Annotated in this window: 222 protein-coding genes, 3 tRNA genes, 3 pseudogenes and 1 riboswitch (2 of these 229 cut by a window edge); of the genes and pseudogenes, 140 read left to right on the top strand and 88 right to left on the bottom strand. The window is 71.9% G+C overall.

The annotated features are described in order from the left end of the window. Positions 1-277, bottom strand: partial view of a TetR/AcrR family transcriptional regulator gene (locus QI633_RS03725; RefSeq protein ID WP_282428135.1) — the start only. The gene continues 362 nt to the left of window position 1, outside the view; 277 of the gene's 639 nt are visible here — the first part of the coding sequence; it begins with the start codon at positions 275-277; its stop codon lies beyond the left edge, outside the window. 111 nt (positions 278-388) lie between these two features. Between QI633_RS03725 and QI633_RS03730 the strand changes: the two genes are divergently transcribed. Then, entirely contained in the window at positions 389-1,090 is a 702-nt protein-coding gene (locus tag QI633_RS03730) for a response regulator transcription factor (RefSeq protein ID WP_282428136.1), read from the top strand. Between the two features lie 89 nt (positions 1,091-1,179). Further along, on the top strand, positions 1,180-2,049 hold the full coding sequence (locus QI633_RS03735; protein WP_282429279.1) for a DMT family transporter: 870 nt from the start codon (positions 1,180-1,182) through the stop codon (positions 2,047-2,049). 40 nt (positions 2,050-2,089) lie between these two features. On the opposite strand, the gene QI633_RS03740 is transcribed toward QI633_RS03735, so the two are convergent. The 3 genes from QI633_RS03740 to QI633_RS03750 are packed head-to-tail and all read right to left on the bottom strand — an operon-like array spanning position 2,090 to position 4,489. Continuing rightward, positions 2,090-2,494 (bottom strand): RidA family protein, encoded by a 405-nt coding sequence (locus QI633_RS03740; RefSeq protein WP_282428137.1) that lies wholly within the window; start codon positions 2,492-2,494, stop codon positions 2,090-2,092. Beyond that, complete coding sequence (locus QI633_RS03745; RefSeq protein ID WP_282428138.1) at positions 2,485-3,645, bottom strand: saccharopine dehydrogenase NADP-binding domain-containing protein; 1,161 nt, start codon at positions 3,643-3,645, stop codon at positions 2,485-2,487. Before QI633_RS03745 ends, QI633_RS03740 begins: the two co-directional genes overlap by 10 nt. Before the next feature lie 58 nt (positions 3,646-3,703). Further along, positions 3,704-4,489, bottom strand: coding sequence for an SDR family oxidoreductase (locus QI633_RS03750; RefSeq protein ID WP_282428139.1), 786 nt, complete (start codon positions 4,487-4,489; stop codon positions 3,704-3,706). A gap of 166 nt (positions 4,490-4,655) precedes the next feature. Between QI633_RS03750 and QI633_RS03755 the strand changes: the two genes are divergently transcribed. The 4 genes from QI633_RS03755 (at position 4,656) to QI633_RS03770 (ending at position 9,956) form a co-directional block, all read left to right on the top strand. After that, positions 4,656-6,245 carry an AMP-binding protein gene (locus tag QI633_RS03755; RefSeq protein ID WP_282428140.1) on the top strand — a complete coding sequence of 530 codons (1,590 nt, stop codon included), beginning with the start codon at positions 4,656-4,658 and terminating at the stop codon, positions 6,243-6,245. A 128-nt stretch (positions 6,246-6,373) separates the two neighbouring features. Continuing rightward, on the top strand, positions 6,374-7,696 hold the full coding sequence (locus QI633_RS03760; RefSeq protein WP_282428141.1) for an NAD(P)/FAD-dependent oxidoreductase: 1,323 nt from the start codon (positions 6,374-6,376) through the stop codon (positions 7,694-7,696). Then, on the top strand, positions 7,693-8,961 hold the full coding sequence (locus QI633_RS03765; protein ID WP_282428142.1) for an NAD(P)/FAD-dependent oxidoreductase: 1,269 nt from the start codon (positions 7,693-7,695) through the stop codon (positions 8,959-8,961). The genes QI633_RS03760 and QI633_RS03765 overlap by 4 nt, the downstream gene beginning before the upstream one ends. Beyond that, positions 8,958-9,956 (top strand): hypothetical protein, encoded by a 999-nt coding sequence (locus QI633_RS03770; protein WP_282428143.1) that lies wholly within the window; start codon positions 8,958-8,960, stop codon positions 9,954-9,956. The genes QI633_RS03765 and QI633_RS03770 overlap by 4 nt, the downstream gene beginning before the upstream one ends. Here the strand turns inward: QI633_RS03770 and QI633_RS03775 are convergent. The 5 genes from QI633_RS03775 to QI633_RS03795 all read right to left on the bottom strand — a co-directional run bounded on the left by QI633_RS03775 (position 9,932) and on the right by QI633_RS03795 (position 13,533). Beyond that, positions 9,932-10,288: a nuclear transport factor 2 family protein gene (locus QI633_RS03775; RefSeq protein ID WP_282428144.1), complete on the bottom strand. Its 357-nt coding sequence runs from the start codon at positions 10,286-10,288 to the stop codon at positions 9,932-9,934. The genes QI633_RS03770 and QI633_RS03775 overlap by 25 nt on opposite strands. Then, positions 10,285-11,169 carry an NAD(P)-binding domain-containing protein gene (locus QI633_RS03780; protein ID WP_282428145.1) on the bottom strand — a complete coding sequence of 295 codons (885 nt, stop codon included), beginning with the start codon at positions 11,167-11,169 and terminating at the stop codon, positions 10,285-10,287. Before QI633_RS03780 ends, QI633_RS03775 begins: the two co-directional genes overlap by 4 nt. Then, the gene (locus QI633_RS03785) at positions 11,166-11,603 is read right to left on the bottom strand and encodes an acyl-CoA thioesterase (protein ID WP_282428146.1); all 438 of its coding nucleotides are present in this window, start codon (positions 11,601-11,603) and stop codon (positions 11,166-11,168) included. Before QI633_RS03785 ends, QI633_RS03780 begins: the two co-directional genes overlap by 4 nt. Then, positions 11,600-12,775, bottom strand: coding sequence for a saccharopine dehydrogenase NADP-binding domain-containing protein (locus QI633_RS03790; protein WP_282428147.1), 1,176 nt, complete (start codon positions 12,773-12,775; stop codon positions 11,600-11,602). The genes QI633_RS03785 and QI633_RS03790 overlap by 4 nt, the downstream gene beginning before the upstream one ends. A 131-nt stretch (positions 12,776-12,906) precedes the next feature. Continuing rightward, positions 12,907-13,533 carry a TetR/AcrR family transcriptional regulator gene (locus QI633_RS03795; RefSeq protein WP_282428148.1) on the bottom strand — a complete coding sequence of 209 codons (627 nt, stop codon included), beginning with the start codon at positions 13,531-13,533 and terminating at the stop codon, positions 12,907-12,909. A gap of 260 nt (positions 13,534-13,793) precedes the next feature. Here QI633_RS03795 and QI633_RS03800 point away from each other — a divergent pair, with 260 nt between their 5' ends. The 12 genes from QI633_RS03800 (at position 13,794) to QI633_RS03855 (ending at position 26,463) form a co-directional block, all read left to right on the top strand. Then, a complete protein-coding gene (locus QI633_RS03800) occupies positions 13,794-14,855 on the top strand; it encodes an extracellular solute-binding protein (RefSeq protein WP_282428149.1) in 1,062 nt (353 codons plus the stop codon). Between the two features lie 176 nt (positions 14,856-15,031). Beyond that, entirely contained in the window at positions 15,032-15,784 is a 753-nt protein-coding gene (locus QI633_RS03805; RefSeq protein ID WP_282428150.1) for an SDR family oxidoreductase, read from the top strand. Between the two features lie 28 nt (positions 15,785-15,812). After that, complete coding sequence (locus QI633_RS03810; protein WP_282428151.1) at positions 15,813-16,985, top strand: acyl-CoA dehydrogenase family protein; 1,173 nt, start codon at positions 15,813-15,815, stop codon at positions 16,983-16,985. Then, complete coding sequence (locus QI633_RS03815) at positions 16,982-18,067, top strand: acyl-CoA dehydrogenase family protein (protein WP_282428152.1); 1,086 nt, start codon at positions 16,982-16,984, stop codon at positions 18,065-18,067. Before QI633_RS03810 ends, QI633_RS03815 begins: the two co-directional genes overlap by 4 nt. Then, the gene (locus tag QI633_RS03820; protein ID WP_282428153.1) at positions 18,067-18,519 is read left to right on the top strand and encodes a VOC family protein; all 453 of its coding nucleotides are present in this window, start codon (positions 18,067-18,069) and stop codon (positions 18,517-18,519) included. Before QI633_RS03815 ends, QI633_RS03820 begins: the two co-directional genes overlap by 1 nt. A gap of 126 nt (positions 18,520-18,645) precedes the next feature. Further along, the gene (locus tag QI633_RS03825; protein ID WP_282428154.1) at positions 18,646-19,692 is read left to right on the top strand and encodes an extracellular solute-binding protein; all 1,047 of its coding nucleotides are present in this window, start codon (positions 18,646-18,648) and stop codon (positions 19,690-19,692) included. After that, a complete protein-coding gene (locus tag QI633_RS03830; protein WP_282428155.1) occupies positions 19,689-20,498 on the top strand; it encodes an SDR family oxidoreductase in 810 nt (269 codons plus the stop codon). Before QI633_RS03825 ends, QI633_RS03830 begins: the two co-directional genes overlap by 4 nt. A gap of 35 nt (positions 20,499-20,533) precedes the next feature. Next, positions 20,534-22,861: a molybdopterin-dependent oxidoreductase gene (locus QI633_RS03835; protein WP_282428156.1), complete on the top strand. Its 2,328-nt coding sequence runs from the start codon at positions 20,534-20,536 to the stop codon at positions 22,859-22,861. 262 nt (positions 22,862-23,123) lie between these two features. Then, positions 23,124-23,939 carry an ABC transporter permease gene (locus QI633_RS03840; protein ID WP_282428157.1) on the top strand — a complete coding sequence of 272 codons (816 nt, stop codon included), beginning with the start codon at positions 23,124-23,126 and terminating at the stop codon, positions 23,937-23,939. After that, the gene (locus QI633_RS03845; RefSeq protein ID WP_282428158.1) at positions 23,939-24,742 is read left to right on the top strand and encodes an ABC transporter permease; all 804 of its coding nucleotides are present in this window, start codon (positions 23,939-23,941) and stop codon (positions 24,740-24,742) included. Before QI633_RS03840 ends, QI633_RS03845 begins: the two co-directional genes overlap by 1 nt. After that, complete coding sequence (locus QI633_RS03850; protein WP_282428159.1) at positions 24,739-25,821, top strand: ABC transporter ATP-binding protein; 1,083 nt, start codon at positions 24,739-24,741, stop codon at positions 25,819-25,821. Before QI633_RS03845 ends, QI633_RS03850 begins: the two co-directional genes overlap by 4 nt. Before the next feature lie 30 nt (positions 25,822-25,851). Then, entirely contained in the window at positions 25,852-26,463 is a 612-nt protein-coding gene (locus tag QI633_RS03855; protein ID WP_282428160.1) for a DUF1345 domain-containing protein, read from the top strand. Positions 26,464-26,504: 41 nt separating this feature from the next. Here QI633_RS03855 and QI633_RS03860 read toward each other — a convergent pair. Then, positions 26,505-26,580, bottom strand: a tRNA-Arg gene (locus QI633_RS03860). Between the two features lie 203 nt (positions 26,581-26,783). Between QI633_RS03860 and QI633_RS03865 the strand changes: the two genes are divergently transcribed. Together QI633_RS03865 and QI633_RS03870 are read left to right on the top strand one after the other, a co-directional pair. After that, a complete protein-coding gene (locus QI633_RS03865) occupies positions 26,784-28,205 on the top strand; it encodes an LCP family protein (protein WP_282428161.1) in 1,422 nt (473 codons plus the stop codon). Positions 28,206-28,216: 11 nt separating this feature from the next. Then, positions 28,217-28,390: a hypothetical protein gene (locus QI633_RS03870; protein ID WP_174245239.1), complete on the top strand. Its 174-nt coding sequence runs from the start codon at positions 28,217-28,219 to the stop codon at positions 28,388-28,390. A 245-nt stretch (positions 28,391-28,635) separates the two neighbouring features. Here QI633_RS03870 and QI633_RS03875 read toward each other — a convergent pair whose 3' ends face one another. From QI633_RS03875 to QI633_RS03885, 3 genes are read right to left on the bottom strand one after another with little or no spacing between them, the layout of a single operon-like run. Continuing rightward, positions 28,636-28,977, bottom strand: coding sequence for an MscL family protein (locus QI633_RS03875; RefSeq protein WP_141800343.1), 342 nt, complete (start codon positions 28,975-28,977; stop codon positions 28,636-28,638). A 60-nt stretch (positions 28,978-29,037) separates the two neighbouring features. Beyond that, on the bottom strand, positions 29,038-29,679 hold the full coding sequence (locus QI633_RS03880; RefSeq protein WP_282428162.1) for an SAF domain-containing protein: 642 nt from the start codon (positions 29,677-29,679) through the stop codon (positions 29,038-29,040). Between the two features lie 60 nt (positions 29,680-29,739). After that, positions 29,740-30,033, bottom strand: a complete 294-nt coding sequence (locus QI633_RS03885; RefSeq protein WP_282428163.1) for an FmdB family zinc ribbon protein — start codon at positions 30,031-30,033, stop codon at positions 29,740-29,742. Positions 30,034-30,128: 95 nt separating this feature from the next. Here QI633_RS03885 and QI633_RS03890 point away from each other — a divergent pair, with 95 nt between their 5' ends. Continuing rightward, positions 30,129-32,756 (top strand): penicillin acylase family protein, encoded by a 2,628-nt coding sequence (locus tag QI633_RS03890; protein ID WP_282428164.1) that lies wholly within the window; start codon positions 30,129-30,131, stop codon positions 32,754-32,756. Positions 32,757-32,841: 85 nt separating this feature from the next. On the opposite strand, the gene QI633_RS03895 is transcribed toward QI633_RS03890, so the two are convergent. Next, positions 32,842-33,441: a 5-formyltetrahydrofolate cyclo-ligase gene (locus QI633_RS03895; protein ID WP_282428165.1), complete on the bottom strand. Its 600-nt coding sequence runs from the start codon at positions 33,439-33,441 to the stop codon at positions 32,842-32,844. 29 nt (positions 33,442-33,470) lie between these two features. On the opposite strand from QI633_RS03895, the gene QI633_RS03900 reads away from it, so the two are divergent. The 10 genes from QI633_RS03900 to QI633_RS03945 all read left to right on the top strand — a co-directional run bounded on the left by QI633_RS03900 (position 33,471) and on the right by QI633_RS03945 (position 40,773). Beyond that, on the top strand, positions 33,471-34,862 hold the full coding sequence (locus tag QI633_RS03900) for a UTP--glucose-1-phosphate uridylyltransferase (protein WP_282429280.1): 1,392 nt from the start codon (positions 33,471-33,473) through the stop codon (positions 34,860-34,862). Beyond that, positions 34,855-36,057 carry a gephyrin-like molybdotransferase Glp gene (glp, locus tag QI633_RS03905; RefSeq protein WP_282428166.1) on the top strand — a complete coding sequence of 401 codons (1,203 nt, stop codon included), beginning with the start codon at positions 34,855-34,857 and terminating at the stop codon, positions 36,055-36,057. The genes QI633_RS03900 and glp overlap by 8 nt, the downstream gene beginning before the upstream one ends. After that, complete coding sequence (moaC, locus tag QI633_RS03910; RefSeq protein ID WP_282428167.1) at positions 36,050-36,526, top strand: cyclic pyranopterin monophosphate synthase MoaC; 477 nt, start codon at positions 36,050-36,052, stop codon at positions 36,524-36,526. The genes glp and moaC overlap by 8 nt, the downstream gene beginning before the upstream one ends. Beyond that, positions 36,523-37,005: a MogA/MoaB family molybdenum cofactor biosynthesis protein gene (locus QI633_RS03915; protein WP_282428168.1), complete on the top strand. Its 483-nt coding sequence runs from the start codon at positions 36,523-36,525 to the stop codon at positions 37,003-37,005. Before moaC ends, QI633_RS03915 begins: the two co-directional genes overlap by 4 nt. After that, on the top strand, positions 37,002-37,646 hold the full coding sequence (locus QI633_RS03920; RefSeq protein ID WP_260806520.1) for a GNAT family protein: 645 nt from the start codon (positions 37,002-37,004) through the stop codon (positions 37,644-37,646). Before QI633_RS03915 ends, QI633_RS03920 begins: the two co-directional genes overlap by 4 nt. Before the next feature lie 73 nt (positions 37,647-37,719). Further along, positions 37,720-38,595, top strand: coding sequence for a hypothetical protein (locus QI633_RS03925; protein ID WP_282428169.1), 876 nt, complete (start codon positions 37,720-37,722; stop codon positions 38,593-38,595). A gap of 44 nt (positions 38,596-38,639) precedes the next feature. Continuing rightward, positions 38,640-38,930 carry a hypothetical protein gene (locus QI633_RS03930; protein ID WP_282428170.1) on the top strand — a complete coding sequence of 97 codons (291 nt, stop codon included), beginning with the start codon at positions 38,640-38,642 and terminating at the stop codon, positions 38,928-38,930. Between the two features lie 52 nt (positions 38,931-38,982). Beyond that, positions 38,983-39,058, top strand: a tRNA-Ala gene (locus QI633_RS03935). A 237-nt stretch (positions 39,059-39,295) separates the two neighbouring features. Beyond that, on the top strand, positions 39,296-39,487 hold the full coding sequence (locus QI633_RS03940) for a helix-turn-helix domain-containing protein (RefSeq protein ID WP_282428171.1): 192 nt from the start codon (positions 39,296-39,298) through the stop codon (positions 39,485-39,487). Then, positions 39,487-40,773, top strand: a complete 1,287-nt coding sequence (locus QI633_RS03945) for a tyrosine-type recombinase/integrase (protein ID WP_282428172.1) — start codon at positions 39,487-39,489, stop codon at positions 40,771-40,773. The genes QI633_RS03940 and QI633_RS03945 overlap by 1 nt, the downstream gene beginning before the upstream one ends. A gap of 259 nt (positions 40,774-41,032) precedes the next feature. Here QI633_RS03945 and mobF read toward each other — a convergent pair whose 3' ends face one another. The 17 genes from mobF to QI633_RS04030 form a co-directional block, all read right to left on the bottom strand. Next, on the bottom strand, positions 41,033-43,753 hold the full coding sequence (mobF, locus tag QI633_RS03950; protein WP_282428173.1) for a MobF family relaxase: 2,721 nt from the start codon (positions 43,751-43,753) through the stop codon (positions 41,033-41,035). Between the two features lie 597 nt (positions 43,754-44,350). Further along, entirely contained in the window at positions 44,351-44,779 is a 429-nt protein-coding gene (locus tag QI633_RS03955) for an Ohr family peroxiredoxin (RefSeq protein WP_282428174.1), read from the bottom strand. Further along, a complete protein-coding gene (locus QI633_RS03960; RefSeq protein ID WP_282428175.1) occupies positions 44,776-45,570 on the bottom strand; it encodes an aspartate/glutamate racemase family protein in 795 nt (264 codons plus the stop codon). Before QI633_RS03960 ends, QI633_RS03955 begins: the two co-directional genes overlap by 4 nt. Beyond that, positions 45,567-46,592 (bottom strand): NAD(P)H-quinone oxidoreductase, encoded by a 1,026-nt coding sequence (locus QI633_RS03965; protein ID WP_282428176.1) that lies wholly within the window; start codon positions 46,590-46,592, stop codon positions 45,567-45,569. Before QI633_RS03965 ends, QI633_RS03960 begins: the two co-directional genes overlap by 4 nt. Further along, positions 46,589-47,593: an amidohydrolase family protein gene (locus tag QI633_RS03970; protein WP_282428177.1), complete on the bottom strand. Its 1,005-nt coding sequence runs from the start codon at positions 47,591-47,593 to the stop codon at positions 46,589-46,591. Before QI633_RS03970 ends, QI633_RS03965 begins: the two co-directional genes overlap by 4 nt. A gap of 4 nt (positions 47,594-47,597) precedes the next feature. Continuing rightward, positions 47,598-48,131, bottom strand: a complete 534-nt coding sequence (locus QI633_RS03975) for a 3-hydroxyanthranilate 3,4-dioxygenase (RefSeq protein ID WP_282428178.1) — start codon at positions 48,129-48,131, stop codon at positions 47,598-47,600. Further along, positions 48,128-48,565, bottom strand: a complete 438-nt coding sequence (locus tag QI633_RS03980; protein ID WP_282428179.1) for a RidA family protein — start codon at positions 48,563-48,565, stop codon at positions 48,128-48,130. The genes QI633_RS03975 and QI633_RS03980 overlap by 4 nt, the downstream gene beginning before the upstream one ends. Then, positions 48,562-49,371, bottom strand: a complete 810-nt coding sequence (locus tag QI633_RS03985) for a fumarylacetoacetate hydrolase family protein (protein WP_282428180.1) — start codon at positions 49,369-49,371, stop codon at positions 48,562-48,564. Before QI633_RS03985 ends, QI633_RS03980 begins: the two co-directional genes overlap by 4 nt. Next, positions 49,368-50,822 carry a 2-hydroxymuconic semialdehyde dehydrogenase gene (locus QI633_RS03990; RefSeq protein WP_282428181.1) on the bottom strand — a complete coding sequence of 485 codons (1,455 nt, stop codon included), beginning with the start codon at positions 50,820-50,822 and terminating at the stop codon, positions 49,368-49,370. Before QI633_RS03990 ends, QI633_RS03985 begins: the two co-directional genes overlap by 4 nt. Beyond that, positions 50,815-52,719: an ATP-dependent acyl-CoA ligase gene (locus QI633_RS03995; RefSeq protein ID WP_282428182.1), complete on the bottom strand. Its 1,905-nt coding sequence runs from the start codon at positions 52,717-52,719 to the stop codon at positions 50,815-50,817. The genes QI633_RS03990 and QI633_RS03995 overlap by 8 nt, the downstream gene beginning before the upstream one ends. Continuing rightward, a complete protein-coding gene (locus tag QI633_RS04000; RefSeq protein WP_282428183.1) occupies positions 52,716-53,870 on the bottom strand; it encodes a thiolase family protein in 1,155 nt (384 codons plus the stop codon). The genes QI633_RS03995 and QI633_RS04000 overlap by 4 nt, the downstream gene beginning before the upstream one ends. Positions 53,871-53,959: 89 nt before the next feature. Then, on the bottom strand, positions 53,960-54,913 hold the full coding sequence (locus tag QI633_RS04005; RefSeq protein ID WP_282428184.1) for an ABC transporter substrate-binding protein: 954 nt from the start codon (positions 54,911-54,913) through the stop codon (positions 53,960-53,962). A gap of 93 nt (positions 54,914-55,006) precedes the next feature. Next, positions 55,007-55,810 carry an ABC transporter ATP-binding protein gene (locus QI633_RS04010; RefSeq protein ID WP_282428185.1) on the bottom strand — a complete coding sequence of 268 codons (804 nt, stop codon included), beginning with the start codon at positions 55,808-55,810 and terminating at the stop codon, positions 55,007-55,009. A gap of 21 nt (positions 55,811-55,831) precedes the next feature. After that, positions 55,832-56,647, bottom strand: a complete 816-nt coding sequence (locus tag QI633_RS04015) for an ABC transporter permease subunit (protein ID WP_282428186.1) — start codon at positions 56,645-56,647, stop codon at positions 55,832-55,834. Then, positions 56,644-57,528 (bottom strand): ABC transporter permease subunit, encoded by an 885-nt coding sequence (locus QI633_RS04020; protein ID WP_282428187.1) that lies wholly within the window; start codon positions 57,526-57,528, stop codon positions 56,644-56,646. Before QI633_RS04020 ends, QI633_RS04015 begins: the two co-directional genes overlap by 4 nt. Positions 57,529-57,552: 24 nt before the next feature. Beyond that, the gene (locus tag QI633_RS04025; RefSeq protein ID WP_282428188.1) at positions 57,553-59,193 is read right to left on the bottom strand and encodes a thiamine pyrophosphate-binding protein; all 1,641 of its coding nucleotides are present in this window, start codon (positions 59,191-59,193) and stop codon (positions 57,553-57,555) included. Beyond that, positions 59,193-60,002, bottom strand: coding sequence for a cyclase family protein (locus tag QI633_RS04030; RefSeq protein ID WP_282428189.1), 810 nt, complete (start codon positions 60,000-60,002; stop codon positions 59,193-59,195). The genes QI633_RS04025 and QI633_RS04030 overlap by 1 nt, the downstream gene beginning before the upstream one ends. A 133-nt stretch (positions 60,003-60,135) precedes the next feature. Between QI633_RS04030 and QI633_RS04035 the strand changes: the two genes are divergently transcribed. Together QI633_RS04035 and trpC are read left to right on the top strand one after the other, a co-directional pair. After that, positions 60,136-61,107, top strand: a complete 972-nt coding sequence (locus tag QI633_RS04035) for a LysR substrate-binding domain-containing protein (RefSeq protein WP_282428190.1) — start codon at positions 60,136-60,138, stop codon at positions 61,105-61,107. Between the two features lie 111 nt (positions 61,108-61,218). After that, positions 61,219-62,013, top strand: coding sequence for an indole-3-glycerol phosphate synthase TrpC (gene trpC / locus QI633_RS04040; RefSeq protein ID WP_282428191.1), 795 nt, complete (start codon positions 61,219-61,221; stop codon positions 62,011-62,013). 24 nt (positions 62,014-62,037) lie between these two features. Here trpC and QI633_RS04045 read toward each other — a convergent pair whose 3' ends face one another. Together QI633_RS04045 and QI633_RS04050 are read right to left on the bottom strand one after the other, a co-directional pair. Further along, positions 62,038-62,181 (bottom strand): hypothetical protein, encoded by a 144-nt coding sequence (locus QI633_RS04045; protein WP_282428192.1) that lies wholly within the window; start codon positions 62,179-62,181, stop codon positions 62,038-62,040. A gap of 55 nt (positions 62,182-62,236) precedes the next feature. Then, positions 62,237-62,398, bottom strand: a pseudogene (locus tag QI633_RS04050) (IclR family transcriptional regulator C-terminal domain-containing protein); the annotation flags it as partial. On the opposite strand from QI633_RS04050, the gene QI633_RS04055 reads away from it, so the two are divergent. The 4 genes and pseudogenes from QI633_RS04055 to QI633_RS04075 all read left to right on the top strand — a co-directional run bounded on the left by QI633_RS04055 (position 62,354) and on the right by QI633_RS04075 (position 66,428). After that, entirely contained in the window at positions 62,354-62,929 is a 576-nt protein-coding gene (locus tag QI633_RS04055) for a fumarylacetoacetate hydrolase family protein (protein ID WP_282428193.1), read from the top strand. The pseudogene QI633_RS04050 and the gene QI633_RS04055 overlap by 45 nt on opposite strands. Positions 62,930-62,991: 62 nt before the next feature. Beyond that, positions 62,992-63,559 (top strand): annotated as a pseudogene (locus QI633_RS27590) (acetaldehyde dehydrogenase (acetylating)); the annotation flags it as partial. Between the two features lie 670 nt (positions 63,560-64,229). Beyond that, positions 64,230-64,964: a hypothetical protein gene (locus tag QI633_RS04070; RefSeq protein ID WP_282428194.1), complete on the top strand. Its 735-nt coding sequence runs from the start codon at positions 64,230-64,232 to the stop codon at positions 64,962-64,964. 84 nt (positions 64,965-65,048) lie between these two features. After that, positions 65,049-66,428 carry a hypothetical protein gene (locus tag QI633_RS04075; RefSeq protein ID WP_282428195.1) on the top strand — a complete coding sequence of 460 codons (1,380 nt, stop codon included), beginning with the start codon at positions 65,049-65,051 and terminating at the stop codon, positions 66,426-66,428. 292 nt (positions 66,429-66,720) lie between these two features. Here the strand turns inward: QI633_RS04075 and QI633_RS04080 are convergent, their stop codons facing one another. Then, positions 66,721-67,737, bottom strand: coding sequence for a LacI family DNA-binding transcriptional regulator (locus QI633_RS04080; RefSeq protein WP_282428196.1), 1,017 nt, complete (start codon positions 67,735-67,737; stop codon positions 66,721-66,723). 178 nt (positions 67,738-67,915) lie between these two features. On the opposite strand from QI633_RS04080, the gene QI633_RS04085 reads away from it, so the two are divergent. The 16 genes from QI633_RS04085 to QI633_RS04160 all read left to right on the top strand — a co-directional run bounded on the left by QI633_RS04085 (position 67,916) and on the right by QI633_RS04160 (position 89,391). After that, on the top strand, positions 67,916-69,448 hold the full coding sequence (locus QI633_RS04085) for a sugar ABC transporter ATP-binding protein (protein ID WP_282428197.1): 1,533 nt from the start codon (positions 67,916-67,918) through the stop codon (positions 69,446-69,448). Next, positions 69,445-70,476: an ABC transporter permease gene (locus QI633_RS04090; RefSeq protein ID WP_141800319.1), complete on the top strand. Its 1,032-nt coding sequence runs from the start codon at positions 69,445-69,447 to the stop codon at positions 70,474-70,476. Before QI633_RS04085 ends, QI633_RS04090 begins: the two co-directional genes overlap by 4 nt. Beyond that, positions 70,473-71,573, top strand: a complete 1,101-nt coding sequence (locus QI633_RS04095) for an ABC transporter permease (RefSeq protein WP_282428198.1) — start codon at positions 70,473-70,475, stop codon at positions 71,571-71,573. Before QI633_RS04090 ends, QI633_RS04095 begins: the two co-directional genes overlap by 4 nt. Next, positions 71,570-72,595, top strand: a complete 1,026-nt coding sequence (gene rhaS, locus QI633_RS04100) for a rhamnose ABC transporter substrate-binding protein (RefSeq protein WP_282428199.1) — start codon at positions 71,570-71,572, stop codon at positions 72,593-72,595. Before QI633_RS04095 ends, rhaS begins: the two co-directional genes overlap by 4 nt. A gap of 34 nt (positions 72,596-72,629) precedes the next feature. Beyond that, positions 72,630-72,986 carry an L-rhamnose mutarotase gene (locus tag QI633_RS04105; protein ID WP_282428200.1) on the top strand — a complete coding sequence of 119 codons (357 nt, stop codon included), beginning with the start codon at positions 72,630-72,632 and terminating at the stop codon, positions 72,984-72,986. Continuing rightward, complete coding sequence (gene rhaI / locus QI633_RS04110) at positions 72,983-74,161, top strand: L-rhamnose isomerase (RefSeq protein WP_141800315.1); 1,179 nt, start codon at positions 72,983-72,985, stop codon at positions 74,159-74,161. The genes QI633_RS04105 and rhaI overlap by 4 nt, the downstream gene beginning before the upstream one ends. A gap of 61 nt (positions 74,162-74,222) precedes the next feature. Continuing rightward, positions 74,223-76,256, top strand: coding sequence for a bifunctional aldolase/short-chain dehydrogenase (locus QI633_RS04115; protein ID WP_282428201.1), 2,034 nt, complete (start codon positions 74,223-74,225; stop codon positions 76,254-76,256). A 17-nt stretch (positions 76,257-76,273) separates the two neighbouring features. Continuing rightward, a complete protein-coding gene (locus tag QI633_RS04120) occupies positions 76,274-77,764 on the top strand; it encodes a rhamnulokinase family protein (RefSeq protein WP_282428202.1) in 1,491 nt (496 codons plus the stop codon). A gap of 10 nt (positions 77,765-77,774) precedes the next feature. After that, positions 77,775-77,996 (top strand): LuxR C-terminal-related transcriptional regulator, encoded by a 222-nt coding sequence (locus tag QI633_RS04125; protein WP_282428203.1) that lies wholly within the window; start codon positions 77,775-77,777, stop codon positions 77,994-77,996. A gap of 112 nt (positions 77,997-78,108) precedes the next feature. After that, positions 78,109-83,859, top strand: a complete 5,751-nt coding sequence (locus tag QI633_RS04130; RefSeq protein ID WP_282428204.1) for a family 78 glycoside hydrolase catalytic domain — start codon at positions 78,109-78,111, stop codon at positions 83,857-83,859. A 111-nt stretch (positions 83,860-83,970) separates the two neighbouring features. Then, positions 83,971-84,711, top strand: a complete 741-nt coding sequence (locus tag QI633_RS04135) for a (Fe-S)-binding protein (RefSeq protein WP_282428205.1) — start codon at positions 83,971-83,973, stop codon at positions 84,709-84,711. Beyond that, positions 84,708-86,180, top strand: a complete 1,473-nt coding sequence (locus QI633_RS04140) for a lactate utilization protein B (protein ID WP_282428206.1) — start codon at positions 84,708-84,710, stop codon at positions 86,178-86,180. The genes QI633_RS04135 and QI633_RS04140 overlap by 4 nt, the downstream gene beginning before the upstream one ends. Further along, positions 86,177-86,806 carry an LUD domain-containing protein gene (locus tag QI633_RS04145; protein ID WP_141800309.1) on the top strand — a complete coding sequence of 210 codons (630 nt, stop codon included), beginning with the start codon at positions 86,177-86,179 and terminating at the stop codon, positions 86,804-86,806. Before QI633_RS04140 ends, QI633_RS04145 begins: the two co-directional genes overlap by 4 nt. Next, positions 86,803-87,801 (top strand): type I glyceraldehyde-3-phosphate dehydrogenase, encoded by a 999-nt coding sequence (gene gap / locus QI633_RS04150; protein ID WP_282428207.1) that lies wholly within the window; start codon positions 86,803-86,805, stop codon positions 87,799-87,801. Before QI633_RS04145 ends, gap begins: the two co-directional genes overlap by 4 nt. 65 nt (positions 87,802-87,866) lie before the next feature. Next, positions 87,867-88,322 (top strand): MerR family transcriptional regulator, encoded by a 456-nt coding sequence (locus QI633_RS04155; RefSeq protein ID WP_282428208.1) that lies wholly within the window; start codon positions 87,867-87,869, stop codon positions 88,320-88,322. A 13-nt stretch (positions 88,323-88,335) separates the two neighbouring features. Beyond that, a complete protein-coding gene (locus tag QI633_RS04160; RefSeq protein ID WP_282428209.1) occupies positions 88,336-89,391 on the top strand; it encodes an NAD(P)-dependent alcohol dehydrogenase in 1,056 nt (351 codons plus the stop codon). A 15-nt stretch (positions 89,392-89,406) separates the two neighbouring features. Here the strand turns inward: QI633_RS04160 and QI633_RS04165 are convergent, their stop codons facing one another. Beyond that, complete coding sequence (locus tag QI633_RS04165) at positions 89,407-90,309, bottom strand: LysR family transcriptional regulator (protein ID WP_222117926.1); 903 nt, start codon at positions 90,307-90,309, stop codon at positions 89,407-89,409. Positions 90,310-90,366: 57 nt separating this feature from the next. On the opposite strand from QI633_RS04165, the gene QI633_RS04170 reads away from it, so the two are divergent. Both QI633_RS04170 and QI633_RS04175 read left to right on the top strand, forming a co-directional pair. Then, positions 90,367-91,626: an MFS transporter gene (locus QI633_RS04170; protein WP_222117925.1), complete on the top strand. Its 1,260-nt coding sequence runs from the start codon at positions 90,367-90,369 to the stop codon at positions 91,624-91,626. 42 nt (positions 91,627-91,668) lie between these two features. Continuing rightward, on the top strand, positions 91,669-93,072 hold the full coding sequence (locus QI633_RS04175) for a phospholipase D-like domain-containing protein (protein WP_282428210.1): 1,404 nt from the start codon (positions 91,669-91,671) through the stop codon (positions 93,070-93,072). Between the two features lie 57 nt (positions 93,073-93,129). Here QI633_RS04175 and QI633_RS04180 read toward each other — a convergent pair whose 3' ends face one another. Beyond that, positions 93,130-94,734, bottom strand: coding sequence for an ABC-F family ATP-binding cassette domain-containing protein (locus tag QI633_RS04180; protein ID WP_141800304.1), 1,605 nt, complete (start codon positions 94,732-94,734; stop codon positions 93,130-93,132). Between the two features lie 249 nt (positions 94,735-94,983). Between QI633_RS04180 and QI633_RS04185 the strand changes: the two genes are divergently transcribed. The 4 genes from QI633_RS04185 to QI633_RS04200 are packed head-to-tail and all read left to right on the top strand — an operon-like array spanning position 94,984 to position 99,158. Beyond that, positions 94,984-95,619: an ABC transporter ATP-binding protein gene (locus QI633_RS04185; RefSeq protein WP_282428211.1), complete on the top strand. Its 636-nt coding sequence runs from the start codon at positions 94,984-94,986 to the stop codon at positions 95,617-95,619. Between the two features lie 7 nt (positions 95,620-95,626). After that, the gene (locus tag QI633_RS04190) at positions 95,627-97,114 is read left to right on the top strand and encodes a DUF6297 family protein (RefSeq protein WP_282428212.1); all 1,488 of its coding nucleotides are present in this window, start codon (positions 95,627-95,629) and stop codon (positions 97,112-97,114) included. A gap of 56 nt (positions 97,115-97,170) precedes the next feature. Next, positions 97,171-97,926 carry an SDR family oxidoreductase gene (locus QI633_RS04195; RefSeq protein WP_282428213.1) on the top strand — a complete coding sequence of 252 codons (756 nt, stop codon included), beginning with the start codon at positions 97,171-97,173 and terminating at the stop codon, positions 97,924-97,926. Between the two features lie 14 nt (positions 97,927-97,940). Beyond that, a complete protein-coding gene (locus QI633_RS04200) occupies positions 97,941-99,158 on the top strand; it encodes an acetyl-CoA C-acetyltransferase (protein ID WP_141800300.1) in 1,218 nt (405 codons plus the stop codon). A gap of 162 nt (positions 99,159-99,320) precedes the next feature. Here QI633_RS04200 and typA read toward each other — a convergent pair whose 3' ends face one another. Beyond that, positions 99,321-101,225 (bottom strand): translational GTPase TypA, encoded by a 1,905-nt coding sequence (gene typA, locus QI633_RS04205; RefSeq protein ID WP_282428214.1) that lies wholly within the window; start codon positions 101,223-101,225, stop codon positions 99,321-99,323. Positions 101,226-101,291: 66 nt separating this feature from the next. Here typA and QI633_RS04210 point away from each other — a divergent pair, with 66 nt between their 5' ends. Further along, the gene (locus QI633_RS04210; RefSeq protein WP_141800298.1) at positions 101,292-101,981 is read left to right on the top strand and encodes an amino acid racemase; all 690 of its coding nucleotides are present in this window, start codon (positions 101,292-101,294) and stop codon (positions 101,979-101,981) included. Between the two features lie 15 nt (positions 101,982-101,996). On the opposite strand, the gene QI633_RS04215 is transcribed toward QI633_RS04210, so the two are convergent. Genes QI633_RS04215 through QI633_RS04225 form a run of 3 tightly spaced genes read right to left on the bottom strand, consistent with a single transcriptional unit; the run spans position 101,997 to position 103,651 of the window. After that, a complete protein-coding gene (locus tag QI633_RS04215) occupies positions 101,997-102,251 on the bottom strand; it encodes a PqqD family protein (RefSeq protein WP_282428215.1) in 255 nt (84 codons plus the stop codon). Continuing rightward, a complete protein-coding gene (locus QI633_RS04220) occupies positions 102,244-103,206 on the bottom strand; it encodes a hypothetical protein (protein ID WP_282428216.1) in 963 nt (320 codons plus the stop codon). The genes QI633_RS04215 and QI633_RS04220 overlap by 8 nt, the downstream gene beginning before the upstream one ends. 10 nt (positions 103,207-103,216) lie before the next feature. Next, positions 103,217-103,651, bottom strand: a complete 435-nt coding sequence (locus QI633_RS04225) for a lasso peptide biosynthesis B2 protein (RefSeq protein WP_282429282.1) — start codon at positions 103,649-103,651, stop codon at positions 103,217-103,219. Positions 103,652-103,917: 266 nt separating this feature from the next. Here QI633_RS04225 and QI633_RS04230 point away from each other — a divergent pair, with 266 nt between their 5' ends. Then, on the top strand, positions 103,918-105,021 hold the full coding sequence (locus QI633_RS04230) for a nucleotidyltransferase family protein (protein ID WP_282428217.1): 1,104 nt from the start codon (positions 103,918-103,920) through the stop codon (positions 105,019-105,021). Here the strand turns inward: QI633_RS04230 and QI633_RS04235 are convergent. Continuing rightward, positions 105,008-105,757: an SDR family NAD(P)-dependent oxidoreductase gene (locus QI633_RS04235; RefSeq protein ID WP_282428218.1), complete on the bottom strand. Its 750-nt coding sequence runs from the start codon at positions 105,755-105,757 to the stop codon at positions 105,008-105,010. The genes QI633_RS04230 and QI633_RS04235 overlap by 14 nt on opposite strands. A gap of 103 nt (positions 105,758-105,860) precedes the next feature. On the opposite strand from QI633_RS04235, the gene mshA reads away from it, so the two are divergent. Genes mshA through QI633_RS04250 form a run of 3 tightly spaced genes read left to right on the top strand, consistent with a single transcriptional unit; the run spans position 105,861 to position 108,456 of the window. Then, positions 105,861-107,141, top strand: coding sequence for a D-inositol-3-phosphate glycosyltransferase (gene mshA / locus QI633_RS04240; protein ID WP_282428219.1), 1,281 nt, complete (start codon positions 105,861-105,863; stop codon positions 107,139-107,141). Next, positions 107,138-107,617 (top strand): YbjN domain-containing protein, encoded by a 480-nt coding sequence (locus QI633_RS04245; protein WP_282428220.1) that lies wholly within the window; start codon positions 107,138-107,140, stop codon positions 107,615-107,617. The genes mshA and QI633_RS04245 overlap by 4 nt, the downstream gene beginning before the upstream one ends. Beyond that, the gene (locus tag QI633_RS04250) at positions 107,614-108,456 is read left to right on the top strand and encodes an isocitrate lyase/phosphoenolpyruvate mutase family protein (protein WP_282428221.1); all 843 of its coding nucleotides are present in this window, start codon (positions 107,614-107,616) and stop codon (positions 108,454-108,456) included. Before QI633_RS04245 ends, QI633_RS04250 begins: the two co-directional genes overlap by 4 nt. A gap of 39 nt (positions 108,457-108,495) precedes the next feature. Here the strand turns inward: QI633_RS04250 and QI633_RS04255 are convergent, their stop codons facing one another. From QI633_RS04255 to QI633_RS04265, 3 genes are all read right to left on the bottom strand, one after another. After that, positions 108,496-109,329, bottom strand: coding sequence for a hypothetical protein (locus QI633_RS04255; protein ID WP_282428222.1), 834 nt, complete (start codon positions 109,327-109,329; stop codon positions 108,496-108,498). 78 nt (positions 109,330-109,407) lie between these two features. Beyond that, complete coding sequence (locus QI633_RS04260; protein WP_282428223.1) at positions 109,408-110,583, bottom strand: DUF6596 domain-containing protein; 1,176 nt, start codon at positions 110,581-110,583, stop codon at positions 109,408-109,410. Further along, positions 110,580-110,993 carry a YciI family protein gene (locus QI633_RS04265; RefSeq protein ID WP_141800288.1) on the bottom strand — a complete coding sequence of 138 codons (414 nt, stop codon included), beginning with the start codon at positions 110,991-110,993 and terminating at the stop codon, positions 110,580-110,582. The genes QI633_RS04260 and QI633_RS04265 overlap by 4 nt, the downstream gene beginning before the upstream one ends. Before the next feature lie 128 nt (positions 110,994-111,121). Here QI633_RS04265 and QI633_RS04270 point away from each other — a divergent pair, with 128 nt between their 5' ends. After that, positions 111,122-112,036 carry a DMT family transporter gene (locus tag QI633_RS04270; RefSeq protein WP_282428224.1) on the top strand — a complete coding sequence of 305 codons (915 nt, stop codon included), beginning with the start codon at positions 111,122-111,124 and terminating at the stop codon, positions 112,034-112,036. Between the two features lie 14 nt (positions 112,037-112,050). Here the strand turns inward: QI633_RS04270 and QI633_RS04275 are convergent, their stop codons facing one another. The 3 genes from QI633_RS04275 to QI633_RS04285 are packed head-to-tail and all read right to left on the bottom strand — an operon-like array spanning position 112,051 to position 114,896. Then, positions 112,051-112,971: a DMT family transporter gene (locus QI633_RS04275; RefSeq protein WP_282428225.1), complete on the bottom strand. Its 921-nt coding sequence runs from the start codon at positions 112,969-112,971 to the stop codon at positions 112,051-112,053. 42 nt (positions 112,972-113,013) lie between these two features. Further along, complete coding sequence (locus QI633_RS04280) at positions 113,014-113,691, bottom strand: response regulator transcription factor (protein ID WP_141004123.1); 678 nt, start codon at positions 113,689-113,691, stop codon at positions 113,014-113,016. Beyond that, positions 113,688-114,896 carry an ATP-binding protein gene (locus QI633_RS04285; protein ID WP_282428226.1) on the bottom strand — a complete coding sequence of 403 codons (1,209 nt, stop codon included), beginning with the start codon at positions 114,894-114,896 and terminating at the stop codon, positions 113,688-113,690. Before QI633_RS04285 ends, QI633_RS04280 begins: the two co-directional genes overlap by 4 nt. A gap of 122 nt (positions 114,897-115,018) precedes the next feature. On the opposite strand from QI633_RS04285, the gene phoU reads away from it, so the two are divergent. Continuing rightward, on the top strand, positions 115,019-115,672 hold the full coding sequence (gene phoU / locus QI633_RS04290; protein WP_141800267.1) for a phosphate signaling complex protein PhoU: 654 nt from the start codon (positions 115,019-115,021) through the stop codon (positions 115,670-115,672). A 192-nt stretch (positions 115,673-115,864) separates the two neighbouring features. Here the strand turns inward: phoU and QI633_RS04295 are convergent, their stop codons facing one another. Next, entirely contained in the window at positions 115,865-117,271 is a 1,407-nt protein-coding gene (locus QI633_RS04295) for an MFS transporter (protein ID WP_282428227.1), read from the bottom strand. Positions 117,272-117,411: 140 nt separating this feature from the next. On the opposite strand from QI633_RS04295, the gene QI633_RS04300 reads away from it, so the two are divergent. After that, positions 117,412-117,966: a TetR/AcrR family transcriptional regulator gene (locus QI633_RS04300; protein ID WP_141801228.1), complete on the top strand. Its 555-nt coding sequence runs from the start codon at positions 117,412-117,414 to the stop codon at positions 117,964-117,966. Between the two features lie 117 nt (positions 117,967-118,083). Here the strand turns inward: QI633_RS04300 and QI633_RS04305 are convergent, their stop codons facing one another. The 3 genes from QI633_RS04305 to QI633_RS04315 all read right to left on the bottom strand — a co-directional run bounded on the left by QI633_RS04305 (position 118,084) and on the right by QI633_RS04315 (position 120,463). Continuing rightward, on the bottom strand, positions 118,084-118,830 hold the full coding sequence (locus QI633_RS04305) for a phosphoglyceromutase (RefSeq protein WP_282428228.1): 747 nt from the start codon (positions 118,828-118,830) through the stop codon (positions 118,084-118,086). Further along, positions 118,830-119,447 carry a hypothetical protein gene (locus QI633_RS04310; protein WP_282428229.1) on the bottom strand — a complete coding sequence of 206 codons (618 nt, stop codon included), beginning with the start codon at positions 119,445-119,447 and terminating at the stop codon, positions 118,830-118,832. Before QI633_RS04310 ends, QI633_RS04305 begins: the two co-directional genes overlap by 1 nt. A gap of 68 nt (positions 119,448-119,515) precedes the next feature. Then, on the bottom strand, positions 119,516-120,463 hold the full coding sequence (locus QI633_RS04315; RefSeq protein ID WP_282428230.1) for a hypothetical protein: 948 nt from the start codon (positions 120,461-120,463) through the stop codon (positions 119,516-119,518). 229 nt (positions 120,464-120,692) lie between these two features. Between QI633_RS04315 and QI633_RS04320 the strand changes: the two genes are divergently transcribed. Both QI633_RS04320 and QI633_RS04325 read left to right on the top strand, forming a co-directional pair. Beyond that, entirely contained in the window at positions 120,693-121,178 is a 486-nt protein-coding gene (locus QI633_RS04320) for a CarD family transcriptional regulator (RefSeq protein WP_028654642.1), read from the top strand. Between the two features lie 43 nt (positions 121,179-121,221). Further along, a complete protein-coding gene (locus QI633_RS04325; protein ID WP_141800263.1) occupies positions 121,222-121,818 on the top strand; it encodes a 2-C-methyl-D-erythritol 4-phosphate cytidylyltransferase in 597 nt (198 codons plus the stop codon). A 156-nt stretch (positions 121,819-121,974) separates the two neighbouring features. On the opposite strand, the gene QI633_RS04330 is transcribed toward QI633_RS04325, so the two are convergent. Beyond that, the gene (locus tag QI633_RS04330) at positions 121,975-122,535 is read right to left on the bottom strand and encodes a M15 family metallopeptidase (protein ID WP_141800262.1); all 561 of its coding nucleotides are present in this window, start codon (positions 122,533-122,535) and stop codon (positions 121,975-121,977) included. Positions 122,536-122,622: 87 nt separating this feature from the next. On the opposite strand from QI633_RS04330, the gene QI633_RS04335 reads away from it, so the two are divergent. The 3 genes from QI633_RS04335 (at position 122,623) to QI633_RS04345 (ending at position 125,563) form a co-directional block, all read left to right on the top strand. Continuing rightward, complete coding sequence (locus QI633_RS04335; RefSeq protein ID WP_141800261.1) at positions 122,623-123,294, top strand: response regulator transcription factor; 672 nt, start codon at positions 122,623-122,625, stop codon at positions 123,292-123,294. Next, positions 123,287-124,429 (top strand): HAMP domain-containing sensor histidine kinase, encoded by a 1,143-nt coding sequence (locus QI633_RS04340; protein WP_141800260.1) that lies wholly within the window; start codon positions 123,287-123,289, stop codon positions 124,427-124,429. The genes QI633_RS04335 and QI633_RS04340 overlap by 8 nt, the downstream gene beginning before the upstream one ends. A gap of 123 nt (positions 124,430-124,552) precedes the next feature. Continuing rightward, entirely contained in the window at positions 124,553-125,563 is a 1,011-nt protein-coding gene (locus QI633_RS04345) for an IS481 family transposase (protein ID WP_282427691.1), read from the top strand. Here QI633_RS04345 and QI633_RS04350 read toward each other — a convergent pair. From QI633_RS04350 to ispF, 3 genes are all read right to left on the bottom strand, one after another. Continuing rightward, the gene (locus tag QI633_RS04350) at positions 125,560-126,270 is read right to left on the bottom strand and encodes a 2-C-methyl-D-erythritol 4-phosphate cytidylyltransferase (protein WP_282428231.1); all 711 of its coding nucleotides are present in this window, start codon (positions 126,268-126,270) and stop codon (positions 125,560-125,562) included. The two genes, QI633_RS04345 and QI633_RS04350, sit on opposite strands and share 4 nt — an antisense overlap. A gap of 10 nt (positions 126,271-126,280) precedes the next feature. Continuing rightward, complete coding sequence (locus tag QI633_RS04355) at positions 126,281-127,249, bottom strand: alpha/beta hydrolase (protein ID WP_282428232.1); 969 nt, start codon at positions 127,247-127,249, stop codon at positions 126,281-126,283. An 80-nt stretch (positions 127,250-127,329) separates the two neighbouring features. After that, positions 127,330-127,821, bottom strand: a complete 492-nt coding sequence (gene ispF / locus QI633_RS04360) for a 2-C-methyl-D-erythritol 2,4-cyclodiphosphate synthase (RefSeq protein WP_141800257.1) — start codon at positions 127,819-127,821, stop codon at positions 127,330-127,332. Between the two features lie 32 nt (positions 127,822-127,853). Here ispF and QI633_RS04365 point away from each other — a divergent pair, with 32 nt between their 5' ends. Continuing rightward, positions 127,854-129,392, top strand: coding sequence for a molybdopterin-dependent oxidoreductase (locus tag QI633_RS04365; RefSeq protein ID WP_282428233.1), 1,539 nt, complete (start codon positions 127,854-127,856; stop codon positions 129,390-129,392). Positions 129,393-129,405: 13 nt separating this feature from the next. Here the strand turns inward: QI633_RS04365 and QI633_RS04370 are convergent, their stop codons facing one another. Then, positions 129,406-130,644 carry a peptidase C39 family protein gene (locus QI633_RS04370; RefSeq protein ID WP_282428234.1) on the bottom strand — a complete coding sequence of 413 codons (1,239 nt, stop codon included), beginning with the start codon at positions 130,642-130,644 and terminating at the stop codon, positions 129,406-129,408. 119 nt (positions 130,645-130,763) lie between these two features. Between QI633_RS04370 and QI633_RS04375 the strand changes: the two genes are divergently transcribed. From QI633_RS04375 to QI633_RS04400, 6 genes are all read left to right on the top strand, one after another. Further along, positions 130,764-132,440 (top strand): hypothetical protein, encoded by a 1,677-nt coding sequence (locus tag QI633_RS04375; protein ID WP_282428235.1) that lies wholly within the window; start codon positions 130,764-130,766, stop codon positions 132,438-132,440. A 71-nt stretch (positions 132,441-132,511) separates the two neighbouring features. Further along, on the top strand, positions 132,512-133,930 hold the full coding sequence (cysS, locus tag QI633_RS04380) for a cysteine--tRNA ligase (RefSeq protein WP_282428236.1): 1,419 nt from the start codon (positions 132,512-132,514) through the stop codon (positions 133,928-133,930). A 2-nt stretch (positions 133,931-133,932) separates the two neighbouring features. Beyond that, positions 133,933-134,907, top strand: a complete 975-nt coding sequence (gene rlmB / locus QI633_RS04385) for a 23S rRNA (guanosine(2251)-2'-O)-methyltransferase RlmB (RefSeq protein ID WP_141800252.1) — start codon at positions 133,933-133,935, stop codon at positions 134,905-134,907. Then, positions 134,904-136,424 (top strand): metallophosphoesterase, encoded by a 1,521-nt coding sequence (locus QI633_RS04390; RefSeq protein WP_282428237.1) that lies wholly within the window; start codon positions 134,904-134,906, stop codon positions 136,422-136,424. Before rlmB ends, QI633_RS04390 begins: the two co-directional genes overlap by 4 nt. 104 nt (positions 136,425-136,528) lie before the next feature. Beyond that, positions 136,529-137,038, top strand: coding sequence for a hypothetical protein (locus QI633_RS04395; protein WP_282428238.1), 510 nt, complete (start codon positions 136,529-136,531; stop codon positions 137,036-137,038). 135 nt (positions 137,039-137,173) lie between these two features. Then, positions 137,174-137,252, top strand: a tRNA-Gln gene (locus tag QI633_RS04400). Position 137,253: 1 nt separating this feature from the next. Here QI633_RS04400 and QI633_RS04405 read toward each other — a convergent pair. The 3 genes from QI633_RS04405 to QI633_RS04415 all read right to left on the bottom strand — a co-directional run bounded on the left by QI633_RS04405 (position 137,254) and on the right by QI633_RS04415 (position 138,468). Continuing rightward, on the bottom strand, positions 137,254-137,652 hold the full coding sequence (locus tag QI633_RS04405; RefSeq protein WP_282428239.1) for a DoxX family membrane protein: 399 nt from the start codon (positions 137,650-137,652) through the stop codon (positions 137,254-137,256). A gap of 37 nt (positions 137,653-137,689) precedes the next feature. Further along, positions 137,690-137,869, bottom strand: coding sequence for a DUF5999 family protein (locus tag QI633_RS04410; protein WP_141800249.1), 180 nt, complete (start codon positions 137,867-137,869; stop codon positions 137,690-137,692). A gap of 110 nt (positions 137,870-137,979) precedes the next feature. Next, on the bottom strand, positions 137,980-138,468 hold the full coding sequence (locus QI633_RS04415) for a pyridoxamine 5'-phosphate oxidase family protein (RefSeq protein ID WP_282428240.1): 489 nt from the start codon (positions 138,466-138,468) through the stop codon (positions 137,980-137,982). Between the two features lie 148 nt (positions 138,469-138,616). Here QI633_RS04415 and QI633_RS04420 point away from each other — a divergent pair, with 148 nt between their 5' ends. Genes QI633_RS04420 through QI633_RS04445 form a run of 6 tightly spaced genes read left to right on the top strand, consistent with a single transcriptional unit; the run spans position 138,617 to position 145,115 of the window. Continuing rightward, positions 138,617-139,357, top strand: coding sequence for an ABC transporter ATP-binding protein (locus QI633_RS04420; protein ID WP_282428241.1), 741 nt, complete (start codon positions 138,617-138,619; stop codon positions 139,355-139,357). Next, on the top strand, positions 139,354-140,691 hold the full coding sequence (locus tag QI633_RS04425) for an FtsX-like permease family protein (RefSeq protein ID WP_282428242.1): 1,338 nt from the start codon (positions 139,354-139,356) through the stop codon (positions 140,689-140,691). Before QI633_RS04420 ends, QI633_RS04425 begins: the two co-directional genes overlap by 4 nt. Before the next feature lie 14 nt (positions 140,692-140,705). Further along, complete coding sequence (locus QI633_RS04430) at positions 140,706-141,929, top strand: histidine kinase (RefSeq protein ID WP_282428243.1); 1,224 nt, start codon at positions 140,706-140,708, stop codon at positions 141,927-141,929. Continuing rightward, positions 141,926-142,567 carry a response regulator transcription factor gene (locus QI633_RS04435; protein WP_141801226.1) on the top strand — a complete coding sequence of 214 codons (642 nt, stop codon included), beginning with the start codon at positions 141,926-141,928 and terminating at the stop codon, positions 142,565-142,567. The genes QI633_RS04430 and QI633_RS04435 overlap by 4 nt, the downstream gene beginning before the upstream one ends. 33 nt (positions 142,568-142,600) lie before the next feature. Further along, positions 142,601-144,100 carry a bifunctional UDP-N-acetylglucosamine diphosphorylase/glucosamine-1-phosphate N-acetyltransferase GlmU gene (glmU, locus tag QI633_RS04440; RefSeq protein ID WP_282428244.1) on the top strand — a complete coding sequence of 500 codons (1,500 nt, stop codon included), beginning with the start codon at positions 142,601-142,603 and terminating at the stop codon, positions 144,098-144,100. 34 nt (positions 144,101-144,134) lie between these two features. Beyond that, entirely contained in the window at positions 144,135-145,115 is a 981-nt protein-coding gene (locus QI633_RS04445; protein ID WP_186348242.1) for a ribose-phosphate diphosphokinase, read from the top strand. A gap of 356 nt (positions 145,116-145,471) precedes the next feature. Here QI633_RS04445 and QI633_RS04450 read toward each other — a convergent pair whose 3' ends face one another. After that, positions 145,472-146,638 (bottom strand): ATP-binding protein, encoded by a 1,167-nt coding sequence (locus QI633_RS04450; RefSeq protein ID WP_282428245.1) that lies wholly within the window; start codon positions 146,636-146,638, stop codon positions 145,472-145,474. Between the two features lie 71 nt (positions 146,639-146,709). Further along, entirely contained in the window at positions 146,710-147,144 is a 435-nt protein-coding gene (locus tag QI633_RS04455; protein ID WP_282428246.1) for a MarR family transcriptional regulator, read from the bottom strand. 68 nt (positions 147,145-147,212) lie between these two features. On the opposite strand from QI633_RS04455, the gene QI633_RS04460 reads away from it, so the two are divergent. Continuing rightward, positions 147,213-147,836 (top strand): maleylpyruvate isomerase family mycothiol-dependent enzyme, encoded by a 624-nt coding sequence (locus tag QI633_RS04460; protein ID WP_141800240.1) that lies wholly within the window; start codon positions 147,213-147,215, stop codon positions 147,834-147,836. Between the two features lie 17 nt (positions 147,837-147,853). On the opposite strand, the gene QI633_RS04465 is transcribed toward QI633_RS04460, so the two are convergent. Further along, positions 147,854-148,501, bottom strand: a complete 648-nt coding sequence (locus QI633_RS04465; protein WP_141800239.1) for a maleylpyruvate isomerase family mycothiol-dependent enzyme — start codon at positions 148,499-148,501, stop codon at positions 147,854-147,856. 68 nt (positions 148,502-148,569) lie between these two features. On the opposite strand from QI633_RS04465, the gene QI633_RS04470 reads away from it, so the two are divergent. The 6 genes from QI633_RS04470 to QI633_RS04495 all read left to right on the top strand — a co-directional run bounded on the left by QI633_RS04470 (position 148,570) and on the right by QI633_RS04495 (position 152,702). After that, a complete protein-coding gene (locus tag QI633_RS04470) occupies positions 148,570-148,995 on the top strand; it encodes a MarR family transcriptional regulator (protein WP_141800238.1) in 426 nt (141 codons plus the stop codon). Positions 148,996-149,195: 200 nt separating this feature from the next. Continuing rightward, on the top strand, positions 149,196-149,840 hold the full coding sequence (locus QI633_RS04475) for a 50S ribosomal protein L25/general stress protein Ctc (protein ID WP_141800237.1): 645 nt from the start codon (positions 149,196-149,198) through the stop codon (positions 149,838-149,840). 92 nt (positions 149,841-149,932) lie between these two features. Next, positions 149,933-150,535, top strand: coding sequence for an aminoacyl-tRNA hydrolase (pth, locus tag QI633_RS04480; RefSeq protein WP_282428247.1), 603 nt, complete (start codon positions 149,933-149,935; stop codon positions 150,533-150,535). A gap of 163 nt (positions 150,536-150,698) precedes the next feature. Next, positions 150,699-151,490 (top strand): 3'(2'),5'-bisphosphate nucleotidase CysQ, encoded by a 792-nt coding sequence (locus tag QI633_RS04485; protein WP_282428248.1) that lies wholly within the window; start codon positions 150,699-150,701, stop codon positions 151,488-151,490. A gap of 2 nt (positions 151,491-151,492) precedes the next feature. Further along, positions 151,493-152,260, top strand: a complete 768-nt coding sequence (locus QI633_RS04490) for a hypothetical protein (RefSeq protein WP_282428249.1) — start codon at positions 151,493-151,495, stop codon at positions 152,258-152,260. 46 nt (positions 152,261-152,306) lie between these two features. After that, a complete protein-coding gene (locus tag QI633_RS04495) occupies positions 152,307-152,702 on the top strand; it encodes a VOC family protein (RefSeq protein ID WP_141800233.1) in 396 nt (131 codons plus the stop codon). Here QI633_RS04495 and QI633_RS04500 read toward each other — a convergent pair. Continuing rightward, complete coding sequence (locus tag QI633_RS04500; RefSeq protein ID WP_282428250.1) at positions 152,699-153,316, bottom strand: alpha-ketoglutarate-dependent dioxygenase AlkB; 618 nt, start codon at positions 153,314-153,316, stop codon at positions 152,699-152,701. The two genes, QI633_RS04495 and QI633_RS04500, sit on opposite strands and share 4 nt — an antisense overlap. Before the next feature lie 61 nt (positions 153,317-153,377). Then, positions 153,378-154,430 (bottom strand): IS30 family transposase, encoded by a 1,053-nt coding sequence (locus QI633_RS04505; RefSeq protein ID WP_282426139.1) that lies wholly within the window; start codon positions 154,428-154,430, stop codon positions 153,378-153,380. Positions 154,431-154,562: 132 nt separating this feature from the next. Here QI633_RS04505 and QI633_RS04510 point away from each other — a divergent pair, with 132 nt between their 5' ends. After that, positions 154,563-155,252 (top strand): GntR family transcriptional regulator, encoded by a 690-nt coding sequence (locus QI633_RS04510; RefSeq protein WP_282428251.1) that lies wholly within the window; start codon positions 154,563-154,565, stop codon positions 155,250-155,252. Here the strand turns inward: QI633_RS04510 and QI633_RS04515 are convergent, their stop codons facing one another. Continuing rightward, a complete protein-coding gene (locus tag QI633_RS04515) occupies positions 155,253-155,615 on the bottom strand; it encodes a hypothetical protein (RefSeq protein ID WP_141800230.1) in 363 nt (120 codons plus the stop codon). It lies immediately after the preceding gene. A 94-nt stretch (positions 155,616-155,709) separates the two neighbouring features. Between QI633_RS04515 and QI633_RS04520 the strand changes: the two genes are divergently transcribed. Further along, positions 155,710-156,021, top strand: coding sequence for a hypothetical protein (locus QI633_RS04520; RefSeq protein ID WP_282428252.1), 312 nt, complete (start codon positions 155,710-155,712; stop codon positions 156,019-156,021). Beyond that, entirely contained in the window at positions 156,021-156,767 is a 747-nt protein-coding gene (locus tag QI633_RS04525) for a hypothetical protein (protein WP_282428253.1), read from the top strand. Before QI633_RS04520 ends, QI633_RS04525 begins: the two co-directional genes overlap by 1 nt. Before the next feature lie 171 nt (positions 156,768-156,938). Here QI633_RS04525 and QI633_RS04530 read toward each other — a convergent pair whose 3' ends face one another. From QI633_RS04530 to QI633_RS04545, 4 genes are all read right to left on the bottom strand, one after another. Continuing rightward, complete coding sequence (locus QI633_RS04530) at positions 156,939-157,556, bottom strand: hypothetical protein (protein WP_141800227.1); 618 nt, start codon at positions 157,554-157,556, stop codon at positions 156,939-156,941. A gap of 57 nt (positions 157,557-157,613) precedes the next feature. Continuing rightward, entirely contained in the window at positions 157,614-158,795 is a 1,182-nt protein-coding gene (locus QI633_RS04535) for an RtcB family protein (RefSeq protein ID WP_282428254.1), read from the bottom strand. A gap of 94 nt (positions 158,796-158,889) precedes the next feature. Next, positions 158,890-159,252 (bottom strand): GNAT family N-acetyltransferase, encoded by a 363-nt coding sequence (locus QI633_RS04540; protein ID WP_282428255.1) that lies wholly within the window; start codon positions 159,250-159,252, stop codon positions 158,890-158,892. A 124-nt stretch (positions 159,253-159,376) separates the two neighbouring features. Beyond that, positions 159,377-160,732, bottom strand: coding sequence for a TrpB-like pyridoxal phosphate-dependent enzyme (locus tag QI633_RS04545; RefSeq protein WP_282428256.1), 1,356 nt, complete (start codon positions 160,730-160,732; stop codon positions 159,377-159,379). 166 nt (positions 160,733-160,898) lie between these two features. Between QI633_RS04545 and QI633_RS04550 the strand changes: the two genes are divergently transcribed. Beyond that, a complete protein-coding gene (locus QI633_RS04550; protein WP_141800223.1) occupies positions 160,899-161,201 on the top strand; it encodes a chorismate mutase in 303 nt (100 codons plus the stop codon). Between the two features lie 197 nt (positions 161,202-161,398). Here the strand turns inward: QI633_RS04550 and QI633_RS04555 are convergent, their stop codons facing one another. Genes QI633_RS04555 through QI633_RS04575 form a run of 5 tightly spaced genes read right to left on the bottom strand, consistent with a single transcriptional unit; the run spans position 161,399 to position 165,383 of the window. After that, on the bottom strand, positions 161,399-162,190 hold the full coding sequence (locus QI633_RS04555; RefSeq protein ID WP_282428257.1) for an alpha/beta fold hydrolase: 792 nt from the start codon (positions 162,188-162,190) through the stop codon (positions 161,399-161,401). Next, positions 162,190-162,465, bottom strand: a complete 276-nt coding sequence (gene catC, locus QI633_RS04560; protein WP_141800222.1) for a muconolactone Delta-isomerase — start codon at positions 162,463-162,465, stop codon at positions 162,190-162,192. Before catC ends, QI633_RS04555 begins: the two co-directional genes overlap by 1 nt. Further along, entirely contained in the window at positions 162,465-163,316 is an 852-nt protein-coding gene (catA, locus tag QI633_RS04565) for a catechol 1,2-dioxygenase (protein WP_282428258.1), read from the bottom strand. The genes catC and catA overlap by 1 nt, the downstream gene beginning before the upstream one ends. A 32-nt stretch (positions 163,317-163,348) precedes the next feature. Continuing rightward, positions 163,349-164,452: an enolase C-terminal domain-like protein gene (locus tag QI633_RS04570; RefSeq protein WP_282428259.1), complete on the bottom strand. Its 1,104-nt coding sequence runs from the start codon at positions 164,450-164,452 to the stop codon at positions 163,349-163,351. Between the two features lie 7 nt (positions 164,453-164,459). Next, a complete protein-coding gene (locus tag QI633_RS04575) occupies positions 164,460-165,383 on the bottom strand; it encodes a LysR substrate-binding domain-containing protein (RefSeq protein ID WP_282428260.1) in 924 nt (307 codons plus the stop codon). A gap of 211 nt (positions 165,384-165,594) precedes the next feature. Between QI633_RS04575 and benA the strand changes: the two genes are divergently transcribed. The 6 genes and pseudogenes from benA to QI633_RS04605 form a co-directional block, all read left to right on the top strand. Then, the gene (gene benA, locus QI633_RS04580; RefSeq protein WP_282428261.1) at positions 165,595-166,950 is read left to right on the top strand and encodes a benzoate 1,2-dioxygenase large subunit; all 1,356 of its coding nucleotides are present in this window, start codon (positions 165,595-165,597) and stop codon (positions 166,948-166,950) included. Positions 166,951-166,985: 35 nt separating this feature from the next. Beyond that, entirely contained in the window at positions 166,986-167,474 is a 489-nt protein-coding gene (benB, locus tag QI633_RS04585; protein WP_349016729.1) for a benzoate 1,2-dioxygenase small subunit, read from the top strand. A gap of 10 nt (positions 167,475-167,484) precedes the next feature. Beyond that, on the top strand, positions 167,485-169,968 hold the full coding sequence (gene benC, locus QI633_RS04590; RefSeq protein WP_282428263.1) for a benzoate 1,2-dioxygenase electron transfer component BenC: 2,484 nt from the start codon (positions 167,485-167,487) through the stop codon (positions 169,966-169,968). Between the two features lie 28 nt (positions 169,969-169,996). Continuing rightward, the gene (locus tag QI633_RS04595) at positions 169,997-172,600 is read left to right on the top strand and encodes a LuxR family transcriptional regulator (protein WP_282428264.1); all 2,604 of its coding nucleotides are present in this window, start codon (positions 169,997-169,999) and stop codon (positions 172,598-172,600) included. Between the two features lie 189 nt (positions 172,601-172,789). Then, positions 172,790-174,073: an MFS transporter gene (locus QI633_RS04600; RefSeq protein ID WP_282428265.1), complete on the top strand. Its 1,284-nt coding sequence runs from the start codon at positions 172,790-172,792 to the stop codon at positions 174,071-174,073. Beyond that, positions 174,070-175,218, top strand: a pseudogene (locus tag QI633_RS04605) (benzoate/H(+) symporter BenE family transporter); the annotation flags it as partial. The gene QI633_RS04600 and the pseudogene QI633_RS04605, both read left to right, overlap by 4 nt. 30 nt (positions 175,219-175,248) lie before the next feature. Here the strand turns inward: QI633_RS04605 and QI633_RS04610 are convergent. Continuing rightward, complete coding sequence (locus QI633_RS04610) at positions 175,249-175,590, bottom strand: hypothetical protein (RefSeq protein WP_282428266.1); 342 nt, start codon at positions 175,588-175,590, stop codon at positions 175,249-175,251. Between the two features lie 62 nt (positions 175,591-175,652). On the opposite strand from QI633_RS04610, the gene QI633_RS04615 reads away from it, so the two are divergent. After that, positions 175,653-176,108, top strand: a complete 456-nt coding sequence (locus tag QI633_RS04615) for a MarR family transcriptional regulator (protein WP_282428267.1) — start codon at positions 175,653-175,655, stop codon at positions 176,106-176,108. On the opposite strand, the gene QI633_RS04620 is transcribed toward QI633_RS04615, so the two are convergent. Beyond that, a complete protein-coding gene (locus QI633_RS04620; protein ID WP_282428268.1) occupies positions 176,098-176,994 on the bottom strand; it encodes a LysR substrate-binding domain-containing protein in 897 nt (298 codons plus the stop codon). The genes QI633_RS04615 and QI633_RS04620 overlap by 11 nt on opposite strands. Before the next feature lie 72 nt (positions 176,995-177,066). On the opposite strand from QI633_RS04620, the gene QI633_RS04625 reads away from it, so the two are divergent. The 7 genes from QI633_RS04625 (at position 177,067) to lon (ending at position 183,309) form a co-directional block, all read left to right on the top strand. Beyond that, a complete protein-coding gene (locus QI633_RS04625) occupies positions 177,067-178,251 on the top strand; it encodes a thiolase family protein (RefSeq protein WP_282428269.1) in 1,185 nt (394 codons plus the stop codon). 1 nt (position 178,252) lies between these two features. Further along, positions 178,253-178,948 (top strand): 3-oxoacid CoA-transferase subunit A, encoded by a 696-nt coding sequence (locus tag QI633_RS04630; RefSeq protein ID WP_141800210.1) that lies wholly within the window; start codon positions 178,253-178,255, stop codon positions 178,946-178,948. Next, on the top strand, positions 178,948-179,610 hold the full coding sequence (locus QI633_RS04635; protein ID WP_141800209.1) for a 3-oxoacid CoA-transferase subunit B: 663 nt from the start codon (positions 178,948-178,950) through the stop codon (positions 179,608-179,610). The genes QI633_RS04630 and QI633_RS04635 overlap by 1 nt, the downstream gene beginning before the upstream one ends. Continuing rightward, positions 179,607-179,792, top strand: a complete 186-nt coding sequence (locus QI633_RS04640; protein ID WP_282428270.1) for a hypothetical protein — start codon at positions 179,607-179,609, stop codon at positions 179,790-179,792. The genes QI633_RS04635 and QI633_RS04640 overlap by 4 nt, the downstream gene beginning before the upstream one ends. Continuing rightward, positions 179,789-180,067 (top strand): DUF2087 domain-containing protein, encoded by a 279-nt coding sequence (locus QI633_RS04645; RefSeq protein WP_222117915.1) that lies wholly within the window; start codon positions 179,789-179,791, stop codon positions 180,065-180,067. Before QI633_RS04640 ends, QI633_RS04645 begins: the two co-directional genes overlap by 4 nt. A gap of 289 nt (positions 180,068-180,356) precedes the next feature. Continuing rightward, on the top strand, positions 180,357-180,896 hold the full coding sequence (locus QI633_RS04650) for a Uma2 family endonuclease (RefSeq protein WP_282428271.1): 540 nt from the start codon (positions 180,357-180,359) through the stop codon (positions 180,894-180,896). 76 nt (positions 180,897-180,972) lie between these two features. After that, positions 180,973-183,309 carry an endopeptidase La gene (gene lon, locus QI633_RS04655; RefSeq protein WP_282428272.1) on the top strand — a complete coding sequence of 779 codons (2,337 nt, stop codon included), beginning with the start codon at positions 180,973-180,975 and terminating at the stop codon, positions 183,307-183,309. 72 nt (positions 183,310-183,381) lie between these two features. Here lon and QI633_RS04660 read toward each other — a convergent pair whose 3' ends face one another. Together QI633_RS04660 and QI633_RS04665 are read right to left on the bottom strand one after the other, a co-directional pair. After that, the gene (locus QI633_RS04660; protein WP_282428273.1) at positions 183,382-185,040 is read right to left on the bottom strand and encodes a DNA repair helicase XPB; all 1,659 of its coding nucleotides are present in this window, start codon (positions 185,038-185,040) and stop codon (positions 183,382-183,384) included. A 9-nt stretch (positions 185,041-185,049) separates the two neighbouring features. Then, positions 185,050-187,338 carry a helicase-associated domain-containing protein gene (locus QI633_RS04665; RefSeq protein WP_282428274.1) on the bottom strand — a complete coding sequence of 763 codons (2,289 nt, stop codon included), beginning with the start codon at positions 187,336-187,338 and terminating at the stop codon, positions 185,050-185,052. A 21-nt stretch (positions 187,339-187,359) separates the two neighbouring features. Between QI633_RS04665 and QI633_RS04670 the strand changes: the two genes are divergently transcribed. From QI633_RS04670 to QI633_RS04680, 3 genes are read left to right on the top strand one after another with little or no spacing between them, the layout of a single operon-like run. Further along, positions 187,360-188,199, top strand: a complete 840-nt coding sequence (locus QI633_RS04670; protein WP_141800202.1) for a protein phosphatase 2C domain-containing protein — start codon at positions 187,360-187,362, stop codon at positions 188,197-188,199. Then, the gene (locus tag QI633_RS04675) at positions 188,196-189,710 is read left to right on the top strand and encodes a hypothetical protein (protein WP_282428275.1); all 1,515 of its coding nucleotides are present in this window, start codon (positions 188,196-188,198) and stop codon (positions 189,708-189,710) included. The genes QI633_RS04670 and QI633_RS04675 overlap by 4 nt, the downstream gene beginning before the upstream one ends. Before the next feature lie 28 nt (positions 189,711-189,738). After that, a complete protein-coding gene (locus QI633_RS04680; protein WP_282428276.1) occupies positions 189,739-190,950 on the top strand; it encodes an RDD family protein in 1,212 nt (403 codons plus the stop codon). A 9-nt stretch (positions 190,951-190,959) separates the two neighbouring features. Here the strand turns inward: QI633_RS04680 and QI633_RS04685 are convergent, their stop codons facing one another. Further along, positions 190,960-191,556 (bottom strand): GNAT family protein, encoded by a 597-nt coding sequence (locus QI633_RS04685; protein ID WP_282428277.1) that lies wholly within the window; start codon positions 191,554-191,556, stop codon positions 190,960-190,962. Positions 191,557-191,676: 120 nt separating this feature from the next. Here QI633_RS04685 and QI633_RS04690 point away from each other — a divergent pair, with 120 nt between their 5' ends. Next, the gene (locus QI633_RS04690) at positions 191,677-192,072 is read left to right on the top strand and encodes a cold-shock protein (RefSeq protein ID WP_139624783.1); all 396 of its coding nucleotides are present in this window, start codon (positions 191,677-191,679) and stop codon (positions 192,070-192,072) included. A 171-nt stretch (positions 192,073-192,243) separates the two neighbouring features. On the opposite strand, the gene QI633_RS04695 is transcribed toward QI633_RS04690, so the two are convergent. After that, positions 192,244-193,692: an MFS transporter gene (locus QI633_RS04695; protein WP_282428278.1), complete on the bottom strand. Its 1,449-nt coding sequence runs from the start codon at positions 193,690-193,692 to the stop codon at positions 192,244-192,246. A 59-nt stretch (positions 193,693-193,751) separates the two neighbouring features. Here QI633_RS04695 and QI633_RS04700 point away from each other — a divergent pair, with 59 nt between their 5' ends. After that, entirely contained in the window at positions 193,752-194,528 is a 777-nt protein-coding gene (locus QI633_RS04700) for a DUF3027 domain-containing protein (RefSeq protein ID WP_282428279.1), read from the top strand. Positions 194,529-194,747: 219 nt separating this feature from the next. Here QI633_RS04700 and QI633_RS04705 read toward each other — a convergent pair whose 3' ends face one another. Further along, on the bottom strand, positions 194,748-195,374 hold the full coding sequence (locus QI633_RS04705; protein ID WP_282428280.1) for a class I SAM-dependent methyltransferase: 627 nt from the start codon (positions 195,372-195,374) through the stop codon (positions 194,748-194,750). Beyond that, positions 195,367-195,660 (bottom strand): DUF2530 domain-containing protein, encoded by a 294-nt coding sequence (locus QI633_RS04710; protein ID WP_282428281.1) that lies wholly within the window; start codon positions 195,658-195,660, stop codon positions 195,367-195,369. Before QI633_RS04710 ends, QI633_RS04705 begins: the two co-directional genes overlap by 8 nt. A 58-nt stretch (positions 195,661-195,718) precedes the next feature. Between QI633_RS04710 and QI633_RS04715 the strand changes: the two genes are divergently transcribed. The 12 genes from QI633_RS04715 (at position 195,719) to QI633_RS04770 (ending at position 208,541) form a co-directional block, all read left to right on the top strand. Beyond that, a complete protein-coding gene (locus QI633_RS04715) occupies positions 195,719-196,174 on the top strand; it encodes a MarR family transcriptional regulator (RefSeq protein WP_260806509.1) in 456 nt (151 codons plus the stop codon). A gap of 36 nt (positions 196,175-196,210) precedes the next feature. Continuing rightward, on the top strand, positions 196,211-197,461 hold the full coding sequence (locus QI633_RS04720; protein WP_282429283.1) for an MFS transporter: 1,251 nt from the start codon (positions 196,211-196,213) through the stop codon (positions 197,459-197,461). After that, entirely contained in the window at positions 197,458-198,915 is a 1,458-nt protein-coding gene (locus QI633_RS04725) for an NCS2 family permease (RefSeq protein WP_282428282.1), read from the top strand. Before QI633_RS04720 ends, QI633_RS04725 begins: the two co-directional genes overlap by 4 nt. Before the next feature lie 227 nt (positions 198,916-199,142). Beyond that, a complete protein-coding gene (rpsL, locus tag QI633_RS04730; RefSeq protein ID WP_038677267.1) occupies positions 199,143-199,517 on the top strand; it encodes a 30S ribosomal protein S12 in 375 nt (124 codons plus the stop codon). 1 nt (position 199,518) lies between these two features. Continuing rightward, positions 199,519-199,989 (top strand): 30S ribosomal protein S7, encoded by a 471-nt coding sequence (gene rpsG, locus QI633_RS04735; RefSeq protein WP_141800194.1) that lies wholly within the window; start codon positions 199,519-199,521, stop codon positions 199,987-199,989. Positions 199,990-200,062: 73 nt separating this feature from the next. Next, positions 200,063-202,186 (top strand): elongation factor G, encoded by a 2,124-nt coding sequence (gene fusA, locus QI633_RS04740; protein ID WP_141800193.1) that lies wholly within the window; start codon positions 200,063-200,065, stop codon positions 202,184-202,186. An 86-nt stretch (positions 202,187-202,272) separates the two neighbouring features. Continuing rightward, on the top strand, positions 202,273-203,466 hold the full coding sequence (gene tuf / locus QI633_RS04745) for an elongation factor Tu (RefSeq protein ID WP_141800192.1): 1,194 nt from the start codon (positions 202,273-202,275) through the stop codon (positions 203,464-203,466). 92 nt (positions 203,467-203,558) lie between these two features. After that, positions 203,559-204,296 carry a tRNA (guanosine(46)-N7)-methyltransferase TrmB gene (trmB, locus tag QI633_RS04750; RefSeq protein WP_260806508.1) on the top strand — a complete coding sequence of 246 codons (738 nt, stop codon included), beginning with the start codon at positions 203,559-203,561 and terminating at the stop codon, positions 204,294-204,296. A 194-nt stretch (positions 204,297-204,490) separates the two neighbouring features. Continuing rightward, on the top strand, positions 204,491-205,822 hold the full coding sequence (locus QI633_RS04755; RefSeq protein WP_141800191.1) for a PhoH family protein: 1,332 nt from the start codon (positions 204,491-204,493) through the stop codon (positions 205,820-205,822). 30 nt (positions 205,823-205,852) lie between these two features. Continuing rightward, a complete protein-coding gene (locus QI633_RS04760; RefSeq protein ID WP_282428283.1) occupies positions 205,853-207,214 on the top strand; it encodes a hypothetical protein in 1,362 nt (453 codons plus the stop codon). Positions 207,215-207,371: 157 nt separating this feature from the next. Continuing rightward, positions 207,372-208,088, top strand: coding sequence for a lytic transglycosylase domain-containing protein (locus tag QI633_RS04765; RefSeq protein WP_282428284.1), 717 nt, complete (start codon positions 207,372-207,374; stop codon positions 208,086-208,088). A 141-nt stretch (positions 208,089-208,229) separates the two neighbouring features. Further along, entirely contained in the window at positions 208,230-208,541 is a 312-nt protein-coding gene (locus tag QI633_RS04770; RefSeq protein ID WP_141800188.1) for a hypothetical protein, read from the top strand. 10 nt (positions 208,542-208,551) lie between these two features. Here QI633_RS04770 and QI633_RS04775 read toward each other — a convergent pair whose 3' ends face one another. Then, positions 208,552-209,934 carry a class II fumarate hydratase gene (locus QI633_RS04775; protein ID WP_282428285.1) on the bottom strand — a complete coding sequence of 461 codons (1,383 nt, stop codon included), beginning with the start codon at positions 209,932-209,934 and terminating at the stop codon, positions 208,552-208,554. 51 nt (positions 209,935-209,985) lie between these two features. On the opposite strand from QI633_RS04775, the gene QI633_RS04780 reads away from it, so the two are divergent. Together QI633_RS04780 and QI633_RS04785 are read left to right on the top strand one after the other, a co-directional pair. Next, positions 209,986-210,348: a GntR family transcriptional regulator gene (locus QI633_RS04780; protein WP_141800186.1), complete on the top strand. Its 363-nt coding sequence runs from the start codon at positions 209,986-209,988 to the stop codon at positions 210,346-210,348. Then, positions 210,345-211,292, top strand: coding sequence for a DUF1648 domain-containing protein (locus QI633_RS04785; protein WP_282428286.1), 948 nt, complete (start codon positions 210,345-210,347; stop codon positions 211,290-211,292). The genes QI633_RS04780 and QI633_RS04785 overlap by 4 nt, the downstream gene beginning before the upstream one ends. Here the strand turns inward: QI633_RS04785 and QI633_RS04790 are convergent. The 4 genes from QI633_RS04790 to QI633_RS04805 form a co-directional block, all read right to left on the bottom strand. Beyond that, the gene (locus QI633_RS04790; protein ID WP_282428287.1) at positions 211,273-211,542 is read right to left on the bottom strand and encodes a zf-TFIIB domain-containing protein; all 270 of its coding nucleotides are present in this window, start codon (positions 211,540-211,542) and stop codon (positions 211,273-211,275) included. The genes QI633_RS04785 and QI633_RS04790 overlap by 20 nt on opposite strands. 52 nt (positions 211,543-211,594) lie before the next feature. Next, positions 211,595-211,960, bottom strand: coding sequence for a hypothetical protein (locus tag QI633_RS04795; RefSeq protein ID WP_141800183.1), 366 nt, complete (start codon positions 211,958-211,960; stop codon positions 211,595-211,597). Positions 211,961-211,998: 38 nt separating this feature from the next. Then, the gene (locus QI633_RS04800; RefSeq protein WP_282428288.1) at positions 211,999-213,687 is read right to left on the bottom strand and encodes a fumarate hydratase; all 1,689 of its coding nucleotides are present in this window, start codon (positions 213,685-213,687) and stop codon (positions 211,999-212,001) included. Between the two features lie 88 nt (positions 213,688-213,775). Then, positions 213,776-215,086 carry a choice-of-anchor P family protein gene (locus tag QI633_RS04805; RefSeq protein ID WP_141800181.1) on the bottom strand — a complete coding sequence of 437 codons (1,311 nt, stop codon included), beginning with the start codon at positions 215,084-215,086 and terminating at the stop codon, positions 213,776-213,778. Between the two features lie 177 nt (positions 215,087-215,263). Here QI633_RS04805 and QI633_RS04810 point away from each other — a divergent pair, with 177 nt between their 5' ends. The 9 genes from QI633_RS04810 (at position 215,264) to QI633_RS04850 (ending at position 224,087) form a co-directional block, all read left to right on the top strand. Further along, positions 215,264-216,373: an NAD(P)-binding domain-containing protein gene (locus QI633_RS04810; protein ID WP_282428289.1), complete on the top strand. Its 1,110-nt coding sequence runs from the start codon at positions 215,264-215,266 to the stop codon at positions 216,371-216,373. Beyond that, a riboswitch (TPP riboswitch) is annotated at positions 216,339-216,449 on the top strand. (Overlaps the previous gene by 35 nt.) Then, a complete protein-coding gene (gene thiE, locus QI633_RS04815) occupies positions 216,440-217,030 on the top strand; it encodes a thiamine phosphate synthase (protein ID WP_282428290.1) in 591 nt (196 codons plus the stop codon). Its footprint overlaps the riboswitch before it by 10 nt. A 10-nt stretch (positions 217,031-217,040) precedes the next feature. Next, complete coding sequence (locus QI633_RS04820; protein WP_282428291.1) at positions 217,041-218,039, top strand: FAD-dependent oxidoreductase; 999 nt, start codon at positions 217,041-217,043, stop codon at positions 218,037-218,039. After that, positions 218,036-218,233 carry a sulfur carrier protein ThiS gene (thiS, locus tag QI633_RS04825; RefSeq protein ID WP_282428292.1) on the top strand — a complete coding sequence of 66 codons (198 nt, stop codon included), beginning with the start codon at positions 218,036-218,038 and terminating at the stop codon, positions 218,231-218,233. The genes QI633_RS04820 and thiS overlap by 4 nt, the downstream gene beginning before the upstream one ends. Further along, a complete protein-coding gene (locus QI633_RS04830; RefSeq protein WP_141800177.1) occupies positions 218,230-218,994 on the top strand; it encodes a thiazole synthase in 765 nt (254 codons plus the stop codon). Before thiS ends, QI633_RS04830 begins: the two co-directional genes overlap by 4 nt. Continuing rightward, positions 218,991-219,551: a thiamine phosphate synthase gene (locus QI633_RS04835; protein WP_141800176.1), complete on the top strand. Its 561-nt coding sequence runs from the start codon at positions 218,991-218,993 to the stop codon at positions 219,549-219,551. Before QI633_RS04830 ends, QI633_RS04835 begins: the two co-directional genes overlap by 4 nt. Further along, the gene (locus QI633_RS04840) at positions 219,548-220,219 is read left to right on the top strand and encodes a hydroxymethylpyrimidine/phosphomethylpyrimidine kinase (protein WP_141800175.1); all 672 of its coding nucleotides are present in this window, start codon (positions 219,548-219,550) and stop codon (positions 220,217-220,219) included. The genes QI633_RS04835 and QI633_RS04840 overlap by 4 nt, the downstream gene beginning before the upstream one ends. Continuing rightward, positions 220,216-221,901, top strand: a complete 1,686-nt coding sequence (thiC, locus tag QI633_RS04845) for a phosphomethylpyrimidine synthase ThiC (protein ID WP_282428293.1) — start codon at positions 220,216-220,218, stop codon at positions 221,899-221,901. Before QI633_RS04840 ends, thiC begins: the two co-directional genes overlap by 4 nt. Before the next feature lie 872 nt (positions 221,902-222,773). Next, positions 222,774-224,087, top strand: coding sequence for an HNH endonuclease signature motif containing protein (locus QI633_RS04850; protein ID WP_282428294.1), 1,314 nt, complete (start codon positions 222,774-222,776; stop codon positions 224,085-224,087). 63 nt (positions 224,088-224,150) lie between these two features. Here QI633_RS04850 and QI633_RS04855 read toward each other — a convergent pair whose 3' ends face one another. Beyond that, positions 224,151-224,819: a YdeI/OmpD-associated family protein gene (locus tag QI633_RS04855; protein WP_282428295.1), complete on the bottom strand. Its 669-nt coding sequence runs from the start codon at positions 224,817-224,819 to the stop codon at positions 224,151-224,153. Between the two features lie 49 nt (positions 224,820-224,868). Between QI633_RS04855 and QI633_RS04860 the strand changes: the two genes are divergently transcribed. After that, positions 224,869-225,870: an asparaginase gene (locus QI633_RS04860; protein WP_282428296.1), complete on the top strand. Its 1,002-nt coding sequence runs from the start codon at positions 224,869-224,871 to the stop codon at positions 225,868-225,870. Between the two features lie 104 nt (positions 225,871-225,974). After that, a protein-coding gene (locus tag QI633_RS04865; protein ID WP_282428297.1) for a hypothetical protein crosses the window boundary here: on the top strand, positions 225,975-227,081 show its 5' portion. It continues 84 nt past the right edge of the window; the window shows 1,107 of its 1,191 coding nt (coding positions 1-1,107); the start codon lies at positions 225,975-225,977; the stop codon falls past the right edge of the window.

Below are 227,081 nucleotides of genomic sequence, written 5' to 3' on the forward strand. Positions count from 1 at the left end.
TGGCGCTCCCTTCGGTCCGCACGGACCCGCGGAGATCGCTGTACGACGTCTCGTACATGCGCTTGAGCATCGCGGCGAGGACGTCCTGCTTCGAGGGGAAGTGCCAGTAGATCGCCGCCGGTGTCATGCCGGCGGCCCGGGCGATCCGCGTGACCGACGTTCCTGCGTAGCCGGACTCGTGGAACAGCTCGAAGGCCGCGGACAGGATGCGCTCGCGTGCGCCGAGAGTGTCGGCCGCGGAGTCCGGCGGCGTGGAGTCGTCGATGCGCGCGGTCATGGTGCCGATGGTAGGGCCGCACTACCTACTTGCCAGTAGGACCTTGCGCCTAAATGAGCGCTCAGTTACGGTGGCAATCACTGGCTAAACGTTCATTTAATGGAGGCGTCGATGTCTGTTGCGATGAAGGAACAAGCCTCGGGAGTCGCGCTCGTTCGCGGCGTCGACACCACGATCGGTCACGATCACGGCCGCCTCGCACCCGCGGAACGCTGCCGACCTCAACGCGTCCTGATCATCGACGACCACGAGCTCACCCAAGCGGGCCTGCGTGCCGTGCTCGGCCGCGAGAGCTGGGTGGACTCGTGCTTCGGTGCCGCGTCGATCGAGTCGGCGTGGAACGTCGCCCTGCGGCACCACCCCCAGATCGTCCTGCTCAGTACGGCCGTCCAGGGGAGGCCGGGACTCGAGCTGTGTCGTCTCCTCCTGGAGCGCATGCCCTACGTCAAGATCATGCTGATGTGCGGCGACGGATCGGTCCCGGCCTCCCTCGCCCAGGCGAGCGGCGCCGTGGGGATCCTCCCCAAGCAGTCGACCGTCGCCGGCATCGTGGCCGCGGTCCGCCACGTCGCGGAAGGGGGCCGGGCGTTCCCCAAGACGTCGGTGGCGACGGACTCCGCACGGCTCTCGAGCCGTGAGCTCGACGTGCTGCGGCACCTCGTGTCCGGTCTCAGCAATCCCGAGGTCGCGGCCCGCCTGAACCTGTCGCGCCACACCGTCAAGCAGCACGCCAGCGTCGTCTACCGCAAGCTCGGTGTCCGCAACCGGGCCGAGGCGGCCAGCCGGGCCCAGGTGCTGGGGCTGGTCAGCTGAGCACAGAGTGGGAGCTCGGCCGCGCGGGCCGCGACGAGCCCGCGCATGCCGGGGTCGCCGACTCCCGGCGGATCGGGGCCGGCATCTTCCTGGTCCTTCTCTCCACGGTGATCTACGGCATCACGCCGGCCATCGTCACCGCCTCGCGCGGGGACGTCCCGGTGCTCGACATGATCGTCTACCGCTCCGCCGTCGCCGCGCTGCTGTTCGCGGTGCTCGACCGCCTCCGGCGGTCGCGACGAGCCGGGCCGAGTCGAGCCGCGGGCCCCAGCAGGCACCGCGGCATCCTGCTCGGGGCGGTCCTGTGGGGCCCTCAGGTCCTGCTGTTCTACGGCAGCTTCGCCTTCATCGACACCTCGCTGGCCGTCGCGATCAGCTTCGTGTACCCGTCCCTGGTGCTCTTGGCCGGCCCGCTCGCGGCACGCCGGCGCCCGAGCCCGCTCGACCTGACGCTCAGCCTGCTCGCACTGATCGGGATCGCGGCGCTGCTCCTTCCGGGTGGTGCCGGCGGCGTTCACGTGGTGGGGGTATGCCTCGCGCTGCTCGCCGCCGTCGGCTACGCCGGGTACGTGCTGGGCGCGGACCGGCTCCTGCAAGGCGCGCGGCCCTTCGAGCTCGGTGCCCAGATCTCGTTCGGAGCCCTGCTCTGGACCGCGGGCGTGGGCCTCGCGCTGCAGCGCCTCAGCGTGCTGGGCGACCCGCGCGACTGGCTGCTCGTCGGTGCCAACGCGGTGCTGATGGTGGCCGCGACGAGCTGCTACTACGGAGGGTTGACGCGGCTGGGGTCGGGCCGGGCCTCGCTCCTCGACTCGCTCCAACCGGTGGTCGCCCTCGCTGCCGGGAGCATCCTCCTGGGCGAGAGCATGGTGGTGACGCAGGTGCTCGGCGTCGCGCTGGTGGTGGCCTCGGTCGCCGCGAGCTCCGTCGTCGCGCGCCGCAACGCCGAAGCCCGCCGGTGATCTCGTTCACCGGCGGGCTTCGGGAGGGACGCGCGGACGATCAGCAGTACGCCGTCGCGTCGATCTCGACCAAGGCGCCCTCGTGGGCGAGGGCGCTGATCCCGAGCACCACCATCGCGGGCACGCGCAGGCCGGTGGCGGCGACCGCCTTGCCGAAGCCGCCGAAGACCTCCTCGTCGATCTCGGGGCGGTAGTCGACGATGTAGATGCCGAGCTTGGCGATGTCGCCCACCTGGGCACCGGCAGCCTCGACGGCGCGGACGACGTTGCGCATCGCCAGCTCCATCTGGCCGGCGTAGTCGCCGCGGTGCTGCAGCTCGTGGTTCTCGTCGAGCGCGATCTGGCCGCCGACCTCGACGGTCCTGCTGCCCGAGGCCACGGCGACGTGCACGAACCCCCGCGGCCGGTAGAGCCCTTCGGGCTTCAGGTAGTCGGTCACGGGCATGGTGCCACCTCCAGGCGGATGTCGAGCGGGGCGAGCGCGGATCGCTCACCCGCGTACGGGGCGAGTCGGTCGAAGAAGGCGATCGGGTCGATGCAGCCCTCGGGGCCCAGGACCCCGGTGGTGGTGATCTCGCCGCGTGCCAGCATGCCGACGGCGATCGCCATGGGGATGCACGTGGCCTCGCCCATCTCGCCCTCGGGCATGTAGTTGGTCGCGACCGTGACCCGGGCCGGCTCCCCGCCCTTGGTTCCCTCGGCGTACGCGAAGACACCGGGGAAGTCGGGGACGGGACCGGCGGCGGGACCGCGGCGCGACGGGTTCATCACCAGTTCCTTGCTGGCCTCCGGAACCGTGAGCTCGCCGGCCCGGACCCGGTCGCGCACCTGACGCGCAGCATCGATCAGACCCGGGCGCGAGAACATGACGTTCAGCGACTCCGTGATCTTGGGGAAGTAGCGGGGCAGCGTGATCGGCTCCGGATGACCACAGGTCCATACGGTGCCGGGACCGATGCCCGGGTAGTCGAGGACGAGCTCCTCGAGAGCATCGGCGGACTGGAACTCGCCGTCGCGCCAGATCCGGATCGGCTCGGCCAGGTTGTGGATCCAGTGGTCGATCGCCGCCGCCGGCCGCACGTCCGCCGGGTTCTCCGGCGGCCGGGGGATCCCCGACCCGCCGCGCCACGCCGTGTACAGCTTGTCGACGGTGTCGAGCTGGTCGTGGGCGACAGCAGCCAGCAGGTTCGAGAGTCCCGGCGAGGCGCCGATGCCGATGATCGCCGTCACGCCCCGGGCCCGCGCGTCGTCGTCGAGCTCGAGCATGTCGATCGTCGGCTCCCAGTCGTCGGCGATGTCGACGTAGTGCTTGCCCGCCTCGAGGGCCGCCTCCAGGACCGGGCGGCCGTAGAGGTAGAAGGGGCCGACCGTGTTGAGCACCGCGTCGGCGTCGCCGATGGCGGAGACCAGGGCGCCGCGGTCGGTGATGTCGAGGGCCATGGCGCTCGCCTTGGCGCCGAGCCGGTCGGCGAGGGCCTCGGCCCGCGTCTGGTCGCGGTCGGCGATGACCACCGAGGTGATCGCCGGGTCCGTGACGGTCGCGGCGCAGGCGACACTTCCCATGTCGCCGGCGCCGCCGATGATGATGATGCGCATGTCTACTCCTTGAGGTGCGCTCGCCGGACGTGGGTCCGGCCGGTCGTGGGACGCAGGTTCACTGCGCGGTGTAGCCGCCGTCGACGATGAGGGCCTGGCCGGTCATGAAGTCGGAGGCCGCGGAGGCCAGGAAGACGGCCGGGCCGACCATCTCCTCGGGCTGGGCCCAGCGGCCCAGGGGCGTCATCCGGCGCAGGTACTTCGCTGCCGCCTCGTCGGCCATCGCGCGCGCCAGCATCTCGGTGTCCACGAAGCCGGGGCACAGCGCGTTGACCTGGATGTCCTTGCGGGCCCACTCGAGGGCCAGCGCCTTCGTCATGCCCATGACGGCGTGCTTGGAGGTGATGTAGGCGAGTTCCTCCCGGCTGCCCACGTGGCCGAACATCGAGGCGACGTTGACGACCTTGCCGCCGCCGTCCCTGAGGAAGGGGGAGGCGGCCTGGCAGAGGAGGAAGGTCGATCGGACGTTGAGGTCGATCACCTTGTCCCACTCCTCCGCGGTCGTGTCGTCGATCCCCTGCTCGTTGTCGTAGCCCGCGTTGTTGACCAGGACGTCCAGGCCTCCGAGCAGGTCGACGGCGCGCTCGACGACCTGGGCAGGACCGTCGCTCGCGCCCCGGAGGTCTCCGGTCAGGGGGTGCACCGCGCCGGGGGAGTCGGCGGCCAGCCGGCTCGTCTCCTCGAGGTCCCCGGCGGACCGGGCGACAGCGACCACCTGGGCTCCACGAGCAGCGAAGCCCAACGTGATGGCCCGGCCGATGCCGCGGCTCGCGCCGGTCACGATGGTGCGCCGTCCGGTCAGGTCGAATGTGTCGGCGCGGCTGGCCGTCTCAGTGAGTGTCATGCACGGAAGGGTTCGGCGACTGCGCCGCGCCAGGGGCGTCGGGACGGCGAATCATGCCCACCTGGGGGAGATCGGGCGCCGTCCTCGATCGCCGACCTCCCCTGAACGGGCATTTTTTCTGGGCGTCGGTGTGGAATCGATCACCTCGAGTGGTCACCATCGGAGGGTGACGACTGACTTCGACCCCTCCCGCACGCCCGCCCTCGAGCTCGTGGCTGCTGCGGCGGACGCACCGGACCTTCCCTTCGTCTCGATCGACGGTGAGGAGGCGACGTACGGCGAGGCGTGGACCGCGGTCAGCGAGACGGCTCGCGGCCTCCGCGCCGTCGGCGTGAACCCCGGAGAACGCGTCATCCTCCTCATCCCCAACCGGCTCGAGGCGGTCTGGGCGTGGTTCGGCGTGCAGGCCGCCGGCGCGATCGACGCGCCGATCTCGGTCGAGGCACCGGGCGCGTTCCTGCAGTACCTCGCCGACGACCTCGGCCCGACCGCGGTGATCGGGACCGCTCCGCTGCTGCGCCGGCTCGCGGAGGTCGTGTCGACCCCACCGGCCCTCGCCGTCGTGGTGGGGGAGGCGCTCGACGACGAGCCCTTCGGCTCCACCACCCGCTACCTGTCCTTCGACGAGCTGCGCGCGCTCGGGGCCGCGACGGACGAGACGCTCGACCTGCCGCCAGCGTCGGCCATCGGCACGATCATGTACTCGTCGGGGACGACCGGCCCCTCCAAGGGCGTGATGCTCTCCCAGGGCTACTACGCGACGCTGTCCGCGGTGCACACCGGGTTGTTCGACATCCGTGCCGGCGCGTCGACGTACTGCGTCCAGCCGTTGTGCCACATCGACGCGCGCTCCGCGCTCGTCAACTCGCTGCACCTGCGCGGTCGGCTCTTCCTCGGCACCCGGTTCAGCGCGTCGCGGTTCTGGGACGAGGTCGAGGAGCACGACGCCGACGTCTTCTTCTACGTCGGCACGATGATCCACCTGCTCCACAAGCAGCCGCCGCGGCCGCTGGGGCCGACGAGCCGCCGTCGCATCGGGCTCGGGTCCTCGACACCGGCCAGCATCCAGCGCGAGTTCGAGGCCCGGTTCGACTGCGATCTCTACGAGGGGTACGGCATGACCGAGTTCGGCGTGATCCTGGCCCAACAGCCGGGCGAGACCGAGATCGGTCACGTCGGGACGCCGCCGGAGTGGGTGGAGGTGCAGGTCGTCGACCAGGACGACCTGCCGGTGCCCGACGGCACGCCGGGCCAGCTGCTCGCGCGACCGCGTCGCCCACATCTGCACATGCTCGGGTACTGGAACAAGCCGGAGGCGACGCTCGAGGCGTGGCGTGGCCTGTGGTTCCACACCGGCGATGTGGTGGTCCGGCGTGCCGACGGGCGCTTCGAGTACGTCGGGCGGACCAAGGACTCCATCCGGCGCCGGGGTGAGAACGTCTCGGCCTGGGAGGTCGAGCAGGCCGCGTCACGTCACGAGCTGGTCCTCGAGGCGGCCGCGATCGGTGTCCCGTCCGACGTCGGCGAGGAGGACATCGCACTGCTGGTGGTGGCGTCCGCCGCCGGCCGTCCGGACCCGGCGCAGCTGCGCGCCTTCATGGCCCGCGACCTGCCGCGCTACGCGCTCCCGCGCTACGTCGAGTTCGTCGAGGAGCTGCCGAAGACGCCGTCGGAGCGGATCGCCAAGGGCCTGGTCCGCGAGCGCGGCCTGACCGCGCAGGCGTGGGACGTGGAGGCGGTGCCGGCCGGCGCCTGACGCCGTTGCCGCACCAGATCCCCCAGTCGGGCGCAAAGTTCCGGCGATCCGGGCCCGTCGCGGCGATGGACAGCACGATGTGCAACGCCCGCAGCGCGCGGACGTGGAGCGAACTCAAGGAGAGCGGCTTGCGCAACTTGGACACGGGACCGACGATCGTGATCGGAGCCGGGCTCGCCGGACTGACGGCAGCGTGGAAGCTCGTGCAGGAGGGCCGCGAGGTCGTCGTGCTCGAGGCCGAGAACCGCCTCGGCGGGAGGGCCTACTCGGCCCTCGAGGGCTGGAGCGCCGACCAGTACACCGACTACGGCGGCGAGCTGATCGACAACGACTACCGGGCGCTCACCACGCTGTGTGACCAGCTCGGCGTACAGCTCACGGAGCCGATCGCCTACGCGCTCCCCGAGGACGACGACCTGTCCACGGTGGAGGGCTACCTCCGCGTCGGCACCTTCGTGGTCGACGGCGAGCTGCTCGACCGGCCGGCGTGCCTCGAGGCCGCTCGCCGGATCCGGGCCGCGGCCGAGGCCCACCCGCCGGCCCAGCAGGAGATCGTCGAGCAGTGGATCCGCCGCGCCCGGCTCGAGCGTCGAGAGGCGGGTGTCGTGCGGTCCGTGGCCCGGATGCTGTGCCAGCTCGACCCCTGGGACTGCGACGTCCACTTCGTGTTCGGCAAGGCCAGCCAGGGCTTCCGCCGCATCGTCGGCGGCACCCAGCAGCTGGCTCTCAAGCTCGCCGAGGGGCTCGACGTCCGCCTCGGTGACCCGGTGGTCCGGGTGCGCCGGCAGGGCGGGGTCACGGTCGAGACCGAGAGCGGCGCGACCTACGAAGGCAGCCGAGTGGTCTGTGCGACCGGCCCGTTCGCCATGGTCCAGATCGGGTTCGACCCGCCGATGCCCGAGGAGAAGACGTCGAGCGTGCAGTCCCTCCTGCCCGCCATGGGCGGCAAGGTGATGGCGCAGTACGCCGAGGGCGACGCGATCCGCGACCGATTCCGTGAGGTCGTCTACACCGACGGCCCGTTCAACGCGTGCTGGGTGACCATGCACGAGTCGACGAGCGGCCCTGCGATCGTGACCGCGTTCGTGACCGGCGAGGCCCGCCACCTGCTCGGTGACGAGGCCGCATCCCTCGACCGGCTCGACGAGCTGGTGGCGCAGGTGACCGGCGCGCCGGTCACCCGGATCCGCGGCGAGGTGAAGAACTGGTGGGCCGACCCCGTCGCGATGGGGATCACGGTGACCCCGTTCGACCCGGAGCGCCCGGCGATCGCCGGCACGCTCGCGGCCATGGAGCGGCGTACGCACCTGGCCGGCGACTACACCGAGGCCGGCATGGCCGGAACCCTCGAGGCCGCGGTGCGCTCGGGTCTGCGCGCCGCCGACGAGGTGCTCCGCACACCGCAGCGCTTCCACATCGACGACATCAACGAGAGGCTGGCCCGGGCATGAGCACGGTGGTCATCGGTGCCGGGCTGGCCGGCACCTTCGCAGCACGAGCGCTTTCCGACGCCGGCGAGGACGTCGTCGTCCTCGAGGCGACGCCCCACCTGGGCGGACGCACCCGCTCCAACCGCGAGGTGCTCCGACACGGTCAGGTCGCCGACCTCGGCGGCTCCTTCCTCGACATCGGCCAGGACCTGCTCCTGGAGTTCTGCGTCGAGAACGGGATCACCCTCAAGCCCGAGATCCGGATGTTCCCCAAGGGCCCGGACGCCCGCTACAGCGGGGCGTCGATCCTGCTCGGGCACGTGGTGATCGACGAGAAGCGGGTCGAGGACGACGTCCGCGCGGCCCTCGCCCGCGAGGTGCAGGACGCCCTGGACTCCGTACCCCCGGGGGAGAAGGAGACCCTCAAGGCGTGGGTACGGCGCGCCGGGCTCTCGCGCGACGCCGCCGACGCCTATGTCATGCAGGGCGCGTTCAACCCCACCGCGCGCTCGGAGCTGGTCTCGTCCTGGCACGTCCACCCCGGCGACATCGGCCGGATCTGCTGGATCCTCACCGACGGCACCGACACGATGGCGCGCGTCGCCGCCGACGGCATCGACGTCCGGCTGGACACGCCGGTGCGGCTCGTCGAGCGGGTCGGCCGCGGCTACCGGGTGCACACCGACGCCGACGTACTGACCTGTGACAACGTCGTGGTGAGCTCGTCGGTCCAGGCCACGCGCCGGATCGGGTTCGACCCCGTCCTCCCGTCGTGGAAGATGGCCGCCCTGCTGGGCACCCCGCTGTCCCAGGGCGGGAAGGCCGTCGGCCAGTACCGCGACGGTGCCGCCATCGCCGCGGCCGCGGGGCCGAGCACGATGACGAACGGGCCCGTGAGCATGTTCTGGCTCAAGCAGGGCCCGGAGGACACGATCATCGCGATGGGCACCATGGCCGACCTCGGCGACGGGATGCTCGACGACGAGGAGGCGACGCTCGTCTCCCTCGACCGCCACATCGAGGCGATGACCGGAAGGACTGCGGAGCGGATCGCCGGCATCGTGCAGAACTGGACGACCGAGGAGTTCGTCGGCGGCGTGGTCAACCTCGGCACGGGCGGCTTCGCCCGCCGTGCCGCACTGGGCGCTCCGGTCGGCGGCATCCACTTCGCCGGCGAGGCGACCGGGGAGTGGCCCAGCGCCATGGAGGGTGCCGCTCGCTCGGGCCTGCGGGTCGCCGCGGAGATCCTCCAGAAGCGACGGGCGCACGGGAACGGCGCCGCGTGACCACCCTCGAGGGCGGTCCGGTCCCGGTTGTCGTCCAGGGCCTCGGCCTCCTCGGGCGCACCGCCGTCGAGCTGTGCGCGGGGACCCCGGGCGTGGAGCTGGTCGCGGTCGTCACCCGTCGTCCGGAGGCCGCCGCCGGCCTCCCGGACGGCGTGGTCGCGCTCGCCGATCTGGGGGCGGCGGGCCGCGCCTTCCCGGGCGCGCTCGTGCTCAGCACCGTGCACGCCCTGGACGAGGAGCTGGCCGACGTCCTGGCCGAGGCGGCCCGGGCGGGCCTCGACATCGTGACCAGCTCGGGGCTCTTCCACCCGGCCTCCCAGCTCGGGGACTGCGGCGCCGCGCTCGACGCGGTCGCTCGCGAGCACGCCGTGCGCATCCTCGCGTCGGGGGTCCAGCCCGGCTTCGTCCTGGACGTCCTGCCCGCGGCCGTGCTCGACCTGGCACCCGGCTGGACGGCGGTCGACGTCGTCAAGCCCTCCGACGCCCGGTCGTGGCCGGTGTCGACGCGGCACATGCTCGGCATGGGCGAGGCGCCCGAGGTGGTCGCCTCCTCGGTGCCGTATCCCCTGGCCGCGTCGGCGCACCTGATCGCCCGTGCCGTGGGACGTCCCGTGGTCGAGCTGCGCGAGTCGCGAGTGGCGGAGACGCTGGACCGGGAGCTCGTCCTCGCCGACGAGTCGATCCCGGCAGGCAAGGCGGTGGGCTTCACCCACGAGTGCGTGGCCGAGCTCGAGGGTGGGCGAAGGGTCCGGGTCTGCTGGCAGCCGACGCTGGCCGCGACGGACGAGACCGACCTCTCGCTGCGCCTCGAGGCGACCGGGGGAGCCGAGCTCACGATGCGCCTCGACGGATCCTTCCGCCGCGATCCCTATCCGGCGACCGCGGCCCGCATGCTGCACACGGCCGTGCGCGGGCGGTCCCTGCCGGCCGGACTGCACCTGGCGGTGACCCCGGGACTCGCCTGGGGCGGTCAGCTCGCGAGCGAGGACCGGTAGTCGAAGTAGTCACGCTGCTCCACCAGGACGGTGCCGCGCACGGTCACGAACGTGGCGCCGCGCAGCAGGTGCCGTCCTCCTGCGGACGCGCTGTGCTGGACCCACTCGATGCACGCCGTGGACTCGTCCTCGACCACGTGCTCGAGCCTCACGGTGAGGTCGTCCAGCTGCCGCCCGATCGAGGCGAGGTACGGCGCCACCGCGGCCCCGGCGAGCGCGCCGGACAACGGATCCCAGTACCTGCTCTCCTCCGAGTAGAAGGCCGCGACGGCCACCTCGTCCCCCGACGCCATCGCCGTCATCGCGGCGAGGAAGGTCTGTGACGGCGTCATGACCGTGCCGGCGGCTCTCGCCGGACGTGGTGGAACGCGGCCGCGGGATCGCGGTCCCCGTCGCCCTGCTCGATCGCACGGCTCAGACAGGTGACGAACGCGGCACGGGAGAGACCGTCGATCCCCAGCCGGTCCAAGGCGGACTGACCACCGACGAGGTCACGGTGGACGGCCGCGATGGTCGCCTGGTCGCCGGCGAGCCGGTCCTCGGCGATGCGAGTGGTCGAGTCCTGCATCCCGTCCGACAGGATGCGGCTCATGCCCTCCGCGGCGCTCGCGAAGTCGCGAATGCCGATGCCCGAGGCGTCGGCGTAGGCAGCGGCCTCGAGGAAGGCGCCGTACGCGCCGTAGTAGAAGTGCCACAGCGGGCCGGAGAGCGCGGCGGGAGCGCCGGGGTCCTCGCCGACGAAGACCTGTCCCGGCGCCAGATCGGCGAGAGTGCCGGCCCACTCGTCGAACGCGGCCCGGGCACCGCCGTACAGGACGGTCATCGCCTCCGTGCCGAGCGAGCGCGGGTAGCCCAGCACGGAGCCGGCCAGGAACGTGGCGCCGTGGCTCTGGGCCCACGCCTGCTGCTGCCGTGCCTGGTCCGACCGGCCGGTGCTCAGCTGGATCAGCAACGTGCCGTCGAGTGCTGCGGCGCAGTCCTCGGTGTCGAGCAGCTCCCGCGTGATGCGGTAGCCCGGAAGTGAGACGACGACGGCGTCCGCCGCGGCGACCAGCGCCGCGACGGACGCCGCTGGCGTCGCACCGTGCAGCCGATGGGCCACCTCGGCCGTGCGGTTCCAGACGAGCACGTCGTGCCCGCGGGCGACCAGCATGCGGGCGATCGCGGCGCCCATCGGGCCCAGGCCGGCGACGCCGATACGCCGGGTGCTCATGCCGGTGCGTCGAGCAGGGCCGCTCGCTCGGCATCGGCGAGGCGCCGCGGGCCGCGGCGCTCGGTGTCCCAGGCGACGTAGCGTGTCTGGGCGAGGCTGCACCGCTTGCCGGTGGCATCGGACAGGGCCAGGTCCAGGACGAACGAGCTGGCGCCGACGTGCGCGACGTGGACGTGGATGGTGACGGGCTGCTGGGGCCGGCGTACCTCGCTCAGGTACTCGATGGTCGTCCCGGCCGTGACGTAGGTCGGCGACGCGAGGCCCCAGCGGTCGGTCATGAACCTGCCGACGCCCTCCTCGTACGCCGCGGGGTAGGCCGCCGCGGTCATGTGGCCGAGCTCGTCGAAGTCGCGCCACCACACCTGGATCTGCGTCGACCACCAACCCGTGGTGGGCGCTGCCGGGTCCGGGAACGGCACCGACGGCGCGTTCATCCGCGCTCCTCGACGACGGCCAGGAGGTCGTCGGCGCTCGTCAGGCTCTCGTCGGTCAGCGGGGCCAGCAGGTCGAAGAAGGCCCGCGGCTCGATCGCCGTCTCGGGGGCGTGCACGCCCGTCTCGCGCAGCTGGCCCCGGCGGAGCAGCTCGACCCCGATGGCGAGGGGGATGCCCGTGTTCCCGCCCATCTTGGCTGGGTGGAAGAAGCGCGGGTAGACCGCCACACGGCAGGGCTCGCCGTCCTTCTCGCCGATCGCGAGCGACCACTCGATCGGCAGGGCGCTGCGCTCGTGGACGGCGTCCGCGGGCTTCGGCGGGTCTGCCAGCATGGCGGCGCCCGTCTCGAGGTCGATCTCGCCGGCAGCGAACCGCGCGCAGACCTCGCGGAGGTACTCGAAGAGCCACGCGGGCCCGGACTGCAGGTTGAGCGAGGACTGCAGCCCGGGGTAGCGCCGCGGCAGGGTGATCGGCTCGGGGTGGCCCATCGTGTACGCCGTCACCTTGCCCAGACCCGGGAAGTCCAGGTCGACCTGCTCGACGGGGTCGACGGTGCCGGTGGCGCCGTCGACCCAGGCACGGACCGGCTGGGCGCACTGGTGCAGCCAGTGCTCGACCGCAGCCGACGCGGTCGGCGCAGGGAATCCCGGTTCGTCGACGATGGTCGCACCGCTCAGCTTCCAGCCCGTGTGGAGCTCGGTGACGACGTCGAGCTGGTCGGCGGCGTGGACGGCGCACAGGTTGGTCACCCCGGGGCTGCCGCCCAGTCCGACGACGACGTGCAGTCCCCGTCGCCGGGCCTCCTCGTCGAAGTCGAAGACCTCGACCGTCGGCTGCCAGTCGTCGTTGATGTCGAGGTAGTGGCACTCGGCGTGGAGTGCCGCGGTCAGGATCGGACGCACGAACGTGGCGAACGGCCCCATCGTGTTGACGACCACGTCGTGCTCGGCGAACGCGGCCGCGAGCTGGTCGGGGTCGGTCGCGTCGAGGCGCAGCGCGCGGCACGGACCGCCGACGGACGCGGCGACCCGCTCGGCGCGGTCGAGGTCGATGTCGGCGACGGTGAGGACCTCGGCACTTCCGAGCCCGGCGATGGTGCGGACGGCCCACCGACCCATGGAGCCGGCTCCGCCGACGGCGATGATGCGGAGCGGACGATGTGGTTCGGACATGGATCCTCCTGCGAGAGACGTGGAACCAGATGGTCTGCGCAGGCTAGGGAGAGTGCTGGCGGTGCGCGCGCACCCACAGGTCAAGTACACCCAACTGGGTGGCTCTTCGAGTGGCGGCGGTCAGTGCCGGATCACTGGCCGGACATGAACCTGAGCACCATCTCGGCGTACGCGGTGGCGACCTTCCCGGGCGGTACGCCGTCGTCGCGGTACCAGCGCGCGATGTCGACACCCAGCGAGATCACGGCCGCGACGGCGAGCCGCCGGTCGGGCGGATCGAACGCACCCGTCGCGATGCCGTCGTCGACCAGGGCGCGCAGCTCCTCGGTGATCGCACGACGCAGCAGGAGGATCTCGACCAGGTGGTCCTGGCTCAGTGCCGCCAGCTCGTAGTTCACGACGCGCGACATGACGTGGGAACGGGCGTGGTACATGGCGAAGTCGTGGACCACCGCCCGCAGGCGCGTCGCGGGGTCCTTGCCCTTGCCCAGGGCTTCGCGCACCACCGCGAGCGCCTCTTCGTGGCCGCGTCGGGAGATCAGGTAGAGGAGCTCCTCCTTGGAGCTGTGATGGACGTACATCGCCGTCGGTGAGATCCCGGCCGCTCGGGCGATGTCGCGCGTGGTCGTGCCATGGAAGCCCTTTGCCGAGAAGGTCGTCACCGCCGCCGCGAGCAGGCGGGCCCGGGTCTCGTCCCCGCGGGCCGCGGGTGAGGGGCCGGCCGGGGTGCCCGCCGAGGTACCTGTGCTGGTTGACATCGCGTGCTCCCGCGTCGCAGTCCGAGGGTGGGCGGCGCCGTGCCGGCATCGCGCCAAACGAGTGAGCCGCGCAGCCTGCTCCGTCGCTGAGCGTCCGGTCAAGGGCCCGGGGGCCGAGACCATCCCTCTGGGGGACCCCTGCGCCGAGGCAGCGTTCGCGACATCCCCCGACCGGGGGGATGTCCCCTCGGCGCCCGTCGGCGAGGGTTGTGACCTGCCTAACATGCCGCGACATTCGAACCGGGGATGAGGAGACAAGGATGACCACGAAGACGCGCCACAGGCGGCGTAGCTGCGGGATCGCGCTGATGCTGGCTCTCAGCCTGGGCGCCGCGGCGTGCGGCGGCGAGGGATCCGGAGGCGGCGACGGGAAGACCAGCCTGACCTTCGTCAACTACGGCGGTGACGGGATGGAGGCCGCGAAGGCCGGCTGGCTGGCTCCCTACACGGAGAAGACCGGCGTCACCTTCACGACCGACCAGCCCAGCGACCAGGCCAAGATCAAGGCCATGGTCCAGTCGGGAAGGACGACCTGGGACGTCGTCGACATCGACAGCGCGTCGGCCGGCGACCAGTGCGGCAAGCTGTACGAGAAGCGCCCCGCCGACTTCGACACCAGCGAGCTGATGACCGACGAGATCACCGACGACTGCATGATCCCGATCATCAACCAGACCATCGCGCTCGTGTACAACAAGAAGCTCTACGGCGACAACCCGCCCACGTCCATCACCGACTTCTTCAACCAGGACTTCCCGGGCAAGCGCATCGCCTTCAACTACTGGACGGGATCGGCGGAGGCGCTCGCCCTCGCCGCCGGGGTGCCGGCCGACGACGTGTACCCGATCGACTGGGACAAGGTGACCTCCGCGGTCGGGTCGCTCGGTTCGAAGATGAGCTTCCAGGCGACTCTCGACCAGCAGGGACAGGCGCAGGAGTCCGGCGACTTCGGCATGTGCCTGTGCTATCTCGGACGGTCGGCCCTCAGCGCCGAGAAGGGAGCCGAGCTCGGTGTCGTCTGGGACAAGATCTGGGTCGGCTGGGACGGGATGTACGTCGTCAAGGGCTCGAAGCACGCCGACGCCGCCTGGGACTTCGTCCAGTACATCGCGACCACCGAGGGCCAGCGGGGGTACTACGAGCGCCTTCCCTACAGCCCGACGACGACAGGTGAGCCGCCGGCCGTCAAGCCCGAGTTCGAGCCCTACATGCTGACCTCCAACGAGGACAAGGTCCAGGAGACGTCCTACTTCGACGCGAAGTACTGGGCCGACCAGGGCGCGGCGGCGGCCGACGAGTGGGTCAAGCTCACCTCGGGCTGAGCAGGTCAGCGGAACACCCGACAGTCGGGGGATTGAGCGGCGTCGTCGGGGCCTGCATCGTTGCTGTTGGACAAGCACCAGAGGTTGCGACCTCGTACCCAGCAGGAGGTTGCAGTGCCCGACGACGTCGCTCTGCGTTGTGCCAGGACCCGTGTCGCGGCACGGCGGTGGCAGCCATGAGCCGGTTCACCGGCGAGACCGCGATCCTCACCGGGGCCAGCCGCGGCATCGGACTGGGCATCGCCGAGCGTCTGGTCGCCGAGGGCGCCCGCGTCGTCATCACCGGTCGCAACCCGGAGTCGCTCGAGGAGGCCGTCGCGCACCTCGGCGGTCCCGCCCACGCCCTCGGCGTACCCGGCCGGGCCGACGATCCGGACCACCAGGACGACGTCATCCGCCGGACGCTCGAGACCTTCGGGAGCCTGGATCTCCTGGTCAACAACACCGGGATCAACCCGACCTACGGACCCGTCGTGCAGATGGACCTCGGCGCCGCCCGCAAGATCGTCGAGGTCAACTGCATCGCGGCGCTGTCGTGGGTGCAGAAGGTCCACGCCGCGTCGATGAAGGAGTACGGCGGCGCGATCGTCAACGTCTCCTCGCTGTCCAGCGTCCGGGCAGCACCCAACATCGGGTTCTACGGGGCCAGCAAGGCGATGCTGAACTCCCTCACCGAGCTGCTGGCGGTCGAGCTCGGTCCGGGCACGCGGGTCAACGGCGTCGCGCCGGCCGTGGTCAAGACCAGGTTCGCTGCGGCCCTCTACGAGGGCCGCGAGGACGAGGCTCGTCAGGCCTATCCCCTCAAGCGGCTGGGGGAGCCCGAGGACGTCGGCTCCGTCGTGGCCTTCCTGTTGTCCGACGAAGCCGGTTGGCTGACCGGCCAGACCGTGATCATCGACGGGGGCGTCAGCCTGACCGTCGCCGAGTGACCGGGCCACTCCGGTCGATGGAGGAACGATGAGAGAAGAGCTGCACGACCGGGTCCGAGTCTTCCTCGCGGACCATGACCCCGCGACCACCGAGCGCACGCAGTTCCTCCGGGCCCGCTACGACGCGGGCCTGGCATGGGTGCACTTTCCGATCGGCCTCGGCGGTCTCGGCCTCGACCAGGCGCTGCAGCCCGAGGTCGACCGGCTGTTCCGCGAGGCCGGCGCACCGGACAACCGGCCGGGCGCCAACACCATCGGTCTCGGCATGGCCGGGCCGACGATCCTGGCCTATGGCACCGACGCCCAGAAGGACCGGTTCCTCCGGCCCCTGTGGACCGCCGAGGAGATCTGGTGCCAGCTCTTCAGCGAGCCCGGAGCCGGGTCCGACCTGGCCAACGTCGCCACGCGCGCGGTGCGTGACGGCGACGAATGGGTCGTCAACGGGCAGAAGGTCTGGACCTCGGGTGCCCACAACGCCAGGTTCGCGATCCTGGTGGCGCGTACGGATCCCGGCCTGCCCAAGCATCACGGGCTCACCTACTTCCTGTGCGACATGACCGACCCCGGCGTCGACGTACGCCCGTTGCGCCAGATCACGGGGGAGGCCGAGTTCAACGAGGTCTTCCTGACCGACGTACGGATCCCGGACGACCAGCGACTCGGCGAGGTCGGCGAGGGGTGGAAGGTCGCCAACGCGACGCTCAACAACGAGCGGGTCTCGATCGGGAAGGCGGCGGACCGCGAGAGCGGCATGGTGGGTGTGGTGGCCCGCACCTGGCGGGAGCGTCCCGAGCTGCGCACCCCCGAGCTCCACGACCGGCTGCTGCGGCTCTGGGTCGACGCGGAGGTGGCCCGTCTGACGGGCGCCCGCCTGCGCCAGAAGCTCTCGCTCGGCCAGCCGGGCCCCGAGGGCTCGGCGATGAAGCTGAGCTTCGCGCGGATCGCCCAGCAGCTCTCGGGCCTCGAGCTGGAGCTGTTGGGGGAGGAGGGCCTGCGCTACTCCGACTGGACCCTGGTGCGGCCCGCGAACGTCGACTTCACCGGTCGCGACGCCGGCTACCGCTACCTGCGGGCCAAGGGCAACTCGATCGAGGGCGGGACCTCCGAGATCCTGCGCAACATCGTGGCCGAGCGCGTCCTCGGACTGCCCGGCGAGCACCGCGTCGACAAGGACATCCCCTGGAAGGAGAGCGCGAAGTGAGCGACCTCGACCTGCTCCACAGCGAGACGGAGGAGGACCTCCGCGCGAGCGTCCGGGCCCTCCTCGGCGACCACTGCGACCCAGTCGCCGTGACCCGGATGTACGACGGCGACCGGTTCGCCGTCGACGGGCTCTGGAAGGCGCTCACCGACCTCGGTCTCCCAGGGCTGCTGGTTCCCGAGGAGCGCGGCGGCCAGGGCGCATCGGCCCGCGAGGCGGCCGTCGTCCTCGAGGAGCTGGGCCGCACGGTGGCCCCGGTGCCCTTCCTGACCAGTGCGGTGATCGCGACCACCGTCCTCCTCGAGAGCGACAGCGACCTCCTGGCCGCCGTGGCCGGCGGTGAGCGCACTGCGGTCCTGCTCGTGCCCTGGTCGATCGCGGCCACCGACGACCTCCCGCGGATTCGTTCGGACGACGGCGTCCTGACCGGCACGGTCACCAGCGTCGCCGGCGCGCTCGAGGCGGACCTCCTGCTGGTGCCCGTGGCCAGTGGCGACGGCCTCGCCGTCCACGCGGTCGACGCATCCGACGCGGGCGTGACGCCGCTGGTGTCCCTCGACATGACCCGCCAGCTCGCCGACGTCGTCCTCGACGGCGCCGTCGGCACACTGGTCCTCGACGACGCGGCGCACGCCGTACGCCGGGCCATCGACGCAGGGGCGGCGCTGCTGGCCTCGGAGCAGGTCGGCATCGCCCGATGGTGCCTGGAGACGACGCTGGCCCACGTGAAGGTGCGCAAGCAGTTCGGCCGGCCGATCGGCGGCTTCCAGGCGATCAAGCACCGCCTCGCCGACCTCTACACCGGGGTCGAGTCCGCGACAGCGGCCGCCCGGTATGCGGCGGCGACACTCGCGGAGGGCGACCCGGACGCGACGATCGCCACCTCGACGGCCCAGGCCTTCAACGCCGATCTCGCCGTCCTCGCTGCGGAGGAGGCGTTGCAGCTGCACGCCGGCATCGGGATGACCTGGGAGCATCCGGTGCACCTGTACCTGAAGCGGGCCAAGGCCGACCAGATCGCCCTCGGGCGGTCCGGCCAGCACCGCGCGCGGCTCGCGACGCTCATCGGACTGCCGGGCTGATGGGCACGCCCGACGCCACCGCGACGATGGGGGAGGTCGCAGCCCTGCACCACATCGGGATCGTGACGACGACCGGGCGCCACGCCGACGTGGTCGGCCGGCTGGTCCGGACCCTCGGGGGTGCCGTGGAGTACGAGGTGGAGGACGATCCGCTGGACGTGCTGGCGACCTGGGTGCTCGTCGCGGACGGCCTCAGGTTCGAGGTGGTCTCGCCCCGCAGCGACCGGGCCACGCCCGTCACCGCCTTCCTGGACCGGACCGGCGGCGGGCTCCACCACGTCTCCTTGGAGACGGAGCAGATCGGGACCTGCCGCGACCTCGCCGCCGCCGGTGGCGCCCGGATCATCGGAGAGAACGACGACCACGGCGGCTGGGCGGAGTTCTTCGTCGACCCGCACCAGACGGGCGGTGCGCTGCTGCACTGGATGCAGGCGGTCGACATCCGGACCTGACGATCCGGGTCGCGGGTGAAGAGATATCCCCCGGGTGTCCGTGCTTGGGACACTTCGACTCGCCGGCCGAATCAGCGGCTCCATAGTTGCGCTACTCGCGACGAACCCGCGATCGAGGAGGAAGAAATGAAGCGAATCAGCGCAGTCTCGGCAGCTCTCTGCCTGCTGCTCACGGCAGCCTGTGGAAGCGGGTCCGACGGCGCCGAGGGCTCTGATGCCAAGCGCATCGTCTTCGTCAACTACGGAGGCGAGGCCGTCGCGGCCGCCGAGAAGGGTTGGCTGGAGCCGTTCAAGGAGGCCACCGGGATCGACTACAAGGTCGACTCCCCGTTCGAGCCCGCGAAGGTCCAGGCGATGGTCGACTCCGGCCGGACGACCTGGGACATCGTCACCGTCGAGCCTGCCACCGGCGCACTCGGCTGCGGGAAGATCTACGAGAAGCGCGACCCCGACATCGACATGTCCGGCATGGACCCGCGCTTCGTCAACGACGACTGTGGCGTTCCGGTCTACCCGCAGGCCGTGACCCTGGTCTACAACAAGAAGCTGTTCTCCGGCGACAACGTCCCCACGTCCATCACCGACTTCATGGACACCAAGAAGTTCCCGGGCAAGCGGATCGCCTACAACTACATCACGACCCTGCCGCCGCTCCTCATGGCGGACGGCGTGGACAAGGACAGCCTCTACCCCCTCGACTTCGACCGCGCGGCCAAGGCGATCGACAAGCTCGGCAACGACCTCACGCTGCACGCCGACCTGGCGACCGAGGTCGAGAAGCTCGCCGCCGGCGACTTCGCGATGTGCCTGTGCTTCAGCGGACGCGTCGAGGTCGCGGCGCGCACGAATCCCGACCTGGGCATGGTCTGGAACGGCATCTGGCAGAGCTACACGATGGTCTACGCCGTCAAGAAGAGCGAGAGCCCGAAGTCCCAGCAGGCGTTCCTGAAGTGGATCGCCGACCCCGCCAAGCAGGCGCCCTACTACCAGTACATGGCCTACCCGTCGGCTGCGAAGGACGCCGGGCCGGAGGTGCCGGACAAGTTCAAGCCGTTCGTCGCCTCGGCCCACAAGGACGAGATCGGTGACAGCTCGGCGTACTACGACCTGGACTACATGCTGGAGAACCAGGCCGAGGTCGTCGAGCGCTGGACGGAGATGACGGCCGGATGAGCGAGCGCCCCTCCGTGCTCGCCGGGCGACCCCGCGGCGAGCACGGAGGTGGCGTTCCTCGTCTTGCGGGACTGGTCGGCCTGGTGACCGGGGGATCCCGGGGCATCGGGCTCGCGGTCGCGCGGCAGCTGGCAGCCGAGGGCGCACGGGTGGTGATCACGGGCCGCGACCAGCGGTCCCTGGACGACGCGTGCGCCCTCCTCCCTGCCGAGCGAGTCGTCGCGGTCCGTGGTGCGGCCGCCGACCCGGCGCACCGCGGACGGGCCCTCAGCACGGCCGTCGAGGCCTTCGGCGGCATCGACCTGCTGGTCAACAACGTCGCGACGACCGCCCCGCGCTCCGAGCTGACCTCGGTCGGGCACGACGACTTCCTGGCTGCGGTCGAGACCAACTGCCTGACCCCGCTGGCGTGGGTCCGGGAGGCGTGCGAGCAGGGGCTGGCGACCGGCGGTGGGTCGGTCGTCAACCTGTCCTCGGCACTCGCCCGCGCGACCAGTCGCACCGGCCTCGGCGTCTACGTCGCCACCAAGGCGATGCTGGAGTCGCTGACGGCCCAGCTCGCCCTCGAGCTCGCGCCGGCCATCCGGGTCAACGCGGTGGCGCCCGGTCTGGTGCGGACCGACCTCGCAGCCGCCCGCCTGGCCGACGACGAGCGCGCGATCGCCGCGACCTACCCCCTGGCGCGTGTCGGCGAACCCGACGACGTCGCCGCGACGGTGTGCCACCTGCTCTCGCGCGACGCGAGATGGATCACGGGCCAGTCCATCCTGGTGGATGGTGGTATCTCGGTGCGCAGCGCGCTCTAGCGCTGGCGGCCGACCGGAGCAACGAGGGAGAGCACATGGAGACGCGCCGGACGACGACCCACCTCGGGACCTTCGAGGTCGATCTCGTGGACGGACGCCCGGTCCGATCCCGCGCCCTCGCGGGCGACGAGGGGTCGGCCGGAGTGGCCGACGGGCTGCACGAGGTGCTGGACCACGACCTGCGGATCCGCCGGCCGCACGTCCGCAAGGGCTGGCTGGAGCGCGGACCGCGACACCGTGACAACCGGCGCGGTGCCGAGCCGTTCGTCCCGGTCGAGTGGGACGAGGTCTACGACCTCATCTCCGGCGAGCTCACCCGCGTGCGTCGTACCCACGGCGACGCCGCGGTCTTCGGCGGCTCGTACGGATGGTCCAGCGCCGGACGGTTCCACCACGCGCAGAGCCAGATCCACCGCTTCCTCGCCGTCGACGGCGGCTACACGTCCTCGCGCAACAGCTACAGCGTCGGAGCCCAGGAGGTCGTCCTTCCTCACGTCATCGGCGGCAACGGGATGGCGATGTTCGACTGGAACCCGAGTTGGCGGGAGATCGCGGAGCATGCACAGGTGGTCCTCGCCTTCGGCGGCGCGCCCCTGAAGAACACCCAGGTGAACCAGGGCGGCCTGCTCCGCCACGGTGCCGGGAGAGCACAGCGAGCGTGTGCCGAGGCCGGCGTACGGTTCCACTGCATCAGCCCGGTGCGCGAGGACCTCGACGAGGGCCTGGACGCGCGGTGGGTGCCGATCCGGCCCGGCACCGACACCGCGCTGATGTTGGCGATGGCCCATCACATCGCTGACAGGAACCTGGAGGACCGCGACTTCCTCGAGCGGTGCTGCACCGGGTATCCCGTGCTGCGTGACTACCTGATGGGCAGGATCGACGGCACCGTGAAGTCGGCCTCGTGGGCCGAAGGGATCACCGGAGTTCCGGCAGCCACGATCACCGGGCTCGCCGAGGAGCTGGCGGCCCATCGCAGCGTCGTGTCGGTCACCTGGTCGATCCAGCGGGCCCAACACGGCGAGCAGCCCTACTGGGCGGCCGTCGCCCTGGCGGCGATGTCCGGGTCGATGGGGCGGCCGGGCGGCGGCTTCGCCGCGGGACTCAGCGCGACCCACGGGATCGGCATCAACCGCGGTTCGCTCGGCGCCGCGAGCCTTCCGCAGCCACCCAACCCGGTTCCGGACTTCATCCCGGTCGCGCGGATCGCCGACATGCTCGCGGGCCCCGGCGACGTGATCGACTACGACGGCATCCGGATCGAGTACCCGGACGTCAGGCTCGTCTACTGGGCCGGGGGCAACCCGTTCCACCACCACCAGGACCTCAACAAGCTGCTGCGCGCCTGGAACGTGCCCGAGACGGTGGTCGTCCACGACTCGTGGTGGACGCCGATCGCGCGGCACGCCGACATCGTCGTGCCCGTCGCCACGACCTTCGAGCGCGACGACATCGCGGCCGGTGGCCGCGACGACATGCTGCTGCCGATGCGCCGCGTGGTGGACCCCCCGGACGGTGTGCCCACCGACTTCGAGGCCTTCCGCGAGGTGGCGCGGCGCCGCGACCTGCGCGGCGCGTTCGACGAAGGGCTCGATGCGCGCGACTGGCTGCTGAGGCTGTACGGCTCGACGGCGGAACGGGCCGCGGCCCGTGGGATCACCCTGCCGCCGTTCGAGGAGTTCTGGAGCGGCGAGGGGATTCAGCTCCCGCCGGAGCCCCGGGACTGGCGGGTGTTCGACGACCTGCGCCGCGACCCGGAGGCGCACCGGCTGGGGACGCCGTCGGGAAGGATCGAGATCTTCTCCGCGACCGTCGCCGGCTTCGGGTACGACGAGTGCCCGGGCTATCCCGTCTGGCTCCCGCCGGCGGAGGACATCGGCGATCCCCACGCCGATCCGGATGCCTTCCACCTCCTGTCCCACCAGCCGAAGGGCAAGCTGCACAGCCAGCTGGACTTCGCCCGCTCGAGCATGAGTCACAAGAGCGACGGCCGCGAGCGGGTGTCCCTGCACCCGCGTGCGGCGGCCCGCCTCGGCATCGCCGACGGAGACGTGGTCCGGGTGTTCAACGACCGGGGCGCGTGTCTCGCCGTCGCCCGGACCGATGACGGCATCCACGAACGGGTCGCGCTGATGGCGACCGGGGGGTGGTGGGACCCCGAGATCCCCGGTGAGCCCGGCGCGACCTGCCTCCAGGGCAACCCCAATGTGCTGACCCCGGACATCCCGACCTCACGCCTGGCGCAGGCGAGCTCGGCGCAGACCTGCGTGGTCTCGATCCGGCCCGAGCCGGACGCGCCGGCGACCCGCGCTCACATCGCTCCTCACATCGCTCCTCGGACCGTTCCGAGGGACGCGTCCTGACGGTGCGTCCGGGCCGCCCGTCCGGGGGATCCCCCACGTGGGTGCGAGTGGCCGCGGCACTGGTGATGTGTGCCGCGACACACCTAGTGTCGAGCCTCCTGAAGATGACAGCCGACCGCCGCGAGGGCGGCGGTTCGGGCCGGAGGAGGTGCACGTGACGACAGTGGCCGATCAGAGGGACGCGACTGCCGAGGACGTGGGCAGGAGTCGATCGTCGCGCGGACCGGGAAGGCGTCGCGGGTGGAGCGCAGGTCTCGTCCTGGTGCCCGTCGTCTTCGTGGTCCTGGTGTTCGTCTATCCCGTCGGGTCCATGTTCCGGCTGAGCTTCACCGAGATCTTCGGTGACGCCACCGGAGTCCTCGGCAACTACCACTGGTACCTGACGAACGACGTCCAGCTGGCCATCTTGCGGCGTACCTTCGTCGTCGCCGCCTGGGTCACCTCGATCTGCCTGCTCGTGGGATTCCCCTACGCCTACCTGATGACCAGAGTCGGTCCCCGCACCCGGCTGCTCATGCTGGCCGCCGTCCTGCTCCCGTTCTGGTCCAACATCGTGGCCCGTACCTACGCGTGGGTGATCCTGCTCGGCGACGTCGGCCCCGTCCGGTCAGTGTTGAAGACCGTGGGTCTGGGCGAGGTCCACCTCATCGGGAACATGACAGGGGTGACGATCGGTGCCGCGCAGGTACTGCTGCCGTTCATGATCCTGCCGCTCTACGCGACGCTGAACCGCATCGACCTGCGTCTGCTCGATGCGGCCGAGAGCCTCGGCGCCAAGCCCCGCCGGGCGTTCCTCGGGGTCTACCTCCCACTCGCGCTGCCGGGCATCCTGGCCGGCTCCCTCATCGTCTTCATCCTCACGCTCGGGTTCTACTTCACCCCCGCGTTCCTGGGCAGCACGAGGAACAGCCTCGTCTCGCAGCAGATCGTGACCCAGGTCAACCAGCTGCTGGCCTTCGGACGCGGAGGAGCGATGGCGCTCGTCCTGCTGTCCGTGGCGCTGGTCCTGCTGGCGGTGGTCTCGATCGCCACCAGACGCCTGACGAAGGCACTCGGCTCGGGAACGGGAGGCCGCTGATGACCACCACGCGCCGCAAGCCGTCACTGGCCCTGCGCTGCTACGGACTGCTCGTCGCGCTGCTGCTGCTGTTGCCGACCCTGGTCGTCGTACCGATGAGCTTCACCGACCGGGCCAGCTTCGCCTTCCCGCCGAAGGGCTGGTCGACGCGCTGGTACGAGAAGTTCTTCACCGACCCGCTCTGGTTGGACTCCGCGCTGTACTCCTTGCGGATCGGCGTCGTCGTGGCGGTGCTCGCGACGATCCTCGGGACGTTGGGGGCGATCGGACTGACGAACGGCCGCGGTCCGTGGCGGGCGCCGACCCGGGGGCTGCTGCTGGCACCGATGATCGTCCCGCAGGTGATCACCGCCGTCGGCGTCTTCTACGTCTTCCTCAAGCTGCAGCTGACGCAGACCTTCGCGGGCTTCGTGCTGGCGCACACGGCGCTGGCGATCCCGTTCGTGGTGATCACGGTGTCGGCCTCGCTGCAGTCCTTCGACCAGCAGCTCCTGCGGGCATCGGCGAGTCTCGGCGCCGGCCCCGTCCGTACCTTCTTCCGGATCACGTTGCCCCTCATCGCGCCGGGGGTCCTGATCAGCGCGCTCTTCGCTTTCCTGACGTCCTTCGACGAGGCGATCGTGTCGCTGTTCCTCGCCGGGCCGTTCACCCGGACGCTGCCCGTTCAGATCTATCAGAGTGTCACCGCGGAAGTGGACCCGACGGTCGCCGCTGCGTCGACCATGCTCCTGGCGCTGTCCACGAGCATCCTGGTCGGCCTCGGCGTCCTCTCCATGATCAGGGAAAGGCGAACCAAAGCATGAGCAACCACGGAGTCGGTGTCGAGATCACCGGCCTGACCAAGCGATACGGCGACGTGACCGCGCTGGCCGGGGTCGACCTGACCATCGCGCCCGGCGAGTTCATGACGCTGCTCGGGCCGAGCGGCTCGGGTAAGACCACGACCCTCAACGCCATCGCCGGCTTCGTCGAGCCGGACAGTGGTGACATCCGGCTGGGCGAGCGTCCGCTGCTGGGCGTGCCGACCCATCAGCGCGACATCGGCGTGGTCTTCCAGCACTACGCGCTCTTCCCGCACATGAAGGTCGAGGCCAATGTCGGCTACCCGCTGCGGCAGCGCGGGGTGAAGAAGCACGACATCGCCCGCCGGGTCGGCGAGATGCTCGAGGTCGTGGGTCTGTCCCACCTGCGGGGCCGTTACCCGCGCGAGCTGTCGGGCGGCCAGCAGCAACGCGTGGCGCTTGCGCGGGCGTTGGTCTTCGAGCCGAAGCTCCTCCTGCTCGACGAGCCGTTGGGCGCGCTCGACCGCCGGCTTCGTGAGGGCCTGCAGCTGGAGATCAAGCGCCTGCACCGCGAGGTCGGCGTGACCTTCGTGTTCGTGACGCACGACCAGGAGGAGGCGCTCGCGATGTCGGACCGCATCGCTGTCTTCAACGATGGACGCATCGAGCAGGTGGCCACGGCAAGCGAGCTGTACGAACGCCCGACCTCCCTGTTCGCCGCCCGCTTCCTCGGTGACTCCAACGTGTTCGAGGGGACGTACGACGCCGCGGCCCAGCCGGCCGTGCTGTGCAACGACCTCAAGCTCCACGCGCCGGCGGCGGAGCACGCTCAGGGCGACCGAGTGGCGCTCGTGGTACGACCCGAGCACACCCAGGTCCACCGTCGCGAGCACGTCGTCCCCACCGAGCACAACATGCTCCGGGCCCGCGTGACCGATGTCGTCTACCTCGGGGGACGACGACGGCTGGTCCTCGCCGGGCACGACGGCGAGATCCTGGTGGACGAGATGGCACCGTCGGTCAGCCACGCGGTCGGCGACGAGGTCGTCGTCAGCTGGTCGCCCGAGCGTGCCGCCGTCGTGGGGTGCTCGGGCCAGTGACCCCCGCCCGGGGTGTGCCACGCTGACTCCATGCCCGCTGTGCTCGCCGAGCTCCTCATGCTCGCCCTCGGCGCGGCGTACGTCGTCGGGCAACGGACCTGGAGCCTGCTCGGCTGGGAGGCGGTCACGATCGTGTACCTGCTCTGGGGCGGGGCCAGGGTGTGGTCGGGTGAGCGGTCGCCGATGAGGCCGAGCACGGCCCGGGGCCTGCGCCAATGGGCGTGGCTCTCGCCGCTGCTGTCCAGCGCGGTGGGCGCCACGGCCGCCGTGGTGGCGCTGGCCGCGAAGGACGACGTGGACCGTGACCTGGCCAGCCTGACGCTGGCCGGCGTCGCGTCGGTGGGCGTCGTGCTGTCGTGGATGATGCTCCAGGTCGGATTCGCGCAGGTCTACCACCTCGTCGACGCGGCGAACCCGGACGAGGTGGGCATCGAGCTGCCGAGCTCCGACGGCGGGTCGCCCTCGGCTCTCGACTACCTCTACTTCGCCTTCACGATGGGCACGTCCTTCGCGACCAGCGACGCGAGCGTGCGAACCACCGAGGTACGGCGGGTGGCGCTCGTGCACAGCGTCGTGGCCTTCTTCTACAACGCGGTGGTGGTGGCCGTCGCGTTCCAGGTCCTCCAGCAGGTGCTCGGCTGAGCCGGGTCCGGAGGTAGGCCCCACCGACCTGCGCTTCGCTGTGGTGCCCCAGGCAAGAGTCGAACTTGCGACCTTTCGCTTAGGAGGCGGCTGCTCTATCCACTGAGCTACTGGGGCGTGGAGAACATCTTGTCAGGTCGCGACCGGTTCCCCCGGATTGGGTCGGCGCCGGGGGAGCGGTGACAATGGTGAGCGACTCGCCGCTGCACTTGATGCGGACCGTACGGTGGGCGTGGTACCACCGGTGCCGATCGGCCGCTGACTCGGCAGCGTCGAGACAGAGACCATCCGCTGCGAGCGGCCACACGACCAGGTGATCCATGACGCAGGACGTTGAGACCGGGCGCGGTGACGCGCCGGGGAGCCGCGCCCGACGGGTGTCGACCTCGCGGGCCGATCGCGACCGGCGCCGCCCGCGCAACGAGCGCGGTGGCCGCGGCAGCAGGAGCAGTCGAGCGGCTCAGCCCAGCTCGACCGGCCGGACCGCCAGGCGGGTCGCCGGTGGGCGGCGCAAGCGCCCGCAGCCCGGCAAGGTCGTCTTCAAGGTGATCCTCGCCAGCCTGCTCTCCCTGGGGCTGGCGACCGGCCTGGGCGTCGTGCTGATCTACAACAACTGGAACGGCAACATCGACACCCAGGACCTCGGGGCCCAGCTGGGCAACGACCGGCCGACCGTGGAGGACACCGGCCCGAAGAAGGCGATGAACATCCTCGTCATGGGCACCGACACCCGTGCGGGCAAGGGCAACGGGATCGACGGCGAGGCGGGCGGCGGCCTGTCCGACACCACGATCCTGTTCCACCTCTCCGCCGACCGGAAGTTCGCCTACGGCATCTCGGTGCCGCGCGACACCGCCGTGATCCGGCCGACCTGCTACAAGGAGGACGGCGAGGAGATCCCGGCGGCGACCGGCTATGCGAAGTGGAACGCCGCCTTCGCGTACGGCGGCCCGGCGTGCACGATCCGCCAGTTCGAGCAGGCGACGAACATCCGGATCAACAAGTACGTGCTCGTCGACTTCAACCAGTTCCGCGACATGGTCAACGCGCTGGACGGCGTCGAGGTCTGCATCCCCGAGGACATCGACGACAACACGCACAACATCCACCTCAAGGCCGGCACCCGGGAGATCAAGGGCAACGAGGCGCTCACCTACGTCCGGGCCCGCTACCGGATCGGCGACGGCACCGACCCCAACCGCACCCGGCGCCAGCAGGCCTTCATCGGCTCGATGATCAACAAGGCGCTCACCGCCGGCATGATCGCGCGACCCGACCGCCTGATCGGCTTCATGAACGCCGCGTCCTCGTCGCTGCACACCGACTTCAAGAACATCGCGCAGATGGCCGACCTGGCCGTCACCGCGAAGGGCATCGGCGCCGACAACATCAAGTTCATCACCACGCCGTGGGTCTACTCCGACAAGGTCAGCTCCGGCATCGAGTGGACCCCCGAGGTCGACAAGCTGTGGCAGCTGGTCCGCAAGGACCGGCCGCTGACGCCCGAGTTCCTCAAGGACGCGCTCAGCGCGGGCGACAAGCCCGACGGCACCGCGTCCGCCGACGGCGCCGCGACCGACGAGGCGAGCGGGACCCCGTCCGACACGGCCGAGCCGTCCGACACCGCCAGCCCCTCCGGTACGCCGGGTGGCACCGCCAGCAACGGCACCCAGACCCCGCCGGCCACCACGCCCGAGGGCCTCAGCGCCTCCGGCCGCGAGGCCGCCGGCCTGTGCACCTGAGGCAGGTCGACGTGGGCGAGCGGCAGGAGACCGACTGGGAGCGGCGGCGCAGGCTGGCCGAGATCTTCGGCGACGTCGAGCCGTCGGTGACCTCCGACGAGCGGGACGACGCCCCATCGGCCACCCGGGAGAGCGCGAGCGAGCGCTGGCTCAAGTCGCAGGTCCCGCCGCACCACGGCGGCTGACGGGTCTCGAGACGGTTGCTGCGCAACCTCCTCGACCACCGTCAGGTCCCGCCGCACCACGGCGGCTGACGGGTCTCGAGACGGTTGCTGCGCAACCTCCTCGACCACCGTCAGGTCCCGCCGCACCACGGCTGCTGACGGGTCTCGAGACGGTTGCTGCGCAACCTCCTCGACCACCGGAACGCGCCGAGGGCCGGTGGGGATGTCCCCACCGGCCCTCGGTGACGTGTGCCGCGAAGCTGCTGTCAGCGGTTGACGAGCGAGTCGCGGATCTGGGTCAGCAACACGATGTCGGGAGCCTCCGCCTCGGGCTCGTCGGGGAAGTAGCGCTCCTTGGCCTTCGTGTAGGGCATGACGACCAGGAAGTAGACGACGGCGGCGAGGATCACGAACGCCACGACGGCGTTGAGGAACGCGCCGAAGGAGTTCGCCTCGTTGCTGAAGATCTCGCTGGCGGAGTCAGGCATCTGGGCGGTCAGCCAGTTGACGAAGGTGTTGACGACGGTGGCGAACGAGGCGCCGATGATCACGGCAACGGCCAGGTCGACCAGGTTGCCTCGCAGGATGAACTTCTTGAACCCGGACATTGATCTCTCCTCTTTCCCGAGCGTTGTGGTGGAGGTGGGAGCACTCTCTGGCCCCAGAAACTAACTGCGACTCCATGTATAAGTCACGTATTCGGCTGCGGACGCCGACGTGACGTGATACACGGCTCCCGAATCTAGGGCCAGCACGACCAGGCGCCCGGGAAGCGCGCCGTCGGCGGCCGAGGCGGCATCCGGTACGGCGAGCACGGTCGCGTCGTGCGCCAGGGCCTCGGTCGTGCCGGCTTGGGGGTCGGTGCCGAGCAGGTCGATCCGGTCCCCGGGGCTCAGCAGCGCCACCTGGCCGGCGTCGGAGAGCCGGATCGGCACGGTGACGGTGCCGGCGGGCTGGGCCGCCCCGAGGCCGGGGCCGACCAGGCGCACGTCGGTGACCGCCTCGCCGGCTCGCACCGGTGCCGCGAGCCGGCGCCCCACGGGATCGCGCGCCACTCGTTCCGGTACGGCGTCCGGCGGCACCTCCACCGGGACCAGGTCGCCCGCGGCGACCTCGCGGCCGGCGGGCAGGTCGCGCGCCGCCACGAGGAGCGTGGCGGTCGAGGGTGGCGGCGGTGCGACGGAGCGCACCGCGACGGCGGCGCCCACGCCGAGCAGCAGGGCGGCGATCAGCCGTCGGCGCCGCAGCACCCGTCGTCGTACGTGGTCGCGGGCGTCACGCAGCCGGTGCAGGGGTGAGCGGGAGTCCATGCGGGCGACCGTAGGCCGCCGCGACGCCGGCCGCCGGCGTCATCCACAGGGACCTCGGGATCAGGCGGGAGAGGCGGCCGAGCTCGTGCTCGACGCCCCGGACGACTCGCTCGACGAGGACGACGAGGTGGTCGAGGAGGCCGCCGGTGTGGACGGCGTGCTCGACGCGCTGCTCGACGCCTTGCTGTCGGTCTTGTAGAACCCGGAGCCCTTGAACACGACACCGACCGAGTTGAAGACCTTGCGCAGCTTGCCGGTGCACTCGGGGCACGTGGTCAGGGCGTCGTCGCTGAACTTCTGGACCTGCTCGAAGGCATGACCACACTCGGTGCACAGGTACTGGTAGGTGGGCATCGACGTTCCTCGTTCGGCACTCTGGCGCTAGCACTCTGATCTGTTGAGTGCCAATGCTACGTCAGCAGGCAACCTCACGGCACAATGGCGCCACCATGGCGGACCTCGACACTCCTTCCCCGGCCCGCGCACGCTGGCCCCGGTGGCTGCGCTGGACCACTGCCCTCGGGGTACTCCTGGTCCTCGTCCTGGTCGCCGGCCTGACCACCGCGGTCGTCGGCGTGCGCCGCTCCTGGCCCCAGACCGGCGGCGAGCTGTCGATCAGCGGCCTCGACGGCGAGGTCCGGGTGGTCCGCGACGACCACGGCATCCCGCAGATCTACGCCGACTCGACCCACGACCTGATGCTGGCGCAGGGCTTCGTGCACGCCCAGGACCGCTTCTTCGAGATGGACGTACGACGGCACGCCACCGCCGGGCGCCTCTCGGAGCTCTTCGGCGAGTCCGGCCTGGAGACCGACCTGGTGGTGCGCACCCTCGGCTGGCGCGAGGTGGCCGAGAAGGAGGTCGCGATGCTGCGGCCGGCGACTCGCAGCGCGCTGGACGCGTACGCCGAGGGCGTCAACGCCTACCTCGAGGGCCGATCCACCTCCCAGATGTCGCTGGAGTACTCCCTCCTCGGCATCACCGGCCTCGACTACCAGCCCGAGCAGTGGACTGCCGTCGACTCGGTCGCCTGGCTCAAGGCGATGGCCTGGGACCTGCGCGGCAACCTCGAGGAGGAGATCGGCCGCTCGATCGCGACCGCGACCGTCGGCGAGGACCGCACCCAGGACCTCTACCCCGGCTACCCGTACGCCGCGCACGCCCCGATCGTGCAGCAGGGCGGCGTGGCCGACGGCGTCTTCGACCAGGACGCGACCGGCGCCGGTGCCGGCGGCCTCACCCGCCCGCCGGTGGGCGGCGCCGCGACCGTGCGGGCGCTCGCGAAGGTGCGCAGCGTGCTGGGCGGCATGCCCGCCCTGCTCGGCCGGGGCGACGGCATCGGCAGCAACGCGTGGGTCGTCGACGGCGACCACACCGACACCGGTGCGCCGATCCTCGCCAACGACCCGCACCTCGGCATCTCGCTGCCCGGCGTGTGGACCCAGGTCGGCCTGCACTGCCGCACCCTGTCCGACGAGTGCCCCTACGACGTGGCCGGGTTCAGCTTCTCCGGCGTGCCCGGCGTGGTGATCGGCCACAACCGCGACATCGCCTGGGGCTTCACGAACCTCGGCCCCGACGTGACCGACCTGTACGTCGAGCGGGTCACCGGCGACGAGTGGGAGTACGACGGCCAGCAGCTCCCGATGACCCGGCGTACCGAGAAGATCGAGGTGCGCGACGGCAAGGACGTCGAGCTCACCGTCCGCGCCACGAGCCACGGCCCGCTGCTGTCGGACCTCGCGCGGTTCGCAGACGAGGACGGCATCGAGATCACCGAGGACGGCCTGCTCGACCAGGTCGATGCCGTCGCCGACGGTCAGCAGGACGAGTCGGCCGGAGACGTCGCGATCTCGCTGGCCTGGACCGCGCTGACCCCGCGCCCGACCGCCGACGCGCTGCTCGCCCTCGACCGGGCCTCGGACTGGACGTCCTTCCACAAGGCGCTCTCCTCGTTCGCCACCCCGGGCCAGAACGTCGTGTACGCCGACACCGAGGGCCACATCGGCTACCAGGCGACCGGCGCCGTCCCCATCCGCCGGCCCGGCAACGACGGCCGGCTCCCCGCCGCCGGCTGGCTCAAGGAGACCGACTGGACCGGCGAGGTCGTGCCGTACGACGCGCTGCCGAACGTCCTCGACCCCGACTCCGGGATCATCGCGACCGCCAACCAGGCGGTGATCGACCCGACCCGCTACCCGCCGTACCTCACCTCGGACTGGGACCTCGGCTACCGCTCGGACCGGATCAACCGGCTGCTCGCGGCCGACGACGAGCTCAGCGTCGAGGGCATGGCGGCCATCCAGCTCGACGACCGCAGCGCGATCGGGGAGGCGCTCACGCCGTACCTGCTCGACGTGGAGCTGCCGCGCGGCTACTACTCCGACGGGCAGCGCCTGCTGAAGTCGTGGAACTACCAGCAGGACGCCGACAGCGCGGCGGCGGCGTACTTCAACGTGGTGTGGCGCGAGGTCCTCTCCCGCACGTTCTCCGACGAGCTGCCGAAGGTGATCCAGCCCGACGGGGGCGACCGCTGGTTCGCCGTGGTGAGTGCGCTGCTGCCGCGCGGCAAGAACCCGTGGTGGGACGACGTGCGCACCGACGACAAGGTCGAGCGCCGCTCCGACATCCTGCGTGACGCGATGATCGCGGCCCGCGACGAGCTCACGGCGCTGGAGTCGCCGAACGCCGAGGAGTGGACCTGGGGTGCGCTGCACGAGCTCGAGCTGCGCTCCTCGACGCTGGGGGAGTCCGGGATCGGGATCGTCGAGCGGCTCTTCAACCGCGGTGGCTGGGAGGTCGGCGGTGGTGGCTCGCTGGTCAACGCGACCGCGTGGGACGCGCGCACCGGCTACCAGGTCGCGACCGCGCCGTCGATGCGGATGGTCGTCCCGATGGACGACCTCGACGCGGCCCGCTGGATCAACCTCACCGGCGTCTCCGGGCACGCCTTCCACCCGCACTACACCGACCAGACCGACCTGTGGGCCCGCGGCCAGACCCTGCCCTGGGTGTTCTCGGAGAAGGCGGTCGACGACGCCGCCGAGGACGTGCTGCTGCTCAAGCCCGAGGGCTGACCCCGGCCGGCCCTCGGATCGTTCGATCGAACGATTTGGGGGACATCTGGGCGCCGGATCCCCCCCAAACCGTTCGATCGAACGATCAGGGGGAGTCGAACCGCAGCACCCCGCCGGGGGTCGCGGCCGCGGAGACCGGGCGGTCGTGCGGCTCGGCGGGTACGTCGAGGAGGACCTCGTCGTCGTAGAGCAGGACGCAGGTGAAGGTCCCGACCGGCACGCGGGACAGCGCCCGGTCGTAGGACCCGCCGCCACGGCCCAGTCGCATCCCGTCGCGGGACACCGCGAGGCCGGGGACGAGGACGACGTCGGCCGTCGCGACCGCTTCGACGCCGAGGGGCGTGCCGACCGGCTCGAGCAGGCCGCGCCGGGCCGGCGCCAGCGAGGTCGGACCGTGGTACGCCGCCCAGTCCAGGTCGTTGTCGGCCATCAGCACCGGCAGCACCACGCGCTTGCCCGCGTCGACCAGCAGGTCGAGCAGCGCGGTGGTGCCGGGCTCGGTGCCGACGGAGACGTACGCCGCCACGGTGGCCGCCCGGCGTACCTCCGGCGCCGCGAGGAGATGGTCGGCGATGGCCCGGGCGGCGGCCCCGACCTCGGTAAGCGAGCGGCGTCGCCGGGCGGTGAGGAGCTGGTCGCGGGCCGCGACCTTGGCCGCTCCTTGGAGCGGATGTGGACCTGTCACGCAGGAAGCCTACGATCGGCAGCATGGGTATGAGTGGCCGCAGTGGCGGTCTCGAGAAGGCGCGGGCGAAGATGCTCGACGCGGGGGTCGACCCCGTGGCGATCGAGACGTTCGCGCACTACTACCGGCTGCTCGAGCACGGTGAGACCGGCATGATCCCGGAGTCGACCATCGAGCCGGTCGACATCGAGAGCCTCGCCGACGTCGAGGTCGCTGAGGACGTCGCGGCCGACGCGATCGGGAGGACCGTCGCGATCAAGCTCAACGGCGGGCTCGGCACCTCGATGGGCATGGAGCGCGCCAAGTCGCTGCTCTGCGTGCGCCGCGGCCTGTCCTTCCTCGACATCATCGCCCGCCAGGCGCTGCACCTGCGTCGGCAGTACGACGCCCGCCTGCCGCTGCTGTTCATGAACTCGTTCCGCACCTCGGCCGACACCCTCGACGCCCTCGGCCGCTACGAGGACCTCGCCGTCGACGGCCTGCCCCTGGAGTTCCTGCAGAACAAGGAGCCCAAGCTCCTCACCTCCGACCTGACGCCGGCCGCCTGGCCCAAGGACCCTGACCTCGAGTGGTGTCCGCCCGGTCACGGCGACCTCTACACCGCGCTGCGCGGCACCGGCCTGCTCGACCGCCTGATCGAGCAGGGCTACCGCTACGTCTTCGTGTCCAACTCCGACAACCTCGGCGCCGTACCCGACCCGCGGGTCGCGGGCTGGTTCGCCTCGACGGGTGCGCCCTTCGCGATCGAGGCCGTACGACGGACCGCCTCCGACCGCAAGGGCGGCCACTTCGCGCGTCGCAAGGCCGACGGCCGGATCGTGCTGCGCGAGACCGCGCAGACGCTGCCCGAGGACCGCGCGGCTCTCGCCGACCTCGAGCGGCACCGGTTCACCTCGACCAACAACCTGTGGTTCGACCTGCACGCGATGAAGGCGGTGCTCGACGGCCGCGAGGGCATCCTCGGGCTGCCGCTGATCCGCAACGTCAAGCACGTCGACCCGGCCGACCCCGCCTCGCCGGAGGTCGTGCAGATCGAGACCGCGATGGGTGCGGCGATCGAGGTCTTCGACGGCGCCCGCCTGATCGAGGTCGGTCGCGACCGGTTCATCCCGGTCAAGACCACCAACGACCTGCTCGTGCTGCGCTCCGACGTCTACGAGATCGGCGCCGACTTCGCGCTGACGCAGGTCGCCACCGACGTGCCGTACGTCGAGCTGGACGCCGACCACTACAAGGTCGTCGGCGAGTTCGACAAGCGCTTCCCCGAGGGCGCACCGTCGCTCGCCAAGGCCACCGCGCTCAAGGTCGAGGGCGACTGGACCTTCGGCCACGGCGTCCAGGTCGTCGGTGCCGTCGAGCTGGACGCCAAGGGCGCCCAGCGGGTGCCTGCCGGTGAGGTGCTGTCGGGGTCGGATGACTGACCCGGCCTGCTCGGTCGACGAGCACCGGTCGCGGGTCCTCGAGGGCGTCCGGGCGCTCGATCCCGAGGTCGTCCCGCTCGCCGAGGCGCTCGGCCGGGTCCTGGCCGCCGACGTCGCGGCCGCCCTGTCCGTGCCGCCCTTCGACCATGCCGCGATGGACGGCTTCGCGGTCCGCGCCGCCGACGTGGCCGCGGTCCCGGTGTCGCTGCCGGTGACCGGTGCGGTCGCCGCGGGCGACGCCGTGACGCCGCTGGCACCAGGTACGGCGGTCCGGATCATGACCGGCGCCCCCGTGCCCCCGGAGGCCGACCTGGTCGTGCCCTTCGAGTGGACGTCCGGCGCCGACCCGGTCGAGATCCGCGAGCGGGCGGACGCCGGGCGACACATCCGTTTCGAGGGCGAGGACGTGCGGGCCGGCGAGGTCGCCCTCGCCGCCGGCGCGCGGCTCGGACCCGCCCAGCTCGGCCTGCTCACCTCCGTCGGTGCCTCGTCGGTCCCGGTGCACGCCCGCCCGCGGGTGGCCGTGCTGTCCACCGGCGCGGAGCTGGTCGTGGGCCAGGTGCCCGACAGCAACTCGCCCACCCTGGTCGCCGCGGCTCGCGACGCGGGCGCCGACGCCGCCGCGTTCGGCCCGGCGCCCGACGACCTCGCGGGCTTCCGTGCCCTGCTCGCCACCGCGGTCGAGGCGGCCGACGTCGTCGTCACCACGGGCGGCATCTCCGCCGGCGACCACGACGTCGTCAAGGCCGCGCTGCGCGACGACCCGGCGTTCTGGTTCGGGCCGGTCGCGATGAAGCCCGGCCGCCCCCAGGGCTGCGGGGTGGTCGTCGCCTCCGACGGCCGCCGGGTCCCCGTCGTCACGCTGCCCGGTACGCCGATCGCCGCCTACGCCGCCTTCCTGCTGTACGTCGTCCCGCTGCTCCACGCGCTGGGCGGGATCCGCTGGCTGCCGCCGCGGGCGCCGCTGGCCGCCGCGGTGCAGGCCGGCGACCGGACCGTGCTGCTGCCCGCCGTCCTCTCCGACGCCTCGGGTGCGGTGGCGCCGCTTCCCGGGCACGCCGGTCACTCGCAGCGTCTGCTCGCCGCGGCCGACGCGTTGCTCGTCGTACCGCCCTCGGGGAGGCTGTTGCCCGAGGGCACCTTCGTCGAGGTGCTCGCCCTGCATCCGCGACCCCAGGAGGGCCTTCATGGCTGACGATCCGCGGCTGACCCATGTCGACGAGGCCGGCGCGGCGCGGATGGTCGACGTGTCGGCCAAGGCCGTGACCCACCGGGTCGCGACCGCATCCGGCCGAGTCCTCGTCTCGGCGGAGGTCGTCGGCCTGCTCCGCGGCGAGGGCGTGCCGAAGGGCGACGCGCTCGCCGTGGCCCGCATCGCCGGGATCATGGGCGCCAAGCAGACGCCCGCGCTGGTCCCGCTGTGCCACCCGCTGTCGATCTCCGGTGTCACCGTCGACCTCACCGTCGCCGACGACGCCGTCGAGATCGCCGCGACCGTCAGGACCACCGACCGCACCGGCGTCGAGATGGAGGCGCTGACCGCCGTGTCCGTCGCCGCGCTCACCATCGTCGACATGGTCAAGGCCGTCGACAAGAGCGCGGTCATCACCGACGTGCGGGTCGAGACCAAGAGCGGCGGCAAGTCGGGGGACTGGTCGCGATGACCTCCGGCTACCCCGCTGCCGTGGTGGTGGCGTCGAACCGCGCCGCCGCCGGAGTGTACGACGACACGACCGGTCCGCTCATCGTGTCGGCCCTGCGGTCCTGGGGCTTCGTCGTCGACAAGCCCGTCGTCCGTCCGGACGGGGAGCCGGTCGGCGAGGCGATCTCGGCGGCCGTGGCCGGCGGCGCGCGGGTCGTGCTGACCACCGGCGGCACCGGCCTCACCCCGACCGACCGCACCCCCGAGGTGACCCGGCCGCTGCTCGACCGCGAGGTCCCCGGCCTGGCCGAGGCGATCCGTGCCGCCGGCGTCGCCAAGGGCGTGCCGACCGCGGTGCTCTCGCGCGGGTTGGCCGGCGTCTGCGGCACCGCCCTGGTCGTGAACCTCCCCGGCTCGCGCGGCGGCGTGAAGGACGCGCTGGCCGTGCTCGAGCCGGTGGTCGTGCACGCGGTCGAGCAGATCGTCGGGAGCGACCATTGACCGAGGCCCCTCGCGAGCGGATGGTCGTCGGCGTCCCGGGCCGGGCCTGGCCCAACGAGCTGATCTCCGGCACCGACCCCGTCGTCCGGTTGCGCCCCATCGCGCGCTCCGACGCCCGCGCCTGGCGCACCGCGCGGCGCCGCAACGCCGTGTGGCTGGGGCCCTGGGACGCCACCGCCCCGCCCGGCTCCGACGCCCGCCCGACCTCGTTCCGGGCCCTGGTCAAGCGGCTGCGCAAGGCTGCGCGGCGCGGGACGACGTACCCCTTCGTGGTGGAGGTCGACGGCGTCTTCGCCGGCCAGGTCAGCGTCAACAACATCGTGCGCGGCTCGGCGCAGTTCGCGTCCGTGGGGTACTGGATCGACCAGCAGTTCGCGGGTCGGGGCGTGATCCCGCGTGCCGTCGCGATGGTGATCGACCACTGCTTCTTCCTCGGCGGCCTGCACCGCATCGAGATCTGCATCCGCCCCGAGAACTCCAACTCGCTGCGGGTGGTGGAGAAGCTCGGCATCCGCGAGGTCGGCTACGCGCCGTACTTCCTCCACATCGACGGGGAGTGGCGCGACCACCGCATCTTCGCCGTCACCCGCGAGGAGGCGCCCCGCGGTGTCCTCGTGCGCCTCGACCGCCAAATCACATGAGTCACAGGAATCAATCTGTGACACACCGATGGACATGCGCCCCGCACTGAGGTACCGCTCCTAACCTCTCGGTGTGGACCTGAGCTCGCTGATCTTCGTCGCCTTGTTCGTGGCGTGGGCGGTCTACCTCGTCCCGATGGCGCTGCGGCGCCACGAGGAGGACGCCTCCAGCCGCTCGGTCGACGGGTTCTCCGACCGGCTGCGGGTGCTCGCCCGGCGGGATGCGGTGTCGACCACCGAAGCCGAGCTGGTCGCCACCGGCCGGCCAGGTCCGTCGACGCAGAAGTCGGAGAAGTCGTCGGAGAAGCGGGACGAGCCCGCGGCGCCCACCCCTGCGCCGCGTGCCACCCGCCCGACCTCCTCGGCCGCCCGTCGCGCCGCCGCGCGCCGCCGTCGGGTCTTCAACCTGCTCCTGCTCGCGATCGTCGTCGTCGCCGCCCTGGCGATCGGCAAGGTCGTCGCCTGGGCCTGGCTCGCCGCGCCTGCCTCCCTGATGGCCGCCTGGCTCGTCGCGTGCCGCCTCATGGTCAAGCGCGAGCGCGCCGCCCGCTCCACCCCGGTCCGCAAGCGCCGTACCACGCTCGCCGACGAGGAGATCGCCGCCGAGGATGCCTCCGAGTCCGAGGAGCCCGGCGCCGCCGGACCGTTCGACGAGCTGCGCGACGACACCGACGAGATCCCCGTCGTCTCCGCCGAGCTCCTCGACGACTCGACCCCCGCCGACGCCCCCGCCCAGAACGGCTGGACGCCGGTCCCGGTCCCGCTGCCGACGTACGTCGCCAAGGCGCCTGCCGGTCGTACCGTCCGCACGATCGACCTCGACTCCACCGGCGTCTGGAGCTCGGGCCGCAACGAGGCCGACTCCCAGCTCGCCCGCGAGGCCGACGCCCAGCGTGCCCAGGACGTGGCCGCCGCCGACGCCGACCAGCGCCGCGCCTCCGGCAGCTGACCCCTCTCCCGGCTGACCGGTCCGGTCGCGGGTAACGCCCGGCCATGACCCGTCACGACGACCAAGGCACCGCCGCCGACCGTCAGGCCGCCCAGCAGGCGCGGGAGCAGGAGAAGAAGTACGCCGACTCCGCGACCGCCGTCTCGCCCGACACCCAGACCTCCGATCCCGAGCGGGGCATCGAGGAGAGCCCGTTCGGCGGGGAGTCCGCCCGCGGGCAGTCGACCACCTTCGAGGACCCGCCCAAGCCCCGTGGCAGCTCCGACGTCGACCGCGGACCGCACGGTGACGAACAGCCGCGCCCTGCCGGTCACGCGGACGAGGACCGCAACTGACCATCCCGATTCGGAACGCGCGGGACGCGGGTGCTACCGTTTCTCCTCGCTTGGGGGTGTGGCGCAGTTGGTAGCGCGTCTCGTTCGCAATGAGAAGGTCAGGGGTTCGAATCCCCTCACCTCCACCAGGCTGAGCGTGGGCACCGTCCTCAAATCCAGGAGGACGAGTGCCCACTCTCCATTTATTCTCCAAGTATTCAGCCGCGAGCGGCGCCCGGCTGCGGCGCCTCGACGCGTCTCGTGCCCGCATGGTGAGTCTGGCGCACCTGAGGTGCATGACCACTCGCCTCACTGAACCCCGTCCAGTCCTCACGGACGGCATGGTCCGTCGGACGCCGGCCGCCCGACCTGCCATCGATGCGGTGGTGACGCTCACTGAGCTCTGTGACCACCTCCACGTCCCCGCGCAGACCATCTACGACCTGCGCTGCCAGGGCCGTGGACCGCGCGGCTTCCGGGTCGGACGCGAGCTCCGGTTCCGCGCCAGCGAGATCGAGGCATGGCTGACCCGGATGGAGCAGGACGACGCCCGTCGTCACGGCCCGGGGGCTGGCTGATGCCCGGGCGCCCCCGGACTCCCGTTGGCGCCTTCGGTGTCGTCAACGTGCGCCGTACCGGACGGCTGACCAAGGCCGAGACTCGGATCAGGGATGCGGACGGTCGGGTACGTCGCGTCACAGCCTCGGCCGCAACGGCGGCCGCCGCCCGCCAACGCCTGCACGACAAGCTCAGGACGCGGCCCGCCTTCGGCCGCGGTGGCACGCTGTCGGCCGACAGCCCGTTCCCCTCGCTGGTCGCGCTGTGGCTCGAGGACCTCGACCTGCAGGACCTTGCCGAGGGCACCAAGGAGAGCTACCGCGACCTCATCCGGCTCCACGTGCTCCCTGCCTTCGAGCACTTCATGCTCGGCGAGATCACGACCGGCCGCGTCGAGTGGTTCCTCAAGTCCCAGCTCGCGTTGTCCTACTCGCGAGCGATGCACTCGCGCTCGATCCTGAACCTGCTGTTCGGCTTCGCGCTTCGCAACGACGCGCTCGCCCGCAACCCGGTCGAGGGCACCTCCCAGCTGCGCAAGCCCAAGAACAGCCCGCAGGCACTCACGCTGGAGCAGGTCGCGGCGATCCGGAAGGCCGCGGCCGAATGGCGTACTGCCCCGGGGCTGCCGGGACCGAAGAGCGACGGCCAGGTCCGCGATCTGATCGAGCTCCTGCTCGGCACCGGGATGCGACCGGGGGAGGCATTGGCGCTGCGGCCCTGCGACGTCAGGGACACCGAGCAGGGCATGGTCGTGCGCGTGACCGGCACGGTCGTGTTGCGCAAGGCGACCGGCCTGATCCGGCAGGCGCACCCGAAGACGGCGAGCTCGGTCCGCGACATCCCGGTGCCTGAGTTCGCGGCCGTCGTGATTCGTCGCCGGATGAGGACCATGCGCCCGGACGAGGGTGAGCGCACCATCTTCGCCAACCGCACGGGCGGCGTGCTCAATCCCTACAACGTGCGGCGCACGTTCCGGGAGATGGTCGAGCTCGCTGGCCTCGGCGACACCGGCATCAGCCTGCGCTGGTACCGGCGTACGGCCGCGACCGTGATCGCCCGCGGCCTCGGCACCGACGCCGCCGCCACGTTCCTGGGCCACACCTCGAGCGCCATCACTGAAGGCCACTACATCGAGCCCGACCCGACCACGGATCATGCCCCCGCGGCGCATCTGGAACGCGCGCTGCGGCCCACCGCTCCCGTTCCAGACGCACTGGACACCTCAGGCGCCTTCGGGGAACAGCTCGAGCTCGAGGCGCTCTTCGACGTCGAGGAGGAGGCCGAGGGTGGCGATGCGGACGCCTGACTGCGGAACGCCGGACATCGCCGGTCGTCTCGTGTTGTCAGCGGTCGTCTCGGAGTGTTTCGTCGTTGGAGATCTTCTGCTTGACAGGCGGGTTGCGCGGGCGGACGGTGGTGGCGTGTCTTCTCGGGTTCGGTGCTCCGTGTCGCGCTGGCGGTCACGCGCCGGCCGTGGGCGACGACGGCTCCGGTGATTCAACGGCACCGTGCAATGGCGGTGCCGGACGGTGTCCGGCACCGCGCCGGGCGCGGGCCGGCCGCGGTCAGATGCCGATCCCGAGGTCTGCCGCGGACGGCGACGGGCGCAGCGTCGGGGGAGGAAGCGGGCGGCTGCCAGGACCGGCGGCGTTGGGGCCGTAGCGATCGATGTCGTTGATCGCTCGGGTGCGTGCGTGGGCGGGGCCGAGATCGGCGCGGTCGCGGTCGAAGACGTCGGTCCATTGGCGGCGGGCGTCCTCGACGGAGTCGGCGACGAGGTGGGCGGTGTTGGTGTCGCGGCCGCGGGTCATGGCGACGTACGCCGCTGCTGCGTCGGTGGTGTCGGTGATCGCGACGTGAGCGGTGGTGACGGTGTCGCCCTGGGCGCCATGGACGGTGGTGGCGTAGGCCAGCTCGACGAAGCGACTGGCGTACGGCGCCGGCACGACTCGGCTCGGTCCTGCTCCGTAACGGCTGCCGCCGGTGGGCGTCAGTTTCAGGCTGCCATCGTCGCCGATCCCGGTGACCGTCCACGTTTGTCGGTTCGCGACCTGGAGGTCGGGGTCGTTGCGTCGGGTGGCGACGCGGTCGCCGATCCCGATGACCTCGCCGGTCACGGTCGTCACGAAACTGCCCCACGGCAATGGATCGGACTCGTCGCTCGTGTCGATCCTCGAACGGGTCCTTGCGTGGCGGTCGCGGATGGCAGCGTTGAGGTCGGTGACGTGGTCGCGGCGGTCGGCCACCACGAGCTCGCCGCGGGCTCCGACATCGGCGAGGGCGGCGGTGCGTTCGACCTCGCTGGGATGGATGACCACCTGCCCGCGACGGAGGAGTTCGTCGAACACGGCGCCGGGGTCGTCGCTGGTGCGCATCCGGATCGTGAGGGCGCCGTACTCGGGGTCGGTGAACCGGTGGATGTTGTCGAGCGTGACGACTGCGGTGGGATGCGCCCAGGCGACGGCGTGGTCGAGCACGCCGCCACGGCCGACGGCGGGGAGCTGGTGGCGGTCGCCGACGAATGCGATCCGCGCCCCGGTCTCGTCGGCGATGGTGAGCAGTGCGGCGGCAGTGTCCTGGTCGAGCATCCCGGCTTCGTCGACGAGCAGCAGGTCGCCGTACTCGAGCAGTGCCCCATCGGCGGCCGAGGCGGCGGGGGAGGTGGTGGGTTCGCGGGTCCAGTGGCCGTCGGCGTCCCATCGCCAGCCGTGTTGGTGGATCAGCCAGGCAGCAGAATGTCCGTCGGCGCCGGTCTCTGCGGCGGCGACCTGCGCGGCCTTCAACGTGGGAGTGACGACGAGCAACCGGTGACCGCGCTCGCCGAGGAGCCGTTGGGTGAGCCGTAAGGCGGTGGTCTTCCCGCTTCCGGCGGCTCCCTCGACGACGACGAGACCCGCGGTGCCGGCGAGCGCTGCGGCAACCGCCCTCTGGTCGGGGTCCAGCCGTCCGGGGGCCAGGGCGTTCTGGCGTGCGGCGCGTGCCGGCTTCGAGCCGCGGGCAGTGAGGGAGCGGATGAGCGCGGCTTCGACGTCGAGTACCCGTGGCGAGGTGAGCGACCTGACGTGCTCGGGCACACCGGGCGCGGTCACAAGGCGCACGCATCGGGTCGCTGCGCGGACAGTGACGTCCTCGGCCAGCTCGCGACGAGCACGACCCTCGGTGACGAGACCGGCCTGGGCGAGGAGGACCTCGACCTGACCGCGGATGTCGGCGCTGTTCCACGCCGACTGCTTCACCCCGAGTCGGGAGATCACGAGATCCGCAGACGAATCGCGGTCGATCCGTCCCGGCAGCGTCCCCGCGACACCGATGGCTTCGGCCGGGTCGTGGTAGCCGAGTGCCACGAGCTCCTCGTTCCACCGGGCGACGAGGTCGTCGCCGTCGACGGGGATGACCTTGTCGGGGCGGGCTTGTGCCCACGCTCGCCGGTCCCATGCCTCGCGCAGCTTGGGTCCGGGTTCCTGCCCGGGGTGCGTGTGGCGCCACTCGGCTTCATGGGCGTCGAGGTTGCGGTGGATCTGGCGTGTGCGGGCGCTGAACGCCCCGACGTAGGGGGCAAGCTCACGGATCTCGGCGGTCACCGGGTCGAGGGTGAATCCGTGACGCGCGAGTGCGGCGCGGAACTCAGGGTCGGTCGCGACTGCGGCGTGGCCGATGCCGTTGATCGCGTTGATCGAGTCGCGGAACCCGACCGAGTGGATGCCACGCCAGCCGCCGGCCGCGAACACCCGTGCGTTCACTTGAAGGTGGAGATGGCGGTGAGGGTCGCCGGCGCGGGAGGTGTGATGCCGAATCACCGCGGCCTCGATCCTCTCGACCGGAACCTGAACCTGCCGTCCCCGCGGCCCGATCCGAGTGGTCGCGTGCTGCGCGACCCATCCGACGATCTCGACCGCGGCCCGGTCCTGCGCCGCGTCGAGCGCCTCGGAGATCTCCGGGTGCAGGGCAGCGGCCAATGACCACGTCTTGGGGCCGTTCACGACGACCTCGAGGAACCGCACGCCGTCAGCGCCGGTTCGGAGGCGGCCCTTCGGAGCACCGGTGTCGATGTCGATCCCTGCGACCCACTTCTCGTAGGTCTCGCCGACCATCGCGGGGGCTTCGGCGACGCCGTCGGGGGTCGCGATCAGGCGGGTGGCGACGGCGGTGCCTTCACCGAGGTAGTAGTCGTCGGCACGGGAACGGTCGCGCTCGACGTACGCGCGGGCAGCCTTGGGCGACCCGCGGTAGAACTTGACCCCGCCATGCACGCTGATCACCCCGCGCCCACTCGATTCCTTGCTCATCAGGTGGGCCGGCGGGGCCTACGGACCTCCGTAGCATGCGTGCCGCTCGAAGGGGAGGAGAAAACGGTGAGGGGAGGGACGACGTACCGAAGGTCGATAATGGTCGGTAGGGAAAGCGGGATTGAGGAGTGCGGGGAGGACGGATTGGGAGCGGCGGCCATTTCGGAGTCTGATCGTGTTCCCTGATGAGCCTCGGATGGCACGGCCTCCCGGCGGCCCATGTGGCGCGCGCCCACTGATGCAGGAGGTGTGCGGCACTTCGTCGGCGCTCACATCTACCGCAACGCTCATGCGCGCTGATGACCGATCATCGGGTTGCGACCCGGGTTTCGGGTGCCTCGTGGTGTTCGTGCGCGAGAGGCAGACAGAGGTCGGTGCCGGCGTCACGAGCGTGACTTGGTCCGCTCGATCGGCAGCGAGGTGACGAGGAGCGGAGAAGGACCGACCTCGAGGCGACAGGGGGAGAGGACTTGGCCAACTGGTCGCGTCCTCCGGCTATCGGGTGGCGAGACTGACTGGGGCGCTCCGCTGGGATGACCTTGCGTGGGCCGGCGTCGAACATCGACGGCCCACGCAAGGTCGATCGTCGACCGGCTCTCAGGCCTGCGCGGCGAGGGTGAGCTTCACCGGGATGTTGCCGGTGACTGCCTTGGAGTAGGGGCACTTCTGGTGGGCGGCTTCCAGCAACTTCTCGCCGTCCTCTGTCGAGACGCCGGGAGCGGTGACGACGAGCTCGACCGACAGGTCGAAGCCGGCTGCGCCGCCGGCGATCGTCACCCGGGCCTCCACGTGGGCGCCGTTCAGCTTGACCCGCTGGAGACGGGCGACCGAGGTCAGGGCGGAGAGAAAGCAGGCCGAGTACCCGGCGGCGAAGAGCTGCTCAGGGTTGCTGACGTCCCCTCCGGCTCCGCCGAGGTCCGCGGGGATGCCGAGGTCGAGGTCGACGAGACCGTCACCCGAGCGGACGTGTCCGTTGCGCCCGTCCCCGGTGGCGAGGGCGTGGGCGATGTAGCTGTACGTGGTCATTCCTGTGTCCCCTTGACGAGAGTGAGCAGTTCCTGGATGGCTTGTGGCGTCGCCTTGGCGAAGGTGCCGCCGCGGGAGACGGGCGTCCCGTTGGCCCGTGCGATGGCGACCGACGCCTCGGCCTGCCGTACGGCGAGCAGCGTCGGATTCGCCACCAGGGCGCCAGGGACCTCGACGTGGTCGCGCGCGCTGAGGAGGGCGAACAGGCCACCGGCCGACATCACGACGTCGACACCGCTCTGGCGGACCATGGCAGTGGCTAGCGAGACGAAGGTGTCCTTGATCGACTGGTACGCCGCCGCGTCGTCGTAGGCTGCGACCGCCTGGTCCGGCGTGAGGAGCAGGGGCCGGACGTCGACGACCCGGGAGGAGAGGCCGTAGCGCGCGATCTGCTCGCTGTGCCATGAGAGGTAGACGGGGTCGAGGGTGACGAGGCCGATGCGCCCACCGAGCATGCAGGCCTGTAGCATACTGGCCTCGCCGTGGCCGATGACCGGGATGTCGACTGCGGTCCGGGCCTCGTAGAGGCAGGCGTCCTGGAAGTGACCGACCAGGACGGCGTCGAAGCCCTCCTCGGCGGCCTGGACGATGCCGGCGACGGACTGGACGCCGCAGCGCAGCTCGCTCAGCCTGCCCAGCTGCGTGTCGGCGGGGCTGATGCCGCGCACCTCATAGGTGACGCCGGGTGCCGCGATCTCGGTGAGATAGGCCTGCAGCCTCGACAAGTAGGGCTGGTGGACGGCCGGGTCGGTGAAGCTCTGGTACAGGATCCGGGCGGGAGGACTGGTCATCGTGGGCTTTCGGTGGTCGGGGGCAGGTCCGCGAGGAGCAGGACCTTGCCGCGATGGCGGGACTGCTCGAGGAGTACGTGCGCTTCTGATGCCCTCTCGAGCGGGAGGACGGCGTGGGTGGTGGGGACGATTGCGCGGCTCTCGTAGAGCGGCCACACGTGTCGCACGAGGTCGGCGATGATCTGGTCCTTCTCGTGGTCCGGCCGCATCCGCAGGCCGCTGCCGGTGACCGTCAGGTTGTTCTTGAGCAGGGGCTCCAGGTCCATTGGCGCGGTCGCTCCGCTCTGGTGCCCGATCACCACCAGCCGGCCGCCACGGTCCAGCACCCGCAGGTTGCGCTCCAGGTAGGCCGCGCCGACGATGTCGAGGACCACGGCGGGCCGGATGCTGCGGGCGAGCAGCACTTCGGCGAAGTCCTGTCGGCGGTGGTCGATCACGAGCTCGGCCCCAAGGGCCTCGACGAACCCAGCCTTGTCCGGGGAGCCAACCGTGGTGGCCACCCGTACGCCGAGGGCAGACGCGATCTGTACAGCCGTCGTCCCGATGCCGCTGGCCCCGCCGTGCACGAGCAGCCAGGACCCCGGTTCGGGCTTGTGGTGCATGTAGAGGTTCGACCACACCGTGGCGGCGGCCTCCATCAGCCCGGCGGCGTCCACGGCGGAGACGCCGGCGGGTACGGGAGCGAGGTGGGCGGCACGAACGGCGACGTACTCGGCGTACCCGCCGCCGGGCAGGAGCGCGCAGACCTCACGGCCGAGGAGGTCGTCCGCGACGCCCGCACCGACCGCGACAACTACTCCGGAGGCCTCGAGGCCGAGGTCGGCGACCGCCGCTGTACCCGGGTAGCTGCCGGCGCGCTGCATCAGGTCGGCCCGATTGACGCCCGCGGCGATCACGCGAACCAGCGCCTCCCCCTCGTCGGGCCGCGGCAGGGCCCGCTGGGTCGTCGTCAGGACCTCCGGACCACCCGCTCCCGCGGCCACCACGACGCGCATGGTGTCGGGGAGTGACGTCGCGCTCACGAGACGGCGACCGCCTGGTCGAGCCCGAGCCACGTGGTCGCGTTGCCACGGAGCAACGAGGTGCGCTCAACCTCACCGAGGAAGGCGGCCCGGCGGACGAGCCCGCCCGCGGGCCGCTCGCCGAGCGGGTAGGGGTAGTCGCTGCCGACCATCACGCGCTCGGGACCCATGGTGTCGACCAGCAGGCGCAGAGGCGCCTCGTCGAAGACGACGGTGTCCACGAAGAACCGGTCACGGTAGTGCGAGGGCGGATGCTCCGAGGTGCCGATGATGTCGTGGCGCTCACGCCAGGCGTTGTCCATCCGGCCCAGCCAGTAGGGGAAGGAACCACCGCCGTGCGCGAAGCAGATCCGCAGGTCCGGAGAGACCTGGTCGAAGACACCGCCGAGTACCATGGCGAGGATCGAGAGGTGGGTCTCGGCGGGCATCCCCGTCAGCCACTGCGCCATCCACCGGTCGAGACGTGGCGAGTTCGGCAGGTCCCAAGGGTGCACGAAGACCGGTACGCCGAGGCTTGCGCAGTGCTGGAGGAAGGTGACGATGCCCGCGTCGTCCAGGTCTCGGTCCCCGACGTGGTTGCCGATCTCCACACCGACGTGTCCGTTCGCCAGTGAGCGCTCGAGCTCGGCACACGCGAGGTCGGGGTCCTGCAGCGGCACCTGGCAGAACGGCAGGAGTCGGGACGACTCGGCGGTGATCTCCAGCGCGAGGTCGTTGAAGATGCGTGCGATCGCGGCCGCGTCGGCGGGTGCCGCGTCGTACCCGAAGAACACCGGGGTGGGGGAGACGACCTGCGTCTCGACGCCGTCGGCGTCCATGTCGGCCAGGCGGACGTCGGCGGCCCAGGCCGCGGAGGTGATGCGGCGGAACTCGCGGGAGCCGATCATCATGGTCGCCTCCGCCTCGCCCGTGACGTCGAGCCACAGGCGCGGCTCCGGTCCGGGGAGCTGGGGCCAGCCGTGCGGCACGTAGTGCGAGTGCACGTCGATGGCGGGAACCACCTGCTCACCCCTTCCCGGGGTGCAGGGCGCCGCAGTGCTCGCAGGTGCGGGCCTTCTCGTCCTCGTAGAACGTGGTGAAGACGGGCGGTAGGTCGGCCACGATGTCGCGCACCTGGAGCTCGACCTCGTGGACCAGCCCTGAGCACTCGAGGCAGTACCACTGGAACTTCTCCAGCGTTCCCTCCTCGCGGACCCGCTCGATCACGACCCCGAGCGAGCCGGCCTCGGGGCGCTGCGGGGAGTGGGGCAGGTAGCCCGGGAGGAGCCAGGTCTCGCCCTCCTTGATCTCGACCGTGACCTTGCCCTCCGCGGTCATGACGTCGACGTGCATCGAGCCCTTGATCTGGTGGAACCACTCCTCGTACGGGTCGACGTGGAAGTCGGTCCGCTGGTTCGGACCGCCGACGACCTGGACGATGAAGTCCTTGCCCGTGAAGATCGACTGGTTGTTCACGGGCGGCTTCAGCTCCGCCTCGTGCTCGCGGATCCACCCCATGAAGTCGAGTGGCGGGGTGACGGACGTGGTCGGCTGGGTCATTGCGCTTCCTCCTGGGGGGTGGTGGCCGGTAGGTGTGCCACGGCCTGGATCTCGATGAGCAGGTGGGGGTGGGGCAGTTGGTGGACGGCGACGGTCGTCCGCGTCGGTCCGGTCTCGTCGAAGTAGGTGCCGTAGACCTCGTTGTAGCCACCGAAGTCATTCATGTTGACCAGGTACGACGTCACCTGGACCAGGTCGGCGAGGTCGCCGCCGGCGGCGCGCAGGATGTCGCGGATGTTCTCGATTACGGCAGTTGTCTGGGCCTGGATGTCGAGACGGGTGGTCCCGAGCTCGTCGACCTCGACACCCTCGAAGGTGTTGTCGGGACGCCGACTGCTCGTGCCCGAGATGTAGAGGAGGTCGCCCGCACGCCGCGCGTGCGGGAAGCGGCCGCGCGGCCGGGCCTTGGTCTCGACCAGGAAGGCGTCGCTCACTGCTTGCTCCTCTCACCGGCCGTCGCCACGACGGACACCTCCACGGCTCCGAGCCCCGCGACCTCGGCGCTGACCGTTCCCGGTCGGAGGGCGACAGCCTCGGTCGCGGCGCCGGCGAGCACGACCGAACCTGCCGGCAGCTGTAGCCCGAAACGGCGCCCGAGGGCGGCCAGCCGGGGGAGGGTGCGCAGCGGGTGCCCGAGGATCGCCGCCGTCGTACCGCTGGCGACGACCTCCCCGTCGATGCGCATCGTGACCGCCTGGTCGTCGAGGTCGACCTCGTCGAGCCCACGCCAGGGCCCCACCACGAACCGCGCGGCCGAGGTGTTGTCCGCGACCACACGGGGGAGGTCGAAGCGGAAACCGTCGTAGCGCGAGTCGATGATCTCGAGACCGGCGGCGACGCCCACGATGGAGTCCGCGAGGTCGAGCGCCGGGTTGGCGAGGTCGACGTCGGTGCCGACGAGGAAGGCGACCTCGGGCTCGACCCGCGGGTGGATGAGGGCGTCCAGGGCCAGGGCGCCACCGTCCGCCACCTGCATCGCGTCGGTGAGCCGGCCGACGATGAGCTCGTCGACGCCCATCTGGCGCATCTTGGCCTCGCTGGTGAACCCGAGCTTGAGGCCCACAGCCCGCTCTCCGCGGGCGCGCCGGCGGGAGAGCAGCGCGGCTTGGGTCGCGTAGGCCTCCTCGAGGCTCAGCTCGGGCCACGCCTGCGTCGTGCGGACCGGTGTGGCGCTCTGCTGCGCGGTGTCGAGGACCTCCGCGGCACCGGTGACCAGCGCGGGTGCCTCCGGCGCGCTCACAGCGCCACGCACACGTTCGTGGTCTCGGTGTAGAAGTCGAGCGAGTGCCGGCCGCCCTCGCGGCCGATGCCGGAGAGCCCCATGCCGCCGAAGGGCGAGCGCAGCTCGCGCAGGAACCACGTGTTGACCCAGGAGATCCCGGTCTCCATCTGCGCGGCGACCCGGTGCGCGCGTTGGAGGTCGGACGTCCACACCGCTGCGGCGAGCCCGTAGTCGGTGTCGTTCGCCCGGCGGACCGCCTCCTCCTCGGTGTCGAACGGCATCAGCGCCGCCACCGGGCCGAAGATCTCCTCGCGGACCACGCGGTCGCCGTCGTCCAGACCGGTCCACAGGGTCGGCTCGATCCAGAACCCGCCGTCGAGAGCGCCGCCCGGGGTGGCGGCTCGCCCTCCGGTCAGGGTCTTGGCGCCGGACTGCTCGGCGAGCTCGAGGTAGTCGAGGATCTTCCTCTGGTGGCCCCGCGAGATCACCGGGCCAGTCGTCGTCGCCGGATCCGAGGGAGCACCCATGCGCAGGCCCTCGGCGGCGGCGACGAGCCGCGCGGTCACCTCGTCGAAGACGGACCGTTCGATGTAGACGCGCTCCGTGCAGAGGCAGACCTGTCCGGTGTTGGCGAACACCGAGCGGGTCAGCCCGGCCACCGTCGCGTCGAGGTCGGCGTCGGCGAAGACGAGGGCGGCGTTCTTGCCCCCGAGCTCGAAGGACACCGGCCGGATCCGCGGCGCGACCGTCTTCATGATGCCGGCACCGGTCGCCGTGGAGCCGGTGAAGGTTACCCCGTCGATGCCCGGGTGGCTGGTGAGGTGCTCGCCAGCGGATCCGCTGCCGAACCCGTGGACGACGTTGTAGACGCCGTCGGGAACGCCTGCGGCGGCCAGGACCTCGGCGAGCACGGTCGCCGAGCCGGGAGTCTCCTCGGAGGGCTTCACGATCAGGGTGTTGCCGCACGCCAGTGCGGGCGCCAGCTTCCACGTCAGCAGGAGGAGCGGGAGGTTCCACGGCACGATGGCGGCGACCACGCCCAGGGGCTTGCGGACGGCGTAGTTCAGCGCCTGTCGGCCGTCGCCGAGGTCCTGGAGGTAGGACTCGACGCCTTCGGCGCCGACGACGTCGGCGAAGGTGCGGAAGTTGGCGGCCGCGCGGGCGATGTCGAGGGCGCGGGCTCCTGCCTCCGGCTTGCCGGTGTCGGCGACCTCGGCCGCCAGGAGGTCGTCTGCGCGCCGGTCGATCTCGTCGGCCACCCGGCGGAGCAGGGTGCAGCGCTCTTGGACGGTCGTCCGGCCCCAGGGCCCGTCGAGCGCGGCACGCGCCGCACGCACGGCTTGGTCGACGAGGCCGGCGTCGGCCTCGTGCACCCAGGCGACCTGCTGGCCGGTCGCGGGGTCGATGTCGGCGAACGCCTCGGCGCCGTCGGTGAACCGGCCGTTGATGAAGTTCTTGTATTCACGCATGGGATGTCCGTTCTGTGGGGGCCGAGTGGGGAGCCGTCGGGCGAGGTGGCTGGCGGTCCCAGGCGCCGTCGGTCCCGCGGCTGCGGAGCTCCGGCTTGCGGACCTTGCCGTTCTCCGTCAGCGGGAGGGCGTCGAGCCGGACGAGGAACCGGGGGATCGCGTACGCCGCGAGGCGTGGTCCGCAGAACGTGACCAGCTCCTCGAAGTCGAGGTCTGCGCCGTCCTTCACGACGACCGCCGCCATGACCTCGTCCTCGCCGAGCTCGGAGTCGACGGCGTACACCGCCACCTCCGCGATCGCGGGGTGGGCGCGCAGCACGTCCTCGACCTCGAGGGAGGAGATGTTCTCGCCGCGACGCCTGATCACGTCCTTGATGCGGTCGACGAAGCGGATGGACCCGTCCGGCTCGACGCACACGCGGTCGCCGCTGTGGAACCACAGGTCCTGCCAGGCAGCCGCGGTCGCCTCGGGCATCCGGAAGTATCCGGAGGCGAAGGCGAAGGGCTGGTCGCTTCGCAGCAGCAGCTCGCCCGGGGTGCCCGGCGGTACGTCAGCGCCGTCGGCGTCGACCACCCGCATCCGGAAGCCCGGCTGCAGCGTCCCGACATACCCGGGTCGTTCCTCGCCGAGCCGGGTGGCCACCACCGCGTTGGTCTCGGTCGAGCCGTAGCCGTCGAGAAGGGCGACACCGAAGCGATCGCGGAATGGCCGCAGGAGGCGGCCGGGAGTCGCCGGTGACAGCGCGAGCCGCACCCGGTGGGCGCGATCGCGGTCCGACGGCGGCTGGCTGTCGAGGATGCCGACCATCGCGCCGAGCAGGTACGTCACCGTTGCGCCGCTCTCCGCCATCTGCGTCCAGAAGCGAGACGCCGAGAAGCGACCGCCCAGCACGTAGGTCGCGCCGCTCACGACGGCCTGGCTGAAGGCGTTGAGGGCGTTGGTGTGGAAGAGTGGGAGGCAGGTGTGGAGCACGTCGTCGGGCTGGATGCCGATCTGGTCGCTCACGTTGTTGCCCCACCACCAGAACTGCGCGTGCGGGCAGATGACTCCCTTGGAGACGCCGGTCGTGCCCGAGGTGTAGAGGATCGCGGCCGGGTCGCCGGGCGCCGCGGCTGCGGGTGGCACGGGCTCGCCCATCGGCTCGGTCTGCTCGCCCAGGACCCACCGCGCCTCGAGGTCCGGCAGCGGCGGGAGGTCGTCGAGGTGTGTCTCGATGTCGGCCTCGACGACCAGGAGCCGAGCCTGGGAGTTGGCGAGGATGTGGTGCAATTGGGTCCCGCGCGCGGCGGTGTTGATCGGCACCGCGACTGCTCCCAGCCAGGCCGAGCCCAGCACGACGTCGAGCAGCTCCACCCGGTTCGAGACGAGGAAGGCGACCCGGTCCCCCGCGGCGACCCCCCGCGCCGACAGGGCGCCCGCTGCACGCGCGACGGCCTCGACCATCTCGGCAGCGGTGCGGCGCACGTCTCCGCACACGAGAAGGGGAGCCTCCGGCGTCAGGGCCGCCCGGGCGACCAGCATGCCCGGGACCGTGCACTCGCGCAGCGGCGTGTCCCGCGGGAGTCGGCGGGGATCGTCGCCGTCGTCTGCGCCTGCGTGCGTGGGGTCGGGGACGTAGGCGGCAGGGCCCGGCGCGGTCGGGGACGTCGTGAGCGGCAGCTCCCGTTGCAGGGGAAGGTCCTCGGGAGCTCCGACCAGTCGCGCCACGACGTGGAGGTCGCCCTCGCACACGACGGTGAGCAGCGTCGTGCCGTCGGCGGTCTGCGTCGAGGCGACGACGCGACCCCGCTCGACGTGCACGTCGGCGAAGTCCTGGTGCCCGCAGCCGGGGCACAGCAGGCGGCGGGGGAAGAGGTGCTCGCCGCAGCCGCGGCAGCGCTGGACGTGGAGGCTCATGCGACCGCCTCCAGCACCGCGACGTTGCCGCAGGACCCGTGCCGGTAGAGCACCATGCCGTAGCCGGTGACGACGCCGATACGTGCATCGACCTGCCGGCCGGACGCGCGCCCGCGCAGCTGCTGCACGACCTCGACTACGCCATGCATGCCGCCCGCCGCGCCTGCCTGGCCGGCGGAGAGCTGGCCGCCCGAGGTGTTGACGGGCAGGCGCCGGGTGGCGATCTTCTCGGTGATGAGGCCCTGGATGGCTTCGGGTCGGGCCACGCCGAGGTCGACGAGCTGCGACAGCACCATGGCGGGGTAGTCGTCGTACACGCTGATCACGTCGGCGTCGGCCGGTGCCACTCCTGCCTGGTCCCAGGCAGCGGGGGCGCAGCGGGCGACGGCGGTCTCGATGCCGTCACCCGACTGGTTGTCGGCGTTGTAGGAGGTGGTGACCGCCAGCACCCGGGCGCGGCGGCCGGTGGCCCGCTCCTCGCTGGTGACCACGATGGCATCCGCACCGGTCACCGGCGGAACGCAGTCGAAGCGGCCGAGCGGGGACGCGACGAGCGGGGCCTCGAGGTACTGCTCCAGCGTCATCGGTGAGCGGTAGACGGCTCCCTCGTTGAGCCCTGCCCACGCGCGCTGGGCGACGACGAGGTCGCCGTAGTCCCTCCGGTCCAGCTGCCACGCGGCCATCTGCCGCTGGGTCAGCATCGCGAAGAGGGCGTTCGGACCCGTCATCGGCAGGTCGGCCAGGTGGTCGACCGTCGCCTGGTTGTAGGCCTTGACCAGCCGGGTGTGCGCTGCGTTGTCCATCGCGTCGCCGGCGACCAGCACGACGACCGACGCGTCGCCGGCCTCGACCGCGCGTACCGCGTGCTGCAGCATCCCTCCGGCACTCGCACCGCCGTTGGTGTCCTGCATGAGCCAGCGGAGGTTGAGGCCCAGCCGCCAGGCGAGGTCGATGGCGTGGTCCGGGCCGAGGGTGAAGCTGGCGACACCGAGCCCGTCCACGTCGCGCGGCTCGAGGCCCGCGTCACGCAGGGCGCGGACCACCGCGTCGCGCAGGACTCCGGCGGTCGTGGTGCCCGCGCTGGGGTGACGGGTGTACGGCGACTCGGCGGCGCCGACTATCGCGACGTGGTCGCGGTGGGGGTGGGACATCGGGTCTCCTCCGGCGGGCCGCGCCGGTCAGGGCGCGGCCCGCGCTGGTGGGGGTGGGGACGTTCGTCAGTGATCCCGACGAAAGGGGCTCAGCTGGCGTCCTTGTAGAGGTCGCCGGCGTCGATGGAGTCCTTGAGCAGGCCGACCTCGACCATCAGGTCGATGACCTTCTGCACGCCCGCGGCGTCGAAGTCGACCTGGTAGTGCGGGAGCCGCATCTTGGCGGCGACGTCCGCGCTCATCTCGGTGTACTTCGGCATCATCGCCTCTGCCACGCCGTGGGGGTCGGCCTCGATGTCGTCGACCGCCTTGGCGAGCGCGGCGCGGAAGCCAGAAACGACGTCGGGCTTGTCGCCCAGGTACTTCTCGGAGGTCGCGAACAGGCCCTGCGGTCCCTCCTGGTAGCCGACGAGGCGGACGTCGAGCTTGGCCTGGGTGGCGCTGAGGGTCGGCTCGGTCTGGAAGATGCCGTCGACGTCGCCGGCCTCGAGGGCGGCGGCCATGTTGGCCTGGGGAATCTCCACGAAGGTGACGCTGTCGGGGTCGAGGCCCTCTTGCAGCAGCACGCCGCGGAACCAGATGTCGCCGACCGAGCCCAAGGACGGGGTCGCCATCTTCTTGCCGACCATGTCGGCGGGCTTCTGGATTTCGGAGTCGGCCAGGACATAGAGGCCGGCCGCGTACTCCTCCGTCCCGGCGATCGCGGGTGCGGCGATGGTGACCGGGATGCCGGAGGACTTGGCCGTGATCAGCGAGGGGTAGGACACCAGGGCCAGGTCGGTGCTCCCGGAGACGAGGGCGTTGATGGTGGTGGCGCCGTTCGCGGCGGGGGTGAGCTCGACGTCGAGTCCCTCGTCGGCGAAGTAGCCCTTCGCGATGGCGTCGTACACCGGCAGCGAGTCGCCGACCGGGGGGATGGAGAGCGTGACCTTGGTGAGGCCGTCGGCGGTGGCTGCGTCGTCGTTGCCGCAGGCGGTGGTCGCGCCCGCCAGCAGCAGCGTGAGCGCAAGCACGCCAAGTCGTCGCTTGGTGCCCAGGTTCATGGGTGTAACTCCTTTGAAGTCTTCTTCGTCGCAAGTGGCAGCGAAGGTCGCGGACGCGGGGCTGCGTTTAGTCGCTGGCCCTACGGCGTGGTGTCAGTGAGGGGCTTCTGCGGTGGACAGGCCACCGGGACACGCCTGTCGGATCAGTCGGGCTACCTCGCTTCTCGTTTCCACGAAGGACGGGTTCTCTCGGGTGCGGATCTGGTCCCGCGGGAAGGCGAGCGGGACGGGGACGTCGGCCGTCATGACGGTCGGCGCCTTGCTGAGGGACAGCACCCGAGTGCTGAGGTAGACGCTCTCGTCCACGTCATGGGTGACGAAGAGGATCGTCACGTCGAACTGCTCCCGCACGCGGAGCAGCAGGTCTTCCAGGTCGGAGCGCGTCTGCGCGTCGACCGAGGCGAACGGCTCGTCCATCAGGAGGAGCTCGGGGCGCATCGCCAGGGCCCGGGCGATGGCGACACGCTGCTGCATGCCGCCGGAGAGCTGCCACGGGTACTTGTCGGCGGCGTCGGCCAGGCCGACCGCGGCCAGCGACTCGGCTGTCCGGGCACGCCGCTCGGCCTTGGGGACTCGGCCCAGGAGGGGGAACTCCACGTTGGCCCCGACACGTCGCCAGGGGAACAGCGACGCCCGGTAGTCTTGGAAGACCATCGCGAGGCCCTGGGGAACGCCGGTGATGACTTCCCCTGACAGCGAGATCGTCCCGTGCGTGGGCCGGAGCAGGCCTGAGAGGGTGCGCAGCAGGGTGGTCTTGCCGCAGCCGGAAGGGCCGACGATTGAGGCGAACTCGCCGCGCCGGACCTCGAAGTTGACGCCGTCGAGGACTGTCTGGTCGCCTTGGCGAGTGCGGTAGGTGTGGCGGAGGTCGGCGACCTCGAGGAGTGCGTGGGACATCGTGGAGCCTTTCGGGCCGGGTCAGTCCTGGACGGACATCTGGAGGCGGTGCCAGCGCATGACGCCGGACTCGACCCCCGTGAGGATGAGGTTGGAGAGGTAGCCGAGCAGCGACAGGGCGACGATGAACGACCACATGGGTAGGAACTGGAAGGAGCGTTGGGCCTGGGTCAGGCCGAACCCGATGCCGTCGGAAGCGGCGACCAGCTCGGAGGCGATCAGCAGGATGATGCCCAGCGACGTCGAGACGCGGATCCCGGCGAAGATGCCCGAGCTGGCTGCGGGCAGGATCACCTGGAACAGGACCCGGACACGTGACACCCGCGCCACCCGAGCCGTCTCGATGTAGCCCTCCGCCACTCGTCGTACGGCGCTGTAGGTGTTGAAGAGGACCGGCCACACGGCGCCGAAGGCGATCAGCGAGACCCGCATCGTCGTTCCGGTCCCGACCAGCACGAGCGCCAGCGGGAGGAGCACGGGACCCGGCAGCGCGCGCATGAAGTGCAGGATCGGCTCGACGGTGTGGGCGACCACCGGGACCCGCCCGAGGAGCACACCGAGGGTGATGCCGACCGACCACGCGATCGCCAGGCCGATCAGGAGCCGGCGGAGGCTCGGCGTGATGTCGACGAAGAAGGCGTCGGTCACGATGCCGCCGGAGAGGCCGTCGGAGAGCCACCGCTCCCGTACGTCGCTGAAGATCTCCAGCGGTGTCGGGAAGAACAGCGACTCCGAGCGTGCGGTGGCGAGCTGCCAGGCGACGAGCAGAACGACGGCGGCGCCCCAGCCCACGGCAATCCGGAGGATCCGCTCGTTCCCGGTGACAGAGGTGTTCACGAGTCCTCCCGGTGTGCCCAGCCGGCGAAGCGGCGTTCGAGTGCCGTGACGACGGCGTTGACGAGGAGTCCGAGCACGCCGGCGACGACGACGCCCGCGCAGACGGTGTCGATGCCGCCCGGGAGCATGCTCTGCTGGAGCAGCCAGCTGCCGAGCCCGTCACGGCTCCCGCCGATGAACTCCGCACCGACGCAGAGGATGAGGGCCACGGAGGCCGTGATCCGCACGCCGGTCAGGACCGACGGCACGGCCGAGGGCCACACGACGCGGAGGGCGACGGTGCGCCGCGACCACCCGAACGAGCGAGCGGTGGCCCGCGCCGTTCCATCCGTCGAGTGCACGCCGTGGATGGTGTTGATGAGCAAGGGCCAGACGCATCCGAGGGCCACGACGGCCGCCTTCATCTCCAGACCCTGGCCGACGACCAGCACCAGCAGGGGAACCAGGCCGACGGGCGGCAGCGGTCGGAGCAGCTCGACCACGGTGGCCGTGGCGGCATGCAGCCGGTCGGACAGCCCGAGCACCAGTCCCGCCGGCACGGCGATCGCGATCGCCAGGGCGAGGCCGACGAAGGCCGCCCACAACGTGGCGCCGATCTGGTCGAGGAAGACCGGGTCGCCGACGAGCTCGGCCGCACTGGCCACCGTCGTCGACGCCGCCGGAAGCACGTCGCGGGGAAGCAGGTCGTACCGGGCGACCACCTCCCACAGGGCGAGGAATCCCACGACCCCGGCCGTGCCGCGTCCTGCGATGACGGCGCGTTCGACGCTTCGGTCGCTGCGCAGCACCCGCCTTCGAGGGCGTGCGCTGACGACGGTCGTACGTGTCCCCACGCCGACCTTCTCGGTGGCGGTCAGCACCGCTGGCTGCCTGCTCTCCATGTGTCCTCCAGTCCTCGGTCCGGCTCAGTGGCCGAACGCCTCCTGCAGCCACCAGGAGCCCTCGCGCGAGAGCACCTTGGCGTCGATGACCAGCGGCCGGGTCGGACCGGACGAGACCCAGTCCTTGACCGGAGCCAGGTCCGCGGCTTCGCGAACGGTGATCGCCTCGCAGCCGTGGCCGCGCGCGATCGCGGCGAGGTCGCTGTCGGGGAAGACCACGGCGTCCAGCGGCGGGCCGTCGAATCCGAAGTGGTGCACCTCGGCGCCGTACATGGCGTCGTTGTAGATCACCACGAGGAGGGGCACCTCGAGCCGGACCGCGGTCTCGAGCTCGGTGATCCCCATCAGGAACCCACCGTCCCCGACACCGACGACCGGCAGCCGGGTGGGCTGGGCGATCGCTGCACCCAGACCGGTGGCCAGTCCCAGCCCGACCGACTGGAAGGCCTGCGTGAAGCAGAAGCCGTACTCGTCGGGGACGTCGAGGTACATGCTGGGGTAACCCAGGAAGTTGCCGGAGTCGACCGAGACGATGCGCTCGCTGGGCAGGAGCCGGTTGAGCTCCGACGACAGGGTCCGGGGATCGATCCGACCGTCCGCCGTCTGGTCGGTGAAGTCGACCTGGTTCCAGCGCAATGAGGAGCGGATGCGCTCACCGACCTCGGACGTCCGGTACCCCGGGTCGTCGCGGGGTGTCTCGCGCAGGGCCGCCGTGGTGGCGCGGGCGGTCTCGGCCGCGCCACCCCACAGGCCGAGGTCCACGTCGCGGTTGCGGCCGATGGCCTCGGGGTCGATGTCGACCTGGACGACCTTCGCGTGCTCTCCGATCAGCTTGCCGTGCCGCATCGTCCACATGTTCAGTGCGCATCCGAAGCCGACGACCAGGTCAGCGCTGCTGACCAGCTCGGCGGTCAGAGGGGAGCTGAAGCCGCCGGACACGTCGATGCCCCAGGGGTCGTCGTTGAAGAGCCCTCGCGCGACGGCTGATGTGGCGAGCAGTGCGCCCGAGACGGCGGCCAGCTCGCGGAGGGCCTCCTTCGCGCCCTCCGCGCGGCTGCCGCGGCCGGCCACGAAGACCGGGCGTTCGGCGGAGCGGATCAGCTCGACGAAGCGGGCGATGTCCTCGGGTGAGGGCTGCGGCATACCGACGGGGGCGAAGGCGCGCCGACGGGCATCGGCCGGCAGCTCCATGTCCTGGACGTCGATGGGGACGTTGAGCACCACGGTGCGCTGCTGGTTCCTGCAGGTGGCGTACGCGCGGGCGACGTCCACCAGGGCGGTCTCGGGGGAGCGGACCCGCATGGCGATCGCTCCGGCACCCTCGGCCATACCGGCCTGGTCGATGAAGAAGTTGGACGTCGGCTCGGTCGCCTCGGCGGTCAGCACGAGCAGCGGGGTCCTGCTCTTGGCGGCTTCGGCGATGCCAGTGAGCGCGTTGGTGTAGCCGCAGCCCTGGTGAAGGGAGAGGACGGCCACCTCGCCCGACATGCGGGCGTAGCCGTCGGCCATCGTGGCGGCTCCGCCCTCGTGGCGGGCCGCCACGAACCGGGCGCCGTGCGCCACGAGCGCGTTGGTGTAGTGGAAGTTGCCGCTGCCGACGACGCCGAACGCGACGCGGACTCCGAGGTCGACGAGCTGCTCGCCGATCGCTTCACGAACCAGCATCAGTCCACCTCCGAGGCGTTGCCGGGAACCAGGGCGAGGACGCGGGCAGGGCTGCCCGACCCGCCGACGATGGGAAGTGGGGCGACCACGATCAACGTGCCCGTCACGGGCAGGAGGTGCAGGTTCTGCAGCTGGGTGATGCCGTACTTGTCGGCCCCGAGGAGGTGGGTGTGCACGGGGAAGGCCGGCTCGAAGCCGAAGGCCTGGCCCGCGTCCGTGCCGACCGTCTCGACGCCGAACCCGACGATCGCGGTCTCCTCCGCCAGCCACCGGGCGCACTCCGGCGTCACGCCGGGCGTGTGCGGTCCGCTGTCGTCGGCGTTCAGGAACAGGTCCTGGTCGTGGGACCGGGCGGCCCAACCGGTGCGGTAGAGGAGCCACCCCGCCGGGAGCTTGCCGTGCGCGCTCTCCCAGCCCTGGACGTCCTCGACGGTCAGCAGGTAGTCGGGATCCTCCGCGACCTCGGCGGTCTTGTCGATGACCACCGCGGGCCCGACCAGCCGCTGCGCCGGGACCTGGGAGACGTCACCGTGCTCGATGCCCGTCACCCAGTGGCAAGGGGCGTCGAAGTGGGTGCCGACGTGCTCGCCGGTGTGGATGCCGTTCTGGTACGACGTCTCGCCACGCTCGTCGTACTTGGCGAGCTCCTCCAGCTCGAAGCGCGGGATCGGCGCCATGCCCTCGGGGAGGGGGAGCACCGGGGTCGAGGAGGAGAGCGGGGCGGTCAGGTCGACGACGCTGACGGCACCGGACGTGAGTGCGTCGCTCCAGTCCGAGGGCCGGGAGGCCGGAGAAGCCGGGGGATTCATGCCGAGAACTGTGCTCGGAGTGAGACCTGGACCACCAATGCCAAAGCGGGCCCAGGTATAACTATTAAGGTATGCCTGGAGGCTGCGGTATACGCTGCTGGCGGCAAACGACCAACCCTGGGAGAGGTCGGTGATGGAGAACCACCAGCTGTTCGGGGGTCGGTTGAAGCTGCGTCACCTCGTGCTCCTGGTGACCATCGCCGACGAGGGCTCCTTCGTGAAGGCTGCCGAGGCCCTCTATGTTTCGCAGCCGGCAGTCACGCGCAGTGTGCGGGAGGTCGAGGAGCTGATCGGCGTCGACCTGTTCGTGCGGGGACCCCGTGGCGTCGTCCCCACGCCCGCGGGCGAGATCCTGATCGAGCGAGCGAGGTCGGCCCTGGGCAGCCTGCGGCGTGCGTCGGAGCAGATCGAGGAGGTGCGGCACGGAGGACCGCGGCCGCTGCGGGTGGGGACCAACCTCGCCGGAGCGTATGCCCTCCTGCCGCAGGCCGTCGTGACGCTGAAGCAGGCCCATCCGGAGATCTCGATCTCCGTCGTGGAGGGCACGGCCGAGGTCCTGGCCACCAGCCTGCAACGCAGCGAGCTCGACCTGCTGGTGGGCCGGCTCGACCCCGGAACCTACCGCGGGGCCCTCCATCACATCCGGCTGTACGACGAAGCGGTGCGTGCCGTCGTACGTCGCGGCCACCCCGTCCTCTCGACGACCCCCCACCTGGCGGACCTGCTGCCCTACCCGTGGATCCTGCCGTTGCAGCCGAGCACGCTGCGCGCCGAGCTCGACGAGATGTTCGCGGCCGCGGGGCTCGCCTCCCCCCGTGACATCACCGAGTGCTCCACACTCCTCACCTCGCGCGAGATCGTCCTGCAGACCGACGCGATCGCGCCGCTGCCGATGCTGATCGGGGTGCGTGACGACCTACTGGACATGCTCCCGCTGCATCTCGACACCGTGCCGCGGGCGATCGGCATCACCCTTCCGGCCGACCGCTCGGTGAGTCGCGAGGCGCGGCTGCTGGTCGACGCGCTCACCGAGACCGCGCGCCTACTCGCCGCAGAGCTGCGCAATGCGACCGGGGCGACACGCCGGACCGGCCCCTGGGTGTAGACCGCGCGCGCCCGTCGGTCCAGTCAGTGGACCTCGCTGCTGGTTGCGGGTATGGGGTGGCCCTAGCGTTGTCGGCCTGGCGCAGCGGCGCCAAGGTACGGAGGATGCACAGTGGGTCGAACGGTTCTCGACGAGATCGTGGCAGGGGTCATCGAGGACCTCGCGGTACGGAGGGCGACGGCGTCCGAGGCCGACCTGCGCGCGGCACTCGCGGACGCGCCCGCGCGGCGTGACGCGATGCCGCACCTGCGTGGTGCGAGCTCGAGTGTGATCGCAGAGGTGAAGCGGAGCAGCCCCAGCAAGGGTGAGCTGGCGCGCATCGCCGACCCCGCTGCCCTGGCCCGCGAGTACGCCGCGGGAGGCGCTGCCGCGATCAGCGTGCTGACCGAGCGCCGACGTTTCGGGGGCAGCCTGGAAGACCTGCAGGCGGTCCGGGCGGCGGTCGACATCCCCATCCTGCGCAAGGACTTCATCGTCACCGAGTACCAGTTGTTGGAGGCCCGTGCCTCGGGTGCCGACCTGGTCCTGCTGATGGCGTCCTGCCTCCCGGACGACTGTCTGGACCGCTTGCACGACGCTGCGCGCGAGCTCGGGCTCACGGTGCTGCTCGAGGTGCACGACGAGGCCGAGACCGAGCGTGCCGTCCGGCTGGGTGCCGAGCTGATCGGTGTCAACGCTCGGAACCTGAAGACACTCGAGGTCGATCCCGGCGTCCTCGGACGGGTCGCGCCGCTGGTTCCCGCGGACCGGGTGCTCGTTGCCGAGTCGAGCGTGCGCGGCCCCGAGGACGTCCAGCGATTCGTGAACGAGGGCGCCCGCGCGGTGCTGGTTGGTGAGGCCCTGGTCGTGGACGACGCACCGCGTCAGGCGGTGGCCGCGATGACGGGTTTGCGCCGGATCGTGTGACCACGATCGACCCCCGCAGGTCGCTCAGTGGGTGCGGCGGCTGAGGGTGCTCGCGAGAGCTGTGGCGGCGGCGCGGATCGCCGTCTCGTGCTGCTCGGGCCGGAACCGGCCGACCGGGCCGGCCACGCTGATGGCCGCGATCGCCGCGCGACCGTCCGGGGCCAGCAACCGGGATGCCGACGCAGAGCAGTCCGGCGGTCGACTCCTCGCGCTCGTAGGCGATGCCGGTCTCGAGGGGGCGTTCCGGCTGCTGCTCGAGCAGACCCGGTGCGACCAGGGCGTGTGGCGTGCGCCGGGGGCGCGGCGCACCTAGCACCGCTGCTCGCACGTCCGGTTCGGAGTGTGCCAGCAGGACCTTGCCGATGGCGGTGCAGTGCATCGGCATGCGGCCGCCGGTGCGGGAAGGGCTGCGCGCCTGGCGGTGCCCGCCGATCTTCGCGATGTAGACGACCTCGGTCCCCTCGCGCACGCCGAGGTGGACCGTCTCGTGGGTGCGTTCCTAGAGGTCCTGGAGGAAGGGCATCGCCACCTCGAGCAGGGTCCGGTCCGCGCAGCTGTGGCCTGGGCCGCTCCGGCGTTGGAGATCGTGGACAGCGGGGTCGCCGGCCGGGACATCTCGTTCGCTGACGCCGTGGCCGACAACGCATCCAGCGGGCTCTACGTGATCGGTGCACCGCAGGTCGACCTTGCCACCATCGACCCGGTCGCCGTGGAGATGGCGATGACACTCAATGGCGTCGAGGTCTCCGTCGGTCGGGGATCCGCTTTGCTGGGTGACCCTCTCGTCGCCCTGGCTTGGCTCGCGCGCACCGCCCGCGACTCTGGTGAACCGCTTCGTGAAGGACAGGTGGTCCTTTCTGGTGCCCTCGGCCCGATGGTCGCGGTCACCTTCGGCGACAAGGAGTTGACCCCGTGAGCGCCGCGACTGGAAGGTCGAAGGTCGCGATCATCGGCTCGGGCAACATCGGGACCGACCTGATGATCAAGGTCATGACGACGGCGCAGCACGTCGAAATGGGAGCCATGGTCCGCATCGACCCCCGCCTCCGACGGCCTGGCCCGCGCGCGCGACCTCGGCATCGCGACCACCCACGACGGCGTGGAGGGACTCATCGCGCTGCCCGGGTTCGAGGAGATCGACATCGTGTTCGACGCGACCTCGGCCAAGGCGCAGTCCACAACGCGGGCCTGCTGGGACGGTTGGTTAAGCGGTTGATCGACCTGACGCCGGCCGCGATCGGTCCGTACATGATTCGGGCGGTCAACGTCGAGGACCACCTCGACGCCCCCAACGTCAACACGGTGACCTGCGGCGGACAGGCGACGATTCCCGTCGTCGCCGCCATCGCGCAGGTGGCGCCGGTGGAGTACGCCGAGATCGTCGCGTCCATCTCCTCGAAGTCCGCCGGCCCCCGGCACGAGGGCGAACATCGGCGAGTTCACCGAGACCACCTCGGCGGCGATCACCGAGGTCGGCGGGGCCAGGCGAGGGAAGGCGGTGATCATCCTCAACCCGGCCGAGTCGCCGTTGATGGTGTGGGACACCGGACTCACACGGGTTCAGCCCCCGGCACGACCTTGCCCAAGGCGGCCCGGTCGGATCGTTGGCGTCGGCCAGGACGATTGCAGTTCGCGAAGGGTCGACTACCTACCGCTGCCCCCGCGAGTGCGGCTGAAGCTCTGGACTCTCCATTTATTCTCCAAATATTCGACGATCGACCTCGACATTCTCCGAGACGGCGACGTACGGTCGAGACGACAAGAACAGGCGACGGTGGCCGTTTCCCCTGCTTCTATGGGGGTGTTCGTCGAAAGAACCCGAGATTCTGACAGGAACTCGGAGCCTTCCGGCGAGGCTCAGGCGCGACGAGAAGGTCAGGGGTTCGAATCCCCTCACCTCCACCAGGCAGACAGGGTTCCGGAGCCTCACTCGAGGCACCGGAACCCTGCTTCATTCCCTCCTCCTACCCCGCTGGCAGGCGCGCACGTGGGCGACAGGTCGACATCCGGCGAGCGGGTTCGGGGAGGATGTCCGCATGGGGTCTGCGCCTGAAGAGTTCGCCGACCTCTTCGCCCGTGGACTGAGTGAGCGTCGTCGGACCCTCACCTGGCTGTCGGACCGCCTTCGGGAGAGGGGGGTCCGGGTCGGGGTCTCGACCCTGAGCTCGTGGCGTGCCGGGACCCGCCGGCCGGAGCGCCAGGCTTCCCTCGACGCCTTGCCCGAGATCGAGGATCTGCTGGGCCTCGGGCCTGGGGTCCTGCGCGGAGCTCTCGGCCCGTCCCGCCGGCCGGGGCGGGTCCACGGCGTCGTCGATCTGCACCACCTCCTCGATTCCGACGTCGCCGCGGGGGTCGGCGAGGCCCTCGCGGCGCTCGGGCTGAGCGAGGCGTTCGAGGGCGTCACCGAGGAGACGATGGCCGTCACGGTCGATCTCGACGAGGTGGGCCGTCAGCTCTTCTGGACGTTCCGGTTCCGGCTGCGGGCGACCCGTGACGACGTGGGCGCCTACCCATTCTGGGTCGTCGTTCCCGACCAGCAGCACCCGACCACCGTGTCCACGGTCGCCGGCGCCGCCGTGGGGCGGCGACGTCACGTGCCCGATCTCGGGATGACGCTGCATGAGCTGATCCTCGACGTGCCGTTGCGCATCGGCGACACCGCCGTCGTCGAGGTGCAGGTCGATCGACGACCGGTCGCCCCGGACGACGACGACCTGGAGTTCACGCTGTGGGCGCCTCGTCCCACACGCGAGGTCGAGATGTGGGTTCGGTTCGCGGCCGTCGTGCCTCCCGTCTGCGAGCTGCGTCTGGAGCCGCTCGTCGGCGACGTCGACACCAGGTACGTCGACACGCGCGGCAGCCGGTCCGTCCACCTGGCGGCACGGCGGTTCGGGCCGGGCGCGATGACGATCCGCTGGTCTCAGACGAGATCCACGCTTCAAGACGACTAGCCCGTGGAGCTCCCCTCCGTAGCGTGGGCGCGCCCGCGTCGCGATGCGGCGCCATTCGTGACCCCCTCTCGGAAGGAACCGCCCATGGGCATCCGTACCCCCGCGCGCACGGTCGCCATACGCTGGTGGGCCACCCTGGCCGTCACGACGGTGGTCCTGTCGTCGGCGGGCCTCGCCCCCGCCGGGGCGCGCGCGAACGACGGGGCGGCTGCCGTGCCGGCGAGTGGCCCGACGATCGCCACCTACCCGGTGCCGACCGCCGACGCGCGTCTCGACTCGCTCGTCCGGGGACCGGACGGCAACCTGTGGTTCGCGGAGAGCAAGGGGTGGAAGCTGGGACGGATCACCGCCTCCGGCTCGATCACCGAGTTCGGAGTCGTGCCCGACGGGGGCTCGACCGGCCCGACCGAGCTGGTCTCCGGCGACGACGGCTATCTCTACTTCCTCACCGACACCTCGACGCGGCTGCGGCGGGCGACGACTGGCGGCGTCGTCGAGCCGATGGCGGGCTACAACAACGCCCAGGGCGGGTACCTCACCGCCGGTCGTGGACGAGGGGTGTGGTCGAGCAAGCTCGGTCCGAGCGACGCCGTGCTGAGGGTCTGGGTCGACCCGAGCACCAATGCGACGACCGGGTGGCAGCTGCCGACGTCGTACGGCACGCCGACGCCCATGGCGGTCGCGGCCGATGGAGCCCTGTGGTACGGCGATGCTCGCGACCACCTGCGACGAGTCGACGACATCCATCCCGACCTCGGCGGCACGGAGCGGAGCTATCCGGCGCAGTGGGTGAACCCGAACTACGACACGACCTCGCTGGCGTTCGGAGCCGATGGGGCGCTCTGGGCCACCGGATACTCGCCGGGCCAGGTCTTCACGACGGCGGAGGGTGGTGCGATCGGCCGCTTCGACGGCACCCGGCTCGTCTCCTGGATGCTGCCCCCGCTCGCCGCCGGCACCGAGCCCGTGCCGCTTTCGCTGGTCCTCGGGCCCGACGGCGCGCTGTGGTGGGCCGAACGCGAGGGCGTCGGCCGGATCGCGCCCGACGGGACCATGTCGCGCGCCCGGATCGCGCCCTGGGCCCCGCGGGAGATCGCGTTCGGCCCCGATGGGCGGCTGTGGTTCATCGACACCGGCGCCAACCGCGTCGGCGCGATCACCATCGACGAGCACCTGTTCCCGCCGCGGCAGGTGCCGCGGACCGTGAAGCTCCGCAAGGCCGCGGGCGGCTGGGCGAAGGGGCGGGTCGTCGCCGAGGCAGGATGCCGGGCCGGCAAGGTGGTCGCCTATGCGAAGGCCCGCAAGGGCAAGCCGCGTCGGATCGGTGCGGGCAAGGCCAACGCCCGGGGCAAGTTCGCGGTGCGGCTGCGCAAGCGGACCGCGGGCAAGGTCTTCGTCAAGGTCAAGGCGTCGTCGCCGTCGGCAGGGTTGCGGTGTCTGGCGGCGCGGTCACGGGCGCGGTAGCAGCTCTCACGCGGACCTGTCGTCGTGTCGTCAGGACGAGGGCGACCCGGGCGAGTGTGATGAGGGACCGGCGACCACGTCGGTCGTCCAGTGATAGTCGCGGTAGAGCCGTGCGCTGCCGACCGCGACGGCGGTCGTCGAGGCTGTCGACACCGCCAGGCCCGGGGCTGCTCTGGTTCTTCGCCGGCACGCTCGACTACCACCCGCCCGTCCATCCCTGACCGTCTGCGGTCGCCGCGTTCCGGGTCATCGGCGCCGATCGGACGAGCCTGGCTCGTCCGATCCGCGCCGGTCAGCCCCCGGTCGAGCGTCGTACGACGAGCTCCGGCTCGAGCACGATGTCGCGCACCTGCACGCCTGGGTCCTCGATCGCAGCGAGCAGCAGGTCGGTGGCCACGGCGCCCATCTCGGCGCGCGGCTGGCGGATCGAGCTGAGCGGGATGGCGGCGGAGGCGGCGAAGTCGATGTCGTCGTAGCCGAGGATGGCGACATCGTCGGGGACCCGGAACCCCGCGAGGGTCAGGGCCTGCAGGACGCCGAGGGCGATCAGGTCGTTGGCGGCGAAGATCGCGTCGGGGCGGTGGGCGCCGGACATGAGCCGCTCGGCGCCCTCGCGCCCGGCCGCGGCGTCCATGGCTGCGGTCTCGACGAAGTCGAGCCGGGCGCCGTCGACCGCGTCGACGGCCTCCTGGGCGCCGCGGAGGCGGTGCTTGACCTGGCTCAGCCCGCGCGGGCCGCCGATGAGGGCGAGGTGCCGGCGGCCGGAGTCGAGCAGGTGGCCGGCGGCGAGGCGGCCGCCGCGGAGGTCGTCGACGGCGACCGAGGAGAACTCGCGGCTGCCAGTACGACGGTCGACCACGACCACGGCAGTACCGCGCTCGCGCAGCCGGCGCAGCCGGGGGAGCACCTTGCCGACGGGGGTGATCAACAGCCCACTGACGCGCTGCTCCTCGAAGAGGTCGAGGTAGGTCGACTCACGCTGGGCGTCCTGCCCGGAGCTGCCGAGGATGAGCGGTCGGCCGTGGGCGCCGAGGCGCAGCTCGACGCCGCGGGCGACGTCGGTGAAGAACGGGTTGCGGACGTCGAGCACGACCATGCCGACGGCACGGTTGGTGCCGGCACGGAGCTGGCGGGCGGCGTCGTTGCGCACGAAGCCGAGCTCGGCGATGACCTGCTGGACGTGCTCGAGGGTGGCGGGGGAGACCTTCTCGGGCCGGTTGAGCACGTTGGACACGGTCCCCACCGACACGCCGGCGGCCGACGCCACGTCCTTGACGGACACGCTGCGTTGCGCGTCGCTGATGCTCACGGCTCTCCTTCAGGGTTGGGCTCACCCTAGGGCCTCCTCAGGGTGACCGGTCTCATTGTTGATTCGTTTCAAGAAAGTTTCGGGGCACGTCTTGACGCTTGTGAGGGCCGTCACCTAGCGTCGTCTCATTCGCCATTGAAACCTTTCAATCAGGTGAATGTCGAGAGCGAGGAGTGAGATGTCCGACCACGAGGAGCGCACGGGCCCGACGCTCGCGCTGCGGGGTGTCGCCAAGTCGTTCGGCGCGGTGGTCGCCCTGCGCTCCGGGACGCTCGAGGTGGACCCGGGCTCCATCCACGCCCTCGTCGGCGAGAACGGCGCCGGGAAGTCGACCCTGGTCAAGATCGTCGCGGGCGTGCACCGCCGCGACGCCGGCGAGTTCGAGCTGCAGGGGGAGCCGGTCGACTTCGCGTCGACCGCCGAGTCCAAGGCCGCGGGCGTCGCCGTGATCTACCAGGAGCCGACCCTGTTCCCCGACCTCTCGGTCGCCGAGAACATCTTCATGGGCCGCCACCCCCTGCGCGGCGGCCGGCGCATCGACCGTCCCCGGATGTACGCCGAGTCGGAGGCGCTCTTCGCCCGCCTCGGGGTGAGCATCGACCCGCGCCGCGTCGCCAACGGCCTCTCCATCGCCGACCAGCAGCTGATCGAGATCGCCAAGGCGATCTCGCTCGACGCGAAGCTGCTCGTGATGGACGAGCCCACCGCGGCGCTCAGCGGCAACGAGGTCGCCCGGCTCTTCGCGGTGGCGCGCAGCCTGCGCGACGAGGGCCGCGCCCTGGTCTTCATCTCGCACCGCTTCGACGAGGTCTTCGACCTGTGCGACACGGTGACCGTGATGCGCGACGGCGCCTACGTCGCCACGTCCCGGACCGCCGAGACCACCGAGGCCGAGATCGTCGCCAAGATGGTGGGACGCGAGGTCGCCGAGCTGTTCCCGAAGACCCCGGCCACGATCGGCGACGTCGTGCTCGAGGTCGAGCGCCTCAGCTCCGCCGGAGAGTTCCACGACGTCTCCTTCCAGGTCCGCGCCGGAGAGATCGTGGGTCTGGCCGGCCTGGTCGGCGCCGGCCGTAGCGAGATCGCCCGCGCCGTCTTCGGTGTCGACGGGTACGACGCCGGCCGGGTGACCCTCGCCGGCCGCCCGGTTCCCCAGCGCAACCCCCGTCGCGCCATCCGCGCCGGCATGGCGTTCGTCCCCGAGGACCGCCGGCAGCAGGGACTGGTCATCGACGGATCGGTCGCCAGGAACATCGCCTCGGTGATCCGCGGCGGCCTCGCCCGGGCCGGCCTGCTGACCGCCCGCGCCGAGAACCGTGCGACCGCCCCGTGGGCCGCGCGCCTCGAGGTGAAGACGAGCGCGCTCGACATGCGCGCCGCCACCATGAGCGGCGGCAACCAGCAGAAGGTCGTCATCGCCAAGTGGCTGGCGACCGATCCGCGGCTGCTGATCATCGACGAGCCCACCCGTGGCATCGATGTCGGCACCAAGGCCGAGGTGCACCGGCTCCTGTCCGACCTGGCCGGCCAGGGTCTCGCGATCCTGATGATCTCCTCCGAGCTCCCCGAGGTGCTGGGCATGGCCGACCGTGTGCTGGTCGTCTGCGAGGGCCGGATCACCGCCGACATCCCGCGCGACGAGGCCACTCCGGAGAACGTGATGGCCGCCGCCACCCGCTCCACGACCGCGACGAAGGAGCCGGCCGCATGAGCACCTCGACCCTCGCCCCCTCGCGCGAGAGCGCCGTCACCCGGGCGACCCGCACCGTGCTCCGTTCGCGGGAGCTCGCCATCGTCATCGTGCTGGCGCTACTGCTCGTGGTGGCCACGACCCGGCGCAGCTCGTTCGTGCTGAGCGCCGACGGCTGGCGCGACACGCTCCTGGCGCCGTCGATCCTGCTGCTGCTCGCGGTCGGCCAGATGGTCGTCGTGGTCACGCGCAACGTCGACCTGTCCGTGGGCTCGACGCTCGGCATCACGGCCTACGTCACCGGCAAGATCTTCGTGGCCAACCCGGACACCTCGGTGGTCGTGGTCTTCCTGGCCGGGCTCGCCGTCGGCGCCGTGATCGGCGCCCTCAACGGCCTGCTGGTCACGCTGTTCAAGGTGCCGGCCCTGGTCATCACGCTCGGCACCATGTACGTCCTGCGCGGCGCGCTGACCCACGAGGTCGGCAGCGACCGGATGAACGCCCAGGACTATCCGGCCCACTTCGAGAAGCTGGGCACCCAGCAGGTGCTGACCATCCCGGTGCTGACGATCATCGCGGTCGTCGTCGTCGCGGCCGTCGGCTACTACCTGCACACCGCCCGCGGTGGCCGCGAGCTCTACGCGATCGGCTCCGACCCCGACGCCGCCGACCTCTACGGCCTGCCCACCGCGCGACGGGTGTTCGGCGCCTTCGTCCTGTGCGGTGCCCTCGCCGGCCTGGCCGGCGTCTTCTCCGCCGCCCGCTACGCCACCGCCTTCTCCGGCACCGGCTCCGGCATCGAGCTGCAGGCCGTTGCGGCGGTCGTGATCGGCGGCGTCGCGATCTTCGGCGGCAGCGGCACGGTCTGGGGCGCCGCCATCGGCGCCTTCCTCCTCGTCACCATCAACCGCGCACTCCCGATCCTGGGCATCAGCGAGTTCTGGCAGGGCGCCGTCGTCGGCGCGCTGATCATCGGCTCGATCGTCCTCGACCGCGTGCTCAGCATCCGCCGGACCCAGCAGCTCGTGGAAGCGAGGGACCACGCATGACCACCCTGACTCCCGACGCGCCGCAGGCGGAGCGGGCGACCCGCACCTATCCGGCGTACTCGCGCGGCCTGCTCGCCCGGCTGCTGCTCAACCGCGAGGCCGCGGTCATCGTGGCCCTGGTCGTGGTGTTCCTCTACGCGCTCGGCAACGTGCAGTACTTCGACGGTCCGCTCACCGTCTACAACCTGCTCAAGGAGTACGCGCCCATCTTGCTGATGGCGCTGCCGATGACGCTGATCATCATCACCGGCGAGATCGACCTCTCCGTGGCGAGCACCCTCGGCGCGAGCGCCGCGGTCACCGGCGTCCTGGTCGTCGAGCACGATCTCTCGGTGCCCGTCGCCGCGCTGGTCGCGATCGGCGTCGGTGCCCTCCTCGGCGCGCTCAACGGCTTCTTCGTCGCGTACGTCGGCCTGCCGTCGCTCGCGGTCACCATCGGCAGCCTGGCGCTCTACCGTGGCCTGGCCGAGGGGCTGATCCAGGACAAGCGCGTCTCCGGCTTCCCCGGCGAGCTGCGCAGCTGGCCCACCGACCGCATCGGCGACACCCAGTACCCCAACATCGTCCTCGTCATCGTCGTGCTGGCCGTGCTGTTCGGGCTCCTGCTCCACTTCACCAGCTTCGGACGCAGCGTCTTCGAGGTCGGCCTGAGCGACGAGGCAGCCCGCTTCTCCGGGGTCGACGTCGCGCGCACCAAGCTGATCCTGTTCACGCTCAGCGGCGCGGTCGCCGCGCTCGCCGGGGTCTACGTCGCCCTGAAGTCCAACTCGGTCGCGACCGACACCGGCTCCGGCTTCGAGCTCAAGGTGATCGCGGGCGTACTGCTCGGCGGCGTCTCCATCTTCGGCGGCCGCGGGGCCCTGCACGGCGTGATCGCCGGCGTGCTCCTCATCGCCGTCCTCAACTCGGCGCTCCAGCTCGACGGCCAGGGCTCCGAGGTCATCCAGATCATCATCGGCCTGCTGCTCGTGGGCTCGGTGATCGCCTCCAACTTCCTGCCGCGGATCCGGGCTCTGCTCCCGCGGCGGGCGGTGACTCCCGAGGTCACCACGAAGACGCCGGACACCGGCGACCACACCCGAAAGGTAGCTCAATGAGGATCCACTCCAAGCGGTTCGCTGCCGGTGCAGCGCTGGCGCTGGTCGCCACCCTGGGCCTGGCCGCATGCGGCAGCGACGACGAGGGCGGCTCGAACGGCGGCGGTGACGCCACCACGGTCACCTTCTTGCCGAAGAACCTCGGAAACCCGTACTTCGAGACCAGCGACGCCGGCGGCGAGAAGGCTGTGAAGGAGTTCGGCGGCAAGTACGCCGAGGTGGGTCCCGACACCGCCGGCCCCGACGCGCAGGTCTCCTACATCGACACCGCCGCCGCCCAGGGCGTGAACGCCCTGATCATCTCGGCCAACGACCCGACCGCGCTGTGCGACTCCCTCAACGCCGCCCGCGACGCCGGGACGAAGGTCGTCACCTTCGACTCCGACACCGACCCCGAGTGCCGCGACCTGTTCATCAACCAGGCCACCGCCGAGGGCATCGCGAAGGTCCAGGTCGACATGATCGCCGAGCAGATCGGTGACAGCGGAGAGATCGCCATCCTGTCGGCGGCGGCGAACGCCACCAACCAGAACGCCTGGATCGACCTCATCAAGTCCGACCTCGAGGCCGACCACCCGAACATCAAGCTCGTCGACACCGTCTACGGCGACGACGACGACCAGACCTCGTTCGACAAGACCGCGGCGCTGCTGGCCGACCACCCGAACCTCAAGGGCATCATCTCGCCGACCACCGTCGGCATCTCGGCCGCGGCCCGCTACCTGTCGACCTCCGACGCCAAGGGCAAGGTCGCGCTCACGGGCCTCGGCACCCCCGACCAGATGCGTGACTACGTCAAGGACGGCACCGTCAAGGAGTTCGCGCTGTGGAACCCGGAGGAGCTCGGCTACCTCTCGGCGTACGCCGGCAAGGCGCTCGCCGACGGCGACATCACCGGCAAGGAGGGCGACACCTTCAAGGCCGGCGACCTCGGCGAGTTCACGATCGGTGAGGACGCCACCGTGCTGCTCGGCGACCCGTTCCGCTTCAACGCCGACAACATCGACCAGTTCCACTTCTGATCCCGCCACCGCAGGAACAGGGAGAGGGTCCACCATGCCCCGCTACTGCTTCAGCCTCCAGGTCCGTCCCGACCGGATGGACGAGTACGTCGAGCGTCACCGTGCCGTCTGGCCCGAGATGCTCGCCGCGCTCGAGGAGACCGGCTGGCGCAACTACTCCTTGTTCCTGCGGGACGACGGGCTGCTGATCGGGTACGTCGAGTCCGACGACCTCGCCGCAGCTCAGGCCGCCATGGCCGCCACCGAGGTCAACGCCCGCTGGCAGGCCGACATGGCACCGTTCTTCACCCAGCTCGAGGGCACGCCCGACGAAGGCAATGTCGCTCTCCACGAGGTCTTCAACCTCGACGACCAGCTCACCACGGCACGCGCAGAAAGCCACCACTCATGACCGACTTCGCCGCCATCGCGGCTCAGCTCGAAGGCCAGGCCATCGAGCTCCCCTCCTGGGCGTTCGGCAACTCCGGCACCCGTTTCAAGGTCTTCGGCAGCGCGGGCACCCCGCGCTCGGTCGAGGAGAAGATCGCCGACGCCGCCACCGTGCACCGCCTCACCGGCCTCGCGCCGAAGGTCGCCCTCCACATCCCGTGGGACAAGGTCGACGACTACACCGCGCTGCGCGCCTACGCCGCGGAGCAGGGCGTCGAGCTCGGCACCATCAACTCCAACACCTTCCAGGACGACGACTACAAGCTCGGCTCCCTCGCCCACGTCGACCCGAAGGTCCGCCAGAAGGCGATCGACCACCACTTCGAGTGCATCGACGTGATGAACGCGACCGGTTCCCGCGACCTGAAGATCTGGCTCGCCGACGGCAGCAACTACCCCGGCCAGGCCGACCTGCGCGGCCGGCAGGACCGTCTCGCCGAGTCGCTCGCCGCGATCTACGACCGGATCGGCGCCGAGCAGCGACTGGTGCTGGAGTACAAGTTCTTCGAGCCGGCGTTCTACCACACCGACGTCCCCGACTGGGGCACGTCGTACGCCCAGGTCAGCGCCCTCGGAGAGCGGGCCGTGGTCTGTCTCGACACCGGCCACCACGCGCCGGGCACCAACATCGAGTTCATCGTGATGCAGCTGCTGCGTCTCGGAAAGCTGGGCTCCTTCGACTTCAACTCGCGCTTCTACGCCGACGACGACCTGATCGTCGGAGCGGCCGACCCGTTCCAGCTGTTCCGGATCATCTTCGAGGTGATCCGCGGCGGCGGCTACGGCCCGGCCAACCCCGACGGGCGCAGCGACGTGGCGTTCATGCTCGACCAGTGCCACAACGTCGAGGACAAGATCCCCGGCCAGATCCGCTCGGTGCTCAACGTGCAGGAGATGACCGCCCGCGCGCTGCTCGTCGACCGGGCCGCGCTCGACGCCGCGCAGTCGGCCGGCGACGTGCTCGGCGCCAACGGCGTGCTGATGGACGCCTTCTACACCGACGTCCGCGCCGACCTGGCCGCGTGGCGCGAGGAGCGCGGCCTGCCGGCCGACCCGATGCGCGCGTACGCCGAGTCCGGCTACCAGGCCGAGATCGAGGCCGCCCGCGTCGGCGGCACCCAGCTTTCGTGGAACTGAGGGTTTCGAGGCTCGTCGCTAGCGCTCCTCGCACCTCAACCACCGAGTCAAAGGACAAGGAATGAACCCCGCAGCAGCCGCGTTGATCGCGCGCTCCAACCGCCTCGGCGCCGACCCCAAGAACACCAACTACGCGGGTGGCAACACCTCGGCCAAGGGCACCGAGACCGACCCGGTCACCGGTGAACCCGTGGAGCTGCTCTGGGTCAAGGGATCCGGCGGCGACCTCGGCACCCTCAAGGAGACGGGTCTGGCCGTGCTCCGCCTGGACCGGATGCGCAGCCTGGTCGACGTCTATCCGGGCATCGAGCGCGAGGACGAGATGGTCGCCGCGTTCGACTACTGCCTGCACGGCAAGGGCGGCGCCGCGCCGTCGATCGACACCGCCATGCACGGCCTGGTCGACGCCGCGCACGTCGACCACCTGCACCCCGACTCCGGTATCGCGATCGCGACCGCCGCCGACGGCCCGGACCTGACCACCACGATCTTCGGCGACCGGGTCGTCTGGGTCCCGTGGCGCCGTCCCGGCTTCCAGCTCGGCCTCGACATCGCCGAGATCAAGGAGAAGAACCCGCAGGCGGTCGGCTGCATCCTCGGCGGCCACGGCATCACCGCGTGGGGCGACACCAGCGAGGAGGCCGAGACCAACTCGCTGTGGATCATCGACACCGCGGCTGCCTACATCGCCGAGCACTCGAAGGCCGAGCCGTTCGGCCCTGCCCTCGACGGCTACGCCGCCCTGCCCGACGCCGAGCGCCGGGCCCGGGCCGCAGCCCTGGCACCGACGATCCGCGGCATCGCCAGCGCGGACCGCCCGATGGTCGGCCACTTCACCGGCGCCGACGTGGTCCTCGACTTCCTGGCCGCCGCCGAGCACCCGCGCCTGGCCGCCCTCGGCACCTCGTGCCCCGACCACTTCCTGCGCACCAAGGTCAAGCCGCTGGTGCTCGACCTGCCCCCGACCGCGTCGGTCGAGGACAGCATCGCTCGGCTGCACGAGCTCGCCGCGGCCTACCGCGAGGACTACCAGGGCTACTACGACCGCAACGCCGTCGCCGACTCGCCGGCCATCCGCGGCAAGGACCCGCTGATCGTGCTGGTCCCCGGAGTGGGCATGTTCAGCTTCGGCAAGGACAAGCAGACCGCCCGCGTGGCGGGGGAGTTCTACGTCAACGCGATCAACGTGATGCGCGGCGCCGAGGGCCTGTCGACGTACGCCCCGATCGACGAGGCGGAGAAGTTCCGCATCGAGTACTGGGCGCTCGAGGAGGCCAAGCTCCAGCGGATGCCGAAGCCCAAGCCGCTCGCCACCCGGGTCGCGCTCGTCACCGGCTCCGCCTCCGGGATCGGCAAGGCGACTGCGGCCAAGCTCGCCGCCGAGGGCGCCTGTGTGGTGATTGCCGACCTCAGCCTCGAGAAGGCGCAGGAGACCGCCGCCGAGCTGGGCGGACCCGACGTCGCCGTCGGCGTCCAGGTCGACGTGAGCAGCGAGGCCGCCGTGCGGGCCGCCGTCGACGCGGCCGTGCTGGCCTTCGGCGGGGTCGACCTGGTCGTCAACAACGCCGGCCTGTCCCTCTCCCGCTCGCTGCTCGAGACCACCGAGAAGGACTGGGACCTCCAGCACGACGTGATGGCCAAGGGCTCGTTCCTCGTCGCCAAGGCGACCGCGAAGGTGATGATCGAGCAGCAGATGGGCGGCGACATCGTCTACATCTCCAGCAAGAACTCGATCTTCGCCGGCCCCAACAACGTCGCGTACGGCGCCGCGAAGGCCGACCAGGCCCACCAGGTCCGGCTGCTGGCCGCCGAGCTGGGGGAGCACGGCATCAAGGTCAACGGCGTGAACCCCGACGGAGTCGTCCAGGGCTCCGGCATCTTCGCCAGCGGCTGGGGCGCCAACCGGGCCGCGGTCTACGGCGTCGAGGAGAAGGACCTGGGCAAGTTCTACGCCCAGCGCACCATCCTCAAGCGCGAGGTACTGCCGGAGAACATCGCCAACGCCGTCTTCGTGCTCTGCACCGACGAGCTGTCCCACACCACCGGCCTGCACATCCCGGTCGATGCCGGGGTGGCCGCAGCGTTCCTTCGTTGAAAGACTCGGTGATTGAGGTGCGAGCGCAGCGAGCCTCGAAATCGGTCCGGGTCGCCGCGGTCGACCTCGGCGCGACGTCCGGCCGGGTGATGTCCGGCCGGATCAGTGGCGACCGCGTCGAGATCAACGAGATGCATCGCTTCCCCAACGGAGCGGTGCGGGTGCGCGGCTCGCTGTTCTGGGACGTCCTCGGCATCCACCGCGAGGTGCTCAAGGGCATCGGCGAGGTGGCCCGGACCGGACCGTTGCACGGCATCGGCATCGACTCGTGGGCGATCGACCACGGCCTGCTCGACCGCGACGGCCAGCTGCTCGGCCAGGTCTTCAGCCACCGTGACGCCCGCGTCGACGGGATCGCCGACAAGGTCGTCGCGGAGGTCGGTGCCTCGACGCTCTACGGCATCACCGGCATCCAGCAGCTCCCGTTCAACACGCTCTACCAGCTCGTCGCCGCCCGCGGCACCGCCGCGCTCGAGTCGGCCGAGACCATGCTGCTGCTGCCCGACCTGCTCGGGTACTGGCTGACCGGCGCGCTCGGCGCGGAGCGCACCAACGCCTCGACCACGCAGCTGTACGACGTCCGCTCGGGAACCTGGGCGGTCGAGCTGTGCCGGGAGCTCGGGCTGCCGTGGGGCATCCTCCCGCCCCTGCGCGACCCGGGCTCCCTGCTGGGGCCGCTGCTGCCCGACGTCGCCGCCGAGCTGGGAGTCGCCCCCGACGTGCCCGTGGTCGCCGTCGGATCGCACGACACCGCATCCGCCGTGGTGGGCGTTCCCGCCCAGGTGAAGGACTTCGCCTACATCTCCTCGGGCACCTGGTCGCTCGTCGGCCTCGAGCTCGACCGTCCGGTGCTGACCGACGAGGCACGCCGAGCCGACTTCACCAACGAGGTCGGCGTCGACGGGACCATCCGCCTCCTCAAGAACGTGATGGGCCTGTGGGTCCTCTCGGAGTCGCTGCGCTCCTGGTCCGAGCGGCGCTACCGCGACGTCGACCTGCGCTCGCTGATCGCGGCCGCCGCGGAGTTCGAGCCGTTGCGCACGGTCGTCGACATCAACGACCCGCGGCTGCTGTTCCCGAGCACCGCCGCCGACCCGATGCCCGAGCGGATCGCCGCGCTGGCCGCAGAGGCCGGCGAGGTCGTCCCGCACTCGCCGGTCGCCATCACCCGCACCATCGTCGACAGCCTCGCCGTCGCCTACCGGCGCCACGTTCGCACGGCCGCAGCCATCGCGGGCACCTCGCCCGAGGTCGTCCACGTCGTGGGTGGCGGGTCCCAGAACGAGGTGCTGTGCCAGCTCACCGCCGACGCGTGCGGCCTGCCGGTCCTGGCCGGACCGGTGGAGGCGGCAGCGCTCGGCAACGTCCTGGTCCAAGGCCGGGCGCTCGGCGCCGACCTGCCGGACCTGCCGGCGATGCGCGACCTCGTCCGGCGCTCGTACGACGTGCGGCGGTTCGAGCCCCGCACCGGACTCGACTGGGCGGCGGCCGAGCGCCGAGTCGGGTGATGTGGTCGCGGTGCGGCGGGCAGTCTGCGCGGACGAGGAATGGGCGCCCACGCGCCTCGACCTCGAGATCCTGAGCCTGCTCGCCCAGGGGCAGACCAGCGACGCCATCGGCCGCAGGATGGGCATGTCCGACCGGACCGTGCGCCGGCGGATCCGGACGATCGCGGACGACCTCGGCGTCGACTCGTCGATCGAGGCAGTCGTGCTGGCCGTGCGGCTCGGCCTGATCTGAACGTCTCCCGCCAGGCCGGAATCGGTCCGTCCGGATCAGGACAGGCATCTTGTGGCGACGGTCACATCCCTTCTAGGTTGCGGATTGCAACGTTTCAACCAGGAGGACCCCCATGACCCACCGCCGCCGGCTCCTGACCTCCACGGTCGCGGCAGCCACTCTCGCCCTCGGCATGCTGACGGGGGCACCCTTCGCCTGGACCGCGCCCGCCGTGGCAGCGCCGGCCGCCGTCGACGAGGGCCTCGCCGTCACCGGCCTGCAGACCAACGGGCGCACCAAGCCCCTGGGCATCGGTGCCGACGACGTGGTGTTCGGCTGGCGCTCCACCTCCGCGGCCCGCGGCGCGGTCCAGAGCGCCTACGAGCTCGAGGTCTTGCTCGCCGACGGAGGTGCGACGGTCTGGTCCTCCGGCAAGGTCGACTCCGACGACCAGCTCGACATCGCGTACGGCGGCCCGGCGCTCGCCTCGCAGACCCGCTACAGCTGGCGGGTGCGGGTGTGGGACGGCGCGGACCAGGCCGGCGCGTGGAGTGACCCGACCTGGTTCGAGACCGGCCTGCTGGACGCGGGCGACTGGGGCGAGGCCGAGTGGGTCGGCGCGCCCGCCGACGTCGAGGCCGCCAAGTGGACCGACTACACGGCCGACTTCGACTTCACCCTCGACAACCTGGTCTTCGCCGCGATGATCCGCAGCGCGAACACCAACAACGGCTACATGTGGCAGGTCAAGGCCGTGGGCAACCAGTCCCTGTTCCGGCCGCACACCAAGATCAACGGCAGCTACGCCTCGCTCGGCGACGTCGACATCAGCTCGATCATCACCGCCGACGAGCTGCGCACCGGCGAGCACCGGATGAGCGTGACCGTCGACGGCGACACGATCACCACCTCGATCGACGGCAAGCAGATCGACTCCCGCACCCGGACGAACTTCGCCCAGGGCTTCGTCGGCTTCCGGACCTCGGTCGCGACCGAGGGCACCGAGGCGTTCACCGTCCACGCCGTGCACGTGCAGGCCAAGAACGGCGCCGTGCTGCTCGACACCGACTTCACCGACGGCAACCCGTTCAACGGCGGCACCTTGGTGGGCGACGGCCTGGAGGTCAAGGGCAACCAGGAGTTCCTCTGGCACTCGCCCGACGACAACCTGCCGCTGCTGCGCACCGACTTCGCGACCGAGAGCGGCAAGACCGTGGAGCGCGCCCGGATCTACGCCACCGCCCGCGGCATCTACGAGCTGACGCTCAACGGCGAGCCGGTCGGAGACCAGCACCTGGCTCCAGGGTGGACCGACTACAACACCCGCTTCCAGCACCAGACCTACGACGTCACCGACCAGGTCCGCGAGGGCGACAACGGGCTGGGCGCGACCATGGGCAACGGCTGGTGGGGCGGCAAGGTCGGCATGTGGGGTCCCGGCGTCTACGGCAACCGGCTCTCGCTGCTGGCCCGGCTCCGCATCGACTACACCGACGGCACCAGCCAGTGGGTCGATTCGGGAGACGACTGGACCACCCACGCCGGCCCGTACCTCGCCGCGGACAACATCGACGGCGAGACCTTCGACGCCCGCCTGGCCCAGCCCGGCTGGGACCAGCCCGGCTACGACGACAGCGGTTGGACGCCCGCCGTGGCCCGCGAGTCCGCGACGGAGCTCGTCGTACCCCAGCCCGACGAGCCCGTCCGCACGACCCAGGAGCTCGACGTCGTCGAGCGCACCGAGCCGACGCCGGGGACCTTCGTCTACGACCTCGGCCAGAACATGGTCGGCGTGGCCCGGATGGTGCTGACCGGCCAGCCCGGGTCCACCGTCAAGGTCCGCTACGGCGAGATGCTCAACCCCGACGGCACGCTCTACACCGCCAACCTGCGCGCAGCGAAGGTGACCGACCACTACACCTTCGGCACCGGGGGCACGGTGACCTACGAGCCGGCGCTGACCCAGCACGGCTTCCGCTACGTCGAGATCACCGGCGCCGGCACGCCGCCCGCCGCGAGCGACGTCACCGGCGTCGTCTGGGGGTCCGACCTGCCGGCCACCGGCGACCTCGAGACGTCCAGCCCGATGCTCAACCAGCTCCTGAGCAACATCTCGTGGGGCCAGCGCGGCAACTTCGTCTCGATCCCGACCGACACCCCGGCCCGCGACGAGCGGCTCGGCTGGACCGGTGACATCAACGTCTTCGCGCCGACGGCGAGCTACCTGCGCGACACCCGGGCGTTCCTGTCCAAGTGGATGACCGACCTGAGCGACGCGGCGTACGCCGACGGCAACCTGCCCGGCATCGCCCCGGTGCCGCCGGGCATCGACCTCGGCACGGGACTCGGCTGGTCCGACGCCGGCATCACCGTGCCGTACGCCGTCTTCAAGGCGCAGGGCGACACCGCGATCGTGCGCCAGAGCTACGCGCTGATGACCAAGTACCTCGACCTGGTCGAGGCCGGGGCGGGCGCCGACCTGATCGACACCGCGCGCGGCAACTGGAACGACTGGCTCAACCTCGACGACCCGACCCCGGTGGGCGTGCTCGGCACGGCCTACTACGCCGAGGACGCGCGGATGCTCGCGGAGATGGCCGCGGCCATCGGCGAGGACGCCGACGCCGCGCGGTTCGCCCAGCTCTCGGCCGACGTCCGGGCCGCGTTCGGCGCGGAGTTCGTCGCCGCCGACGGCACGATCACCGGCAACAGCCAGACCGGCTACGCGATGGCGCTGGGCATGGACCTGGTGCCCGACGAGCTGCGCGACGCGGTGGCCGCGAAGTTCGTGGCCAAGCTCGCCGCGAGCGACAACCACCTGACCACGGGCTTCCTCGGCACGCCGTGGCTGCTTCCCGCGCTGACCTCGATCGACCGCGACGACCTCGCCTACGAGCTGCTCCTGCACGAGGACTATCCCTCGTGGGGCTACGAGGTCGCGATGGGCGCCACGACCATGTGGGAGCGGTGGAACTCCATCAACCCGGACGGCTCGTTCGGCGACGTCGGCATGAACTCCTTCAACCACTACGCCTACGGCGCGGTCGGCGACTGGATGTACCAGAACATCGGCGGGATCAGCCCGCTCGAGCCGGGCTACCGCAGGTTCCGGGTGGCCCCGGCGGTGGACGGCGCGCTGAGCGATGCCCGGGGTGAGTACGACTCCGTCTACGGCACCATCGCGACCGACTGGAAGCGACAGGGTGAGGACCTCACCCTGGCGGTCGACGTACCTGTCAACACAACGGCCGAGGTCGTGCTGCCAGCGGCCAACACCTGGGCCGTCACCGAGGGTGGCGACCTCCTCCCCGACGTGGCCGGGGTGCAGGACGTCACCAGTGCCGACGGCGAGGTCGTCGTGACCGTCGGGTCGGGCAGCTACGACTTCACCGTGACCGCGGCCGACGCGCCCCTCGGGGCGATCCTCGACCTGATCGAGGCGGCCCGCGAGCACGTCGGCGACACGGTGTCTGCCGGCGACCTGGCCGACGGCGACGGGACGCACCTGACCGACGGTCTCGACGAGGCCCGGGACGACGTGCTCGCGGCCCGCACCGCCGAGGGCGACGCCGTCGCCGAGCACCTGGTGGGCGCGCTGGACACGATCCGTGGCCTGCGCACCTGGCTCGGGCTGAGCGACGTGGACGGACCCGTCCGCGGAGACGTCGACCGTCGTCTCGCCGCCGTCGAGCAGGCGCTGGCCCGGGTGGTGATGTCCGCCCACGGCCTGGCCGTGAGCCTTCCGCCGGTCGACGCCCCGGTGGCCGCGGGGAGCGAGGTGTCGGGCTCCGTCGTCGTCGTCAACGACGGTGACGCCCCGGTCTCCGACCTGACCGCGACCGTCGAGGTCGATGGCTGGGCGCCCGCGAGCATCGCGCCGGCCGACCTGGCACCCGGCGCGAGCGCCGAGCTCCCGGTGACCGTGCGCGTGCCCGCGAACGCGGCGGCCGGAGGCCATGACGCCACGGTGGAGGTCTCCTTCACCCTGGACGGCCACGACTACACGGTCGGCGACGCCACTGCGGACTGGGTCCGCGTGGACTCCGGTCTCGGCATCGGCGACATCACGGTGGAGCCGGCCGGCGAGGACCCGGTCGAGCGGCTCGTCCTGGACGTGCCGGTGCACAACGCCGGCGACCGCGACACCCGGGTCTCCGCCGCGGTGCGCGGCCTGGCCGCCGGCTGGCGGTCGGTGCCCTCCGCCGAGACCCTGGTCCCGGCCGGGGAGACGGCCACCGCGAAGGTGCCGGTGACGGTGCCGCTCGACCTGGTCGGCGGGAAGGTCGACCTCACGGTCGATGTCCGGCAGGCCGGCCGGACGACGGTGTCCGAGGCGACGAGCGTGACCGTCGACCTGCCGCACCCGCCCACCGCACAGGCCGTCGACCACGTCGACTTCGGCAACGCGGCCTCGGAGACCGAGCACGCGCTGCAGGCGGCCCCGAACAGCGGCACCAACAGCGAGGCCGGCTACACGCGACGCTATGCGCACTCGTCGTACCCCGGCTCCTGGTACTCCGTGGAGGTCGACGTCCCCGCCGGGGAGCCGTTCCTCATCCGCAACATCGAGACGTACGACGGCGCACGGACCAAGAAGTACAACGTGTACGTCGACGGGACGCTGGTGAGGACCCAGCTGGTGCCGCGCACGGAGAGCGGTCTGGGGATCAAGGTCTATGACCTTCTCGTCGACGACCCGGCGGTGCTGCCCGCCGACGGGACGGCGCGGATCAAGTACGAGTACCCGCTCGACGCGTCGGGCTACTTCGACCCGTCGATCGCCGACATGTGGGTGCTGCCGCTGGGCGACGACACCCGGGTGCCGGACGTCGCGGCCACGGTCGCCACCGGCGTGCCGGGAACGGGCGGCTGGTACGCCTCCCCGGTCACCGTCGAGGTGGCGGCCGCCGACGGTCGCGACCCCGTGCCGGCCGTCGAGGTCGGCCAGGACGCGGGCTGGCAGGCCTATGCCGGAGCGGTCGGGATCGCCGAGGAGGGCGAGCACACCGTCTCCTACCGCGCCACCGACGCTGCGGGCAACCGGTCGCCGGTCGGCGAGTTGAAGGTCGGCATCGACCTGACGCCGCCCGCCACCGTCCTGACGATGGAGCGGGGCAGCGGCGTGGACGGGTCCGACCGGGCCCGGCTCGCGCTCGCCGCGGAGGACGCGCTGAGCGGCGTGGCCACCACTCGCTACCGGATCGACGGGGGAGCATGGCAGCGCGCCGACGACAGCCCGGTCCTGGTCGAGGGGTACGGCGACCACGTGGTCGAGTACACGTCGACCGACCTCGCCGGCAACACCGAGGCGGTGCACCGGACCACGGTGACGCTCGCCGACGTCGACCGGATCGCCGCGGTCGTGGCGCCTCAGGTGACGGGTGTCGCGCAGTACGGCGCGACGCTGACCGCGACCGACGGCTCGTGGAACACCAAGGGGCTGGACCTCGCCCGCCAGTGGCTGCGGGACGGGCAGCCGATCCCGGGCGCGACCGGCTCGACGTATGCCGTCGGGGTGGCGGACCTGGGCGCCCGGCTCGCGGTGCGGGTCACGGCCAGCAAGGCCGGTGGGAGCGGGGTCGCCGACTCCGCCGCCGTCGGTCCGGTCACTGCGGCCGACCTGGCTCTCGGGGTCCCGGTGGTCTCCGGCAAGGCCCGGGTCGGCAAGCGGCTGACGGGGAGCCTGGCGGTGCCGGCCGGCGCCACGGTGGGCTACCAGTGGTTCGCGGGCAAGAAGGCGATCAAGGGCGCGACGGCCCGCTCGCTCCGGTTGGGCGCGAAGCTCACCGGCAAGCGGATCAGTCTGCGCGTCGTCGTGTCCCTGCCAGGTCACCAGACCGCGACGGTGACCAGCGCCAAGACCGCGAAGGTCAAGCGCCGCTGACCTCCCGGCGGGAGTGAGGCCCGGAGTGGCCCAACCGCGTGACTCGCGGTTGGGCCGTTCCGGCGGTACGGTATGAATCGTTTCAAGAGCCAAGAGTGGGAGAGTGGGGCCATGCGGGTCGCGTTGATGGTCACCTGCGTCAACGACGCCATGTTCCCGGGCACGGGCCAGGCCGTCGTCCGGCTGCTGCGGCGGCTCGGCGTCGATGTCGACTTCCCCCAGGCGCAGACCTGCTGCGGGCAGCCGATGGTCAACACCGGCTACCTCGACGAGGCGGTGCCCGCGGTGCGGTCCTTCGTCCGGGCCTTCGAGGGGTACGACGCCGTCGTCACCCCGTCCGGCTCGTGCGCCGGGTCCGCGCGGCACCAGCACCAGCTCGTGGCGGCGCGCTCCGGAGACACCGGCCTGGCGGCCGCGGTCGCGCAGACCTCGCCGAGGACCCACGAGCTGAGTGAGTTCCTCGTCGACGTGCTCGGGGTGACGGACGTCGGGGCGTACTTCCCACACTCGGTGGCCTACCACCCGACCTGCCACTCGCTGCGGATGCTCGGAGTCGGCGACCGGCCACGCCGGTTGCTGGAGAAGGTCCGCGGACTGCGACTCGTGGACCTGCCGAAGGCCGAGGAGTGCTGCGGCTTCGGCGGCACCTTCGCGCTGAAGAACTCCGACACCTCGGTGGCGATGGGATCCGACAAGGCGCGCCACGTGCGCGAGACCGGCGCCGAGGTCCTCGTCGCCGGGGACAACTCGTGCCTGATGCACATCGGGGGAGTGCTCAACCGGGGGCGGTCGGGCGTCCGGGTGATGCACCTCGCGGAGGTCCTCGCCTCGACCGAGGAGCAGCCGGCATGACGGGCCCGACGACCGGGACCTTCGTCGGCATGCCGGCCTTCCCCACAGCAGCCCGGACAGCACTGGCCGACACCCAGCTGCGCCACAACCTGGCCCACGCCACCGGCGTGATCCGCGGCAAGCGGGCCGCGGTGGTCGGCGAGGTCGACAACTGGGAGGAGCTGCGCCTGGCCGGCGCGGCCGTCAAGGAGCGCGCGCTGCGCTCGCTCGACACCCACCTCGTGCAGCTCGAGGAGTCGCTGACCGCACGCGGCGCCGTCGTGCACTGGGCGCGCGACGCCGAGGAGGCCAACCGGGTCGTCGTCGACATCGCCCGTGCGCACGCCGTCGACGAGGTCGTGAAGGTCAAGTCGATGGTCACCCAGGAGATCGCGCTCAACGAGGCGCTCGAAGCCTCGGGCATCGCGGCCTGGGAGACCGACCTCGCCGAGCTGATCGTCCAGCTGGGGGGCGACCTGCCCAGCCACATCCTGGTGCCCGCCATCCACCGCAACCGGGCCGAGATCCGCGAGATCTTCCGCCGCCGGATGGGCGAGGTCGGCCGGCCCGCCCCCGACGACCTCACCGACGAGCCGGCGGTGCTGGCCGGAGCTGCCCGCGAGCACCTGCGCGAGAAGTTCCTGCGCGCCCGGATGGCCGTCTCCGGCGCGAACTTCGCCGTGGCCGACACCGGCACCCTGGTCGTCGTCGAGTCCGAGGGCAACGGCCGGATGTGCCTGACCCTGCCCGAGGTGCTGGTCAGCATCGTCGGCATCGAGAAGGTCGTCCCGACCTGGGCCGAGCTCGACCCGCTGCTCCGGCTGCTGCCGCGCTCCTCGACCGGTGAGCGGATGAACCCCTACACCTCGACCTGGACCGGCATCACGCCCGGCGACGGCCCCCAGGAGGTGCACGTCGTGCTCCTCGACAACGGACGCACCCGGGCCCTCGCCGACGAGACCGGCCGCCAGGCGCTGCGCTGCATCCGGTGCTCGGCCTGCCTCAACGTCTGCCCGGTCTACGAGCGCACCGGTGGCCACGCCTACGGCTCGGTCTACCCCGGTCCGATCGGCGCGATCCTGAACCCCCTGCTGCGCGGTACCGGCGACCCGCAGACCGACTCGCTGCCCTACGCCTCCTCGCTGTGCGGCGCCTGCTTCGAGGCCTGCCCGGTCCGCATCGACATCCCCGAGGTGCTGGTCCACCTGCGCTCGCAGGTCGTCGACGGACACCGTGAGGACCGGATCCCCAAGCCCGAGGCGGTGGCCTTCCGCGGCGCCGCGTGGGCGTTCGGCGACGCCTCCCGGCTCGACCGCGTCGAGCGACTCTCCTCCGTCGCGGGACGGATCCTGCGTCGTCGCGGCCGTACGTCGCTCGGTCGCCTTCCCGGTCCCGGCTCGGCCTGGACCGACGCCCGCGACCTGCCCGCGCCACCGACGGAGTCCTTCCGTGAGTGGTGGCAGCGCACCGACGGAGGGGAGCGCCCATGACCAGTGCGCGCGACGAGATCCTCGGCCGCGTCAGGGCGGCGCTGCACGACGTCGAGGGGACGACCGAGCCGGTCGTCGCGCCGCCCGGCGCCGTGCCGCCGGCCGCGATCGGCCTGGTCGCCCACTTCGCGGAACGTGTGGCCGACTACCGCGCGACCGTGGTCCGCTGCTCGTCGGACGCGGTCTCCGTCGCGGTGGCGGCCGCGCTCCCCGCCGGCGCGCGGGTCGTCGTACCGCCCGGCCTGCCGGACGATGTCCTGGCCGGGGTCCCCTCCCCGGTCGCGGACGCCGGCCTCACCGCGACCGATCTGGACGCGATGGAAGCCGTCGTCACGTGCTGCCGGGTGGGCATCGCTGAGACGGGGACGATCGTGCTCGACCACGAGGCCGACCAGGGGCGCCGGGCGATCACCCTGGTCCCGGACCGCCACGTCTGCGTCGTGTACGCCGGCCAGGTGGTCCCCGACGTACCCGACGCCTTCGGGCTGCTCGACCCGCAGCGCCCGCAGACCTGGATCAGCGGCCCCAGCGCCACCTCCGACATCGAGCTCGACCGGGTCGAAGGCGTCCACGGGCCGCGCCACCTGCACGTGATCATCGTCGACGAGAGGACAACCGCACCGTGACTGTTCGTGTAGGCGTCAACGGCTTCGGTCGGATCGGCCGCAACTTCTTCCGCGCGGTGCGCGCGGGTGGTGCGGACATCGAGATCGTCGGTGTCAACGACCTGACGGACACCGCGACCCTGGCCCACCTGCTGAAGTACGACTCGATCCTGGGGCCGCTGGATGCCGACGTGCATTCCGGTGACGGCGTGATCGTGGTGGGCGATGCGGAGATCCAGGTCTCGGCCGAGCGCGACCCGGCCGCACTGCGGTGGGGCGAGCTGGGGGTCGACGTCGTGGTCGAGTCGACCGGGTTCTTCACCGACGCCACCAAGGCGCGGGCGCACGTCGACGGCGGCGGGGCGAGGAAGGTGATCATCTCGGCGCCGGCCTCGAACGAGGACGTGACGATCGTGATGGGCGTCAACCACGAGGCCTACGACCCGGCCGTGCACACGGTGATCTCGAACGCCTCGTGCACGACCAACTGCCTGGGGCCGATGGCCAAGGCGCTCAACGACGGCCTGGGCATCGTGAAGGGTCTGATGACCACGGTGCACGCCTACACCGCGGACCAGAACCTGCAGGACAACATCCACAAGGACCTGCGCCGAGCCCGGGCGGCGGCGCTGAACATCATCCCGACCTCGACGGGTGCGGCGAAGGCGATCGGGCTGGTGCTGCCCGAGCTCAAGGGGCGCCTCGACGGCTACGCGCTGCGGGTCCCGACCCCGACCGGCTCGTTGACCGACCTGTCCTTCGAGGCGTCGCGGGAGACGAGTGTGGAGGAGGTCAACGCGATCGTGAAGGCGGCTGCCGACGGCCGTTACCTGGTCTACTCGACCGACCCGATCGTGTCCTCCGACATCGTGACCAACCCGGCCTCGTGCATCTTCGACGCGCCGTTGACGAAGGTGATCGGCAACCAGGTCAAGGTCGCGGGCTGGTACGACAACGAGTGGGGCTACTCCAACCGGCTGGCCGACCTCGTCGTCCACGTCGGCGCCGGACGCTAGAGGCGCCTGGGCCTGCGAGCAAGATGCTTTGACTTCAAGTACTCGAAGTTCCTAGCCTCGTCGAAGTGAGCTCACGAACGGCCGGCCGGACCTTCTCCATCAAGGAAGCAGCCGCACTGACCGGGCTCCCGGCGAGCACTCTGCGCTACTACGAGTCGGTCGGGGTGGTCGCACCCGTGGGCCGCTCGTCGAGCAGCGGGCACCGGGTCTACACGGAGGGCGACCTCGACGTGCTGACCTGGGTGGCGTGCCTCAACGCGACGGGCCTGTCGATCAGCGACATGCGCCAGTACGTCGAGAACGGGGCCAAGGGAGCGGCGGCGGCCGACCAGCAGATCGAGCTGCTCGCGGCCCAGCGGGACCGGCTGGCGGTGGAGGCCGAGCAGCTCGCCGTACGACGTCGCTACGTGCAGCTCAAGATCGACTACTGGCAGGCCGTGGCCGACGGCGACCAGGACCGGGCGCGGGCCCTGTCCGAGGACGCCCTCGCCCTCGCCGACTCACTCAAGAAGAACCCCTGACGAGGAGATGACCATGATCTACGACCGCAACCACGTCGCCGCCTGGGCCGCGCCGAGCAGCAAGGCGCCGCTCGAGCCGACCACCATCGAGCGCCGTGAGGTCGGCGCGAACGACGTCCTCATCGCGATCGAGTACGCCGGCATCTGCCACTCCGACATCCACACCGTGCGTGGGGACTGGGGTCCGCAGCCGTTCCCGGTGGTGCCCGGGCACGAGATCGTCGGCGTGGTCGCCGAGGTCGGCTCCGGCGTGACGCGCCACCGGGTCGGCGACCGGGTCGGCGTCGGCTGCCTGGTCAACGCGTGCCGCGAGTGCGTCAACTGCCTGCGCGGCGAGGAGCAGTTCTGCACCAACGGCAGCGTCGGCACGTACGCCGCCACGGACCGCGACGGCTCCACCACGCAGGGTGGCTACTCCACGCACGTCGTGGTGGACGCGAACTTCGTGCTGTCGGTGCCCGAGGGCCTCGACCCGGCTGCGGCCGCGCCGCTGCTGTGCGCCGGCATCACGACGTACTCGCCGCTCAAGCGCTGGGGCGCCGGCCCGGGCAGGAAGGTCGCGGTCCTCGGCCTCGGCGGGCTGGGCCACATGGCGGTCAAGATCGCGCACGCGATGGGCGCCGAGGTGACCGTGCTGTCGCAGTCGCTGAAGAAGCAGGAGGACGCCGAGCGACTCGGTGCCGACCACTACTACGCGACCTCCGACCCGACGACCTTCGAGGCGCTCGCCGGCGAGTTCGACCTCATCGTCAACACGGTGAGCGTCAGCCTCGACATGAACTCCTACCTCCGCCTGCTCGCCGTCGACGGCGCCATCGTCAACGTCGGCGCGCCGCCGCGGCCGTTCAGCGTCTCGCCGATGTCGCTCATCTACGGCCGGCACTCGCTCGCCGGGTCGATGATCGGCGGCATCGCGGAGACGCAGGAGATGCTCGACTTCTGCGCCGAGCACGGCATCGGCTCCGAGATCGAGGTGATCGCGGCCGACACCGTCAACGAGGCGTACGAGCGGGTGCTCGCCTCCGACGTCCGCTACCGCTTCGTGATCGACGCCGCCACCATCGCCTAGCTGTGCGGCGGACCACTAGCGCCCGTACGGCGCGTGCTCGACCACGTGGTCGCGCAACCGCGTCGCGACGGGCGCCAGGGGGCGATCGGTCCGCCAGGTGAGGCCGATCGTCCGGCGGGCCCGGGGGTTGCGGATCCGCAGGCCCGTCGTCCCGGACACGCCGGCCATGTTCTCCGGGACGATCGCGACGCCCAGGCCGGCGGCCACCAGGCCCTCGATGGTGGCGAGGTCGGCGCTCTCGAACGAGACCGGGGGAGCCACGCCCGCGTCGGCGAGCAGGCCCTCCACGAGGGAGCTGTGGCCGAAACCGGGTGGTGTGGTCACGAGGTCGTCGTCGGCGAGCTCGGCCAGGTCGACCAGCTTGCGGTCCCGAAGCCGGTGCGTGGGGCCGACGGCGACGACCAGGCGCTCCTCCTGGAGGGGCACCCAGGCGAAGTCGCCGGGCGGCCGGGCGGACATGATCGCGAGCTCGGCCGCGCCCGTCGCCAGGTCGCGCATCATGTCGTGTCCCGGCTCCTGGGTCAGCTCGACCCGGACCAGCGGCGCCTGCTCGTGGAAGCCGCGCAGGATCCGCGGGACGAGCGAGGTCGCGATCGAGTCGAGGAAGGCGAGCCGGACGATGCCGCGCTCCGGGTCGTGCCGGGTGCCGAGCTCGTGGCGCAGCTGCTGGTAGCGACCCAGCATCTCCCGTGCCGTGGCCACCACCAGCTCGCCGTCGGGGGAGGTGACCAAGCCGTGGGGCACGCGCTCGAAGAGGCGGACGCCGAGCTCGTCCTCGACCCGGGCCAGCGCGCGGGACAGCGTCGGCTGGCTGACGCCGAGCACGGCCGCGGTGTCGGTGACGTGCTCGTTGTCGGCCAGCGCCACGATCCACTCGAGGTCGCGCACCAGCACCCAGCGATCATACGTGTGACGCATGCAGAATGACGATCAAAGACATTGGACGTATGCGAGCTCGCGGCGCACCCTGATCCGGTGAGCAGGAACGCGACCATCGACCAGTCCCACGTCGCGACCGGGGGACATGCCCCCGGCAGTGCGGGATACCGGCGGATCATGGCGGCGATGTTCGCCGCGGGCATGGCGACCTTCGTCCTCCTCTACGCGACCCAGGCACTGCTGCCCGAGCTGCACACGACCTTCCACGTCAGCCCGACCCAGGCGACGTTGAGCATGTCGCTGACCACCGCCGGTCTCGCGCTCGGGCTGCTCGTCGCCGGCCCGGCGTCCGAGGTCGTGGGACGCACGCCGTTGATCGTCGGCTCGACCTGGGCAGCGACGCTCGTGGCCTGCCTGACGCCGTTTGCCCCGTCCTGGCAGGCGTTCCTGGGCCTGCGGCTGCTCGAGGGCGTGGTCCTCGCGGGCCTGCCCGCGGTGGCGACGGCGTACCTGCGCGAGGAGCTGCACGCCAGCGCCCTGGCCAGGGCGACCGGCCTCTACATCGGCGGTACGGCGCTCGGCGGCATGGCCGGCCGCCTGCTGACCGCGCCGGTGGCCGACCTCGCCGGCTGGCGGTGGGCGATGGCGAGCGCCGCCGTCTTCGCCCTCGGCTGCGCCGTCGCGGTCACCGTCGCGCTCCCGGCGTCCCGCAACTTCACCCCACGCCCGCGCGGGGGCGCCCAGCTCCGGTCGATGGCCCGGGTGGCGCTCCGCGACCCGGCGCTGCGCAGTCTCTACCTGCTCGGTGCCTGCGCGGTCGGCACGCTGGTCGCGGTCTTCAACGCCCTCGGGTTCCGGCTGACCACCGCGCCCTTCCACCTCAGCCTGGGCGCGATCAGCCTCCTCTACCTGGTCTACCCGCTCGGCACGGTCAGCTCGATGGTCTCCGGCGCCCTGGCCGATCGCCTCGGGCGCCGCGCGGTGCTGCCGTCGGGGTGTGCGCTGGCCGTCCTCGGCGTCCTGCTCACCCTGCTCCCGTCGCTGGGCGCGATCGTGCTCGGGCTCGCCTGCCTGACCGCCGGCTTCTTCGTGATGCACGGCCTCGCCAGCGGCTGGGTGGCCGTCCGGGCCCACCTGGCGGGGGCGAGCGCGAGCCAGGCGGCCGCCTTCTACCTGTGCGCCTACTACGTCGGCTCGTCGGTCTTCGGCAGCTTGGGCGGGACGGCGTGGTCGGCGTACGGCTGGGGTGGTGTGGGGCTCCTCGCCCTCGCCCTGCTCGCCTGCGCGGGCGTGGCGACCGCCCGGTTGCGACGGATCCCGGTACTTCCGGGTTCACCGCTCCCTGCCCTTGGGTAGTGTCCCTGCGACAGCTGCGTCGATGGAGGGGGATGCGAGATCGTGGGGACTGCGTGGGGGATCGCGGCCGCTGGCCGTAGGACGCGGACGCGGCTGGCAGCGGCCCTCGCCCTGCTGCTGACGCTGACGGTGCTGGTCGCCGGTCACGGCAGTCTCACCCCGGCCGCGGCGGCGCCGCTCGCGGCCCCGGCGGCGTCCCCGCTCGAGGCTCCGGTGGCGAGGAACAAGCCGAACCCGGCGTACGTCGTGAAGCCCGGCATCACCTTCAACCACCCGTTCCGCAACGGGCAGCGCGGCAAGATCCACCGCAAGATCGTCAAGACGCTCAAGAACGTGCCGGCCGGTGGCCAGGTCCGGGTGATCACCTGGAACTTCGACTCGCCGTACCTCGCGCACAAGTTCATCGCCGCTCACGAGCGCGGCGTCTCGGTCCAGATCATCATGTCGCGCGGCCTCGCCCGCTCGCAGGGCGGCAACCTCGCTCGGTCGTACCCGATGATGCTGCGGGCCTTCGCACGCGGCAACAAGGACCGGCCGCCCGAGCTGCGCAGCTGGATCCGCACCTGCAAGCAGACCTGCCGCGGCAAGCGGGGTTCGATGCACTCCAAGCTGATGCTGGTCAACCGCTCGGGGGCGACGAACTGGATCGTCATGCAGGGATCCGGCAACTTCACCGGCGCGGCCGCCGTCCAGCAGTTCAACGACTGGACCACCGTCACCGAGAACCAGGCGCTCTACGACGGCTGGATGCAGATGTGGGACCAGGCCACCCAGGACCGGAACTTCCCGGCGATGCGGTTCACGACCGGCAACGTCACGACCATGTTCGCGCCCCACAAGCGCGAGATCGACCCGGCCCTGAGCGTGCTCAACAAGGTGCAGTGCACCGGCGCGACCAACACCGCGAGCGGACGCACCAAGGTGCGCATCGCCAACGCCGTGTGGGGCGAGGCGCGCGGCGCCCGGATCGCGCGGAAGGCCCGTGAGCTCGATCGTGCCGGCTGCGACGTCGAGATCGTCTTCATGATGATGCAGCGCCACATCCGCGGGATCCTCAAGGGCATGCGGGCCAAGCAGATGGTCTACATCACCGGTCTGACGGCCAACAAGTTCAAGGACCGCTACGTCCACATGAAGGGCCTGGCCGTGCAGGGCAACGTCGACGGGCGACCGGACGGCAACGTCGTGCTCTCCAGCAGCGAGAACTGGACCCAGCTCGGCTGGCACTCCGACGAGGAGAACATCATCATCCGCGGCGACGCGGCGATGACGCAGAAGTACGTCGATCACGTGGACCTCATCTACCGCGAGGCGCCGCGCAAGCTCAGCAACTACGTGAACTCCGCCGATCCCGACCCGGACCCGCGGCCCGACAGCTACGTCGACCAGGGCTACCTCGGCCCGAAGGACTACCCGTTCCACGAGCTCGAGGCCGAGCTCGACTGAGCCTCGAGGCTGCGCCCGTGAATGCCCCGCGCACCCATCGGTGCGCGGGGCATGGCGTCACCGGTCGTCGAGCGACGCCTGCTGCGAGAGCCGGCCGGCCGCATCGAGCACCAGGACCAGGTCGAGCCCGAGGCTGCGCAGGAACCGGTGGTCGTGGCTCACGACCAGCAGCGCGCCTCGGTAGCCGGAGAGCGCCTCGGTCAGCTGGTCCACGCTGGCCACGTCGAGGTTGTTCGTCGGCTCGTCGAGGATCAGCAGCTCGGCGGGTGGCTCGGCGAGGAGCAGCGTCGCCAGGGAGACGCGGAACCTCTCGCCGCCGGACAGCGAGGCGACCGGACGGTCGACGCTCGAGCCGCGCAGGAGCATCCGTCCGAGCTGGTTGCGGATGGCGGCGTCCGGTGCTCCCGGAGCGACCCGTCGTACGTTCGCCACCGCGTCCGCGCTCTCGTCGAGCCCGTCCAGGCGTTGAGGCAGGAAGCCGAACCGGTCGGTCAGGATCCGGCCGGCCGGCGCCCCCGGCCCGGGCGGTCGACCGTGGACGAGGTGCTCGAGCAGGGTCGACTTGCCGGCCCCGTTCGGGCCGACGAGCGCGATCCGCTCCGGTCCTTGGGCCACGATGGTGCGGCCGTCCTGGCTCAGCTCGAGCAGGCGCCGGCTGCGCGGGACGGCCGGGTCGGGCAGGGCCAGGCTGATGTGCTCCTCCCGGCGGACCCGGGCATCGGCGGAGTCGACGGCGGCCTGGGCGGCGAGCACCTTGTCGTCGAGGGTCGAGCGCAGGGAGCCGGCGGCGTTCTGGGCCTTGCTGGCCCGGTTGCCGGCCAGGATCCGCGGGATGCCGCCGTCCTTCTGCGTCTTCCGGGCCGTGCGTTCGCGGCGTGCCAGCTTGGTCTCCGCCTCGGCACGCTGCCTGCGCTCGACCTTCAGCGCCTGCTGCGCGGAACGGGCCGCCTGCTGCGCGGCCGCCTGCTCCTGGTCGACGTGAGCGCGCCAGGAGCTGTAGGGACCGCCGAAGGTGGACAGCTCGCTGCCACGCAGCTCCGCCGTGTGGTCGACGTGCTCGAGCAGGTCGAGATCGTGGCTGACGATCACGAGCGTGCCGGGCCACTGGTCGACGAACTCCGCCAACCGGGCGCGGGTCGGGCGGTCGAGGTTGTTCGTCGGCTCGTCGAGCAGGGTGATCGGCGTACGCCTCACCCGCATGCCGGTGATGGCGATGAGCATCGCCTCGCCGCCGGACAGCTCGGCGACCCGTCGCCCGAGGTCACCGACGCCGAAGCCGATCTGGTCCAGGAGCTCGGCGGCGCGGGACTCGATGTCCCAGTCGTCGCCGATCGCCTCGAAGTGCCGCTGGTCGACGTCACCCCGCTCGATCGCGTCGATCGCGTCGACGACATCGCGGATGCCGAGGAGGTCGGCGATCGTCGTCTCGGAATGGAGGGTGAGGGTCTGGGGCAGGTAGCCGACGTCGCCGGTGGTGATGATCTGGCCGGACGTGGGCCGCAGGAGGCCGGCGACCAGGCGCAGCAGGGTCGACTTCCCGGCGCCGTTGCGGCCCACCAGGCCGACACGTCCGGCGTTCAGGGAGCCGTCGAGGTGGGAGAGCGCGACCGTCCCGTCCGGCCACTCGAAGGTGACGTCGCGCAGGGTGATGACAGGGGACATGACTGGGTCCGTTCGTGAGGGGCGGACGACGGAGCGGCCGCTCGCGCGCGGCGGCGGTGCGGCGTCGTCGGGCCCGGGTGAGGGTGACGTCAGGTCCGGACCGGTGTGCGGGCAGGCAGCGACAGCGCCCGCGAAGGTGGGCGCCGGCCACGGATCCGCCGCCCGGTCCGGGCGGCTAGCGTCTGTCGACCTCGATCAGCACGGCACCAGGCTAGCGGTGCGTCACGCCCGGCCTGACATCCTGACGGGGTGAGCGAAGCAGTGCTGTCGGTGCGCGGGCTCGCGCGTTCGTTCGGTGAGCACCGGGTCCTCGCGGACCTCGACCTCGAGGTGCGGGCCGGCTCGGCCGCGGTGCTCGTCGGCCCCAACGGCGCCGGCAAGTCGACCGCCCTGCGCTGCATCACCGGCGCCGACCAGCCGGACGCCGGGACGGTCGAGGTGCTGGGGGAGCCGCTCGACGAGCGCTCCCCGACGATCCGGGCGGCGATGGCCGTCGTCATGGACGACCTCGACTTCTTCCCGGACCTCACCGTCGTCGAGCACCTCGACCTCTTCGCGCGCGCCCATCGCACCCCGGACGCCGATGCCGTGGTCGACGACGTGCTCGACGAGGTCGGCCTGACCGCGCAGTCCGGGCAGCTGCCGACCTCGCTCTCCTCGGGCCAACGTCGCCGGCTCGCGCTGGCCAGCGCGTTCGTCCGGCCGAGGCGGCTGCTCGTCCTCGACGAGCCCGAGCAGCGTCTCGACCAGGACGGCCTGGCCTGGCTGGCCGAGCGCTTGCTCGCCGAGAAGGCCGCGGGGCTGGCGATCGTGCTGGCCAGCCACGCCCCGGCGCTCGTGGACGCGATCGCCGACGACGTGGTCAGCCTGGCGCGACACTCGTGAGCGCCTCGTGAGGGCCACCGAGGCGGGCGAGCTCCGGGCCGACATCCGGTTCTGGCGTCGCAGCCGCCGCACCCTGTCCCTGGGCGAGGCGCTGCAGGACCTGTACATCGGCGTCTTCGCGGTGCTGATGCTCGGTTCGATGCTCGTCAGCGTCCTGGTGAACCTCTCCGACGTCGGCGACCGGGCGTGCGTGGCCTCCGACTGCGCTGCAGCCCGGTCGCTGCTGCCGTGGCTGGTGGTCGGCACCCTGCTGGCGGTGCTCTGGTCGCTGGCCCGGATGGTCGGCCCGGTCGCGGTCAGCCCGGGCGTGGCCGCGTGGCTGCTGCCGAGCCCGGTCGACCGCGGCGAGCTGCTCCGCGGCCGCGCCAGGGGTACGACGCTGCTGGCCGCGGCCCTCGTCGCCCCTGTCGCCGCGGGCGCCGCTGTCCTGGCCGGCTACGGCGTCGGGACCATGGCCCTGTTCACGGCGGGCGCGGCCGGGCTGTCGTCGTACGGCGTCGGGGCGCTGGTGCACGCCCAAGCGTCTGCTCGGGGGAGCCACCCGGCCCGGCTGCTCGGCCTGGTCAGCCTGCTGGCGGTGGGCGCCGGTCTCGGTGCGATCGCGGTGTCGAGGGCTCCCGAGGTCACGACAGGTCCGGTCGTTCGGGTGGCGTCGATGGTCGCGCTCGGCCTGCTCGGCGCGGGTGTGGCCACGGTCCTGGTCCGCGCCGGCGTGCTCGCCGCCCGCCTGCGGCGGCGCGACGTCGCCCCGGGCGGCGCGCTCGTGCCGGGGCTCGGCGGCGCGCTGGCCACACTCGACCTGGCCCTCATGTTCGACGTGCTGGTCGCCCACGCCAACAGTCGGCGCGGGTCCGTCCGTCCGCGGCGCGGTGGTCCCTCCGGTCTCGCCGCCCTCGCCTGGCGCGACGTGATCCGGCTCCGCCGCCAGCCGGGTCGGCTCGTGCTGCTGGCCGGCTCGCTCGTCGTGCCGTACGCCGTCGCCGCGGTCGGCGGCCGGGTCGTGGTGGTGCTCGTCGAGGTGGTCGTCTGCTTCGTCCTCGTGGTGCCGTTCCTGGTCGCACTGCGGGTGCTGACCCGGTCCTCGGGCATGGCCCGGATGTTCCCGGCGGGGCTGGGGGCGACCCGGGCGGCGGCGGTCGTCGTACCGGGGACGCTGCTGGTCGTGCACGGACTGCTCAGTGCGCCTGCGCTGCACCGCACGATCATCGCGCCGGCCGCCGACCTCGCCCTGCTCGGCGCCGCGTCGGGCGTCGGCGGCCTCGCGGCCGGCGTGCGCTGGGTGACGGGCCGGCCGCCGGACTACGGCCGCCCGCTGGTCTCGACGCCCGCGGGGGGAGTGCCCACGAACCTCTACGGCAGTGTGCTTCGCGGCGTCGACATCGCGGTGCTGACGGCCCTGCCGATGCTGCTGAGCCCGACCTCCGGCGGCGCCGTGGTGTCGCTCGCGGTGTCGGTCGGCGTCATCGGCTATCTGTGCAGCAGGCGGTCAACCTAGCACTTGCTTGGTTCATCCCTTATGATCCTCCGTCGGAGGACGACGAAAGGGATTCCGTGGCGTACAGCATCGACATGACCGGCCAGGTGGTCCTCGTGACCGGCGGCGGCAAGGGCGTGGGCGACGGCATCGTGCAGGCCTTCCTCGAGGCCGGTGCGGCGGTGGAGATCTGCGGGCGGAGCACGCCGGACTCCCTTCGCGACGGCGTGCACTTCTCGCCCGTGGACGTGCGCGAGGCCGACCAGGTCGAGGCGTGGGTCGCCGACGTCGTACGCCGCCGCGGCCGTATCGACGTCGCGGTCAACAACGCCGGGGGGTCGCCCTTCGCGCAGTTCGACGCGGGCTCGCCGCGCTTCCACGCCAAGATCAACGACCTCAACTTCATGTCCGCGGTCTACGTCGGCCTCGCCGTGCGCCCGCACCTGAAGGAGACCGGCGGGTCGATGGTCAACATCACCTCGATCTCCGCGCGCCGCGCCAGCCCCGGCACCGCCGTCTACGGCGCCGCGAAGGCCGCCCTCGAGAGCCTCACCACCAGCCTCGGCGTCGAGTGGGCGCCCGAGGTCCGCGTGAACGCGGTGAGCTGCGGGCTGGTCGAGACGCCCGGCTCGGTCGACCACTACGGCGACGCGGAGCAGTTCGCCGCGGTCGCCGCCACCATCCCGCGGGGCGTCTTCGCCACGCCGCTCGAGGTCGGGCAGGCCTGCGTGTTCCTGTCCTCGCCGCTGGCCACCCACATCACCGGAGCCGTCCTCAACGTCGACGGTGGCGGCGAGTGGCCCGCCTTCCTCCAGCACACCCCCAACGCCTGAGTCAGGAGCTCTCCGTGCCCGAAGCCGTCATCGTCTCCGCCGCCCGTTCGCCGATCGGCCGTGCCTACAAGGGCTCGCTGCGCGAGATGCGGCCCGACGACCTCGCCGCCCAGATGGTCGACGCGGCGCTGTCCGCCGTACCCGAGCTGGACCGCACCCTCGTCGAGGACCTGATGATGGGCTGCGCGCAGCCCGCCGGTGAGCAGGGCTACAACATCGGCCGCATGGTCGCGATGCGCCTGGGTCTCGACGGCGTCCCGGGCACCACCGTGCACCGCTACTGCGCGTCGTCGCTGCAGGCCACCCGCATGGCGCTGCACGCCATCCGCGCCGGAGAGGGCGACGTCTTCGTCGCTGCCGGCGTCGAGACCGTCTCCCGGTTCCAGTACGGCAAGGCCGACGGGATGCCGGACACCCGCAACCCGCTGTACGCCGACGCCGCCGAGCGCGCCGCCGCCAAGGCGCTGGCCCGCGAGCCGTGGGTCGACCCGCGCTCGCTCGGCGAGCTCCCGGACGTCTACCTCGCGATGGGAGAGACCGCCGAGAACGTCGCCCGCTACTGCAACGTCTCGCGCGAGGCGCAGGACGAGTACGCCGTGCGCAGCCAGAACCTCGCCGAGGCCGCCGCCCAGCGCGGGTTCTGGAAGACCGACATCACGCCGGTCACCCTCGCCGACGGCACCGTCGTCGACACCGACGACGGCCCGCGCGCCGGCGTCACCCTCGAGAAGGTCGCCTCGATGGCGCCGGTCTTCCACCCCGAGGGCACCGTCACCGCTGCCAACTGCTGCCCGCTCAACGACGGCGCCGCCGCGCTGGTCGTCATGAGCGACACCCGCGCCGCCGAGCTCGGCATCACGCCGCTGGCCCGCGTCGTGTCCACCGGCGTCTCCGCGTTGAGCCCCGAGATCATGGGCCTGGGCCCGGTCGAGGCCAGCCGCCAGGCGATCGCCCGCGCCGGCCTTTCCGTCGGCGACATCGACCTCGTCGAGATGAACGAGGCCTTCGCCGCCCAGGTGCTGCCCTGCATCGACCAGCTCGGCCTCGACCTCGACCGCGTCAACGTCAACGGCGGCGCGATCGCGCTCGGCCACCCGTTCGGCTCCACCGGCGCCCGGATGGCCACCACACTGATCCACGGCCTGCAGGAGCGCGACGCGCAGTTCGGTCTCGAGACCATGTGCGCCGCCGGCGGCCAGGGCATGGCGATGGTGCTCGAGCGCCTCAGCTGATCCGCCGCTGGCCCCCAAACCGTTCGATCGAACGGTTCGGGGGAGTTTGCGGGCCACAAGTCCCCCAAACCGTTCGATCGAACGGTTTGGGGCCCCGAAAACGTCAGACCCCGCCCCGGGAAACCCGAGGCGGGGTCTGTCACGTTCGCGGCGGCGTACCCGCTACTTGTTGGCCTTCTTGGCGCGGCTGGCGGCCTTGGCACGCTCGTTGGCGTCGAGGTTGACCTTGCGGATGCGCACGGTCTCAGGGGTGATCTCCACGCACTCGTCCTCGCGGCAGAACTCCAGGCACTGCTCGAGGGAGAGCTTCTTCGGCGGGATGAGCTTCTCGAAGTTGTCGGAGGTGGCGGACCGGATGTTGGTCTGCTGCTTCTCCTTGGTGATGTTGACGTCCATGTCGTCGGCGCGGGAGTTCTCGCCGACGATCATGCCCTCGTAGACCTCGGTCGACGGCTCGACGAAGAGCACGCCGCGCTCCTGCAGCGAGGTCATGGCGTACGCCGTCGCCGCGCCCGAGCGGTCGGCGACGAGCGAGCCCGACTGGCGGCTGCGGATCTCGCCGGCCCACGGGAAGTAGCCCTCGGAGATCGAGTGCGCGATGCCGGTGCCGCGGGTCTCGGTGAGGAAGTCGGTGCGGAAGCCGATCAGGCCACGGGCGGGGACGATGAACTCCATCCGCACCCAGCCGGTGCCGTGGTTGGTCATCCCCTCCATCCGGCCCTTGCGGTTGGCGAGGAGCTCGGTGATGGTGCCGAGGAACTCCTCGGGCGCGTCGATGGTGAGCCGCTCGAAGGGCTCGTGGGTCTTTCCGTCGACCTCGCGCACGACGACCTGCGGCTTGCCGACGGTCAGCTCGTAGCCCTCGCGGCGCATCTGCTCGACCAGGATCGCCAGCGCCAGCTCGCCGCGGCCCTGGACCTCCCACGCGTCGGGACGCTCGGTGGGCAGCACGCGGAGCGAGACGTTGCCGATCAGCTCGGAGTCGAGGCGGTCCTTGACCAGGCGGGCGGTGACCTTGTGGCCCTTGCCGCCCTTGCCCACCAGCGGCGAGGTGTTGGTGCCGATGGTCATCGAGATGGCCGGCTCGTCGACGTGGATGAGCGGCAGCGCGATCGGGTTCTCCGGGTCGGCGAGGGTCTCGCCGATGGTGATCTCCGGGATGCCGGCGACGGCGACGATGTCACCGGGACCGGCCGACTCACCGGGCTTGCGCTCGAGGCCCTCGGTGATGAGGAGCTCGGTGACCTTGACGTTCTTGGTCACGCCGTCGCGGTTGATCCACGCGACGTTCTGGCCCTTCCTCAGGTTGCCCTGCTTGATGCGCAGCAGCGCGAGGCGACCCAGGAAGGGGGAGGCGTCGAGGTTGGTGACGTGGGCCTGCAGGGGCGCCTCGTCGTCGTACTCCGGCGCGGGGATGGTCTCCAGGATGGTCCGGAAGAGCGGCTCGAGGTCGCTGCCCTCGGGCAGGGTGCCGTTCTCGGGCTTGGTGAGCGAGGCGATGCCGGCCTTGCCCGAGGCGTAGACGACCGGGAAGTCGAGCGCGTCCTGCGAGTGCGAGTCGTCGAGCAGGTCCATGAACAGCTCGTAGGTCTCGTCGACGACCTCGTCGATCCGGGCGTCGCCGCGGTCGGTCTTGTTGACCACGAGGATCACCGGCATGTCGGCGTTGAGCGCCTTGCGCAGCACGAAGCGGGTCTGGGGCAGCGGGCCCTCGGACGCGTCGACCAGCAGCACGATGCCGTCGACCATCGACAGGCCGCGCTCGACCTCGCCGCCGAAGTCGGCGTGGCCGGGGGTGTCGATGATGTTGATGACCATGTCGCCGTCGGCCATCTCCTGCGCGGAGGGGCCGCGGTAGTGGACCGCGGTGTTCTTCGCGAGGATGGTGATGCCCTTCTCGCGCTCGAGGTCACCGGAGTCCATCACGCGCTCGGCGACGCCCTCGGCCTGGTGCGCGCTGAAGGCACCGGCCTGGTGCAGCATCGCGTCGACGAGGGTCGTCTTGCCGTGGTCGACGTGGGCGACGATGGCGACGTTGCGGAGATCGGTACGACGAGTCTGGGACACGAGGGTTCAGCCTACTTGCGTCGGACCTTCCTCCTCGCATCGTCGGCCGCACCCTAGACTCGGCCCATGCAGACCATCGGCCTCGTCGGCGGCATGTCCTGGGAGAGCAGTGCGGCGTACTACGAGGCGCTGAACCGCGGTGTCGAGGAGCGTCTCGGCGGCTTCCACTCGGCGCAGAGCGTGATGGCCTCCGTCGACTTCGCCGAGGTCACCCGGCTCCAGGAGGCCGAGGACTGGGACGGCGTCGCGGCCATCCTGCGCGCCGCCGCGGAGTCGGTCGAGCGCGCCGGCGCCGACTTCCTGATGCTGTGCACCACCACCTTCCACCGGGTCGCCGAGCAGGTCCAGGACGCCGTCTCGATCCCGCTGCTGCACCTCGGCGACGTCGTCGCCGAGGCCTGCAAGGCCGAGGGCGTCCAGAGCGTCGCCCTCCTCGGCACCAAGTTCGCGATGTCGCGCACCTTCTTCACCGACCGGATCGCCCGGCACGGCCTGTCGGTGATCGTCCCCGACGAGGGGCACCACGACGAGCTGAACCGGATCATCTACGACGAGCTGGTGCACGGGAAGGTCGTCGACGACTCCCGCCGCGCCGTCGTCGGAATGATCAGCGAGGCCTGGGACGCCGGCGCCGGCGGCGTGATCCTCGGCTGCTCCGAGCTCGAGCTGCTCATCCGCCAGGCGGACTCCGAGATCCCCGTCTTCCCCTGCACCACGCTGCACGTCACGGCCGCGCTGGACCGCGCGCTCGCCTGAGGCGGCGCGGCGCGGTCACGACGCCGCGCGCACCATCCGCTTGCTCTGCAGCTGCTCGAGGAACGCCACGACGTCGTCGTGGCACAGCTCGGCGGTGACGTCGTACTCCGCGGCGACGAGCGTGCACAGCTCGGTGAGGTCCCGCGGCCCGGCGAGGTGGCGCCACAGGCTGGCCGCGACGCCCTTGACCGCGTAGTACTCGCCCTGGTCGACACCCATCATCACGAACTCCTCGCCCATCTCCACGGCGTGGAGGGCGGGATCACGCACCCATCGTTCGGGTCGGTCTCGTCGCATGGTGCTCCTCTCGGATCGCGCGCCGACCCGAGGGCGCCTGGGGGGTGGTGGAGTGGATGTCGGTGAGGATCGCGTCGGCCGAGGCGACGACGGAGTCGATGCCGCGGGGCCGGTCGACCCGCGCGAGGCGGGTGGTGCGGACCAGCTCGGCGCTGCGCGCGAGGTGGGTACGACGCAGCTCCCCGACGAGGACCTCGTTGCGGTAGCTGTGCTCGTGCAGTCCGGCGAAGGCCGCCGCCCCCGTCACGGGTACGACGCGAAGCGGGCCGTCGTGCCGGTCGAGGACGTAGATCCACCGGATGGGCACCGGCGTCAGGGACCCGGAGCGGTCCAGCGGCACGTGGAACTTCTGGAACCGGTCGTCGACCCGGTCCAGCCCGGTGGCCGGCAGGCCGAGCCGGTCCAGGGCGTCCTGCCAGAGCTTGATCCGCGGCCAGCCGGGGATCGCGCGGCCCGCGGCGTCGACGGGCACGACGTCGTCGCTGAGGACGAGGTGTCCGCGACGGTGCATCTCGGCGGCGAGCGTGGACTTGCCGGCACCGGAGTGACCGAGGACGACCGCGCAGCCGCCGTCGACGACGAAGGCGTTGCCGTGCAGGACGAGCAGGCCGCGCTGGGTGAGCAGGCAGCCGAGGGCCGAGCCGAGCAGGAACAGCCGCAGCGCGTCCTCGGACGCGCCGGGAGCGGCCTCGACGGTGATCAGGACGCCGTCGGAGCAGGCGTAGCGCCCGACCTCGGGTACGTCGATCCCGATCCGGCCGCCGTCGACCCACAGCCCGCGAGGCAGCAGGACCGCGCCGGCCGAGGGAGGTGCGACCGGCCCGAGGCGTACGACGACATCGGGCGAGGACGCGGAAGGGGCGGGCTCGCGCGCGAGGTCGGGCAGCGGGAGGTCGCTGTCGATGAGGAGTCCGTAGCCGGCGTACATGGTCGAGGCCTCAGGGATGCCAGCCGAAGCTGCCGACCGGGGTCCACTCGCGCACGGAGCCACCGGTGACGGTGACCGTCCCGACAGTGACCCAGGCGTGTGCGAGGAGCTCACCGGCGTCGCCGCGCAGCAGTCCGAAGACGACGGTGTGCGGCACCCGTGCGCCGCGCAGCAGGATGCGCGCGGTCAGGGCCTGCGGGTAGCAGTCGGAGGTCCAGGGCGTCCGCGTGGCGGCGTACCGGACCGCCCGCCCGACCGCCCGGGCGCGCGCGAGGTCTCGCGCCGACGCGTCCGGGGGCGCCGGGGGCCCTGCTGCGCCCGGTGCGGCGGGCTCGCCGAGGAGGCGACGTACCGCACCGAACGGCAGGACGACCGTCAGCAGCCGGGTGGCGCCGAGCAGGCACCACGCGACCGCCGTGGCAGCAGCGAACTTCGGAGAGGTCAGCTGCCGAGCCCGAGGGTGATGTCGATGTCGATGTCGATGTCCTGGGTCGCCGTGACGCTCAGGGTCTCGAGGACGGGTGCAACGTAGGTCAGCTTCATGTGAGCTCCTCGGGGGGTGCAGGACGGAGGGAGGGAGTGCTCCGTCAGCGGTGCAACGCAACTGTGCTCCCGCAGGACACGCCCACGTGGGCGGTTCCTCCGTTTTTTAACCTTCCCGGCCGCACCGTTCCCCCGGCGCCGCCGCGGAGCGCGTGCCACGCTCACGGCGTGAACACCGCTCTCGACCTGCTCTGCCGAATGGTGAGCAGTGCGCTCGATGCGGAGGAAGGCCGCCCGGCGCGGCCGATCCCGCTCGGCGACGTGCCGCTGCGCGACCTCCTCGAGGCGGTACGACGGCACCGGGTCCCCGAGCTGCTGTCCTCGCGCGCCGGCGAGCTCGGCCTGCCGGCCGAGGTGCTCCGCGTCCTCGAGGCGATGGTCGCGGGCTCGCGCCAGCGCCACCTGGTGCACACCTTCGAGACCGTCCGCGCCTGGCGGCTCCTCGACGAGGCCGGCATCGACGCGCTGGTGTTCAAGGGCATCCCGCTGTCCGTGCTGACGACCGGGCGCCCCGACGCCCGGGGTGCGGGCGACGTCGACCTGCTGGTGCGGCCCGAGGCGGCCGCCGACGCCCACCGGCTGCTGACCGACTCCGGCTGGGCGCTGCACGAGCGGGGCCGGATCGAGCCCGGGATGTGGGCCTGGCGGCACGTGCAGCGCTGGGGCCACACGCTGACCTACCTCGGCGCGGGCGCCGACGTCGACCTGCACTGGCGCCTCGACGCCATGCCCGGCGCCCAGCCGGACACCGACGAACTGCTCGCCCGCCGGACGACGGTCGAGGTCGGCGGGACCGAGGTGCCGACCCTGGCGCCCGCTGACGCGTTCCGGCACCTCGCCGGGCACCGCGAGGGCTGGATCTGGCTGCGTACCCTGGTCGACCTGCGCCGGCTGGCCCGCGACCCGGCGGTCTTCGCGCAGGACCTGCCCGTTCCGGCGCTCACCTCGCTGGCCGCGGCCCGCGCGACGGTCGGCCTGCCCGCCACCGTGCCGGCCGGCGTACGGGCTGCTCTGGACCGGATCCCGGACACCGCGCTGGCCCGGGCCCGCGCCCACCACGAGCAGCCGGTCGCGATCTTCGGCGGGGCCCACGCCGCGCGCGAGGTGCGCAACGGCATGGCCTCGGTACGACGACCGCGCGACGTCCAGCAGCTCGCGATCACCCTCGTGCTGCCCCCGCACGCAGCCCTGCCCATCCGCTCCACCACCGCGTGGGGCGGGGTGCCGCGCGCGGTGGCGCTGCGCACCCGGAGGCTGGTCAGTCGCCGCTGACCCGGTGCACCTTGTGGGCCGCGGCCTGGGCGCGCGGCTTGATGACCAGCTCGTCGATGTTGACGTGTGCGGGGCGGGTGGCCACCCAGGTGATCGCGTCCGCCACGTCGTCGGCCACCAGCGGCTCCGCGACACCGGCGTAGACCGCGTCGGCGCGGGCCTGGTCGCCGCCGAACCGGGTGAGCGCGAACTCGTCCGTGCGGACCATCCCCGGCGCCACCTCGCAGACCCGGACCGGCTGGTCGAACAGCTCGAGGCGCAACGTCTCGGTGACGACCTTGGTGCCGTGCTTGGCGGCGGTGTAGCCGGCCCCGCCCTCGTAGGCGATCCGGCCCGCGGTCGAGCCCACGTTGACGATCACGCCCGCGCCGCTGGCCACCAGCGCCGGCAGCAGGGCCTTGGTCACCTGCATCAGGCCGAGCACGTTGACGTCGTACATCCGGCGCCACTCGTCGGCGTCCGCCTCGGCCACGGGGGCGAGGCCGAACGCGCCACCGGCGTTGTTGACCAGTACGTCGAGCCGTGGGCCGACCGCCGCGGCCAGCCCGGCCACCGACTCCGGGGAGGTCACGTCGCAGACCACGGCCCGGCCGCCGATCTCGGCGGCCAGCGCCTCGATCCGGTCGGCCCGGCGGGCCGCGCAGACGACCTCGAAGCCCTCGCGGGCGAGGTGGCGGGCGGTCGCGGCGCCGATGCCGCTGGACGCGCCGGTGACGACGGCGAGGCGGGAGGTCATGGACCCCATTCTGGACGGACGGGAATGCCGGGCACACTGGCAGGGTTGACCGATTGACCTGGAACAGGTCGACCGAGCAGCGGGACGAGCACGAGGAGGCGCGATGGGGGAGTCGGCGATCGGCCGGGTCGCGATGATCAGCCTGCACACCTCCCCGCTCGACCAGCCCGGTACGGGCGACGCGGGCGGCATGAACGTCTACGTCGTCGAGCTCGCCCGGCGCCTCGCCGAGCAGGGCACCGCGGTCGACATCTTCACCCGGGCCACCAGCTCCCGGCTCGACCCCGTCGTCCCCGTCGGCGACGGCGTGACCGTGCACAACGTGCACGCCGGCCCGTTCGAGGGGCTCACCAAGGACCAGCTGCCCGGCCAGCTGTGCGTGTTCGCCCGCGAGGTGCTGCGTGCCGAGGCCGCCCACCCGGCCGGCCACTTCGACGTCGTCCACTCCCACTACTGGCTCTCCGGCCAGGTCGGCGCGCTGGCCCGCGACCGGTGGGGCGTCCCGCTGGTCCACTCCATGCACACCATGGCCAAGGTCAAGAACGAGGCGCTGGCCGTCGGCGACACCCCCGAGCCGCAGGCCCGCGTGATCGGCGAGGAGCAGGTCGTCGAGGCCGCCGACGTGCTCATCGCCAACACCGACCTCGAGGCCAAGCAGCTGATCAACCTGTACGACGCCGACCCGGGCCGGGTCGAGGTCGTCCACCCCGGCGTGGACACCGACGTGTTCCGGGCCCGCACCCCCGCCGAGCAGGCCCGCGCCCGTCGCGAGCGCCAGCTCGCCGACGACGCGCTGGTCCTGCTCTTCGCCGGCCGGATCCAGCCGCTCAAGGCCCCCGACGTGCTGCTCCGCGCGGTCGCCGAGCTGCTCGTACGACGCCCCGACCTGCGCCCCCGCCTGGTCGTGCCCGTCGTCGGCGGCCCGTCCGGCAGCGGGCTCGAACGCCCGACGGCCCTGGCCAACCTGGCCGCCGAGCTGCGCATCGACGACGTCGTCCGGTTCGTGCCGCCGGTGCCGCAGCACGAGCTCGCCGGTTGGTACGCCGCCTCCACGCTCGTCGCCGTCCCGTCCTACAACGAGTCCTTCGGCCTGGTCGCCGCCGAGGCGCAGGCCTGCGGCGCGCCGGTCGTCGCCGCCGCTGTCGGCGGGCTGACCACCGTCGTACGCGACGGCCGCAGCGGACTGCTCGTCGACACCCACGAGCCCCACGACTGGGCCCTCGCGCTGGAGCGCGTGGTCGCCGACCCGGCGTACCGCGACCGGTTGGCCGGCGGCGCGCTCGAGCAGGCCCGGCAGTTCTCGTGGGAGGCGACCGCCACCCATACGGTGGAGGTCTACGAGCGCGCCCACGCGCTCCTGCGGCAGGAGGCCCGCGTCGGATGAGTCCCGTTGACGTCGTACGCACCTGGCTCGAGGACAACGAGATCGGGTTCGAGGAGACCGAGGACGGCACGTTCAGCTTCTCGCTCCCGGGTGAGAGGAAGCTGCAGACACCCGTCCGGCTCGACCTCGGCCCCCACGCGCTCGGCATCCACGCCTTCGTGTGCCGCCGCCCCGACGAGCAGTTCGAGCGCGTCTACCGCTGGCTGCTCGAGCGCAACATGAAGATGTACGCCGTCGCGTTCGGCATCGACCACCACGGTGACATCTACCTCGACGCCCGCCTGCCGCTGTCCTCGGTCACGACCGATGACCTCGACCGGCTGCTCGGTTCGGTGCTGACCTACGCCGACGAGGCGTTCAACACCATCCTCGAGCTCGGCTTCGAGTCGTCCATCCGCAAGGAGTGGGCCTGGCGGATCGAGCGCGGCGAGTCGACCGCCAACCTGGAGGCGTTCCGCGGGTGGCTCGAGCAGTGACGAGCATCGCGGAGCGCCGGGCTGCCTTCCGGGCGCTCCACGAGACCGGCTGCTTCGTGCTTCCCAACCCGTGGGACCGCGGCTCGGCCCGCTACCTCGAGCACCTCGGCTTCGCGGCGCTGGCCACGACGAGCTCGGGCGCTGCCTGGAGCCGCGGTCGTCCCGACGGCTCGGCCACCCGCGACGAGGTGCTCGACCACCTCGCCGACATCGTCTCCGCCACCGGCCTGCCGGTGAACGCCGACTTCGAGGACGGGTACGGCGACAGCGCCGACCGGGTCGCCGAGAGTGTGGCCCTCGCGGTGGAGACGGGCGTTGCCGGGCTGTCGATCGAGGACGCGAGCGACGGGGTCACCCTCGACCTCGACGTCGCGGTAGAGCGGCTCAGCGCCGCCCGGGAGGCGATCGACGCCAGCGGCCACGACGTGCTCCTGGTCGGGCGGGCCGACGGCTTCTTCAACGGCAGCCCCGACCTCGCCGACATCCTGACCCGGCTGCGCGCCTTCGCCGCGGCCGGCGCCGACTGTCTCTACGCCCCGGGCATCGGCGACCCGGACGCGATCCGGGCGATCGTCGAGGCGGTCGCGCCGAAGCCGGTCAACGTCCTCGTCGGCGCCCAGAGCGAGGTGACACTCGCCGGCCTCGCGGCGCTCGGCGTACGCCGGATCAGCGTCGGCGGCGCGCTCGCCCGGGCCGCCTGGGGCGGCTTCGAGGCCGCGGCGACGCGTCTGGCACAGGGCCGGTTCGACGGCTTCGACCGCGCGGTCCCGGGCGCCGACCTCAACGCCCTGTTCGCGGACCGGCCCGGCACGGGGCCGGAGGCGGACCAGCCGAGCTGATCCGCCTCCGGTGTCCCCGGTCTCCCGGTGCGCCGCGGCTCAGCGGCGGACCCGCCACTTCGCCACGGCGGGCGTGGACTCGACCTGACCGTTGTCGCCGACCGAGCGGACCCGGACCTTGTGCTTGCCGGGCTTGAGCCTGTTCACCGTGAGCGGTGAGGCACACGCCTTCCAGGCCTTCTTGTCCACCTTGCACTCGAAGGTGACGTTCGGCTTGTTCGCCGTGAACCCGATCGTCGCGGAGCGCTTCTTGGTGACCTTCTTCGGCTTGCTGGTGATGGTCGTCTCGCCGGGCGCGTCGTCGGTGGCGATCGTCAGGCTGAACCCGCCGGTCAGCTGCCCGGTGTACACGCCCAGGTCGTCGGCGGCGTAGAGGGTCCAGGTGCCGTTCGCGTTGCCGCCGTCGAAGACCGACAGGCGGTCCGCGAACGTCGTCCCCGCCGGCAGGGTGTCGTTCGCAGGCTCGTACTCGCTCGGCTGGTACGTGCCCGTCGGGCATGCCGCGTTGGTCGGCATCGTGGTGCCCGCGTCGTCGTCGATCGTGAGGAAGGCGCCGGCGAGGGGAGTGGCGCTGGTGCCGCACGCATCGGACATCAGGCGCACGACTCGGGAGGATCCCGGTGCCTGGAGGTAGATGTCGAGGTCGCGGGGCCAGGTGTGGACCACGTTGTTGAGCGTGACGTCGACGTCGGTGATGACGCCCGGCAGGTTGGTGACGTCGAGCGTGGCCGTGGTGATGCTGGCGTCGGGTACGACGACCGGTGCCGGGTGGGTGACGGTGCGGACGGCCGCCTGAGCAGGATGTGCGGTGGCGAGGCCGGCGAGGCCTCCGAGAGAGATGACGCCTGCGGTCATCAGCGCGAGTCGGCGCATGGCTGGAACCTTTCCGAGGGGGTGGTGCTGACCTCCCTCGGACCCGCGGGCCCCCGGTCCTGATACGTCGAGTTCCGGCTACCTGCCGGCGTGCAGCCGGCTCGCCTGCCGCGTGAGGTGGTCGCGCTCGGCGACGTTGGTCGCCCGCTCCGCCGCCAGTCGGTACAGCCGGGCGGCCTCGTCGCGGTCGCCGGCGCGCTCGTGCAGCCACGCGGCGACGGCGTCACGTCGCGGCAGGTCGGCGGGCAGCCCCTCGACCTGCCTCAGGCCGGCGAGCGGCCCGTCGACCTCGCCGACCGCGACGGCCCGGTTGAGCGCGACGACCGGGCTCGGGGCCAGGCGCAGCAGCTCGTCGTACCACTCGAGGACCTGGGGCCAGTCGGTCTCCCCGGCCGTCGCGGCGTCGTCGTGGAGCGCGGCGATCGCGGCCTGGGCCTGGTACTCGCCGAGTGCGTCGCGGGCCAGCGCGGCCTGCAGCACCTCGACACCCTCGGCGATCATCGAGGTGTCCCACAGCGATCGGTCCTGCTCGGCGAGGGGCACCACCGTCCCCGATGCGGTACGACGGGCCCGGCGCCGCGCGTGGTGCAGCAGCATCAGCGCGAGCAGGCCGTCGACCTCGGGATCGTCGGTCGCGCCCGCGAGCTGCCGGGTCAGCCGGATCGCCTCCTCGGCGAGGTCGACGGTGTCGGTGAACCCCTCGTTGAAGATCAGGTAGAGCACCCGCAGCACCGCGCCGACCTCCCCGGGCCGGTCGAACCGCTCGCCGCTGACCGTGCGCTTGGCGCGACTGATCCGCTGCGCCATCGTCGTCTCCGGCACCAGGAACGCCTGCGCGATCTGGGCCGTCGTCAGGCCACCGACCGCGCGCAGGGTGAGTGCGATCGCCGACGCCGGGGAGAGCGCCGGATGGCAGCACCGGCTGAGCAGGAGCAGGGTGTCGTCGGCCTGCTCGGAGGGGCCCGGCCCGGGCTCGAGGTGCACCCGCAGCTCGCGGCGCTCGCGGGCGTACGACGAGCGCTGGGCGTCGACCAGCTTGCGCCCGGCCACCTTCACCAGCCAGGCCCGCGGATTGTCGGGCCACGCGTCGGGCTGGTCGGGCGGCCAGTGCCGCAGCGCCTCGACCATCGCCTCCTGGACGGCGTCCTCGGCCGCCGCGAAGTCGGATCCGCGGCGGACGAGGATGCCGAGCACCTGCGGCGTGAGGTCGCGCAGCAGCTCGCCCAGCCCCGGGAGGCCCGGCTGGTCGGTCATTCCGTGACGACCGGCGGTTCGCCCAGGAACGGGCGGACCTCGATCCACTCGTGGATCGGCTGCCCGCCGGCGCCGGGCGCCGAGGACAGCCGGGCGGCGGCCTCGTAGGCGCGCTCCTGACTGTCGACGTCGATGATCATCCAGCCGGCGATCAGGTCCTTGGTCTCCGCGAACGGGCCGTCGGTGACCGGCGGGCGGCCCTCGCCGTCGTACCGGACGAACGTGCCCTCCGGGGAGAGCGCCTGACCGTCCACGAACTCGCCGCGCTCGCTGAGCTCGTCGGCGACCTGCCGCATGAACGCGATGTGCGCGCTCACCTCCTCGGGCGTCCACTGGTCCATCGGGACCAGCTCGTCCTTCGCGATCGCGTGGCTGCTGCGGTAGTGCTTGAGCAGGAGGTACTTCGCCATGATTTCTCCTCAGGTCCGAGACGGCCATCCTGCCGCCTTCACCCCTGGGACGGAGCACGGCACGCGTCCTCGACATCATCCGGGGAAATTTCTCGAATGATGTCGACGGGGCTCTCTAGAGTCCTCTCGTGACGAAGCGCGGATGGTCGCTGTTCCTGGCGATGTGCCTGATCTGGGGCCTGCCCTACCTGTTCATCCGGATCGCGGTCGACCACGTCAGCCCGGCCGGGCTGGTCTTCCTCCGCACCGCGCTCGCCGCGCTCGTGCTGCTGCCGCTGGCGCTCGTCCGACGCGAGGTCGCACCGGTGCTGGCCCGCTGGCGTCCGCTCACGCTCTTCGCCGTCATCGAGATCATGATCCCGTGGGTGCTGCTGGGGCATGCCGAGCAGCGGATCTCCTCGTCCCTGGCGGGCCTGCTGGTGGCCGCGGTGCCGCTGTTCGGCGCGCTGGCCTTCCTGGTGACCAGCCACGCCGAGCGGTTCACCGCCGCCCAGACCGGCGGCCTGGCGCTGGGGTTCGCGGGCGTGGCCTGCCTGGTCGGCCTCGACATCGGTCACATCGACGTGCTCGCGGTGGTCGAGATGCTGGGCGTGGCGGTCTGCTACGCGACCGGGCCGCTGATCCTGGCGCGCTGGTTCGCCGACCTCTCCGGGCTCGGCGTGATGGCCTGTGCGCTCACCCTGACCGCGGTCGTCTACTCGCCCTTCGGGGTGATGGACCCGCCGACCGACCTGCCCGCCGAGGCCTGGCTCAGCGTCGTCGTCCTGGCTCTGGTCTGCACCGCGCTGGCGTTCGTGATCTTCCTCGATCTGATCAAGGTCGCCGGCCCCACCCGCTCGACGATCATCACCTATGTCAACCCGGCGGTGGCGATCCTGCTCGGCGTACTCCTGCTCGACGAGCGGCTCACTACCGGCATGCTCGTCGGCTTCCCGCTGATCCTCGTGGGCTGTGCGGTCGCCGCCGGCGGGCGGCCGGCCGCGGTCGCGAGCACCGAGCCGGCGGCCGAGTGCGCGGTCGTCCCCGGCCCCGACCCGGCCTGACCTCCGGGCCCGCGTCAGCGGGTCCGGCGCGCCACCGCCACCCCGACGAGTGCGAGCACGCCGCCGGCGTACGCCACCACCGGCGGGACCTCGTCGAGGAACACCAGCCCCATCACGATCGTCAGCGGCGGAACCAGGTAGGTCGTGACACCGAGCGCCGAGGCGGTCATGTGCCGCAGCGCGTAGGCGTAGGTCGTGAACGCGATCGCCGTCGGGAACACCCCGAGGTAGACCAGCCACAGCGTGGACGACACCGGTGCGTCGCCGACCTCGGTGACCAGCCGACCCGCCCACGGCAGGCAGGTCACCACGCCGACGGTGCACGCCAGCCAGGTGACGTGGACGGCGGAGAGCTCGGCGACGAGCGGCTTCTGGAGGATCACGCTGACGGAGTACGCCGCCGCGGGCACCAGGCACAGCACGACACCGAGCAGGTCGCCGGTGTTGTCCCCGCCCGAGGTGGACAGGCCGATCACGACGACGCCCGAGAACGCCAGCACCAGGCCGGCGGCGAGCTGGGCGGTGAACCGCTCGCCGAGGAACATCGCGGCCAGGACGGCGATGAGGACGGGGGAGACCTGCAGCAGCATCGAGGCCGTCCCGGCGTCGACACGCTGCTCGCCGGCGTTGAGAGAGAGGTTGTAGATCCCGAACCAGAGCACGCCGATCGTCGCGATCGAGACCCACTGCCGCCGGCTCGGGCGGGGCAGGCCCTGTGCGAGCGCGACCGGCGCGAGGGCCAGCGCGCCCGCCGTCAGCCGGCCCAGGGACAGCGCACCGGCGGAGAAGTCGTGGGAGAGGTGCCGGATGCCGACGAAGGCGCTGGCCCACAGGACCAGCGTGGTCCCGACCGCGACGAGGGCCAACGGCCCGGTGTCGCCGGCCCGCCGGGGGTCCGGGACGACGGCGGGGGCGGCGGGCTCGGCGGCGGTCACCCGCTCACGCTAGGGGAACGCGACCTGCCGGTCGCGCGATTTTCAGACGTCGAACTTGTAGCCCAGGCCGCGGACCGTGACGAGGAACTTCGGCTCGCTCGGCTCCGGCTCCAGCTTGGCGCGCAGCCGCTTGACGTGCACGTCGAGGGTCTTGGTGTCGCCGACGTAGTCGGAGCCCCAGACCCGGTCGATCAGCTGGCCGCGGGTGAGCACCCGGCCCGGGTTGCGCAGGAACATCTCGAGCAGCTCGAACTCCTTGAGCGGCAGCCGCTGCTCGGTGCCGTCGACGGTGACCACGTGGCGCTCGACGTCCATCCGGACCGGCCCGGCCTCGAGGGTGTCGGGCAGCAGCTCGTCGCCGATGCCGCGGCGCAGGACCGCGCGGATCCGGGCGACCAGCTCGCGGGGGGAGTACGGCTTGGTGACGTAGTCGTCGGCGCCCAGCTCGAGCCCGACCACCTTGTCCACCTCGTCGTCCTTGGCGCTGACCATGATCACCGGCACGTTCGACGTCTGCCGGATGGTGCGACACACCTCGGTGCCGGGGATGCCCGGAAGCATCAGGTCGAGCAGCACGATGTCGGCGCCGTTGCGGTCGAACTCCTTGAGCGCCTCGTTGCCGTCGGCAGCGATCGCGACCTCGAACCCCTCCTTGCGGAGCAGGTAGGCGAGCGCGTCGCTGTAGCTCTCCTCGTCCTCGACGACAAGTACCCGGGTCATGCGTCCTCCTGATCATTCGTGCGTCCGCCCGGCGATTCCGGGGTGGACGCGAGCGGTGCGAGCCGCAGGTACGGCCCCTCCGCGTCGTGGTGCGCGTGCTGCGGCAACGTGAGGGTGAAGGTCGAGCCCTGCCCCTCCACCGACCACACGCGCACCTCGCCGCCGTGGGTGGCGGCCACGTGCTTGACGATCGACAGCCCCAGGCCGGTGCCGCCGGTCGAGCGGTGTCGTGCGGGGTCGACCCGGTAGAACCGCTCGAAGATGCGCTCGACCTCGGCCTCGGGGATGCCGATGCCCTGGTCGATGACAGAGATCTCCACGTTGGGCCCGACCCGCTTGCGGGTCACCACGACGCGGGAGTTGGGCTCGGAGTAGGCCACGGCGTTCGCCACCAGGTTGGAGACGGCGGCGCCGACCTGCTTCTCGCTGCCGAGGACCTTGAGCCCCTCCTCGCCCTCGGCGATGAGCTGGATGTCCTTGGCGTTGGCGTTCATGTCGACGAAGTCGACCGCGGAGGCGACCACGTCGTCGATCGAGACGGGGACCGGCGAGTCGAGCGGCTCGTCGCCCTGCAATCTCGAGAGCTCGATGATCTGTTGGATCAGCCGCGAGAGGCGGTCGCTCTCGGTGAGCATCCGCGACGCGAACCGGTAGACCGCCTCGGGGTCGTCCGACGCGTCCTGGACCGCCTCGGCGAGCAGGCGCATCGCGCCGACCGGCGTCTTCAGTTCGTGGCTCACGTTGGCCACGAAGTCACGTCGTACGGCGTCGACCTGGCGCTCGCGGGTGCGGTCCTCGACCAGGGCCAGCACCAGGCGCGAGCCCAGCGGCGCCACGCGCGCGGTGACGTGGCGCGGCGTGCCGGTCGCCCGCGGCACGATCAGCTCGGTCTCGCGGATCTGGCCGTCGCGTCGTACCTGACGGATCAGGCCGCCGAGCTCGTCGGAGAGCAGGGTGGTGCCGCGCACGAAGCCCATGGCGTACGCCGGCGCCGACGCCTTCACGACGGCGTCGGACTCGTCGACGACGACCGCGCTGCTGCGCAGCACCGAGAGCACCGCCGCAACGCCGTCGGGCAGCAGCGGCTCCTCGGGGGTCTGGTAGACCCGTTGCTGGCGGTCGCTGAGGTGCCATGCCAGCATGGCCCCGCCCGCCACGAGGGCGCCGAGGAGCGCGGCCAGGAAGGCCTGCGTCGTCGGATCCACGCCTCGATCGTACGGCGAGCGCAGCACCGGGTTCCGAATCAACGAGGTCGTGCTTCGCGATGTTCATCCCGCGTTCACCGCACCACGCTTGCCGGACACCTCGGCTCCGTACGCTCGGGCCCATGCGTGATGCCTACACCGACCAGCTCGACGCGATCTTCGACGACCTCGCCGGAATCTCCCGCCGCGTCCAGACCGCCGTCGGCGAGGCCACCGAGGCCCTGATGACCGGCAACTCCTCGATCGCCGAGACCGTGATCAGCCAGGATGCGGAGATCGACCGTGCCCGCGAGAGGGTCGAGGACTCCTGCTTCGCGCTGCTCTCCCTGCAGCAGCCGGTCGCCGGTGACCTGCGCACCGTGGTGGCCGCGCTGCGCATGGTCGGCGAGCTGGAGCGGATGGGCGACCTGTCCGTCCACGTCGCCAAGATCGCCCGCCTGCGGGTCCCGGACGTCGCCGTACCCGAGGAGGTCCGCCCGACCATGGCCCGGATGGCCGAGGTCGCCGAGGACATGGTCGGCCGAGTCACCGAGGTGATCTCGGGGCGCGACGTCGAGGCCGCCATCGCGCTGGGCCGCGACGACGAGGAGATGGACCAGCTGCGCCGCCGCAGCTTCACCGAGCTGCTCGGCGAGGAGTGGACCCACGGCGTCGAGGCCGCGGTCGACATCGCCCTGCTCGGCCGCTACTACGAGCGGATCGCCGACCACGCCGTCTCGGTCGCCAACCGGGTGATCTTCGTCGTGACCGGCCACCACCCCGCTCCTGCCGCCTGACCGACCCGGCTCGAACGGGCTCCGAGATCGCGCCGACCCGGCTCGAACGGGCTCCGAGATCGCGCCGACCCGGCTCGGACGGGCTCGAAAATCGCGCCGACCCGGCTCGGACGGGCTCGAAAATCGCGCCGACCCGGCAGAAAGTGTCCTCTCCGTGAAGACACTTTCTGCCGGGTCGGCTGAATTTCCGGGCTAGTTCGCGACGGGTCGGCGCTCCGCCACGACCGCCCGCGGCCGGGCGAGCATCGTCGCCGCGCTCACCAGTCCGAGCGCCGCGATCACCGAGGCCGCCGCGAAGCCGGCGTGGGCACCGGCGAGGAAGTCGCCGGGTACGCCGTGGGAGGCGTACACCGACGCGATGACGGCCAGGCCGACCGCACCGCCGAGCTGCTGCATGGTCTGCAGCAGGCCCGAGGCCGAGCCGGCGTGCTCGGGCTCGACGCCCTGCAGGGCCAGCGAGGTGATCGGCATGAAGCTGCCGCCCATGCTCAGGCCCATCGCCAGCAGGGCCGGGAAGACACCGGTCCAGTAGCTGGTCGAGGCGTCGATCCGGTTGAGCAGCACGAAGCTGGTGAGTACGCCGACCGCGCCGGCGACGATGATCGGCGGCTGCGAGAAGCGGGCCACCAGGCGCGGCGTGATCCGCGACATCGTGAACACGCTCAGCGGGATCGGCAGGAACGCGAACCCGGTCTGCAGCGGGCCGTAGCCCAGGTCCTCCTCGAAGTACTGGACCATCAGGAAGAACGTGGCGAGCATGCCGCCGTACAGCGCCGCCATGGTGACCAGGGTGGCGACCCGGGTCCGGCTGCGCAGCAGGCCCAGGCGGAGGAGCGGGTGGCTGTGGCGCCGCTCGGTGACGACCAGGGCGACGGCGAGGCCGACGGCCAGAGCCAGGCCGAGGAGGGTCGGGGCGGAGAGCCAGCCGTGCTCGGGCGCCTTGATGAGTGTCCAGACCAGCGTGGCCGCCGCACCGGTCGAGGTGATCGCGCCGACCACGTCGAACCGGCCGGGGCGGCGGGGCGTGTCGGCGACGTGGCGGCGTACGGTCGCCAGGACCGCGAGGCCGATCGGCACGTTGATGAACAGCGTCCAGCGCCAGTTGAGCACGTCGGTGAGGACGCCGCCGAGCAGCATGCCGAGCGCGGCGCCGCCGGAGGAGACGGCTGTGAAGAGCGCGAGGGCGCGGTTGCGGGCGGCCTCGTCGCGGGCCGTCGTGGTGATCAGGGCGAGCACCGACGGAGCGGCGACCGCGGCCCCGACGCCCTGGAGGGCGCGGGCGGTGACGAGCATCCAGGGCTCGGTGGCCAGGCCGCCGAGCAGCGAGAAGACGGTGAACACCGCCAGCCCGATCCAGAAGACCGTGAGGCGGCCGAAGACGTCGCCGAGCCGTCCGCCGAGGAGCAGCAGGCCGCCGAAGGCGAGCGCGTAGCCGTTGAGGACCCACGACAGCGACGCGGCGCCGAAGTGGAGGTCGCTGGCGATGTGGGGCAGTCCGACGTTCATGACGGCGGAGTCGAGGACCAGCATGAGCTGGGCGAGCAGCACGATGAAGATGCCCGCGGAGGTGGTGGTCCGGGCGGTTGCCCGGGGTGCCACGGGAGTGAGTGTGGAGGAAGACAAGGGTGATGTCCTGTTCTGGCGGGTGAGGCCGAGGTACTCTTTAGCGGAGGATGACTCCGGTTAGTCCTCAACGATACGGAGAGTGTCTCCGTTTAGCAAGGGAAAAGGGGACCCGAGTGCGCGCCGACGCCGTACGCAACCGTGAGCGGATAGCGGACATCGCCCGCCAGCTGTTCCGCGAGAAGGGCTACGACGCCGTCTCGATGGACGAGGTCGCCAAGACCGCCGGGGTCGGCGTCGGGACGCTCTACCGCCACTTCCCGACCAAGGAGGCTCTCTACGACGCCGCCATCCAGGCGTGGGTCGAGACCGTGAATGCGGCCGCCGAGAAGGCGCTCGCCGGCGAGGGCAGCGCCCGCGAACGGATGCTCGCCTGGTTCGACGCGTACGTCGAGTTCCTCACCCGCCACAAGGGCGCCGCCTGGCGGATCACCAGCGCGCTGGGCGACGAGGGCTCACCCTTCGCCGCGAAGTGCCGCACCTACCTCAACGCCAACCAGCGGGTCATCGACGCGCTGGGTGCGGAGGGTGCGCTGCGCGGTGACGTCGACGCGCTGCAGCTGTGCCGGCTGGTCGGCGGGGTCGCCGCGGTCGTCGACAACAGCGAGCTCGACCCGGCGGCCGCGCGCTCGATGCTCGCCGTCGTCGCGGACGGGGTGCTGGCGGGCTGAGAAGCCAGTTTCACCGGCCGACCGGTGAAACTCGCGGTTGGACGAGGATTCTTCCTCGGCCCAGCGACAGTTTCACCGGCCAGCCGGTGAAACTTGTGGCCAATGGGGCTGCTGGGGTCAGCGGCCCTGGTTGGCGACGGCGGCAGCAGCCTCGGCGGCGGCCTCGGGGTCGAGGTAGCGGCCACCGGGGACGACCGGGGCGAGGGTGTCCTCGTCGAGCTCGTAGACCAGCGGCATCCCGGTGGGGATGTTGAGGCCGGTGATGTCGGCGTCGCTCATCTGGTCGAGGTGCTTGACGATCGCGCGCAGGCTGTTGCCGTGGGCCGCGATGAGGACGGTGTGGCCGGCGCGCAGGTCCGGCACGATGCCGGCGTCCCAGTAGGGGAGCAGCCGGTCGATGACCTGCTTGAGCGCCTCCGCGCGGGGCAGCTCGTCGCCGAGGTCGGCGTAGCGCGGGTCACCGGACTGCGAGTAGGGGTCGCTGTCGTCCAGCGGCGGCGGGGGGACGTCGAACGAGCGGCGCCAGAGCATGAACTGCTCCTCGCCGTACTCGTCGCGGACCTGGGCCTTGTCCTTGCCTTGCAGGGCGCCGTAGTGGCGCTCGTTGAGGCGCCAGGATCGACGCACCGGGATCCAGTGCCGGTCGGCGGCGTCGAGCGCGAGCGCGGCGGTGTTGATCGCGCGGCGCTGCAGTGAGGTGTGCACGACGTCCGGCAGGATGCCGGCCTCCGCGAGGAGCTCGCCGCCGCGGACCGCCTCGCCGCGCCCCTTCTCGGTCAGCGCGACGTCGACCCAGCCGGTGAAGAGGTTCTTCGCGTTCCACTCGCTCTCGCCGTGGCGGAGCAGGACGAGCGTGAACGTCATCAGTGCTCGCTCTCGGGCGCCGGGGCCTCGTCGGAGCAGTCGAAGGTCGCGTCGCCGGTCTCGTCGGCGTGAGCCTCGTCGCCCTCCTCCTCGGCGGCGGCGTCGGCGGCCGCACCGTCGGTGGCCTTCTCCGAGGCGGACTCGCTGGGCGTGGGAGTGGGCACCGCGGTGTACTGGTAGCACGGCTTGACGACCGGGACGTCGAGGCTCAGCGTCGTACCGTCGCTGAACGTCAGGTCGAGCGGGACGACGTCGCCGGCGGTGAAGTTGCCGGTGAGCGGTACGTCGGCCGCGGTGGCCAGGTTGACCGTGCCCCGGCCCGCGACCTCGACCGGCTCGAACTCGCCGGCGGAGATGCCCGCGGTCGAGGACACGGACTCGAGCGAGGCGTCCTTGCGCACGTTGTTGGACAGCGCGCCGATCAGCCGGCCCTCGCCCTTCGCGGTCGCGAGGACCCGGATGCCGAGCGCGTCGACGTCGCCGGTGCGGTCGTTGACGCCGGAGGAGATGGTGTTGACCCGGTCGGTCGGGTAGTGGAACCCGCAGCCGCTCAGGGCGGTGGCGGGAACGACGGCCAGCAGCAGGCCGGCGAGCGCGGATCGGCGCAGGTGGGGCATGGCGGAAGGCCTCCGGGTCAGGTGGGGTCGAAGCGGGCTCACTCTAGCGTTGCGCGACGGCGGGTCGCTCAGCGGCTCAGACCGACCCGGGCGCCGACCACGACCAGCGCGACGACGACGCCGACGCTGAACAGGGTCGAGAGCGCGAGCAGCCGGGTCGCGCCGAGCTTGAGCCCGAGCTTGAGCGGCAGGTAGGTCCAGCCGTCCTCGTGGTCGGCGACCAGGCCCCACACGGCCCGCATGAAGTGGATCCCGACGCCGAGCAGCGCGGCGAGCACCACGATCGCCGGCTCGGGCGCGCTGCCGACGGCCTTGCCGCCCCAGCCGCCCCAGGACAGGTACGCCGGCAGCAGGGCGAACGACGCCGCCCACGACCACCACGAGAAGAACCCGGTGCGCAGCACGATGTTGCCGAGCATGGCCACGGCCACCGAGCCGAGGTAGTAGGCGCCGGCGCGCACGCCGGTCGTCGTGGCGAGCGGCACGAGCAGCAGGAACGCGACGACGATGGCGTACCAGACGGTGCCGACCTCGAGCCGGCCCGCGCCGACCGGCTTGCCGGTCAGGCCGTGCGCCTGGTCGCGCTGGCGGTCGACGATGTCGTTGTGCCAGCCGAGGATGGTCTGGCCGACCAGCACCGTGACGAGTACGACGCCCGCCTCACGCGCCGGGCGCCCGGCCACCGCGGCGACCAGTCCCATCGCGAGCGCTGTGGTGATCGCCTGCTTTGCGTGCGCGGCCTGCAGCAGCTGGAGGGGGAGCACCTCGGCGGGGTTGCGGCCGCCGAACAGCCAGCCGCTGACCCCCGAGCGATCCGGTACTTGGGGGAGTGGCGGGTGCTCCAGATCCTCGACGTCCTCCGCGACCTCGACGTCCTCCGCGACCTCGACGTCCTCCGCGACCTCGACGTCGGAGGTCTGCTCCGGGGTCTCCTCGGAGGCCTCGTCGGGGGTCTCCGTCGCCAGGGTCCCCTCCTCCGAAGCCCGGCTGCGTCGCCAGCGCTGCATCTTCGCCATGGCGAGCAGTATTGACCACGGCCGACCAGCATGGGGGCGGGCCCGCCGATCGGGCGGGACCGGCCGCCGTGCCCCGGCAAGTGACGTGTCCCACACTGCGACGACCCGCCCGGACCATACGACTGGCCACTTGTCAAGCCGCCGATTGTGCCCCTGACCTGCGCAAACGCATTCGGAGAGTCGTAGAAGGCGTGGTAAGATAGGTCACCTAGGAAGGGGTTTTGCTCATATGACTTTCACCGTCGGCGAAACGGTCGTCTACCCCAATCACGGGGCCGCGGTCATCGAGAACATCGAGATGCGGACGATCAAGGGCCAGGAACGGCAGTACCTCGTGCTTCGGATTGTCGCCCAGCAGGACCTCGTGGTCCGTGTGCCGGCCGACAACCTGGATCTCGTGGGTGTTCGGGATGTCGTGGACAAGGACGGGCTGGACCGGGTCTTCGGAGTGCTCCGCGCGGAGCACGTCGAGGAGCCGACCAACTGGTCGAGGCGCTACAAGGCGAACCTCGAGAAGCTCCACAGTGGCGACGTCATGAAGGTGGCCGAGGTCGTGCGCGACCTGTGGCGCCGCGAGCGTGACCGCGGCCTGTCCGCGGGTGAGAAGCGGATGCTGGCCAAGGCGCGCCAGATCCTCGTCTCCGAGCTCGCCCTGTGCGAGAACACCAACGAGGACAAGGCCGAGACCATCCTCGACGAGGTGCTCGCCTCGTAGGCACCTCCAGCAACGCGCCGACGGCGTCATACGGTGGGTTCCGATGAACCCGCACCCGTATGACGCCGTCGACCTTTTTGCCCCCGTCGCCGGGATCGTGGTCGAGGAGGGCCGTGGCGCCCTCCCGTTCCACCTGATCCATGGCGAGTCCCTCGTGGCCGCGGCCGCGTGGGCCGTGGGCGAGGCCGGGGTCGACCTGCTCGACCAGACCGTGCCCTGGGCGGCCGTCGTCGAGCGCGAGGAGCCGCTGCTCCTGCACGACCCGCTGTGCCCGATGACCCCGCCGGAGTTCCTGCGCCGCTGCGCCGAGCGGGCCGCGGTCGAGGACCGGGTCGTGGTCGGGGTCCGCCCGGTCACCGACACGGTCAAGGAGGTGCACGGTGACCTCCTCGGTACGACGGTCGACCGCGACGCCCTCGTCGCCGTCTGCTCGCCCGTGGTGCTGCCCGCCGCGGTCGTCGCCGACCTGCTCGGCGACGGCGGCCGGCTGCCCACGACCGACTTCACGGCGCTGGTGAGCACCCTGCGCCAGCGGTACGGCGCGGAGCGGGTGCTGCTCGTCGAGGCGCCGCCCGAGGCGCGGCGGATCGCCGTCGAGGCCGACCTCGCGGTGCTCGAGGCGCTCACCGACCCGCGCTAGGGAAGCGCTGATCAATCCCGCCTGCTGCGCGCCGCGATGCACGCACGCTGGCTGCGTTGCAGACGCTCGACGTGCGCCCAGCATGCCTTCGCGCCTGCGCCTTGCCATCGCACGCGCCTCGCGACGCTCGCGACGGCGCCATTGAACAGCGCTACCCTAGCGGTTGCGCGGGTCCCGGGTCGGGTCGGCGTACCTCTCCGGGCAGCCGTCGTCGACCGCCTTGGGCCGCAGCTCGAAGTGCCAGGGCTCGTTGTCGTAGATCCGGCACAGGCCGTACCGCGCGCCGTTCGTCCCCAGCCACGCCGCCGCCCGCGCCGGACCGATGTCCACGGCGTCGCCGGACACGTGCGGCGAGTTGTCGGGGGTGGACACCCAGCGGGCGGCCTGCTCGCGGGAGCCGTAGGTCGCGACCGCCTCGTCGAGCAGCCGCTGCTGGTAGGACCGCGAGCGCCAGCCGCTGTTGACGACGAGGTCGACGCCGTCGTCGACCGCGGCCGTCGCGGCGCGGCGCAGTGCGCGCAGCAGGTCGGGGTCGAGCTCGGTCACGCCGGAGTGCTCGTCGTCGTACACCGACGTGCCGTCCGGCAGCTCGCCGTCGCCGACCGGGCCGGAGTCGGCCGCCGACGAGGTCGAGGCGAGGGAGCGGTAGCCGACGGCACCGAGCAGGACGAACACAACGAGGAGGAGGAAGACCGGACGGGTGGGGGAAGTGGTCATGCGACGAGTCAAGGCAGCGCGACGTTGCGAGGGCGTATCGGTTTTTCGATACACCCGCGATATCCGGCGGCTCGTAGCATTCGAGGAGTGCGGGTGCTGATCGTCGAGGACGAGCCTCTCCTGGCCGAGGCCGTCCGCGACGGACTGCGCCTGGAGGCGATCGCGGCCGACATCGCCGGTGACGGCGACACCGCGCTCGACCTGCTCAGCGTCAACGCCTACGACATCGCGGTCCTCGACCGTGACGTGCCCGGCCCCTCGGGCGACGAGATCGCGCGGCGCATCGTCGCCTCCGGCACTGGGATGCCGATCCTGATGCTCACCGCCGCGGACCGGCTCGACGACAAGGCCTCCGGCTTCGGGCTCGGCGCCGACGACTACCTCACCAAGCCGTTCGAGCTCGCCGAGCTGGTGCTCCGGCTGCGCGCGCTCGACCGCCGTCGCGCGCACCACCGACCGCCGGTCCGCGAGATCGCCGGGGTGCGCCTGGACCCGTTCCGCCGCGAGGTGCATCGCGACGGCCGGTACGTCGCGCTCACCCGCAAGCAGTTCGCGGTGCTGGAGGTCCTCGTGGCCGCAGAGGGCGGTGTCGTGAGCGCCGAGGAGCTGCTCGAGCGGGCCTGGGACGAGAACGCCGACCCGTTCACCAACGCCGTCCGGATCACCGTCTCGGCGCTGCGCAAGCGGCTCGGCGAGCCGTGGGTGATCGCCACCGTCGCCGGGGTCGGGTACCGGATCGATGTCGCGGCCGATGTCTAGGCGCCCCGGGCCCAGCGTCCGGCTCCGGCTGACGCTCAGCTACGCCGGCTTCCTGCTCCTCGCCGGTGCGCTGCTGCTCGCCGTCGTGTGGCTGTTCCTGCTGCGCTACGTGCCCGACCAGGCGGTCACCGTGCCGACCCAGGACCTCCCGGGCGGCGGGCCGCGCTCGCCGTACCTGTTCATCCCGGGCCGCTCGGACCTGTGGGAGGCGTTCTGGCCGAAGGCCGCGCTGGTGCTGGGCTTCCTGCTGGTCTGCGGGCTCGGCGGCGGCTGGCTGCTGGCCGGACGGATGCTCGCGCCGCTCGGCAGGATCACCGAGGCCACCCGCCGGGCGGCCGGCGGATCGCTCACCCACCGGATCCGGCTGCGCGGGCGCGACGACGAGTTCCGAGAGCTCGCCGACGCGTTCGACAGCATGCTCGCGCGGCTCGACGCGCACGTCGCCGAGCAACAGCGGTTCGCCGCCAACGCCTCCCACGAGCTGCGCACGCCGCTGACCATCACCCAGACCCTGCTGGAGCTGGCCCGCAAGGACCCGACCCGCGACCCGACCCGTCTCGTCGAAAGCCTGTACGCCGTCAACACCCGCGCCATCGACCTGATCGAGGCGCTGCTCGTGCTCAGCCGGGCCGACCGGCGCTCGTTCGCCCGCGAGGACGTCGACCTCTCGCTGCTCGCGGAGGAGGCCACCGAGACGCTGCTGCCGCTCGCCGAGGCGCGCGACATCGTCCTCGAGACCTCGGGTGACCTCGCGATCGCCCAGGGGGAGCCGGCACTGCTGCTGCAGCTGACCACGAACCTCACCCACAACGCGATCGTGCACAACCTCCCCGAGGGCGGCCGGGTGCGCGTCACCACCCGCCGGGAGACGGGGGCGGCGGTGCTGAGCGTCGAGAACACCGGCGCGCTGCTCCACCCGGACCTGGTCGCCACGCTCGCCGAGCCGTTCCAGCGCGGCTCGGCGCGCACCCATGTCGAGCCCGGGCAGCGGAGTCAGGGCGGTCACGCCGGTGCCGGGCTCGGGCTGGCGATCGCGCGGAGCATCGCCGAGGCGCACGACGGCACCCTCACCCTGGTCGCACAGCCCGGCGGCGGCCTTCAGGTGACGGTGCGGCTGCCGGCCGTAGTCATCTAGGTGTGATGCCCAGGCACGTTGGTCGAGATCGTGTGACGACACGGTCTGAGCTGTAGATGGACGAAGGCCTCCCGGGTGTGGAGTGGAGCTGTCTAGGAACCGCTCCCACCGCAGGAGGCCTTCGTGTCACACGCTACCCATGCCAACGCAGCCCTGACCCCACGTGCGCGCCTACGTCTTGCGCGCCTGATCGTCGATCACGGCTGGCCGCCAGCTCGAGCTGCCGAGCGCTACGACGTCTCGTGGCGCACAGCGAAGAAGTGGGCCGATCGCTACCGCGACGAGGGACCGGACGGAATGCTCGACCGGTCCTCAGCCCCGCATCGGCAGCCGAACCGCACACCGGCGCCGATCGTGCGCAAGATCGTGCACCTGCGCTGGAAGCAGCGACTCGGCCCCGTCGAGATCGCCGACCGCCTCAACATGCCTGCCTCGACCGTGCACGCGGTCCTGGTCCGCTGCCGGATCAACCGCCTCTCCCACATCGACCGCGCCACCGGCGAGCCGATCCGCCGCTACGAGCACGAGAAGCCCGGCGACCTGATGCATGTCGACGTCAAGAAACTCGGCAAGGTCCCCGACGGCGGCGGCTGGCGCTACGTCGGGCGTCAGCAGGGCGAGAAGAACCGGTCGGCCACAGTCGCGCGAACAGGCGTGCCTCGCAACAAGTGGCGCAACCCGGTGATCGGGACCTGTTACCTGCACACCGTTGTCGACGACCACTCCCGCGTGGCCTACGTCGAGGCTCACGACGACGAGACCAAGGAGACCGCGGCCGAGGTCCTCAAGAACGCGGTCGCCTGGTTCGCCGAACGCGGCGTCGTCGTGAAGCGCGTGCTCAGCGACAACGGCAGCTGCTACAAGTCCCACTTGTGGCGCGACACCTGTGCCGATCTGGGCATCACGCCGAAGAAGACTCGGCCCTACCGTCCGCAGACCAACGGCAAGATCGAGCGCTTCCACCGCACCCTGGCCGAAGGCTGGGCATTCAAGAAGTTCTACAACTCCGAGTCAGCCCGGCTCGCCGCTCTGCCAGCATGGATCCACGAGTACAACCACCACCGGCCCCACTCAGCAATCGGGAAGGCCGCACCCATCACCAGGCTGGACAACCTGGCTGGGCATCACATCTAGGCGAGCAGCCGCTCGGCGACCCGCAGGTCCTCGGCGAAGGTCACCTTGAGGTTGCCCGGGTCGGCGGGCACCGCCCACACCTCCTGCCCGGCGGGCGCGAACGCGGCGAAGGCCGCCGCCGTGTCGGTGCCGTCGAAGCCGGCGTCCGCGGCCGCCGCATACGCAGCCAGCAGTGGGGCGGCTCGGAACGCCTGCGGGGTCGCGACGCCCACCAGCCGGGTGCCCGTCCCACCCGGTGCGGGAGCGGCGGTCGGGTCGCGGGGGAGCAGGCCCGCCAGCTCGTGGGTCGGTACGGCGCCCCCGTGCTCGCGTGCCGTCGCGATCGTCGCCTCGAACAGCGCCACCGTCGCGAGCGGCCGGGCGCCGTCGTGGATCGCGACGACGTCGAGGCTGCCGTCGGCCACCCGCGGCGCGAGCGCGGCCAACGCCGCCTGCTCGGACTCCTGCCGGGTCGCGCCACCCTCGACGAGCAGCACGTCGCGTTCGCCGATCACCGGCAGCAGCGCGGCACCGACGTCGGCGCGCTCGCCGGGGCGGTGCACCACGACGACCGGGTCGACGCCCGGCACCTCCAGCGCGGTGAGCACCGACCAGGCGAGTATCGGCCGGCCGCGCAATGGGAGCAGGATCTTGTTGACCTCGGCCCCCACGCGGCTGCCGCTCCCGGCGGCGAGGACGACGACGGCGGCGGTAGGAGCGGGTCTCACCCTGCCGAGCCTAGTGAGCACCGCGCCCCATGCGATTCGGTCGTCCTCTGCGCTCGTTTGCGACCATTTCGTATGGGGCGCGGTTCAGACCAGCCAGCGCCCGGTCGATGAGCGCGAACAGCTCGTCGCTGACCAGCTCGCGGCGCTCGAACGGCAGGTAGTGGCCGGCGTCGGGGGCGACGAGCAGGCGGGCGCCACGGATGCCGCGGGCGATCTTGCCGGCGTGCTCGGGCGGGGTGAGCAGGTCACGGGTGCCGACCAGGACAGTGGTCGGGATGTCGTCGAAGGCCGACAGGTTGCCGATCCGGTCGTGGTTCATCATGTCCTTGAAGAAGCCGGACATGGTCTCGGGCGCGGCGTGGACGAGCTGGTCGACCACGAGCGCGACGTCGCGGGAGCGGGCCGGGCGGCCGAACAGGAACCGGCGGGCGACCTGCCGCTCGATGGTCGGGAACTTCTCGCGGCGGCTCAAGCTGAGCATCCGCGACCGGTTGGCCAGGATGAACGGCAGCCGGTCGCGCAGCAGCCCGCCGGCGACCGCGGGCAGGCCGAGGGTCACCTTCGACAGCTCGCCGCTGGTCGTGCTGACGAACAGGGTGCCGACGATGCGCGCCATCAGGTCCGGGCGCTCCTCGGGGATCGCGGTGATCGTCATCCCACCGACCGAGTGCCCGGCGACGACCAGCGGTCCGTCCGGGGCGCACGTGTCGACGACCAGGCCCAGGTCGCGGGCGAGGTGCGGGATCGTGCAGGCCGACTCGGGAGCGCGGTCGGACCTGCCGTGTCCGCGGTGGTCCCAGGTGATCACCCGGACGTCGCGGCCGTAGCGGGCCAGCAGGTCGGTGACCTGGTAGTGCCAGTCCGACTCCTCGGCCGTCCAGCAGTGGGACAGCAGCACCGTGAGCGGCGCGTCGTCGCGGCCGCGCACGGTGACGTGGAGGCGCAGCCCGTCCTCGGTGATGACGGTGTGGTCGGACATCGCTACCCCCATGTCGGTCTCGGCGTCCCACCCTGCCACGCCCGGGGCCGGTGCGCGACAGCGTGTCGCAGGAAGAGCGGTCAGGAGGACAGCAGCGCGTTCGCGATGGCCGCGACACCTTCGCCGCGCCCGGTGAGGCCGAGCCCGTCGGTGGTGGTGGCCGACAGGGAGACCGGGGCGCCGAGGACGTCGGTGAGCGCGGCCTCCGCCTCGGCGCGCCGCGGTCCGACCTTCGGGCGGTTGCCGATCACCTGGACGGCCACGTTGACGACCGAGAAGCCGGCCGCCTCGACCCGGCGGCGGGTCTCGCCGAGCAGCGCGGCGCCGCTCGCGCCCGCCCACGCGGGCTCCGCCGTACCGAAGTTGCTGCCGAGGTCGCCCAGGCCCGCCGCCGACAGGAGGGCGTCGCAGGCCGCGTGGGCGGCGACGTCCGCGTCGGAGTGACCTTCGAGGCGCACGTCCTCGTCGGGCCAGGTCAGGCCGCCGAGCGCCAGAGGTGGGTCCTGCGGGCCGCGGGGGACCAGGCGGTGGACGTCGGAGCCGATACCAATCCGTAAGCCCTTCGAGTGCACGGTCCGATCATGCCTGAGGAACAATCGGGCCCGTGAGGACCTCCCGCGCCTGGTGGCCACTGGCCGGGCTGATCGCCGGTGCGGTCGGCCTTGCGGTCAGCTACGCCGCGGCCGCCCTGCTCCACGTGCGCGACTCGCCGGTCGTCGCGGTCGCCGAGGGCGTCATCGCGATCGCTCCCGGCCCGGTCGCCAAGTGGGCGATCGACACCTTCGACACCGCCGACAAGAAGGTGCTCGTCGTCGGCCTCCTGCTCGTCGTCGCCCTGCTGTTCGCGTGGTTCGGCCGGTTGGCGCACCGGCAGTGGTGGGCCGCCGTGACCGGGTACGTCGTGCTCGCCGGCATCGCCGTGGTCGCCGTGCTCGCCAAGCCGACGCCCAGCCTGATCGACCTCGCGCCGATCGTGGTCGGCCTGCTGTGCTGGCTGGTGGCCCTGGCCCTGCTCGCCGAGTGGCTGCGGCGCTGGGAGCTGGTCGAGGACATCCCCGGCCCGACCGACGACGCCCTGCCGACCCGACGGAGCTTCTTCGCCATCGCCGGCGCGATGGCGGCGGTGACCGTCATCGGCGGACTGGCCGGGCGGATCGCCGGGAACGCGCGCCGCAAGGCCGAGCAGAGCCGGCGGCTGCTGCGGATCGAGGGCGTCACCGCGCCCGCCGTACCCGACGGTGTGACTGTCGACGTCGAGGGCCTCTCGCCCTGGCAGACGCCGAACGACGACTTCTACCTGATCGACACCGCGATCATCAAGCCGACCATCGCGCCCGTCGACTGGGAGATCCGGATCCACGGGAAGGTCGAGCGCGAGCTCCGCCTGACGTACGCCGACCTAGTGCGTCGCGAGATCACCGAGGACTGGATCACCCTCAACTGCGTGTCCAACGAGGTCGGTGGCGACCTGATCGGCAACGCCTGGTGGAGCGGGGTCCGGCTGGCGGCGATCCTCGCCGAGGCCAAGCCGCTGCCGGGCGCGGACGCGGTGCTGCAGACCTCGGAGGACGGCTGGACCTGCGGGACGCCGCTGGCCGCGCTGATGGACGAGCGCAACGCGATGCTCGCGGTGGCGATGAACGGCGAGCCGCTGCCGATCGAGCACGGCTTCCCGGTGCGCACCATCGTGCCGGGCCTCTACGGCTACGTGTCGGCGTGCAAGTGGGTGGTCGACATGGAGGTCACGAGCTTCGACGACTTCACGGCCTACTGGACCGACAAGGGCTGGTCCGCGCAGGGGCCGGTCAAGATCGCCTCCAAGATCGAGGTGCCCGGCGACGGTGCCGACGTCCCCGCCGGCGAGCTGGTCTGCGCCGGCGTCGCCTGGTTCCAGCACACCGGCATCTCCGGCGTCGAGGTCCAGGTCGACGGCGGCAGCTGGCAGCCCGCGAGCCTCGCGAGCACCCCGAACGCCGACACCTGGGTGCAGTGGCGCGCCGTCCTCGACCTCACGCCCGGCGAGCACCAGCTCCGGGTGCGCGCGGTCGACGAGCAGGGGCGCACGCAGACCGGGGCGATCGCGGACGTCGTGCCCGATGGTGCGACGGGCTGGCACACCATCGACGTCACCGCCTCGGCCTGAGCCGGGCCGAGCGCTACCAGTTGCCGCCCGGCGCTGCCGGGAGCGGGTGGGCGGCGTCGTGGACGACGTACGCCGCGCCGCCGGAGGCCTGCAGCCAGACCTTCTCGAGCTGAGCGCGGGAGTAGACCCGCCGCACGCCGTCGGCGCTCGCCGCCGCGGGGTCGTTGACGATCACGTCGCCGGTCGCGGTGAACCCGACGATGACGAGCAGGTGCCCGTTGGACGCGGAGATCGGGGCGCCGGTGAGCTCGCCGCGGGAGAACGCGATCGAGATGACCGGCGGGATCCCGGCCCGCACCAGCAGCTCGGCGTCGGTGAGGTCGCGCAGCCGGGTCACGAACGCCTCCCCGGACGGGCCGAGCCGGCGGGCGGCGTACGCGGTGTTGAAGGTCCAGTTCCCGGTGCCGTCGTAGGCGTGGTCGTACGTCGAGCGCGCGGCCGCGTCGACCCACGGGTCCGGGTGCCCACCCGGCACCCAGCCGTAGCCGCCGGGCCCGGGCAGCCGGCCGTAGTAGCCGAGCACCATCGAGGTCGAGGTCGGCGAGCACCACGCCTCGCCGCCACCTCCCCACTGCGGGTAGTGGCCGGTGTGGATCATCTGCGAGTAGCGCGGCACCGCGAGCTCGACGCCCCGAGCGACGCCGGGTGCCGACACCGCGCCGACGGCGGGCAGCCGCGAGGTCATCACGGTCGCGAGGTCGACGCGCGGGGACTTCCGGCCCGCCTCGCGACGCAGCGTCACCCGGATCCGGTGCGACGCCAGCCCGGCCGTGCGCCAGGTGTCGGTCGCGAGCCGGGTGCCGTCGTCGCCCTGGGTGCCGCCGGAGCGCCGGGAGAGGAACCTGTCCTTCGCGGCCCAGCGGGCCACCGTGTCCCACGATGTCTTCGCACCACTGGCGGCGCGGCCCCGGACCTCGACCGAGATCCAGCTCGAACCGGGCGTGCGGGCCGACCACGACGTGATCAGCTCGGTGTAGTCGAAGCCCGGCGCGACCCACGGGCTCTTCCAGCGACTGCCCTGGTAGGTGCGACCGTAGCGGCGCTCGGTCGCCGTCTGCTTCCAGGTCTGCGGCGCGGCGAAGCGCTGCAGGTGGACCTGGCGCGACGACACGGCGGCCGCCGCGACCGCCTCGGGGCGGTGCTCCGCGGCGGTGCTGCCGGGCTGGCCGGCGACCACCGCGAGTCCGGCCGCCAGGCAGGCGACCAGGGCGAGGGTCAGGGACACGACGGGAACGGGGAAGGACCGGCGCACTGGCCCACGGTACGTCACATCCGTCACTCCCGTCACACTGTGGCGAGTCCGGTCGTTGCCTGCGTCACATCGCGCTCCCCGGTGTTTTGGCGACCCTTCACCGGGGGAGGGTGCGCGTCGTGCTTCGATCCGTCCGCCTGTTGCTGTCCGTCCTCACTGCCGCGCTGCTCGCGCTGGTGGTCGTGCCCTTGACCGCGGTGTCCGCCTCCGCCGCGCCGACCATCGTCGGCGTCGCGCTCGACGAGCAGGGCCAGCCCTTGCGCAACGTCTACTGGGACGTCTACCACCAGGAGAACGGCAGGTGGGTCGGCCTGCAGTTCGGGCCGAAGCTGACCGACGCGAACGGCCGGTTCCAGGTCAGCGGCTATCTCGCCGCCGGGACCGCGTACCGCGTCTGCTTCGTCGACGGCTACGCCGGCCAGGCCGGCGACGAGCTCTGGCTGCCCGAGGTCCGGCACCGGAGCACCTGCTGGCGCTCGGACAGCACCCTGTCCACCTCCGTCGAGACCGCGGAGAGCTGGACGGCGACCGACACGTCGAAGACCTTCGAGGTCCGGATGCCGGCCACCGGCCTCGGCATGGTGCCGGGCGCGCCGATCATCGACGGCACGTTCGAGGTCGGCAAGCCGCTGACCGTCACGGGTCTCGAGGGCCTGCGCCCGACCGGCGCCCAGCTGTCCTACCAGTGGTACGCCAGCGACGGCGGCCTCTATGCTCCGATCCCGGGTGCCACGTCAGCCACCTTCACCCCGACCGCCGCCCAGGACCAGAACTCGGTCTACGTCGACGTCACCGCGAGCCTGCCGGGCTACCTGCCGGCCGTGATGAGCGCCCAGGTCAACATGGTCGGCACTCCACACGCCCAGCTCTCCAAGCCGCTGGCGGTCACCGGCACCGCCGCGCCGGGCCAGACCTTGACCGCCGCCTTCGGGGCGCCCGCCCAGACCTACTACAGCGAGATCGAGTGGCTGGTCGACGGCGTGCCGCAGCCCGAGGCGACCAGCCACCAGGCGACGGGCTCGTTCCCGGTCACCGCGGCGATGGCCGGCACGAAGATCGAGGCACGCCTCCACGTCTCCCTGACCGATGCGGACGGCAACTCCGTCGACGGCAGCTACATCGACCGCCGGGTGAGCGTCCAGGTCTCCGGCACCCGCACCTCTCCCTCGCTCGCCGTGGGCACCAAGCCGACGGTCGTGTCTGCGTCGGTCGCCGGTGCGACCACCGTCGGCGACACCCTCGCCGCACCGACCGTTGCCAACGCGACCGCCGGGGCCACCCACCGCTGGATCCGGGACGGCGAGCTGATCGCCGGGGCGACCGGCGCGACGTACCAGCTGCAGACCGCCGACATCGGGCACCGGATCTCCGTCGGCGTCCGGATGACCGGCTCCACGTGGTGGCAGGTGTTCCTCGCCGCCTCGGCACCCTCCGACGTCGTCCGCGCCACGCCGGTGGACCCGGTGGACCCGGTGGACCCGGTCGGCCCGGGCGTGCAGCCGCCGAGCACCGGCCAGGCCGCCTGCGCGCTGCCCGCCGCCGTCGTCACTGTGAAGGGTCGCGCCGTGGCCGGCGCCAAGCTGAAGGCGAAGGTCGCCGGGTGGGACGGGGCGACGCTCACCTACCAGTGGCTGCGCAACGGCAAGGCGATCAAGCCGCTCGGGAAGGCCGTCAAGGCGTCGTACAAGCTGACCCGCAAGGACCGCGGCAAGAAGATCAGCGTGGTCGTCACCGGGACCAAGCCGTCGTGCGCCTCGGCCACCGCGACCTCGAAGGCCAAGAAGGTCAAGCGCTGACCGAGCCCGCCGTGGCAGGCGGGTCCGCTGACGATGTGAGGCGGACCCGCGCGGATCCCTAGACTGGCGGCGTGACCATCCGGCTCTACGACACCGCGACCCGCGAAGTGCGCGACTTCGTGCCCCTCCACGAGGGCAGGGCGGGTCTGTACGTGTGCGGCCTGACGGTCCAGAGCGAGCCCCACGTGGGGCACGTCCGCTCGGCGGTGAACTTCGACGTCCTCCAGCGCTGGCTGCGCCACCGCGGCTACGAGGTCACGTTCATCCGCAACATCACCGACATCGACGACAAGATCCTGGCGAAGTCGGCCGAGCAGGGCCGGCCCTGGTACAACCTCGCCTACGCGATGAAGATCGAGCTGGACAAGGCGTACGCCGCGCTCAACGTCGCGCCGCCGACGTACGAGCCCGCGGCCACGGGCCACATCCCCGAGATGATCGTGCTCATCGAGCGGCTGATCGACCGGGGTCACGCCTACCCGGCCGAGGACGGCAGCGGCGACGTCTACTTCGACGTGCGCTCCTGGCCGTCGTACGGCGAGCTGACCCACCAGGGCGTCGACGACATGGAGCCGGCCGCCGACGCCGACCCGCGCGGCAAGAGGGACCCCCGCGACTTCGCATTGTGGAAGGGCCGCAAGGACTCCGAGCCGGAGACGGCGTCCTGGCCCAGTCCGTGGGGCCGCGGCCGCCCGGGCTGGCACATCGAGTGCTCCGCGATGGCGGGCAAGTACCTCGGCGAGGCGTTCGACATCCACGGCGGCGGCGTCGACCTGCGCTTTCCCCACCACGAGAACGAGCAGGCCCAGTCGCGCGCCGCGGGGGCTCATTTCGCGTCGTACTGGATGCACAACGCGTGGATCACGACCGCCGGCGAGAAGATGAGCAAGTCGCTCGGCAACACCCTCTCGATCCCCTCGGTGCTGCAGCGGGTGAGCGGCGCGGAGCTGCGGTTCTACATGGTCGCCGCCCACTACCGCTCCCACGTCGAGTTCTCGTTCGAGGCGCTCGACGAGGCGGCTGCGGGCTACCAGAGGATCGTCTCCTTCCTCGACAGGGCCGGGGTCTCGACGGGCTCGACGGGCTCGACCGGCTCGGGCGGTGCGCTGCCGGACGCCTTCGCCGCCGCGATGGACGACGACCTCGGTACGCCGGCCGCGGTGGCCGTGCTCTACGACACCGTGCGCGAGGGCAACCGCCAGCTGGCCGCCGGCGAGGACGTCGCCGCCACAGCGGGCGCGGTCTGCGCCATGCTCGACGTGCTCGGCGTGCACCCGGCCGACCCGACCTGGGCCGGCGCCGGTGCCTCCGGCGCCGAGGAGCGGCTCACCGCCGCCGTCGACGCGCTGGTCGCCGGGCTGCTGGAGGAGCGCACCCAGGCGCGCGCCGACAAGGACTGGGCCCGCGCCGACGCGATCCGCGACCGGATCAAGGCGGCCGGCATCGAGGTCACCGACACCCCCGACGGACCCACCTGGAGCGTGAGCTGACCATGGCCGGAAACTCGAGCCGCAAGGGCGCGATCCGCAAGTCGAGCAAGAAGCCGACCGGAGGGACGGGCGGCAAGGTCCGTCGCGGCCTGGAGGGCAAGGGCCCCACGCCCAAGGCCGTCGACCGCGAGTACCACAAGGCGCACAAGATCGCCGAGGCCCGCAAGCGGGCCGACAAGCGCGCCGGGACCCAGCGCGGCGGCCCGCGGCGCAAGCCCGGCGGCGACGAGTGGATCGCCGGGCGCAACCCGGTCGTCGAGGCGCTGCGCGAGCGGGTGCCGGTGACGTCGGTGTACGTCGCCGAGGGCGCCGAGCGCGACGGCCGGCTGCGGGAGGTGTTCCGGCTGGCCGCCGAGAACGGCATCGGTCTGCTCGAGGTCAGCCGCGGCGAGCTCGACCGGCTCACCGACGGCGCGGTCCACCAAGGCCTCGCCGCGCGGATCCCGGCGTACGAGTACGCCCACCCCGACGACCTCCTCGACGCCGCGGACGACCTCGGCCAGAAGCCGCTCGTGGTGATGCTCGACTCGATCACCGACCCGCGCAACCTCGGCGCGATCGTGCGCAGCGCCGCCGGCTTCGGCGCCCACGGCGTCGTCATCCCCGAGCGTCGCGCGGCCTCGATGACGGCTGCCGCGTGGAAGACGTCGGCCGGGGCGGCCGCCCGCTGCCCGGTCGCGCAGACGGTCAACCTGACCCGGCAGATCAAGGCCTACCAGGAGGCTGGCTGCTTCGTCATCGGCCTCGCCGCCGACGGCGACCTGACCCTGCCCGAGCTGACCGCGGACGCCGACCTCGTCGAGGGCCCGCTGGTGCTGGTCGTCGGCTCCGAGGGCGACGGGCTGTCCCGGCTGGTCGCGGAGAGCTGCGACCGGCTGATGTCCATCCCGATGGCCGGTGTGCTGGAGTCGCTGAACGCCGGTGTCGCCGCGTCGGTCACGCTGTACGCCGTCGCGGAGGCCCGCGCCCGCGGGTGATCCGCCTGGTCCGCCGCATGCCGGTCCGCCGCTTCCTCAAGGTCCTCGCGTACGTCGGGACCTGGGTGGTCCTGTCCCTGGCGATCGCCGGCGCGATCTTCCTGCACAGTGAGCGGACCGTCGAGATCGCCAGCCACGAGGCGAGGCTCAGCCCCAACTTCTCCGGCGAGGTGGTCGCTCGGATGGGCCCGGTGCTGCCGGACCTGCGGATGCCGTCGGGCTCGCGGGTCGGGGTCGAGGTCGAGCTGGGCAAGACCGACGCCGCGACGCTGGAGGAGCTGACCTCGCGGTACGCCGCGATCGCCTCGCAGCCCGAGGGGCAGATCGCCGTCGCCCAGCGGGCGGTGGAGGCGATGGCGCTGGCCGCGCTGGTGCAGGGCGCCGTGCTCGGCGCCGTACCGCTCCTGGTGTGGGCCCTCGTCGGGCGCGCCCGACGCCAGGAGCTGTACGCCGGGCTGCCGACCCGGCGGGGCCTGGCCGTCTCGGGGCTCGCCGTCGCCCTCACCGTCGCGGCCGTCGTGCCGTACGGCTGGGGGCGCACCGACCCGCCCGCCGAGCACTGGAGCTCGCTGCGCGACTTCCTCGGCCCCGAGGTGCCGCTGCCCGACGAGCTGGACGGGGTCGAGGTGATGGCCGACGCGACGACGGCGCAGTCGCGGCGGCTGATCGAGAGCGGCATCAGCAGCTATGACGAGAGCCTGAAGTTCTACTCCGAGGCCGCGGACGACGCGGCGATGCTCGACCTGCGCAAGCCCGAGGAGGGCGAGACCGTCGTCCTGCTGGTCTCCGACCGCCACGACAACGTCGGCATGGACAAGGTGGCCCGCGCGATCGGCGAGACGGGCGGCGCGACGGCCGTGTTCGACGCCGGCGACGACACCTCGACCGGCAGCCGCTGGGAGGCGTTCTCGCTCGACTCCCTCGCGGCCACGTTCAAGGACCTCGACGGGCGGTGGGCGGTCGCGGGGAACCACGACAACGGCGGCTTCGTGCGCAGTCACCTCGAGGACCTCGGCTGGACCTACTTCGACGACGAGGTGATCGACGGCCCCGGTGGGTCGCGGATCCTCGGCGTCGACGACCCCCGCTCCAGCGGTCTCGGCGACTGGCGTGACCAGACCGGCCTGAGCTTCACCGAGGTCGCCGACCTGCTCGGCGACGCCGCGTGCGCTGCCGACGAGGACGGCGACCGGGTCAACACGCTGCTCGTCCACGACGCCAACATCGCCAAGCCCGCCCTGGAGCGGGGCTGCGTCGACCTGGTGCTCGGCGGGCACATCCACGTGCAGACCGGCCCGACCGCGGTCACGGCCGACGACGGCCGGATCGGCTACACCTACACGCTCGGCACGACCGGCGGTGCGGCGTACGCCATCGCCATCGGCAGCAAGCTCCGCCGCCCCGCCAGCATCGCGCTGGTGACCTACCGCGAGGGCCGGCCTGTCGGCATCCAGTCGATCACCCTGCAGCCGAACGGCCGGTACGACGTCGACCCCTGGGCGCCGCTCACCTACTGACCACCTGCCGGACACCAGGTTTGGTGATGGTTCGCCGGGGTAGGTGGCGTCTCGTTTTGTTGTGGGTGGCTCGGGATCGCCCTGACCTCGAAAGGGAATCTCGAATGGGGAAGAGCCTGCTGCTCAAGCTGGGCAGTGTCGGTGTCGCGGTCATCGTGATGGCGGTGATCGGTGGCATCAAGTACTTCGGCACGGAGAAGATCGAGCAGGCCAAGGCGCCCGACGTGGGTGAGTGCCTGGTCATGACCGGCTCGAGCTTCGACGCCGATCACAAGGAGGTCGACTGCGGCGACGCGGAGGCGGTCTACAAGATCGTCAGTGACAAGGGCAGCTGCGACGACGCCGAGCTCAACTACACGATCTCGGTCGGCCGCGTGGACTCCGGCAACGTCGCGGACCTGTGCCTGGCGCTGAACGCCGCGAAGGGTGACTGCTTCGACCTGGGCGGCATGTCCACTCCGGCCACGAAGGTCGCGTGCACCGAGGGCGCCAGCAACACGTCTGTCGTCAAGGTCGTCTCGGTCGGCAAGGCAGGCGAGGAGTGCGCCAACAGCGCGCAGCCGCTGGAGAACAAGAAGCAGAAGACCCTGCTCTGCCTCGGGCCGGCTGCCTGAGGCCAGCGCGTTCGGGAACGGTCGGGTCTCTCGGGGCCCGACCGTTCTGCGTCGCTACGCTGTTCCCGCAATCCCCAGTTGGTCTGCCGGGCCAAGGTGCTGCCCCGCCAGGCGGGCCCTACGCTGTTCCCGCAATCCCCAGTTGGTCTGCCGGCAGGGCCCGCCTGACTTTGAATCAGGACAAGCGACGTAGGTTCGACTCCTACCTGGGGAGCTCACTCATCCCTGTCGAGCGCGACCTGGACCAGCCCGCCGATCATGGCGAGGTTCTTGAGCAGCTGCACCTGCTGCTGCTTGCGCGCGGCGGGGTCCTCGACCTTCCAGAACGCGTGCCCGGCCAGTGTCGTCGGGACCATCGAGCCGATCAGCCCGAGGGCGGCGGTGCGAGGGAGCACGCCGGCCGCGATGGCGGCCCCGCCGGCGGCCTGGGCCGCGCCGTTGGCACGCACGAGAAGGGTGTCGTCCTCCGGCAGCGGTACGACGCCGCGCAGGGTCGCGAGGAGCGGCCCGGCCGCGGCGACGCGGCCGCCGGGGGTGCGCAGGGCGTCGACGCCGAGCAGGACGTAGGTGGTTCCGGTCAGCAGGCGGGCGAGCCGCCGGGCGGTCGTGCGCATGCTCCGACCGTACGCTCCCGGCCCAGGCCGACCCCGGTCAGGCGGAGCGCGGCAGCGACATCGCCTGTCCCTCGGGCGTGAGGTACGCGCCGTCGTCGAAGAGGATGACGCCGTTGCAGAGCCGGCACCAGCCCTGCTCGCTGTGGTCGGCGGTCACGTGGGCGGTGCAGCAGTCGGGGTCCCCGGCGGCCGGGCACTCGGGTGAGTGGTCACACATCGTCGTGCTCCCTTTCGATCGTTCACACTTTCATCTCTGGTGATACGCCTGATCGGCCGCAGATGCACGCTCTTTCGCCGAACTGTGGAAAACGCTCCAACAGTGCGGGCTCACCAGATCCGGACGCGGTGGTCGTCGGCGCGCCCGTGCCGCGGGCACGGCTGCCGCGGCTCGCGCGGGCAGAGCACCCACAGCGCGGTCGCGTCGGCGCGGTAGAGCCGCCACGGGGCGTCGCCGGTGACGTCGTCGACGGCGATGGCCGAGCCGCCGCGCTCCGCCGGACCCGGGTACGACGCCAGCCCGGCCTCGAGGTCGGCGCCCTCGAGCACGGTCGCGCTGCCGGCGGCGTACAGGCAGCGACCGTGGTACGGCGCGACGGTCGAGTCGAACACGGCCAGGCTGACCGCGGGCCGGGCGGTGAGGTTGAGCGAGTGCTGCGAGGCGGGCGAGGAGACCCACAGGAACCGGCGCAGGTCGTCGGTGGCGCTGAAGTAGACCGGGGAGGTCCAGGGCAGGCCGTCCGCGTCCACGGTGCCGAGCGTGAGGTAGCGGTTGGTGGTGGCCAGGTCGCGTGCGTGCTGCTCGAGAGTGTCGTCCACGGGTGGTCCCTTCGGTGGCTCCTCCCATCCTGCGTCCGGCGGCGGGGTGGGGAAAACCCCACCCCGGATCGGCAGGTCAGGCCCATCGAGCGCGACGCCCGCAGTTCCTAGCGTCGGAGACACCAGATTCCGACGCCAGGAGGCACCCATGTCCGACACCGCGCTCGAGGTCCAGGACCTCACCCGCACCTACGGCGCCGGCGACAACACCGTCGCCGCGCTCGCCGGCATCGACCTCGCCTTCCGGCGGGGCACCTTCACCGCCGTGATGGGGCCGTCCGGCTCCGGCAAGTCCACCTTCCTGTCCTGTGCCGCGGGCCTCGACAACCCGACCAGTGGCCGGGTCCTCGTCGGCGGCACCGACGTCACCGACTGGGACGAGGAGCGCCGCACCCGGCTGCGCCGCGAGCGGATCGGGTTCGTCTTCCAGGGCTTCCACCTGCTGCCGTACCTCTCCGCCGCCCAGAACGTCGGCCTCCCCAGCCGCCTCGCCGGCAAGCGGGTCGACCGCGAGCGGGTGCGCTACCTGCTCGACCGGGTCGGCCTCGGCGACCGGGCGCACCACCTGCCGGGCAGCCTGTCCGGCGGCCAGCAGCAGCGGGTCGCCATCGCCCGGGCACTCCTCACCTCGCCCGACGTGCTGCTCGCCGACGAGCCCACCGGCGCCCTCGACTCCGCCACCGCCCGCCAGGTCCTCGGCGTCCTGCGCAGCAGCGTCACCGACCTCGGCCAGACCGTGGTGATGGTGACCCACGACCCCGTGGCGGCGTCGTACGCCGACGAGGTCGTCTTCCTCGTCGACGGCCGGGTCGCGGGCCGGATGACCCACCCCACCGCCGACGCCGTCGCCGGCCAGATGGCCCACCTCGACGAGCTGGTGTCGGCATGAGCAGCGGGATGAACGCCCTGGCCCTGCGCAGCCTGCGCCACCGTCCGCGCGCCGCCGTCGCCACCTTCCTGGCGGTCCTGCTCGGCACCCTGCTCATCGGCTCCTTCGCCACCCTCGCCGAGTCGTCGGGCGCCGCGTCCGGCACCGACGCCGACACGCTGGTCATCCTCGGCGCCGTCGTCGGCGGCTGGGGCGCGGTGATCGTGCTCTTCTCGGTCGCCTCGACCGTCGGGATCACCACCACCCAGCGCGCCACCGAGATCGGCCTGCTGCGCACGATCGGGGCCACGCCTCGCCAGGCCCGCCGGCTGATCGCTCGCGAGTGCGGTGCGATCGCCGTGACGGCCGCCGTCGCCGGCGCCCTCCTCGCCTCGTTGACCGGTCGCGCGCTGTTCGCGATGATCCGCTCCGGCGGACTGGTCTCCGAGCGCACGGAGTACGACGCCGGACCGGCCTCGGTGGGCGGTGCCGCCCTCCTCGTCCTCGTCGTGTCCGCCCTCGCCGCGAGCGTGGCCGCCCGCCGCGCGACCCGCGGTCCCGCCGGGGTCGTGGCCCGCGAGAGCGGCGGCGAGCAGGGCCGGATGCGGTGGTGGCGGGTCGCGGTCGCGCTGCTGCTGATCGGCTACGGGATCGCGATGGCCGTCATCACGATCACCGTGACCGCGCACGACGCCGACCCGTACGCCGCGATGTCGACCAGCGGCTCCAGCTCGATCCTGGTCGGCGTCGGGATGGCCGTGCTCGCGCCTGTCCTCCTCCGCTGGGGTGCCGGTCCGGTCCGGCTGCTGGCCGGCACCTCCGCGACGGCGCACCTGGCGTCGTACAACACCGCTCGCCGGGCGCACCTGCTCGCCGGCGTGCTCGCCCCCGTCGTCGTGCTGACCTCGGCCGCCGTCGGCACCCTGATGCTGGTCGACATCGACCAGCGCACCCTGCCGGGAGGGACCGCCGACAGCGACACGATCAACCTGCTCAACAACGTCGTCGTCGGGATGGTCTCGCTGTTCGCCGCGATCATGGTCGTCAACGCGTTCGTCGCGACGATCGCGCACCGCCGCGAGGAGCTGCACCGGCTGCGGCTGCTCGGCGCGACGCCCCGCCAGGTCCGCGGCTCGGTGGTCGCCGAGGCGGGGGTCGTCGCCGTCGTCGGCGTCGTGCTCGGCACCGTCGCCGCACTGACCACCGTCGTCCCGTTCGCCGTCGCCCGCCACGAGGGCGTGGTCCCGGACGGCGGCCTGTGGCTGGCGCCCGTCGTGGTCGCCGCGGTCGTCGTGCTGACCATCGGGTCGGCACGCGGTGCGGTGCGCAGCGCCGCACGGGAGACGGCGCGATGACAGACTTGGCCACGATGGACGTGCTGGCTCCGATCCGACCGCTGCCCGTGACGCCGGTCGACGAGGCCGGGCTGCGGGAGCGGCTGCGGCTGAGCCTGGTGGCCGCCGGGTACGCCGTCTCCTTCGTCCCCGGCCTGGCGCTGGCCATCCTCACCCTGCTCTGCATCCCGCTCGGGCTCGTCGGGGTCGGCTTCCTGCTGGCGCTCGGCGTGGTCCCCGCGACCGCGGCGCTCACCGGCGTCCACCGCCGGATGAGCGGGCGGCTGCTCGGGGAGTCGATCGAGACGTCGTACGCACCGGCCCGGGGCGTCGCCCTGGTCCGGCCGGCGTACTGGCTGCGCGACTCGGCCCGCTGGCGGGACTTCGGCTTCCTCTGCTTCGCCGCGACCGGTGGCTTCGTGCTCTCGACCCTGCCGGTCCTGCTGCTGACCACGCCGATCACCTGGCTGATCCTGGCCTTCACGGCCGGCGACTGGGCCTGGGTGCTGCTGTTCGTCTTCAGCGGCCCGCTGCTGCTGGCGTGGTGGGTCACCGCCGAGCCGCTGGTCCGGGCCCGCGCCCGCGCCGAGCGCGCCATCCTCGGCCACGACCGGGTCGCCGAGCTCGAGGAGCGGGTCGGGCAGGTCGAGGAGTCCCGGGCCGAGACGCTCGACCACTCCGCGGCCGAGGTGCGCCGCATCGAGCGCGACCTCCACGACGGCGCCCAGGCCCGGATCGCCTCGGTCGGGATGAGCGTCGGGCTCGCCGAGAAGCTGCTGCAGACCGACCCGGCAGCTGCCGCCGCCCTGCTGCGTGAGGCCCGCGAGACCACGATGGACGCCCTCGACGACCTGCGCTCCGTGGTCCGCGGCATCCACCCGCCGGTCCTCGCCGACCGCGGACTCGCCGGCGCGATCGAGGCGCTCGCGGTCGCCATGCCCGTCCCCGTCGCCGTCTCGGTCAGCGTCCCGAGGCTGCCCGCTCCCGTCGAGTCCGCCGCCTACTTCGCCGTCGCCGAGTGCCTCGCCAACACCGTGAAGCACGCGGCGGCGAGCCGGGCCTGGGTGACCGGGACGTACGACGACGGGCGGCTGCGCCTCGTCGCCGGCGACGACGGCCGCGGGGGAGCCGACGCTGCCGGCTCCGGGCTCGCGGGTGTCGTGCGCCGGCTCGCCGCCTTCGACGGCACGATGGCCCTCGACAGTCCCACCGGTGGACCGACCACGGTCCGGATGGAGGTGCCGTGCCTGCCCCTCTGAGAGCAGTGCTCGCCGAGGACCAGGCGCTGCTGCGCGTGGGCCTCACCCGGATCCTCGAGTCCGGCGGGATCTCGGTCGTCGAGGCCGTGGACAACGCGCCCTCACTGGCCCGGGCGCTGACCCGCGACGACATCGACATCGCCGTGGTCGACGTACGCCTCCCGCCGACCAACACCACCGAGGGACTCGAGGCCGCGACCGCGGTGCGCGCCACGCGGCAGGCGTTCCCGGTGCTGGTGCTCAGCCAGTGGGTCGAGCCCCTCTACGCACGGGACCTGCTGGCCGGGGGAGAGGGCGCGATCGGGTACCTCCTCAAGGACCGGGTCGCCGACGTGGACGGGTTTCTCGCCGCCGTCCACCAGGTGGCCTCCGGCGGCACCGTGCTCGACCCGGAGGTGGTCGCCGCTCTCGTCTCCGCGCGGTCACGACCTCTGGACCGGCTCACCGACCGCGAGCGCGAGGTGCTCACGCACATGGCCGAGGGCCGCTCCAATGCGGCGATCGCGGCGCGGATGGTCGTCACCGAGAAGGCCGTCGGCAAGCACATCAACAACATCTTCACCAAGCTCGACCTGCCCCAGGCCGCCGACGACAACCGGCGGGTGCTGGCGGTGCTGGCCTGGCTGGACGGGCGCTGACGCTCGCCGATCCGGGGCGTCTAGGGTGGCGACGTGAGCGACCTGACCGTCATCGTCCTCGCCGCCGGCGGCGGCACCCGCATGAAGTCGAAGACCCCGAAGGTCCTCCACCGCATCGGCGGACGCACCATGATCGGTCACGTCCTGGCAGCGGTCGGCGCGCTCGAGCCGGTCCGGCTGGTGACCGTCGTCGGACACCAGCGCGAGCTGGTCGCGCCCCACGTGAGCGAGCTGCGGCCCGACGCCGTCCTGGCGGTCCAGGAGGAGCAGCTCGGCACCGGGCACGCCGTACGGATGGCTCTGGAGGCGCTCGACGGATCGCCGGGCGAGGGCGTCGTCCTGGTCGCCAACGGCGACACGCCCCTGCTCGAGGCCGAGACACTGCGGGCCTTCGCGGAGGCGCACCGTGCCGCGCGGGCTGCGGTCAGCATCCTCAGCGGCATCGTCGCCGAGCCGTTCGGCTACGGCCGGATCGTGCGCGACGAGGCCGGCGTCGTGCAGGCGATCGTCGAGGAGAAGGACGCTACCGAGGCCGAGCGTGCCATCACCGAGATCAACTCCGGCATCCTTGCCTTCGACGCAGCCTTCCTCGCCGACGCCGTCGGCCGGATCGGCAACGACAACGCCAAGGGCGAGTACTACCTCACCGACGCGATCGGCCTGGCCCGCGACGCGGACCTCGTCGTCACCGCGCACCCGATCGACGACGCGCTGCAGACCGAGGGGGCCAACGACCGCGCCCAGCTCGCCGACCTCGGCCGCGAGCTCAACCGCCGCATCGTCACCCGCTGGATGCGGGACGGCGTGAGCGTGATGGACCCGGCGACCACTTGGATCGACGCCGACGTGGTCCTCGCCCCCGACGTCACGATCCTCCCCGGCACCCAGCTCCTCGGCGCGACCGTCGTCGCCGAGGACGCCGTGATCGGCCCCGACACCACGCTCGAGGACTGCGAGATCGGCGCCGGCGCGCGTGTCGTACGGGCCCACGGGCAGCTCGCCGTCATCGGCGCCGGCGCCTCGGTCGGCCCCTTCGCCTACCTCCGGCCCGGCACCCTGCTCGGCGCCGACGGCAAGATCGGCACCTTCGTCGAGACCAAGAACGCGCAGATCGGCGACGGCGCCAAGGTCCCGCACCTGTCGTACGTCGGCGACGCCGAGATCGGCGAGGGCACCAACATCGGCGCCGGCACGATCTTCGCCAACTACGACGGCGTCGCCAAGCACCGCACCGTCGTCGGCAAGCAGGCCAAGACCGGCTCCAACAACACCTTCGTCGCGCCCGTCGAGATCGGCGACGGTGCCTCGACCGGCGGCGGGACCGTCGTACGACGCAACGTGCCGGCCGGTGCGCTCGCCGTCAGCGCCGCACCCCAGCGCAACCTCGACGGCTGGGTCGCCTCGCACCGGGCCGGCACGGCGCAGGCGGCGGCCGCGGAGGCTGCTGTGGCTGCTGTGGCGGGCGCCACCGATGAACAGTCCGAAAACGGACCCGGACTTGGGGGCGACGCCGCCGAGCGGGCAGAATCCTAGGTACCACCTTCGGCGACCAGGGGGAGTCACGCGCGTGAGCGGTCTGAAGCGGACGACCGAGAAGAACCTGATGGTCTTCTCCGGACGAGCACACCCCGAGCTGGCCGACGAGGTCGCTCAGATCCTCGACCAGGCCCTCGTCCCGACCTCGGCGTACGAGTTCGCCAACGGCGAGATCTACGTCCGCTACGAGGAGTCGGTGCGCGGCTGCGACGCCTTCGTGATCCAGAGCCACACCACTCCGATCAACGAGTGGATCATGGAGCACCTGATCATGGTCGACGCGCTCAAGCGCGCCTCCGCCAAGCGGATCACCGTGGTCATGCCGTTCTGGGGCTACAGCCGCCAGGACAAGAAGCACCGCGGTCGCGAGCCGATCTCGGCGCGCCTGATGGCCGACCTGTTCAAGACCGCGGGCGCCGACCGGATCATCACCGTCGACCTGCACGCCGACCAGCTCCAGGGCTTCTTCGACGGCCCCGTCGACCACCTGATGGCGCTGCCGATCCTCACCGACTACATCAAGCAGAAGTACGGCGACCAGGAGCTCGCCGTCGTCTCGCCCGACGCCGGCCGGATCAAGGTCGCCGAGCGCTGGGCGGCCCGACTCGGCGGCGTACCGCTGGCGTTCATCCACAAGACCCGCCGCACCGACGTCGCCAACGAGGTCGTCGCCAACCGCGTGGTCGGCGACGTCAAGGGCCGCATGTGCGTGCTGACCGACGACATGATCGACACCGGTGGCACCATCGTGAAGGCCGCCGAGGCGCTCATGGCCGACGGCGCCGCGGGCGTCATCATCGCCGCCACCCACGCGATCCTCTCCGACCCCGCCGTGGACCGGCTCAAGAACTGCTCGGCCACCGAGGTCGTCATCACCAACACGCTGCCGGTGCCGCCCGAGAAGCAGTTCGACAAGCTCACCACGCTGTCGATCGCGCCGCTCGTGGCCCGGGCGATCCGTGAGGTGTTCGAGGACGGCTCGGTGACGAGCATGTTCGACGGCCACGCCTGAGCCATTTGGCGCTCGCTCCGCTCGCGCATGTCGCGCCGCCTGCCAACGCCGTTTCTTCCTCCCCCGCTCGCTCGTTCCTCGCTCGCTCCTCCGTCCAGAAACGGCGGGCGGCGCGACGAGACCCAGCCGAATGTCGTGCGCGACCGCACGACATTCGGCTGAGTGCTTTCCGTCGGGCGCGCCGCGTTGCCTGGACGAAGCGGAGCGAGCGCCAGCGAGCGCAGCGGAGGAAGGCAACGCGTCAAAGCGCGCCCGACATGCGAGCGAAGCGAGCCAAACCAACACCGTGAGTCCCTCACGCAGCGCACCAACCCCGCACCCTGGCCGGACCCCGACCCCGACCCCGACGCTGGCCCTCAGGCGTCCGCGAGAGCTCGCACGAACGCCCCGAACCCGGGCAGCGTGAACCGCACCAGCCCGTGACCGACCGGCTCGATCACGCCCTTCTCGATCAGCCGCTCCCGGGGCACGCTGATGGCGCGGGAGTCGACGCCCATGCCCGCGGCGATGGCCGCGCGGGTGACGTTGCCGTCGCCGGCCGCGGCCATCGCGGCGAGGAAGCGCTGCTCCAGGCGGGAGGCCGCGCCCCAGCGGGCGCGGTGCATCGCGGCGAGCTGGTCGCGGGCGACGGGCAGGCCGCGCTTGACGTGGGCGAGCGTCAGCCGGGTGCCGGCGTCGGGCCCGGCGGCGTCCCAGGTGGTGGAGCCGAGGAGCTGGAGCAGGTAGGGGTAGCCGCGCGACTCGGCCACCACGGCCGCCAGGGCGCCGTCCGTCCAGGCCACCCCCTCGGCCTCGGCGGGGCCGACGAGGGCGGCGCGGGCGTCGTCGTCGGAGAGGACGTCGAGCGAGACGAAGGTGCTGCGCTCACCGAAGGTCGCGGCCCGGGTGAGCGCCTCGGGGGTGACCGGCAGGCCGGCGGCGACGGTGGCGAGCGGGTTCTCGGTGCGCTCGCCGTCGAGGTTCTGCAGGGTGTTGAGCAGCACCGACATCTCGTCGGCCGAGGCGGTGTGCAGCTCGTCGAGCAGCAGGAACAGGCCCGAGCCGCCGTGGGCGCGGACCGACGAGGCGGCGTCGTGGAGCAGGGACTCGAGCATGCCGATCGCGGCCTGTGGGGGAGCGGTCGCCGTCTCCTTGCGCGCGACCTCGGCCTGCACCTTCGCCCCTGGTACGCCGACCTCCACCGTCAGCCGGTCGAGCTGGCCGCGCCACCTCTTGTCCGTGGGTACGGCGTCCGCCCGCTCGAGCGCCCGCGCGACGCTGTGCGCGATCGCCGAGAGGACCGGCTGTTGGCGGGAGCAGGCCACCCACGCGGTCACGAAGCCGGCCTCGACGGCGCCGCGCTGCGCCGCGCGCAGCAGCGACGTCTTGCCGATCCCGCGCGGCGCGTGGAACACCATGAGTGGTCCGCCGAGCTCGCCGTACGTCGCGACCCGGGCCAGCAGGCCCTCGATCCGGCGCATCTCCACGGCCCGCCCGGCGAGGATCCGGGGCACCTGGCCGGGGGTGTAGGGATTGCTCGGCATGCCGCCTCCCGCGGGTGATACGACTTTATACTTGGTCGAAGTATAAAGACGTATCTGGCCGTTCGCCGGACTCAGAGGTACGGGTCGGTGATCTCGCGCAGCGCTGACAGGGCGTCGCGCAGCGCGGCCATCCGGCGCGGCCCGAGGTGCGCCTCCCAGGTCGCCTCGAGCTGCCGCAGCGCCTCCGTCGCGGCCGCCCGCGCCTGCTCGCCGCGCCCGGCGACCCGCACCAGTCGGGCCCGCGCGTCGGTCGGGTCGGGCACGCGCTCGACGTACCCACCGGCCTCGAGCTGGTCGACCATGTAACCGGCCGTCTGCTTGGTGACCTGGGCCGACTCGGCGAGCTCGGTCAACCGCGAGCCCGAGTCCGCGATCCGCGCGAAAACCCGTGCCTGGGCCAGTGTCAGGTCGTCGAAGCCCCGCGCGGCGAGGTGCTCGAGGGACGCGTTCTCGGCGTACCTGTAGGGGATGAACAGCAGCAGCGGCGTGGGGGAGGGATCGGGCACGACTGCTCCTTGACAAGATGATCAGAAGTTCTGACTATCGAGGGGAGACTACCAAGCGAGGTGCCCCGATGGACGTCGACACGGCGTGGCAGCACACCCACGAGCAGCGCCGCGCGCTGGCGGACCTGTTGGCCGGGCTCGACGACGCGGCCTGGGCCACGCCGTCGGTGTGTCCCGGCTGGAGTGTCCGCGACGTCGCCGCGCACGTGATCTCCGTGCCCCAGATGACCTGGGGACCGTTCCTGCGCGCGTGCGTCCGCGGCGGGTTCTGGGTGCCAAGGGTCGGGTTGCTCGAGGGCCGCCGGCGTGGGCGGGCGGAGATCCCTGCCATCCTCGAGCAGTACGAGACGTACGACGGCTCGCGCGTCTCGACGCCGTTCACGGGCCACCTCGAGCCGTTGATGGACGTGCTCGTGCACGTCCAGGACATCGTCCGGCCGCTCGGGTTGCACCGCGACGCGCCGCCGGAGGCGGCTGCTGCCGCCGCGGACACGGCCTTGCGGCTCGGTCTCTTCCTCGGCCGGCCCCGCCTCGGCGGCGTCCGGTTGGTCGCGACCGACGTCGCGTGGAGCCACGGCGACGGAGCCGAGGTGCGGGCACCGATGCTGGAGCTGCTGCTCCTGTGCACGGGGCGCGCGGCCGACGGCGCGCTGGTCGAGGGTGACGGCCGGTCGCTGGTCCGGCTGGCCTGACGGCGTCGGCTCGAGGCTCAGGAGAGGGTGGCGACCGCCGCCAGCCCCTCGCCGCTCACCAGGTCCGGGTCGGGCGCCCGGCCCGAGGCGAGCATGAGCAGCTCCTGGATCGGCCCGGTGATCGTCGGGCCGGAGCCGCGGTCCCAGGCGACGTCGGTGGCGACCATCCGCACGCTGCGCACGAGCTTGCCCGAGCCCATGAGGAAGGCGAGGCGTCGTACCCGGTCGGCGGCCACGGCCGCCGCCTCCGGCGCCATGGCGCGTCGTACGCCGAGGGGCCGGGCGATGTCCTGATGGTGCAGGAGCGCGTCGATCAGCGGCTCGACCGAGGTGGTGGTCGGGACGTGGTGGGTGCTCGTCGCGTAGCGCTCGAAGTCGCCGAGGATGCTCTCGCGGGTCTCGCGCGCTCCCAGCCGCTTCACCTCGCGGTAGATCATCGTGTTGTAGCCGCGACCGAGGTTGCGCACCGTCATCCCGGGCATCTGCGCCCACCCGATCCGAGGAGTCGAGATGACGTGGGCGGCGACGTCGTGGACGGTCCAGCCGGGGCAGAGCGTGTCGTGCGCCCAGTCGGCGGGGTCGAGGTCGGCCAGTGTCGCCGCCAGCGCGGCGCGCTCGGCGTGGATGTGCGCCCAGATCGCGGCCTTGTCCATGTCGACCTCCATTTGGTCAGTCTCCCTGGCTGATATAGTCAGTCTGACTGACCAATTCGTCAAGGCCCGAGGAGGATGCGATGGCACACCCGGCACTGTTGATGTTCATCGGTGCGCGCTACGTCGAGCAGCGGGTCTCCGACGCCGTCGCGGCCGCCGGCTACGGCGACATCACGCCGGCCATGGGCCGGGTCGCCGCCCGGCTGAGCGAGGAGGGGATCCGGGTGACCGAGCTGGCCGAGCAGGCCCGGATCACCAAGCAGAGCGCGAGCGTCCTGGTCGACCAGCTCGAGCGGGCGGCGTACGTCGAACGCGTGCCGGATCCCGCCGACGCCCGGGCCAGGCTCGTGGTGATCGCGCCGCGCGGGCGTGAGGTCCAGCGGGTCGCGCGCCGCGAGGAGCGGGCGATCGAGCGGGAGTGGACGCGCCACCTCGGCGCGGAGCGGATGGCGGCGTTGCGGGCGGCGCTCACCGACCTGCGCGAGATCACCGACCCGTACCAGTGACGATTTCGTCCGGCCCGCCCGTCGCGAGTAGTCTTCTCCGGTTGCCTCGGCGAGGGAGCACCCGCTTCTGTGACTCCGTGATCGACTGGGCCGGTACGTCTTCATGACGCCGCGCGCCCTGCCGGTCACCGGGTGAGGGAAGCGCGGCGTTTCTCGTCTCCGGGCAGCCGCCACCACCACGCGACGATCAGGAGATCCCCATGAGCACCGAGAAGATCCAGGCCGAGGTCCGCACCGAGTTCGGCAAGGGCGCCGCCCGCCGCATCCGCCGCGAGAACAAGATCCCCGCCGTCGTCTACGGCCACGGCAACGAGCCGGTCCACCTGACCCTCCCGGGCCACGACACGATGATGGCGATCAAGCACGGTGGCGCCAACGCGGTCCTCGAGCTCGAGTTCGACGGTACGTCGCAGCTCGCCCTCACCAAGCAGGTCCAGGTCGACCCGGTCCGCCGCGTCCTGGAGCACGTCGACTTCGTCGCCGTGAAGCGTGGCGAGAAGGTCACCGTCGACGTCCCCGTGCACGTCGTGGGCGACGCCGCCGCCGAGACCCTGGTCGTCACCGAGAACGCGACCGTCCAGGTCGAGGCCGAGGCCACCCACATCCCCGAGCAGTTCGAGGTCAGCGTCGAGGGCGCCGAGGCCGGCACCCAGATCCTCGCGAGCCAGATCGAGCTGCCGAACGGCGTCTCGCTGCTCACCGAGGCCGACACGCTGGTCGTCAACGTGACCGCCGCACAGACCGCCGAGCAGGCCGAGGCCGAGCTGGAGGAGGCCGAGGCCGAGGCCGGCATCGAGCGGGACGAGCCCGAGGCCGAGGCCGCTGAGGGTGGCGACTCCGAGTGATCGGCAGGCTCAGGTGGTACCTGGGCCGTCTCATCTCCCCGGCGCGGACGCCCGCGCCGGGGAGCACCGCCGTACCCGACGAGGAGACCTTCGTGGCTGACGCGACCAGCGCCGACGTCTGGCTCGTCGTCGGGCTCGGCAACCCCGGCCCGTCGTACGCCGGGCACCGGCACAACATCGGCTACCTGGTGGTCGACGAGCTCGCCCGCCGGATGGGCAGCGGCTTCCGCGCCCACAAGACCGGCCGCGCCGACGTCGTCGAGGGCCGACTCGGCGCCCCGGGCGTCCCCGGCCCCCGGGTGGTGCTGGCCAAGTCCCGCTCGTACATGAACGAGTCGGGCGGCCCGGTCAAGGCGCTCGCGACCTTCTACAAGGTCCCTGCCGACCGGGTGATCGCGATCCACGACGAGCTCGACATCGACTTCGGCACGCTGCGCGTCAAGAAGGGCGGCGGCGACAACGGCCACAACGGCCTCAAGTCGATGCGCTCCTCGCTGGGCACCGGCGACTTCTACCGGGTCCGGGCCGGCATCGGCCGCCCGCCGGGTCGCCAGGAGGTCGCCGACTTCGTGCTGTCCAACTACGGCACGGTCGAGCGCAAGGAGCTGCCGTTCCAGGTCGACTCCGCCGCCGACGCCGTCGAGTCCCTCATCGCCGACGGCCTCGAGAAGACGCAGTCCCGCTTCAACAGTTGAGCCGCCTTCCCCCGAACCGTTCGATCGAACGGATCGGGGGAGGAATGGGGCCCGGAACCCCCTCGAACCGTTCGATCGAACGATTCGGGGGCACTCGGCGGCCCGCTGTCCTGCCCACCGGCACGACTGCGCCCGGGTTCGAGCGGCCCATTACGCTGGCGGCGTGACTTTCGAGCCCGGTACCCCCGCTCCCGAGGTCGTCGCCGACGACCACCTCCTTGCTGCCTGGCTGGCCGAGGAGGCCGGCCGCCGCCTGCTGGAGGTGCGGACCGAGGGCCTGGCGGGCAAGGAGCTCAAGGACGCCGGCGACCGCGCGGCGCACGTGCTGCTGATGGACCTCCTGGCGACGTACCGTCCCGACGACGCCGTCCTGTCCGAGGAGGCGCTCGAGAGCGCGGCCGACAAGGACGCCCGGCTCACTGCCAGCAAGGTCTGGATCGTCGACCCGCTCGACGGCACCCGGGAGTTCTCCGAGCCGCCGCGCGACGACTGGGCGGTGCACGTCGCGCTCTGGCAGGACGGCGAGCTGGTCGCCGGTGCCGTCGCGCAGCCGGCACTGGGCGAGACCTTCAACACCGGCACCCCGCCGGTCGTCCCGGCGCGCACCTCGCAGCGGCCGCGGATCGCAGTCTCCCGCACCCGCCCGCCGGCGTTCGTCGAGGCGCTGGCGAAGGAGCTCGACGCCGAGCTCGTCCCGATGGGCTCGGCCGGCGTGAAGATGATGTCGGTCGTGCGCGACGTGGCGGACGCCTACGTGCACGCGGGCGGCCAGTACGAGTGGGACTCGGCCGCGCCGGTCGCGGTCGCGCGGGCCGCGGGCCTGTTCACCTCGCGGGTCGACGGCAGCGAGCTGGCCTACAACCAGGCCGACGTCTACCTGCCCGACGTGATCGTGTGCCGTCCCGAGCTGTCCGAGCAGATCCTCGCCTTCATCGCCGCGAACGGCACCGACTGACGGTGGCGGGCGACACCGAGGAGCGGGTACGACGCGGGCCGAGCATCGACTGGCCCGCCACCTTCGCGGGCGCCGGTGCGGCCGTCACGGTCGCCGTCCTGCTGTCGACCCTCGGTGCCGCCGGGACCCTGATCGGCGCTGCCCTCGGCAGCGTCATCGCGACGGTCAGCTCGGCCCTCTACAAGCAGGGGATCGAGACCAGCCGGCGCCGGGTCGCCGAGGTGCAGGCCGCGGCGCTGGAGCGTGAGGCGGCCCGCGCCCACCGGCACGTCGAGGCGACCGAGGTGCTCGACGCCGTCGACGCGGCCGAACCCGACGAGCCTGACGGCTCCGACGGCACCGCCGCGGCTCCGGGCGGCAACCGCTGGGCGGCGCTGCCGTGGAAGCGACTCGCGCTGCTGGCCGGCATGGTCTTCCTGATCGCGGTCGTCGCGATCAGCGTGGTCGAGCTGATCGCCGGCAAGAGCGTCTCGACCATCACCGGCGGCACCGACGGCAAGGACCACACCTCCATCGGTGGCGTGTTCGGCGGCGGCGACGACACAGGCAAGGACAAGCAGCAGCAGGAGCTGCCGGCCGAGGAGACCCCGACGCCGACGCCGACCCCGAGCGAGACCGCGACCGTCGTACCGACGCAGGGCACGGACCCGGCGACGCCCGTCGACACCTCGACGCCGACCGAGACGCCCACGCCGACCGAGCCGACCACCCCGACGCCGACCCCGACGCCGTCCGCGAGCGTCACCCCGTCGGCCTCGATCACGCCCTGACCGAAACCCGTTTGCCCGCGCGGCGGGACCGGGCGAGGGTGGGTGCGTGACGTCGTACATCTCCCACACCACCATCGACTGCGCCAACGCCTACGAGCTCTCGGAGTGGTGGAAGCCGGTCCTCGGCTACACCGACCTGCCCGGCGACCCCAACGAGCCTGGGCACGAGGAGTGCATGATCATCGACCCCGAGACCGGCCACCAGGTGCTGTTCATCGAGGTCCCCGAGCCGAAGACCGGCAAGAACCGGATGCACTTCGACCTGCGCCCGCGCACCGGCACCCGCGACGAGGAGATCGAGCGGCTGTTGGCGTACGGCGCCGTGGAGGTCGCCGACCACCGCGGCATCCGCGGCCCGGGCAGCGGGTGGATGACCTTCGCCGACCCGGAGGGCAACGAGTTCTGCGTGGTGCGCTCGCAGGGCGAGCTCACGAATACCTAGAAGACGTTGAGCGGCCGGAACTGCACGGAGATCCGCGGTCCGGCAGTGGCGACCTTCGGTACGGCGTGCTCCCAGGTGCGCTGGCACGAGCCGCCCATCACGACCAGGTCGCCATGGCCCATCTCGACGGCGAACGCCTCGTCGCGCCGCTCGGGGTCGCGCGGGCGCAGGTGCAGTCGGCGCGGGTCGCCGACCGAGACGATCGCGACCATGGTGTCGTCGGTGGAGCCACGCCCGATGGTGTCGCCGTGCCAGGCGACGCTGTCGCGCCCGTCGCGGTAGTAGCAGCAGCCGGCGGTGCGGAACGGCTCGCCGAGCTCGGCGGCGTACCGCTGTGTCAGTCGCTCGCGGGCATCGGCGAGCGCCGGGTGGGGGAGCTCGTCGCCGATCATGTAGGTGAACACCAGGCGGGGCACGTCGACCACCCGGTCGTACATCGCCCGCCGCTCGGCACGCCACGGCACGTCGCGGACCAGGGTGGCGAACACGTCGTCGGCGTCGGGCAGCCAGTCGCGGGCGACGTCGACCCAGGCGCCGGCGCTGAGCACGCGCCGCTCGGTGGTGACCTCGCTCGCCGCGGCGTCGAACAGGCTGGTCTGGAAGTCGACCGTCATGGACCGATGATAACCCGGATTCGAACAGGTGTTCGCATGCCGCGCTCGGCAAAAGGCGGACTCAACCCGCTGTTGCAACGAGTGCCTCGTTGAGCACCTGTCCGGGAGTTTGCCAGTTGAGCGTCATGCGGGGCCGGGTGTTGAGCCGCAGCGCCACGTCGTCGCACTCGGTCTGAGTGACTCCAGTCAGGTCAGAGCTCTTGGGCCAGTACTGGCGGAGCAGGCCGTTGGTGTTCTCGTTGCTGCCGCGCTGCCAAGGCGAGTAGGGATCGCAGAAGTAGACGCTCACACCGGTCTCGACCTTGAACCTGGCGTGTTCGGCCATCTCGGTGCCGCGATCCCAGGTGATCGACTTCACCAGGTCGGTGGGCAGCGTGGCGATCAACTGTGCCAGCGTCATCCGGGTCGTCTCGGCGGTGTGCCGGCCGGGGATCGGGGCCAGCAGCACGTACCGGCTCGAGCGCTCCACCAATGTGATGATCGACCCCTTGCCCTTGGCGCCCATCAGCAGGTCACCCTCCCAGTGCCCAGGTACAGCGCGGTCTTCTACCTCGGCGGGACGTGCGCTGATCAGCACATCATCACTGAGTCGGATGCTGCTGCGTTTTGCGGCACTGGCCTGCGGCTTTCGTTGCATCCGCTTCGAACGCAGGTGCTGTGTGAGCTCCCGCTTGAGCTGGCCCTTGGTCTGAACGAACAGCGCCTGGTAGATCGTCTCGTGGGACACCCGCATCGCCTCGTCATCGGGGAACATCACCGGCAGCATCGCCGCGATCTGCTGCGGGGACCAGTCGGCCCGCAGCAGTTCCCAGACCTTCTCCCGCAACGGGCCATGGTCAAGCCGGCGCCGGCACCGCCGACGTGCCCGCCGATCGGCGAACTCCTGGGCCGAGGCTGCGTCATATCGATTCCGGTAGCCCTTGCCGCCGCCGCGCGCGATCCGGCCTCGCACCGACCTTGACCCGTACCCGGTAGCCCGGTGTCGACGCAGCTCACGCGAGATCGTCGAGGGATGTACCCCCACCAACGCTGCGATCGTCCGCTGCGGCAGACCAACTCGATAACCCCGCTCGATCACCGACCGCTTCTCAGCGGTCAAACGCTTTCCTGCCATCCGCGCAACCTCCACTTTCCCGCATGGAGTTGCAACAGCCGATTGAAACCGCCAAATTCCACCTGTTCCCGGGACGCTGTCCCGGTCGCGTCCCTACTGTCGACACCCAGCGCGCCGGCACCAGGGGGGTCGATGAGCCGCTCTCTCAAGCACGTGACGATCCGCGAGTACGTCCGCGACCTGGTCGCCGGCAGCGCGCCCGGCACGGCCGCACCGTCCGAGCGTGACCTGGTCGACCGCTTCGGCGTCGCGCGGATGACGGTGCGCCAGGCCCTCGACGCGCTGGTCGGGGAGGGCGTGCTGGAGCGGGTGCCCGGTCGGGGGACGTTCGTCGCCGCGCCCCGTCGTACGGCGACCGGCGTGCTCGGCTTCTCCGAAGAGATGACCCGCCGCGGCATGGTCGCCGAGACCCGGACCCTGGTCGCCGAGCGGATCCCCGCCGGCGACGGGCTCGCGGCCGCGCTGCAGGTGGGCGTCGGCGCGCCGCTGGTGCGCTGGCGGCGGCTGCGGATGGCCGACGGCCGCCCGGTCTGCCTGTCCGAGACGTACCTCGTCGAGCGTCGGGTGCCCGGGCTGGTCGAGTCCCTGCCCGGCAGCCTGTACGACGACCTCGGGGCGCGCGGCCTGCGGCCGACGTGGTCGGAGGACGTGCTCGCCGCGTGCGCCGCGGACGAGGAGGAGGCGGCTCTGCTGGAGGTGCCGGGTGGCGCGCCGGTGCTGCGCCACGACCGCCGGGCGTGTGCGGAGGAGGTCGTCTTCGAGGTGTCGCGCACGGTCTACCGCGGAGACCACCACGCGGTCAGCCTGCTGCTGCGCGGCTGATCAGGAGAGCCCGCCGAGCGGCGCGACCTCCACCCCGGACTCCTCGCAGACCCAGGTCGGGTCCGGCCCGCCGAGGTCGGGCTCGATGTGCAGTGCGTGGACCGGCCCGTCGTCGCAGGTCGTGCACAGCGGCCACAGGCCCTCGCGGGCCTGTCGGCCGAACCGGTCGGCGAGCCCGTCCTGCACGTCCTGGGCGACCAGGCCGGCGATGAACGCCGCTCCCTCGGGCCATTGCTCGAGCCACCAGCGGCGCTCCGAGCAGGCCTCCTCGAGCAGGGTCACGGAGTCCGGCGTACCGAGGGCACGGGCCTGCAGGTCGGCCAGCACCTGCGCTCGGGCACGGAAGATCACGCTGTCGTCCACAGGTCCATTGTGCGCAGGTTTGGTGACGCACCCCGGCGGGGCATCGCAGCCGGCACCGCTCCCGAACCGCGGGAGCCACCGAGAGGGGACCGCCATGACCCTGTCCGCCGTGTGGGCCGACCTGGACCGGCTCGACGACGAGATGGCCGAGCTCGCGGGCCAGGCCGCCGAGCTGACGTCGTACGCCGGGCGCTGGGTGTGCCAGCGGGCAGGCTTCGAGCCCAGCCCGCTGTGCCTGCTGCGTCCGCTGGCCGAGCTGATGGACCTGCTCGCCGACGGTTTTGGCGACCTGCGGTCCCTCGCGCTCGACGACTGGGCCGACCTGCGGCACGGTGTCGCCTCGACCCGCCGCGACCTCGGGGCGGTCGACGACGGCGTGGTCGGCCTGCTGCCCGTGGTGGCGTGATGACGGCCGACCCGCCGGCCCTGCCGGAGCCCGCGCTGGGTCCCGAGCGGCTGCGCCACGACGCGGAGTTCCGAGCCCTGGACCGCGGCTTCGACCGGGTCCGCGACACGGTCAACACGGGCATCGACGTCCTCAACGACCTCGGCCTGGGGCTGCGCCGGCTGCCGGAGGAGAGCCTGCAGGAGCTGGTGGTGCTGCCGCTGACCGGCGATCACCGCCGGATCCGGCAGAACGCCGCAGCGATCGGGTACGTCGACGCGGCGCTCGCCCGCTACGCCGGCTCCACCGCGCGGCTAGCGCTCGCCGTGGACCCGCGCTGGGAGGGCGACGCGGCGGCGTCGTACCTGCTCCGGCTGGGGCGGCACGCGGCCGCGGCTAGGGCCGGCGGCGAGCTGCTGCGGCTGGGCGTCCCGGTCTTCGAGGAGGTCGCCCGCTTCGCCGAGCGGCTGGCCGTCGAGGTCGAACGGCTGGTCGTGGAGCTGGTCGAGAAGGGCACCCGGCTGATGAACCGGCTGCTCGCCCGGGCCGCTGGTCCGGCCGGGTGGGCCGTCTTCGCGGCCGACGTGGCGCTGCACGGGCTCGACGCCGTGGCGGAACTCGTCGACGACGCCCGCCGGTTGGTCGCGATCGTCGACCGGCTCCTCGCGATGAAGGAGGAGGTGATCGGCTGGGTCGACGAGCAGCGCGACCGGCTGGCGGCGTTGCGCCGGGTGGCGGACGTGGTCCGCGCCGAGCTCGGCCGCTAGCGGGACACTAGTGTCCTGTCCGGCTGATTCGCCGCCATATTCGGCGGCCCTGGCACGCACCTCGCGGCGTTGCCGACGCTTGCGAGACAACCCGGTATGGCCGCGCGCCGGCGCCTTGCGATGCACGCACCAGGACCACCGACTATGTCAGCGCTTCAACCGGACAGGACACTAGGCCGGCAGCCCGGCGAGCTCGCGCGCGACGTTGGCCCGCGCGGTCTGCTCCCACTGCCTGCGCCCGTGTGCCGTGCGGAACAGCGTCGGGGTGTCGGTCAGCGCCCGCAGCACCTCGGCCCGGCCGGCGGCGAACACGTCGTCGTCGAGGTGGGCGTACTCCGAGCGGACTGCGGCGACGTACTCGTCGTAGCGCTCCTGCGCGGCGGCGAGGATGGACAGGTCGGCGTCCGAGAGGGCGCACCCGTTGGCGTCGTCGGGCTCGGGGCGGTGGTGCTCGGTGAGCCGCACCAGCCGGGCCACCTCCGCCACGGTCGCGTCGTCGGTGTGGGCGGGCAGCGCGTCCTCGGCCCAGGTGGCCGAGCGCTCCTCGGCGTCGCGCTCGCCGTCGTACACGGCGTCGTGGAACCACGCCGCCAACAGCACCGGCGTGCGGTCGTACGCCGCGCCGGCGGCGGCCAGCTCACCGAGTCGCTGCAGCACCTCGGCGAGGTGGCGGGTGCCGTGGTGCCCGCGGCTCGGGTCGCCGTAGGCCGCCAGCAGCTCGTCGCGCAGGGCGTCGGCACCGGTCAGCGGCCAGGGCAGGTCGGTCACGTCGGGATGGTCGTCCTCCATCCGGACATTCAAACCGACCGCCCCGGCCGCTGTCACCGGCACCCCCGCATCGGGTGCTCAGTCGCCCTTCACGTTGACGATCTGGCGCAGCACGTGCCGGACCTCGACGAGGTCGGCGGCGTCGGCCATCACCCGGTCGATGTCCTTGTACGCCGCCGGGATCTCGTCGATGAACGCGTCGGTGTCGCGGTACTCGATGCCCGCCATCGCCTCCCGCAGCTGGTCGCGGGTGAAGGTCCGGCGGGCCTTCGACCGGGAGTACTCCCGCCCGGCACCGTGCGGAGCCGAGTTGAGGGCGACCGGGTTCCCGAGCCCGCTGACGACGTACGACGCCGTCCCCATCGACCCCGGGATCAGGCCGGGCCGGCCCTCCTCCGCGTTGATCGCACCCTTCCGGGACAGCCACACGTCGCGCCCGAAGTGGCGCTCCTGCTCGGTGTAGTTGTGGTGGCAGTTGATCTCCTCGACCCGCTCGACGTCGTCGGCGGAGCCGAGGCCCACCCACTCCGCGAACTGCCGGACCACCCGGTCCATCATCTCCTCGCGGTTGAGCAGGGCGTAGCGCTGCGCCCACCGCATCTCGCGGATATAGGCCCAGAACTCGTCGGTGCCCTCGGCGAGGTAGGCGAGATCCTTGTCGGGCAGCTCGATCCACCACTTCGCGCACAGGTCGCGGGCGACCTTGATGTGCTTCTGCGCGATCTTGTTGCCGACGCCTCGCGACCCCGAGTGGAGGAACAGCCAGACCCGCTGCTCCTCGTCGGCGGTCACCTCGATGAAGTGGTTGCCGGACCCGAGCGTGCCCAGCTGCAGCTCCCACTGCTTCGCGTACCGGCCGGGCTCGAAGCCCGCCTGCCCGGCCAGCGCGGTGAGCTCGGCGAGCCGGCGCTCGGTGTGGTCCCTGCTGATCGTGCGGTTGGCGGCGCCGGCCGAGAGCGGGACCGCCCGCTCGATGGCCTCCCGCAGCACGCGGCGGTCGGCGGGCAGCTGGTCGGTGGTGAACCGGGTGCGCACGGCGATCATGCCGCAGCCGATGTCGACGCCGACCGCGGCCGGGATGATCGCGCCGAGGGTCGGGATGACCGAGCCCACCGTCGCGCCCAGGCCCAGGTGAGCGTCGGGCATCAGTGCGAGGTGGGGGTGGATGAACGGCATGCTCGCCGTCGTCACCGCCTGGTCGCGGGTGCCCTGCTCGAGGATCGAAGCCCAGCTGAGGAGCTTCGGGGTGATCTTGTCCATCGTGGTGTCCTGCGTCGTGGCCCTTCTCGTGTCATGGGTCCGCAGGGTGCGGACCGGCGCACGAGGCTAGGTGCCCGGAAATGCGTTGCACACGTCATTTCCGCAGCGGTAGCCGCATCCACACGCTGTCGGGACCGCCGAGCTCGCCGGCGGTGCGGTGGGTCTCGCTGAACCCGTGGTGCTCGTAGAACGCACGGGCCCGGTCGTTGCCGGCCAGGTGCGCGAGCCGGATCGCGCTCGCCCCGGCGCCGGGGCCGGACACGACCGCATCGAGCAGCGCGGCGCCCGCACCGGTGCCCTGCGCCGCGGGCACGACGTACAGCTTCCAGAGGTCGACGACGTCGCCGTCGAGGGAGTACGTCGCCACGCCGGTCACGTGTCCGTCGGACTCGGACACGAGCACCCGCCCGGCGGCGATCGCCTGCGCGGTGCCCTCGGGCGACCACCACTCGGCCAAGCCACGACGGACGTACTCCTCGCCGGGTGATCGGGGTGTAGACGGCCGGCCACGTGGCGTGGCCGACCGCCACCACGGCGTCCACGTCCGCAGGCGTGGCCGGTCGGACGTGGACGCCCACGACTCAGACCACCGGGACGTTCGCCAGCGCCTCGGTCAGCGCCTGGTCCGACAGCGGGTCGTCCTCGAGCCTGCCGCTGAGGAAGCTCTCGTACGCGCCGAGCTCGAGCAGCCCGTGCCCGGACAGGCCGACCACGATCACCGGCGACGTCCCGGCCTCGGTCGCGGCGAGCGCCTCGCGTCGTACCTGGGCCAGGGCGTGGGACGACTCGGGTGCCGGGACGATGCCCTGGGTGCGGGCGAACTCGACCGCGGCCTCGAAGCACTCGCTCTGGTGCAGGGCGGCCGCGTCGATCAGGCCCTCGTTGACGGCGTGCGAGACCAGCGGCGCCATGCCGTGGTAGCGCAGGCCACCTGCATGGATGGTCGAGGGAACGAAGTCGTGGCCGAGCGTGTGCATCTTCATCAGCGGGGTGAGGCCGGCGGTGTCGCCGAAGTCGTAGCGGTACTCGCCGCGGGTCAGCGTCGGGCACGAGCTCGGCTCGACCGCGAGGATCCGCGGCGCCTGGTTGCCGGCGAGCTTCTCCCGCAGGAACGGGAAGGCGAGCCCCGCGAAGTTCGAGCCGCCGCCCGCGCAGCCGACGACCAGGTCGGCCCCGGACTCGCCGGCCTTGGCCAGCTGGAGCAGCGCCTCCTCGCCGATCACGGTCTGGTGGAGCAGCACGTGGTTGAGCACCGAGCCCAGCGCGTACTTGGCCTCCGGGTCCTGCGCCGCGACCTCGACCGCCTCGGAGATCGCGATCCCGAGCGAGCCCGGGTGCTCCTCGGGGAACGCCTTGCCCGACTCGGTCATCCGGCTCGGCGAGCGGTGCACCGTGCCACCGAAGACCTCGATCAGGGTGCGGCGCTGCGGCTTGGTGTCGTACGACGCCCCGACCTGCCACACCTCGCAGGTCACGCCGAACAGCGCGCTGGCGTAGGAGAGCGCCGTGCCCCACTGGCCGGCGCCGGTCTCCGTCGTCAGGCGGGTGATGCCGTTGATCTTGTTGTAGTAGACCTGCGGCACGGCCGTGTTGACCTTGTGCGAGCCGGCCGGCGAGACGCCCTCGTACTTGTAGTAGATCCGGGCGCTGGTGCCGAGCTTCTGCTCCCAGCGGCGGGCGCGGTAGAGCGGGCTGGGCCGGTACTGCCGGTAGACGTCGAGCACCGGCTCCGGGATGTCGACGTACCGCTCCGCGGTGACCTCCTGCGCGATCAGCTCCGGCGGGAACAGCGGCGCCAGGTCGTCGGGGCCGACCGGCTCGTGGGTACCCGGGTGCAGCGGCGGCGGGGGAGGCGTCGGCAGGTCGGCGACGATGTTGTACCAGCGGGTCGGCTGCTCGTCCGGCTCGAGGGTGTACATCACCTGGTCGTCGCTCATGGGGCGTCCTCTCGGTAGGTCTCTCGGTAGGTCTCTCGGGACCTCGGATCCTAGGCCTGCCGGCCGGGTCTGCTGGTGCCGTCCGCGTGTGACAGCTCCGCCGCGCGGTGCCGCCTGTCGGACGCTGGCCTCGAACGACCACGCCGCGTAGGGCAGGATTCGGGGTGTGAGTGCTGACGACGCCCGGGCCGAGCTCCACCGACTCCGGTCGAGCATCGACAACCTCGACGCCGCCCTCGTGCACCTGCTGGCGGAACGGTTCAAGTGCACCGAGGCCGTGGGCCGGCTCAAGGCGCGCGCCTCGATGCCGCCGGCCGATCCCGCGCGTGAGGCGGTCCAGATCGCGCGGCTGCGGTCGATGGCGGAGAGCTCGGGGCTCGACCCGCACTTCGCCGAGAAGATCCTCAACGTGATCATCGCGGAGGTCATCCGCAACCACGAGCAATTCGCGGAGGCGAACGAGGACTGAGGCTCGCCGGAGCTTGTAACTAAGTGTTACAGCTCGGACTTCGGTGTCGGAGCGCCAGGGTAGTAGCAACAACGCCCGGGTGGTTCGTCAGGTCGGAGCGTCCAGCCCCCGGCGTCCGCAGTCACGTTGAACTCCGTCCTCCCGGGCGTTGTTGCTACTACCACGGCGCTGTGGCACGGGTTTTGGGCACGTAACACTTAGTTACAAGCGGGTGCAGGCGAGGTGAGGTGGGCGACCAACAGCGCCGCGACCTCTTCCGGCGCCTCGTACGGCGCCAGGTGGCCGACTCCCGGCAGCACCTCCAACCGCCCGTCCGGTACGGCGGCCGCGAGCTCGGCCATCACGGCCGGCGGGGTCGCGAGGTCGTCGGCGCCGGCGACCGCGAGCAGGGGAACGCCCACCTCGCCCAGGCGCGGGCGCACGTCGAAGCCGGCGAGCGCCTCGCACGCGCGGGCGTAGCTCTCCGGGTCCACCGCGGCCAGGTCGGCGGCCGCGGCGGCGCGGCGCCCGTCCGACTCGCCGACCCGGGACCCGAACCACCGCGCGGGCGAGGACGCCACCATCGGCGCCATCCCCTCGGCACGGACCAGGGCAGCCCGCTCCGGCCACGTGGGCCAGGTGCCGAAGGCGGCCTCGCTGCACAGCACCGCCAGCGACGTCACCCGCGCCGGATGGTCGAGAGCGAGCTGGAGCCCGACAGCGCCGCCGACCGAGTCGCCGGCGTAGGCGAACGGGACGTCGGCCACCTCGGCGACCGCCGCCGCCACCGCCGCGGACAGCGAGGCCAGGGAGAAGCCTGGGGTCAGCCGGTCGACCGCCGGGCTCGCGCCGTGGCCTGGGAGGTCCCAGCCGAGGACGTTCCAGCCGGGCAGGGCGGACGCGACCGACCCCCAGAGCCGGTCGACCGTCGTGCCGAGCGACGGGCCGACGACCAGCAGCGGCCGCCCCGGGAGGCCGGCGAGGTGGCGGACCGCGACCGAGGGCAGCATCAGATCGCCGACGGGTGCTCGGTCAGCGGCGTGACCTCGATCTGCATGTAGGGGAACAGCGGCAGGTTCGACAGGATCTCGTGCAGGCGCGCGTTCGACTCGACGTCGAAGATGCTGATGTTGGAGTAGAGCCCGACGATGCGCCAGATGTGCGCCCACTCGCCGCCCCGCTGCAGCTCCTGGGAGTACGCCCTCTCCCGCGCGACCGTGTCCTCCCTCTCGGCAGGGTCGAGGTCGCGCGGGATCGAGACGTCCATCCGGACACAGAAGAGCATCAGCGGACCGGGTCGAGGACGAAGCCGTAGTCGACGGTGACCGAGCCGTCGGCCTGGGGGACGGGGGCGAGCAGCAGCTCCGGCTTCACCGCCGAGGCGATGTCGTCGTCGTTGTGCTCGTCGCCGGGGAAGTAGAGCTGCGCGGTGAGCAGCTCGTGGCCGGGCGCGGACACCTTCACGTGCAGGTGGGCAGGACGCCAGGCGTGCCAGCCGGCGGCGGCGATCAGCTTGCCGCAGGAGCCGTCGGTCGGGATCTGGTACGGCGCCGGCTGGATCGTGTGGATCTCGAAGCCGCCCTCGGCGTCGGTGCGGAAGTTGCCGCGCAGGTTCCACTCCGGGATGCCCGGGGCGAACTGCGAGTAGAAGCCGTCGGCGTCCGCGTGCCACAGCTCGACCAGCGCGTCCTCGAGGACGGTGCCGTCGGTGGAGGTGACCTTGCCGGTCCACACCAGCGGGGTGCCGGACTCGCCCTCGCGCATCTCGATGGTGCCCTTGCTGCCGTGCTCCGGGGCGCCCGGGACGTAGTAGGGGCCCTCGATGGAGCCCTTGTTGCCCTCGCGGTGGGCGGTGTTGACGTCCTCGACGACGTGCTCGAGCCACACGTCGAGGAACAGCGGCCACTCGCCGTCCTCGCCGACGTTGATCATCCACGCCTTGAGCGCGTTGAACTCGTCGTAGGTGACCTTCTCGTCGCGGACGGTCTGGTAGACGGCGTCGAGCACGCGTCGGGCGAGGCGGTCGACCCGCTCGGGCGGGGTGCCGGCGACGGCGGCGAAGGGCGACTTGTCGGAGTGGAAGCGCTCGGTGGCGCTGGCGCCGGAAGCGGCGGCGGTGGCGACCTCGGTGGTCATGGCGGTGTCCTCTCGGGTTGGGGTGGTGCGGTTCAGACGTCGGTGCGGTAGCGGCGGAGCTTGTCGTCGTCGATCTCGACGCCGAGCCCGGCGCCGGGGCGCAGGGCGAGCTCGCCGTTCTCGATGCGGAGGGGCTCGGTGAGCAGGTCGTCGCTCATGTCGAGGAAGTTGGACAGCTCGCCGGCGTGCAGGCTGCTGCGCTGGTGGGCGGCGCCGAAGGCGACGGAGCAGATCGAGCCGAGCTGGCCGTCGATCTGGTTGCCCATGACCACCTCGAGGCCGAGTCCCTCGGCGAGGTGGAGCACCCGCTGCGAGCCGGTGAACCCGGTGCGGGCGGTCTTGATCGAGAGCGCGGTCGCCGAGCCGCCGAGCACCTCGCGGGTCACCTCGGCCGGCGTGGTGGCGGACTCGTCGGCGATGAACGGTACGTCGAGCTGCTGCACCAGCCAGCGCCGCCCGAGCACGTCGTCGGCGGGGCTGAGCTCCTCGGCGAACGCGAGGTCGAGGTCGGCCATCTGCCGCATGGCGCGCGCGGACTCGGACGCGGTCCAGCCGCGGTTGCCGTCGACGTACAGGACGACGTCGGGGCCCAGCCCCTCGCGCAGCGCCCGGACCACGGCCACGTCGAGCGCCGCCGGGCGGCGGCCGACCTTGACCTTGAAGGTCGTGATGCCGTGGACCTCGCGCATCCGCTGGGCCTCGTCGACCATCGCGGCCGGCTGGTCGAAGCCGAGCATGTGGGAGACCCGCATCCGGTCGGTGTAGCCGCCGAGCAGCTCGGAGACCGGCAGCCCCAGGGTGCGGCCGAGGGCGTCCCAGACCGCCATGTCGATCGCGGCCTTCGCGGTCGGGTTGCCGACAGTGCGGCCCATCAGCGCGGTCATCTGCTCGCGGTCGGTGAGCGCGAGGCCGACGACCTGGGGGGCGAAGATGGTCTCGATCACGGCGAGGATGCCGCGCTGCGTCTCGCCGTAGGTGAACGGCCGCGGCGGCGCCTCGGCGACTCCGACCAGCCCGTCGTCGGTGTGCACGCGGACCAGCACGTGGTCGGCCACGTGGACCTCGCCGCTGGCGAACTTGAGCGGCTTGACGTAGGGGATCCGGAACGGGATCGCCTCGATCGCGGTGATCTTCATGGGGTCCTCAGGAGGCGGTGATCGGGGAGCTGGTCGGGGTGGGGGCGGCGGTGAAGAACCCGTTGCGGTCGAGTACGTCGAGCGCGCCGGCCACCAGGGCCGACGGGTCGTCCGCGCGCCAGGCGAGTGAGAGGTCGATGGTCGCGGCGTCGGCGACGTCGCGGAACACGACGCCCTGCAGCTGCATGCTGCGCACCGACTCGGGCACCAGGGCGACGCCGAGCTGGGCGGCGACGAGGGCGAGGAGTGCGGCGGTGCCGGGCGCGCGGTGGGTGATGTTAGGGGAGAAGCCGGCGCGCAGGCAGCTCGACACCATCGCCTCGTTGACCGCCGAGCGGGTGTCGGCGTAGGCCACGAACTCGTCGGCGGAGACGTCGACGACCTCGAGCGCGGGCTCGGCGGCGAGCCGGTGGTCGGCGGGCAGCGCGAGCACCAGCGGCTCCTGCAGCAGGGACCGGGTCTCGATGCCGGGCTCGGCGACCGGGCCGCGCAGCACGCCCAGGTCGAGCCGGCCGTCGGTCAGCCGCTCCACCTGGCCCGGCGTCAGGAGGTCGGCCTGCACCTCGAGCGCGACGCCCGGCAGCGAGGCGCGGACGATGCGCGACAGGCGGGCCAGCTGGGTGAAGGCGCTGGTGCCGGTGAAGCCGACCCGGAGCAGCCCGCGGCTGCCCTCGGCGATGCTGCGGGTCCCGACCACGCAGGCGTCGAGGTCGCCGAGGATGCGGCGCACCTCGCGGTGGAAGAACTCGCCGGCCGGGGTCAGGCTGACCTGCCGGGTGGTCCGGGCGAGGAGGAGGACGTCGAGCTCGGCCTCGAGGCGTCGTATGGCCTGGGAGAGGGCGGGCTGGGCGAGGTGGAGGCGTTCGGCCGCCTGGCCGAAGTGACAGGTCTCCGCGACGGCGTCGAAGTAGCGCAGCTGCTTGAGATCCATGGGTCACCTCCGGCCTGTGTGGTGGGCGTCACGCGGTCCCACCACGCTAGATCCGGGCCATCCAGAAACACAAAGACCAATAGTTCGATGATTCATAACTCCCAATTATGAATCCGACCCCGGCCAAGACCTAGCAAAAGGCCTCGTGTGACGACCGCCACGGAGTGCTTGAGTTCCCGGCATCGTCCGACACAGACCCCCGGGAGGACCCATGACCGAGATGCTGGACCGGATCGGCAGCGTGCTGGCCGACGCCGTCGTCGAGGAGCCGGAGGCCGGGATCTACCGCGCCAACCGGCGGATCTTCACCGACGAGGACGTCTTCGAGCTCGAGATGAAGCACATCTTCGAGGGCAACTGGATCTACCTCGCCCACGAGAGCCAGGTCGCGAACCCGGGTGACTACTTCACGACGTACATCGGGCGTCAGCCGGTCGTCATCACCCGCGGCAAGGACGGCGAGCTGACCTGCCTGATCAACGCCTGCGCGCACCGCGGCGCGATGATCTGCCGGCGCAAGACCGACAACCGGATGACGCTGACCTGTCCCTTCCACGGCTGGACCTTCCGCAACGACGGCACCCTCCTCAAGGTCAAGGACCCCGACGGGGCGGGCTATCCGCCGTCCTTCGACACCGCGGGCTCGCACAACATGACCAAGGTGGCCCGCTTCGAGAGCCACCGGGGCTTCCTGTTCGGCAGCCTCAACGAGGACGTCAGCACGCTGGCCGACCACCTCGGCGACACGACCAAGGTCATCGACATGCTCGTCGACCAGTCGCCCGACGGGCTCGAGGTGCTGCGCGGCTCGTCGACGTACACCTACGACGGCAACTGGAAGGTGCAGGCCGAGAACGGTGCCGACGGCTACCACGTCACCGCGACGCACTGGAACTACGCGGCCACCACCTCGCGCCGCAACACCGGTGAGTCCGCGAACTCGACCAAGACCCTGGACGCCGGCCAGTGGGGCAAGTCGGGCGGCGGCTACTGGTCCTACCCCAACGGCCACCTGTGCCTGTGGACCTGGGCCGGCAACCCGCAGGACCGCCCACTGTGGGACCGGCTGGACGAGCTCAAGGCGCAGTACGGCGACGCCAAGGGCGAGTTCATGGTCAAGGGCTCCCGCAACCTGTGCCTTTACCCGAACGTCTACCTGATGGACCAGTTCTCCACGCAGATCCGGCACTTCCGCCCGATCGCGCCGGACAAGACCGAGGTCACCATCTACTGCATCGCCCCCAAGGGCGAGAGCGCCGAGTCGCGCGCCTGGCGGATCCGCCAGTACGAGGACTTCTTCAACGCCTCGGGGATGGCGACGCCCGACGACCTGGAGGAGTTCCGCTCCTGCCAGCTCACCTTCCGCGCCACCGCGGCGCCCTGGAACGACATGAGCCGCGGCGCCGAGCACTGGCTGACCGGACCCGACGAGGTCGCGACGTCCCTCGGCATGGACGGCGTCATCTCGGCCGGGCTGAAGAACGAGGACGAGGGGCTCTACCCCGTCCAGCACGGCTACTGGCGCGACACCATGCTCGCCGCCCTGGAGAAGGAGGCGGGCCGGTGAGCACCAACGCCCTGGCCGCCGACACCGGCGCGAAGCTGATCACCCAGAACGGGATCGAGCAGTTCCTCTACCGCGAGGCCCGCCATCTCGACGACCGCGAGTTCGAGAAGTGGCTCGATTGCTACGCCGACGACGTCGTCTACTGGATGCCCGCGTGGACCGACGACGACGAGCTCGTCGAGGACCCGGAGAAGGACGTCTCGCTCATCTACTACCCCAACAAGGGCGGCCTGGAGGACCGGATCTTCCGGATCCGCACCGAGCGCTCGTCGGCGACCTCGATCCCGGAGCCGCGGACCAGCCACAACATCAGCAACGTCGAGGTGATCGAGCGTCGCGGCGACATCGTGGACGTGCGCTTCAACTGGCACACCATGTATTTCCGCTACAAGACGGTCGATCCCTACTACGGCACGTCGTTCTACACGATCGACTTCACCGGCGAGCAGCCGCTGATCCGCCGCAAGACCGTGGTGCTGAAGAACGACTACATCCACCACGTCGTCGACGTCTACCACTTCTGAGGGGGACCCGATGTCCGTCGACACCGAGCCGATCACGGAGGTCGCGACCCACCAGGTCGCGCTGTCCTTCGAGGACGGCGTCACCCGGTTCATCACCTGCCGCGCCGACCAGACGGTGGCTGACGCGTCGTACCGCCAGCGGATCAACATCCCGCTCGACTGCCGCGACGGCGCGTGCGGGACCTGCAAGGCGTTCTGCGAGACGGGGGAGTACGACGCCGGCACCTACATCGAGGACGCGCTGCCTGCCGACGAGGCGGACCGCGGTTACGTGCTGCCGTGCAGCATGCGGCCGCGCTCCGACCTGGTCCTGCAGGTCGCCAGCACGTCCGAGGTGGCGAAGACCCGCGCGGCGACGTACGACGCCCGGGTCACCGAGCTGACCCGGCTCTCGGCCACCACCGTCGAGCTGGCCGTCGAGATCCCGAACCGAGGTGAGCTCGCCTTCCTGCCGGGCCAGTACGTCAACATCGCCGTCCCCGGCACCGACGTCACCCGGTCCTATTCCTTCAGCAGCGCGCCCCACGAGGAGCGGCTGTCGTTCCTGGTCAAGCTCACGCCCGGCGGAGCGATGTCGACCTGGCTGGCCGAGCGCGCGGCCGTCGGCGACGAGCTGAGCTTCACCGGGCCGCACGGCTCGTTCTTCCTGCGGGACACCGAGCGGCCGGTGCTGCTGCTGGCCGGCGGCACCGGCCTGGCGCCGGTGCTGTCGATGCTGCGCACGATGCGCGCCGACGCCTCGACCCGCCCGGCCCACCTGGTCTACGGCGTCAGCACCGACGAGGACCTGGTCGCGCTCGACCAGATCGCCGACGTCGCGGCCGGACTGCCCGGCCTCACCTGGGACCACTGCGTGTCCGACCCGGCGAGCACCGCGGCCAACAAGGGCTACGTGATGAGCCTGATCCGCCCCGAGCACCTCTACGACGGCGACGTGGCGATCTACCTGTGCGGCCCGCCGCCCATGGTGGAGGCCGTGCGCACCCACGTCGCGGACGCCGGCATCGAGCCCACCGGGTTCTACTACGAGAAGTTCGCGCTGGCAGTGCCCGAGGCGGCCGCGCCGACGGTGGCGGCGCCGGCAGCGGTGGTCGACACCGGCGCCGACCCCGAGGACGAGCTGATCATCGCCGGGGACGCACGGGGGATCGCCGGCCGCACCGTGTTCGCAGCGCGTGCCGCCGATCCTGGGAACGACGAGGCGGGCGACGACACGGCGGGTGAGTACGAGATCGGCGAGGAGCACCCCGACGTCCAGTCCTCCGACGCGATCTTCGAGGCCCGCGAGGCGCTCGAGCTCGGTGCCCTCGAGTTGACCATCGGCCGGCTCGGGTCGCAGCAGCTCGCCGGCTACCGGCTGCTGGCCGAGGCCACCCTGCCGTACGTCGACGGCGACCACTTCGTCGACGCCGCGGCGTACACCGAGACCAATGCCGCCTTCCACGACTACCTGTTCGTGCAGACCCGCAACGAGCACCTGCTGCAGGCCTACCAGGCCCTGGGCGTGAAGGGCCGGATGGGCGAGGTGCTGCGCAACGCGACCTGGTGCCACCCGCGCTGCGCGGTCGACCACGTCGAGATCGTCGAGGCGTTCGAGGCCGGCGACCGCGAGGTCGCCCGGCAGCTGATCGTCGCCCACGCCGAGCGGTCGAAGCAGACCATGCGCCGGGCGATGTCCGACGCCACCGCCGCCACCCGGCCGCGCTTCGTCACGCCGGGGCGGTTCGCCGGCAAGGTCGTCGTGGTGACCGGCGCGGCCCAGGGCATCGGCGCCCAGGTCGCGCGCCGGATCGCCGCCGAGGGCGGCGCGCTGGTGCTGGCCGACCGCTCCGAGCTGGTCGCGGAGCTGGCCGACGAGCTGACCGGGCAGGGCGCGAACGCCGTACCCGTGACCTGCGACCTCGAGACCTGGACCGGTGCCTCGGCCCTGGCCGACGCGGCCCGCGAGCGGTTCGGCCGGATCGACGTCCTGGTCAACAACGTCGGTGGCGCGATCAACTTCAAGCCGTTCACCGAGTTCAGCGCCGAGGAGATCGCCGCCGAGCTGGACCGCTCGCTCATGACCACGCTGCTGGCCTGTCGCGCGGCCCTGCCCGGCATGGTCGAGCGCGGCAGCGGCGTGATCGTCAACGTCTCGTCGGCGGCCACGCGCGGCATCCACCGGATCCCCTACTCGGCGGCCAAGGGCGGCATCAACGCGATCACCGCCTCCCTGGCCCTGGAGTACGCCGACCGCGGGATCCGTGTCGTCGCGACCGCGCCCGGTGGCACCGAGGCCCCGCCCCGCCGGATCTCGCGCGGCACCCCCGAACCGCGCACCGAGACCGAGCGGGCGTGGTTCCAGGCGCACATCGACCAGACCCTCGACTCCTCGCTGATGGGTCGCTACGGCACCCTCGACGAGCAGGCGGCGGCGATCACCTTCCTCGCCTCCGACGAGGCCACCTACATCACCGGGACGGTCCTGCCCGTCGCCGGTGGCGACCTCGGCTGAGGTCCTGCCCAGGCCCTACGGTGACCTTGTGACCCCCGGCCCGCCCCTGGTGCCGACCCGGCGTCGAGCGCTCGACGGCCTGGCCGGCACCGAGGCACGACTGGTGCTCGTCACGGCGCCGGCGGGAGGCGGGCTGAGCACCTTCCTGCGGGCGTACGCCGACACGGCGAACGCGGTCCACCGGCTGCTCGGGCTGTCGTGGGAGGACGCGCCGGGATCGGCTCTCGGCGGTGTCGTGCCCGGCGCGGGGGACCTGGTGGTGCTGGAGGACGCGCACCACGCCGACCCCTCCTCCGTGCAGGCACTGGTCAGCGCTGCCCGGGCCGCGAACGGCCCGCGGGTGGTGGTCGGCTGGCAGGTGCCCGGTGGCGCGGATCCCGCGCAGGACCTGCTCTTCGACGGCGTCCGTGCGGCCGCCGACCAGGTGCTGCCGCTCGCCGCGCTCACCGGTGAGGACGTCGCGGCCCTCGCCGAGCAGCGAGGCGTGGTGCTGCCCGCGAGCCAGGTCGACCGGCTGCTGCGGCACACCGGCGGCCGGGTCCGGCACGTGGTCGAGCTGCTGGACGACGTACCCGCGAGCGACTGGACCGCGCCGTGGTTCGCGCTGCCCGCCCCGGCCACCGCCTCCCGCGCGGTGCGGGCCGCGCTGGGTGCGCTCGACGATGCGGGCCGCTCGCTCGTGCAGGCCGTCGCGGTGCTGGAGACCGCCGACCGCCACGCCCGGGCGGTCCCTGTCGAGGACGCCGGCGCGGTCGCCGGGCTCGACGGCATCACGGCGGCGATGGGCGATGCCCTGCGCGGCGGGCTGCTGCTCAGCCTCGACGAGCACGACGCCTGGACCCGGCTGCCCGATCCCGTCGTACGCCGGGCGGTGCTCGACGACCTCGGCCCGGTCCGTCGCTCCGAGCTGCACGAGCGCGCTGCGGACGTCGTCGCCGACCCGGCCGTCGCACTGCGGCACCGCTGGTTCGCGCACCCGCGTCCCGACGACGACCTCGCCGACCGACTCGACGCGCTCGCCGGGGAGCGGGCCGGCCAGGGCGCGTGGAGCGCCGCGGCCGACCTGCTGGTCCTCGCGGCGCAGGCGAGCGCGGACCGCGAGGCCCGGGGCGACCGCCTGGTCCGCGGGGTCGACGCCCTCGTCGGCGCAGGGGAGGTGCCGCACGCCTCGCGCTACCTGCCCGAGCTCGAGTCGCTGCGCGAGACCCCGCTGCGCAACGCGGTCCTCGGCTACCTGGCCGTCGTCCGCGGCCGGCCCGCCGAGGCGGAGAGCCGGCTGGGCCGGGCGTGGGAGCTGGTCAACCCGCGGCGCGAGGCGGGCACGGCGTCCCTCGTCGCGCAGCGCTACGTGCTGCACCACCTCGCCCGCTGCCGGCCCCGCGAGCTGGTCACCTGGGCGGACCGCGCGATGGAGCTGGTCGACCCGGCTGCGCCGACCGCCGTCGAGGCCGCCGCGGTCCGCGGGCTCGGGGTCGCGCCGACCGAGGGGATCGACGTGGCGCTCGACGGCTACCGCGCGCTGATGGAGCGGGTGCCCGAGGGACCGGTCGCGCAGCGGGTCACGATGGCGTCCGGCTGGCTGCACCTCGCCGCCGACGACCCCGACCGGGCGCGCGAGGAGCTCGAGAGCGCCGTACCCACGGACTTCCTGGGCGGTTCGCTGCGGATCTCGCTGTGGGCGCGGGGCTGGCTGGCGCGCGTGCAGTTCCAGGCCGGCGACTGGGACGAGGCGATGCGTACGTCGACCGCCGGGCTCGAGGTCGCGCAGCGCTCCGGGATGAGCCTGCTGGTGCCGCTGCTCGCCTGGACCCGCACCCAGGTGCTCGCCCTGCGCGGGGACTGGGACGCCGCCGAGCAGTCGCTGCGCACCGGTGACGCCGCGAGCCGCGACTACGAGCTGATGCGGGTGCCGGCGGCACTGGCCCGGGCGGCGTACAGCGAGGCACGCGCTGACTATCCGTCCGTTGTCCGCGCCCTCGCGCCGCTCACCCAGCCGTGGGCGCGGGACTGGGTCGAGCAGCCCGGCTACTGGCCGTGGGCCGACGTGCACGCCAACGCCCTCGTCCTGGTCGGCCGGCAGGACGAGGCCGACGCCTTCCTGACCCGGCACGAGGAGGTCGCCCGGGAGCACGGCCACGCCTCCGCGACCGCCCGCCTCGCCTACGCCCGCGGCCGCTGGTACGGCGTGCGCGGCGACCTCGACGCCGCCCGCGCCTGTTTCCAGGAGGCGATCGCGCTGCTCGAGCCGCTGCCACTGCGCTACGACCGGGCCCGCGTCCACTTCGCCTTCGGCCAGACCCTGCGCCGCGCCGGCCGCCGGGCCGAGGCGGACGCCGTGATCACCACCGCCCGCGACGCCTATCTCGCGCTCGGTGCCGCGACGTACGTCGCGCGCTGCGACCGCGAGCTGGCCGCCGGCGGAGTCAACGTGGTCCGCGGTCACCGCGAGTTCGACGACCTCACCCCGCAGGAGGAGGCCGTGGCCGGACTGGTCGCGCAGGGCCGCAGCAACAAGGAGGTCGCCGCCGAGCTGTTCCTCTCGGTGAAGACCGTGCAGTTCCACCTCACGCGGGTCTACGCGAAGCTCGGCGTCCGCTCACGGGCAGAGCTCGCCGCGCGGCGGTCGCGGTGAGCCGGCCGCCCTTCGCGCTCTGCCCCCCCGGGCTCCGCGCCTCGTATGGACCGACCACGGGGAGGGGGATTGATCGCCGACGGTGATGGATCCCCACCCGGGTCAGGACCGGCAATTGCCCTCGTGTGACCGCGGTCACGCCTTGGCAGGGTCGTGCTCCGACCCGATCCCTCCCGCAGGAGCAGCCTGATGACCACCACCTCACCCACCGCACCCGGCGATCGCCGTACCGTCGCCTGGGTGGTGGCGCTGTGCGCCGCCGCCCTCGTCTTCGACGGCTACGACCTCGTCGTCTACGGCACCGTCGTCCCCGTCCTCCTCGGCGACCCGAGCCAGCTCGGGACGATCACCCCGGCCGCGGCCGGCCGCCTCGGCAGCTACGCGCTGGTCGGCGTGCTCGTCGGCGCGCTGGCCGCCGGCGCCGTCGCCGACCGGATCGGTCGCCGGAGGGTGGTGCTGGTCAACATCGTCTGGTTCTCTGTCGGCATGGGGGTGACCGCGACGACCCACAGCGTGGCCACCTTCGGGATCGGCCGGTTCCTGACCGGCATCGGCGTCGGCGCGCTCGTCGCGACCGTCGGCGCGCTGGTCGCCGAGTTCGCGCCCGCCGGGCAGCGCAACCGCTACAACGCGCTCGTCTACAGCGGCGTGCCCGCCGGCGGTGTCCTCGCGGCGCTCGTCGCACTGGTCCTCGACGACGTCACCGGCTGGCGCGGCCTGTTCTGGGTGGGCGCGCTGCCGCTGGTCGTGCTGTTCCCGCTCGCCCTGCTCAAGCTGCCCGAGTCCCCGAAGTGGCTCGCCGAGCGTGGCCGCCCCCGGGCCGCCGCGGAGCGGGTCGGCTTCGCGGCGCTCGCCAGCCGCCGCTACGGACCGGCCACCCTGCTGCTCGGCACGATGAGCTTCGCCGGCCTGCTGCTGACCTACGGCCTCAACACCTGGCTGCCCGAGATCATGGGCCAGAACGGGTACGGCAAGGACTGGGCGCTCACCTTCCTGCTCGTCCTCAACGGCGGTGCCATCGTCGGCGGCCTGCTCGCCTCCACCGCCGCCGACCGGCTCGGCGCCCGCAGCGTCGTCGCGACGACCTTCCTGATGGCCACTGCCGCGCTGCTGCTCCTCCCGCTCGGCCTGCCGGCCGGCGCTGTCGTGCTCGCCGTCGCGGTCGCCGGCATCGGCACCATCGGCACCCAGGTGCTCGTCTACGGCCTGGTGTCGAACTACTACCCGACCTCGGCCCGCGGCGCCGGTGTGGCCTGGTGCGCCGGGTTCGGCCGGCTGGGCGGCATCCTCGGCCCGGTCATCGGCGGTGCCCTCGTCGGTGCCGGCCTGGGCGGCGGTACGGCGTTCCGCATCTTCGCCGCGGTCGCCGTCGCCGGCGCCGTGGTGACCCTGCTCGTCCCGCGCTCGCGCGCCGAGGAGGAGTCCGCCCCGGTCCCCGGCGGGCAGGGTGACCTGGTCGTGGCGCGCACGTGACCCGTCCCCGCCTGAAGCACGTCGTTCGCGACCTCGGCCCGACCGAGGTCGCGAACGGCGTCGTCGGCGCGATCTTCGCGATGACCGGTCCGGTCGCGGTGATCCTGACGGCCGCGGCGAGTGCGGGCCTGGAACCCGACCTGGTCAGCTCGTGGATCTTCGGGGTCTTCGTGCTCAACGGCGTGCTGACGGTCGTCGCCTCCTGGGCGCACCAGCAGCCGCTGGCCTTCTTCTGGACCATCCCCGGCACCGCGCTGGTCGGCCAGGCAGCCGCGCACCTGCCGTGGTCCGACGTCCTCGGCGCCTACCTCCTCACCGCGGTCCTGCTCGTCGTCCTCGGCCTGGTCGGCCGCGTCGACCGGCTGATGGCTGCCCTGCCCACGCCCGTGGTGATGGCGATGGTGGCCGGTGTCTTCCTCGGCTTCGGGACCGGGCTCGTCTCCGCCGTCGGTACGACGGCCGGGGTCGCCGCCCCGATGGTCACCGCCTTCGCCGTCGTCGCGCTGCTCCCACGGGTGCGCGCGGTGCTGCCGCCCGTCGTCGCGGCCGTCCTCGCCGGCGTCGTGGCCGTGCTCGTCACCCGCACGGTCGAGCCGGTCGCGTGGCCGGGCAGCGTGCTCGCCGTACCCGTGCTGCAGGTGCCGACCTTCTCCTGGGCCGCGGCCGCCGAGCTCGTGCCGCCGCTCGCGGTGACCGTCGTGTTCGTCCAGAACGCCCAGGGGATGGCGGTCCTCGCGGCCGCCGGCCACCGCGCGCCGATGCGGTTCGTGACGATCGCGTGCGGCCTGGTCTCGCTGCCGTCGGCCGCCGTCGGCGCGATCAGCAGCTGCCTGACCGGACCGACCAACGCCCTGCTCACCGCCTCGGGGCGCCGTGAGCGCCAGTACGCCGCCGGCATCGTCTGCGGCGTGGTCGCGATCTGCTTCGGCATGCTCGCCCCGCTCGCCGTCGCGCTCCTCGGGGCCGCGCCTTCCGCCTTCGTGGCGGCGCTGGCCGGGCTCGCCCTGCTCCGGGCACTGCAGGGCGCCTTCGCCTCGGCCTTCGCGGGTCCCGACGTCACCGCGCCCCTGCTGACCTTCCTGGTCACCGCGTCGGGCGTCAGCTTCCTCTCGCTGGGTGCGCCCTTCTGGGGGCTGGTGACCGGGGTCGTGGCGACCTGGCTGGCCGCTCGCCCCTCAGCGGTAGGTCAGCCAGAGCCCGACCGCCGTGACGAGCGGCGCGACCAGCAGCCACGTGGTGAGGGCCGGGCGGCCGTGGATCTTCCGGGCGGCGACCACCGCGATCGCCATGAAGGCACCGCCGATGACGTTCAGACCGACCCGGGCGGCGCCCGCTGACGGCTCGATCTCGAGCGCCGCGATCACCATCCCCGCCGCCAAGTGGGCGGCGGTGAAGACCACCAGGGTCGACATCACCCAGCGCTGCACGTTCGTCAGTGCCCGGTCGTTGACGGGACGGACCGGGTGGGCCGGATCCATCAGGTGGCGGCGTCGGCGGGGCGCGGTGTCGATGCTCATCGGATCTGCTCCGTTCATGGTGGGCCAATAGTTTGTACACCAACTATTGCTACACTAACAACATGCCCAGTGCCTCTGATTCCCGCCCGCAGCCGGAGAATCCGCTGGCGCTCGACCAGCAGGTCTGCTTCGCCCTGGCGATCGCCTCGCGCAACGTCATCGCGCTCTACCGGCCGCTGCTCGAGCCGCTGGGCCTGACCCACCCGCAGTACCTCGTGATGCTGGCGCTGTGGGAGAGCGAGCCGCTGCGCGTCACCGAGCTGTCGAAGCTGCTCGACCTCGACCCGGGCACGCTCTCGCCGCTGCTCAAGCGGCTGGAGGCGGCCGGCTACCTGCGGCGCGAGCGCGACCCGCGCGACGAGCGTGCGCTGGCCGTGGTGCTGACCGAGCGCGGCCGGTCGCTGCGCGACGACGCGGAGGCGATCCCGCCGGCGATCGTGGAGCGACTCGGGATGCCGGTCGAGGAGCTGGTCGAGCTGCACGCCCGGCTCACGGCGGTGATCGCCGCTACCCGCTGACCCTGATCAGGTCCTGCAGCACCGCCAGCGTCCGGTGCAGGTGAGGCTCGGTGCGCTCGGCCCGGTGCGCCACCGCGAGCTCGACGCTCCGGGCCGGGCGCACGAGCGGGCGGTAGGCGACGCCGTCGAGAGTCAGCGCGCCGACCGGCTCGGGGACGACGGCCACGCCGAGTCCGCCGGCGACGAGGGTCACCAGGGTCGACGTCTCGCCCACCTCGTGGCGGATGCGCGGCGTCACGCCGGCCTCGGCGAACAGGCCGCGCACCACGTCGTACATCGCCGACCGGCGGCCGGCCGAGTGCACGATCAGGTCGGCGGTGGCGAGGTCGGCGACCCGGACCTGCTTGCGGGCGGCGAGCCGGTGTCCCACGGGTACGGCGACCACGAGTCGCTCCTCCCGCAGCACTGTGACGGCGAGGGCGGCGTCGTCGACCGGGGGGCGCAGCAGGGCGAGATCGATGGCGCCGGTGCGCAGGGCCTCGACCTGGTCGGCGACGAGCATCTCGCCGCGGAATGCGAAGTCGATGCCGGGCAGCTCCTCGGCCAGCCGGCGGGAGAGGGCCGGCAGCAGGCTGTACGTCGCGGATCCGACGCACCCGATGGCGAGGTGGCCGACCGCGCCGGCCGCGACCCGGCGGGCCTCGTCGGCCGCGTCGTCCACCTCGGCCAGGATCGCTCGGGCCCGCGCCAGATAGGCGGACCCGGCCGCGGTCAGGTCGACGCGACGGGTGGTGCGGACGAACAGCTCGACGCCGACCTCCGCCTCCAGGCGGCGGATCTGCTGGGACAGCGGCGGTTGGGCCATGTGCAGCCGCTCGGCGGCGCGGCCGAAGTGACGCTCCTCGGCGACGGTGACGAAGTACCGCAGGTGGCGCAGCAGATCCATATCTTGGTTCGTCTCAATCGTGTCGAATACTGATCCTTCACAATATCAACTCGCGCGCCTAGCGTCGGTGTCGTGAGCTCCTTCGTCTACGCAGCGGTCCGCACCCCGTTCGGCCGGTTCAACGGCGCCCTCGCCGGCGTCCGCACCGACGACCTCGGTGCCGCCGTCGTCTCCTCGGTCCTCGGCCGCACCCCCGACCTCGACCCCGCCGCGATCGGCGACGTGGTCTGGGGCAACGCCAACGGCGCGGGGGAGGACAACCGCAACGTCGGCCGGATGGCGACCTTGCTGGCCGGCGTACCTGTCAGCGTGCCGGCCACCACGGTCAACCGGCTCTGCGGCTCCAGCCTGGACGCCGTGATGGTCGGCTCGCGCACCATCGAGACCGGCGACGCCGACATCGTCCTCACCGGCGGCGTCGAGTCGATGACCCGCGCCCCGTGGGTGCTGCCCAAGCCCGACCGCGCGTTCCCGGCCGGCGACGTCACCGCGGTCTCCACCACCCTCGGCTGGCGGCTGGTCAACCCGCGGATGCCGAAGGAGTGGACGGTCAGCCTCGGCGAGGCCAACGAGCAGCTGCAGGAGAGGTTCGGGATCTCCCGCGAGCGCCAGGACGAGTTCGCCGCCCGCTCCCACCGGCTCGCCCACCAGGCGTGGGAGGACGGGTTCTACGACGACCTGGTCGTCCCCGTCGAGGGCACCGAGCTCGCCCGTGACGAGGGCATCCGGCCCGGCAGCACCACTGAGTCGCTCGGCGGGCTGAAGGCGGTCTTCCGCAAGGACGGCACGATCACCGCCGGCAACGCCTCCCCGCTCAGCGACGGCGCGTCCGCCGTCCTGCTGGGCTCGGAGGCCGCCGCCGACCGGATCGGTACGACGCCCCTGGCCCGCGTGGCCGGCCGGGCGGCGTACGCCCTCGAGCCGCAGGCCTTCGGCTACGCGCCCGTCGAGGCGGCCAACGTGGCCCTCGCCCGTGCCGGAATCTCGTGGTCCGACGTGGGCGCGGTCGAGCTCAACGAGGCCTTCGCCGTCCAGTCGCTCGCCTGTGTCGACGCCTGGCCGATCGACCCGGAGATCGTCAACCAGCGCGGCGGCGCGATCGCGCTCGGCCACCCGCTCGGCGCGTCCGGCGGCCGGTTGGTCGGCACGCTCGCCAAGGTGCTGCGCGAGACCGGCCGGCGCTGGGGCGTCGCCGGCATCTGCATCGGCGTCGGCCAGGGTCTGGCCGTCGTCCTCGAGAACCCGGAGGCCTCCTGAAATGGCGCGCACCCAGCTGATGGAGACCGCTGACGAGGCGGTCGCCGGCATCGAGGACGGATCCACTGTCCTGGTGGGCGGTTTCGGTCTCGCCGGCATGCCCTTCGATCTCATCGACGCCCTCATCCGGCAGGGCGCGACGGACCTCACCATCGTGTCCAACAACGCCGGCAACGGCGAGGTCGGGCTCGCCGCTCTCCTCAAGGCCGGCCGGGTGCGCAAGGTCGTCTGCTCGTTCCCGCGCCAGGCCGACTCGTACGTCTTCGACGAGCTCTACCTGTCCGGCAGGCTGGAGCTCGAGGTCGTGCCGCAGGGCAACCTCGCCGAGCGGATGCGAGCTGCGGGCGCAGGGATCGGCGCCTTCTACAGCCCCACCGCCGTCGGTACGCCGCTCGCCGAGGGCAAGGAGTCGCGGGTGATCGACGGGCGCGAGTACCTGCTCGAGTACCCGATCAAGGGCGACTACGCCCTCGTCTCGGCCCACACCGCCGACCGTCTCGGCAACCTCGTCTACCGCAAGACGGCTCGCAACTTCGGGCCGGTCATGGCCGCTGCGGCCACCACGACGATCGCCCAGGTGAGCGCCGTCGTACCGACGGGGGAGCTGGACCCCGAGGCCGTCGTCACCCCCTCCATCTACGTCGACCGCGTAGTCGCCGTCGAGGCCCGCCACTACACCGTGCAGGGAGCCCGCTGATGACCGTCGAACACCTGGACCGCGGCCCGCTGACGATGGACGAGCTCGCCGAGGTGATCGCCCGCGACATCCCCGAGGGCTCCTTCGTGAACCTCGGCATCGGCCAGCCCACCAAGATCGCCGACCACCTCGCTGACGAGCTCGGCGTGATCCTGCACACCGAGAACGGCATGCTCGGCATGGGGCCGGCCGCCCGCGGCGACGAGGTCGACCCCGACCTCACCAATGCCGGCAAGGTCCCCGTGACCGAGCTGCCCGGGGCGTCCTACTTCCACCACGCCGACTCCTTCGCCATGATGCGCGGCGGCCACCTCGATGTCTGCGTCCTCGGCGCCTACCAGGTCGCCGCCAACGGCGACCTCGCCAACTGGCACACCGGCCGCCCCGACGCCATCCCCGCCGTCGGCGGCGCGATGGACCTCGCCATCGGCGCCAAGGACGTCTTCGTGATGATGGGGCTGTTCGGCAAGGACGGCTCGCCCAAGCTGGTCCCGGCCTGCACGTACCCGCTCACCGGCGTCGGCTGCGTCAGCCGGGTCTACACCGACCACGGGGTGTTCGAGGTCGGCGGCCCGGCTGTCGTCGTACGAGAGACGTGGGGGATCTCCGTCGAGGAACTCGGTCGCCGGCTCGGCCTGGAATTGGCTACAAAGGAGGGGTGACCCCCGACGCCGACTCCTTCCGCGCGCTGGCGCGCAGCTCGCCCTGGCGCTGGCGCACGCTGCTGTTGCGTGCGAGGGCGTCCTGGCTGGGTGGCGAGGTCGTGGCGTACGCCGCATGGCAGGAGATGGACGTGCTCGAGGTCGACGCCCCCGCACCGGACTGGGCGCAGGTCGCGTCATGACGGATCCCGACGCCCGCCAGGTGCTGCGGCGCTTCTTCTCCGCCGACGGTCGCTTGATGGATCTGCCCACGCGGCACGCCAAGCGGCTGGTCGTGCTCGACCACGTCGCCCAGCGCTTCGAGCCCGGCCGGCGCTACGGCTGGCGCGAGGTCGACGCGATCCTGCGTGAGGTCCACGACGACCACGCCGCGCTGCGCCGCTACCTCGTCGACGACGGGTTCCTGTCCCGCGAGGGCGACGTCTACTGGCGCAGCGGCGGCACCGTCGAGGTCTGACCAGCTCCTGCGTCGGTTCTGCTGGTCCCGCTCTGCTGGCCCGCCGGGCCGAGCGTTCATCGCCCCGTCGGGCCCACGGGTTCCTGTGCCCGCCGTTCGTCATCCCCAGGCCTCGTCGCGTCGCGTGTTCTCCACAGCTCGTCCGTCCGTGGGCGGCACCTGGTGGCGGCTTGCGACAGGGTGCGGTCCATGACGAAGGGAGGTGCCCATGACAGATGATCGGCGCGACCCGAGCGGGCCGCCGGTGCGCGCTGGCGGGCGCTCGAGGTGAGGAGGCACGATGAGAGGCATGACGACCCCGACCCTCGGCCCGGGCCACACCCGCGCGGACCTCGACCGGATGCCCGACGACGGCAACCGCTACGAGCTGCTCGAGGGTGAGATCGTGATGTCGCCGGCGCCCTCGTTCGACCATCAGCGGATGTCGGGTGCCCTGCACGTCGCACTCCACCTGGCCCGCCCTGAAGGTCTCGTCGTCCTTGCCGCGCCCTTCGACGTGCAGCTCGAGGAGCTGTCGGTGGTCGAGCCGGACCTGCTGGTCGTGGAGCGGGACCGTCCCGAGCAGCGGGGGTTGACGGGCGCCCCGCTGCTGGTCGTCGAGATCCTCTCGCCGAGCAGTCGCGGCCGCGACCAGGTGCGCAAGAAGCGGCTCTACGAGCGGGCTGGGGTGCCGTCGTACTGGGTGCTCGATCCCGAGGTGCCGAGCCTGACCGCCTGGGAGCTGCGCGAAGGTCGCTACGAGGTGGCCGCGCTGGTCGCGGGCGAGGAGGAGTGGGCCGCGGCCGCGCCCTACGACATCACTCTCGTCCCGGCGCGGCTGCTCGACTGATCGAGGCCGGACAGTTCCCGAGTTCGCCCACCGCGAACGCCGGAACACCGCGAACCCGGAATGCATTGGAAGGTGCATGACGAACCCGATCCAGCTTCCGGTGCTGTTCCTCTCCGACGTGGTGGTGCTCCCCGGGATGGTGGTCCGGGTCGAGCTCGACGAGCCCGCCCGAGCCGCCATCGACGCCGCCCAGCTTGCTGCTCGTGAATCCGGCGACCACGCCCAGGTTCTCGTCGCTCCTCGTCTCGAGGACCGCTACGCGTCGTACGGCGTCGTGGCGAGCGTCGAGAAGGTCGGCCGGTTCTCCGGTGGTGAGCCGGCGGCCGTGCTCAAGGCCGGCGGGCGCGCCCGCATCGGCAGTGGTGTGTCCGGTCCCGGCGCGGCCCTGTGGGTCGAGGTCGAGCCGGTCGACGGCGGGGTCGTGGACGACGACGTCCGCGTGCTCGCCGAGGACTACCGCAAGCTGGTCGTGGGCCTGCTGCAGCGCCGCGAGGCCTGGCAGGTCGCCGACCAGGTGACCCGGATCGACGACCCGGCGACGCTGGCCGACACGGCCGGCTACGCGCCGTACCTCTCCGACGACCGCAAGCGCCAGCTCCTCGAGACCCCGTCGGTCCGCGAGCGGCTCGAGCTGCTCGTCGAATGGACGCGCGACTTCGTGGCGGAGTCCGAGGTCAGCGACAAGATCGACGCCGACGTGCGCGAGTCGCTGGAGAAGAACCAGCGCGAGTTCCTGCTGCGCCAGCAGCTCGCCGCGATCCGCAAGGAGCTCGGCGAGGGCGACCCCGACGGTGGCGACGACTACCGCGCCCGGGTCGAGGCGGCCGACGTCCCCGACGCGGTGCGCGAGGCGATGCTGCGCGAGGTCGACAAGCTCGAGCGCTCCAGCGACCAGAACCCCGAGGCCGGCTGGATCCGTACCTGGCTCGACACCGTCCTCGACCTGCCGTGGAACGTCACGACCGAGGACGACACCGACATCGCCGCCGCGCGCGCGGTGCTCGACGCCGACCACCACGGGCTGGACGAGGTGAAGGACCGGATCACCGAGTACCTCGCCGTCCGGGCCCGCCGTGCCGAGCGCGGCCTCGAGGTCGTCGGCGGCCGCGGCTCCGGCGCCGTCGTCCTCCTCGCGGGGCCTCCGGGGGTCGGCAAGACCTCGCTCGGCGAGTCCGTCGCCCGCGCCCTCGGGAGGAAGTTCGTCCGGGTCGCCCTGGGTGGCGTCCGCGACGAGGCCGAGATCCGCGGTCACCGGCGCACGTACGTCGGCGCCCTTCCCGGCCGCGTCGTACGGGCCATCAAGGAGGCCGGCTCGATGAACCCGGTCGTGCTGCTCGACGAGGTCGACAAGGTCGGCTCCGACTACAGGGGCGACCCGGCCGCGGCCCTGCTCGAGGTCCTCGACCCCGCGCAGAACCACACCTTCCGCGACCACTACCTCGAGCTCGACCTCGACCTGTCCGACGTGCTGTTCATCGCGACGGCCAACGACATCGGCTCGATCCCGGCCGCCCTGCTCGACCGCATGGAGCTGGTCGCCATCGACGGCTACACCGAGGAGGACAAGGTCGCGATCGCCCGTGACTTCCTGGTTCCGCGCCAGCTCGAGCGGGCCGCGCTGTCCGCCGACGAGGTGAGCATCACCGACGAGGCGCTGCGGGAGATCGCGGCGAACTACACCCGCGAGGCCGGCGTACGCCAGGTCGAGCGGCTGCTCGCCAAGGCCTTCCGCAAGGCCACGGCCCGACTCGCGTCCGGCGAGGTGGAGCGGGTGGACATCGGCATCGACTCGCTGGTGGAGCTGATCGGCCGGCCGCGGTTCACCCCCGACGTCGAGGAGCGTACGTCGGTCCCCGGCGTCGCCACGGGCCTCGCGGTCACGGGCATGGGCGGCGACGTGTTGTACGTCGAGACGTCGGTCGCCTCGGGCGAGACGGGGCTGACCGTGACGGGCCAGCTGGGCGACGTGATGAAGGAGTCGGCGCGGATCGCGCTCTCGTGGGTGCGCTCGCACGCCACCGAGCTCGGCATCCCGGCCGAGGCCTTCGAGCGGTCGATCCACGTGCACTTCCCCGCGGGCGCCGTGCCGAAGGACGGGCCGTCCGCCGGTGTCACCATGGTCACCGCGCTGGTCTCGCTGCTGACCGGTCGCCCGGTCCGCTCCGACATCGCGATGACCGGCGAGGTCACGCTGTCCGGCCGGGTGCTCCCGATCGGCGGGGTGAAGCAGAAGCTGCTCGCCGCCCAGCGGGCCGGCGTCGCCGAGGTGTTCATCCCCGAGCGCAACCGGCCCGACCTGGACGACGTCCCGGCCGAGATCCTGTCCGCGCTCACCGTCACCCCTGTCGGTGCGGTCACCGAGATCCTGGAGCGGGCGCTCGTGGCTCTCGACGCGGGGGCCGCTGCGGCCTGATCTGATCCGCACCCCCTACGAATTGGTCCCGGTTCGACCGGTTTCACGACCAATTCGTAGGGGGTGCGGTCGTCAGGCGCCGGCGAGGTCCTCCGCGTCGACGATCCGGTACGCGTAGCCCTGCTCGGCCAGGAACCGCTGCCGGTTCTGGGCGAACTCGGCGTCGACGGTGTCGCGCGCCACGATCGTGTAGAAGTGCGCGACCTTCCGCTCGCCACCGGGACCCGGCTGGCCCGGGCGGAGCAGCCGACCGAGGCGCTGCGCCTCCTCCTGTCGTGAGCCGAACGATCCCGACACCTGGATGGCGACCTCGGCGGTGGGCAGGTCGATCGAGAAGTTCGCGACCTTCGAGACCACCAGCAGCCCGATCTCGCCGGAGCGGAACGCGTCGAACAGCCGCTGCCGCTCCTTGACCGTCGTCTGCCCGGTGATGATCGGCGCGTCCAGGGCCTCGCCGAGCTCGGCGAGCTGCTCGAGGTACTGCCCGATCACCAGCGTCGGCTGGCCGGCGTGCCGCGCCACGAGGTCGCGCACCACCGAGAGCTTCTCCGGGGTGCAGGCCGCCAACCGGTAGCGCTCCTCGGGATCGGCCGTCGCATAGGTCATCCGGGCGGACTCCGGCAGCGACACCCGCACCTCGATGCAGTCGGCCGGCGCGATCCAGCCCTGGGCCTCGATGTCCTTCCACGGGGCGTCGTACCGCTTCGGGCCGATCAACGAGAACACGTCGCCCTCTCGGCCGTCCTCACGGACCAGCGTCGCGGTCAGCCCGATCCGGCGCCGCGCCTGCAGGTCGGCGGTCATCCGGAAGATCGGCGCCGGCAGCAGGTGCACCTCGTCGTAGACGATCAGGCCCCAGTCGCGCGCGTCGAACAGCTCCAGGTGCGGGTAGACACCCTTCCGCTTGGTCGTGATGACCTGGTACGTCGCGATGGTGACCGGCCGGATCTCCTTGACGGTGCCGGAGTACTCGCCGATCTCGTCCTCCGTCAGCGAGGTACGACGGACCAGCTCGTCCTTCCACTGCCGGGCGCTCACCGTGTTGGTGACCAGGATCAGCGTGGTCGCCTGCGCGTGGGCCATCGCGGCCGCGCCGACCAGCGTCTTGCCGGCCCCGCAGGGGAGGACGACGACGCCCGAGCCCCCGTGCCAGAACGCCTCGGCCGCCTCCGACTGGTAGGAGCGCAGCGACCAGTCCTCCTCGTCGAGCGCGATCGGATGGGCCTCGCCGTCGACGTACCCGGCATAGTCCTCGGCCGGCCAGCCCAGCTTGAGCAGCGCCTGCTTGAGGTTGCCGCGCTCGGAGGGGTGGACCGCGACGGTGTCGTCGTCGATCCGGGCGCCGAGCATGCCGGCGATCTTCTTGGCGCGCAGCACCTCCTCGAGCACCGGCCGGTCGCTGGAGGCCAGCACCAGGCCGTGCACGGGGTGCTTCTCGAGCCGCAGCCGGCCGTAGCGGGCCATCGTCTCGGCGACGTCGACCAGCAGTGCGTGGGGGACCGGGTAGCGCGACCAGGTCAGCAGCGTGTCCACCACCTGCTCCGCGTCGTGCCCGGCGGCACGCGCGTTCCACAGCCCCAGCGGGGTCAGCCGGTAGGTGTGGATGTGCTCCGGTGAGCGCTCCAGCTCGGCGAACGGTGCGATCGCCTTGCGGCACTCCGCGGCCTGCGGGTGGTCGACCTCCAGCAGCAGCGACTTGTCCGACTGCACGATCAGGGGTCCGTCTGTCACCGCACGAGTTTACGTGACGGGGATGACCCGGCTGATCCGGTGCACGGCGTAGCGCCGCTCCGCGTCCGGGTCGTCGTCCTCGGCGTCGGCGTCGAACGCGGTCAGCTGCCCGCCCTCGACGACGAGCGGGCGCACGGTCCGCTCGGACACCACGCCCTGGTTGTCGGTGAACCCGATGAGGACGGCGCCGCCGCGCTCGATCGCCTCGCGCAGCGCCGAGAGCACCCCGCCGCCCGCGGCGGTGGCGGTCGCGGGCCGGTTGCGGGCCGCCTCGTCCCCCTCGCGCAGCGTCGCCACGGCGGACACGACGTGGGCGGCCTGACGGGCCGCGGACCGAGCGGTGTCCGCGCTCTCCCGGGTCCGGGGGGTGCGGGCGCGCAGGGAGTCGGGCGCGCCCACCCGGACCACGCCGTCGGGGCCCTCGACCACCGGCGCCAGGCCGAGCTCACGCAGCCTGAGCAGGAGGACGTCGATGGGCAGCGTCGAGACCACGACGGTCGGTGCGATCCGCTGCAGCCCGAGCCCTGCCGCCTTCGGGTGGTTGACCAGCGCGGCCAGCGCCGCCTCGTCCTCCGAGCGCACGAACGACGACGCCAGCCCGACCCGCAGCCGCCCGAAGGAGCGGACCACGTCGTCGATCAGGTAGCTCAACGGCTGGGGGACCGGCGTGCGGGACGCGGCGAGCACGAACGCGTGCAGCTCGGCCGCGGTCCAGCCGGAGTCCAGCGCGCGTCGTACGGAGCCGGGGGTGAAGCGGTAGACCGTCGCGGCACCGTGCGAGTCGACGTCGGCGACCTGCTGCAGCCGCCGGGCCAGGTCGGGCTCGAGCGGACCCGGCGCGACGGCGGTCAGGTCGGCCTGGATCAGCACGTGGTCGACGGGCGGCGGCAGCAGCTCGGCCAGAACGGGCGCGGGGTCCTCGCCGGCCAGCAGCGCTCGCGCGTACGGCGCCAGCACGTCGGCACCCGTCAGCCCGAGGACGGCCGCCTCGGCGACCGCCCACGCCACCAGGTCGGGACGGGTCCGGGGCCGGCGCGGCCGCTCCCATGCGACCCGAGCGACCAACGACGGCAACCCGGTGCCGGCAGCGAGGCCGTGTCCCTCGGGCAGGCCGGCCAGGACGGCGAGCGCCATCGCCTTGGCCTCGGGCATCCCGGCAGCGGCCAGCTCGGGGGTCAGCGCGTTCCACGGCTTCTGGTCCGGCCCGCGCTCGCCGACCAGCGACGGCAGCCGCGCGCTCGACAGCCAGGCCCGCGCCAGCACGGTCCACCGCTCGGCGACCGGCCGCTCGGCCCACTCGTCGAACGCCGAGGTCGGCACCCACACCGGGTTGCCGTCCGCGTCCGCGCGGGTGGCGGCCAGCCCGGCCTCGTGCGCGAGCTCGACGACCAACGCCGCCTCGGGCTCCGGCACCTGCAGCTGCGTCGCGGCCGCCCTCAGCTCCCGCACGCCCAGCCCGGTGGTGCGCAGCGCCGCCGCCGGACGGTTGGCCCACCACTCGAGGAGCAGGCCGACGCGTCGTACGACGTCCGTGGCGGCGCCCAGCGCGGCACTCGCGGCCAGCCTCGGCGAGCGCTCCTCCGACGCGACCGGGGGCGCGACGTCGACCGGCTCGGTCGTCGTCCGGCCACCGCGGACCGCCAGCCCGACCTCGCCCGGCACGACCAGCAGCCCTGGGAGGAAGGAGCCGCCGGGAACCAGCAGCCGGTGCGCGACGAGCAGCTCGGCGGGGGTCTCGGCGTCCTCGGGGCGCACCCCCACCCGGACCGACCCGGACTTCGCCGTACCGCCCTCCGCGATGACGTGGTCGAGCAGCGCGCGGGCCGCGGACGGCAGCGCCGCCAGCGCCTCGGCGATCTCCTCGGCCGGGCGCGGGGTCGCCGTCCGCGGCCGCAGCCCGCTCACCCCGGCGTCCGGACCGCCGACCATCGCGTCGGCGACACCGCTCAGCGCCCGGAGGCCCTCGGGCGAGTCCCAGGCGACCGCGAGATCGCGCAGCCGGGCGAGGGTCGCAGCGACGTACGCCGGGTCCGCGTCGACGATCGCGGCGACTTCCGGATCGGTGGTTTGACCGGCGACGACGAGGGCATCCAGTACCGAGAGCTCGCCTCGGGTGAGGCTGTCGAGCGCGCGAGCGATCGAGTTCCTCACCGCGGCGCGGGACGCGAGTTGTCCGAAGTCGTGAGGGGCAGGGGTGGCCAGGTCGGGACGAGCGGTGAGCAGGCGCTGGAGCCGATCGTCGGGCCACGACCGCAGCTGGTCGGCCAACGACCGGTGTCCGCTCGGTCCCGCTCCCACGGTGCCAACGCTAGGACATCGATGAGCAGCGTCGAGCTGCACCACGGTGCCGCGACCGACGTCGGCCTGGTCCGGCAGGTCAACGAGGACGCCTTCCTGTCCGATCCGCCGGTCTTCGTCGTGGCCGACGGCATGGGCGGACACGACCGCGGTGACGTCGCCAGCCGGTACGCCGTCGAGGAGCTCGCGCGCCTCGCCCACGGCGACTACGACCTCGACGACGGCACCGCGGCGGTCGACGCGGCGCTCCAGGCCGCCCAGGACCGCCTGCTGGCCTACGACGAGGAGCAGCGCGCCGCCGGGGCCGGTGACGACTTCGCGGCCGGCACCACCGTCGTACTCGCCCTGCTCGTGCAGTCCGCGGACGGACCCCACTGGCTGCTCGCCAACGTCGGGGACTCCCGGATCTACCGATGGAACGAGGGCGAGCTCGAGCAGGTCAGCGTCGACCACAGCCTGGTCCAGGAGCTCGTCGACGCCGGCCGGATCACGCCCGACGACGCGGCCGTCCACCCGAACCGCAATGTCGTCACCCGCGCGCTCGGGGGAGCGGCGATGCCCGGTGCCGTCAGCGGCGCCGCCGACTACTACCTGCTGCCCCTCGCCGCCGCCGAGCGGCTGCTGCTGTGCTCCGACGGCGTCAGTGGCATGGTGGACGACGTGACCATCGCCTCGATCCTCGCCGGGTACGACGACCCGCGCGACGCCGCCGACGCCCTGGTCGCCGCCGCGGTCGCCGCGGGCGGGCACGACAACGCGACGGCCGTCGTGGTCGATGTGGTGGGATTGGCACACGTTGACCCGTACGACTCCCGCACGCAGCGGCTGAGTCTGGAGCAGAAGTTGGGGGCCCTCCCATGAGCGACACCGCCTGGTCGTACCGCAGCGGTGCCTGGTACGCCGTCTTCGGACCCGAGGCCGCCATCGTGCTCCCGGAGTCGCAGAAGGAGCAGGTCGTCGGCCTCTGGGCGATGGTCGACGGCGGCGCCGGCTTCGACGACGTCCTCGACGGGCTGCTCGCCTCCGGCCTGAGCCGGATCCCCGGCTTCGTACTGGTCAGCACCGACGAGGGCCCGACCCGCTTCCTGCTGCGCGGCCCCGACGTGGTCGCCACCGTCACCGCCGCCGGGGAGACCGTGACCGTCGACGGCGGCGCGAGCCACACCTGGGTCGAGCGCAGCCTCGACGACGTCACCGCGCTCAGCATCAGCCTCCCGGTCGGTGAGGGCGACAGCGACGACACCGACTTCCCGATCCTGACCGGGCTGGTCCGGGTCGGCCGGATCGACCGCCCGGCCGTGGCCGTGGCGGCTACTGCCCCCGAGCCGGTCGCCGAGCCGGTCGCCGAGCCGGTCGCCGAGCCGGTCGCCGAGCAGGTCGCCGAGCAGGAGCCCGAGGCGGAGCCGGTCGTCGAGCAGGTGCCCGAGCCGGAGCCGGTCGTTGAGCCCGAGCCCGCCCTGGGCGGCGCGCACCTCGCCCTCGACGAGCCCAGCCCGCTCGACGAGGGGGGTGCGGCGGTGACCGAGGCGGCGTACCTCGACGACGGCCCCGCCACCGAGGTCATGGACGCCGTCGACGAGTCGATGGACGAGCCGCTCGCCGAGGCGCCCCAGGAGCCCGCGCCCGACGGCTGGGTCACCCCCTGGGACACCCCGGCCGCCGACGGCTCCGACGACGTCGTTGCCGGCGACGCCGCCGGCGCCGACACCGCGGCCGAGCCCGACGCGCTCGACGAGCCGCCGACGCCGGCCGTCCCCGCGCCGACCTTCCCGCCGCTGGGCGGCCCGACCGAGGTCGCGCCGCCGGGCTGGGTGCCGCCTCCGCCGCCGGCCCCGGGTGCGCCCGAGGTCCCCGACGCGCCGCCGCTGCCGGTCGGCTCGTGGGAGCCGGTCGGCAGCGTCCCCGCGCCGCCGGGCCCCGGCATCGAGCACGACGGCTTCACTGTCGCCGGTGCCGGCGAGCCGCCGGCGCCGCTGGTCCCGCCCGTGCCCGGCACCCCCGCCGCCCCGCCGGTCACCCAGCCGGTCGCCAAGCTCCTCGTCTCCGACGGGCAGTCGATCATCGTCGACCGCGCGGTCCTCATCGGCCGGGCGCCGGAGGCGCGCCGGTTCACCTCGACCGAGCAGCCGATGCTCGTCACGGTGCCGAGCCGGCTCCACGAGATCTCCTCCACCCACGTCGAGGTGCGTCCCGGCACGGGCGCCGACCTCGGCACCGCCGTCGTGACCGACATGGGCTCGACCAACGGCACCGTCCTGGTGCAGCCGGGCCTCGGTCCGGAGGACCTCAAGCCTGGCATCGCCGTCCAGCTGATCCCCGGCGCGACCATCAACCTCGGTGACGGGATCACCATCCAGGTCACCCGTCCCTGACCCCCTGCCGCTACTCGGAGCGCCCTGCATGTCGCACGTCCCCACCCCGACACCCCTCGCCGCCGGTGACCTCCGCCCGGCGGAGATGGAGCGACGGTTCACCGCCTTCGTCATCGACCGGGCGGTGGGCTGGGGAATCGCCGCGGCGGCCGCCTTCGGCGTGTGGAAGCTGGTCGATCCCGACAACGGCGCGGTCGTCGTGCTCTCCTTCCTCGGCGTCGCGGCGGTGGTCGGGCTGGTGCTCGCCGTTCTCGTCGGTACGACGGGCCTCACCCCCGGCAAGGCCGCGACCGGCCTGCGCGTGCTGCGGCGTACGACGGCCCGCCCGATCGGTGTCGGCGCCGCCCTGCTGCGCGCGATCGTGCTCGGCATCGCCGGGCTCCCGACCGCAGGCCTCGGCCTGGCAACGTTCGCCTGGACCGCCGCGATGGACCCCTCGCGCCAGCGTCGCGGGCTGCACGACCGGATCGGCGACGCGATCGTCGTCGACGTCCGGCCGCAGGAGGTCGAGGCCGCACCGGTCGTCGAGCGGCCGCAGCAGATCGTGAACCTCACCGCGATGCGACTGCTGCCCTCGCCGGTCGAGGAGCACCCCACGCCGATGCCGGACCCGACCCCGACCCCGACCCCGACTCCGACTCCCACCCCCTCTCCCGCGCCGGCCCCCGTCCCCACGCCGGTCGCCGCACCCACCCCGGCCCCGGCTCCCACGCCGACTCCCGCTCCCGCGCCGGCGCCCCAGGCCCGCCCGACCCCGTCGGTGCCACCGGCCGCACCAGCCGTCCCCGCAGCAACCGTCCCGCCCGCGGCGCCCGCCGCGCCCCGCGTCCCGGTCGAGCAGACCCGGGTCCGTCCGGAGCCCGGCGCCGGCACCGGCCCCGCGGCCCTGCCGCCGAGCCCCGCGACCGTGCGGTGGCGGGTGGCGTTCGACACCGGCGAGGCGTTCGTCGTCGAGGGCCTCGCGCTCGTCGGCCGGCGCCCGGAGCCGCGGCCGGGGGAGGAGGCGCGCCACGTCGTACCCCTGCGCTCCTCCGACATGTCGCTGTCGAAGACCCACGCCCAGTTCCAGGTCGCGCCCGACGGAGCGCTCGTGGTGATGGACCGCGGGTCGACCAACGGCTCCTACGTCATCCGCAAGGGCATGTCGCGCTCGCTGTCGCCGGGACGCCCGAGCACGCTGCTCGCCGGTGACGAGGTGCGCTTCGGCGACCGCACGATGCGGGTCGAGCGCGAGACCTGACGTCGGGACTCAGGCGCCGGCCCACTCGCGGCGCAGCAGCCCGTAGACCGCGGTGTCGCTCCACGTGCCGTCCCGGTCGGGGTAGTCCTCGCGGGTGTGCGCCTCGTGCCGCATCCCGAGCCGCTCGCACAGCCGCGCCGAGGCGAGGTTGCGCGGGTCGAGGCGCGCCATCAGCCGGTGCAGCGGGTAGTGCGTGAACGCCAGGTCGACCAGCGCCCTGGCCGCCTCGGTCGCGAACCCGCGCCCGGCGTGCTCCGGCGCGAAGACCCAACCCAGCTCGCCGATGCCCGGCGGGTCGCTCTCGCCGTGACGGTCGGTGAAGCGCAGCATCAGGTCGCCGACGAGCACGCCGTCGTGGACCACCGCCAGCGCCAGGATCTCACCGGGACCCGACGGCGCTGTGCCGGCGACCAGCCGTTCCATCCGCCCGGCCACGCCCTCGGCGTCCAGCGCCGGGAACGGCAGGTAGCGGGTGACCTCGGGGTCCGAGCAGTAGCCGCCGATCGCCGCGCTGTCCGCGGGCGCGACGGTCCGCAGCACCAGCCGTTCGGTCCTGACGGGCAGGGGCGGTGCCGGCAGCACGGGGGCCGTCAATTCGGTTGCCACGTCAGTGAGAATAGGTGGCGGCACGGACATGAGCCTCGATCCGTGGAGCGAGGCTACGATGTGCCGCGCGTGCGCCCGACCGGTGCGCACGCCTGCGATGAGGAGAGGTTGGGCGGACCCGTGCCGACTGGCAAGGTGAAGTGGTACGACGCGGAGAAGGGCTTCGGCTTCCTCTCCCAGCAGGGCGGCGAGGACGTCTACGTCCGCGCCGACGCGCTGCCCGAGGGCGTGACCACGCTCAAGGCAGGCACCCGTGTGGAGTTCGGCATCGCCCAGGGGCGCCGCGGCGAGCAGGCGCTCCAGGTCCGCGTCCTCGACGCGCCCGCCTCGGTCTCGCGCAACCAGCAGCAGGCCAAGCGCAAGAAGCCCGAGGAGATGGTCCCGATCGTCGAGGACCTGATCCGGCTCCTCGACGGCGTCGGCGAGGCGTACCGCCACGGCCGACACCCTGACCGTCGTACGGCGCAGCCCGTGGCCAAGCTGCTGCGCGCGCTCGCCGACGAGCTGGAGTCCTGACCCCGAGGCTGAGCCTGCATTCACCGATTTCCAGCGGCGGAGCGCCTCCATATGGGCGCGCTGGCTGCGTTGCCGACGCTCGACGGACGCCCAGTCCGGCTTCGCGCCGGACGCCTTGCCATCACACCCATCTGGTGACGCTCCACTCGCCACAAATCGGTGAATACAGGCTCAGGCGGCCAGCTTGGGTGCCGGCCGCTGCGGCCTGCTGCGCAGCACGAACACAGCCCACGCCGTCAGCAGCACCGCGGCGAACGCCAGTCCCACCCCGTTGACGGCGGGGTAGGACATCACGACGCCGAGGAAGCCGCCGAACACCCACGCCAGCTGCAGGGTGGTGTCGCCCTTGGCGAAGGCGCTGGCGTGCGCGCGCACCGGGACGTCGCTCTGGATGGTCGAGTCCAGGGACACCTTCGCGAGGTACTGCATCAGGCCGACCGTCAGGCCCAGCGCCACCAGCAGGAGCAGGCCGTAGAACACGGTGGCCAGCACCAGCACCACGATGTCGGCGACCAGCGCGACCACGACCATCACGGCGGGGTTGATCTTGCGGGCGAGCGAGGCGACCACGATCCCTACCGTGTTGCCGAGCCCGGCGGCGCCGATGACCAGGCCGACCAGCAGCGTCGAGCGGGTCTTGCTCTCCCAGCCGTCGAGCGGCTCGGTGGCCAGCACGAACGTCATGAACATGGTCAGGAAGCCCGACAGCAGGCGTGGTCCGCAGTTGGCCCGCAGTGCGAAGGCGACCTTCGGCGGCAACCCCGGACGGCGGCGCGCACCGGCGGCGTCCCGCGGTCCGTCGACCGACTCCTCGCCGGCCGACGAGTCCACCCCGCTCGGGAGCAGGATCGCGGCGACCGTGCCGATCGTGAACACCACGAAGGCGTAGCGGCAGGCCCACTCCGGACCGATCCAGTACGCCGCGCCGGCCAGCGGGCCCGAAACGCAGGCGCCGACCACGCCGGCCAGCGCGACCCGGCCGTTGGCCTTGACCAGGGTGATCTCGCTGGGCAGCAGGCGGGGGACGGCGGCGGCCTTCGCGACGCCGTACGCCTTGGAGGAGACGAGGACGCCGAGCGCGGCGACGTAGAACCAGGGCGACCCGTCGCCCAGCGTCCCGGCCAGCACCCAGCACAGGAACGCGCGCAGCGCGAAGGTCGCGCCGATCGCCCAGCGCCGGCCGTGGCTGAACCGGTCGAGGAAGGGCCCGATCAGTGGCGCCACGATCGCGAACGGGACCATGGTCAGCCCCAGGAACAGCAGCACCGGACCACGCTCGCCGCTGGTCGCGCCGGCGAAGAAGACGGTCCCGGCGAGCGCGATCGCGAACGCCGAGTCTCCGGCCGCGTTGGCGGCGTGCAGCTCGATCAGCCGGTTCAGCCCGGAGCGCTCCGCTCCCTGCGCGCCCGCTGCCTTGCGGGCCTGGCGGAAGGTCGCCCGGCTGGCCCGGCCGGTCACCGAGGCGACCCCTTTGAGCCCCCGCGCCGTCGCCTTCGCGCCGGTGCCGAGGCTGGAGCCGACCGCCCGCATCGAGCCGGTCTCGGTGACCTCGGGGCTCGGTCCGGCCTCGGGGCCCGGCGGGCTGGCCGGTGGGCGCGGGTCCGAACCGTGCGTGCTCACGCCCCTATCTTGCCTGCCCCGACGTGACGATCACCGGTGGCATGGGGGATGCTGTGCCCGTGTCCACCCTGGAGCGCAAGCTGACCGACGCCGCCACCGCCGATGCCGTCGACGCGGCCCGCGCTGCGCTGCTCGAGGAGGTCGACGCCGGCGACGTGGGCGACCACACCGGTCACCAGGTTGACGGACTCCGGGTCGTCACGCACCTGTTCGAGTGCACCCGCAAGGGCTACATCGGCTGGCAGTGGGCGGTGACCCTCACCCGAGCCTCCCGTCAGCGCAAGGTGACCGTCGTCGAGGTCGTGCTGCTGCCCGGCCCCGACGCCATCGTCGCGCCTGCCTGGGTGCCCTACCGCGACCGCCTGCAGCCGGGCGACATGTCGCCCGGCGACCTGTTGCCCGTCTCCGACGACGACCCGCGCCTGGTGCCGACGTACTCCTTCGGTGACGACCCGCTCGACACCGACGAGAAGGCCCAGGTCCGCCAGGTCGCCAAGGACCTCGGCCTCGGCCGGGTCCGGGTGCTCTCGCCCGAGGGCCGCGACGCCGCCGCCGAGCGCTGGTACGACGGCGAGGCCGGCCCCGATGCCCCGATCGCCAAGTCCGCGCCGCACCACTGCTACTCCTGCGGCTTCCTGGTCCGCCTCGGCGGCCCGCTCTCCGAGCTGTTCGGCGTCTGCGCCAACGGTGACGCCAACGACGACGGCCGCGTCGTCGCGCTCCAGCACGGCTGCGGTGGTCATTCCGAGGTGCGCCTCAGCAAGCGGCAGCAGCCGCAGCCGCCCGCCCCGCCGGTGGTCGACACGATCTCGCTGGACGACCTCGAGAAGTTCTGAGCGCCGCCCGCCCTTGTAACTAAGTGTTACAGCGCGAATAGGGGCGCACCAGCACCCGGGTAGTGGCCACACCGCCCAGGTAGATGCTGAACGCCGATCGTGCGTGGGCGAGGGTGCTCGATGCATCTCGGACGCGTCTACCCGGGTGCTGTTGCTACCTCCCGGGCGCTGCTGCACCGGAATTCGTGCTGTAACACTTAGTTACAAGGGCGGTCGGTGTCAGGCCCCGCTGAGAACGGCCACCGAGTAGAGGTCGTCGACCGGGCGCAGGTCGTAACCACCGAACCGGTGCTGCACGACCAGCCCGGCGGCGGCGACGTCGGCCAGGAACTCCTCCGGCGCATAGACGCGCGCGGTCGAGGGTCCCTGCTGCAGGTGGAAGCCGACCAGGATCCGTCCGCCCGGCGCGAGCAGTGAGCCCAGCCGGCGGAGCACGGCGACCTCGGTGTCCTCGGCGACGAAGGTGAGCACGTTGCCGACACAGACGACGAGGTCGTAGGCGAGGGGAGCGCCGGCGGCGGCGAGTGCCTCGGGGGTGAGGGCGAGGATCTCCAGGGGCACGACCGGCAGGTCCGGGAAGGTACGACGCGACTGGGCCACGAGCGCCGGGTCGGGCTCGGCGGCGGTGACGTCGTGCCCGAGGGAGAGCAGGTGGGCGCCGATGCGGCCCATGCCGGAGCCGGCGTCGAGGATGGTCGCACCGCGCTCGACGAGGGTGTCGGCCAGGCGGGCCTCGCCGACCACGTCGGCGCCGTCGGCGATCAGCTCGGCGAACCGCTCGCCGTACCCCACCGTCTTCGCGCCGCCCAGCGCCCACCGGGTGGGCGGCAGGGGAGCCTCAGTCATCGGCGTCGAGGTCCCGCTCGGCGCGGACCTGGCGGCGGCGCTTGCAGTACTCCGAGCCGAGCAGGCCCAGGCCCACGCCGGTCAGGCACATCCACAGCAGCCAGGTGCGCCCGTCCTCCTCGAGGCGGCCGTAGAACGGCAGCAGGCCGACGAAGGCGACGAGGAACAGCACGGTGCCGACCTGGACGGTCCGGACGCCGTCGACGTCGAGCGGCTCGACGGGGGCGATCAGGTAGGTCCGGTTGCCGAACTCGTGCTGGGTCGGCTGGTCGTCACGGAGCTCCACGCCAAGAACTCTACTCCGCGAGGAATGATTACCGAAGGTAATGACTTATGCTAACGACATGCCGACTCTGGAGAAGCACGTGCGCAGCAACGCGGGGCTCGCGACCGAGCTCCGGTTCGCCGTCATGCGCCTACGCCGCCGGCTCGCCCGCGAGCGGCACCCCGACAACGACCTCAGCGTGTCGTCGATGGCGGTGCTCTACGCCCTCAACCGTCACGGCGACCTCGCGGTCGGCGCGCTCGCCGCGCGCGAGCAGGTGCAGCCCCCGAGCATGACCCGCACCGTGACCGCGCTGGCCGACGCCGGCCTGGTCGAGCGGTGCGCCCACCCGAGCGACGGACGACAGGTGGTCGTCCGGATCACCGACGACGGCCGCGCGGTCGTCGCCGCCGACCTCACCCGCCGTGACCGCTGGCTCTCGCGCCGCCTCGAGGACCTGAGCGCCGAGGATCGCGACGTGCTGCGCCGCGCGGCCCCCATCCTGCAGCGCCTCGCCGAGGCCGAGACCGACTGACCCGAAGGAGATCCCACGAGCCCCCGATTCCGCTCCCTGTCCCACCCCAACTACCGGCTCTACTTCGCCGGCAGCCTCGTCTCCAACGTCGGGACGTGGATGCAGCGCGTCGCGCAGGACTGGCTGGTCCTGACCATCCCCGGCAACGGCGGCGCCGCGCTCGGCATCACGACCGGCCTCCAGTTCCTGCCGGTGCTGCTGCTCTCGCCGTACGCCGGGGTGGTGGCCGACCGCATCTCCAAGCGCGTCCTGCTCCAGGTGACGCAGGCGATGATGGCCCTCGCCTCGCTCGCGCTCGGCCTGATCGCGGTGCTCGGTGTCGCCCAGACCTGGCACGTCTACGTCATCGCGTTCGTCTTCGGCATCGGCGCGGCGTTCGACGCCCCCGCCCGGCAGGCCTTCGTCTCCGAGATGGTCGGCGCCGACGACGTGACCAACGCCGTGAGCCTCAACTCCGCCGCGTTCAACGCCGCCCGGCTGATCGGGCCCGGCCTGGCCGGTCTGCTGATCGGCTTCGGCGGGGGTGGGATGCGCGCCACCGGCTGGGTCATCCTCGCCAACGCGCTGTCCTACCTGGCCGTGATCGCCCAGCTGCGCCGGATGGACACCGCGGCCCTCCACTCGCCGCGCCCCGCCGCCCGCACACCCGGGATGCTGCGCGAGGGTGTCGCCTACGTGCGCAGCCAGCCGAAGATGCTGATGATCCTCGTGCTCGTCTTCTTCATCGGCACCTTCGGGATGAACTTCCAGATCACCTCGGCGCTGATGGCCACCGAGGTCTTCGACAAGGGTGCCAAGGAGTACGGCGTGCTCGGCTCGGTGCTCGCGATCGGCTCGCTCACCGGCGCGCTGGTAGCCGCCGGTCGCTCCCAGGTGCGGGTGCGGCTGCTGATGGGGGCGGCCGTCGCGTTCGGAGTGCTCGAGATCGCGGCCGGCCTGGCGCCGACGTACCTCACCTTCGTGCTGCTGTGCCCCCTCCTCGGCTTCTCGGTGATCACCGTCCTCAACTCGTGCAACGCGCTGCTGCAGACCGAGTCCGCGCCGGCGCTGCGCGGACGGGTGATGGCGATCTACATGACCATCGTGATGGGCGGCACGCCCCTCGGCTCGCCGGTCATCGGATGGATCGGCGAGCAGTTCGGAGCCCGGTGGACCCTGGTCGTCGGCGGGGCCCTGGTGCTGGCCGGCGTCGGGCTCGCGGTCGCCGTACGCCGGGCGGCCGTGACACGCCTCCAGCCGACCTCGGGCTCGACCCCCGTCGTGGCTCCTGCGATGCTTCGGCCGTGAACTCGGCCGAATTCCTCGCTCCCGCGAACCCGATCGACCGCTTCTTCCGCATCTCCGAGCGGGGCTCCAGCCTCGGCCAGGAGCTCCGCGGAGGCGTGGTCACGTTCTTCACGATGGCCTACATCGTGGTGCTGAACCCGCTGATCCTCGGGTTCGCGACCGACATCGACGGCAAGTACCTCGGCGGCGGCAGCGCCCCGAACCTCGCCGCGATCGCCGCGGGTACGGCGCTGGTGGCTGGCGTGCTCACCATCTTGATGGGCGTCGTCGCCAACTACCCGCTCGCGCTGGCCACGGGCCTGGGCCTCAACGCCTTCCTCGCGTTCGCGGTCGCCAGCCAGATGACCTGGGCCGACGCGATGGGCCTGGTCGTGATCGAGGGCGTCCTGATCCTGGTCCTCGTCCTCACCGGCTTCCGTACGGCGGTCTTCCGGGCTGTCCCCGCGCAGCTCAAGGTCGCCATCTCGGTCGGCATCGGCCTGTTCATCGCCCTGATCGGCTTCGTCGACGCCGGCGTCGTCAAGCGGATCCCCGACGCCGCCAAGACGACCGTCCCGGTCCAGCTCGGCGCCGACGGCAGCCTGAGCGGGTGGCCGGTCCTGGTCTTCGTGGTCGGGCTGCTGCTGATGCTGGCCCTGTGGGTGCGCAAGGTGCGCGGCGCGATCCTGATCTCGATCGTCGTGATGACCGGGGTCGCGGTGATCGTCGAGGCCATCGGCGACCTCGGTACGTCGGCCGAGAAGGCCGGCGGCTGGGCACTCACCGTCCCCGCCTGGACCGGTGACTTCCACGCACCCGACTTCGGCACCCTGGGCGAGTTCAACCTGCTCGGCTCATGGGACAAGGTCGGCGTGGTCACCGTCCTGCTGCTCGTGTTCTCGCTGATGCTCGCCGACTTCTTCGACACCATGGGCACGATGACCGCCATCGGCGCGGAGGCCAACCTGCTCGACGAGGAGGGCATGCCGCCCCACGCCGACCGGATCCTGGTGGTCGACTCGGTCGCCGCGATCGCGGGCGGCGCGGCCGGCGTCTCCTCGAACACGTCGTACATCGAGTCGGCCTCGGGCGTCGGCGAGGGCGCGCGCACCGGGCTGGCATCGGTGGTCACCGGCCTGCTCTTCCTGGTGACCATCTTCGCCTCGCCGCTGGTCGCGATGATCCCGTCCGAGGCGGCGGTCCCCGCGCTGATCCTGGTCGGCTTCTTGATGATGCAGCAGATCACCGGCATCGCCTGGGACGACGTCGAGATCGCGATCCCGGCCTTCCTGACCATCGTCCTGATGCCGTTCACGTACTCGATCTCGGTCGGCATCGGCGCCGGATTCGTGTCCTACGCGTTCCTCAAGGTGGTCCGCGGCAAGGCTCGCGAGCTGCACCCGCTGCTGTGGGTCGTGGCCGGTCTGTTCGTCGTCTACTTCGCGATCGACCCGATCACCCGCTGGCTGACCTGAGCACCGACTCCGGGAGCGGCCGCTCAGGCGTGCGGTCCGCATTTTGACCCGCCTTCGGGGCGGCCGGTAATCTCGAATCTCGTGTCTGGGGCCACCCGGCACGTCGAGCATGCCCTCAGTCCCCGCCTTCACCGGCGCGGCCCACGGGGGAGCACTCCGCATCAACGCTTCACTCCGAGCCCGGCACCGTGCCGAGCCGTGATCTCAAACCGAAAGGGAACCACCAGGTGCCCACCATCAATCAGTTGGTCCGCAAGGGCCGCCAGGACAAGGTGTCGAAGACCAAGACGCCTGCCCTGAAGGGTTCGCCCCAGCGTCGCGGTGTGTGCACCCGCGTCTACACCACCACCCCCAAGAAGCCGAACTCCGCCCTCCGGAAGGTCGCCCGCGTGCGCCTGTCCAGCGGCGTCGAGGTCACCGCCTACATCCCGGGTGAGGGTCACAACCTGCAGGAGCACTCGATCGTGCTCGTCCGCGGCGGTCGTGTGAAGGACCTGCCCGGTGTTCGCTACAAGGTCATCCGCGGCGCCCTGGACACCCAGGCCGTGAAGAACCGTAAGCAGGCTCGCAGCCGCTACGGCGCCAAGAAGGAGAAGAGCTGACATGCCGCGCAAGGGCCCCGCGCCGAAGCGCCCGATCGACGTCGACCCGGTCTACGGTTCGCAGCTGGTGACCCAGCTGGTGTCGAAGGTGCTCCAGGACGGCAAGAAGCAGGTCGCTCAGCGGATCGTCTACTCCGCTCTCGAGGGCACCCGCGAGAAGACGGGCGTCGACCCGGTCATCACCCTCAAGCGTGCGCTCGACAACGTGCGCCCCGCGCTCGAGGTCAAGTCCCGCCGTGTCGGTGGCGCGACCTACCAGGTCCCGATCGAGGTCAAGGGCAACCGCGGCACCACGCTGTCGCTGCGCTGGCTCGTCGGCTACGCCCAGGAGCGTCGCGAGAAGACCATGGCCGAGCGCCTGCAGAACGAGATCCTCGACGCAGCCAACGGCCTCGGTGCCGCGGTGAAGAAGCGCGAGGACACCCACAAGATGGCCGAGTCCAACAAGGCCTTCGCTCACTACCGCTGGTGACCATCCGTACGGCGGAGCCCCGGCTCCGCCGTACGTCACCTGCTCATCCTCTACTTAAGGAACGCTGACTCACGTGGCAGTCGACATCACGACGGACCTGAACGTCGTCCGCAACATCGGCATCATGGCGCACATCGACGCCGGCAAGACCACCACCACCGAGCGCATCCTGTTCTACACCGGCATCACCTACAAGATCGGTGAGGTCCACGATGGCGGCGCCACCATGGACTGGATGGAGCAGGAGCAGGAGCGCGGCATCACGATCACGTCGGCCGCGACGACCTGCTGGTGGAAGAAGCACCAGATCAACATCATCGACACCCCCGGGCACGTCGACTTCACCGTCGAGGTCGAGCGCTCGCTGCGCGTCCTCGACGGCGCCGTCGCGGTGTTCGACGGTGTCGCCGGCGTGGAGCCCCAGTCGCAGACCGTGTGGCGCCAGGCCAACAAGTACGCCGTCCCGCGGATGTGCTTCGTCAACAAGCTCGACCGGACCGGTGCGGACTTCTACCGCGTCGTCGACTCGATCGTGCAGAAGCTCAACTCCACCCCGCTGATCCTCCAGATCCCGATCGGTGCCGAGGGCGACTTCATCGGCGTCGTCGACCTGGTCGAGATGAACGCCAAGGTGTGGCGCGGCGAGACCCAGCAGGGCGAGGACTACGTCGTCGAGGAGATCCCCGCCGACCTCGCCGACAAGGCCGCGGAGTACCGCGAGAAGCTCGTCGAGACCCTCGCCGAGGCCGACGACGACATCATGGAGGTCTACCTCGAGGACGGCGACACGTTCGACGTGCCGACCCTCAAGGCCGCCATCCGTCGCGCGACCCTGGCCGACAAGGTCAACCCGATCCTCACCGGCACCGCGTTCAAGAACAAGGGCGTGCAGCCCCTGCTCGACGCGATCGTCGACTACCTCCCCTCCCCGCTCGACGTGGACGCCATCGTCGGCCACAAGCCGGGCGCCGAGGAGACCGAGGAGAACGAGGTCGTCCGCAAGCCGTCGAGCGACGAGCCGCTGTCCGCGCTGGCGTTCAAGATCGCCGCTGACCCGCACCTGGGCAAGCTGACCTTCGTCCGCGTCTACTCGGGCAAGCTCGAGGCCGGCGCGACCGTGCTCAACGCGAGCAACGGCCGCAAGGAGCGGATCGGCAAGGTCTACCAGATGCACGCCAACAAGCGTGAGGAGATCGCGTCGGTCGGCGCCGGCCAGATCGTGGCCGTCATGGGCCTCAAGGACACCCGGACCGGTCACACCCTCTCCGACAACGCCAAGCCGGTGGTGCTGGAGTCGATGACCTTCCCGGCCCCGGTGATCTCGGTCGCCATCGAGCCGAAGACCAAGGCCGACCAGGAGAAGCTCGGTGTCGCCATCGGGCGTCTCGCCGAGGAGGACCCGACCTTCGTCGTCAAGACCGACGAGGAGACCGGCCAGACCATCATCTCCGGCATGGGCGAGCTCCACCTGGAGATCCTCGTCGACCGGATGAAGCGCGAGTTCAAGGTCGAGGCGACCGTCGGCAAGCCGCAGGTCGCCTACCGCGAGACCATCCGCGGCACCGTCTCGAACCACAGCTACACGCACAAGAAGCAGACCGGTGGCTCGGGCCAGTTCGCGAAGATCGTCATCTCGATCGGCCCGAACATCGACCCCGAGACCGGCCTCGGTGCGGGCTACGAGTTCGCGAACAACGTCACCGGTGGTCGCGTCCCGCGCGAGTACATCCCGTCGGTCGACAACGGCGCTCAGGAGGCCATGGAGTTCGGTGTCCTCGCCGGCTACCCGATGGTCGACGTGAAGGTCGCCCTCGAGGACGGCGCCTACCACGACGTCGACTCCTCCGAGCTCGCGTTCAAGATCGCCGGCATCCAGGCGTTCAAGGAGGCGGCCCGCCAGGCGAAGCCGGTCCTCCTCGAGCCCGTGTTCGCCGTCGAGGTGACCACCCCCGAGGACTTCCTCGGCACGGTCATCGGTGACATCAACAGCCGTCGCGGTCAGATCCGCGCGCAGGAGGAGCGTCACGGCGACATCGTCGTCAGCGCCCTCGTGCCGCTGTCCGAGATGTTCGGGTACGTTGGCGACCTGAGGTCCAAGACCTCCGGTCAGGCGTCGTACTCGATGGAGTTCGACTCGTACGCCGAGGTTCCCACGAACATCGCCGACGAGATCATCAAGAAGGCGCGCGGCGAGTAGTCCCCAACCGGGACTGCTCCATGCAGACCCTCGGCGCACCACCCCTTTAGTACGAGTCAAGTAACAACACACCAGGAGGAGCCCCAGTGGCTAAGGCGAAGTTCGAGCGGACCAAGCCGCACGTCAACATCGGCACGATCGGTCACATCGACCACGGCAAGACCACGCTGACGGCGGCCATTTCGAAGGTCCTGCACGACGCGTACCCGGACCTCAACGAGGCCTCGCCGTTCGACCAGATCGACAAGGCTCCCGAGGAGCGCCAGCGCGGCATCACGATCTCGATCGCGCACATCGAGTACCAGACCGAGGCGCGCCACTACGCGCACGTCGACTGCCCCGGTCACGCGGACTACATCAAGAACATGATCACCGGTGCCGCCCAGATGGACGGCGCGATCCTGGTGGTCGCCGCGACCGACGGCCCGATGCCGCAGACCCGTGAGCACGTGCTGCTCGCCCGCCAGGTCGGCGTCCCCGCCCTGGTCGTCGCGCTCAACAAGTGCGACATGGTCGACGACGACGAGCTCATCGAGCTCGTCGAGATGGAGGTGCGCGAGCTCCTCTCCGAGTACGAGTACCCGGGCGACGACGTCCCGGTCGTGCGCGTTGCTGCCTTCCCGGCGCTCAACGGCGACGAGAAGTGGGGCCAGTCGGTCCTCGAGCTCATGTCGGCCGTCGACGAGTACATCCCGCAGCCCGAGCGTGAGGTCGACAAGCCCTTCCTCATGCCCGTCGAGGACGTCTTCACGATCACCGGTCGTGGCACCGTCATCACCGGTCGTATCGAGCGCGGCATCGTCAAGGTCAACGAGGAGGTCGAGATCATCGGCATCCGCGAGGGCTCGCAGAAGACCACCGTCACCGGTGTCGAGATGTTCCGCAAGCTGCTCGACGAGGGCCAGGCCGGTGAGAACGTCGGTCTGCTCCTGCGCGGCACCAAGCGCGAGGACGTCGAGCGCGGCATGGTCGTGGTGAAGCCGGGTACCACCACCCCGCACACCAACTTCGAGGCCAGCGTCTACATCCTCTCGAAGGAGGAGGGCGGCCGTCACACGCCGTTCTTCAACAACTACCGTCCGCAGTTCTACTTCCGGACCACCGACGTGACCGGCGTCGTGACCCTTCCCGAGGGCACCGAGATGGTCATGCCGGGCGACAACACGGACATGACGGTCGAGCTGATCCAGCCGATCGCCATGGACGAGGGTCTGAAGTTCGCGATCCGTGAGGGTGGCCGCACCGTCGGCGCCGGCCGGGTCACGAAGATCACCAAGTGATCTGACCTGCTTCGGGGAGACCCCCTGCTGCTTCGGCAGCAGGGGGTCTCCTGCATTTCGGGGCAGGGACGCCCAGCCGGGAGAATGGGCCGGTGGCTGAGCAAGACAACGGGGGAGTACGGCCGGCGCGGCCCCATCACAAGCAGACCGAGGACGGTCGGCGGATGCGCGAGGTGCTCACCTACACCCGCCGCGGCAGCCGGTTCACGCCGAAGCAGCAGGCTGCCTGGGACACGTACGCCGAGCAGTGGGTGATCCCCGACGAGGCGGTCGACGACCCGGACTTCTCCTGGGCGCGGTGGTTCGGCCGCGAGGCCCCGCTGGTCGTCGAGATCGGCGGCGGCGTCGGCGAGGCCACCGCGGAGCTGGCCGCGACCCGGCCCGAGGCCAACGTCCTCGCCCTCGAGGTCTGGCGCCCCGGTGTCGCCGAGGGCCTCGGCCGGGTGGGCGAGGCGGGTGTCACCAACGTCCGGTTCAGCAGCGTCGACGCGGTCTGGACCCTCGAGCACCTGGTCGCTCCCGGCTCGATCAGCGAGCTGTGGACCTTCTTCCCCGACCCGTGGCACAAGACCCGCCACCACAAGCGGCGCCTGGTCAACCCGGAGTACGCCGCGATGATCGCCTCCCGGCTCGCGCCGGGCGGCCTGTGGCGCCTGGCGACCGACTGGGCCGACTACGCCGAGCAGATGGTCGAGGTGCTCGACGCCGAGCCGGCGCTCGAGGGCGGCGTGGTCGAGCGCTGGGCCGAGCGGCCGGTGACGAAGTTCGAGCGCAAGGGCATCGCGAAGGACCGCGTGATCACCGACCTGACGTACCGGCGCGTCACCTGACATTAACGCAGCGGTAGCGGCGTGGCGCGCGAATCGGCTCCCTGCCCGGCGTACTTTCCGAGGCAGTGGCAGGTGGGGAAGCCGGCCACATCGGGAGGCCCGACGTGAACCATCACGACTGCGCAGCCCGGTCCGTCCACAAGGAATAGGGCCGGGGCGGCCCTAGCGGCGCGTGCGGTCCGGTGAGGTGAGTCGTGGAAACCAGTCACGATGGGGCACAGAGCATCGCGCAGCGCCGTACGTACGTCCTCGACACCAGCGTGCTGCTGGCCGACCCCGGCGCCCTGCGCCGGTTCGCCGAGCACGAGGTGGTCCTCCCGGTGGTCGTCATCACCGAGCTCGAGGGCAAGCGGCACCACCCCGAGCTGGGCTACTTCGCCCGCAGCGCGCTGCGGATGCTGGACGAGATGCGGGTCAGCCACGGCCGGCTCGACACGCCCGTTCCGGTGGGGGACGAGGGCGGCAGCGTCCGGGTGGAGCTCAACCACACCGATGCGTCCTCGCTGCCGTCGGGCTTCCGCCTCGGCGACAACGACACGCGCATCCTCGCGGTCGCCCGCAACCTCGCCGACGAGGGACACGACGTCACCCTGGTCTCCAAGGACCTCCCGATGCGGATCAAGGCCTCGGCCGTGGGCCTCGCGGCCGAGGAGTACCGCGGCGAGACGATCAGCGACTCCGACACCGGCTACTCCGGCATGACCGAGATGGAGGTGAGCGGCGCGGACCTCGACGAGCTGTACGACGACGCCACCCTCGACCTCGCCGACGCCCGTGAGCTGCCCTGCCACACCGGCCTGGTGCTGCTCTCCGAGCGCGGCACCGCGCTGGGCCGGGTGGGGCCGGACAAGCAGGTGCACCTGGTCCGCGGCGACCGCGAGGCCTTCGGCATCCACGGCCGCAGCGCCGAGCAGCGGGTGGCCCTCGACCTGCTCCTCGACCCCGACGTCGGCATCGTGTCGCTCGGCGGACGCGCGGGCACAGGCAAGTCGGCGCTCGCCCTGTGCGCGGGACTCGAGGCGGTGATGGAGCGCCAGCAGCACAAGAAGGTGGTCGTCTTCCGGCCGCTGTTCGCCGTGGGCGGCCAGGAGCTCGGCTACCTGCCGGGCTCGGAGTCGGAGAAGATGTCGCCCTGGGCACAAGCCGTGTTCGACACGCTCGGCGCGCTGACCTCCCGCGACGTGGTCGACGAGATCCTGGACCGCGGCATGCTCGAGGTGCTGCCGCTGACCCACATCCGCGGCCGGTCGCTGCACGACTCGTTCGTGATCGTCGACGAGGCACAGTCGCTCGAGCGCAACGTCCTGCTCACCGTGCTCTCGCGCATCGGCGCCAACTCGAAGGTCGTGCTCACCCACGACGTCGCCCAGCGCGACAACCTGCGGGTGGGCCGCCACGACGGGGTGGTCGCGGTCGTCGAGAAGCTCAAGGGACACCCGCTCTTCGCCCACGTCACCCTCACCCGGTCCGAGCGCTCGCCGATCGCGGCGCTGGTGACCGAGATGCTCGAGAACGTCGTGGTGTAACGAACCCGGAGGAGGGGACGCTCCCCGGCTGTGAAGCCACTCCGTCTGCCACTGCTGCTCGCCCTGCTCCTCGGTCTCCTCGCGCCGTGGAGCCCGGCGCCGGCGACCGCGGCGGCGTACGGGGTCCTCACGGGCCGCGTCGTCGACAAGGACGGCGTGCCGATGGCCGACGTCGAGGTCAACCTGTTCCGGCAGGGCGCGAACGTTGCTGTGGCATGGAGCAGGTCTGCGGCCGACGGCACCTTCACCTTCCAGCCCGCCAACTTCGACGATGCAGCGACGGGCCCCTACATGCTGCTGGTCGGCTCCGGATGGGACGGGACGACGGCGATCCCGACCTGGTACGACGGATCCGGAGCCGACGGCGGTATCAGGGGAGAGGTCACCGGCAGCGATCCCAACACCGACCGCGCCGTCGCAGCATCGGCGCCGTCCGGCGTTGCGCCGATCGTGATCTCCTCCTCGCCCACCCCGCTGGGCGACCTTCGCGTCCTTCAGGGCGCCCAGGTCGTCTTCGACAGTCGGGACACGCTCGGCAACGCTGTCAACACTCTGCGGGTCACGGCGCCGTGGGGCGTCTCGGGCAGGGTGAGCACCCGGAGGGCGTATCCGCCGACGGGAGTGCTGCTCGACGCTGGGCAGCACACCATCACGGTCGAGGCCTCCGCCGTCGACCCGGGTGGTCGACAGCAGGTCACCCTCGATCTCGCGGTAGGTTCGAGGACGACGGTTCCCATCACCTGGGCCGCTCGCTACTACCTCCTGGACAACGACCTGACCTGGGGCGAGTGGCGAGCCCCGCTGTCTGGCGAGCGGCCAGGTGTCGGCACGAAGCTGCACTCCGGCGCAGTGTTCGCCAATGACAGCTCGGTCGTGTCCGGCTCGTTGTGGCCGATCAATACGTCCTTCCAGTGGTATCGGGGCGCGAAGCCGATCGCCGGGGCGACCCGGGCGTCGTACAAGGTCGTCGCCGCCGACCGCGGCCGGAAGATCGGTTTCCGGGTCACCGCCGCCGCGAAGCCGGGCTATGCCGCGGCAACCTATGTCGGTCCGCAGGTGAAGGTCGCCAAGGTGACGTCGAGGGTGCGGGCCAGGTTCGTCGGTCGTTCGATCAAGGTCAGAGTGCGACTCAGCAACGGCGCGCAGCCGACCGGACGGGTCGCATTGATGCTCACCAGCGAGCGCCGCTTCCCTCAGCCACTGGTGTCGAAGAAGCTCAAGGCCAACGCGCGCGGCCTGATCACCTTGCGGATCCCCGAGCCCTTCTACAAGACCAAGGGCGACACCGGGATCTTCTTCGCAGTCCGGTTCGTCGCGAAGCGCAAGGCGATCTCCGTCGGGATCGGCCGTGGGCCCACCGCTGACATCAGGAACGGCACGCTCAGCCAGTGAGCGCAAGCAACAGTTGTGGCCAATGTGATCTCTGGGGCCAGAGGTCCGGGAGAAGGGTCGGGAAAACGGCCGTTCGGTTTGCCTGAGCCCTCCTCGTCAGGCATGGTGGTCGCTGGCCGCTGGCGGTGACGACAGCGAAGTCGGGCCCGATCGGGCGGTGGCCGCCCCCCATGCAGTCGAGCCTGAATACGAGCACTTGTCGAACCACGCGCCGTACGAGCCGAAGAGGCGAGCGCCCAAGCACCGCGGTACGCCGAAGCACGCCCACATCGCGCAGGCGCCCCGCAAGGCCGCCCGCAACGTCGTCGTCCTGTCCTCGGTCGCGGTCGCCGTCACCGGCGTCTCCGTCGCCGCGGGAGTGGCCGGTGAGGCGACCACGCCCCCCGCCGCGGGTGCCGCCGAGATCGACGCGTTCACCAACGTCGGCGCCAGCGCGCAGCCGACGGAGAGCGCCGAGCGCCGCGAGCCGGTCATCTCCCGCGACGACCGCCGCCCCGAGGCCGTCCCGGCCAAGTCGATCGACCTCGCCGGCTCCCGGACCGCCGCGATGACCGACAGCCGCGAGCTCTCCGACTCCGACCCGCGCGACATCGCCCGCGCCCTGCTCGGCGAGTTCGGCTTCTCCTCCAGCCAGTTCGGCTGCCTCGACTCGCTGTGGACCCGCGAGTCCAACTGGCGGGTCAACGCCGACAACCCGAGCTCGAGCGCGTACGGCATCCCGCAGGCGCTCCCCGGCTCCAAGATGTCCTCCGCCGGCTCCGACTGGGCCACCAACCCCGCGACCCAGATCCGGTGGGGCCTCGGCTACATCAAGGACCGCTACGGCAGCCCCTGTGGCGCCTGGGGCCACTCCGAGAGCCACGGCTGGTATTAGCCTCGACGGCGCGAGCGCGTCGCTCGTGCCACGCCACGCCGTCGACCGCCGGGCCCATGGTCCGCAGCCGGGCCGCCCGGCGGGTGCATGATGCCGTCATGGACGGGACTCGGGTGTCCCGTGTGACGTGAGGAGCCCGCCATGCTGTGGACCATCATCGTGACGATCGTCGGTGGCGCGATCATCGGAGTCATCGGCAAGGCCGTGGCGCCGGGTGACCGCACCAAGTTCCCGTTCTGGCTGACCGTGCTGTGCGGCATCGTCGGCATGCTCGTCGGCAGCTTCCTCTACTGGGGCATCGCCGGGCACAACAACGGACCGTTCGACGGGCACGAGGCCACCTGGGACAACGCGACCAACGGGATCGACTGGATGCGGCACCTGTGGCAGATCGTGGTCGCCGCGGTGGCCGTGATCGTCGCCGCGGCCGTGACGGGGCGCAAGCGCTCCTGAGCCTGCCCCCTCAGGGGTGGGTCATGGACGCCAGGTCGAGTGCGGCGTCCAACTCCTCGAGGGTCAGCTCGCCGCGGTCGACGTACCCCAGCGCCAGCACGGTCTCGCGGATCGTGCTGCCGGTGGCGAGCGCCTGCTTGGCGATCTTGGCGGCGGCCTCGTAGCCGATGTGCTTGTTGAGGGGCGTGACGACCGAGGGGGAGGACGCCGCGTAGCGCAGCATCCGGTCGGCGTCGGCCGTGATGCCGTCGATGCAGCGCTCGGCCAGGGTGACCGAGGAGTTGGCGAGCAGGCGGATCGACTCGAGCACGTTGCGGGCCAGCACCGGCATCGCGACGTTCAGCTCGAAGCTGCCGCTCGCACCAGCGGCCGTGACGGCGGCGTCGTTGCCGATCACCTGCATGCAGACCATCAGCGTCGCCTCGGGCAGCACCGGGTTGACCTTGCCGGGCATGATCGACGAGCCCGGCTGCAGGTCGGGCAGGTGGATCTCGGCGAGGCCGGTCGTCGGCCCGGAGCCCATCCAGCGCAGGTCGTTGCAGATCTTGGTCAGGCCGACCGCGATCGTCTTCAGCACGCCGCTCAGCTCGACCAGCGAGTCGCGGGTGCCCTGCGCCTCGAAGTGGTTGCGCGCCTCGGTGAACTCCTGGCCGGTCGCCGCGCTGAGCGCCGCGATCGCCGCGGTCGCGAACCCCGGCGGGGTGTTGATGCCGGTGCCGACCGCTGTGCCGCCCAGGGGCAGCTCGCGCACCCGGGGGAGTACGGCGGCGAGCCGCTCGACGCCGTACCGGACCGTGGCGGCGTAGCCGCCGAACTCCTGGCCGAGGGTGACCGGGGTGGCGTCCATCAGGTGCGTGCGGCCGGACTTCACCAGCCCGTGGAACTCCGCCGACCTGGTCGCCAGCGAGGAGGTGAGCCGCTCGAGCGCGGGGACCAGCTCGTCGGCGACCGCCAGCGCCGCGGCGACGTGGATCGCCGTCGGGAAGGTGTCGTTGCTGGACTGGCTGGCGTTGACGTGGTCGTTGGGGTGCGCGGTCACGCCGTCACGCGCGCACAGCGAGGCGATCACCTCGTTGGCGTTCATGTTGGAGCTGGTGCCCGACCCGGTCTGGAAGACGTCGATCGGGAACTGGTCGTCGTGGCCGCCCGCGGCCACGGCCTCCGCCGCTGCCGCGATCGTGGTCGCCACCTCGGGGTCGAGGACGCCCAGCTCGAGGTTCGCACGGGCCGCGGCCGCCTTCACGTGGCCCAGGGCGTGGATGAGGGCCGGCTCGATCGGCGTACCGCTGATGGGGAAGTTCTCGACCGCCCGCTGGGTCTGGGCACGCCACAGGGCGGCGGCCGGGACGAGGACCTCGCCCATGGAGTCGTGCTCGGTACGGAAGTCGTTCACTCCTCGAGCCTACCGACGGCACTGATCTGTTTGTTCTAGTACCATACAAACATGTTGGTTCGAGTGGATCCGGCGAGTCCGTTGGGGCTGGCTGAGCAGATCGCGGCACAGGTGCGTGCAGCGGTCATCGACGGCAGTCTCCGCGGCGGCGACAAGCTGCCGCCGGCCCGCGAGCTGGCCGCGGCGCTCGACGTCAACATGCACACCGTGCTGCGTGCCTACGGCGCGCTGCGCGACGAGGGGATCGTCGACCTGCGCCGCGGGCGCGGGGCGCACGTGCGCAGCGACCTCGCCGAGCCCGACCGGGAACGGGTCGCGCTGCGGCGCGAGGTCCGCGACCTGATCGCCCGCGCGGCCCGCATCGGCGTGACCCCCGACGAGCTAGTCAACGAGATCCGGAAGGCCTTCCCATGACCAGAGCCCGCGCGTTGCTCGCTTCTCTCGTCGTCCTCCAGGCGCCCCTGTGGGTCGTCGGCGTGGGCCTCGGCCTGCACGACCAGGTCCCCGACCCGGTGCCGACCCACTGGGACCTGGCCGGGGAGGTCGACGGGACCCTCACCCTCGCAGGCTTCACCGTCCTGGTGGTCGTCGTGGTCGGGGCGGCGACGCTGGTGGCGCTCGGTCTCGTCGCCGAGTCGGGACGACGCTCGCCCCTCGCCCCACTCGGCGCCGCCGGTGCCACCTGGCTCGCCTGGCTGCCGGCCGCGCTCTACGCGGCGACGCTGTTCGCCGCTGCCGATGCCGTTCGCGCCGAGGAGGTCCGGCTGCCGCTCGTGACCATCCTGCTCGCGACCCTGCTGCCGTTCGGGGCTGCGCTGGCGGTTCACCGCCTGCTGCCCGGTCCGGTCCGGACCACTGGCTCGGCGCCCGCCGCGAGCGCCACCCTCGCGCTCGCCGACGGCGAGCGGGTGGCCTGGGTCGGCGAGGCCAGCTCCCGCGGCCTACTGCTGCTGGGCGTCGTCCTCGGCCTCGGGACCGTCCCGCTCTGGTTCGCCGTGTGGCCGGCTGCGCTGGCCGCTGGACTCGCCGCGATCGCCGTCGCGTGGGTCCACGTGGTCACGGTGCGCGTCGACGACGCCGGCGTCGCCGTGTCTTGGGGCCCCGCGCACTGGCCGCGGGTGCGGATCCACCTGGCTGACATCGCCTCCGCCGAGACCGGCGACATCGAGCCCCTGCGCTGGGGCGGCTGGGGCTACCGGCGCAGCACCAAGGGCCGGGCGGCGGTGGCCCGCCGCGGTGAGGGGATCGTGCTCACGCTGCGCGACGGGCAGCGGTTCGCCGCGACCGTGGACCGGCCGCAACCCGCGGCCGAGCTGGTGAATGCGCTGGTGGTCCGGCTCAGTCGAAGAGCTCGCTGAGCCAGGACTCGCGCTTGCGCTTCTTGTAAAGCTTGTCGTCGTAGCGCTGCGGCTCGCGATAGGAGTCGTACTGAGGCGCGCGGGGAGCCGGCGGCGCGGCTGCCGGCTGCGGCATGCCGACCGAGCGGTCGATGATCTTGTCGAGCTCGCCACGGTCGAGCCACACGCCCCGGCACTGCGGACAGTAGTCGATCTCGATGCCGTTCCGCTCGCTCATCACCAGCGTGGTCTCGTCGATGGGGCAGCGCATGCCTGGTCCAACGGCCGACACCGACGGAGGGTTCCCTCAGCCCTCCGGAGCCTCAGTCCTCCCAGGGCGCCGTGTCGTCCATCTTGCGGTAGTACTTCGCCAGGTGGCTCTTGACCCGGTCGACGTCCTTGTCCGGCAGGTCGACGCCGCCGCGGGCGCCCTGCATCACGTTGCCCGCCGCCATCACGCCGCGGGGCACGGCGACCAGCCGGTCGTCGACCACGTCGGCGATGAGCAGCTTGTACGCCGTGAAGTTGTCCTTCTCCTCGGCGTCGTACCAGACGTGGGCGTCGCGGTACTTCTCGTTCGGCTCGTCCTCGGCGCCCGCCCAGCGGCGTACCCGCTTGTCGGCGGCGTCGCCGTCCCACGACCGGTCGCGGTCGGCGAGCGGGAGGTCCTGGAAGGTGGTCACAGCCATGTCCGGGCCGTACCCGGCCCGGCCGCGACCACCCGGGGTCACTCCGCGGAGCGGACCCGGATGCCCGAGATCGGCACGGTGACCGCGCCGCCCGGGTCGGTGAAGAAGTCGTTGCCCTTGTCGTCGACCACGATGAAGGCGGGGAAGTCCTCGACCTCGATCTTCCAGACCGCCTCCATGCCGAGCTCGGGGTACTCGATGACCTCCTGGCTCTTGATGCAGTCCTGGGCCAGGCGCGCGGCCGGGCCGCCGATCGAGCCGAGGTAGAAGCCGCCGTACTCGTCGCACGCCTCGGTGACCTGCTTGGAGCGGTTGCCCTTGGCGAGCATGACCATCGAGCCGCCGGCGGCCTGGAAGGACTTCACATAGGAGTCCATCCGGCCCGCGGTGGTGGGGCCGAACGAGCCGGAGGCCATGCCCTCCGGGGTCTTGGCCGGGCCGGCGTAGTAGACCGGGTGGTTCTTGAGGTAGTCGGGCATCTCCTCGCCGGCGTCGAGGCGCTCCTGGATCTTGGCGTGCGCGATGTCGCGGGCGACCACGAGCGGGCCGGTCAGCGAGAGCCGGGTCTTGACGGGGTACGACGACAGCTGGGCGAGGATCTCGCTCATCGGCTGGTTGAGGTCGACCTTGACCACCTCGCCGCCGGAGATGTCCTCGGCGACGCCTGCGTCGGGCATGTACTGCGCCGGGTCGGTCTCGAGCTGCTCGAGGAAAACGCCCTCGGAGGTGATCTTGCCGAGTGCCTGGCGGTCGGCGGAGCAGGAGACCGCGATCGCGACGGGGCACGACGCGCCGTGGCGGGGGAGCCGGACCACGCGGACGTCGTGGCAGAAGTACTTGCCGCCGAACTGCGCGCCGATGCCGAAGGACTGGGTCAGCTTGAAGACCTCCTCCTCCAGCTCGAGGTCTCGGAAGCCGTGGGCGTCCATCGAGCCCTCGGTGGGGAGGTTGTCGAGATAGTGGGCGCTGGCGTACTTCGCGGTCTTGAGCGCGAACTCCGCGCTGGTGCCGCCGATGACCACGGCGAGGTGGTACGGCGGGCACGCGGCCGTGCCGAGCGAGCGGATCTTCTCGTCGAGGAACTCCAGCATCCGCTTCGGGTTGAGGATCGCCTTGGTCTCCTGGAACAGGAAGGACTTGTTGGCCGAGCCGCCACCCTTGGCCATGAAGAGGAACTTGTACTCCGGCTTCGCGTTCGTGCCGGGGGTCGAGTACAGCTCGATCTGGGCCGGCAGGTTGGAGCCGGTGTTCTTCTCGTCGTACGTCGTCAGCGGGGCCAGCTGGCTGTAGCGCAGGTTCAGCTTCGTATAGGCGTCGTAGACGCCCTTGCTGATCCACTCGGCGTCGTCGGCGCCGGTGAGCACGCCCTCGGACTTCTTGCCCATCACGATCGCGGTGCCCGTGTCCTGGCACATCGGCAGCACGCCGCCGGCGGAGATGTTGACGTTCTTGAGCAGGTCGAGCGCGACGAAGCGGTCGTTCCCGGACGCCTCGGGGTCGTCGATGATCTTGCGCAGCTGCTTGAGGTGCGCGGGCCGCAGGTAGTGGCTGATGTCGTGCATCGCCTCGGCGGTCAGCTGCTGGATCGCCTCGGGGGAGACCTTGAGGAAGGTGCGTCCGTCGGGGCCCTCGACGGCCTCGACGCCCTCCGTCGTGATCAGCCGGTAGGGGGTGTCGTCCTTGCCGGTCGGGAGGAGGTCGGAGTAACGGAACTCAGCTTCAGCCACGGCTACCGAGGATATCCCGCTCCGGGAACGGCCGAGGGGCCGGGCCGCCTGCTGGCGACCCGGCCCCTCGGGCGGTGTTGTGTGCTGCTCAGGCAGCGGGCGGGACGATGCCGGTGTAGGCCACGCCCAGCTCGATCACGGCGCCGACCGGCAGGCCGGCCTGGGCGGTGTCGAGGGTGACCTTCACCGCGGTGATCATGTTCTGGTAGCCCACGCTGGTGTCGGTCTGCTGCAGGTTGAGCGCGACCTGGCCGAGACCGGCGATGTTGAGGATGGTGTTGGGCGAGACGTCGATCGGGATCGTCTGACCCGCGATGACGAGGTTGACCAGCTCCATCTTCATGTCCGAGGTCCAGTTGCCGTCGGCCAGCTTGCCGTGGGCGGTCACCTTGACCGCGGTCGCCTTGACCAGGCCGCCGAGCAGGTTGATGCCGGCGGTGCGGTTGGTGTTGGTGATCTCGGCGTTGCCGAAGGCGTCCTTGGTCGAGGTCGTGGTCGACGTGATGGCGCCGGTGGTCAGGATGCCGGGCACCCGCACGGCCAGCGTGGAGTTGGACTTGGTCTGGCCGTTGCTGGAGCCGAAGGGCGTGATCACCCGGGCGGTCGGGTCGCTGACGACCGTGACCGCGTCGGAGACGTTGGCCTGGACCCGGCTGCCGTAGGCGGTGCCGAACAGGCCGGCGCCGGAGGACGGCTGCACCTCGGAGAGGTACTGGTTGACCGGGTTGACCAGCAGGGTCACGCCGGCGGAGTAGCCGCCGAACGGCTGCAGCAGGGTCACGCCGACCGCCCAGCCCATGGTGCCGATCAGGTCGCCGTCCTCCTGCTCGACCTTGCCGTGCATCGAGTAGTTGAGGGTGACGCTGGCGACGCCGGGGATGGTGACGGCGTAGTTCTTGGGGATGTTGAGCGGCAGCTTGACGCCGGCGATCTTGATGTTCGCCAGGCGGCTGTTGGCGGTGTGGGAGCCGTTGCCGTCCGCGCGACCGGTCGTGCTGATCGTGGTCTCGAGCGCGTCGGCGGTGATCAGGCCACCGAGCAGGCTGACGTTGGCGACCCGCGCCCACGACTTCAGCGTGGTCTGCGGCTGCCCGAGGACCTGCGAGACGACGGCGTCGGTCTGGGTCTCCACCGCGCCGAGCTGGGCGAGGTTGAGCACGCTGGCCGCGGCCGTGCTGTTCTTCGAGGTGCTGGACTTCGCGCCGCCGGTGACACCCGACTGGGCGGTCAGGTCGGACTGGACGACACCGTCCAGGACCTTGACGTACGTCGCGCCGGTGCTGGCTGCGTAGGACCAGTAGACCGGGTCGGCGGCCTGCGCCGCGGGTGCCGGAACGGCGACCAGACCTGCACCCGCCAAGGTGAAGGCGACAAAGGTGACGAACTTGCGCACGTTCACGGGACCCCATTCCCATCCGTGTGATGACTGCTATGTATGTGTCGAGCCCCCCAAGCAAACCACTACCCGGGCACGCCGAGCGAGCCGAGGTGGGGATTTCTGCGAGGTTTTAACGAAGAATCATTCACAATGTCACGGCGGAGGGCATATCCGGGGCGAAATGGCTGTTTTGCTCCCGTGCACGTGTATGGCGCAGTGGTGATCGGGGCCGGCCAGGCCGGCCTCTCGGCGTCCTTCCACCTGACCCGGCTCGGCATCGACCACGTCGTGCTCGACGCCAACGACCGGCCGGGCGGCGCCTGGCAGCACCGGTGGGACTCGCTGTCGATGCACGACGTGCACGGCGTGGCCGACCTGCCGGACGCCCCGGCTCCCGGTGACTCCCGCGAACGGGCCAATGTCGTGGTGCCGGCGTGGTTCGGTCGCTACGAGGACCACAACCGGCTGCCCGTCGTACGACCGGTGCGGGTGGACCGGGTCACCGACGACGACGGGCTCCTGGTGGTGCACGCCGGCGAGCGCAGCTGGACCGGGCGAACCCTGGTCAACGCCACCGGCACCTGGACGCAGCCGTTCGTGCCGTACTACCCGGGCGCCGAGACCTTCCTCGGGGAGCAGCTGCACACCTCGGACTACCCCGGACCGGACCACTTCCGCGGGAAGCGGGTGGTCGTGGTCGGTGGCGGCGCCTCGGCGGTCCAGTTACTCGGCGAGCTCGCGCCGCGCACCGACGTGGTGTGGGTGACCCGGCGGGCCCCGGTGTGGCGCGACGACTTCGACGAGAACGTCGGCCGGCACGCCATCGGGCTGGTCCAGGAGCGGGTCCGCGAGGGCCTGCCGCCCGCGAGCGTCGTCAGCGTCACCGGCCTCGCACTGCGGCCCCAGGAGCAGGAGGCGGCCCGGCTCGGTGTCTACGAGCGGCGCCGCGAGATGTTCGCGCGGATCGAGCCGGACGGCGTGCGCTGGGCCGACGGGTCCTTCGAGCGCGCCGACGTCATCTTGTGGGCGACCGGCTTCCGGCCCGCGGTCGGGCACCTCGCACCGCTCCACCTGCGCAGCGAGCGCGGAGGGATCGCGCTGCTGCAGAGCGGTGCCGACGTGCAGACCGCCACGACCGCCGTACGTGACCCGCGGGTGCAGCTGGTCGGCTACGGCCCGTCCGCGAGCACCATCGGCGGGAACCGGGCGGGGCGCGCGGCCGCATTGGCGGTACGGCGCTACCTCGCCGCGCACGAGGGTGCTAACGTCGCCGCCGACAACCCACGGGAGTCCGCGGCAGCGGGCTGAGAGGGAGCTGGAGCCGCTCCGACCGTCACACCTGATCCGGATCATGCCGGCGAAGGAACGGACCTGATGAGCGCACACCTTTTCTGCCTGGTCTCCGAACGGGACGACCTCTCCCTGCTACCCGCCCTGGCCGAGGCCGGGGTCGACGGCTTCCAGGTCCGGGCCAAGTCCCTGGCCACCGGCGCGCTGGTCGTGCTGGCCCGCTCGGTGCTCGCCGCGGTGCGTCCGGCGGGAGCGCTGGTCGTCGTCAACGACCGGCTCGACGTGGCGCTCGCCGCGGGCGCCGACGGCGTGCACCTCGGCGCGGACGACCTCGCGGTCGCCGACGCGCGACGCCTGGCTCCCGGTCTAGTCATCGGCGCGACCTGTCGGTCCCGGGCTGAGGTCGTCGCGGCTGCCGATGCGGGTGCGGACTACGCCGGGTTCGGTCCGGTCTTCGCCTCGGGCTCCAAGGCCGGACTGCCCGCGCCGCTGGGCGTCGCTGCCGTCGCCGAGGCGGCCGGAGTGCTGCCGCTCGTCGCGATCGGCGGCATCACCGCCGCGACCGCCGGTGAGGTGCGGGCGGCCGGCGCCCACGGCGTGGCCGTGATCGGCTCGATCTGGCGACAACCTGATCCCCTGGGTGCAGCGAAGGAGCTCGTCGCGGCAGTCGCCTGAGGTGGCCGGGATGCGGATCGACGTGCTGGGCGCGGGGATCGTCGGGCTGACGGTCGCCGAGGAGCTCGCGCGGCGTGGACACTGCGTGGCGGTGGTCGACCCACGGCCCGCCGACGGGGCGTCGTACGCCGCCGCGGGGATGCTCAGCCCGGCTGCCGAGGTCTGGCACGGCGAGGAGGAGATCCTCCGGCTCGGCCTGGCCTCGCTGGAGCTGTGGCCGGAGCTGGCCGGCCGTCTCGGCGTCGAGCTGCGCAGGAGCGGCACCCTCCTGGTCGGGTACGACGCCGGCGACCTCCAGCAGGTCGAGCGGCAGGCCGCGCTGCTGCACCGGCACGGCCACTCCGTCGACCTCCTCGGCCGGGCGGGGGTGCGCTCCGCCGAGCCCACCCTGGCCCGCGTGGCCGGCGGCGCGCTGCTGCCGTCGGAGGCGAGCGTCGATCCGAGGGCGGTCTGTGCGGCGCTGCTGGACCGGGTGGAGCTGCGTGGCTCCGCGCGACCGGACGCCGAGGTGACCGTCGTGGCGACCGGCTCGTCGCTGCCGGAACCCTGGACCGGACTGGTCTCCGGGGTCCGTGGTGAGATCCTGCGGCTGCGCTCGGACGACCCGCCCCGTCGTACCGTCCGCGGCTGGGTGGGCGGCGAAACCGTCTACCTGGTGCCGCGCGGCGACGGGCGCGTGGTGCTCGGCGCCACTTCGGAGGCGCACGCGGCTGCGCCCGTGGTGACCGCCGGCGGGGCGCTGCGGCTGTTGGCGGCCGCGCGGACGCTGTGGCCCGCGCTCGACCGGGCCGAGCTGGTCGAGGGCACGGCCCGTGACCGCCCGGCCACCGTCGACGGACTGCCGCTCGTCGGGCCGAGCGGCGTCGACGGCGTCGTCCTCGCCGCCGGCCACTACCGGCACGGCGTGCTGCTGGCCCCGCTCACCGCTCGGCTCGTGGCCGACCACCTCGAGACCGGACGGGTCGACCCGGTCCTCGATCCCCGCCGCACCATGGAAGGAGCACGATGATCACCTGCAACGGAGAGGCGGTCACGGACGCGGCGACCGTCGCCGACCTGCTGGAGCGCCGCCTCGGCGATGCCCGGCCGCACGGAGTCGCGGTCGCGGTCAACGAGGAGGTGGTGCCGCGCGGCGAGTGGCCGTCGTGGCGGCTGGCCGACGGCGACGTGGTCGAGGTCGTGACGGCGGTGCAGGGCGGATGAGCGAGGTCCTGATCGCGGGCGAGCGGCTCTCCTCGAGGCTGTTCCTCGGCACCGGCGGCCTGCCGCGGACCGCCCTGGTCGAGCCGGTGCTGGCCGCCGCCGAGCCCGGGCTGGTGACGGTCTCGATCCGGCGTACCTCCACGCTCGCGGACGGCGGCCTGCTGGCGGCGCTGCGCGCGGCCGGGGTCCGGCTGCTGCCCAACACCGCCGGCTGCCTGTCCGCCCGGGAGGCGGTGCTGACCGCCGAGCTGGCCCGCGAGGCGCTCGGCACCGACTGGGTGAAGCTCGAGGTGATCGGAGACGAGCGGTCCCTGCTGCCTGACGTGGTCGAGCTGCTCGACGCCGCCGAACAGCTGGTGCGGCGCGGGTTCGTGGTGCTGCCCTACACGACCGACGACCCGGTGCTCGCCCGCCGGCTGGTCGACGCCGGCTGCGCGGCGGTCATGCCGCTCGGCTCGCCGATCGGATCCGGGCTGGGCGTCCTCAACCCGCACGCCATCGCCGCGGTCCGGGCCGCGGTCGACGTACCGGTGGTCCTCGACGCCGGCGTCGGTACGGCGAGCGACGCCGCCCTGGCCATGGAGCTGGGCTGCGACGCGGTGCTCGCCGCGACCGCCGTGACGCGGGCCGACGACCCGGTCGCGATGGCCTCCGCGCTGCGCCTTGCGGTCGATGCCGGCCGGTTGGCCTACGGCGCCGGCCGGGTGCCGCGGCGCGCCGAGGCCCGCGCCTCCAGCCCCGTCCTGGGGTTGATCTCATGAGCCGCCGGGTCGTCGTGCTGACCGACCGCACGCTCGTCCCCGAGGGGCGTTCGCTGCGCGACGTGATCGCCGCGGCCGCCGACGGCGGGCTGGCCACGGTGTTGCTGCGCGAGGTCGACCTGCCCGACGACGAGCGCGCCAAGATCGCCGACCACGCCCGGACCTGCGGGCTCGAGGTGATCGCCGCCCACCGTGCGGTGCCGGGCTGCAGCGGTGTCCACCTGCCCGCCGCCGCGCCCGTCCCCGGCGTCGCCACCCGGTGGGGCCGCTCCTGCCACACCCGCGCCGACCTCGCCACGGCCGCGGCCGACGGGGCGTGGTGGGCCACCCTGTCGCCGTACGCGACGACGGCGAGCAAGCCCGGCCACGGACCGCCGCTCCCGGCGTCCGCCTTCACCGACCCGCCCCTGCCGGTGCTGGCGCTCGGCGGGATCACGCCGGACAACGCCGCGGGGGCGCTCGAGGCGGGCGCGTGGGGTGTCGCCGTGATGGGCGCCGTGATGCGCGCAGCCGACCCCGCCGCGGTCGTCGCGGCGCTGCTGGCGGCGGTCTCGTGAACCCGCCCGTCGTCGTCACCATCGCCGGAACCGACTCCAGCGGCGGAGCGGGCATCGCCGCCGACCTCGCGACCTTCGCCGCGCTCGGGGTGCACGGCGCGTGCGTCGTCACCGCGGTCACCGCCCAGGACACCACCGGTGTGCGGGCGATCCACCCGGTCCCGTACGACGTCGTGGCCGCCCAGCTCGACGCGGTGCTCGACGACCTGCCCGTCGCGGCCGTCAAGACCGGCATGCTGGCCACCCCGGAGGTGGTCCGGCTGGTCGCCGAGCGGTGCGCGGACCGGCTCCTGGTGGTCGACCCCGTGCTGGTCGCGACCTCCGGAGCCGTCCTCGCCACCGACGACGTGCGGCAGGCCTACCGCGAGGCGCTGCTGCCGGTCGCCACCGTCGCCACCCCCAACGCCGAGGAGGCTTTGGCGCTCGGCCTGACCGACGGCCCGGGTGTCGTCGTCACCCGCGGCGGCGACCTCCCGACCACCAACGACCACGGCACCGGCTGCACCCACTCCGCGGCCCTCGCCGCCCACCTCGCCCACGGCGCCGACATCCCCGCCGCCGCCGCCCGCGCCGACGCCTATGTCGCCCGCCAGCTCCACCTCGGCCAGGACTGGACCCTCGGCCGCGGCCGGGGGCCCGTCGCCCACATCCAAGGAGATCCCGCATGACCGTCCACCCCGCCCACACCCGCATCGAGATCGGCGACCTGGCCGTTCCCTTCACCCGGGTCGCACTGACCAACGGTGAGAGCTTCGACCGCTACTGCACCTCCGGCCCCGGATCCGAGCCCGAGGCCGGCCTGCCGCCGCTGCGGTCCGCATGGATCGAGGGCCGCGGCGACGTGACGTCGTACGACGGCCGCGAGACGCAGCTGCTCGACAACGGCCGTTCGGCGGTACGCCGCGGTGCGGCCCAGGACCCGTGGCGCGGCGAGCGGCGCCGCCCCCTGCGGGGGCAGAACGTCACCCAGATGGCCTACGCCCGCGCGGGGATCGTGACCGAGGAGATGCGGTACGTCGCCGTGCGCGAGGGCTGCGACGTCGAGCTGGTGCGCAGCGAGGTCGCCGCCGGCCGGGCGATCATCCCGGCCAACGTGAACCACCCCGAGTCCGAGCCGATGATCATCGGCCGCCGGTTCCTGGTGAAGGTCAACGCCAACATCGGCAACTCCGCCGTCACCTCCTCGATCGCCGAGGAGGTCGACAAGCTCACCCACGCGATCACCTGGGGCGCCGACACGGTGATGGACCTCAGCACCGGTGAGGACATCCACACCACCCGCGAGTGGATCATCCGCAACTCGCCGGTGCCGATCGGCACCGTCCCGATCTACCAGGCGCTGGAGAAGGTCAACGGCGAGGCCGACAAGCTCTCGTGGGAGGTCTTCCGCGACACCGTCATCGAGCAGTGCGAGCAGGGCGTCGACTACATGACCATCCACGCCGGCGTGCTGCTCCGGTACGTGCCGCTCACCGCGCAGCGCGTGACGGGGATCGTCAGTCGTGGTGGGTCGATCATGGCCGGCTGGTGCCTGGCACACCACGAGGAGAACTTCCTCTACACGCACTTCGACGAGCTGTGCGAGATCTTCCGCCAGTACGACGTCTCGTTCTCGCTCGGCGACGGCCTGCGCCCGGGCGCCACCGCCGACGCCAACGACGAGGCCCAGCTCTCCGAGCTGCGCACCCTCGCCGAGCTCACCTCGCGCGCCTGGGAGCACGACGTGCAGGTGATGGTCGAGGGCCCCGGCCACGTGCCGCTCAACCTGGTCGAGGAGAACGTCCGGCTGCAGCAGGAGTGGTGCCACGGCGCGCCGTTCTACACGCTGGGGCCGCTGGCGACCGACATCGCGCCCGGCTACGACCACATCACCTCGGCCATCGGTGCGGCCACGATCGCGATGCACGGCACCGCGATGCTCTGCTACGTCACGCCCAAGGAGCACCTCGGCCTCCCGAACCGGGACGACGTGAAGACCGGTGTGCTCACCTACAAGCTCGCGGCCCACTCCGCCGATGTCGCCAAGGGCCACCCCGGCGCCCGCGACTGGGACGACGCGCTGTCGAAGGCACGCTTCGAGTTCCGCTGGCACGACCAGTTCGCGCTGTCCCTCGACCCGGTCACCGCCGAGTCCTTCCACGACGAGACGCTGCCCGCCGAGAATGCCAAGACCGCGCACTTCTGCTCGATGTGCGGGCCGAAGTTCTGCTCGATGCGGATCAGCCAGGACGTGCGGGAGCGGTTCGGGTCGGACCTGTCGGCCGAGGACGCGGCCCTGGGGATGAAGGAGAAGTCCGCGGAGTTCCTGGAGCTCGGCGCGTCGGTGTACGTCGAGCCGTCGGCCGGGTGAGGGCGAGGAGGTCGCGCAGCGTCCCCGGTGGTCGAGGAGGTCGCGCAGCGTCCCCGGTGGTCGAGGAGGTCGCGCAGCGACCGTCTCGAGACCCCTCGCCGTGCTGCCGGAACTCTGCGCGGGCTTCGGCACCGTAGGTCGTTGCGTTCTCAAAGGCGCTGGCGACGAAGGCGGGAGGTGGCTGGGTCCGACGGCCGGGCTACGGTCCGCATGCCCCGGTGGTCGAGGAGGTCGCGCAGCGACCGTCTCGAGACCCCTCGCCGTGCTGCCAGAACTCTGCGCGGGCTTCGGCTCCGTATCCGGTCTCGTTCCGAAAGGGCAGCGACGAGGAAGGCGTCGAGGTGGCTGGGTCCGGCGGTCGGGCTACGGTCCGCATCCCCCGGTGGTCGAGGAGGTCGCGCAGCGTCCCCGGTGGTCGAGGAGGTCGCGCAGCGTCCCCGGTGGTCGAGGAGGTCGCGCAGCGACCGTCACGAGACCCCTGGCCATGCTGCCGGGACTGTGCTCGGGCTTCGGCTGCGTCGTGGTTGCGTTCGGAGAGGCGCTGGCGAGCGAGGTGGCTGGGTCTGGCGGTCGGGCTACGGTCCGCATCCCCCGGTGGTCGAGGAGGTCGCGCAGCGACTGTCACGAGACCCCTGGCCGTGCTGCCGGAACTGTCCGCGGGCTTCGGCTCCGTAGCCGGTCTCGTTCCGAATGGGCAGCGACGAGGAAGGCGTCGAGGTGGCCCGGGTTCGGCGGTCGGGCTGCGGTCCGCGACGCCATTTCGGTTGCAGCTGGAGACGTCGGTTCTCCACACCCCACGGATCGAGTTTCCCTAGTCCACAGGCGGGTTTCCGACGCGTGATTGTGTCGGAGGTGGGTGGGAGAATCCAGTCATGGATCTCGGAACCCAGCCCCGCTCGACAGCACCTGTGCTGTCGCGGCTGAGCGCCGGCATCCGGGCCCGCAACAACCTCCTGGTCGAGGAATGGACCGCGATCGTGGAATGGGCGAGCGACCACGTCGTGACCGGTCCTGAGAGGGCCGCGACGATCACCGAGGGCTACCTCGACACCGGTGTCCCGATCGCAGGTGCGGGTGCACCCCTGGTCAGCGAGTTCGCGTTGATGGAGCTGGTCGCGGTCCTCGGCAGGTCCCCTGACGGCGGCAAGGCGTATGTCGGGCGGGTGATCGAGTGCGCGTGGCGGCTCCCCACCGTCTACGCCGCCGTCACCTCCGGTCGGTTGGCGCCGTGGCGGGCGGAGCGGATCGCCGACCTCACCCACGGCTTGTGTGCTGAGGCGGCTGGGTTCGTGGACCGGCAGCTGTTCAACGCCTCCGGGGTCGGCTGGGCGCAACTGGAGAGGCTCGTGGCGGAGGCGGTGCTTCGGTTCGACCCCGACCGTGCCGAGGCCGAGCGTCAGAAGGCCGCCGCCGACCATCGGCATTTCGACCTGAGCGAGGTCGACGAGCACGGGCTGGTCCACCTCGACGGGCTGCTGGACGCCGCGGATGGTCACGACCTCGACCAAGCGGTCGCCCGTCGGGCCGAGGTCCTGGGTCGGCTCGGTGACGACTCGACGCTCGACGTGCGCCGGTCCAAGGCCGCTGCCGAGCTCGCCCGCGACGACCTGGCCCTGGACCTGTTGCTCCCCGACCCGGACACCGGCGAGGTCGTCGCGACCGTCCCGGGCCGCAAGGTCGTGCTCAACGTGCACGTCACTGACACCACCCTGACCGGGCACAACCCTGTCGGCCGGTGGGACGAGGGACGTTGTCCGATCACCGCCGCGCAGATCCGGGAGTGGCTGCGGTCGAAGGGCACCACGATCATCGTGCGGCCGGTGATCGACCTGGCCGACCACGTGCCTGTGACGGCGTACGAGATCCCCGACCGCCACAAGGCCCGCGTCATGCTGCGGGACCACACCTGCCGGTTCCCGCACTGCACCCGACCTGCGTCCAGGTGCGACCTCGACCACGCCAAGCCCTACGGCCAGGGTGGTCCGACCTGCCCCTGCAACGAGGTCCCGCTGTGTCGGCGCCATCACCGCGCCAAGACCCACTCGACGTGGTGTTACGAGACCCCGATGCCGGCGACCTATGTGTGGACCAGCCCCAACGGGTTCCGGTTCCGCGTCGACCACCGCGGCACCCACCCCCTCCACGACACCAGCGACACCAGCGACCCCAGCCCGCCCGACGAGTAACGACCCCGCCCCGCACCCCGCAGGACCTCACGTCCGCGGGGGCATCGGCGCGTCCAGGCGACCTCAGCGCGCGGCTGCCGCCGCGGCGGCAGCCAGCTCCACCCACTTCGGGATCTCGCCGTAGCGCTGGCTCGGGATCATCCGTCCCGCCGCCGAGTCCTCCACGAGCTGGGCCATCCGCCGGTCGCGGGTCGCCTCCTGCTTGGCGGTGGTCACCCAGTTCATGCAGATCCGGCGGTAGGTGTTGGTGGCGGCGTCCCAGAAGGCGGTGGCGGCCGGGTCCGCGGCGAGCTGGGCGGCGTACGCCGGCGGCAGCGCGAGCCCCGGGCCGGCCTCGTGGGTGTAGGGGGCGACGTCGCGCCTCCGCGCCTCCCAGATCGCCAGCCCCGGCGGCTGCATCCGGCCCTCGGCGCGCAGTCGCTCGACGAGGTCGATGTTGACCTTGCTCCAGTTGCTGGTCTTCTTCCGCGGGGTCCAGCGCTGGCGGGTCGCGTCCTCGTCGATGCGCTGGGCGACCGAGTCGATCCAGCCCCAGCACAGCGCCTCCGGCACCGCCTCCGCCCAGGTCAGGCCGCGGTCGGGGACGTGCTTCTTGTAGAGGCCCATCCACAGCTCGGTCTCGGTGTCGTGGTGAGCGGCCAGCCACGCGCCGAACTCGGCGGCGTCGGCGAAGAAGCGGGCCGGGCGCTCGGCGCTGCCGCCCAGCCGGCCGGGGGTGGTGTCGCGTGCCATGCGACGAGCCTGCCACCGACGGCCGACAGCGGTGCGGAATGCTGGGTCCATGACCCTTCCCACCGTGGCGATCGGCGCGCTCGGCGGCACGATCGCGTCCACGTCCGACGACGGCACCGAGGTGGTGCCGACGTTGTCCGCGACAGCGCTGGCGGCGGCCGTGCCCGGGCTCGAGGAGACCGCGACGGTGCGGGCCGAGACGCTCGCCTCGCTGCCGAGCCCGTCGCTCGACGAGCCGACCGTCCTGCGCACCCTGGCGTGGGCGCAGGCCGCGGTCGACGCCGGTGCCCGGGGCGTGGTCATCACCCAGGGCACCGACACACTGGAGGAGTCGGCTTACCTCCTCGACCTGTTCTGGGACCGCCCCGAGCCGCTCGTGGTCACCGGCGCGATGCGCTCGCCCCAGGCCGCCGGTGCCGACGGTCCTGCCAACATGCTCAGCGCGGTCCGCGGCGCCCTCGCGTCGGGCTCGCGCGAGCGAGGCGTCCTCGTCGCGTTCGACGACGAGCTGCACCAGGCCCGCTGGGTCGCCAAGACCGACTCGATGTCGACCAGCGCCTTCCGCTCGGCGGGGTTCGGTCCGATCGGGCGCTGCGTCGAGGGCGAGGTCGTGTACGGCGTCCCGCCGGGCCGGTTGCCCGCGCTGCGGCTCTCGCCGGGGCAGGAGGCGGGCGACCCGCGGGTGCCGCTCGTGGCGACCTACCTCGGCGACGACGGGTACGTCCTCGACGCGATCCGGGCCGAGGACGTCGACGGCGTCGTCGTCGCCGGCTTCGGTGCCGGGCACGTGTCGGCCCGGACGGCCGAGGCGGTGGGCCGCCTGGCCCGCCAGGTCCCGGTCGTCTTCGCCTCGCGCACGGGCTCGGGCCCCACCGGGCGGGCGATGTACGGCTACCCGGGTTCCGAGATCGACCTGCTCGCCCGTGGTGCGGTCGGCGCCGGCTGGCTCTCGCCGGTCAAGGCGCGGCTGCTGCTGTGGGCGCTTGCACTGAGGGGGCCCGTGGCGCGGGCGGAGGTCGCGCAGGAGTTCGAGGTGCGCGGCCGGCCCTGACCTGCCCGTTCGGGCAGTCTTCTGGCTGCAACCGGGTGCAACGGTTCCGGCTCGCCGGAGCTCGCGAGTGTGCTGTCGGTCACATTCCCAGAAGGTGGTCCGACATGCAGCACAACGACAAGCGCCCGATGGCGTGGTGGGCCTTCGGGCTCGCGAACCTGGCGGTGGTCCTCGCCGTCGCCCTCCTCGGCTGGTACCTCCTGGCCGACCCCACGACGAGTCCGCTCGACGTCTACCCGTTGCCGTTCAACGCGGCTCTCTTCTGGGCCTTGATGTTCGTCGTGTGGACCGGATTCAACCTCGAGCTCGCCGGGTTCGCGCGTCTCCCACAACCCGCGCGCGGCGCCGCGTACACCGCCGCGACGGTGGCCTTCGCGGTGGCGGTGACCTGGCTGCTCGGACACGGACTAGGAGCGCTGGACCCGAGCTTCGCCGCCGGCCGAGAGGGCGGAGTCGGCTACTTCACCGGGGCGCTGTTCGTCCTGTTCGGCTTCTCGACCTACGTGATGGCGGTGGTGAACTGGAACCACTGGCCGTGGACGGACCGGGGACTGCGCCAGCCGTTCGTCGGCCTGTGCGAGATCGCGTTCCTGCTCGGTCCCACGATCCTGCTGTACGTCGTCCTGGGCATCCCCGCCGTGGCCGAGCAGGTCGGCGACCACGGCCCGGTCCTGGAGCTGAACACCCTGCTGGGCTGGTACTACAGCGTGGTCGTGGCCATCGTGCTGACCGGCCTGTGCTGGGAGAACTGGCCGTGGCGCCTCGCCGGCGGGAGGGGCGCGGTGGCGCTGGTCTCGCTGGTGGGCAACGTGCTGCTCGGTACCGGGCTCTACTTCGGCCTTCGGGCCGTCGTGCAGGCGGTCGTCGGCTCGGCAGTGAGCGACCAGCTCGGCGTCACCCTCAACCAGTTCCCCTCGCAGATCGGCGTGTGCTGGGTCGCCTGGATGATCCTCTGGGGCAACGCCTTCGGGAACCGGCCCACGGGCTTCGGCACGGCGACCAACCTGGTGTGCCGCGCCGCGATCACCTTCGGGCTCGCCGTCGTGACCTTCGTCGGCTACTACTACGTGCTGGCCGCGCACGTCCTCCACGAGCCGGTCGTCGTCGGAGCGCTGCACGGCAACGCCCTGGGCTTCCTCGACTGGTTCGCCCTCGTGACCCTGCTCTACGTCGTCGGCTTCGGGTCCTATCCGCTCCGGGCGCCGGCAGCC

Source organism: Nocardioides sp. QY071 (genome assembly GCF_029961765.1).
Lineage (GTDB): Bacteria > Actinomycetota > Actinomycetes > Propionibacteriales > Nocardioidaceae > Nocardioides.

Bases quoted from the DNA above. Each gene is read 5' to 3' on its own strand.
- QI633_RS03750 (WP_282428139.1), bottom strand. From the start codon at position 4,489: ATGACACTCACTGAGACGGCCAGCCGCGCCGACACATTCGACCTGACC.
- QI633_RS03880 (WP_282428162.1), bottom strand. From the start codon at position 29,679: ATGGACTCCCGCTCACCCCTGCACCGGCTGCGTGACGCCCGCGACCAC.
- moaC (WP_282428167.1), top strand. From the start codon at position 36,050: ATGGCTGACGATCCGCGGCTGACCCATGTCGACGAGGCCGGCGCGGCG.
- QI633_RS03945 (WP_282428172.1), top strand. From the start codon at position 39,487: ATGCCCGGGCGCCCCCGGACTCCCGTTGGCGCCTTCGGTGTCGTCAAC.
- QI633_RS03990 (WP_282428181.1), bottom strand. From the start codon at position 50,822: ATGCGTGAATACAAGAACTTCATCAACGGCCGGTTCACCGACGGCGCC.
- thiS (WP_282428292.1), top strand. From the start codon at position 218,036: ATGATCACCTGCAACGGAGAGGCGGTCACGGACGCGGCGACCGTCGCC.
- QI633_RS04785 (WP_282428286.1), top strand. From the start codon at position 210,345: ATGACCAGAGCCCGCGCGTTGCTCGCTTCTCTCGTCGTCCTCCAGGCG.
- QI633_RS03740 (WP_282428137.1), bottom strand. From the start codon at position 2,494: ATGCCCGTGACCGACTACCTGAAGCCCGAAGGGCTCTACCGGCCGCGG.
- QI633_RS04255 (WP_282428222.1), bottom strand. From the start codon at position 109,329: ATGCGCCGACTCGCGCTGATGACCGCAGGCGTCATCTCTCTCGGAGGC.
- QI633_RS03915 (WP_282428168.1), top strand. From the start codon at position 36,523: ATGACCTCCGGCTACCCCGCTGCCGTGGTGGTGGCGTCGAACCGCGCC.
- QI633_RS03790 (WP_282428147.1), bottom strand. From the start codon at position 12,775: ATGTCCGAACCACATCGTCCGCTCCGCATCATCGCCGTCGGCGGAGCC.
- QI633_RS04135 (WP_282428205.1), top strand. From the start codon at position 83,971: ATGCGGGTCGCGTTGATGGTCACCTGCGTCAACGACGCCATGTTCCCG.
- QI633_RS04675 (WP_282428275.1), top strand. From the start codon at position 188,196: ATGAGCGACACCGCCTGGTCGTACCGCAGCGGTGCCTGGTACGCCGTC.
- QI633_RS04535 (WP_282428254.1), bottom strand. From the start codon at position 158,795: ATGGACAAGATCACCCCGAAGCTCCTCAGCTGGGCTTCGATCCTCGAG.
- QI633_RS03930 (WP_282428170.1), top strand. From the start codon at position 38,640: ATGACCCGTCACGACGACCAAGGCACCGCCGCCGACCGTCAGGCCGCC.
- benA (WP_282428261.1), top strand. From the start codon at position 165,595: ATGACCGAGATGCTGGACCGGATCGGCAGCGTGCTGGCCGACGCCGTC.
- QI633_RS04425 (WP_282428242.1), top strand. From the start codon at position 139,354: ATGAGCAGCGGGATGAACGCCCTGGCCCTGCGCAGCCTGCGCCACCGT.
- QI633_RS04325 (WP_141800263.1), top strand. From the start codon at position 121,222: ATGAACCCGCACCCGTATGACGCCGTCGACCTTTTTGCCCCCGTCGCC.
- QI633_RS04680 (WP_282428276.1), top strand. From the start codon at position 189,739: ATGTCGCACGTCCCCACCCCGACACCCCTCGCCGCCGGTGACCTCCGC.
- QI633_RS03820 (WP_282428153.1), top strand. From the start codon at position 18,067: ATGGGCACGCCCGACGCCACCGCGACGATGGGGGAGGTCGCAGCCCTG.
- QI633_RS04600 (WP_282428265.1), top strand. From the start codon at position 172,790: ATGACCACCACCTCACCCACCGCACCCGGCGATCGCCGTACCGTCGCC.
- catC (WP_141800222.1), bottom strand. From the start codon at position 162,465: ATGCTCTTCTGTGTCCGGATGGACGTCTCGATCCCGCGCGACCTCGAC.
- QI633_RS03835 (WP_282428156.1), top strand. From the start codon at position 20,534: ATGGAGACGCGCCGGACGACGACCCACCTCGGGACCTTCGAGGTCGAT.
- QI633_RS03900 (WP_282429280.1), top strand. From the start codon at position 33,471: ATGAGTGGCCGCAGTGGCGGTCTCGAGAAGGCGCGGGCGAAGATGCTC.
- QI633_RS04010 (WP_282428185.1), bottom strand. From the start codon at position 55,810: ATGTCCCACGCACTCCTCGAGGTCGCCGACCTCCGCCACACCTACCGC.
- QI633_RS04715 (WP_260806509.1), top strand. From the start codon at position 195,719: ATGCCGACTCTGGAGAAGCACGTGCGCAGCAACGCGGGGCTCGCGACC.
- QI633_RS04465 (WP_141800239.1), bottom strand. From the start codon at position 148,501: ATGGAGGTCGACATGGACAAGGCCGCGATCTGGGCGCACATCCACGCC.
- rpsG (WP_141800194.1), top strand. From the start codon at position 199,519: ATGCCGCGCAAGGGCCCCGCGCCGAAGCGCCCGATCGACGTCGACCCG.
- QI633_RS04035 (WP_282428190.1), top strand. From the start codon at position 60,136: ATGGAGAACCACCAGCTGTTCGGGGGTCGGTTGAAGCTGCGTCACCTC.
- catA (WP_282428258.1), bottom strand. From the start codon at position 163,316: ATGACCACCGAGGTCGCCACCGCCGCCGCTTCCGGCGCCAGCGCCACC.
- QI633_RS04145 (WP_141800309.1), top strand. From the start codon at position 86,177: ATGACCAGTGCGCGCGACGAGATCCTCGGCCGCGTCAGGGCGGCGCTG.
- QI633_RS03890 (WP_282428164.1), top strand. From the start codon at position 30,129: ATGGCGGACCTCGACACTCCTTCCCCGGCCCGCGCACGCTGGCCCCGG.
- QI633_RS03810 (WP_282428151.1), top strand. From the start codon at position 15,813: ATGAGAGAAGAGCTGCACGACCGGGTCCGAGTCTTCCTCGCGGACCAT.
- QI633_RS04395 (WP_282428238.1), top strand. From the start codon at position 136,529: ATGGGGAAGAGCCTGCTGCTCAAGCTGGGCAGTGTCGGTGTCGCGGTC.
- thiE (WP_282428290.1), top strand. From the start codon at position 216,440: ATGAGCGCACACCTTTTCTGCCTGGTCTCCGAACGGGACGACCTCTCC.
- QI633_RS04505 (WP_282426139.1), bottom strand. From the start codon at position 154,430: ATGGCAGGAAAGCGTTTGACCGCTGAGAAGCGGTCGGTGATCGAGCGG.
- QI633_RS03855 (WP_282428160.1), top strand. From the start codon at position 25,852: ATGCCCGCTGTGCTCGCCGAGCTCCTCATGCTCGCCCTCGGCGCGGCG.
- QI633_RS04855 (WP_282428295.1), bottom strand. From the start codon at position 224,819: ATGGCACGCGACACCACCCCCGGCCGGCTGGGCGGCAGCGCCGAGCGC.
- QI633_RS03830 (WP_282428155.1), top strand. From the start codon at position 19,689: ATGAGCGAGCGCCCCTCCGTGCTCGCCGGGCGACCCCGCGGCGAGCAC.
- QI633_RS04635 (WP_141800209.1), top strand. From the start codon at position 178,948: ATGACCGTCGAACACCTGGACCGCGGCCCGCTGACGATGGACGAGCTC.
- QI633_RS03745 (WP_282428138.1), bottom strand. From the start codon at position 3,645: ATGCGCATCATCATCATCGGCGGCGCCGGCGACATGGGAAGTGTCGCC.
- QI633_RS04310 (WP_282428229.1), bottom strand. From the start codon at position 119,447: ATGCCCCACCTGCGCCGATCCGCGCTCGCCGGCCTGCTGCTGGCCGTC.
- QI633_RS04570 (WP_282428259.1), bottom strand. From the start codon at position 164,452: ATGAAGATCACCGCGATCGAGGCGATCCCGTTCCGGATCCCCTACGTC.
- QI633_RS04650 (WP_282428271.1), top strand. From the start codon at position 180,357: ATGACGACCCCGACCCTCGGCCCGGGCCACACCCGCGCGGACCTCGAC.
- QI633_RS04520 (WP_282428252.1), top strand. From the start codon at position 155,710: ATGACCCTGTCCGCCGTGTGGGCCGACCTGGACCGGCTCGACGACGAG.
- phoU (WP_141800267.1), top strand. From the start codon at position 115,019: ATGCGTGATGCCTACACCGACCAGCTCGACGCGATCTTCGACGACCTC.
- thiC (WP_282428293.1), top strand. From the start codon at position 220,216: ATGACCGTCCACCCCGCCCACACCCGCATCGAGATCGGCGACCTGGCC.
- QI633_RS03885 (WP_282428163.1), bottom strand. From the start codon at position 30,033: ATGCCCACCTACCAGTACCTGTGCACCGAGTGTGGTCATGCCTTCGAG.
- rhaI (WP_141800315.1), top strand. From the start codon at position 72,983: ATGACCGACTTCGCCGCCATCGCGGCTCAGCTCGAAGGCCAGGCCATC.
- benC (WP_282428263.1), top strand. From the start codon at position 167,485: ATGTCCGTCGACACCGAGCCGATCACGGAGGTCGCGACCCACCAGGTC.
- QI633_RS03775 (WP_282428144.1), bottom strand. From the start codon at position 10,288: ATGACGCCGTCACAGACCTTCCTCGCCGCGATGACGGCGATGGCGTCG.
- QI633_RS03765 (WP_282428142.1), top strand. From the start codon at position 7,693: ATGAGCACGGTGGTCATCGGTGCCGGGCTGGCCGGCACCTTCGCAGCA.
- QI633_RS04770 (WP_141800188.1), top strand. From the start codon at position 208,230: ATGCTGTGGACCATCATCGTGACGATCGTCGGTGGCGCGATCATCGGA.
- QI633_RS04280 (WP_141004123.1), bottom strand. From the start codon at position 113,691: ATGACCCGGGTACTTGTCGTCGAGGACGAGGAGAGCTACAGCGACGCG.
- rhaS (WP_282428199.1), top strand. From the start codon at position 71,570: ATGAGGATCCACTCCAAGCGGTTCGCTGCCGGTGCAGCGCTGGCGCTG.
- QI633_RS04545 (WP_282428256.1), bottom strand. From the start codon at position 160,732: ATGAGCGACGACCAGGTGATGTACACCCTCGAGCCGGACGAGCAGCCG.
- QI633_RS04575 (WP_282428260.1), bottom strand. From the start codon at position 165,383: ATGGATCTCAAGCAGCTGCGCTACTTCGACGCCGTCGCGGAGACCTGT.
- QI633_RS04000 (WP_282428183.1), bottom strand. From the start codon at position 53,870: ATGTCCCACCCCCACCGCGACCACGTCGCGATAGTCGGCGCCGCCGAG.
- QI633_RS04470 (WP_141800238.1), top strand. From the start codon at position 148,570: ATGGCACACCCGGCACTGTTGATGTTCATCGGTGCGCGCTACGTCGAG.
- QI633_RS04835 (WP_141800176.1), top strand. From the start codon at position 218,991: ATGAGCCGCCGGGTCGTCGTGCTGACCGACCGCACGCTCGTCCCCGAG.
- QI633_RS03805 (WP_282428150.1), top strand. From the start codon at position 15,032: ATGAGCCGGTTCACCGGCGAGACCGCGATCCTCACCGGGGCCAGCCGC.
- QI633_RS04850 (WP_282428294.1), top strand. From the start codon at position 222,774: ATGGATCTCGGAACCCAGCCCCGCTCGACAGCACCTGTGCTGTCGCGG.
- QI633_RS04620 (WP_282428268.1), bottom strand. From the start codon at position 176,994: ATGGATCTGCTGCGCCACCTGCGGTACTTCGTCACCGTCGCCGAGGAG.
- QI633_RS03995 (WP_282428182.1), bottom strand. From the start codon at position 52,719: ATGAGCCTCCACGTCCAGCGCTGCCGCGGCTGCGGCGAGCACCTCTTC.
- QI633_RS04630 (WP_141800210.1), top strand. From the start codon at position 178,253: ATGGCGCGCACCCAGCTGATGGAGACCGCTGACGAGGCGGTCGCCGGC.
- QI633_RS04830 (WP_141800177.1), top strand. From the start codon at position 218,230: ATGAGCGAGGTCCTGATCGCGGGCGAGCGGCTCTCCTCGAGGCTGTTC.
- QI633_RS03960 (WP_282428175.1), bottom strand. From the start codon at position 45,570: ATGACCAGTCCTCCCGCCCGGATCCTGTACCAGAGCTTCACCGACCCG.
- QI633_RS04165 (WP_222117926.1), bottom strand. From the start codon at position 90,309: ATGCGTCACACGTATGATCGCTGGGTGCTGGTGCGCGACCTCGAGTGG.
- QI633_RS04420 (WP_282428241.1), top strand. From the start codon at position 138,617: ATGTCCGACACCGCGCTCGAGGTCCAGGACCTCACCCGCACCTACGGC.
- QI633_RS04555 (WP_282428257.1), bottom strand. From the start codon at position 162,190: ATGCTGCCCTCGGTCGCGGTCCGCCACCTCGCCGGCCTCCCGGGGCGG.
- lon (WP_282428272.1), top strand. From the start codon at position 180,973: ATGACGAACCCGATCCAGCTTCCGGTGCTGTTCCTCTCCGACGTGGTG.
- QI633_RS04085 (WP_282428197.1), top strand. From the start codon at position 67,916: ATGTCCGACCACGAGGAGCGCACGGGCCCGACGCTCGCGCTGCGGGGT.
- QI633_RS04265 (WP_141800288.1), bottom strand. From the start codon at position 110,993: ATGGCGAAGTACCTCCTGCTCAAGCACTACCGCAGCAGCCACGCGATC.
- QI633_RS04645 (WP_222117915.1), top strand. From the start codon at position 179,789: ATGACGGATCCCGACGCCCGCCAGGTGCTGCGGCGCTTCTTCTCCGCC.
- QI633_RS03800 (WP_282428149.1), top strand. From the start codon at position 13,794: ATGACCACGAAGACGCGCCACAGGCGGCGTAGCTGCGGGATCGCGCTG.
- QI633_RS04235 (WP_282428218.1), bottom strand. From the start codon at position 105,757: ATGACCTCCCGCCTCGCCGTCGTCACCGGCGCGTCCAGCGGCATCGGC.
- QI633_RS04405 (WP_282428239.1), bottom strand. From the start codon at position 137,652: ATGCGCACGACCGCCCGGCGGCTCGCCCGCCTGCTGACCGGAACCACC.
- QI633_RS03865 (WP_282428161.1), top strand. From the start codon at position 26,784: ATGACGCAGGACGTTGAGACCGGGCGCGGTGACGCGCCGGGGAGCCGC.
- QI633_RS04020 (WP_282428187.1), bottom strand. From the start codon at position 57,528: ATGGAGAGCAGGCAGCCAGCGGTGCTGACCGCCACCGAGAAGGTCGGC.
- QI633_RS04160 (WP_282428209.1), top strand. From the start codon at position 88,336: ATGATCTACGACCGCAACCACGTCGCCGCCTGGGCCGCGCCGAGCAGC.
- QI633_RS04510 (WP_282428251.1), top strand. From the start codon at position 154,563: ATGAGCCGCTCTCTCAAGCACGTGACGATCCGCGAGTACGTCCGCGAC.
- QI633_RS04105 (WP_282428200.1), top strand. From the start codon at position 72,630: ATGCCCCGCTACTGCTTCAGCCTCCAGGTCCGTCCCGACCGGATGGAC.
- QI633_RS04245 (WP_282428220.1), top strand. From the start codon at position 107,138: ATGAGTCCCGTTGACGTCGTACGCACCTGGCTCGAGGACAACGAGATC.
- QI633_RS04460 (WP_141800240.1), top strand. From the start codon at position 147,213: ATGGACGTCGACACGGCGTGGCAGCACACCCACGAGCAGCGCCGCGCG.
- QI633_RS04610 (WP_282428266.1), bottom strand. From the start codon at position 175,590: ATGAGCATCGACACCGCGCCCCGCCGACGCCGCCACCTGATGGATCCG.
- QI633_RS04130 (WP_282428204.1), top strand. From the start codon at position 78,109: ATGACCCACCGCCGCCGGCTCCTGACCTCCACGGTCGCGGCAGCCACT.
- QI633_RS04500 (WP_282428250.1), bottom strand. From the start codon at position 153,316: ATGACGGTCGACTTCCAGACCAGCCTGTTCGACGCCGCGGCGAGCGAG.
- QI633_RS04115 (WP_282428201.1), top strand. From the start codon at position 74,223: ATGAACCCCGCAGCAGCCGCGTTGATCGCGCGCTCCAACCGCCTCGGC.
- QI633_RS04525 (WP_282428253.1), top strand. From the start codon at position 156,021: ATGACGGCCGACCCGCCGGCCCTGCCGGAGCCCGCGCTGGGTCCCGAG.
- QI633_RS03785 (WP_282428146.1), bottom strand. From the start codon at position 11,603: ATGAACGCGCCGTCGGTGCCGTTCCCGGACCCGGCAGCGCCCACCACG.
- QI633_RS04330 (WP_141800262.1), bottom strand. From the start codon at position 122,535: ATGACCACTTCCCCCACCCGTCCGGTCTTCCTCCTCCTCGTTGTGTTC.
- QI633_RS04410 (WP_141800249.1), bottom strand. From the start codon at position 137,869: ATGTGTGACCACTCACCCGAGTGCCCGGCCGCCGGGGACCCCGACTGC.
- QI633_RS03955 (WP_282428174.1), bottom strand. From the start codon at position 44,779: ATGACCACGTACAGCTACATCGCCCACGCCCTCGCCACCGGGGACGGG.
- QI633_RS04475 (WP_141800237.1), top strand. From the start codon at position 149,196: ATGAGCACCGAGAAGATCCAGGCCGAGGTCCGCACCGAGTTCGGCAAG.
- QI633_RS04670 (WP_141800202.1), top strand. From the start codon at position 187,360: ATGAGCAGCGTCGAGCTGCACCACGGTGCCGCGACCGACGTCGGCCTG.
- mobF (WP_282428173.1), bottom strand. From the start codon at position 43,753: ATGAGCAAGGAATCGAGTGGGCGCGGGGTGATCAGCGTGCATGGCGGG.
- QI633_RS04450 (WP_282428245.1), bottom strand. From the start codon at position 146,638: ATGCCGAGCAATCCCTACACCCCCGGCCAGGTGCCCCGGATCCTCGCC.
- QI633_RS04090 (WP_141800319.1), top strand. From the start codon at position 69,445: ATGAGCACCTCGACCCTCGCCCCCTCGCGCGAGAGCGCCGTCACCCGG.
- glp (WP_282428166.1), top strand. From the start codon at position 34,855: ATGACTGACCCGGCCTGCTCGGTCGACGAGCACCGGTCGCGGGTCCTC.
- mshA (WP_282428219.1), top strand. From the start codon at position 105,861: ATGGGGGAGTCGGCGATCGGCCGGGTCGCGATGATCAGCCTGCACACC.
- QI633_RS04210 (WP_141800298.1), top strand. From the start codon at position 101,292: ATGCAGACCATCGGCCTCGTCGGCGGCATGTCCTGGGAGAGCAGTGCG.
- QI633_RS04180 (WP_141800304.1), bottom strand. From the start codon at position 94,734: ATGTCCCCTGTCATCACCCTGCGCGACGTCACCTTCGAGTGGCCGGAC.
- QI633_RS03850 (WP_282428159.1), top strand. From the start codon at position 24,739: ATGAGCAACCACGGAGTCGGTGTCGAGATCACCGGCCTGACCAAGCGA.
- QI633_RS04075 (WP_282428195.1), top strand. From the start codon at position 65,049: ATGGGCATCCGTACCCCCGCGCGCACGGTCGCCATACGCTGGTGGGCC.
- QI633_RS04795 (WP_141800183.1), bottom strand. From the start codon at position 211,960: ATGGCTGTGACCACCTTCCAGGACCTCCCGCTCGCCGACCGCGACCGG.
- QI633_RS03795 (WP_282428148.1), bottom strand. From the start codon at position 13,533: ATGTCAACCAGCACAGGTACCTCGGCGGGCACCCCGGCCGGCCCCTCA.
- QI633_RS04820 (WP_282428291.1), top strand. From the start codon at position 217,041: ATGCGGATCGACGTGCTGGGCGCGGGGATCGTCGGGCTGACGGTCGCC.
- QI633_RS04095 (WP_282428198.1), top strand. From the start codon at position 70,473: ATGACCACCCTGACTCCCGACGCGCCGCAGGCGGAGCGGGCGACCCGC.
- QI633_RS04430 (WP_282428243.1), top strand. From the start codon at position 140,706: ATGGACGTGCTGGCTCCGATCCGACCGCTGCCCGTGACGCCGGTCGAC.
- QI633_RS03825 (WP_282428154.1), top strand. From the start codon at position 18,646: ATGAAGCGAATCAGCGCAGTCTCGGCAGCTCTCTGCCTGCTGCTCACG.
- QI633_RS04790 (WP_282428287.1), bottom strand. From the start codon at position 211,542: ATGCGCTGCCCCATCGACGAGACCACGCTGGTGATGAGCGAGCGGAAC.
- QI633_RS03875 (WP_141800343.1), bottom strand. From the start codon at position 28,977: ATGTCCGGGTTCAAGAAGTTCATCCTGCGAGGCAACCTGGTCGACCTG.
- QI633_RS04705 (WP_282428280.1), bottom strand. From the start codon at position 195,374: ATGACTGAGGCTCCCCTGCCGCCCACCCGGTGGGCGCTGGGCGGCGCG.
- rlmB (WP_141800252.1), top strand. From the start codon at position 133,933: ATGGCCGGAAACTCGAGCCGCAAGGGCGCGATCCGCAAGTCGAGCAAG.
- QI633_RS03730 (WP_282428136.1), top strand. From the start codon at position 389: ATGTCTGTTGCGATGAAGGAACAAGCCTCGGGAGTCGCGCTCGTTCGC.
- QI633_RS04005 (WP_282428184.1), bottom strand. From the start codon at position 54,913: ATGAACCTGGGCACCAAGCGACGACTTGGCGTGCTTGCGCTCACGCTG.
- QI633_RS04355 (WP_282428232.1), bottom strand. From the start codon at position 127,249: ATGTCCGACCACACCGTCATCACCGAGGACGGGCTGCGCCTCCACGTC.
- QI633_RS04260 (WP_282428223.1), bottom strand. From the start codon at position 110,583: ATGACCGACCAGCCGGGCCTCCCGGGGCTGGGCGAGCTGCTGCGCGAC.
- QI633_RS04220 (WP_282428216.1), bottom strand. From the start codon at position 103,206: ATGTACGCCGGCTACGGACTCCTCATCGACAGCGACCTCCCGCTGCCC.
- QI633_RS04615 (WP_282428267.1), top strand. From the start codon at position 175,653: ATGCCCAGTGCCTCTGATTCCCGCCCGCAGCCGGAGAATCCGCTGGCG.
- QI633_RS03975 (WP_282428178.1), bottom strand. From the start codon at position 48,131: ATGACCCAGCCGACCACGTCCGTCACCCCGCCACTCGACTTCATGGGG.
- QI633_RS04140 (WP_282428206.1), top strand. From the start codon at position 84,708: ATGACGGGCCCGACGACCGGGACCTTCGTCGGCATGCCGGCCTTCCCC.
- QI633_RS04315 (WP_282428230.1), bottom strand. From the start codon at position 120,463: ATGGCGAAGATGCAGCGCTGGCGACGCAGCCGGGCTTCGGAGGAGGGG.
- QI633_RS04305 (WP_282428228.1), bottom strand. From the start codon at position 118,830: ATGACGTTCACGCTCGTCCTGCTCCGCCACGGCGAGAGCGAGTGGAAC.
- QI633_RS03780 (WP_282428145.1), bottom strand. From the start codon at position 11,169: ATGAGCACCCGGCGTATCGGCGTCGCCGGCCTGGGCCCGATGGGCGCC.
- QI633_RS04860 (WP_282428296.1), top strand. From the start codon at position 224,869: ATGACCCTTCCCACCGTGGCGATCGGCGCGCTCGGCGGCACGATCGCG.
- QI633_RS04030 (WP_282428189.1), bottom strand. From the start codon at position 60,002: ATGAATCCCCCGGCTTCTCCGGCCTCCCGGCCCTCGGACTGGAGCGAC.
- QI633_RS04530 (WP_141800227.1), bottom strand. From the start codon at position 157,556: ATGGAGGACGACCATCCCGACGTGACCGACCTGCCCTGGCCGCTGACC.
- QI633_RS04780 (WP_141800186.1), top strand. From the start codon at position 209,986: ATGTTGGTTCGAGTGGATCCGGCGAGTCCGTTGGGGCTGGCTGAGCAG.
- QI633_RS04340 (WP_141800260.1), top strand. From the start codon at position 123,287: ATGTCTAGGCGCCCCGGGCCCAGCGTCCGGCTCCGGCTGACGCTCAGC.
- QI633_RS04025 (WP_282428188.1), bottom strand. From the start codon at position 59,193: ATGCTGGTTCGTGAAGCGATCGGCGAGCAGCTCGTCGACCTCGGAGTC.
- QI633_RS03845 (WP_282428158.1), top strand. From the start codon at position 23,939: ATGACCACCACGCGCCGCAAGCCGTCACTGGCCCTGCGCTGCTACGGA.
- QI633_RS04320 (WP_028654642.1), top strand. From the start codon at position 120,693: ATGACTTTCACCGTCGGCGAAACGGTCGTCTACCCCAATCACGGGGCC.